This is a genomic window from Streptomyces sp. NPDC043685 (genome assembly GCF_056436585.1).
In genome coordinates, this window is record NZ_JBWKCH010000012.1 from 57,672 (window position 1) to 288,357 (window position 230,686).

Here is a 230,686-nt window from a genome sequence, read left to right on the forward strand (position 1 = left end):
GCGATCGCGCTGCTGGGGATCGCGCCGCTGGTCTGCGTGGTCGGCGTGGCCAAGCCGATCCTGCTGCCGCTGTTCGCCATCCCGCTCATCGCCCTGGACTCCACCCTGTGGATAGCCCGGGCCCGGGCGGAGGAGCAACTGCGCGACCCGCTGACCGGGCTCCCCAACCGCCAGTGGCTGCTGGAGCGCATCTGGACCGCGCTGGACGACGCGGAGCGGATCAACGCCCGCGCCGCGCTGATGCTGATCGACCTCGACCGCTTCCGGTCGGTCAACGACACGCTCGGTCATCTCGCCGGTGACCGGCTGCTGTTGCAGATCGCTGACCGGCTGCGGGTGGCGCTGCCGCGCGGGGCGGAGGCCGCCCGGCTCGGCGGGGACGAGTTCGCCGTCTTACTGCCCGTCGCGGACTCCACCACCTCCGCGACCCGTATCGCCCGCAACCTCGTCACCGCGCTCAGCTCCCCCCTCGACCTCGACGGCCTGACCCTCGTGCTGGAGGCCAGCGCCGGAGTCGCCGTCTTCCCCGACCACGCCCTGGACGCCGAAGGGCTGCTGCGGCGGGCGGACGTGGCGATGTACCAGGCGAAGCGGGACCGCACCGGCGTGGAGGTCTACGAGTCCAAGCGCGACTCCAACACCCCCGACCGCCTCGGTCTGCTGGGCGATCTGCGCCGCGCCCTCGACGCCCACGAGGTGCATCTGCACTACCAGCCCAAGGTCCGCTTCGACGGCCAGGTCGCGGGTCTGGAGGCCCTGGTCCGCTGGGTGCACCCCGAGCGGGGCAAGGTGCCGCCGGACGAGTTCATAGCGATCGCCGAGTCCTCGGGGCTGATGCCCCACCTCACTGAATACGTGCTGGAGACCGCGCTCGGCCAGGTCGCGCGCTGGCGGGAGCAGGGCCTGTTCGTGCCGGTCGCGGTGAACGTCTCACCGCGCGATGTGCACACCCCGGGCTTCGCCGGCTCGGTCGCCGCCCGGCTGGCCCGGCACGGCGTCCCGGCGGGAGCGCTCCAACTGGAGATCACCGAACACGTGCTCCTGGAGGACCCGCAGCGCGCCGCCGACACCCTCAACCAACTGACCGCGCACGGCGTGAAGATGTCCCTGGACGACTTCGGGACGGGCTACTCCTCGCTCGTGCACCTGCGCCGGCTCCCGGTCAGCGAGCTGAAGATCGACCGTTCGTTCGTGGCCCGGCTCGCCGTCGACACCGAGGACGCGGAGATCGTCCGCTGCACCGTCGACCTCGCCCACTCCCTCGGTCTGCTCGTCGTCGCCGAGGGCGTCGAGGACGACGAGACCTGGGAGAGACTGCGCGACCTCGGCTGTGACGCCGTACAGGGCTGGCTGGTGGCGGCGGCGATGCCGCCTGAGGAGACCACCGCGTGGCTGCGGGCGCGGGGCCCGCGGGGGTGGCAGCGACCGCGCGCCGCGCTGCCGGCGGCGACGGCCGACGAGTAGGCCCCCCGCTGCCGCGCCCGGCCGTGGCGCACCTCCCGGGGTGAGCGGTCAGTTCGTGCCCTGCGGCGCGAAGTGGCCGATGAACAGCGCCAGCCGACGCTCGTGCGCCTCCTCGGGCAGCCGGCCGCTGCGCATCAGGGTCACCAGACCGTGCAGCCCGGCCCAGTACGTCTCCGTCAGTGCTCCGGTGTCCTCGCCCTCGGCCGCGATCGGCCGGACGGCCTGCAACAGCTCGCCGAAGGCGTCCTGGAGGGCCGCCGGCGCCTCGGGGGTGGCGAAGGGCAGGTCCACGTCGAGGGTGAAGATCACGTCGTAGAGCGCGGGCCGCCGCCGGGCGAAGGCGGTGTACGCGCGGCCCACCGCCGCCAGCGCCTCACGGGCGCCGGCGGCCGCCGTGCGCGCCGCCCGCAGCTCGTCGGCCAGCTCCGCGCAGCCCTGGACCGCCACCGCCGCCATGATCGCGCCCTTGCCCTTGAAGTGGCTGTAGAGGACGGGCTGGCTGTACTCGATCTCGTCGGCGAGCCGCCGCGTGGTCACCGCGTCCCAGCCCTCCGCCTCGGCCAGTTCCCGCGCGGCCGTCACGATCATCCGCTCGCGTTCCGCTCGTTCGCGCTCCCGGCGCGTCTGGATCGTCATAACCGGAATCCTAGCACCGCTAGCGATCCTGTCGGCGCTCTGCTAGCTTCGCTCTTGCCCCTAGCGCTGCTAGCAAACGGAGAAGCACATGACCGTCACCGCGTACACCCTGGCCGTCGTGCTCAACCTGTTCTGCCTGTTCCTCGGCTACCGGTTCCTGTTCCGGCCCGCCGCCTCCGCCGCCGGGTACGGCGTTCCGGCCGACCCCGGTGGCGACGCCGGCGCCTACCTGACGATCAAGGGCCTCAGGGACGGCACCCTCGGAGTGGTCGGCCTGGCGCTGCTCGCCTTCGCGGGGGCCGGGGCCGAGGCCTGGTTCATGCTCGCCGTGGCACTCGTCCCCCTCGGCGACACCCTGATCGTGCTGCGCCACGGCGGTGCGAAGGCGGTGGCCTTCGGCATCCACTTCGCCACGGCGGTCGTCGTCCTGATCAGTGCCGGCCTGCTCTTCGCGGTCTGAGCGCGCCCCCGGGAGCCTCCGGGACGCCAAACCGTTTCACGGGCACGGCCCCTCGCCCCATAGGATTGGCCCAAACCCATTCACTCACCCCAGAGGATCGCTGCATGCCTGGCATCACGCGCGAGGAGGTCGCCCACCTCGCCCGGCTGGCGCGTCTGGAGCTGAAGCCCGAAGAGCTCGACCACTTCGCGGGACAGCTGGACGACATCATCGGCGCGGTCGCCCGCGTCAGTGAGGTCGCCGACCAAGACGTACCGCCGACCTCGCACCCGCTCCCGCTGACGAACGTCATGCGCGCGGACGAGGTCCGTCCGTCGCTCACCCCCGAGCAGGCGCTCTCCGGCGCCCCGGCCCAGGAGCAGCAGCGTTTCAAGGTGCCGCAGATCCTGGGGGAGGACTAACCGCCATGACGGACAACGTCAACATCATCAAGCTCACGGCCGCCGAGACCGCCGCGAAGATCGCCTCCGGCGAGCTCACCGCGGTCCAGGTCACCGAGGCCCACCTCGCCCGCATCGAGGCCGTCGACGAGAAGGTGCACGCCTTCCTGCACGTCGACCGGGAGGGCGCGCTCGCCCAGGCCCGTGCCGTCGACGAGAAGCGGGCCAGGGGCGAGAAGCTCGGCCCCCTGGCCGGCGTCCCGCTCGCGCTGAAGGACATCTTCACCACCGAGGGCGTGCCCACGACCGTCGGCTCGAAGATCCTCGAGGGCTGGATCCCGCCGTACGACGCGACCGTCACCCAGCGGCTCAAGGCCGCCGACGTCGTCATCCTCGGCAAGACCAACATGGACGAGTTCGCCATGGGGTCCTCCACCGAGAACAGCGCCTACGGCCCCACCGGCAACCCCTGGGACCTCACCAGGATCCCCGGCGGCTCCGGTGGCGGTTCCTCCGCCGCGCTCGCCTCCTTCCAGGCGCCGCTGGCCATCGGCACCGACACCGGCGGCTCCATCCGCCAGCCCGCGGCCGTCACCGGCACGGTCGGCGTGAAGCCGACCTACGGCGCGGTCTCCCGCTACGGCATGGTGGCGTTCTCCTCCTCCCTCGACCAGGGCGGCCCCTGTGCCCGCACGGTCCTGGACGCGGCCCTGCTGCACGAGGTCATCGCCGGGCACGACCCGCTCGACTCCACCTCCATCGACGAGCCCGTCCCGGCGGTCGTCGAGGCCGCCCGCAACGGCTCGGTCGAGGGCATGCGCGTCGGCGTCGTCAAGCAGTTCCGCGGCGAGGGCTACCAGGCCGGCGTCATCCAGCGGTTCGACGAGTCCGTCGCGCTGCTCAAGGAGCTGGGCGCCGAGATCGTCGAGCTGGACTGCCCGTCCTTCGACCTGGCGCTGTCGGCGTACTACCTGATCGCGCCGAGCGAGTGCTCCTCCAACCTCGCCCGCTTCGACGGCCTGCGCTACGGCCTGCGGACCGGCGACGACGGCACGCGCTCCGCCGAGGAGGTCACCTCGCTGACCCGTGAGGCCGGCTTCGGCCCCGAGGTGAAGCGCCGCGTCATGCTCGGTACCTACGCCCTGTCGAGTGGCTACTACGACGCCTACTACGGCAGCGCCCAGAAGGTCCGCACGCTCATCAAGCAGGACTTCGACAAGGCGTTCGAGCAGGTCGACGTGATCGTCTCCCCGACGACCCCGACCACCGCCTTCCCGATCGGTGAGCGCGCCGACGACCCGATGGCGATGTACCTCGCCGACCTGTGCACCATCCCGACCAACCTGGCGGGCAACGCGGCCATGTCGCTGCCGTGCGGCCTCGCCCCGGAGGACAACCTCCCGGTCGGTCTGCAGATCATCGCCCCCGTCATGAAGGACGACCGCCTGTACAAGGTGGGTGCCGCCGTCGAGGCCGCCTTCGTGGAAAAGTGGGGCCACCCGCTGATCGAGGAGGCTCCGTCGCTGTGAGCGCACTGTCCAAGGCCAAGGGCTTCAAGAAGTCCAAGTCCGGTCTGTACATCTCGATGGCCACGTCGGCGTTCGGCGCCGTCGGGGTCTACAAGCAGATCAAGAAGGCCCGCGGAGACAACGACACGCTGCGGCTGCTCGACGCCGTCGTGACCGGAGCCGCGGTCGTCACCAACCTGGCCATTCTCTATCGCGAGCTGAAGCAGCTGGGCGACGACGACGTTCTGCTGGGCTGAGAGGGAAGTACTCACCGTGACCACCACGACCGACCTGGTGTCGTACGAGGACGCACTCGCGTCGTACGACCCCGTCATGGGCCTCGAGGTCCATGTCGAACTCGGCACCAAGACCAAGATGTTCTGCGGCTGCTCGACCGCCCTCGGCCAGGACGCCAACACGCAGACCTGCCCGGTCTGCCTGGGCCTGCCCGGCGCGCTCCCGGTCGTCAACGCGACCGGCGTCGAGTCCGCCATCAAGATCGGCCTCGCGCTGAACTGCGAGATCGCCGAGTGGTGCCGCTTCGCCCGGAAGAACTACTTCTATCCGGACATGCCGAAGAACTTCCAGACCTCCCAGTACGACGAGCCGATCGCCTTCAACGGCTACCTCGACGTGCAGCTGGAGGACGGCGAGACCTTCCGCGTGGAGATCGAGCGCGCCCACATGGAGGAGGACACCGGCAAGTCGACCCACGTCGGCGGCGCCACCGGCCGTATCCACGGCGCGTCCCACTCCCTGCTGGACTACAACCGCGCCGGCATCCCGCTCATCGAGATCGTCACCAAGCCGATCGAGGGCGCCGGCGAGCGGGCCCCCGAGGTCGCGCGGGCGTACGTCCGTGAGCTGCGCGAGGTCATCCGCGCGCTCGGCGTCTCCGAGGCCCGCATGGAGATGGGCCAGATGCGCTGCGACGTGAACCTGTCGCTGCGCCCGCACGGCACCGAGAAGTTCGGCACCCGTTCGGAGACGAAGAACGTCAACTCGCTGCGGTCCGTGGAGCGCGCGGCCCGCTTCGAGATCCAGCGGCACGCGGCCGTGCTCTCCTCGGGCGGCACGATCATCCAGGAGACCCGGCACTTCCACGAGGACACGGGGTCCACGACCTCGGGCCGGGTGAAGGAGGAGGCCGAGGACTACCGGTACTTCCCGGAGCCCGACCTCGTCCCGGTGGCCCCATCGCGCGCGTGGGTCGAGGAGATCCGCTCCGGGCTGCCCGAGCTGCCGCTGGTCCGCCGCAACCGGCTCCGCGAGGAGTGGGGCATCTCCGGCACCGACATGCAGGCGATCCTCAACGCCGGTGCGCTGGAGCCGATCGTCGCCACCATCGAGGCCGGGGCCGACGCCGCCTCCGCCCGCAAGTGGTGGATGGGCGAGCTGGCCCGCAGCGCCAACGAGTCGGGCAAGGCGCTCGACGAGCTGGCGATCACGCCGCAGCAGGTGGCCCGGGTCACCGAGCTCGTCGCGAAGGGCGACCTGAACGACAAGCTGGCCCGTCAGGTCATCGAGGGCGTCCTCGCGGGCGAGGGCACCCCGGACGAGGTCGTCGACAAGCGCGGTCTGAAGGTCGTCTCCGACGAGGGCGCCCTCACCACCGCCGTCGAGGAGGCCATCGCCGGCAACCCGGCCATCGCGGACAAGATCCGCGGCGGCAAGGTGGCGGCGGCCGGCGCCCTGGTCGGCGCGGTCATGAAGGCGACCCGGGGTCAGGCCGACGCGGCGCGCGTCAAGGAGCTCATCCTGGAGAAGCTGGGCGTCAGCGAGGGCTGACCTCCCGTGGACCCGAGGAGGGGGGACGCACCGGACCCGGTGCGTCCCCCCTCGTCATTCATTCAGAGGCGGCGGCCGACGACCCGGACGAAGCCCAGCGTCTGGCCCCGGTCGAGGCGCAGCATCTCGGCGCACTGCCCGGCCATCCGCACGTGCCACGCGTCGGTGTGCTCCTCGGCCACGATCTCGCACCAGCGCAGCCAGTCGCGCCAGCCGTCCTGGAGCCAGTCGGCCGTCTCGACCTCCACGGCACCGCTGCGGGTCCAGTGGCGCCGCCACCAGGCCGCCGTGTGGAAACACCAGAAGTCGGGCTCCCAGTACGGCTCGAGGTGCTCCGGCGGCTCGACACCGTCGATCTCCTCGCGCAGCGCCGGTACGACGACGCCGATCCGCCCGCCGGGCTTCAGCAGCCGCGTCAGCCCGGACAGGTACAGGTCGTCCGTGCCGAAGTACTGGTAGGCGTCGATCGAGACGATCGTGTCGAAGCTGTTCTCGCCGAACGGCAGGTCGTGCGCCTCGGCGAGCACGGGCAGGACGCGGTCGGCGACGCCCGCCTCGGCGATGCGCCCGGCGTTCTCACCGGGCTTGATCCACAGGTCGGCGGCGGTGACCTGGGCGTCGTACTCCTTGGCGAGGAAGATCGACGTCATGGCCCGGCCGCAGCCCAGGTCGAGCACGCGGGATCCGGGACGCAGGGCGTCGGGTCCCAGGGCGGGGGCCAGCCACTCCAGCAGCCACAGCGCGTGCGGGCCCATCTGGTTGTCGACCGTCCAGCGGGCGTCGTAGCCGTTGCTGCGCGGGTAGCCGGGGTGGCTCACACGGTCAGCGAGGGGGTCGTTCGAGGTCCGGGAAGTGATGTCCGGCATCGGTGAACGGGCTCCTTGAGTCCTTGAGGAAGAAAGGGAAGGCGTCGGAGCTCGGTCGGACCGTCAAACAATGCACCTGCTTCGGCCGGGCGGCGGGGGACCGCCGCGGTTTCCTCGGACCGGCGGACGCTAACAGCCGGCCCCCGGGCCCCGCACCCGGTTTTCCCCACCCGGCGCGCTACCGTCTCGGCCATGAGTGGACGTCCTGATTCCGACACCGGTCCGCGGACAGCGGACCTGGAGGCGGCCGCCGGCCAGGACGAGGCGGACGACCCCGTGGACGACGCACGCCGGGCCCGCTGGACGGCGCTGGGCACCGGCGCCGCACTGACCCTGGCCGGCCTGGCGGCGGCCCTGCTCCGCCTCCTCCGGTCCGCCCCGGCGCTCGTCCCGGCCGCGTACGCCGGCGGGGCCGCCGTCTGCGCTGCCGCCGCCGTGCTGGGCGCCCGCGGCCGGACCCGGCGCGCGCTGTGGCTGTTGGTGGCAGGGGTGATGGTGATGGCGCTGGGGGACCAGTTCGACTGATTCCGGCCGCTGTGAACAAGCCCACGAAACCGACAAATGATCTCGTGAGCCTGTAAGAGTGGCAAGACATTGCTCATGCGTTCTTTGCTGGCCGTTCAGTTCATGTACGACTGTTCCCGGTCAAAGATCCACACAAGGCGACTCCGGGAGCACGTTTCGTGGCAGCCCTCGCACGCTGGTGTGTCCAGCGCCGTCTGCTCAGCGTCCTGCTGTGGCTCCTGGCGTTCGCGGGGGTCGCCGCGGGCGCCGCCGTCGCCGGCACCACGTACTCGAACGACTACCAGGTCCCCGGCACCGAGTCGGGCCGCGCCACCGAGCTGCTGCGTGAGGGCTTCCCGCAGCTCGGCGGGGACAGCGACACCGTCGTCTGGCACACCGCGTCCGGCAGCGTGCGCGCCGCCGACGTCGAGCAGACGATGTCCCGCACCCTGGACCGGATCGAGAACCTCCCGGGCGTGGCCTCGGTCGCCAGCCCCTACGACGGGCCGGGCACGGGCCGCGTCAGCGAGGACGGCCGCACGGCGTACGCCTCCGTCACCTTCGACGACCAGGCCGAGGACATCACCAAGGGCGAGGCGCAGGCCCTCGTCGACACCGCGAAGAGCGCCCGCTCCGACGGGCTCCAGGTGGAGCTGGGCGGCAGCGCGGTCGCGCTCACCGAGTCCTCCGGCGGGCACCTCGCCGAGATCGTCGGCGTGGTCGTCGCCGCGGTGGTGCTGTTCCTGGCCTTCGGCTCGCTCGCCGCGTCCCTGCTGCCCATCGCCACCGCCCTGGTCGGCGTCGGCACCGCCTACACCGGGATCGTGCTGCTCGGGCACGCCATGACCGTCGCCGACTTCGCACCCATGCTGGGCATGCTGATCGGGCTCGGCGTCGGCATCGACTACGCGCTGTTCATCGTCACCAGACACCGCCGCGGACTCAAACGCGGCCTGTCCGTCCCCGAGGCCGCCACCAACGCCGTCGCGACCACCGGACGTGCGGTCGTCTTCGCGGGTGCCACCGTTTGCATCGCCCTGCTCGGCATGCTGATCCTCCGGCTGAGCTTCCTCAACGGTGTCGCGATAGCGGCCAGCCTCACCGTGATCCTCACGGTCGCCGCCTCCGTGACCCTGCTGCCCGCCCTACTGTCCTTCATCGGCATGCGCGCGCTCAGCCGCCGCGAGCGCCGCCGCCTGGCCGAGCACGGCCCGGAACCCGAGATGCCCACCGGCTTCGCGGCCCGCTGGTCGGCCTTCGTGGAGCGCCACCCCAAGGTGCTCGGCGCGGTCGCCCTGGTCGTCATGGCCGTCCTCGCCCTGCCCACCTTCTCCCTGCACCTGGGCACCTCCGACCAGGGCAACGACCCGAAGACGGCCACCACACGGCAGGCGTACGACCTCCTGGCCGACGGCTTCGGCCCGGGTGTGAACGGCCCGCTCACCCTCGTCACCCGGGTCGACGGCGCCGACGACAGGCTCGCCCTGGACAACCTCGACGCCACCCTGCGCACCACCGACGGCGTCGCCGCCGTGACCCCCGTGACGTTCGACTCCGGCGGCCACACCGCGTACCTCACCGTCGTCCCCGAGTCCGCCCCGCAGTCGCAGCGGACCAGCGACCTCGTCGACCGGCTGCGCGGCGAGGTGCTGCCCCGCGCCGAGGCGGGCACCTCGCTCGACGTGCAGGTGGGCGGCATGACCGCCGGCTACGACGACTTCGCCGACGTCATCGTCTCCAAGCTGCCCGTCTTCGTCGGGGTCGTCATCGGCCTGGGCTGTCTGCTGCTCCTGCTCGCCTTCCGCTCCGTCGGCATCCCGCTGAAGGCCGCCGCGATGAACGTCGCCGCGGTGGCGTCGGCCTTCGGCGTGGTGGTGGCGATCTTCCAGTGGGGCTGGGGCAGCGAACTGCTCGGCCTCGGCAGCGCCGGGCCCATCGAGCCCTTCCTGCCCGTGATCATGGTGTCCGTGCTCTTCGGCCTCTCCATGGACTACCAGGTCTTCCTGGTCAGCCGGATGTACGAGGAGTGGCTGGAGACCGGCGACAACCGGCGGGCCGTGCGCGTCGGCCTCGCCGAGACCAGCCGGGTCATCAACTCGGCGGCGGTCATCATGATCTCCGTCTTCCTGGCGTTCGTACTCAGCGGCGACCGGGTGATCGCCATGTTCGGCATCGCCCTGGCCGCGGCCGTCGCCCTGGACGCCTTCGTCCTGCGCACCCTCCTGGTCCCGGCCCTGATGCACCTGCTCGGCGGCGCCAACTGGTGGCTGCCCCGCTGGCTGGACAAGCGCATGCCGCGCATCAGCATCGAGCCGCCCGAGAGCCGCGCCGCCCATGAGAGGCTGGCCGCCGCGACGGACGCCGAGGTGGCGGACGTCCTGGCGGAGGAGGAGCGACAGCGGGATGTACGCGATATCCCTGGGTGACGACGCCGAGCTGAGGCCCCTGGAGCCCTGGCACGCCGGAGAGTTCCTGGCCCACCTGGAGCGGGGGCGGGACTTCATCGGGCAGTACATCCCGTTCGGGACGACCGAGACGGACCTGCTCTCGGCCCGCGCGAAGCTCCAGCGCTACGCCGACATGCGCGCCGCAGACACGGGCTCCCTGCACGGCCTGTGGCTGAACGGCACGCTGGTGGGCGGCGTGCTGTTCCTGAACTTCGACGCGGCGACCGGCAACTGCGAGGTCGGCTGCTGGCTGGAGCCCGCCGGCACCGGCCGGGGCCTGGTCACCCGGGCGATGCGGGTCCTCATCGACTGGGCCGTCGAGGAGCGCGGCATCCACCGCGTCGAGTGGGTCGCCGCCTCCGGCAATCAGCCGAGCCTGAACGTGGCCCGGCGGCTCGGGATGACCCGTGACGGTGTGCGACGTGAGGCACACCCCTATGGTGGCGTACGGCACGACCTCGAAGTCTGGTCGGTGCTGGCGCCCGAGTGGCGCGCCGCACGCGCGCGTGCCGCTCACGACGATCATTAAGAGACTTCTCAGACAGCGACCCTACGGTGCGAGGCATGGCAACGAACGCAGTGGACGAGACCGAGGCCACCAAGGCCACGACCGACGAGAGGGCGGTGGACACCACCGAGTCCGACGAGACGCCCGAGACCGAGGTCCCGGCCACGGCCGAGGACACGCAGACCAGGGACGAGGGCCCCTCCGGCGTCGGCCAGGGCGCCGCCGCCGTGGTCTCGGCCGCACTGGGCGTCGTCTCGCTCACCGGCAGCTGGATCGGCACCGTGGCCTCCGCGCGCCAGAACCTCATCGGACAGCTGGAGACCGCGCAGAACGCGGGTGTGGCCCAGCAGATCCAGGCGGTCTACGGCGACGCCTGGCAGACCACCGCCCTGTGGGGCGGCCTGTTCGCGCTGTTCGCGCTGGTCGTCGGCGTCGTGACGCTCGCCCGCCCCGCGTTCGGCACGCCCGGCAGGGTCCAGGCCCCCTGGATCAAGTCCGTCGCCTGGGCCGGCGTCGCGCTCGGCGTCATCGGCCTGTTCCTGGCCGTGCTGAAGTACACCGGCATCCTGCTCGGACTGCCGTCCGCGAGCTGAACCGCCGCACGTCCTGAGGGGTCTCAGGGATTCCGTAAGCACCTTACGGAGCCCCCTGGGGCCCCTCAGCCGCGTCTAAGGCCCCTCGCACGGCCGAAGATGCGGAAGTCTCCCGATGTGGCCACCCCACCTGGGCGACGAGAGTTGAGGTCATCGCGGAGGAACCCTCCGTGACCGGCCCTCTCACGAAGGAAACACCATGTACGAGTACGAGCTCCAGCAGCTGCGCACCGCCGACCTCATCCGCCGCGCCGACCACCAGCGCATGGTCCGCGAGGCCGACCGGGCCCGCCGCGCGGCCCGCAGCTCAGCGGGCGAACACTCCGCCGAGCACGAGAGCCATAGCCGCCGTCTGGGGCGGCTCCGGTCCGCCCGGACGGCGTGAACAGCGGGGCGGGACCGGCCACCGCCGTGGCCGCCCGCACGACGGCGGCCGTCGTTCGCACCGCGACGACGGCCGCCGCCGCGGCGGTTCACCGGAAAACCGGTGCCACACCGTCGGACCCGCATGCGATGCTCGGGGCCGTGGAGACCAGGTCCGTCAGCCCCGTGTTCGTCGGTCGTGCCGAGGAACTGGGCACCCTGCACGACGCACTCGTCCGCGCCTGCGAGGGCGAGCCCCAGGCGCTGCTCATCGGCGGTGAGGCCGGGGTCGGCAAGACCCGCCTGGTCGAGGAGTTCGCCGCCGCCGCCCGCCGCGGCGGGGCGGTGGTCGCACTCGGCGGCTGCGTGGAGATCGGCGCCGACGGGCTGCCCTTCGCCCCTTTCTCCACCGCGCTGCGCGCACTGCGCCGCGCACTGCCCGGCGAAATGGCCGCCGCGGCCGCGGGCCAGGAGGAGGAACTGGCCCGGCTGCTGCCCGAACTGGGCGAGTCGGGCGCCGGGCGGCACGACGAGGACGGCATGGCCCGCCTCTTCGAGCTCACCGCACGCCTGCTGGAGCGCGTCGCCGCCGAACACACCGTCGTCCTCGCCCTGGAGGACCTGCACTGGGCCGACGCCTCCACCCGGTATCTGCTCTCCTACCTCTTCCGCACCCTGCGCACCGGCCGCCTCGTCGTCCTGGCCACCTACCGTTCCGACGACATCCACCGCCGCCACCCGATGCGGCCCCTGCTCGCCGAACTCGACCGGCTCCGCACGATCCGCCGCCTCGAACTCGCCCGCTTCAACCGCGACGAGGTGTGCCGCCAGGTCGCCGGGATCCTCGCCCAGGAGCCCGAGCCCGACCAGGTCGACGCGATCTTCGCACGCTCCGACGGCAACGCCTTCTTCGTCGAGGAACTCGCCGTCGCCGCCCACGAGGGCTGCCGCACCGGCCTGACCGACTCCCTGCGCGACCTGCTGCTCGTCCGCGTCGAGGGGATGCCGGAGCCCGCCCAGCAGGTCGCCCGGATCGTCGCCGAGGGCGGCTCCACCGTCGAGTACGGGCTGCTGGCCGCCGTCGCCCGGCTCACCGAGGACGACCTCATCGAGGCGCTGCGGGCCGCGGTGAACGCCGGCATACTCGCCCCCGCGCCCGGCGGCGACGGCTACCGCTTCCGGCACTCCCTGGTCCGCGAGGCCGTCAGCGACGATCTGCTCCCCGGCGAACGCTCCCGCCTCAACCGCCGCTATGCCGAAGCCCTGGAGAGCGACCCGGGCCTCGTCCCCGCCGACCAGCGGACCACCCGCCTGGCCAGCTACTGGTACCACGCCCACGACCCCGCCAAGGCCCTGCCCGCCGTCCTGGAAGCCTCCGTCTCGGCCCGCCGCCGGCACGCCTACGCCGAGCAACTGCGGCTGCTGGAGCGGGCGATGGAACTGTGGGACACCGCCCCCGAGGCCGTACGCCGCACCCTGCGCCCCGTCGACTGCGCCGAGGTCTATCCTCCCCTACTGCCTGAACGGCGTGGGGGGACCCCCAGCGGCTGCGACCCGGCCACCACCGCGCTGCGCCACCTGGACCTGCTGGCCGAGGCGGCCGTCGCGGGACGGCTCTGCGGGGAACGCGAACGCGCCCTGAAGATCACCAAGCGCGCCCTGCGGCTGCTCGACGAGGAGAACGACCCCCTGCGAGCGGCCTGGTTCTGGATCCAGCGCTCCCGGCTGGTGCAGGGGCTGGCCCGGGGTGACGGCTGGAAGGAGATCGCCACCGCCCAGGAGCTGGTCCGCGGCCTGCCGCCGTCCGAGGTGCACGCCGAGGTGCTGGCCACGGCCGCCCACTGGTCGATGCTCCACGAACCGGGGCCGGACGCCCTGACGGCGGCCGAACGGGCCGTCCAGTACGCGCGCATGGTCGGCGCCGACGACATCGAGTCCCACGCCCGGCTCACCCTCGGCGGACTCATGGTCGACGCCGGGCAGATCGACGCCGGGCTCCGCCACATGTACGACGTCAGGGACGAGGTGGTCACCCGGGGCCTCGCGGCGATCGTGGGCCGCAGCCATGTGAACCTGCCCTCCGTCCTCGAAGGCGTGGGCCGCTCCGAAGAGGCCGTCTCCATCCTGCGCGAGGGCCTGCGGCTCACCGGGGCGATGGGGCTGCGGGACGCCGAGGCCTGGATCTGGAGCAACCTCGCGGAGTCGCTCGTCTCCCTCGGCCGCTGGGACGAGGCCGCCGAGGCCGCCGGCAACGCCCAGCGCCGCGGCCAGACGGCCGGCCCGCACGGGTCCGGCGCCAACTGCCTTGCCTTCCTGGCGCTCGCCCGGGGGCAGGTGCCCGAGGCCGCCCGGTACCTCGCCCAGGGCCGCGCCGCCTACGGCCCGCACGACCCCATGCCGCAGCACGACCTGCCGATCTCCTGGCTCACCATCGCGCTCGCCGCCGCCGAGGGGCGCCTGGCCGACGCCCGCGCCGAACTGACCCGCACCCTCGCATCGGGCTTCCCGCTCGGCACCCAGCGCTACGCCTGGCCGCTGCTGCTCGAAGCGGCCACCGCCGAGGCCGACGCCCGGGCACTGCCCACCGCCCGCGAGGGCCGCGCGGAGGTTCTCCAGGGCGTCCTCGACGCCGCCAAGCGCCTCACCACCCATGCCCCCGTCTGGCTCGCCCACGAGCTGTGGGTCCGCGCCGAACTGAAGCGCGCCGAGGGCATGAGCGCCCCTGATGCCTGGTCGCGGGTGGTCACCGCCTTCGAACCCCTGGACCGGCCCTACGACCTCGCCCGCGTCCGGTACCGCCTGGCCGAGTCCCTGCTGACGGGCGGCGGCGAGGACGAGCGCGACCGCGCCACGGAACTGCTCCGCCTCGCCCGCACGGTCGCCCGTCACCTCGGGGCCCGGCCGCTCGCCGACGCCGCCACCGCGCTCGGCCGGCGCGCCCGCCTCCCGCTCACGCCCGCAGGCACACCGGGCCCGGCGCCGGCCGACCCCGTCCAGGCCCTCGGCCTCACCAGCCGGGAACAGGACGTACTGCGCCTGGTCGCCGCCGGGCACACCAACCGCCGGATAGCGCAGGAGCTGTTCATCTCGCCTAAGACCGCGAGCGTGCACGTCTCCAACATCCTCGGCAAGCTCGGTGTCTCCGGGCGGGGCGAGGCCGCCGCCGTGGCCCACCGGCTGGGACTGTTCCCGGCCGACCTGCTCACACCCGGTCCGGCGGGCTGAGGCATACGCTGGACGGACGGCGCGGACACCGCGCCCCGCGCGGCCCAGGGAGGCTCCCTTGTTCAACATGTTCGAGGAACTGTTCTCCCCCGGCCGCAAGCACACCCGGGACGAGCAGAACCGGCTGGAACTGACCCGCGAGGACGTCGGGGACGCCGACCCCGGCCGCGGGCCGATAGACCTCGCGTCCGGGAAGGTCGTCGTGCGCCCGCCCGAGGACGAGGCGCGGGACCCGGACGACTAGAGGTCAGCCCACCTTCAGTTCGAGGATCCGGTCGTCCCCGTCCTTCGGGTCGCCCCGGCCGTCCGTGTTGCTGGTCACCAGCCACAGCCGGTCGCCGCCCGCCGCCACCACCGTGCGCAGCCGGCCGTACTCGCCCTCCAGGAACGCCTGCGGCTCGGCCGAGGCCTCGGTGCCGTCCAGCGGGATGCGCCACAGCCGCTTGCCGCGCAGGCCCGCCATCCAGACCGACCCCTCGGCGTAGGCGATGCCGCTGGGGGAGGCCTCGGCCGTGCTCCACTGGTCGACGGGGTTGTGGAAGCGCCGGTCGTCGGACCGGCCCTCGGCCTTCGGCCAGCCGTAGTTGTCGCCCGGCTTGATCGCGTTGAGCTCGTCCCAGGTGTCCTGCCCGAACTCCGCGGCGAACAGCCGCTGCCTGCCATCCCAGGCCAGGCCCTGCACATTGCGGTGGCCGTACGAGTACACCGGCGAGTTTGGGAACGGGTTGCCCGGCGCCGGCTCGCCCTCCGGGGTCAGACGCAGGATCTTGCCGCCCAGCGAGTCCTTGTCCTGGGACAGACCGGTGTCGCCGCTCTCGCCCGTGCCCGCGTACAGCATCTTGTCGGGTCCGAACGCGATGCGGCCGCCGTTGTGGATGAAGCCCTTGGGGATGCCCTTGAAGACGACGTCGGGCGCGCCGAGCTGCTCACCCGCGGGTTTTCGCTCGTCGTGGATCATGCGCACGATGCGGTTGTCCGAGGCCGAGGTGAAGTACGCGTAGACCATGTGGTCCGAGGCGTAGTCGGGGGACAGGGCGAGCCCGAGGAGGCCGCCCTCGCCGGCCGCCGAGACCCCCGGCACCTCGCCCACGTCCGTCTTCTTGCCGGTCTTGTCGTCGACCCGGACGATCGTCCCGTCGTCCCGGGAGGCGACGAGCAGCCCGCCGCCCGGCAGCGGGGCCAGCCCCCACGGCGACCTCAGGCCCTCGGCGACGGTGCGCACCACACGCACCGAGCCCTTGGCGGGCGGTGTCGGCTCGGCGGCCTGCCGCGGCGGCGCGGACGACCACGGCGCCGCGGAGCCGGGGGAGGAGCCGCCGTCGGCACCGGACGACCCCCCGCCGTCGGAGGAGCAGCCGGCCGTCAGCAGGAGCGCCGCGGCGGCCAGCACGGTCGGGACGGCTCGACGTTGCACGATCATGGTCCCTTCGACGGGGCGGGTCCTCTCCCTGTCATACACCGCTCGCGGCCGTCAGGTTCCCGATCACGCAACCCCGAACCAGGAACACCGGGTTTGCCCGGAACGCACCCGGCGGCGGGAGCGCGCTCAGTCCCACGACCCCTGCGCCGGCGGCAGCCCGGCCACCTCCGCGAGATCGTCGCGCGTCAGGCGCAGGTCGGCCGCGGCCGTGTTCTCCACGACCCAGCGCTCGTGCTTCGTGCCCGGGACCGGCACCACGTGCGGGCCCTGGGCCAGCACCCACGCCAGGGCGACCTGGGCGGGCGTGACCGCGGCGCCGTGCCGGCGGGCCACACGGCGCAGCCCCGCGACGATCGGCTGGTTCGCGGCCATCATCTCGCCCGTGAAACGGGGGTGCCGGGCCCGCGGGTCGTCCGCCTCGAAACCCGCGCCGGGCCGCAACCGGCCGGTCAGGAAGCCGTTGCCCAGCGGCATCGCGGCGAGGAAACCCACGCCCCGCGTCACACACCACGGCAGCAGGGTCTCCAGAGCCTCCGGGGACCACACCGACAGCTCCGCCTCCACCGCGCTCACCGGGAAGACCTGCTGCACGCGCTCCAGCTGCCGGATCGTCCCGTCGTGCCGCCGGGCCCCGGACCGGCGGCCGGCCCGCGCGCCCACCGCGCACAGGCCCAACGCCCTCACCTTCCCGGCCTGGACGAGCTCCGCCATCGCGCCCCAGGTCTCCTCGACCGGCACCTCGGGGTCGGCCCGGTGCAACTGGTAGAGGTCTATGACGTCCGTCTGGAGCCGCCGCAGCGAGGCGTCGCACGCCCGCTTCACATACCCGGGGCGGCCGTTGGCCACGATGTGCTGGTCGCCCACGAGCAGCCCGACCTTCGTCGACACGAACGCGTCGGACCGCCGCTCCTTCAACGCCCGCCCCACCAGCAGCTCGTTGGTGAAGGGACCGTACATGTCGGCCGTGTCCAGCAGGGAAGCGCCCAGGTCGAGCGCCCGGTGCACCGCCCTGAGCGACTCGTCGCCGCGCCGCCGCGACGCGCTGTAGGCCCAGCTCATCGGCATGCACCCGAGTCCGACGGCCCCCACCGCGAGCGCCGCCGCGCCGATCGTCCTGCGCTCCACCTGGTCGTGACCCTCCCTGTTCGAGCCACCCCAACCTAACCTCTGCCGTCGCGCGCTCCTGACATAGCCTCCAGAGCATGACTGCTGACGTGTGGCTGCCCATCCCGCCGGACGAGATCGAGGGACTCCCGGACGGCCCGGACTACCGCTTCTGGAACGGCGCCGAGGACTTCCCCGCGGACCCGGCCGACTGCGCCTTCTACGTCGTCCCCTACATGAAGCCCAGCCCGCTGTGCGTACGTCCCCTGGGGCGGATGCGCAACGTCGAGGTCGTGCAGACGCTCTCCGCCGGCATCGACCACGTGGAGCCGGGACTCGGGCGGCTGCCGGGCGGGGTGCGGCTGTGCAACGCGCGGGGGGTGCACGAGGCCAGCACCGGCGAGCTCACCCTGGCGCTGATCCTCGCCTCGCTGCGCGGCATTCCCGACTTCGTCCGCGCGCAGGACCGGGGCGAGTGGCTGGGCGGGTTCCGGCCGGCGCTCGCCGACAAGAACGTCCTCATCGTCGGCTACGGCTCGATCGGCGAGGCGATCGAGGACCGGCTCGTTCCGTTCGAGGTGGCGCGGGTGGCGCGCGTCGCGCGCTCCGAGCGCACCACGGCGCGCGGTCCGGTGCATCCGCTCACCGCGCTGCCCGCCCTGCTGCCCGAGGCGGACGTGGTCATCCTGTCCACGCCGCTCAACGAAAGCACCCGTGGCCTGGCCGGAGCCGACTTCCTGTCCCGGATGAAGGACGGCGCGCTCCTCGTCAACGTCGCCCGCGGCCCCGTCGTCGACACCAAGGCCCTGCTCGCCGAGCTGGAGAGCGGCCGCATCACCGCCGCCCTCGACGTCACCGACCCGGAGCCGCCGGGGCCCGAACACCCTTTGTGGCGTGCGCCGGGGGTACTCATCAGCCCCCACGCGGGCGGACCCACCTCCGCGTTCCTTCCGCGCGCCAAGCGGCTCCTGGTGGACCAGTTGAACCGTTATGTGAACCGGGAGCCGCTCCGCAACGTGATCCTCACGACGGGTGCATCAACCGACTGAGAGAGCTTCGAGTACCGTCCGCAATCCTCCGGGTGCGGTGGGTACTCATATATCTGCTGATCGTCACGGAGCGTAGAGAACCTATGTCCCTGAGTGACGAGACTGGTGTATCGTCCCGACAGGGGCTGCGCCGGGGACCGTTCGGCGCCGGGGACGGACACTTCAGACTGTGAGGGGGGCGACAGGCGATGCACGGCCTTTGGACGAGCGATCCGACGGGGCGGGGCGGCCGGCGGCGACCCTGGCGGACGGCCGCGCGCCGGCGCGGTCACCACGCCGATCACGGCGGCCACCACACCCACCACAGCGAACGCCACAGCGGGCACCACACCGAACACGGCCGTCACCACCGCAGGCCGGGCAGCGGCGGAAGGCATGACCGGCCGGTCCACCGGGACCCACGGGGCCCCGCGGCGCGAGCCGGGAGGATCCGGTGAGCGCGCCCCCCACCCCCACGCTGGACGGAGCGCTGCGGGCACAGCCTCAGTCCACGGGTGCGCTGCTGCCTCGCACACCGGTCTCCGGCCGCAGGCCGGGCCCGGCCCTCCAACTCGTCCTCGCGCTGGCCTGCGCGGGGTACGCCGTCGGTTCCGCGCTCGGCTGGGGTTCGTACGAAGTGGCCCTCTTCATGGGCGACTTCGGGCTGAGCGCCGCAGCCGGCACCGCCGCCGTCTCGTGCTTCCTCTACGCCCGCAGCCGCCGCACCCGCTTTCGACCCGCCTGGCTGCTGTTCGGCCTCTCCTCGACGATGGCCGCCCTGGGCAATCTGGTCTGGGGATGGTACGAGGTGGTCCTGGGGCTGCCCGTGCCCAGTCCCAGCTACGCCGACCTGTTCTTCCTCTGCTTCGCGCCGCCCGCGATCGTCGGGCTCCTCGTGCTCGCCAAGCGGCCGGTGACCAAGGCGGGCTGGGTCTGCCTGGGGCTCGACGCCTGGCTGATCGGCGGCTCGCTGCTCACGCTGGCGTGGAGCCTCGCCCTGGCCCAGGCCGCGAAGTCGGAGGGCCCGGGCGTCGCGCACATCGCGCTGTCGCTGGCGTACCCGTTGCTCGACATCGCCCTGGTCAGCATGGTCCTCGCGCTGCACTTCCGGCGGTCCGCGGTGAACCGCTCGGCGGTCAACACCGCCATCGGCGCCCTGGCGCTGACCGTGATGTGCGACGCCCTGTTCACCTCGCCGCTCATGCACCACGACTACCGCTCCGGCCAGCTGCTCGACGCGGGCTGGTTCGCGGGCTCGCTGCTCCTGGCGTACGCCCCGTGGGCCGCGCCGCGGGCCGACGCCGACGCCGAGCGGCACGGACCGGACCGGCACGGCGCGACGGGACACACCCGCGTGGTGCACGAGCACGTGCCGGGCCAGCGCAGCACACCCCACCACCAGGCACCCCCGCCCGGCGCCGAGCACAGCCGGTACCCGGCCACCCGGCCCATCGCCGGCTCCCTCGCCGCCCTCACGCCGTACCTCGCCGCCGCCGTGTGCACCCTGGGCATCCTCTACAACGTCCTCAACGGGCGCAGCGTCGACCGCGTGGTCCTGCTGACCGGGGGCACCGTGGTGCTCGCGCTCGTCGTGCGCCAGGGCATCATGCTGCTCGACAACATCACGCTCACCCAGGAACTGGCGCAGAAGGAGAACCACTTCCGCTCCCTGGTCCAGGGCTCCAGCGACGTCATCATGATCGCCGCCCCCAGCGGCGTCCTGAGGTACGTCTCCCCGGCCGCCGCCGGTGTCTACGGCCGCTCGGCGGAAGAGCTGGTGGGTTCGGAACTGGCCGGCCTCATCCACCCCGAGGACCTGGGCTGCGTCGTGCACGAGGTGCGCCGGTTCCTCGCCGCCGACCCGGTCGAGGAACCCACCACACGCATCGAGTGCCGCTTCCGCTCGGGCGACGGAGGCTGGCTGAACGTCGAGTCCACCATCAACCGCCATCACGGCGGCCTCATCTTCAACAGCCGCGACGTGACCGAAAGGGTGCGGCTCCAGGCCCAGTTGCAGCACAACGCCGAGCACGACCCGCTCACCGACCTGCCCAACCGCGCCCTGTTCACCAAGCGCGTCCAGCACGCCCTCTCGGGCCGCCGCGCCTCCGACCGGGGCGTGGCCCTGCGGAACACGGCCGTGCTGTTCATCGACCTGGACGGCTTCAAGGCCGTCAACGACACGATCGGGCACCAGGCCGGCGACGAGCTGCTCGTCCAGGCCGCCCGCAGACTCCAGGAATCCGTCCGGCACGGTGACACCGCCTCCCGGCTCGGCGGGGACGAGTTCGCGGCCCTGATCGCCGGGGACAACACCCGCGACCGGGACGCCCGGGAGCGGCACATCCTGGAGCTCGCCGACCGCCTCAGGACCACCCTGTCCCAGCCCTACCTGATCGACGGCAACGATGTCCGGGTCAACGCCTCCATCGGCGTCGCCTTCGCGGAAGCCGGCCTCGGCGCGGGCGAACTGCTGCGCAACGCCGACCTGGCCATGTACCGCGCCAAGGCCGGCGGCAAGGGCCGTGTCGAGCTGTACAGGCCGCAGATGCAGCAGGATGTCGTCCGCAAGGCCGAGCTCGCCACCCGTCTGCGGGCCGCGCTGCACGACGGGGAGTTCGCCCTGCTGCACCAGCCTGTGGTGTCCCTGGAGGACGGCCGGATCTCATCGGTGTCCGCGCAGGCGCGCTGGCGCTCCTCGCAAGGGGTGCTCTTCACCCCGGCGGAGTTCCTGCGTGTGGCCGAGGACAGCGACAAGACCGCCGAGCTGGGCCGCTGGATGATCGAGGAGGCCGTCGAACAGGCCGCCGAGCGGCACACGGCGGGGCTGTCCGTCCCGGTCGTCGTGCGGATGAGTGCCCGGCGGCTGCTGGACCGTTCGCTGCCGCTCGGCTCGATCGAGGCGCTGCTCACGCGGCACGGGCTGCCGTCCGGATCGCTGATCATCGAGCTGGCGGACGCCGACCCGAGGGTCTCGATGGACGAGCTGGAGCGGCGTCTGGCCGCCCTGCGGCGGGTCGGCGTACGGATCGCGCTCGACGGGTTCGGCAGCGGCTACGCGGCGATCACGGCCCTCAGGCGGCTCCCCGTCGACGTCCTGAAGCTCGACCGCGGTCTGGTCGACGGCGTCGTGGAGTCCGCGCGGCTGCACAAGATCACCAGCGGGCTGCTGCGCATCGCCGGCGACCTCGGGCTGAAGTCCGTGGCGGAGGGGGTGGACCTGCCCGAGCAGGTCGTCGCCCTGCGCGCGATGGGCTGCACGCACGGGCAGGGCATGGCGTTCTCCGGGCCGCTGGACGAATACCGGCTGCGCCGGGCGCTGGCTTCCGGCCACTATCCGGTGCCGAGCGGGCCGGTCGAACCGGCGTTCGTGGGCGGCGCCCCGCGGGTCTACAGCTCCGGTGTGTCCGCCGTCATCGGAGGCGGCACGGCCCTCCGTTCACATAATGAGACTCCCGTCCCACCCACTTGACAGTGAGTGCGTGCCGGGGGGAGGGTCAGTGCCATGCGCACCCGAATTCTCGTACTTGGACAGCGCGTCGGCTGACGCTGAGCTTCGACCGCTCAGCGACCCCACCCGGCGCGCTCCCCTCGCTTGCCTTATGGCACGAGGGGTTTTTTGTTGCACAGGCACCCCTCGTGCAGCAGCCGAAGACCGCACAAACCTCGCAAAAACCCTCAGCATCTGAGAAGAGAATGCCGATGACCGAGCAGGCCACCGGGGCCCACCACCCGCAGCCCCGGCCCCGATCCGGAGGACACTCCGCCCCCGAGCAGGTGACGGGCGCGCAGTCCCTCATCCGCTCTCTCGAGGAGGTCGGCGCCGACACGGTATTCGGCATTCCCGGCGGTGCGATCCTCCCGGCCTACGACCCGCTGATGGACTCCACCCGGGTGCGCCACGTCCTGGTCCGGCACGAGCAGGGCGCCGGTCACGCCGCCACCGGCTACGCGCAGGCCACCGGCAGGGTCGGCGTCTGCATGGCCACCTCCGGCCCCGGCGCCACCAACCTGGTCACCCCGATCGCCGACGCGCACATGGACTCGGTTCCGCTGGTCGCGATCACCGGCCAGGTCGCGTCCAAGGCGATCGGCACGGACGCCTTCCAGGAGGCGGACATCGTCGGCATCACCATGCCGATCACCAAGCACAACTTCCTCGTCACCAAGGCCGAGGACATCCCGCGGATCATCGCCCAGGCGTTCCACATCGCCTCCACCGGCCGCCCCGGCCCCGTGCTGGTCGACATCGCCAAGGACGCCCTCCAGGCGAAGACCACCTTCTCCTGGCCGCCGGCCATGGACCTGCCCGGCTATCGCCCGGTGACCAAGCCGCACGCCAAGCAGATCCGCGAGGCCGCCAAGCTGATCACCCAGGCGCGCCGGCCCGTGCTGTACGTCGGCGGCGGCGTGCTCAAGGCCAAGGCGACGGCCGAGCTGAAGGTCCTCGCCGAGCTGACCGGTGCGCCCGTCACCACCACGCTGATGGCGCTCGGCGCGTTCCCCGACAAGCACCCGCAGCACCTGGGCATGCCCGGCATGCACGGCTCGGTGGCCGCCGTCACCGGCCTGCAGAAGGCCGACCTGATCGTCGCCCTCGGTGCCCGCTTCGACGACCGCGTCACCGGCAAGCTGGACAGCTTCGCCCCCTTCGCCAAGATCGTCCACGCGGACATCGACCCGGCCGAGATCGGCAAGAACCGTGCCGCCGACGTGCCGATCGTCGGTGACGCCCGCGAGGTCATCGCCGACCTGATCCAGGCCGTCCAGAAGGAGCACAGCGAGGGCCACCGGGGCGACTACAGCGCCTGGTGGAAGGACCTGAGCCGCTGGCGCGACACCTACCCGCTCGGCTACGACCAGCCCGGCGACGGCTCGCTCTCCCCGCAGCAGGTCATCGAGCGCATCGGGCAGCTCGCCCCCGAGGGCACGATCTTCGCGGCCGGCGTGGGCCAGCACCAGATGTGGGCCGCGCACTTCATCGAGTACGACAAGCCGGGCACCTGGCTGAACTCCGGCGGCGCCGGAACGATGGGCTACGCGGTCCCGGCCGCCATGGGCGCCAAGGCCGGAGCGCCGGAGCGCGCGGTCTGGGCGATCGACGGCGACGGCTGCTTCCAGATGACCAACCAGGAGCTCACCACCTGCGCCCTGAACAACATCCCGATCAAGGTCGCCGTCATCAACAACGGCGCCCTCGGGATGGTCCGCCAGTGGCAGACCCTCTTCTACAACCAGCGGTACTCCAACACCGTCCTGCACTCCGGGCCGGACGACGTCAACCCCGAGGCCCGCGGCACCCGCGTCCCCGACTTCGTGAAGCTGTCGGAGGCCATGGGCTGCTACGCCATCCGCTGCGAGTCCCCGGACGACCTCGACAAGGTCATCGAGGAGGCGAACTCGATCAACGACCGCCCGGTCGTGGTCGACTTCATCGTCCACGAGGACGCGATGGTGTGGCCGATGGTCGCCGCCGGCACCTCCAACGACGAGATCATGGCCGCCCGGGACGTCCGCCCCGACTTCGGCGACAACGAAGACGACTGAGAGCCACCCAGGACTTTCAAGCAGAGGAAGCAGATCATGTCCAAGCACACGCTCTCCGTCCTGGTGGAGAACACCCCCGGCATCCTGGCCCGGATCGCCGCCCTGTTCTCCCGCCGCGGCTTCAACATCGACTCGCTCGCGGTGGGCGTCACCGAGCACCCCGACATCTCCCGCATCACCATCGTCGTCGGCGTGGAGGACCTGCCGCTGGAGCAGGTCACCAAGCAGCTGAACAAGCTCGTCAACGTGCTGAAGATCGTCGAGCTGGAGCCCGCGCAGGCGGTGCAGCGCGAACTCGTCCTGGTGAAGGTGCGCGCCGACAACGAGACGCGCTCCCAGATCGTCGAGATCGTCCAGCTGTTCCGCGCCAAGACCGTCGACGTCTCCCCGGAGGCCGTCACCATCGAGGCCACCGGATCCGGCGAGAAGCTGACCGCGATGCTCAAGATGCTGGAGCCGTACGGCATCAAGGAGCTCGTCCAGTCCGGCACGATCGCGATCGGCCGCGGTGCCCGTTCCATCACGGACCGGTCGCTGCGCGCTCTGGACCGGTCGGCGTAAGACCCGGAACGGGCGGTCGGCGCGCCGTCGGCCGCCCGTATTCCGAGACCCTCAAGCTTCCCTTCCGCCCCCCGTCATACGGTGGGACGCAACACCTGCACTCCCGAGGAGAGAACCCAAAGTGGCCGAGCTGTTCTACGACGCCGACGCCGACCTGTCCATCATCCAGGGCCGCAAGGTCGCGGTCATCGGGTACGGCAGCCAGGGCCACGCCCACGCGCTGTCGCTCCGTGACTCGGGTGTCGACGTCCGCGTCGGTCTGCACGAGGGCTCCAAGTCCAAGGCCAAGGCCGAGGAGCAGGGCCTGCGCGTGGTGAGCCCGTCGGAGGCCGCCGCCGAGGCCGACGTCATCATGATCCTCGTCCCGGACCCGATCCAGGCCCAGGTCTACGAGGAGCACATCGCCCCCAACCTGAGCGACGGCGACGCGCTGTTCTTCGGCCACGGCCTGAACATCCGCTACGGCTTCATCAAGCCCCCGGCCGGCGTGGACGTCTGCATGGTCGCCCCGAAGGGCCCGGGCCACCTGGTCCGCCGCCAGTACGAGGAGGGCCGCGGCGTTCCGTGCATCGCCGCCGTCGAGCAGGACGCCTCGGGCAACGCGTTCGCGCTGGCGCTGTCGTACGCCAAGGGCATCGGCGGCACCCGCGCCGGCGTCATCAAGACCACCTTCACCGAGGAGACCGAGACCGACCTGTTCGGTGAGCAGGCCGTCCTCTGCGGTGGCACCGCGGCCCTGGTCAAGGCGGGCTTCGAGACCCTGACCGAGGCCGGCTACCAGCCGGAGATCGCCTACTTCGAGTGCCTGCACGAGCTGAAGCTGATCGTGGACCTCATGTACGAGGGCGGCCTGGAGAAGATGCGCTGGTCGATCTCCGAGACCGCCGAGTGGGGCGACTACGTCACCGGCCCGCGCATCATCACGGACGCCACCAAGGCCGAGATGAAGAAGGTCCTCGCCGAGATCCAGGACGGCACCTTCGCGCAGCAGTGGATGGACGAGTACCACGGCGGCCTGAAGAAGTACAACGAGTACAAGAAGCAGGACTCCGAGCACCTGCTGGAGACCACCGGCAAGGAGCTGCGCAAGCTCATGAGCTGGGTCGACGAAGAGGCGTGAGCCGCCCGCCCGAGGGGCCGGAGCATCCCCGCTCCGGCCCCTTCGGCGAACCCCGGGTAACGTCGGTGGTCCGGCGTTGTCCATCCCGTCCGGCCACGGACGGGTGATCCTTCCGCAGCGGCACAAGACGACGCCCCGTGCGCCACTAGACTGCTGCACACATACGCGTCAGGCCCACAGCGTCGTGCGTCTCCAACGCGGCCAGCGACACCGGAGTAGTGCAGGCACGCCCACGCCGCCCGGCACGCACTCCGGAGCCGCTCCACCCCTCCACCGCCTGCGGCCGTCGGGACGGCCGTCCGCAGCACTGGACTTGTGAGGACTCACGTGAGCTCGAAACCCGTCGTACTCATCGCTGAAGAGCTGTCGCCCGCCACCGTCGACGCCCTGGGCCCGGACTTCGAGATCCGGCACTGCAACGGCGCGGACCGAGCCGAGCTGCTCCCCGCCATCGCCGACGTGGACGCGATCCTGGTCCGTTCGGCCACCAAGGTCGACGCCGAGGCGATCGCCGCCGCGAACAAGCTGAAGGTCGTCGCACGAGCCGGCGTCGGCCTGGACAACGTGGACGTCTCGGCGGCCACCAAGGCCGGCGTGATGGTCGTCAACGCCCCCACCTCGAACATCGTGACCGCCGCCGAGCTGGCCTGCGGCCTCCTCATCGCCACCGCCCGCCACATCCCGCAGGCCAACGCCGCGCTGAAGAACGGCGAGTGGAAGCGCAGCAAGTACACGGGTGTGGAGCTGGCCGAGAAGACCCTCGGTGTCGTCGGCCTGGGGCGCATCGGCGCGCTCGTCGCCCAGCGCATGTCCGGGTTCGGCATGAAGGTCGTCGCCTACGACCCCTACATCCAGCCCGCCCGCGCCGCGCAGATGGGCGTCAAGGTCCTGTCGCTGGACGAGCTGCTGGAGGTCTCGGACTTCATCACGGTCCACCTGCCCAAGACGCCCGAGACCGTCGGTCTCATCGGCGACGAGGCGCTGCGCAAGGTCAAGCCGAGCGTGCGCATCGTCAACGCCGCGCGCGGCGGGATCGTCGACGAGGAGGCGCTCTACTCCGCCCTCAAGGAGGGCCGGGTCGCCGGTGCCGGTCTCGACGTGTACGCGAAGGAGCCCTGCACGGACTCCCCGCTGTTCGAGTTCGACCAGGTCGTCGCCACCCCGCACCTCGGCGCCTCCACCGACGAGGCGCAGGAGAAGGCCGGTATCGCCGTCGCCCGCTCGGTGCGTCTCGCCCTCGCCGGTGAGCTGGTGCCGGACGCGGTGAACGTGCAGGGCGGTGTCATCGCCGAGGACGTCAAGCCGGGCCTGCCGCTCGCCGAGCGTCTCGGCCGGATCTTCACCGCGCTCGCCGGTGAGGTCGCCGTCCGCCTCGACGTCGAGGTCTACGGCGAGATCACCCAGCACGACGTGAAGGTGCTGGAGCTGTCCGCCCTCAAGGGTGTCTTCGAGGACGTCGTCGACGAGACGGTCTCCTACGTCAACGCCCCGCTGTTCGCGCAGGAGCGCGGTGTGGAGGTGCGCCTCACCACCAGCTCCGAGGCGACCGAGCACCGCAACGTCGTCACGGTGCGCGGCACCCTGGCCGACGGCGAGGAGGTGTCGGTGTCCGGCACGCTGGCCGGTCCGAAGCACCTCCAGAAGCTCGTCGCCGTCGGGGAGTTCGATGTCGACCTCGCGCTCGCCGATCACATGATCGTGCTCAGGTACGAGGACCGGCCGGGTGTCGTCGGCACCGTGGGCCGCATCCTCGGTGAGGCGGGCCTCAACATCGCCGGGATGCAGGTGTCGCGGGCCGCGGCCGGTGGCGAGGCGCTGGCGGTGCTGACCGTGGACGACACGGTGACCGCCGGTGTGCTGGCCGAGGTGGCGGAGGAGATCGGGGCCACGTCCGCCCGTTCCGTGAACCTGGCCTGACCCTCCCGGGGGCCGCCGCCCCCGGGTCCCCGTTCGTCTCGAACGGACTTTTCCTCACACGCCGGACGGGCTGAGCCGATCAGCCTGTCCGGCGTTCGTGCGTACCCGGACCCGTCGCAGGGTCACCGCCGCCGCTGCCGCCGCCCCGGCCAGCAGCACCGCTCCCGTGACCGCCGCCGCGTGCATGCCGCTGGTGAAGGCCTCGCGGGCCGCCGTCGCCAGGGCGTCCCCCGCGCGCCCCGGGAGCCGGTCGGCCACGGCCAGGGCGCCACCCAGCGTCTCGCGGGCCGCGGCGGGGGCCGAGGCGGGGATGTCGTGGCGGTAGACGGCCGTGCCGATGGAGCCGAGGAACGCCATGCTCAGCGCGCCGCCGAACTCCGTGCCGGTCTCCAGCAGGGACGAGGCCGCGCCCGCCTTCTCCACCGGTGCCGCGCTCAGGGCCAGATCGGCCACCTGCGACATGACGACGACGATGCCGCAGGCCAGGACGGCGCACGCGGCCAGCAGCAGCCACAGGGCGTCGGTGCCGGTCAGGGCCAGCAGCACGTATCCGCACGACGAGACCGCGAAGCCCGCGCCGACGACGTACGCCCGGGGAACGCCGCGCTGGACCAGGTGGGCGCCGGCCGGGGCCGCGAGTGCGATGGGCACCGACGGCAGCAGGCTCCACAACGCCGCCTCCAGCGGGCTGTTGTCCAGCACCGACTGGATGTACTGGGTCGTGAAGTACGCCGAGCCCATCATGCCGAAGGCGGCGACGAGGTTGAGGACGACGGCGGGGCTGAAGCCGCGGCCCCGGAACAGCTCCGGCGCGATCAGCGGGGAGACGGCCGTGCGCTGGCGGTGGACGAACAGCGCGGCGAAGAGCAGGCCGACCGTCACCGCCATCACGTACCGCACGTGCCAGCCGACGGACGCGAGTTCCTTCAGGCCGTAGATCACCGGGAGCACGGCCGCCATCGACAGCGGGACGCTCAGCAGGTCGAAGCGGCCGGGGGCCGGGGTGCGCGACTCGGGCAGCAGGAACGGGCCGAGGACCAGGAGCAGCACCATCGCGGGCAGGTTGACCAGGAAGACCGAGCCCCACCAGAAGTGTTCGACGAGCACCCCGCTCATCACCGAGCCGAGCGCGATGCCGGCCGTCATCACGCCCGACCACACCCCGATCGCCCCGGTGCGCTGGGCGGGGTCGGTGAACATCGTGCGCACGAGCGCCATCGTGGACGGCATCAGGGTCGCTCCGCCGATGCCGAGGACCGCGCGGGCCGCGATCAGGGTCTCGGCGCTGGTGGCGTAGGCCGCGACCAGGGAGGCCGTGCCGAAGGCGGCGGCGCCGATCAGCAGGAGCCTGCGGCGGCCGATGCGGTCGCCGAGGGAGCCCATCGTCATCAGCAGGCCGGCCAGTACGAAGCCGTAGATGTCGAAGATCCACAGCTGCTGGGTGGCGGTCGGTTCCAGGTCGGCGCTGATCGCCGGGATCGCGAAGTAAAGGACGGAGACGTCCATCGAGACCAGCAGCAGCGGCAGCATCAGCACACCGAGGGCCGTCCATTCGCGGCGGCCGGCGCGGGCGGAAGGTGGCGGGTTCGTCGTCATGGGGCAGGACTGTACGAGTGTATTAAACGCTTGTCTAGTACGACTGTCTTACTCGCTTGTGCGAGACGATCGTCTGGGACGACCGTATGGACGCCGGGGTAGGGTGACGTGCCATGGGACACCGTGAGGATCTGCTCGAAGGCGCCAAGCGCTGCCTGCTGGCCAAAGGCTTCCTGCGCACCACGGCGCGCGACATCGTCAAGGAGTCGGGCACCAACCTGGCGTCGATCGGCTACCACTACGGCTCGAAGGACGCGCTGCTGGCGCAGGCGTACGTCGAGATGGTGGAGGGCATGTCCGGCGCCTTCGAGGGCGGCGGTGAACTGCGGGGCGAGCCGGGGTCGCTGGAGCGGTTCACCGAGGTGTGGGCGAACATCATCGGGACCATGCGCGACCCCGGGTCCATGTGGCGCCTCAGCATGGAGATCGTGGCCATGGGGGACCAGCTGCCGGAGGTGCGGGAGCATCTCGCGCGGGCCCAGCGGGAGGGGGCGCGCGGCATCGTCACGCTCTTCCACGGTGGCGACGAGGACGAGGTGACGGACGAGCAGGTGGACACCCTCGGGTACTTCTACCTGACCCTGATGATGGGGCTCATGGCGCAGTGGACCTTCGATCCGAGGAGCGCACCGGAGGCCGAGCAGCTCGCCGCCGGGCTCCGCCGGGTGATCGAGGCCGCCGAGGGGAAGTGACGCGTCCCCATCAGCCGGATGGGTCGCCGACGACCAGGGTGCAGCCGGCGGTGGCCGCCCGGGTGAGGGCGGTGCGCGCGGGCCCCGCCAGGACCACGCGGTCGGCAGCGCCCCGGCCGAGCAGGAGCAGGGGCACGACCGGGCCGGTCCTCACAGTCGGTGTGCCTTCAGAGCCATGTGCAGCAGCAGCCGGTCCTCTCCGTCGTCCAGGTCGAGTCCGGTGAGCTTCTCGATCCGGGACAGGCGGTAGTACAAGGTCTGGCGGTGGATGCCCAGCTCGGCGGCGGCCCGGGCGGCCTGCCCCGCGCAGTCGAGGTAGACCTCGGCGGTGCGGGCGAGCTCCTGGTGGACCGGGGCGAGCAGGGTCCGGGTCACGGGGTCGCGGGCGATCTCCGGGGGCAGCGCGGTGAGCAGCCGGAACGGGCCGATCGACGCCCACTGCGCCACCGGCCCCAGCCGAGGTTCGGCCAGCGCCGCCCGGGCGGCCGACGACGCCTCCCGCCAGGCGGTCGCCAGGTCGGCGAGGCCCGAGCGCGGGGTGGCGACACCGGCGGCGGGACCCGCGGCCGCGTGCGCCGCGCTCCCGGCACGACCGGGCGGGGCGTCCGTGCGGGCGGAGGCCGAGGAGCCCGGGGCGCCGGCGGCACCCGGACCCCCAGCGCTGCCTCCGGCGGCATCCGAGGCAACGGTCCCAGACCGGCCTGCCCCGGACCCGCTTGCGCCCGAGGTGCCGGTTCCTGAGCGGCCTGCCCCGGACCCGCCTGCGCCCGAGGCGCCGGTCCCTGAGCGGCATGCTCCGGACCCGCTTGCCCCCGCCCCGGGCGCCACCGCACCCGGCATGCCGTTCGCCCCGCGTGCCCGTTCCAGCAACCGTCCCGCCGCCGTGGTCGCCGGGGTCAGGACCTCCGGGGAGCGCAGGCGCAGGAGTACGGCCACGCACTGGTCCGTCGCCCCCCACGGCAGTGTGCACAGGGCCGTCGCCCCCGGGACCGCGCGGACCGACGGCGCGTCGTCCGGGTCCGCCGAGGGCCAGGGGGCGACGCACACCAGGGCGTGCAGGCCGTCGGCCCGGGCGCCGAGGGCCGTGCGGAGCTCGGCTACGGCCATGTCGCTCTGCCAGCCGCGCTCGGCGGTGAGCACGGCCCGGAGCTCACGGCTGAGGTCGGCGCCGTGCTGCGCCTCGTCCGCGAGCAGGGCGCCGATGCGGGCCGTGACCCGCATGGCGGCGGACAGCTGAGGCTCGCCGGGGCCGGGATCGTCGTCCAGGAGCCAGACGTAGCCGTGGACCACGCCCCGGTGACGCACGGGAAGGCAGATCCGGCCCCGGTAGACGCCGGCCTCGGGGGTCGGGGGGATGCGGACCGGGCCCGACGCCCGCGTGATGCCGAAGCCCTCGAACCAGGCGCGGACCGCGGCGGTCGAGCGCCGGGTGAGGATCGACCGGGTGCGCACGGGGTCCAGGGCAGACGGATCGAGGTCGCCCTCGCTGTCGTACGCGCCGAAGGCGATCAGCTCGAAGTCCCGGTTCTCCAGCGTCGCGGGCGCGCCGAGCAGCTCCGAGATCTCGTCGACCAGCTCCTGGTAGTCGCCCCTGTGTTCCGACGTCACCCGGGCATTGTCCCTCACCGCCGAAGACCCTTCATACATCTGTCTGAGATCTGCGGCACGGATGCGTGACAGCTGTCGATGGCAGACGATCGGAGGGATCCTTAGGTTTCACGGTGGTTCTCCGTGCCGTACCCGACGCGTCGCCCGCGAGGGGTCCGGCCTCGTTGCCTGTGCTCCTGGAGGTGCCCCGTGCTGGGTCCCGTGATTCTCGCCGCGTCACGCAGCGACCGGATGCGACGCCTGATCTCGGCGGCCCCGGTGACCAAGCAGGTCGTCGACCGCTTCATCCCCGGCGAGGACGTCGACGACATCGTCCCGGTCATCCAGCGCCTGACCGGGCAGGGTCTCGAACTGACGATGGACGTCGTGGGCGAGGACATCACCAGCCCGGAGCAGGCCGCCGCCGCCCGGGACGCCTACCTGGAGCTGATCGACCGCCTCAAGCCGCTGGAGCTCGGCACCCGCGCCGAGATGTCGGTGAAGCTGTCGATGTTCGGGCAGGCCCTTGGAGGCGGCCACGAACTGGCCTTGACCAACGTCCGCCCGGTCGTCGAGGCCGCCGCCGAGATCGGCACCACGGTCACCCTGGACGCCGAGGACCACACCACCCTCGACTCGATGTTCGCCATCCACGAGGAACTGCGGAAGGACTTCCCGCAGACCGGCTGCGTCATCCAGGCGTACCTCTTCCGCACCGAGGACGACGCCCGCCGCCTCGCCGCGAGCGGCAGCCGGGTCCGCCTGGTCAAGGGCGCCTACAAGGAACCGGCCTCGGTCGCGTACCAGGACAAGCACGAGATCGACCGGGCCTACGTGCGCGTTCTGCGCACGCTGATGCTGGGGGAGGGGTACCCGATGATCGGGTCCCACGACCCGCGCCTGATCGCGATCGGCCAGGAACTCGCCCACCAGGCCGGGCGCAAGCCGGACGAGTACGAGTTCCAGATGCTCTACGGCATCCGCGGCGAGGAGCACCTGCGGCTGGCCGCCGAGGGCCACCGGATGCGCGTCTACACCGCCTACGGCACCGACTGGTACGGCTACTTCATGCGCCGTCTCGCGGAGAAGCCGGCCAACCTGCGCTTCTTCGCCCGGTCGATGCTCACCAAGGGCTGACAGCTCTTCACGGGCTGAGACCGACACACCGCTCAGTAAGGAGTTACGGAAAACATGGACGCTGTGACCCAGGTCCCCACCCCCGTCAACGAGCCGGTGCACGGCTATGCCCCCGGTTCGCCCGAGCGGGCCCGGCTGGAGGCCCGGCTGAAGGAGCTGGCCGACAACCCGATCGACCTGCCCTGCACCATCGGCGGCGAGAAGCGGATGGGTGGCGGCGAAGCCTTCCAGGTCGTCCAGCCGCACAACCACAAGGCCGTGCTCGGCACCTACCGCAACGCCACGCAGGCCGACGCCCAGGACGCCATCGACGCTGCCCTGGCCGCCGCGCCCGCCTGGCGCGCCATGTCTTTCGACGACCGCGCGGCGATCATCCTGCGCGCCGCCGAGCTGCTGGCCGGCCCCTGGCGCGAGACGCTCGCCGCCTCCACCATGCTCGGCCAGTCCAAGACCGCCCAGCAGGCCGAGATCGACACGCCCTGCGAGCTGGTCGACTTCTGGCGCTTCAACGTCTCCTACGCCCGCACGCTGCTGGCCGAGCAGCCCCCGGCCAACGCGCCGGGCGTGTGGAACCGTCTGGACCACCGTCCGCTGGAGGGCTTCGTCTACGCGATCACGCCCTTCAACTTCACCGCCATCGCCGGCAACCTGCCGACCGCCCCGGCCCTGATGGGCAACGTCGTGGTCTGGAAGCCGTCCCCGACGCAGACCCACGCCGCCGTGCTGCTGATGCGGCTGCTGGAGGAGGCCGGTCTGCCCAAGGGCGTCATCAACCTCGTCACCGGCGACGGCATCGAGGTCTCCAAGGTCGCCCTGGAGCACCGCGAGCTGGCCGGCATCCACTTCACCGGCTCGACCAAGACCTTCCAGTACCTGTGGAAGACGGTCGGCAACAACATCGAGAAGTACCGCACCTACCCGCGTCTGGTCGGTGAGACCGGCGGCAAGGACTTCCTCGTCGCCCACCCCTCGGCCGACCCGGCGATCCTCAAGACCGCCCTGACCCGCGGTGCCTTCGAGTACCAGGGCCAGAAGTGCAGCGCCACCTCCCGGGCGTACATCCCCGCCTCCATCTGGAACTCCGGCTTCAAGGAGGAGTTCGCGGCCGAGGTCGACGGCATCAAGATGGGTGACGTCACCGACCTGTCGAACTTCATCGGCGCCGTCATCGACGAGCGTGCCTTCGCCAAGAACAAGGCCGCCATCGACCGCGCCAAGGAGGACGCCTCCTGCACGATCGTCGCGGGCGGCACCTGTGACGACTCCGAGGGGTACTTCGTCCGCCCGACCGTCATCGAGTGCACCGACCCCGGCAACGAGGTCTTCCGCACCGAGTACTTCGGCCCGATCCTCGCCGTGCACGTCTACGAGGACGACCGGTACGACGAGATGCTCACCCAGATGGAGTGCGTCTCCGACTACGCGCTGACCGGCTCGGTCATCGCGGGCGACCGCGCGGCCGCGGCCTACACGGCGAACAAGCTGCGCTACGCGGCCGGCAACTTCTACATCAACGACAAGTCCACCGGCGCCGTCGTCGGCCAGCAGCCCTTCGGCGGCGGCCGCGCCTCCGGCACCAACGACAAGGCCGGCGCCCCGCAGAACCTGATGCGCTGGACGCTGACCCGCGCCATCAAGGAGACGCTGGTCCCGCCGACCGACTACACCTACCCGCACATGGGCTGACACCCGGCCGCACCGGCGGGCCAGGTCGCGCGAAACGACCTGGCCCGCCGGCATTTCGCGGGCAAGACTGGCCCGATGACCACCCGAGTGCGCACCGCCCACACCGCCGACCTCACGCCCGCCGAACTCGACGCCGTACGCCGCTTCCTGGACGCCGCGTTCGACGGCGACTTCGGCGACGACGACTGGGACCACGGCCTGGGCGGCATGCACACCCTCGTGCACGACGACGCGGGCCTCGCCGCGCACGGGGCGGTCGTGATGCGGCGGGTGCGCCACCGCGGCCGGTGGCTGCGGACCGGGTACGTCGAGAACGTCGCCGTCCGCGCCGACGCCCGCCGCACCGGCCTCGGCGGCCGGGTCATGGCGGAACTGGAGCGCGTCGTCGACCGCGCCTATGACCTCGGCGCCCTCTCCGCCAGCGACGACGGGGCCCGGCTCTACGCCTCCCGCGGCTGGCGGTCGTGGACGGGGGAGGTGCACGCCCTGAGCCCCCGGCACGGAGTGGTCCGGATGCCGGAGGAGGAGGGGAGCACCTACGTACGGACCGCTCCCGGCCGCTCCCTCGACCCGGCGGACCCCCTGCTCTTCGACTGGCGGGACGGCGATGTCCTCTAGGGAGGAAGCGCAGGTCGCCGGAGTACGACTCGAGCCGCCGTCTCAGATAGTAGGAAGTCCGAGTAATTGTGGAGACAGACGCTCCGCACTCCCTTAGCTTTGTAGGAGCCGAACGTCTCGCTCGACCAAGCGAATGGCGGTCGTGAGCCGGGCCCCGTGCAGGCAACCCCTGCGGCACCGCTCCCCGCCCCTCTGGGGGTCCCACCCACGCCCATTAGGCAGTGGGGGAGTCTCGCAACCCTCCCTGTGCACTCCGTGCTGTCGAAGGAGTCGATGTCCCATGGCCGAGACGACCGCCCGCCGCCGAGTCCGTCACCTCTCCCGGACCACCGAGTCCGACCGCAAGAACGCCGCCGCCGCGCTCCAGCGCGCCCTCGACCGCAGGGACAACGGCGGAGCGAGCGGCCACTGAGCCGCAGCAGGACCGGGAGCCGCCCGACGGGGCGCGGTGCGGGGCCTCACGCCCCGCGCCGCACCTCGAAGTGGTCGATCCGCTCACCGCTCGACGCCAGCGCCGACACCTCAAGCCTCGGCCGGGCGCCGCTCACCGCCTCCACCGAGAGGAACGAGAAGCCGCGGTAGCGCACCCGCGACCACTGCGCCGATTCGGCCGCTTGGTCCCGGGACCTGGTCCAGCGGAACGTGGCGACCGCCTCGTGGTCCGCGGTGTTCCCCTCGTAGCTCTCCTTCACGCCGCCGGGGAAGCCGTACAGCTCCTTGCCGCCCCCGCCCGCGGTGACGTACACGATCCCGTCCCGGCGCGGATCCGTCGTCCCGCCCACCGGCACCGGCCTGCCCACCTCGCCGCCCCGGATGGCGTCGGTCCGCTCGTAGACGTGGTTGTGCCCGTTGATCACCAGGTCCACCTCGTGCCGGGCGAACAGCGGCAGCCACGCGGCGCGCACCCCGCCGTCGGAGGCGTGCGTGGACGTGGAGTACGCGCAGTGGTGGAAGAAGACGACGATGAAGTCGACGTCCTTCGAGGACCGCAGTTCACCGAGCTTCCTGTCCAGCCATCGGGTCTGCCTCCCCTCCGTGTAACCGAAGTTGGCGGGGATCTCGTAGGACACGTCGTTGGCGTCCAGCGCGACCACGCCCACGTTGCCGTACGTGAAGGCGTACACGCCCGGTGCCGTACGGGCGTCGAAGCCGCTGTCCGGCAGGGAGAAGCGGGCCAGTTGGCCGCCGTAGCCGTCCGGTGAGTACCAGGCCTCCATGTCGTGGTTGCCTGTGGTCACCATCCACGGCACCGACCTGGCCACCGGCTCGGTCTGCCTCAGGAACCGGTCCCACTGCGCGGCGTCGAAGACGTCCGTCTCCTTGCCCTTGCCGGTCGGGTCGGCGTAGCAGATGTCGCCGGCGTGCAGATGGAAGGCGGGCCTGCGGCGCAGCAGCGTACGGTCGTTGAGCGCCGCGTCCTCGCCGACACCCTGGTCGCCGAACGCGGTGAAGACGAAACGCTCCGGCGGGCGCGCCGGTGCCGTGCGGAAGGACGTGACGGTCGCGCGGTGCCGCGGGGAGGCCGGGTCGAAGCCCTCGTGGCCGACTCCGTAGTAGTACGTCGTGTCCGGGCGCAGCCCGTCCAGCGCGGCGTGCAGGTAGTACTGGTCGACCGCGGCCCGGACGCCCTGGAGTTCCGGGGTGTGCAGGTCGCGCAGGTCCGCCTCGACCCTGGGGCCGAGGTCGTCGGGGCGCAGGCCCACCCGGACGTAGGGCTTGCGCACCGCGAGCGGCACCTGCCAGGAGATCCGCATCTGGGTCCTGGGGTCGGCGCCGAAGGCGAGGTGGCGGCCGAAGGGCGTGACGAGGGAGCCGGGTGCCTGCGAGGTGGCGGGTGACGGGTTCCCGGAAGCCGTGGCGCCGCCCTGCCCAGTCCGGGAACCGGGAGCCGAACCGGAGCAGCCGGTCAGCAGCCCGCTCGCCACCGCGCCCGCGGTCACCAGCGTGCGCCGCCGCGACAGCCGCGTCCGCAGGTACTCGTGCTGCTCCGCCATGCTCATCCGGCCGGCGAGCTCGGGCGGGATGCCGAAGTGGGGGATCTCCATGTCCAGTGAACTTCCCAGCGGAGGCCGACGGCCGCACCACATCCGGGTGAACGGCACCCGACGGGAGCGTGCCGTCCCCCGGTCGGACGCCTCCCCGCTGTCCGCATCCCGGACATCGAGTGTCATCCCATGGGACGAGGAGTAGGGTGCCCGCATGTCTCGCAGCCTCAATCTCGCAGTGATCCCCGGTGACGGCATCGGCCAGGAAGTCGTGGCCGAAGGTCTGAAGGTCCTCTCCGCCGTCCTTCCGCAGGATGTGAAGCTGGAGACCGAGGAGTACGACTTCGGCGCCCGGCGCTACCACGCCACCGGTGAGACCCTCACCGACGCCGACCTCGACGCCCTGAAGCGGCACGACGCCATCCTGCTCGGCGCGATCGGCGACCCGTCCGTGCCGTCCGGCGTCCTGGAGCGGGGTTTCCTGCTCAAGCTCCGTTTCGCCTTCGACCACCACGTCAACCTGCGTCCGTCGAAGCTCCTTCCGGGTGTCGCCACCCCGCTCGCCGGTGAGCCGCAGATCGACTTCGTCGTGGTCCGCGAGGGCACCGAGGGCCCCTACACCGGCAACGGCGGCACCATCCGCAAGGGCACCGAGCACGAGGTCGCCACCGAGGTGTCCGTGAACACGGCCTTCGGTGTGGAGCGCGTGGTCCGCGACGCCTTCGCCCGCGCCCAGGCCCGCCCGCGCAAGAAGCTGGCGCTGATCCACAAGAACAACGTGCTGACCTTCGCGGGTCACCTGTGGACGAACGTCTTCAACAAGGTGGCCGAGGAGTTCCCCGAGGTCACCACCGAGTACATGCACGTCGACGCGGCGACCATCTACCTGGTCACCCAGCCCGAGCGCTTCGACGTCATCGTCACCGACAACCTGTTCGGCGACATCATCACGGACCTCGCCGCGGCCGTCTCCGGCGGCATCGGGGTCGCCGCGAGCGGCAACATCAACCCCTCCGGCGACTTCCCCTCCATGTTCGAGCCCGTGCACGGCTCGGCCCCGGACATCGCCGGCCAGGGCAAGGCCGACCCGACCGCCACCGTGCTGTCCGTCGCCCTGCTCCTGCGCCACCTCGGCTACGAGGCCGAGGCCGCCCGCATCGACGAGGCGGTCGCCGCCGACCTGGCCGAGCGCACCGGCAAGCCCGCCCGCTCCACCTCGGAGATCGGCGACGCGCTCGCCGTACGCGTAGCCGGCTGACCCGCCGCTGCACACCGCAAGCCGCCGGGTCGCATCAGCGCCCGGCGGCTTCCGCATGCTCCCGCCGGGTGTCACCATCGACCACCGGCCGCGTTCCCCCGTTCCTCGCGCCGCCGCCTCCGGGCGATAATCGAACGCGAGGCCGCGGAACGAGGGAATGCTCGGACGTCCTAGCACTGGTCCCCAGCAGAGCAGTACCGAGCGCGGCCCGTCACTACAACCGGTGAAGGACATCAACCCATGACGACGCCCACGATCGAGCTCAAGCCCTCCGCCCACCCGCTCTCCGCCGCCGAACGCGAGGCGATCCTGGCCAACCCCGGGTTCGGCCGCCACTTCACCGACCACATGGTGACGATCAAGTGGACGGAAGGCCGCGGCTGGCACGACGGGCAGCTCGTGCCGTACGCGCCGATCTCCCTGGACCCCGCCACCACGGTCCTGCACTACGCGCAGGAGATCTTCGAGGGTCTGAAGGCCTACCGCCAGCCCGACGGGTCCGTCGCCACCTTCCGCCCCGAGAAGAACGCCGAGCGGTTCCAGAGCTCCGCCCGCCGCCTCGCGATGCCCGAGCTGCCGGTCGAGACGTTCATCGAGGCGTGCGACGCCCTGGTGAAGCAGGACAAGGCGTGGGTGCCGGCGCACGGCGGTGAGGAGTCCCTCTACCTGCGCCCGTTCATGATCGCGACCGAGGTCGGGCTGGGTGTGAAGCCGGCCAACGAGTACCTGTTCCTGGTGATCGCCTCCCCGGCCGGGGCGTACTTCCCCGGTGGTGTGAAGCCGGTGTCGATCTGGGTCTCCGAGGACCGCGTGCGTGCCGTGCCCGGCGGCATGGGCGACGCCAAGACCGGCGGCAACTACGCCGCGTCCCTGCTCGCCCAGGCCGAGGCCGCGACGAAGGGCTGTGACCAGGTCTGCTACCTCGACGCCGTGGAGCACACGTGGGTCGAGGAACTGGGCGGCATGAACCTGTACTTCGTGTACGGCGACAAGATCGTCACTCCGTCGCTCACCGGCTCGATCCTGGAGGGCGTCACGCGCGACTCGCTGCTCGCCGTCGCCCGTGACCTCGGATACGAGGCCGAGGAGGGCCGGGTCTCGGTCGACCAGTGGCAGCGGGACTCGGAGAACGGGTCCCTCACCGAGGTCTTCGCCTGCGGTACGGCCGCGGTGATCACCCCGGTCGGCACGGTGAAGCGGGCCGGGGCGGAGTGGAAGCAGAGCGGGGGAGAGCCGGGCGAGGTCACGCTGCGGCTGCGCCAGGCGCTGCTCGACATCCAGCGGGGCACGGCCTCGGACGCCCACGGCTGGATGCACCGACTGGGCTGAGCCGCCCTGGCCCCGGGGCACCGCCCACCCACCACCACAAGCGGGTCGGGCCGGAAGTGCTGCTTGCGGCACCGGCCCCGGGCTCGACGGGAACCGCCCCGGGGGCAACAGTGCACAGCCGCCCGTCCCACCACCCGCGACAGCGGGAAACCGCAGTCCGCACCGGCAGGCAGTAGTGACCGCCCAAGGCCTGCCCAGGGCGGTCAGCAGCAGCACGCGGGATGTCCTCGTGTCGCGCGCGCGAGCGGTGATGCCCGGCGAAGACGGCGGCCGTGGCCGCGACGGCGACCGTGTACGCCGCCCGAGACGACGAGGTGGCCGGGACGGGCCCGCGCCGACCAGTGGGCCCGTGTGGCCGCCCCGTCCGCGTCCGCCGTGAACGCGAGACCGTACCGCGCTCCAGCAGGCCCGGCATCAGCCCCGGTCAGGTGGCGTGCCGCACCCGGCGGGAGACGTGGCGGGCCCCTGAGGTGCAGCGGGTGCAGTCGTCCAGCAGCGTGATGCAGGCGACTGCCCGGACAGCCCGGCGGCGACGGCCGCCGCGAGCAGTCAGTCGGCGGAACCCGCCCGGCAGACAGCCGCCCGCCTCCCGAAGCGCGTCGGTGGTGAAGCCGGGGTGCAGGCGATCACGCCGAGCGCGAGCAGGGCCGTCATGCGCGCACCCGGTAACCGCAGCCCCCCCCGCCACGGTGGCAGCGGCGAGCAGTCCGCGGACGACGCCGTACGACACCCCGCCCCGCGGCAGCCCGGCCACCGAGCCGACCAGCCGCCCGCACACCCCTGACACGGCCCCGCCGGTGCGCAGCGAGCCCAGCGCCGGCGGGGCCGTGCAACATCACGCCCACGACCGTACCCGCGAGCACCACACTGGTCTCCCTCATTTAGAGCGACACTCAAGATTATGTCGCGCTACCCCCTGCTGACCTTCCCCTTAATGGGATCGGTGTTTAGAGTGGTGCTCTAAACAGAGGGAGTGACATGCGGCTGACCCCGACCGAACGCGACCGGCTGCTGCTCTTCGGCGCCGCCGAACTCGCCCGCGCCCGCCGGGCCAGGGGGCTGAGGCTCAACGTCCCCGAGGCGACCGCGCTCATCGCCGACACGGTGTGTGAGGCCGCCCGGGACGGCAAGCGGCTCGCGGATGCCGTCGAGGCCGCCCGGTGCGTCCTCGGGCCGGGCGACGTGCTGCCCGGTGTCGCCGACGTCGTCACCGAGGTGCAGGTCGAGGCCGTCTTCGACGACGGCTCACGGCTCGCGGTCGTCTCCGACCCCCTCGGCGGTGGTTCCGGGCCGGACGCCCCGGGGGCGCTGCTGCCCGGTCCGGAGTACGCCGAGCCCGAACCGGCCGAGCGGCTCACGGTCACCAACACCGCGACCGTGCCCGTCTCCGTGACCTCCCACTTCCACTTCTTCGAGGCCAACCCGCGGCTCGCCTTCGACCGCGGCCGGGCCTACGGCATGCGGCTCGCCGTGCCCGCGGGCTCGTCCGTGCGGTTCGGGCCGGGACAGAGCGCCGAGGTCGGTCTCGTGCCGATCGGGGGCGAACGGATCGCCGTGGGGTTCGCCGGACTCGTCGACGGTCCGCTGGACGCGCCGGGCGCCAGGGAGGAGGCCCTGCGCAGGGCCGCCGCCTGCGGCTACCTCGGCGCACCGGACACACCCGAGCAGGAGGCCGAGCGATGAGCCGCCCCGGAGGGCACGCCGCCGAGGCGCGCCGCCTCACCCCCCACGAGTACGCCGCCACCCACGGCCCCCGCGCAGGGGACCGTATCCGCCTCGGTGACTCGGGGCTGGTCGTCCGTGTCGAGTCCGACTCCCAGCGCCCGGGCGACGAGTTCCTCGCCGGGTTCGGCAAGACCGCCCGCGACGGACTGCACCTCAAGGCCGCCGCCGTCCGGGACACCTGTGACGTCGTGATCAGCAACGTCGTCGTGATCGACGCCGTGCAGGGCATCCGGAAGGTCTCCATCGGCATCCGCGAGGGCCGGATCCACTCCATCGGGCGGGCCGGCAACCCCGACACCCTCGACGGGGTCGACGTCGTCGTCGGCACGGGCACCTCGATCGTCTCCGGCGAGGGGCTCATCGCCACCGCCGGAGCGGTCGACACCCACGTCCATCTGCTGTCGCCGCGCGTCATGGAGGCCTCCCTCGCCTCCGGCGTGACCACGATCATCGGGCAGGAGTTCGGCCCGGTGTGGGGCGTCGGCGTCAACTCGCCCTGGGCGCTGCGGCACGCGTTCGGCGCCTTCGACGCCTGGCCGGTCAACATCGGTTTCCTGGGCCGGGGTTCCTCGTCCCACGAGGCGCCCCTGGTCGAGGCCCTCGCCGAGGGCGGTGCCTCAGGGTTCAAGGTGCACGAGGACATGGGCGCCCACACCCGCGCCCTGGACACCGCCCTGCGGGTCGCCGAGGAGCACGACGTCCAGGTCGCCCTGCACAGCGACGGGCTGAACGAGTGCCTGTCGGTGGAGGACACCCTGCGGGTGCTGGAGGGCCGGACCATCCACGCCTTCCACATCGAGGGCTGCGGCGGCGGGCACGTCCCCAACGTCCTGAAGATGGCGGGCGTGCCGAACGTCATCGGCTCCTCCACCAATCCGACCCTGCCCTTCGGCCGGGACGCCGTCGCCGAGCACTACGGCATGATCGTCTCCGTCCACGGCCTCAAGACCGACCTGCCCGGTGACGCCGCCCTGGCCCGGGACCGCATCCGCGCCGGGACCATGGGCGCCGAGGACGTCCTGCACGACCTGGGCGTCATCGGCATCACCTCCTCGGACGCGCAGGGCATGGGACGCGCGGGCGAGACGGTCCGCCGTACGTTCGCCATGGCCGGGAAGATGAAGGCCGAGTCCGGCGCCCCCGGCGACGGGCACGACAACGAGCGCGTCCTGCGCTACATGGCCAAGCTGACCATCAACCCGGCCCTCGCGCACGGGCTTTCGCACGAGGTCGGGTCCATCGAGACCGGCAAGCTCGCCGACATCGTGCTGTGGCGGCCCGAGTACTTCGGCGCCAAACCGCAACTGGTCCTGAAGGCCGGCTTCCCCGCGTACGGCGTGACCGGCGACCCGAACGCGGCGACCGACACCTGCGAACCCCTCGTCCTCGGGCCGCAGTTCGGCGCGCACGGGGCGACTCCGGCCGAGCTCTCGGTGGCCTTCGTCGCGCAGGCCGCGCTGGACCAGGGGCACGACACGATGCCGACCCGGCGCCGCAGGGTCGCCGTGCGCGGCACCCGCGGCATCGGCCCGGCCGACCTGCGCCTCAACTCCCGTACCGGGGCCGTCGACGTCGACCAGCGCACGGGCCTGGTCACCCTCGACGGAGAGCCGCTGCGTTCCGAACCCGCCGAGTCCGTCTGTCTCAACCGTCTCTACTTCCTCTGAGGATCAACGATGTCCGCAGCCGCCGACGGCTTCCGCATGCCCGCCGAATGGGTTCCGCACGAGCGGACCTGGATGGCCTGGCCGGGCCCGAACCAGACCTTCGACGACCCCGGGGAGCTGGCCGCCGCCCGGGTGGCCTGGGCCGCCGTCGCCCGGGCCGTGCGCCGCTTCGAGCCGGTGACGGTGGTGTGCGGGCCGGGGCAGTCGGGCGAGGCGCGTGCGTTGCTGGGCGAGGGTGTCGACACGGTCGAGCGGGACCTCGACGACGCCTGGATGCGCGACATCGGCCCGACCTTCCTGACCGACGGCCACGGCGAACTGGCCGCCGTCGACTGGACGTTCAACGGCTGGGGCGCCCAGGAGTGGGCCCGCTGGGAGCACGACGCGAAGATCGCCGCACACGTCGCCGACCTCGCCGGGGCACGGACGTACACCTCGAAGCTCGTCAACGAGGGCGGGGCGATCCATGTCGACGGCGAGGGCACCGTCCTGCTGACCGAGACCGTCCAGCTCGGCCCGGAGCGCAACCCGGGCTGGTCGCGCGACCAGGTCGAGGCGGAGATCCACGCCCAGCTCGGCACCCGCAAGGCGATCTGGCTGCCGCGCGGCCTGACCGGCGACTACCCTCCCGCGGGCTCTCGGCCCCGCTCGGGCGGGGGGCGCCCCCACCCCGGCTTCGGCACCCTCGGCCATGTCGACATCGTCGCGGCCTTCGCCCGTCCGGGCGTCGTCGTGGCGCACTCCCAGCCGGATCCGGCCCACCCCGACCACGAGGTGACCAAGGACGTCATCGGCCTGCTGAGGTCGCAGACGGACGCCCGCGGCCGGCGCCTGGAGGTCGTGGAGGTGCCCGCCCCGACCGTCTTGGAGGCCGACGGCCACTGGGCCGACTACTCGTACATCAACCACTACCTCTGCAACGGCGGCGTGGTGCTGTGCGGCTTCGACGACCCGCGCGACGAGATCGCGGCCGGCATCTTCCGCCGCCTCTTCCCCGAGCGGACCGTGACGCTGGTGGACGCCCGTACGATCTTCGCGGGCGGTGGCGGCATCCACTGCATCACACAGCAGCAGCCGAGGATCTAGGAGCGCACATGGCCGGTGGGCGACGGCAGGCCCCGCCCCGCGAGGACGTCCTCGCCGCGGCCATGGAGATGATCGCCGAGCGCGGCCTGGAGAAGCTCACCATGGCGGCGCTCGGCCGCGAGGTCGGCATGAGCAGCGGCCACCTCCTCTACTACTTCGGCTCCAAGGACGAACTGCTGCTGCGCACCCTGGAGTGGAGCGAGGGCCGGCTCGGCGGCGAGCGGGCGCGCCTGCTGACCCGGGCCGCGCCCGCCCGCGAACGCCTCGAGGCCTACGTCGACCTGTACGTCCCCGACGGCCACCGCGACCCGCACTGGACGCTGTGGCTGGAGGTCTGGAACCGCTCGCAGAACGCCGACACCCACGCCCGCGACCGGCAGGCCGCCATCGAGGGCGCCTGGCACCGCGACCTGGTCGCGCTGCTCGCCGAGGGCATCTCGCGGGGCGAGTTCCGCGGCGTCGACCCGGACCGGTTCGCCACCCGCCTGCGGGCCCTGCTGGACGGCTTCTCCATCCATGTGGCGATCGGGCTGCGCGGCACCGACCGGGCGCAGATCCTGCGCCACGTGCGCGAGTTCCTCGCCGACAGCCTCCTCGCGGACGCCTGAACGCACACCCGGGTCGTAATCAATACGGTGGATTGATCCTCCGGCCGTTGATGTTGGCTCGGGGGAGCCCTCGGCGCGGGGCCGGGGGAGAAGCGTCCGCGGGACACGAACCACACGACCCGCGCGTACGTCCGCGAGCTGCGCACCGGCCGCACGGTCCTGGCCAGCGCGGACACCCGGGGCGGTCCGAACGATCAAGGGGTGTCCGCCCCCGTGATCGACCGCGACGGCCGCACCGTCGCCTTCAGCAGCTCGGCGGCCGACCTGGTACCCGGCGACACGTACGACACCTCGCATGTCTACGTCCGTCACCTGAAGTGACCGACCGCATCCTGAGACGGCGGTGAGCCGAGCGCGGGGGTTGTGCCAAACTGCCCCCGTGCTCTCGTTCGCCACGATTATTGGCAGCAGGCGCGCCGGTCCGCAGTGACCGTCACGTACGACCAGGTACGGGCGGACACCGTCGTCCTCGACCCGCGCGCAGACCTCTCGCACCCGCGAGAGGTTTTTCGCATTTCTGGCCCACCCACAGCCGGAGGCGAGAGCGCGAGGGAGTATGTGAGGGCGGTGGAGCCGGTCATTCCGGTACGACCGAGATCCCATCCTCAGGAGCCTTGAGACCATGACCGCTAGCAGCGAGCTCGACGATTCGTTCCACGTCTTCGACACCACCCTGCGCGACGGCGCCCAGCGGGAGGGCATCAACCTCACCGTCGCGGACAAGCTGGCCATCGCGCGGCACCTGGACGACTTCGGCGTGGGCTTCATCGAGGGCGGCTGGCCGGGTGCCAACCCCCGGGACACCGAGTTCTTCGCCCGGGCCCAGCAGGAGATCGACTTCCGGCACGCCCAGCTCGTCGCGTTCGGCTCCACCCGTCGCGCCGGCACCACCGCCGCCGAGGACCCGCAGGTCAGGGCGCTCCTGGAGTCCGGTGCTCCGGTGATCACGCTGGTCGCCAAGTCGCACGACCGCCATGTCGAACTCGCGCTGCGCACCACCCTGGACGAGAACCTGGCGATGGTCCGCGACACCGTGTCCTTCCTCAAGGAGCAGGGCCGCCGCGTCTTCGTCGACTGCGAGCACTTCTTCGACGGCTACCGCGCCAACCCCGAGTACGCCAAGGCGGTCGTCCGTACCGCCTCGCAGGCCGGCGCGGACGTGGTCATCCTGTGCGACACCAACGGCGGCATGCTCCCGGCCCAGATCCAGGCCGTCGTCGCCACCGTCCTCGCCGACACCGGAGCCCGGCTCGGCATCCACGCCCAGGACGACACGGGCTGCGCGGTCGCCAACACGCTGGCCGCCGTCGACGCGGGCGCGACGCACGTGCAGTGCACGGCCAACGGCTACGGCGAGCGCGTCGGCAACGCAAACCTCTTCCCGGTCGTGGCGGCCCTGGAGCTGAAGTACGGCAAGAAGGTCCTGCCCGACGGGCACCTGCGCGAGATGACCCGCATCTCCCACGCCATCGCCGAGGTCGTCAACCTCACGCCCTCCACCCACCAGCCCTACGTCGGCGTCTCCGCCTTCGCCCACAAGGCCGGACTGCACGCCTCCGCGATCAAGGTCGACCCGGACCTCTACCAGCACATCGACCCCGAACTGGTCGGCAACACCATGCGGATGCTGGTCTCCGACATGGCCGGACGGGCCTCCATCGAGCTCAAGGGCAAGGAGCTCGGCATCGACCTCGGCGGCGACCGGGAGCTGGTCGGCCGGGTGGTCGAGCGGGTGAAGGAGCGCGAACTCCAGGGCTACACCTACGAGGCGGCCGACGCGAGCTTCGAACTGCTGCTGCGTGCCGAGGTACAGGGCGGCAAGCCGCTGAGCTACTTCGAGGTCGAGTCCTGGCGGGCCATCGTCGAGGACCGGCCCGACGGCTCCCACGCCAACGAGGCCACGGTCAAACTGTGGGCCAAGGGCGAGCGCATCGTCGCCACCGCCGAGGGCAACGGCCCGGTCAACGCCCTGGACCGGTCCCTGCGCGTGGGCCTGGAGAAGATCTATCCCCAGCTCGCCAAGCTGGAACTGGTGGACTACAAGGTCCGCATCCTGGAGGGCAAGCACGGCACCAACTCCACGACCCGTGTGCTGATCTCCACGTCCGACGGCACGGGCGAGTGGTCGACGGTCGGCGTCGCCGAGAACGTCATCGCCGCGAGCTGGCAGGCCCTGGAGGACGCGTACACCTACGGGCTGCTGCGCGCGGGCGTCACTCCGGCGCGGTAACCGAGACCCGCCCCGGGCCGGGTGCCCGGGGCACGGGTCACATCGCCGAGTCCCGGGACCGCGGCACCGGGACCTCGCCGCCCCGGTCGCGGCCGGGAGTCCGGTCGAGGCGGAAGAGGCCCGCGGTGTGGGCGCGCTGGCCGGTGGTGCTGCCGGTGGAGCGGGTCAGCTCCTCGACGCCGTCGGCCAGATAGCCGACCCACGCCGTGCCCTCGTCCTCGATGATCCGCTGGGCGTCGGTCCGCAGCCGCTCGATCACGGCGAGCAGTGCGGCCTGCTCCTTGTCGCTGGGGGAGTCGGTGGTCCTCAGGTACGCCTGCGCCCAGTCGGCCTGCGCCTTCTTGAGGATCTGCTGCAACGCCAGTTCCGCGCGGATGTAGCGGGTCCAGGACGCCGAGAACCCGAAGATCCGGTCGAACAGGACGCAGCCCGCGCCACCGGCCAGGAACACGAAACCCCACTCGGGCCGCACGGCCGTGGGCGCGGCCGCGTGCACCAGGGGCGTGATCGTGCCGACGATGCCCAGCAGCGTGGCGAGCGCCCGCAGCGAACGCGACCACTGCGACGGTCCCCGGCGCCGGGCCAGATACCAGCCGATCGCCGACGTCACCTCCGCCTCGGCGTGCCGGAACAGCTCCCACAGCAGGTCGGCCCGCGTCCGCGACCGGTCCAGCTCCGTCAGTTCGGACACCGTCATGTCCGCAGCCCTGCGTCGTCCGAACATGTCCCCGCTCCCGCCCCTCTGGATGGCCAGAGGCATCCTAGGCGCAGCCGCCCGCGCAATTCCCTGTCTCGACGGATAACCCTTCTTGTGCCGTTTCGGGTAGCTTCGAACATATGAAGGCCGCGCTGGTGCGTACCGTCGTACGTCTGCTGATCGTTCCGTTCGCCGCCGTGCTGGCGGTGCTGCTGGCCGGTGCGCCGGGCGCGCACGCGGCCACCGACCTCTCCGACGTCGCCCGCCAGTTGCGCGAGAGCCCCGTCTACGTCGATCCGGCCGCCTCCGGGCAACTGGCGGCGTCGGACGCCGAGGCCCTCGCCGACAAGATCAAGGACGCGGACAAGCCGGTCTTCGTGGCGGTACTCCCGGCCGGATATCCCACGCAGAATCTCTTCCGCAACCTGCGCACCGAGACCGGCATCACCGGCCTGTACGGCGTCCACCTGGGCGACCGCTTCGACGCCCGGGCCGACAGCTCCGTGATGAGCCGCCAGGCGGTGTCCAACCTGGTCACGGCGGTGCAGGGCGCGGGCGACACCAAGGCCCAGCTGAACGACTTCGTCGACGACGCCCTGCGCAACGTGCGCGGCTCGGCGCCGAGCGGCTGGAGCGACGGCTCGGGCACCGAGGTGCCGGTCGGCGGCCTGATCACGGTGGGCGCCCTGGTCGCGGCCGGCGGCGCGGGCGCCTACGCCCTGGTCCGCCGTAACCGGCGCCGCCACGAGGAGGAACAGCGGGCCGCGCTGGAGAAGCTGCGCGTGGTCGTCGACGAGGACATCACCGCCTTCGGCGAGGAACTCGACCGGCTCGACTTCCACCCCGGCGAACCCGGCGCCGACGACGCGATGCGCACCGACTACGAGCGCGCCCTGGACTCCTACGAACAGGCCAAGTCCCTGATGGCGGCCGCGACGAGACCGGAGGACGTCCGGGCCGTCACCCAGGCCGTGGAGGACGGCCGGTTCGCCCTGGCCCGGCTCGCGGCCCGCCGCGCCGGCGACCCCCTCCCCGAGCGCCGCCCGCCCTGCTTCTTCGACCCCCGCCACGGACCCTCGGTCACCGACGCGACCTGGACGCCCCCGGCCGGCGCCGCCCGCGACGTCCCGGTCTGCGCGGCCGACGAGCGGCGGCTCGCCGAGGGCCGCGACCCGGTGATCCGCGAGGTCGACACCGACTACGGCCGCCGCCCCTACTGGGAGGCGGGACCGGCGTACGGCCCCTGGGCCGGCGGCTACTTCGGCGGCGGCCTCCTGCCGGGCCTGCTCGTCGGCACCATGCTCGGCAGCATGATGGCGGGCCCCGCCTACGCGGCCGACTACGGCTCCGGCTACGGCGACTTCGGCGGCTACGACGGCGGCGACGTCTCCGGCGCCGACTTCGACTCCGGCGACTTCGGCGGCGATTTCGGAGGGGGCTTCGGGGGAGGCGACTTCGGCGGCGGAGGCGGCGACTTCGGCGGCGGGGGCGGAGGCGGTGATTTCGGCGGCGGCTTCTGAGCGGGACGGCACGCCGCGGGCGCGCGTGGGGGGACGTCGCCCAGGCACGTGAACAACCGCCCGCACTGCTCGCACAGCGGACAGGATCCGTCCTACCGCCTGCCTACCGTGGTGCCATGACGACCTCCGGCGACACGGGTCCCTTCTCCTTCGAGACCACGGCCGACCTGGACTCCTGGCTGACCGCCCACCCGGCCCCGCATCCGGGACTGTGGGTCAGGATCGCGAAGAAGGGCTCGGGCATCCCGTCGGTGAGCGCCGCCGACGTCAATGACGTGGCGCTGTGCCACGGCTGGATCACCGGGCAGCGCAAGGGGCTCGACGCGTCGTCGTACCTCCAGCGGATCACCCCGCGGCGCCCCGGCAGTCTCTGGTCCATGGTCAACGTCCGGCGCATCGAGGAGCTGACGGCCGCCGGGCGCATGCGGCCCGGCGGGCTCGCCGAGGTGGCGGCCGCGCGGGCGGACGGCCGCTGGGAGGCGGCCTACGCGTCCCAGCGGGAGGCGGAGGTCCCGCAGGACCTGGCGGCGGCACTGGCCCGCAGTCCCCGGGCCGCGGCGGCGTTCGCGGCCCTCGGCCGCACGGACCGGTACCTGACGATGCTCGGCGTGCTCAGGGCCAGGACACCGCGGAGCCGGGCGGCGCAGGTGTCGGCGGCGGTGCGGGAACTGGAGTCACGGGACGGGCCCGGCACCCCGAGGCGCCGGGCCCGCGAGCCGTAGCTCCCGGAGGGGATCAGAGGGTCGATGCCGCCGAGGCGATGGCGGAGGCGAAGGTGGAGACCTCCGTGTAGACGCCGGGAGCCTCGGGCCGGGCGCAGCCCTCGCCCCAGCTGACGATGCCGACCTGGATCCAGTCGCTGGCGTTGTCCTTGCGGAACATCGGGCCGCCGGAGTCGCCCTGGCAGGTGTCGACGCCGCCCGCGTCGAAGCCGGCGCAGATCTCCTCGTTCGCGACGAGGTTGCCGTAGAGACCGCCGTAGGCCTTGCACGCGGCGTCGCCGACGAACGGGACGGTGGCCTTCAGGAGGTAGCGCTGCTGGGAGCCGCCCTCGCGGTTCGCGCCCCACCCCGCGACGGTGAAGTCACCGGTGTTGTACTGCGCCGTGGTGGCGATCTTCAGGGTCGGCAGGTTGATGGGCTGGGCCAGTTTGATGAGCGCCCAGTCCTTGCCGGTGCCGTTGTAGCCGGGGGCGCGCAGCACCTTGGTGGAACGGACCTGGACCCGGCCGCTGGTGGACTGGAGGTCCACGACCCCGGCCGTCGCCGTGATGCTCGTGTTGTTGCCGGACCGGCTCACGCAGTGCGCGGCCGTGAGCACGATCTGCTGGGTGTAGAGCGCGCCGCCGCAGCCCATGGAGAGCCGGACCATGAACGGGAACTCGCCCTGCGCGGCCCGGGTCCCGCCGACGACGGGCGACGGGGCGGCCTGCGCGGCGGAGACGGGCTGGAGGCTGGCGATCGCGAGCGCGGCCGCGCCGAGCACCGCGCATCTCTTGAGGGCCGTGAGGAGTCTCTTCAAGGTGATGCCTTCCGTGGGGGGTTGACCGGGGAGATGTGCAACCGAAGCATCAGATTGACGAGTGCATGACAGCAGCAAGGGCAAAAAGAACGTCCATGTGCTGGCATGGACTGGTCAAAATACTGCTGCTGGATTATGGGAACGCCGACAGACTCCGCACAAGGGGCCGGAACCGGCCAGACCGGCCCGGTGGGGTGTCACCGGGCCGGCCCCACGGAGCTCACGCGTTCCTGATGGCCGAGATGTCGAAGTTGAGCTTGATCTTGTCGGACACCAGCACACCGCCGGTCTCCAGCGCGGCGTTCCAGGTCAGACCCCACTCGGAGCGCAGGATCTCCGCCTTGCCCTCGAAGCCGACGCGCTCGTTGCCGAACGGGTCCTTGGCGGCGCCGTTGAACTCGAGGTCGATGGTGAGGGGGCGGGTGGTGCCGAGGATCGTCAGGTCACCGGTGATCCGGTAGTCGTCCCCGCCGAGGGCCTCCGCCGAGGTGGAGCGGAACGTCATGGCCGGGAACTCGTCCGTCTTGAAGAAGTCCGCGCTCTTCAGGTGACCGTCGCGGTCGGCGTTGCCCGTGCTGATGCTGTCCATCACGACGTCGAGGGAGGCCGTCGAGCGCGACGGGTCGGTGCCGTCGAGGTGGAGCGTGCCGGTGAAGTCCTGGAAACCGCCCTTGACGTTGGTGACCATGGCGTGCCGGGCGACGAAGCCGATGGTCGAGTGGGCGGGGTCGATCGTGTAGTCGCCGGTCAGCGCGGCGAGCTCGGGGCTCACGGCGGTGTCGGTGGCGGTGCGGGCGTCGGTGCGGCCGAAGATGCTCATGACGGGTGCCTCCTGGGTGGAAGTTGAATGTTTAACTACTCCAACGCGACCCACCGTAGACCTATTCCGTTCAATGTTCAACATCTTCATCGGGTGTGTCCGCGCCGTGCCCCGGCCCCGCCCATCCGTTCCCCCGGTCGGCGCAACCCCGCGCCCTGCGGTGGCGAGGTCGGGCGAGTCGGGGTTCCGTTTCTAGGGAGCGCATGGAGACAGACGAGACCACGGCGGACGCACAGCGCAGGGGAGAGCGACTCGTGACACTCACCGGCTCCGGCTCGGCCTACGACCCCCCGGCGGAACCCGCCCCGCGACGCCCCACCGCCCCCGTCCCGGCCCGGGTGAACCAGTACGGGCCGCCGCGGCGTCTCGACCGGCGCGTCGCCCTGGTCACCGGGGCCTCCTCCGGCATCGGCGCGGCCACCGCGCGGCGCTTCGCCATGGACGGCTGGCAGCTGATCCTCAACGGACGCGACCGGCGCCGCCTGGAGCAGACGGCCTCCGGCACGTCGGCCGTCGTGCTGCCCGCCGACCTCGCCTCCCCGGGCGGTCCCCGCCTGCTGGCCCAGTCCGCGCTGCACACCACCGGCCGGATCGACGTCCTGGTCGCCGGAGCAGGCCTCGGCTGGACGGGCCCCTTCACCGCCATGCCGCACACCGACATCGACCGGGTCCTGACCCTGGACCTCAACGCCACCCTTCACCTCGTGCGCGAGGTGCTGCCCTCCATGATCGCGGCCGGACGGGGCCGTGTGGTGCTGCTCGGCTCGGTGGCGGGCTGCGTGGGTCTGCGGGAGGAGGCGGTGTACTCCGCCGCCAAGGCCGGGCTGGCCGCCTTCGCGGAGGCGTTGCGCCAGGAGCTGCGCGGCACGGGCGTGGGCGTGACGTTCGTCGTGCCCGGCACCGTCGACACCGCTTTCCACCTCCGTCGCGGCAGGCCCTACGACGGCACCCGCACCGGCCTCCTCTCGCCCGGCTGCGTCGCCGGCGCGATCTGGGAGGCCGTACGCCAGAACCGCGACGAGGCCTACGTCCCCACCTGGCTGACCCTCCCGGGCCGGGTCCGAGGCCTCGCACCGGGCCTGTACCGCCGCCTGCTGAACCGCTTCGGCTGACCTGTTTCCGGCGGGGCGGCGTGGTCCCTGGTGCCCTGGCCTTCCCCGGATCCGGGCGACCCGGCCTTCCTGGTGGCCGCTCAGTGGCCGCTCTGGACGTCTCCGGCTCTGGGCCGCCCGCTCCACCCGGTCAGGTCGGCCGGCCGATTGGCCCAACCGGCTCGCCGGGGCCGTACCGCTTCGGCCGCTCCGGCGGGTGCCGGTGCCGTTCGTCCGGCCGGTTTCCTCGTCCCGGCGACCCCTGGTCAATCCGGTATCGCCGCCACCCCGCCCCGATCGCTGGTTCCCGTCACGGTGCGGGCACGCGGTCACCCGGGCCCGGCCGCGCGGGCCCCGGTCACCGTCCATGCAGATCGCGGCGCGGGCGGAGAGTTCCGAGGCGAGCACCGGTCCCGGTCCACACCGCCGGCCCCGAGCGGCACACCGCCCGGTACGTCGATGAGCCGCGCATCGCCGTCCGCCCCGACCAGCACCGGCGGCAGATGCCCCGCGCTGGACAGCTCGCAGGTGCCGCGCCGCAGATCGCTGCCGCCCGCCGAGCTGCTGCGGCACCTGCGCCCCGGCCCTCACCCGCCGCGATCCGCTCCTGCCCCCCTTCCCCCGTTCCGGTCACCCCGGCCCGATCCGTCGTTCAGGTCACCGGCTCCCCGTGGTAGGGCATGGGCATGACTTCCCAGCGCCGTGAGTTCCCCCGCCGTACGGCCGGGGCCGCCGCCCCGTTCCGGCCCGGCCGTCGCACCCTGCTGCTGGCAGCCGCGGCCCTCGCGGCCACCGGGGGCGCGGCGCCCGGCGGCCCGGGTGGCGGCGCCGTAGGGGAAGCAGGCGCTCCGGGCGATCCCGGCGACCCGTACGACACCCTCCGCCGGCGCTGGCTCGGGATTTCCCTCGGCACCGGCTACGACCCGGCCGCCGAGCCCTACGCCACCCGCCTCGCCGAGACCGGCGCACTCGCCCGGGACCTGCTCGCGAGCATGGCCCCGGCCGCCGACTCCCTCTGGCCCGGCCACCCCTTCGACCCGCCGGCCGGCATCACCCGTGCCTACGGCCGCCTGTGGACCATGACCCAGGCCTACGTGCAGCAGGGCACCGGCTCGACCGCCGACCCCCGTCTCCTGGCCGGTGTCCTGCGCGGTCTCGACCACCTCTCCGCCACCGTCTACCACCCCGGCACCACCCGTTACGGCAACTGGTGGGAATGGCAGATCGGCAGCCCCCGTCTGCTGATGGACATCACGGCAGCCCTGTACGAGCGGCTGGGGGAGGCCAGGATCCGCGCCGCCTGCGGCGCCGTCGACCACTTCGTCCCCGGCTCGGCCCTCGCCGACTACACCGGCACCTCCACCGGCGCCAACCGCGTCGACCTGTGCCGCTCCGTCGCCCTGCGCGGCATCCTCGGATCCGACCCCGACAGGATCGCCCTCGCCCGGGACGCGCTCTCCCCGGTCTTCCCCCACGTCACCCGGGGCGACGGCCTCTACGCCGACGGCTCGTTCGTCCAGCACACCTGGGTCGCCTACTCCGGCACCTACGGCCAGGTCGTGCTCGACGGCCTCGGACGGCTCTTCGCCCTGCTCGCCGGATCCGACTGGGAGGTCACCGACCCGAACCGGCAGATCGTCCTCGACAGCGTCGAACGGGCCTACGCGCCGCTCATCCACGACGGGCTGGTCATGGACAGCGTCAACGGCCGGGCCATCAGCCGCGGTCTGCTCACCACCGACGACCGCGGGATCATGCGCAGCGACCACTATCACGGTCGGCAGCTCATCGCCGCCATCGCCCTGCTCGCGGCCGGTGCGAGCCCCGCGGAACGCGAGCGCTGGCACGCCCGCGTCAAGGGCTGGATCGAACGGGACACCGTGGCGCCCATCCTGACGGCACCACAGTTCGGCGTCGCCGACCTGGCCCGGCTGCACGCCATCGCAGCCTCGCCCGTCCCGGCCGCACCCGAACCCCCCGGGCACCACCTCTTCGCCGCCATGGACCGGGCCGTCCACCGCGGCCCCGGCTTCACCGTGAACATCGCCATGGCCAGCGACCGCATCGCCCACTACGAGTGTGGCAACGGCGAGAACCCCCGCGGCTGGCACACCGGCGCGGGCATGGTCAGCTGGTGGTCCGGCGCGAGCGACCAGTACACGGACTGGTTCTGGCCGACCGTCGACTGGTACCGCCTGCCCGGCACCACCGTCTCCACCAAGCGGCTCGCCGACCGCGAAGGCGGCGAATGGGGCACCGCTCGCCCCGACGCGCGCTGGGTCGGCGGCACCACCGACGGCACCTACGCGGCCCTCGGCCAGCACCTCAAGGGCCTCGGCTCCACCCTCGAGGCCCGCAAGTCCTGGTTCTGCACGGCGGACGCGGTGATCTGCCTGGGCGCCGGGATCACCTGCTCCGACGGCGTCCCGGTCGAGACGGTCGTCGACAACCGCAACCTCGGCGCGTCCGGCACCCAGCGCTTCGTCGAAGGCCCCGGCTGGGCCCACCTGGAGGGCCACGGCGGCTGGGTCCTGCCCGGCCCCCGGCCGAAGACGCTGCGCGAGGACCGCACGGGCGCCTGGTCCGACATCAACACCGGCGGCGCACCCGAGCGGCGCACCCGCCGCTGGCAGACCCTCTGGCTCGACCACGGCACCGACCCCGAGGACGCCACGTACGCCTACGTCCTCATGCCCGGGGCGTCCCGCGGGGCGGTCGCCCGCCGCGCCGCCGACCGCCGCTGGATGTCGGTGCTCGCCAACGACGCCGCCCGCCAGGCGGTCACGGTGCCCTCCCTCGGCTGCACGGCCGTGAACTTCTGGCGGCCCGGCACGGCCGGTCCGCTCACCGCCTCCTCCGCGGCGAGCGTGCTGCTGGTCCGCCGCGGCCCGGCCGCTACCCTCTGCGTGAGCGAACCGCCCCGCACCGGGGAGCCCTTGGAGATCGTCTGGGACCACCCGGTCCGCCGGGTCGACCGCGCGGACGAGACGGTCGAGGTGCTCTCCGCCGGCCGCCGGCTGCGCGTGCGCGTCACTCCGGGGACGGCGTGCGCCACCCACGTCTGTGAGGTGACCCCGGCCTGACCCCTTTGTGCGACCCCTACAAGCGACACGCCCCCGGAGCAGTCAGAAAGGGTCAACCCCGTCATGGTTCTGTTCAGGGGTACCAGGAAAACACGCCGGAGACTGTGAGGAGTCGACGGCCCGGATTCCTCGGTTGTCTTCGTAGAGTCGCTACATGACCGTTTTGGATGAGGCGCCGGGTGAGCCGACCGACGCGCGTGGACGTGTGGCCGAACTGCACGAGATCCGCGCGCAGGCGATGGCGGGACCGAGCGAGAAGGCGACCGAGGCGCAGCACGCCAAGGGCAAGCTGACCGCGCGGGAGCGCATCGAACTCCTCCTCGACCCGGACTCCTTCCGGGAGGTCGAGCAGCTGCGCCGGCACCGGGCCACCGGCTTCGGCCTGGACGCCAAGAAGCCGTACACCGACGGTGTGATCACCGGCTGGGGCACGGTGGAGGGCCGCACGGTCTTCGTCTACGCGCACGACTTCCGCATCTTCGGTGGCGCCCTGGGCGAGGCTCACGCCACGAAGATCCACAAGATCATGGACATGGCCATCGCGGCCGGTGCCCCGCTGGTGTCGCTGAACGACGGCGCCGGCGCCCGTATCCAGGAGGGCGTCTCGGCGCTCGCCGGCTACGGCGGCATCTTCCAGCGCAACACCAAGGCCTCGGGCGTGATCCCGCAGATCTCGGTGATGCTCGGCCCGTGCGCCGGTGGCGCGGCCTACAGCCCCGCCCTCACCGACTTCGTCTTCATGGTCCGCGAGACCTCGCAGATGTTCATCACCGGCCCCGACGTCGTCAAGGCGGTCACCGGCGAGGAGATCACGCAGAACGGCCTGGGCGGTGCCGACGTCCACGCCGAGACCTCCGGCGTCTGCCACTTCGCCTACGACGACGAAGAGACCTGCATCGCCGAGGTCCGCTACCTGCTCTCCCTGCTCCCGCAGAACAACCGGGAGAACCCGCCCCGCACGGAGTCCTCGGACGCCACCGACCGCCGTTCGGACGTCCTGCTGGACCTGGTCCCGGCGGACGGCAACCGGCCTTACGACATGGCCAAGGTCATCGAGGAGATCGTCGACGACGGCGAGTACCTCGAGGTCCACGAGCGCTGGGCCCGCAACATCATCTGCGCGCTGGGCCGGATGGACGGCCAGGTCGTCGGCATCGTGGCGAACCAGCCCCAGTCGCTGGCGGGCGTACTGGACATCGAGGCCTCCGAGAAGGCGGCCCGTTTCGTTCAGATGTGCGATGCCTTCAACATTCCGATCATCACTCTTCTGGACGTCCCCGGCTTCCTCCCGGGCGTCGACCAGGAGCACGGTGGCATCATCCGCCACGGCGCGAAGCTCCTCTACGCCTACTGCAACGCGACCGTACCGAGGATCTCCCTGATCCTGCGGAAGGCCTACGGAGGTGCGTACATCGTCATGGACAGCCAGTCCATCGGTGCCGACCTCACCTACGCCTGGCCGACGAACGAGATCGCCGTCATGGGCGCGGAGGGTGCCGCCAACGTCATCTTCCGCCGCCAGATCGCCGACGCCGAGGACCCCGAGGCCATGCGGGCCCGCATGGTCAAGGAGTACAAGTCCGAGCTGATGCACCCCTACTACGCGGCCGAGCGCGGCCTGGTCGACGACGTCATCGACCCCGCCGAGACCCGCGAGGTGCTCATCAGGTCCCTCGCGATGCTCCAGACCAAGCACGCGGACCTGCCGTCCCGCAAGCACGGCAACCCGCCGCAGTAACCCGGCGGACATCTTCCTCACGGAGACTGACACCCATGGAATCAGCTGACATCCGCGTCGAGAAGGGCCACGCCGAGCCCGAGGAAGTCGCCGCCATCACGGCCATCCTCCTCGCCCGCGCCGCCGCCCGCCCGACGGATCCCACCCCGGCCCACCGCGGCCGCATCAAGGCCGGCTGGCGCCGCCTGGAGCGCGAGCCCGGCTTCAGGGCCCCGCACAGCTGGCGCTGAGCACAGAACCAGAAAGCAGGCCCCTCCTGGAGGGGCCTGCTTTGTTTTGGGGGCGCGGGGAACTGCGCGACAAGCCCCCAAGAACCCGCACCCGGCAACGCAACAGCCCCCGGCAACGCAACAGCCCCCGGCGGCCCAGAGGCCGCCAGGGGCTGTCCCACAGCGAGAGAACTAACGGAGCCGAGCCATCAGCGCGTGCTCCACCAGCGTGATCAGCGCCGACTTCGCGTCGGCCCGGTGCCGGGCGTCCGTCGTGATGATGGGAGTGTCCGGGCCGATCTGGAGCGCCTCGCGCACCTCGTCCGGCGTGTACGGCTGCTGTCCGTCGAAGCCGTTCAGCGCGATGACGAACGGCAGGCCGCTGTTCTCGAAGTAGTCGACGGCGGGGAAGCAGTCGGCGAGCCTCCTCGTGTCGACCAGCACGATCGCGCCGATGGCGCCGCGCACCAGGTCGTCCCACATGAACCAGAAGCGGTCCTGGCCCGGTGTACCGAACAGGTACAGGATCAGGTCCTGGTCCAGGGTGATACGGCCGAAGTCCATGGCCACCGTGGTGGTGGTCTTGTCCCCGGTGTGGGTCAGGTCGTCGATGCCCGCGCTGGCGGACGTCATGACGGCCTCGGTGCGCAGCGGGTTGATCTCCGAGACGGCACCCACGAACGTGGTCTTGCCCACGCCGAAGCCGCCAGCCACCACGATCTTCGCGGACGTGGTGGAGCGGGAAGGCCCTCCGCTAGAGCTTGCGAAGTCCACTGAGCACCCTTTCGAGCAGTGTCACGTCTGGCTGGCCGCCGGCGTTTTCGTCGCCGCCGGGCTGATGGATGGCGACCAGTCCCGCCTCCGCCAAGTCGGCGACGAGGATCCTGGCCACGCCGAGAGGAATCGTGAGGAGCGCCGAGATCTCGGCGACCGACTTGATGTCCCGGCAGAGGTTGCAGATCCGCTGATGCTCGGGCAACTGGCCCTGCATCTGGTGCGGCTGCGCAGTGGTGTGCACCAGCGCCTCGATGGCGAGCTGGTAGCGCGGGCGTGTCCGGCCGCCGGTCATGGCGTACGGGCGCACCAACGGATTGTGATTGTTCGACGCCCCGCCGGGCGTCGGCTCGGGGCTGCGGCGCTGCGGCTGCACGGGCTGGATGCGCGGCGCCGGCGGCTGGTCGTACGGCGAGGGGCCGGGGCCCTGCGGCGCGTACGGCTGCCGGTGGCTGGGCGCGGAGGGGAAGTTGTAACGGTTCGGGTTCTGACCACCGTCGCCCTGACCCTGGCCAGGGCCGTACGACCAGTTGCCCGAAGACGAACCGCCTGGGGGTGTTGCCACTTTCTCCTCCTCCGACTGTGCCTGGCACCCATCGCTGTGGAGCCGCGTCCCAAGACCTTACGGCCCCGGGACGCCAAAACGCACCGTCCGTCTGTTAGTTGAGCAGGCTCCCCTGGAGCTCCGCACGAAGGTCCGGTGTCAGGACCGTACCGGCTCGGTCGACCAGCAGTGCCATCTCATACCCGACGAGGCCGATGTCCGCCTCCGGATGTGCGAGAACCGCGAGCGACGATCCGTCTGAGATGGACATGATGAACAGGAATCCCCGCTCCATTTCCACAACCGTCTGATTCACGCTGCCACCCTCGAAGATCCGGGAGGCGCCTGCCGTCAGAGACGTCAGACCGGAGGCGACGGCCGCGAGCTGGTCGGCGCGGTCGCGGGGGAAGCCTTCGGACATCGCCAGAAGGAGTCCGTCGGCGGAGACCACCACCGTGTGGGACACCCCCGGGGTGTTGTCCACGAAGTTGGTGATCAACCAGTTCAGGTTCTGTGCCGCCTGGCTCATCGGGCTCACACTAACGCTCCTGGTTGTAGGTGCTGTCAGGACCGAAGCCCTGGCCGTTCGTTTCACTGCCTGCGCTGCGTCCGCGCTGGACGCCCCGACGCAGGTTGCTCAGCCTGCCCCGGACGTCCTCCGGGGCGCGGGAGACCTGTGGGCCTCCCTGGTGGGTGCTTTCGGCGGCGCCCTCGATCAGGTTGGCCTTGGGCACCCGCCTCGGCAGGCCGGAGGAGGTGACCCCGCCCGCCTTGGGCTTCCGGAGCTGCGAGGCCTGCTGCCACCGCTCGTCGTTCGCCGACCGCCAGTCGTCGCCGTTGTTCTCCGGAGCGGAGGCCGGCGGCTCCTGGCTCGCGTGCCGCGCGCCACCACCCGTGCCGTTCGTACCGCTCGCGGTGGATCCACGGCGGGGAAGCCCGGCGTCGGTCATGGTGCGACCGGCGGAGGGGCTCGATCCCGGACGGTCGAAGCCTACGCGGTCCTGCTCACTCGCGTCAGCGGCCTGCGCAGATTCCGTTTCCTGGGCCTGAGAAGGGTACTGGCTCGGGTAGCCGTTGCGGTAACCGTCCTGCTGGGGCCAGTCGTCCTGGTGACGACGCTGCTCGAAGGCGGCGAATCCACCCGGTCCGCCCGAGGCGGGCGCCGAGGGCTCCTCCTGGGCCGGCTCCGCATAGGAGGGTTCCGGGTAGCTGCCGTTGGGCGAGAAGCTGTCGTTCTGCGGGAGGCCGCCGCCCGGCGCGTAGTACTGCTCGTCGTACGCGGACCGCTGCGGCTCCTCGTACGCCGTGTGCTGCTGCTGGCCCTCGTACGAGGCCTGCTGCTCCTCGTAGGGCGCCTGGCGGTCGTACGCGGACGGCTGCTGCTCCGGGTAGCCGTTCTGGCCGGTGTCGTAGGCCTGCCCGGCGTCGTAGCCCTGCTGCCCGTTGGCGTACTCGTCCTGGTACCCGGTCGCCTCCGGGGCCTGCCCGCTGCTCTGCCCGGGCAGGGCGGGCTGCTCGTGCGACTGGGCCTCCAGGGCCGCCCGGCGCTCCTCGCGCATCAGGGAGCGGCCGACCGGGTCCAGCTCCCTTATGTCGTCGGGGACTTCGGAGTAGCGGCTGTCGTCGAAGCCGAGCTCCGCGGCCGTGCGCATGGGCTGGCCGAAGTTCTCGCCGCCGAAGTTCTGCTCCGGGATGATCTGCGAGACGGTGAACTCGTCGCGGTCCACGTGCTGCTCGCCGCCACCACCGTGGGTGATCGCGTCCGGCAGCATGACCAGCGAGGTCGTGCCGGCCTGCTCGCCCGAGGGGCGCAGCTGGACGCGGATGCCGTGCCGGTCCGACAGCCGGCCGACCACGAACAGGCCCATGCGCTGCGAGATCGCGGCGTCCACGGTCGGCGGGTTGGCCAGCTTGTGGTTGATGTCCGCGAAGTCCTCGGCGGTGAGGCCGATGCCCTTGTCGTGGATCTCGATCATCACGCGGCCGTCGGGGAGACGGGTCGCGGTGACACGGACCTTGGTCTGCGGGGAGGAGAACGTCGTGGCGTTCTCCAGCAGCTCGGCGAGCAGGTGCACGAGGTCGGTCACGGCGCGGCCGTGGATCTCGGCCTCCGGGACACCGGACAGCTCGATGCGCTCGTACTGCTCCACCTCGGAGGAGGCGGCGCGCAGCACGTCGACCAGCGGGACCGGCTGGTCCCAGCGGCGGCCGGGCTCCTCGCCCGCGAGGACCAGGAGGTTCTCGCCGTTGCGGCGCATACGGGTCGCGAGGTGGTCCAGGCGGAAGAGGTTCTCCAGCTGGTCCGGGTCGGCCTCGTTGTTCTCCAGGTCGGTGATCAGGGTCAGCTGGCCCTCGATCAGCGACTGGTTGCGGCGCGACAGGTTGGTGAAGATCGCGTTGATGTTGCCCCGCAGCAGGGCCTGCTCGGCGGCGAGCCGGACCGCCTCGCGGTGGACCTGGTCGAAGGCGCGGGCGACCTCGCCGATCTCGTCCGTGGTGGTGATCGGAATGGCCTGCACACGGGTGTCGACGCGGCCCGGGTCGGTGCGGGACAGCTGGTCGACCAGCATCGGCAGACGCTGCTCGGCGATGCCGAAGGCGGCGTTGCGCAGCTGACGCATCGAGCGGCTCATCTGGCGGGCGACCGCACCGGCCAGGATGAAGGCCAGCAGCAGCGCGACCACGACGGCGGCACCGGTGATGTAGGCGTCGCGCTGGGCGGCGTCGGCGATGTCCGAGGCCTCGCTCACGGCCTTGTCGGCCATGTCGGTCTCGATCTTCTCGTACGCGTTGAACTTGAGCGTGTTGACCGCCCACCAGTTCTCGGCGGTGATGCCCTTCTCGGCGAGGGCGGCGCGGGCGCTCGGGTCGGTGCTCTGGAGCGTCGCGACGGCGGAGATCATCGACGTGGGGTTGGACGGCGGCGGGACGTAGTCCGGGTTCTTGGCCTTGGCCTCCCGGGCCATCGCCGCGGCGTCGGCCTTGATCTTGGCCTCGGCCGTGTCGAGCTTGGCGGCGTCCTGCTCGGTGCCGCCGCCGATGTACTCCTGCACGGCGATGCGCTCGAGGTAGGCGTACGAGGACAGGGCGATGCGCTGGCTGGCCAGGTTGCCGGCGTCCGGGCCGGGCTTGACCAGGATGTGCATGCCGATGGAGCGCTGCAGCGACAGGGCCGCCTTGGTGAGCTCGATGGCGTACACGGTCCGGCCGTAGCTGGTGATGTTGCCGGTGCCCAGGCCGAGCTCGTTGGCGAACTCCGTCAGGGGGTGCGCGACCTCGACATAGCCTTCCTCGGTCTGCACGCCCTTGAGCTTGGAGGTGTACGCGACCTGGCGCAGGGTGGCGAGCTTGGGCTCCGCCTTGCGGAACAGGTCCAGCCGCCGCTCGAGGCCGGGCTTCGCCGGCATGTTCTGGGCGGCGGCGTCGAAGGCGTCGGCCGCCTCGTCGGTGGCCTTGCGGACCTCCGCGACGGTCGCCTTGTCCTGGGCGGTCTGGGCACTGCCCTTCAGCAGGGGCGCCGCCGAGGCGTCACGTTCGTTGTAGAGGGCGTTGGCGTAGAGGAGCGAGGCGCGGACCAGGCGCGCGGTGTTCTGCGCGTCCTCGGCCTCCTGCCAGGTGTCGATCGAGCTCTTCACCTGGAAGCCGCCCATGACGAGGCCGACCACCACGGGTATGAGCAGGATCGCGTTGAGCCGGGTCGCCACACGCCAGTTGCGCGGGGAGAGACGGCCGCCGCTCTCGGCGGGTGCGGCCGTCGGTTCCGAACCGGGCACGGGGGCGGGCGCCGCTGTGCGCGGCGGCGGGGTGAAGTTGCCCCGGGCCGACGGCTCGGGACTGCTCTTGCTTCGCCTCACTCGACCAACAACCTCTCGGCGGTCGGCACCAACGTTGTGCCGCAGTGTTCAGAGCCCAACACGACTCGATGGACGAGTACGTCATTGACTATTGGGCAGTTCAGGCATTCCAGCACGACGACCTGCGCTCTTCCAAACAGTCCGGGGAGGGGATTCGACGTGATGTAAGCCCCAGATAAAACGGTCATAAAGAACGAGCCCCGCCAAAAGGCGGGGCGATTGTGAGCGCAGCGAGACCGGATGTGCGCGACGCGTGGCCGTACCACCACATTCCTCTGCCGAAACGTTATGAACACCTTGGCCGACCGTGTCAAAGGACACAGTCGGCTCCGGTGTATCTACGACAACTGCCGTATGACGTATCTGAATTGGGTGCTACCTCAGCCGTGCCATCAGAGCGTGCTCGACCAGCGTGATCAGGGCACTCTTCGCGTCCGACCGGTGCCGGGCGTCGGTGGTGATGATCGGGGTGTCCGGACCGATCTGGAGCGCCTCGCGCACCTCTTCGGGCTGGTAGGGCTGCTGTCCGTCGAAGCCGTTGAGCGCCACGACGAACGGCAGACCGCTGTTCTCGAAGTAGTCGACGGCCGGGAAGCAGTCGGCCAGGCGCCGGGTGTCCACGAGCACCACCGCGCCGATGGCGCCGCGCACCAGGTCGTCCCACATGAACCAGAAGCGGTCCTGGCCCGGCGTTCCGAACAGGTACAGAATCAGGTCCTGGTCCAGGGTGATACGGCCGAAGTCCATGGCCACCGTGGTGGTGGTCTTGTCCCCGGTGTGGGTCAGGTCGTCGATGCCCGCGCTGGCGGACGTCATGACGGCCTCGGTGCGCAGCGGGTTGATCTCCGAGACGGCACCCACGAACGTGGTCTTGCCCACGCCGAAGCCGCCGGCCACCACGATCTTCGCGGAGGTGGTGGACCGCCCCGCGTCAGAGCTTGCGAAGTCCACTGAGCACCCTTTCGAGCAGTGTCACGTCCGGCGCGCCGGTGGCGTCGTCGCCGCCCGGCTGGTGGATCGCGACGAGACCGGCCTCGGCGAGGTCCGCGACGAGGATGCGGGCCACTCCGAGCGGCATGTTGAGCAGTGCCGAGACCTCGGCCACCGACTTCACCTCACGGCAGAGGTGGCAGATCCGCTGGTGCTCCGGGAGCAGCCCCATGAGCGCGGCGGGATCCGCGGTCGTGCTGATCAGTGCCTCGATGGCCAGCTGGTAGCGCGGCCGCGTCCGGCCACCGGTCATGGCGTACGGCCGTACCAGTGGCTGGTCGCCCTCGTCCTCGTACGGCTCCGCGTACGGATCATGAGAGGCGGTGGGCGGGGTCATGGGTCCTCCGGGCGGGACAGCAAGTCGGTCAGCAAGCCGTCTGACGGGGCCTGTGTGGGGTGTGTGGCGGCCGGACGGTGATGTGGTGAGACGGGTGGTGCCGGGGCCGATCAGTGGAGCAGACTGCCTTGGAGCTCAGCTCGCAGGTCGGGGGTGAGGACCGCGCCCGCGCGGTCGACCAGGAGCGCCATCTCGTAGCCGACGAGGCCGATGTCGCACTCGGGGTGGGCGAGAACGGCCAGCGAGGAGCCGTCCGAGACGGACATGAGGAACAGGAATCCCCGCTCCATCTCCACGACCGTCTGAGCCACCTCCCCACCCTCGAAGATCCGGGAGGCGCCCGCCGTCAGGGACGTCAGGCCCGAGGCGACGGCCGCGAGCTGATCCGCGCGGTCGCGCGGGAAGCCCTCCGACATCGCCAGGAGGAGACCGTCGGCGGACACGACGACGGTGTGGGACACCCCGGGGGTGTTGTCCACGAAGTTGGTGATCAACCAGTTGAGATTCTGTGCCGCCTGGCTCATCGGACTCAACTAACGCTCCTGCTGGTGAGTGGGCCGTGGGTGGCTGCCGGTCTGGGTGGACCCGGCCTGACGACCCTGTGCGATTCCCCGACGGAGATTGGTCAGCCGGCCGCGCACGTCATCCGGCGCGCGCGAGACCTGCGGACCACTCTGGTGGGTTTGCTGCTGCGCCGTGCCCGGGACGAGGTTCGCCCGGGGGACCCGGCGCGGCAGGCCGGAGGTGGTGATACCACCCGCGGCGGGCTGGCGGACGCGCTCGGCCTGTCGGACGAGGTCGTCGTTCGGCGAGGCGCGCCATCCGGCGGACGCGGACCGCTGCGGACCGGTGGGTCCCTGCGGTTGCTGCGGGGCGGCCGGTGCGGAGGCGTTGTTCTGCGGCTGTTGCTGCTGCTCCTGCTGGCCGTGGAACCAGTTGGTCTCCAGCGTGTCGTACAGCGGCGTACGACCGTCGCCCGGGCCGGTCGCCGGCGGCAGGGCCTCGGGCTCCTGCCGGACGGGCCGGACCTGCGGGGCGGGCGGACGCGGGGCGCCGAAGTCGGCACCGCCCCGGGCGCCGTTGCCCTGCGGCCGCTCGAACTGGCCCGTGCCCGACGGGTCCGCCGGCGTGGCCGGACCCGGGAGGGTGGGCCGGCCGGAGCCGTTGTCCTGGCGCGGCGCGGGGTACTGGCCGGTCGTGCCGTTGTCCTGGCGCGGCGCCGGGTACTGACCCGTGGAGCCGTTGTCGTAGGACTGCGGCGCCGGGTACTGCCCGGTGGAGCCGTTGTCCTGACGGGGCGCGGGGTACTGGCCGGTCGTGCCGTTGTCCTGGCGCGGCGCGGGGTACTGACCCGTGGAGCCGTTGTCGTAGGACTGCGGCGCCGGGTACTGGCCCGACGTCGAGGACGGGTCGGGGCGGCCGCCGTTGGTGCCGTAGACGTCCGGGCGCACGAACTGGTTCTGGCCCTGCGGTGCGTTCGCGCCGAGGCCGAACGGGTCCGCGTGCTGGGGGGCGCCGAAGTCGGACGGCGAGCCGAAGCCCTGCCGGTCGCCGTCACGCGGCACGGCCGGCATCTCCGTCGTCGAGCCCGGGCCCTGACGGTCGTCGACGCGCGGCATGGGCGCCGTACGGGAGGCGTCCGTTTCCTCGTGACCGCGCGGGGCGTCCAGCGAGGCACGCGGCACCGGCGGCTGGGCGTTCTCGTCGCTCCAGCTCGGCACGCGCTGCTGGTCGCCGCCGGGCAGCTCCGCGCGCGCTCCGCCGCGCGGCGGCAGCTGCGGCCGACGGCCCTTGCCCTGCTCGGACTTGTTGCCCTGCTTCTTGCGGCCCCGGCCACCACCGCCGCCGCCGCCGAATCCGTCCTGACCCTGCGGGCCGTTGGTGCCCGCGGCCTGCAGACCCTGCGGGGCGCCGGGCGCCGGCTGGCCGAACCCGGCGCCGGCCGGAGCCTGACGGCCCTGCGCGGGACCACCCTGGTCGAAGGCCGAGGGGCCGGGACCCTGCGGTCCACGCGCTCCGCCCGGTGCTCCGGGACGGCCACCGTCCGCGTCCCGCCCGGGCAGCGCGGCCCGCGGGCCCTGGCCCGGAGCGAGCCGGCCACCGCCGGGCGCACCGCCGCCGAAGGCGTTACCGGACGCACCGGCCCCGAGGGCACCGGCGCCCTGGCCGGCACCGGCCGCACGCCGGGCCGCGGCTGCACCGGCGGCGGCCTGCGCGGCGGCGGGACCGCCACCGACCTGCGGCTGACCGGGCTGCTTGGGCTGGGGCTTCCTGCCGCCCTGGGCGACGTCCACGGGCAGCATGACCAGCGCGGTCGTGCCACCGGAGTCGGACGGGCGCAGCTGGATGCGGATGCCGTGGCGCTGCGAGAGGCGGCCGACCACGAACAGACCCATGCGGCGGGAGACGGAGACGTCCACCGTCGGGGGAGAGGCGAGCCGCTCGTTGATCGCCGCCAGGTCCTCCGGCGACAGACCGATACCGGTGTCGTGGATCTCGATCAGCACCCGGCCGTCGGGCAGGGCGTGACCGGTGACCTTGACCTTGGTCTGCGGCGAGGAGAACGAGGTGGCGTTCTCCAGCAGCTCGGCGAGCAGGTGCACGAGGTCGTTGACCACGCGGCCGGCCACTTCGGTGGTCGGCACGGAGGCCAGCTCGATGCGCTCGTACTGCTCCACCTCGGAGGCGGCGGCACGGAGCACGTCGACCAGCGGGACCGGGCGGGTCCACCGGCGGCCGGGCTCCTCACCGGCGAGGACGAGGAGGTTCTCACCGTTACGGCGCATGCGGGTGGCGAGGTGGTCGAGCTTGAACAGCGAGGACAGCTGGTCCGGGTCGGCCTCGCGGGACTCCAGTTCGGAGATCAGCGACAGCTGGCGCTGGATCAGACCCTGGGAGCGGCGCGAGAGGTTGGTGAACATCGCGTTGACGTTGCCCCGCAGCAGGGCCTGCTCGGCGGCGAGGCGGACCGCCTCGCGGTGCACGTCGTCGAAGGCCGCGGCCACCCGGCCGATCTCGTCCCGGGAGTGCACGCCGACCGACTCCACGGACGTGTCGACGTCCTGCGGGTCGGACTCGGACAGCTGCTTGACCAGCTCGGGCAGACGGTCGGAGGCGACCTTGGTGGCCGTGTCCTCCAGGCGGCGCAGCGAGCGGATCATGGAGCGGGCCACGACGAAGGCGCCGACCAGCGACACACCGAGCACGATCAGGATCAGGGCACCGGAGATGATCGCGTCGCGCTCGGTGGCGCTGCGCAGCTCGCGGGCCTTCTGTTCCATCTCCTCGAGCAGGGTGTGCTCGATGTTCTTCATCTGCTGGATCTTGGTGGAGCTGTCGTCCAGCCAGTCGCGGTAGGACCGCTTGTCCTGCTGGGCCAGACCGCTCGCGGAGATCAGGGCGCGACTCGCGTAGGTGTCGGTCGCCTTGATCGTGGAGTTGCCGCCGTCCTCGATCGGCTTCAGCAGCTCGGCGGCGGCGTCCTCGCCATAGATGCTCTTGAAGCTGCGGATCTCGGAGTTCTGGCTCTCCAGGGCCGACTCGGCGTACAGCCGGTCGTTCGGCGAGAGCCTGCCGGTGGTGGTGTTGCTCGCGGGCAGTGCCGCCGCCAGGGCCGCGCGCTGGATCGAGGAGTACTCCTTGGCGGAGGAGAACGCCGCCAGCGCACGGGTGCGCTGGATCATGTCCGGGTTGCTGGTCGCCTCGGCCATGTCCTGGGAGAGGTCGATCAGGTTCTCGATCAGACGGTGGTAGGCCTCGATCGTCTGCGTGGAGTTGCCCTCGGAGGCGTAGGCGCCCTTGCGGATCTGCTCCAGGTCGCCCAGCTCGCCGGCCAGCTGGACGAGGTACTCGCGGACGCCCTTGAGGTTGCCGTCCTTGCTGGTGCTGTCGATCTCCTCGGAGCTGTCGAGGAAGTTCTTCCGGGCCCGGTCGGTCTTCTCGCGAAGTCCCTTGACCGTGAAGTCGGTCGCCTTGCCGCCGTGCGCGAGCGGGCCGGCCGACTGGTCACGCTCCTCCTGGAGCGCGGCCGACAGCTCGGTGGCCTGCTTGGTCAGGTCCGTCAGCAGCTTCATGTTGTCGAGCTGCTGGATGTTCTCCATGGAGTCGTTGATGCGCAGCGCGCCCAGCGACGTGGCGGCGACCACGGGGAGTGCGAGCAGCGAAACCAGGCGGGTGGAGATACGCCAGTTCCGCAGGGCTATTCGCGAGCCCGGGCCGACCGGGCCCGCCGGCGGCTTCAGGCCCTTGGCCGGGGCCGCGGACCCGGAGGAGGTCGGTCCCGAGCGCTCACCGCCGTCACCGGCAGGGCCCTGGTTCTGGGCGTGCTGGGGCGAGGGGCCGCCATTCATGGGGCCAGTCCCGCCGTGCGGCTCCGGCTCCGCCGCAGCGTTGCCATCCCTCTTGAAACGTCCCTGCACTAGCGTCGCAACCTCTGGACCAGGCGCCCCGTCGCCTGAACGGCGGGACACGGTGTCGGCGTTCTGGGGACGCCCTGAAAAACGCCCCCGTGGTGGTCTTGGGTGACCGGCGCTGGCTCCCCCTTCTCACCGCCGCTCGGCGCGTCTGTGCGCCCCCTGTGCGCCGGCTCGTTCCTGCGGCGGTTCCGTGAGATTCCAGCACAGCACAGGATCTCCAACAAGGCCCGTAGGCCGAGCCGTGACCTAGGTGACACCACGTGAGTGCCGTATCACCAGACGTAGAAAGGGAGTTCGTCCATTTCGGACGTATGCCCGCGAGTCGCCGGGTTCGGCCGGGTGTCCCAGTCGCCATGATCAGGAGCGGAATGATGGCTTCAGTGGGCCAATGTCCGTTTCGTTGGGGTGGGGCGTGGGTCCGGAATGACCGATTCGCCCTGTGATTCGTGAGAAAACTCACATGCCGATCATGGCCTCCGGGCGGCGGGGCCGGGGAATCGGATGTTTAGCCTGACGCTTTACAGCGATGGCACAACCGACAACCCGCGTCCGTACGGGGCTTCACGCCCCGCCCGGCGCCCGGCACAGGACAGGGTCAAGTAAACAGTGAAGACGACGACGATGTTCCACAAGATCGCCAACCCGCGACGCACGACGCTGGCGCACCTGGAAGGCGCCGACGAACTGCAGACGCCGGAGCAGCCGGAGCACCCCGTCGACCTGCCGGCCCAGACCGCAAACCCCAAGCGCACCATCCTCATGGAGATCCCCGTCGCGGCCGCCGCGGCCGCGGAGTGACACCAGGTAGTACGCGCGTCGGCCGCCTCGTGCTCAGGGCGGCGGGCCATGGATTTTCCAGGGGCGTCCCTCGCGAGGGGGCGCCCCTTCACCATGCGCGGGGCGCGGGGACCTCCCCGCGTTAGCCTGGACCGTCAGACTTCAGCCGCGTCAGTCAAGGGGCCAAGCAACCCGTGCGCATCGCCAGATTCTCCATCGACGGGAACGTCGCCTTCGGTGCCATCGAGGGCGACAGGCAGGACGAGCTCGTCCTCGACATCATCAAGGGCATCCCGTTCGCGGACTTCGAGCTCTCCGGCACGAAAGTGCCGGTGAGCAAGGTCAGGCTGCTGCCGCCGGTGCTGCCCAACAAGGTCGTGGCCTTCGGCCGCAACTACGCGGAGCACGCGCGCGAGCTGGGCCACGAGGTGCCCGAGGCGCCCTTCGCCTTCTTCAAGCCGTCCACCTCGGTGATCGGCCCCGGCGACGCGATCCAGTACCCCTCCTTCTCCTCCGAGGTGCACCACGAGGCCGAGCTGGCCGTGGTCATCGGCCGGATGTGCCGCGAGGTCCCGCGCGAGCGCGTCAAGGACGTGATCTTCGGCTACACCTGCGCCAACGACATCACCGCCCGCGACGTGCAGAGGCGCGAGAAGCAGTGGGCCCGGGCCAAGGGCTTCGACAGCTCCTGCCCGCTCGGCCCCTGGGTGGAGACGGACCTGGACGCGAGCGACCTCACCATCCAGCTCACGGTCAACGGCCAGCAGCGCCAGCTCGGCCGCACCAGCGAGATGATCCACTCCATCGAGGACCTGATCGTCAACATCTCCGAGGCCATGACGCTGCTCCCCGGCGACGTGATCCTCACGGGCACCCCGGCAGGGGTCGGCCCCCTGAACGTCGGCGACGAGGTCGCCGTCACCATCGAAGGCATCGGCACTCTCACCAACAAGGTTGTCAAGCGTGGCTAGCGCACCCGGCTCCCCAGTACGCGTCCGTTTCTGTCCCTCGCCCACCGGTAACCCCCACGTGGGTCTGGTGCGCACCGCCCTGTTCAACTGGGCGTTCGCCAAGCACCACCAGGGCACCCTGGTCTTCCGCATCGAGGACACCGACGCGGCCCGCGACTCCGAGGAGTCGTACACCCAGCTGCTCGACTCGATGCGCTGGCTGGGCTTCGACTGGGACGAGGGCCCCGAGGTCGGCGGCCCGCACGCGCCGTACCGCCAGTCGCAGCGCATGGACCTCTACAAGGACGTCGCGGCCAAGCTCCTCGACGCCGGCCACGCCTACCGCTGCTACTGCTCCCAGGAGGAGCTGGACACCCGCCGCGAGGCCGCCCGCGCCGCCGGCAAGCCCTCCGGCTACGACGGCCACTGCCGTGAGCTGACCGCCGCGCAGGTCGAGGAGTACCAGGCCCAGGGCCGCGAGCCGATCGTCCGCTTCCGCATGCCCGACGAGACGATCACCTTCACCGACCTGGTCCGCGGCGAGCTGACCTTCACCCCGGAGAACGTCCCGGACTACGGCATCGTCCGCGCCAACGGCGCCCCGCTGTACACCCTGGTCAACCCGGTCGACGACGCCCTGATGGAGATCACCCACGTCCTGCGCGGCGAGGACCTGCTCTCCTCCACCCCCCGCCAGATCGCCCTGTACAAGGCGCTGATCGAGCTGGGCGTCGCCAAGGAGATCCCGTCCTTCGGCCACCTGCCGTACGTGATGGGCGAGGGCAACAAGAAGCTCTCCAAGCGAGACCCGCAGTCCTCGCTCAACCTGTACCGGGAGCGCGGTTTCCTCCCCGAGGGCCTGCTCAACTACCTCTCCCTGCTCGGCTGGTCCCTCTCCGCCGACCAGGACATCTTCTCCACCGACGAGATGATCGCCGCGTTCGAGATCTCCGACGTGAACCCGAACCCCGCGCGCTTCGACCTCAAGAAGTGCGAGGCCATCAACGGCGACCACATCCGCATGCTGGATGTGAAGGACTTCACCGAGCGCTGCCGCCCGTGGCTCCGGGCGCCGTTCGCCCCGTGGGCCCCCGAGGCCTTCGACGAGGCGAAGTGGCAGGCCATCGCCCCGCACGCGCAGACCCGGCTTAAGGTCCTGTCGGAGATCACCGACAACGTCGACTTCCTGTTCCTGCCGGAGCCGGCCGAGGACGAGGCCTCCTGGAACAAGGCCATGAAGGAGGGCTCGGACGCCCTGCTGCGCACGGCCCGCGAGAAGCTTCAGGCCGCCGACTGGACCTCCGCCGAGTCGCTCAAGGAGGCCGTCCTGGCCGCGGGTGAGGCCCACGGCCTCAAGCTCGGCAAGGCCCAGGCCCCCGTCCGCGTCGCCGTCACCGGCCGCACGGTAGGCCTGCCGCTGTTCGAGTCCCTGGAGATCCTGGGCAAGGAGACCACCCTGGCCCGGATCGACGCGGCGCTGGCGAAGCTCACCGCGTAACGCACGGCACCACACCGCGAGGGCGGCGTCCGGTTCGGGCGCCGCCCTCGCCGTGTCCGCCCAGCCGTCACCCGGAGTTCATCCTTCCGGCCGACTCCCGTCTCGGACAGGGACGTTGGATGCCCTCTGTGCGCACGGTGCGCGTGTGCGCCCTGGTACAGGGGGAGAGAGCATGACCCGTTCACGAAGACTCGTCCACGCGGCCGTCGGCGGGGTGGTGGCCCTGTCCTGCACCGTGCTGACCGCACCCGCGCAGGCGGCGCCCCGGGCGGACGAGCCGGCCGGCACGGTACGGCTCGTCACCGAGAAGCGGGTGACCGTCGACTACCCGTGGGCCGGCGCGTCCGGCTTCCAGTACCGCCCGGGAACCTCCTCGGTCATCACGGTGGACTACCCCGGCGTCGTGCCGCCCGCCCACGCCGGCCCGGACGACCTGGCCAGCGGCACCGATGTCGTGAACACCCTCGACGGCCGGACCGTCCGCCAGAAGCATCGCTCCACGGGCGTCACCGCCACCGTCACGATCCCCACCGGCCACGCCTACCGGGCCGCCGCGGGCTGGAGCGTGCTGACCATGGACGGCACCGGCGCCCTGCACGTGCTGCGCACCGTCGACGGCACCCTCACAGTGGACACCCCGGTCACCGGCTTCCCCGCGGGCGCCCGGCCCGTCGCCTACCGCACCGGCGGCTCGGTCGCCCGCCTCGCGATCGTCTACACGCTGTCCGGCACGACATCCGTGGGCCTGGTCGACCTCTCCGACGGCGCCTTCCGCACGTACGTCACCGGCGACACCGCGACCCCGCAGCTCGCCTTCAACGACCGCTGGCTCGTCGCCGACTGGAAGGCGATCCGGGTGGACTCCGAACCCGGCACCGAGCCCACCGCCCTCACCGGCACCGCCGCCCAGCTCGAAGCCGTCGTCGGCGACCAGCTCCTGATCGGCAACCCGGAGTTCGTGCAGGGCGGCACCGAGGCAGCGCTGACCGCCCGCTCCCTCGTCACCGGCGCGTCGACCACCGTGCTCCCCTCGTCCTTCGGCGGCATCGGCCCGGCCCTGGACGGCTCGGCCCTGGCCACCGCGGGCCCCTCCAGCCTCGACTGGAACATCCACCGGATCACCTCCGACGGCAGCGGCGGCCTGACCACCGCCAAGGTGGCCGAGGTCCCCGCCGCCGCGACCGGCGTCCAGGGACTGGCCGTCGCCGGCGGCGAGTTGTTCCTCTTCGGCGCGACGCCGGGCGCCTCGCTGCGGTACAGCAGCTTCCAGCTGGACGCGGCCGGCCGGCCCGACGGCCCCCAGACCCGCCGCAGCCCCGCCCTGAGCCCGCCCACCTGCCTCACCGGCGACGCCGCCTGCCCCCAGCTGGAGGCCCTCGGCGACGGCCGGGTCACCCACCTGTGGACCGACGGGAACGGCGCCGAGTCCGTGATCGGCGTCGGCCTCGACACCACCACGCTCCTCACCGAGCCGACGGACGGCGACGCGGCCGGCCGCATCGGCACCGGCTCCGGCCGGTACGTGCTCTACAACGGAGGCTCCGGCAAGCAGCGGGTCGTCGACTTCCCGCGCACCGGCGCCGGCGACACCGCTCTCGTCCGCGACCGCACCGCCGCCGCGGTGTGGGGGCAGACCCTGTGGGCCCCGGGCAGCACCCAGGGCCAGGTCACCGGCCGCAACCTCAAGACCGGCACGACCACCACCGTCACCACCGGCGCCCCCTGCGTCCCCACCGACCTCCAGGCCGTCAACACCTGGCTGTACTGGTCGTGCGGCAGCTCGGCGGGCGTCTACGACCGCGCCACCGCCCGCAGGATCACGGTCCCGGCCGACCTCGGCCCGGCCCGCCTCGCCGACGGCTTCCTGATCCGTGAGAACCGCGCCACCCACGAGCTGCTGCTCACCGACTTCCACACCGGCACGGCCACCACCCGCACCCTGGCCGAGCTGCCCGCCACCGACCAGAACACCGGCGGCAGCAACGGCCGCTGGGCCGTCGACCGCTTCGGCGGCCCCATCGCCTACCTCAACGGCACGTACGGCGAGGTGTCGATCGTGCCCAGCGGCGTCCCCACCTCGCCCCTGGCCCAGACAGAGGCCCAGGTCTACTCGCCCTCCGTGATCGGCAAGGCGTTCCCCTGGACACCGGTGTGGCAGCTGAACAAGCCCTCCACCTGGACCCTGACCCTCACCAACGCCTCCGGCAAGGTCGTCCGCACCCTGACCGGCAGGTCCACGGGGGCCGCCGTGCGCCCCGCCTGGGACGGCACCACCGACAGCGGCGGCGCCACGAGCGGCGCCCACACCTGGAAACTCACCGCTCACCCCCGCGACGGCCAGGGCCCGGACCTCACGCTCACCGGCAGCATGACCCTGGGCTGAGAGCACACGGCGGTGGGTACGGTCGGAGCATGAGCATCCAAGCCGTGGTCTGGGACGTCGACGACACCCTCTTCGACTACACCACCGCCGACCGCCTCGGCATGCGCGCCCACCTCACGGCCGAAGGCCTGCTCGACCGCTTCGACGGCGTCGAGCAGGCCCTCGACCGCTGGCGGGAGGTCACCCACCTGCAGTGGGCCCGCTTCTCGGCCGGCGAGGCCACCTTCGAGGACCAGCGGCGCGACCGCGTGCGGGTCTTCCTGGACCGGGACCTCACCGACGCCGAGGCCGACGCGTGGTTCCAGCGGTACGTCACCCACTACGAGGCGGTCTGGGCCCTCTTCCCGGACGTCCTGCCGGTCCTCGACGCGCTCTCCGCCAGCCACCGGCACGCCGTGCTCTCCAACTCCAGCCTCCATGTCCAGGACCGCAAGCTGCGCACCCTCGGCGTCCACGACCGCTTCGAGACCATCCTGTGCGCGGCCGAGCTCGGCGTCTCCAAGCCCGAGGCCGGGGCGTTCCTCGCGGCCTGCTCCTTCCTCGGCCTGCCGCCGCACGAGGTCGCCTACGTCGGCGACCACCCGGAGATCGACGGGCGGGGCGCCGCCGAGGCCGGGCTGCTGTCGGTGTGGATCGACCGCGGCGGCCTGTACGCCACGATCGACCCGCCCGTCGGGCCGCACCGCATCGCCTCGCTGGCCGAACTGCCGTCCCTCCTCGCCTCGGATACTCGTTTTGGAGCCCCGTCCACCTTCGGGTAATGTTCTTCCTGCGCCGCGGGAAGCGGGCCGGAAGGCCACAAACCGAGGCGCACAGCTAGAACACAAACCCCCCGGGGCTTGCGTTCCAGTGGCCTATGGTGTAATTGGCAGCACGACTGATTCTGGTTCAGTTAGTCTTGGTTCGAGTCCAGGTAGGCCAGCTCGCAGAGCTCATCTGCATCGCCCCCGTTGTGTAGCGGCCTAGCACGCTGCCCTCTCAAGGCAGTAGCGCCGGTTCGAATCCGGTCGGGGGTACTGGTTCCGAGTGATCGACGATCATGCTCGGGACTGCTAGGGCCCCCGTTGTGTAGCGGCCTAGCACGCCGCCCTCTCAAGGCGGTAGCGCCGGTTCGAATCCGGTCGGGGGTACTGAACTGGTCTAAACCACATTGGTCTATGGTGTAATTGGCAGCACGACTGATTCTGGTTCAGTTAGTCTTGGTTCGAGTCCAGGTAGACCAGCTCGGACCTGCGGAAACGCAGTGTCCAGGCCCCCGTTGTGTAGCGGCCTAGCACGCCGCCCTCTCAAGGCGGTAGCGCCGGTTCGAATCCGGTCGGGGGTACACATCACAAGAGGCCCCTCACTTCGGTGAGGGGCCTCTTGCGTGCTTGCCTTCTTCGGGTCGGGAAAGGCCTGCCGCGGCGTTGAGGCCGGCCTTCCCCGAAACGCGCCGTCGGCTCAGCCGGTGCGCCGCAACGCCTCCGAGAGGCGCCCGGCCGCGTCGATCACAGCCTGCGCGTGCATACGGCCAGGGTGCCGGGTGAGCCGCTCGATCGGCCCGGACACCGACACCGCCGCCACGACCCGGTTCGACGGCCCCCGCACCGGCGCGGACACGGACGCGACGCCCGGCTCCCGCTCGCCGATCGACTGGGCCCAGCCCCGCCGCCGCACACCCGACAGCGCCGTCGCCGTGAAGCGCGCCCCCTGCAAGCCGCGGTGCAGCCGCTCCGGCTCCTCCCAGGCCAGCAGGATCTGCGCCGAGGAGCCGGCCTTCATCGTGAGCGTCGAACCGACCGGGACCGTGTCCCGCAGTCCGGACAGCCGCTCCGCCGCCGCGACACAGATGCGCATGTCCCCCTGGCGGCGATAGAGCTGGGCGCTCTCGCCCGTGATGTCACGAAGATGCGTGAGCACCGGGCCGGCGGTGGCGAGGAGACGGTCCTCACCCGCGGCCGCGGCGAGCTCGGCCAGGCGAGGGCCGAGAATGAAACGACCCTGCATGTCGCGCGCCACCATGCGGTGGTGTTCCAGGGCCACGGCCAGGCGGTGGGCCGTGGGTCGTGCCAGTCCGGTGGCACCGACCAGACCCGCGAGGGTGGCCGGACCGGACTCCAGAGCGCTCAGGACGAGGGCCGCCTTGTCCAGAACGCCGACGCCGCTACTGTTGTCCATGAAACGATACTCCCGTCTCACTCTGTGAAACGCAAGTTCAATTTTCCGTGGAACGCGCCACCCTGGAATCACGAAGTCACAACGGCCCGTGACGTAAGGGCCTGGTGGTGCGTGCCCGGGATCAGGGGAACGGGCGCCGCCTCCTCAAGATCTCTAGTTGGGTCGGCGGAGCGTCGTCGGCCGGAGGGAACAGCGATGGGTAGGACACTCGCGGAGAAAGTCTGGGACGACCATGTCGTCCGGCGCGCGGAGGGCGAGCCCGACCTTCTCTTCATCGATCTGCACCTGCTGCACGAGGTGACCAGCCCGCAGGCCTTCGACGGCCTCCGCAAGAGCGGCCGCACGGTGCGCCGCCTCGACCTCACCATCGCCACCGAGGACCACAACACCCCCACCCTCGACATCGACAAGCCGATCGCCGACCCGGTCTCCCGGGTCCAGCTGGAGACGCTGCGCAAGAACGCCGCCGAGTTCGGCGTGCGTCTGCACCCGCTGGGCGACGTCGAGCAGGGTGTCGTCCACGTCGTGGGCCCGCAGCTCGGCCTGACCCAGCCCGGCACCACCGTGGTCTGCGGCGACTCGCACACCTCCACGCACGGCGCCTTCGGCGCGCTGGCGTTCGGCATCGGCACCTCCCAGGTGGAGCACGTGCTGGCCACCCAGACGCTGCCGATGTCCCGCCCCAAGACCATGGCGATCACCGTCGACGGCGAACTGCCCGACGGAGTCACCGCCAAGGACCTGATCCTGGCGATCATCGCGAAGATCGGCACCGGCGGCGGCCAGGGCTACGTCCTGGAGTACCGCGGCGAGGCCATCGAGAAGCTCTCGATGGAAGCCCGCATGACCATCTGCAACATGTCGATCGAGGCCGGTGCCCGGGCGGGCATGATCGCCCCGGACGAGACCACGTTCGCGTACCTCAAGGGCCGCCCGCACGCCCCCGAGGGCGAGGACTGGGACGCGGCCGTCGCGTACTGGAAGACGCTGAAGACGGACGAGGACGCCGAGTTCGACGCCGAGGTCGTCATCGACGCCTCCGAACTGTCGCCGTTCGTCACCTGGGGCACCAACCCGGGCCAGGGCGCACCGCTTTCGGCGTCCGTCCCCGATCCCGCTTCGTACGAAGACGCATCGGAGCGCTACGCCGCCGAAAAGGCCCTGGAGTACATGGGGTTGGAGGCCGGCCAGCCGCTGCGCTCCATCAAGGTGGACACCGTCTTCGTAGGCTCGTGCACCAACGGCCGCATCGAGGACCTGCGCGCCGCCGCCGAGCTGCTGAAGGGCCGCAAAGTCGCCGACGGCGTACGGATGCTGGTCGTCCCGGGCTCCGCGCGGGTCGGTCTGCAGGCCGTCTCCGAGGGCCTGGACGTCGTCTTCAAGGAGGCCGGCGCCGAGTGGCGGCACGCGGGCTGCTCGATGTGCCTGGGCATGAACCCCGACCAGCTGGCCCCGGGTGAGCGCTCCGCGTCCACCTCCAACCGCAACTTCGAGGGACGGCAGGGCAAGGGCGGCCGCACCCACCTGGTGTCGCCGCAGGTCGCGGCCGCCACGGCCGTCCTGGGTCACCTGGCCTCCCCGGCCGACCTGTCCGCCGACGCCCCCACGCCCGCTGGAGTCTGATCAGTCATGGAAGCCTTCACCACCCACACCGGCCGGGCCGTCCCGCTGCGCCGCAGCAACGTCGACACCGACCAGATCATCCCCGCCCACTGGCTCAAGAAGGTCACGCGCGACGGGTTCGAGGACGGGCTGTTCGAGGCCTGGCGCAAGGACACGTCGTTCGTGCTCAACCAGCCCGAGCGGCAGGGCGCGACCGTGCTGGTCGCCGGCCCCGACTTCGGCACCGGCTCCTCCCGTGAGCACGCCGTCTGGGCGCTGCAGAACTACGGCTTCAAGGCCGTGATCTCCTCCCGCTTCGCCGACATCTTCCGTGGCAACTCGCTCAAGAACGGCCTGCTCACGGTGGTTCTGGAGCAGAAGATCGTGGACTCGCTGTGGGAGCTCACCGAGAAGGACCCGCAGGCCGAGATCACCGTCGACCTGGAGCGCCGTGAGGTGCGCGCAGAAGGCATCACCGCCGCCTTCGAGCTGGACGAGAACGCCCGCTGGCGGCTGCTGAACGGTCTCGACGACATCTCGATCACCCTCCAGAACGAGGCGGACATCTCCGCGTACGAGGCGAAGCGCCCGTCGTTCAAGCCGAGGACGCTCCCGGTCTGACCCCAGGGCACGATCCGACGCCCGCGGGCAAGGCGACTTTCGGCCACCGCAATACCGCCCCTGTACCCCCGATCAGCCCGATCGGGGGTACAGCCGTGTCTGCACCCGAACGGCCCTGCCCACCCCCTGTTCACCTGCCAACTTGCCGCGTTATGCCGGTGGTTGTCGGGGTAGGCGAGTGCTACAGCCGTGACTTCCACGTGTGCCGGGAAGGCCGTCCGAGGCGGCAGTTGTCCCCTGCGCAGGCGACAACTCGCCCCAGATGGCACAATCTGTGCATGGAACACGACGGCCAACTCGAGCTCTATGCGGCGGTCGCGGGCCAACTCAAGGAAGCGCACACAAGAGTGCGCGCACTGCAAGTCCCGGAGGGCGTACGGATGGCGCTGACCCGGAAGCTGCTGGTCATTACGGCCGCGGCCAAGCACGATCTCGCCGACGCGGCAAGGCGGCTGGAGCGGTTCACCGCGGACCTCGACGAGGGACGTCTCCCCGACGAGGAACGCTGAACCTCTCGACACCGTCGAGTTCGTTGCGGCACAAGGGTGATAAGCCCGTTTCGTGTTTGATTTGCGGTATATATCTGCCTAACGTGCGAAAAAGCTTGAACACTTTCGTTCTGGCGATGTCTCCGAAGGGGAAGACGTGAACAAGGCGCAGCTCGTAGAAGCGATTGCCGACAAGATGGGCGGCCGCCAGCAGGCAGCCGACGCTGTCGACCATGTCCTGGACGCCATCGTCCGAGCGGTCGTCTCGGGTGAGCGGGTCTCGGTCACCGGCTTCGGTTCGTTCGAGAAGGTCGACCGTCCGGCGCGGTACGCCCGTAACCCCCAGACGGGCGAGCGGGTTCGGGTCAAGAAGACTTCCGTTCCGCGCTTCCGCGCCGGTCAGGGCTTCAAGGACCTGGTCAGCGGCTCGAAGAAGCTGCCGCGCGGTGGAGAGGTCGCCGTCAAGAAGGCCCCGAAGGGCAGCCTGAGCGGCGGCGCCGGCGCGACCGTCAAGAAGGCCGCCGCGAAGAAGGCGACCACCAAGTCGGCCGCCGCGAAGAAGACCACCGCCAAGAAGACGACGGCGAAGGCCACCACCACCAAGTCGGCGGCCGCGAAGAAGACCACCGCGAAGAAGGCGCCCGCCAAGAAGACCACGGCGACGTCCAAGACCACCGCCGCGAAGAAGACCACCGCGAAGAAGGCCCCGGCGAAGAAGGCGACGGCCACGAAGGCGCCCGCCAAGAAGTCGACGGCGCGCAAGACCACCGCCAAGAAGACCACCGCCCGCAAGAAGTAAGGGCACTGGGGTACTCACGCGCCGGGCCGGACTCCGCACGGAGTCCGGCCCGCGGCGTGTTCAGCGAGTGATCAGAGGGTCTGAAGGGTCACCAGTGTGATCCGCGGGGCGTCTTTCGCGCCCTCCACCTCGATACGCACCCGCTGGCCCGGGCGCAGCAGCCTGAGGCCACCCGCGTCGAACGCGGCCGCGTCGAAGGGCACCGGGGTGCCGTCGTCCAGGAGCACCTGCCCGCTGCGGCTTTCGGGGTCGTACGTGTACGCGGTCGCCTGCATGGCCGCAGCCTACTGCCCGGGAATCAGCAACCGCGCGGCGGCCGCGGCCGTATGAGGGCCGACTCCCAGGGCCAGCGCACTGCGCAGGTCGTCGCCGGTGTCCACGTCCCGGCGTACGGAATCCACCTCGGTGAGCAGCAGTTCCACGGCCCCCGAGGCACGGTGCCGGGCCCGGGAATCCGCGCCGAAGGCGGGGCGCAATGCCTGTCCCGGGGCGGCGGCCAGCAAGGTCGTGCCGATTGCGGCGGCGTCCGCGAGAAATGCCCGCGGGAATTCGGCGGCCGCTTCCAGGACTCGCGACAATTCCGCGGGGCGCAGGGCCGGCAGATCGGCGTTCAGCGCGGCCACCGCACTCACGGGGCGGGCGGACCGTACGACCCGCGTCGCGTGTGCGAGGGCGGCGTTGAGGCCGCCGCCCGGCTCGTCGGGAACGATCGCGGCGCCCTGTGCCGCCAGTGCGCGGCCCGCCCGGGCGTCGTCCGTGACGACTGCCACATCCCGTACCGCAGGGCAGGCCAGCGCGGCCGCCACCGTGTCCTGGGCGAAGGCGAGCGCCAGGTCCGGCCGCAACCCGTCGTCCGCGGTGTCCGCAAGCCTGCTCTTGGCCTGGGCCAGGGGTTTCAGGGGTACGACCAGGGTCCACTGCACGGGTGTTCCGTCCTCCTCTTGTCGCGGTCATTGTCACCCGGGGCATCGGGCGGGCGGCATCCCGGGGCGTACGGTGTTCTCGACAGACCGGCGGCCTGGGGCGACACTTGTGCGGCCCCCGTGGCCCCGGCTTTCAGGCCCTAGAGGAAGGTGTCCGCGTGCCCCGCCGCAGAATCGGCTTCTGGTACCGCTTCGCCGCGGTGATCTGCAAACCGCCGCTGGTGGTTCTGCTCAAGCGGGACTGGCGTGGAATGGAGAACATTCCGGCCGAGGGTGGATTTATCACCGCGGTGAACCACAATTCGCACATCGATCCCTTCGCTTACGCGCACTTTCAGTACAACACCGGGCGCGTCCCGCGATTCCTCGCGAAGAGCGGGCTTTTCAAGAAGGGATTCGTCGGAGCCGCGATGCGCGGTACCGGACAGATCCCCGTGTACCGCGAGAGCACGGACGCGCTCAGTGCCTTCCGGGCCGCCATCGACGCCGTGGACCGCGGGGAATGCGTCGCCTTCTATCCCGAGGGCACCCTCACCCGCGACCCGGACGGCTGGCCCATGACCGCCAAGACCGGCGCCGCGCGCGTGGCCCTGCAGACCAAGTGCCCGGTCATCCCGGTGGCGCAGTGGGGATGCAACGAGCTGCTGCCGCCGTACGCGAAGAAACCGCACCTGCTGCCGCGCAAGACGCACCGCGTGCTGGCCGGGCCGCCCGTGGACCTCGCGCGTTTCTACGACCGCGAGATGACCGCGGAGCTGCTCAAGGAGGCCACGGAGGTCATCATGGCCGCCGTCACCGCCCAGCTGGAGCTGATCCGCGGGGAGAAGGCGCCCGAGACGCCGTACGACCCGCGCCGGGAGCGGATCGAGCAGCGACGCCGCACCCAGGCGCAGACGCAGACCCACCGGAAGGCGGGGCAGACCGTGCAGGAAGAGGGGCTGGGCAAGTGAGCAAGCCGGTCAAGGCGGCGGTGCTGAGCGCCGGTTCGTGGGGCACGGCCTTCGGCATGGTGCTCGCCGACGCGGGGTGCGAGGTCACCCTGTGGGCGCGCCGCCCGGAGGTCGTGGAGGCGATCAACTCCACGCGGACCAATCCCGACTACTTCCCGGGCGTCGAGCTCCCGGAGAACGTGCGGGCCACCACCGACCCCGCCGAAGCCGCCGCGGACGCCGACTTCACGGTCCTGTCGGTCCCCTCGCAGACCCTGCGCGCCAACCTCGCCGAGTGGAGCCCGCTGCTGGCCCCCGACACGGTCCTCGTCTCGCTGATGAAGGGCGTCGAACTCGGCTCCGCGATGCGGATGAGCGAGGTCATCGACGACGTCGCCAAGGTCGGCCCGGACCGGATCGCCGTGGTCAGCGGGCCCAACCTGGCCCGGGAGATCGCCGCGCGGATGCCGGCCGCGGCCGTGGTGGCCTGCACCGACGAGGCCGTCGCCCAGCGGCTCCAGGCCGCCTGCCACACGCCGTACTTCCGCCCTTACACCAATACGGACGTGGTGGGTTGCGAACTGGGCGGAGCCGTGAAGAACGTCATCGGCCTCGCCGTCGGCATCGCGGACGGCATGGGCCTGGGTGACAACGCCAAGGGCTCCCTCATCACCCGCGGCCTGGCCGAGACCACCCGGCTCGGCATGGCGCTGGGCGCCGACCCGCTGACCTTCTCCGGACTCGCGGGCCTGGGCGACCTGGTGGCCACCTGCTCCTCGCCGCTGTCGCGCAACCACACCTTCGGCACCAACCTCGGCAAGGGCATGACCCTCCAGGAGACCATCGCGGTCACCAAGCAGACCGCCGAGGGCGTCAAGTCCTGCGAGTCGGTGCTGGATCTGGCCCGCAGGCACGGCGTCGACATGCCGATCACGGAGACGGTCGTCGGCATCGTGCACGAGGGCAAGCCTCCGGTGGTGGCCCTCAAGGAGCTGATGTCGCGCAGCGCGAAGCCCGAACGACGCTGAGCGACGCGGGGCGGCGGGCGCTGTCTCCGGGCCCTACCACCGGGTACTCTCAACGCGATATGAGCACCGAGAACCTCCCCCAGAGCCCCGAGCAGCCGCCGCGCAAACCGCGTGTGGCCGTCGTGTTCGGCGGGCGCAGCTCCGAACACGGGATCTCCGTGGTCACCGCCGGCGCCGTCCTCAAGGCCATCGACCGGACCAAGTACGACGTCCTGCCGATCGGCATCACCCAGGACGGGCGTTGGGCGCTCACGGCGGACGAACCGGAGCGGATGGCGATCGTCGACCGGCGCCCGCCGAGCGTCGACCTGCTCGCCGAGTCCACCGAGGGCGCGGTGATCCTCCCCGTCGACCCGGCCAGCCGCGAAGTCGTCTACAGCGAGCCGGGTTCGGTCCCCAAGGCCCTCGGCGAGGTCGACGTGGTCTTCCCGGTGCTGCACGGCCCCTACGGCGAGGACGGCACCCTCCAGGGCCTCCTGGAGCTGTCCGGAGTCCCGTACGTGGGTTCGGGTGTGCTCGCCTCGGCCGTGGGCCAGGACAAGGAGTACATGAAGCGGGTGTTCACCTCCTTCGGGCTGAAGGTCGGCCCGTACGTGGTGATCCGGCCGCGCGAGTGGGAGCAGTCCGCCCCGAACGGGGACAAGGGCGCCGCCGCCCGCAAGAAGATCGTCGACTTCGCCGCCGAGCACGGCTGGCCGCTGTTCGTGAAGCCCTCCCGCGCCGGTTCCTCGATCGGCATCACCAAGGTCGACGACCTCTCCGGCCTCGACGAGGCGATCGCCGAGGCCCAGCGGCACGACCCGAAGATCATCGTCGAGGCGGCCCTGCGCGGCCGTGAGATCGAGTGCGGCGTCCTGGAGTTCGAGGACGGTCCCCGGGCCTCGGTGCCCGCGGAGATCCCCCCGCCCCAGGCGCAGGCGTACTACGACTTCGAGGCCAAGTACATCGACTCCACCCCGGGTCTCGTCCCGGCGCCCCTGACTCCTCAGGAGACGGCCGAGGTGCAGCGCCTGGCGGTCGACGCCTTCGAGGCGGCGTCCTGCGAGGGCCTGGTCCGCGCGGACTTCTTCCTCACCGAGGACGGCGAGTTCGTGATCAACGAGATCAACACGATGCCCGGCTTCACGCCCATCTCGATGTATCCGCAGATGTGGCAGGCGAGCGGCGTGAGCTACCCGGAGCTGATCGACCGGCTGGTGCAGGCGGCACTGCGGCGCTCGACGGGCCTGCGCTGAATCGACCCGCACAAGGCGCGGGGAACCGCGCGATCAGCCGTGCACGGCCCGCGGTCTCAGGACACGAGCACCGGCACGGCGCTCAGGAGGCGATCCCCCGGGGGATCGCCTTCTTCACTGCCGAGGCCAGATCGATCAGCACCCCCGAGCTGTCCACGCCCTGCGGCGCCCGGACCTCGACATACGCCTCGCGGTTGGCGGTGGTGAACACATACCCGCCGCCGTCCTGCTTCTCCATCAGCCAGTCCACGCCGTTCACACCACCGGCGACCGCGTCCGGGTCCCGCCCGTCCGCCACCTTCGGATCGACCATCTTCGGCGGCTGCGGCACACCGCAGCGAAGTATGATCGCCGGGCTGCCCCAGCCCGCCGTCAGCGCCGACGCGGGTTCGGGATCCGCACGGCGCTCCCCGTCCACCTTCGCGGGCAGTACCTTGTCCAGGTTCCGGCACAGTTCCGCGACCTTCCCGTCCGGACTGGGAACCGCCGCCGCCGCGCTGTCGTCTGCCGAGGAGCAGCCCGCGACAGTGATCAACAGCGCGACAGCGGGCAGGCGGGACACGCGGAGGACACAACGGCGCCGGTGACGGAAAGAGTTCACCGGCTCAGGGTAGACGGGGGCTACAGATGGACGACCGGGCAGGTCAGGGTGCGGGTGATGCCGTCCACCTGCTGGACCTTGGCGACCACCATGCGGCCGAGATCGTCGACGGTGTCGGCCTGCGCCCGCACGATCACGTCGTACGGTCCCGTCACGTCCTCGGCCTGGATGACCCCAGGGATCTTGCTGATCGTCTCGGCGACGGTCGACGCCTTGCCGACCTCCGTCTGGATCAGGATGTACGCCTGTACCACGGAACCTCCAGGGCGGCCACGAGGATCATGTGGGGAAAAGGAACGCCACGGTATCGCGTCGCCCCTCGCCGCGGGGAGACCTGCGGGGACCGGGTCTTGCGCGCCGGGGTGCAGGTCCGGCAGAACATGACGGTCACTTCGACCGTAGCGAGGACCGAGATGCCTCGCGACCGGGCACGGACAGGGACAGAAGGGGAGCAAGGGCAATGAAGGGCACTGTTGGTGAGCTCGGTGAGTTCGGGCTCATCAGGGAGCTCACCTCCCGTCTGACCACCACCCCGGCGGTCCGGGTCGGCCCCGGCGACGACGCCGCCGTGGTGGCCGCGCCGGACCGCAGGGTCGTGGCGAGCACGGACATCCTGGTCGAGGGCCGGCACTTCCGCCGCGACTGGTCGACGGCCTACGACGTGGGCCGCAAGGCCGCCGCGCAGAACCTCGCCGACATCGCCGCCATGGGTGCCGTGCCGACCGCGTTGCTGCTCGGTCTGGTCGTGCCGGCCGAGCTGCCGGTGACCTGGCCGAGCGAGCTGATGGACGGTCTGCGCGACGAGTGCCAGGTGGCCGGCGCCGCCGTGGTCGGCGGGGACGTCGTGCGCGGCGACTCGATCATGGTGTCGATCACCGCGCTCGGCGACCTGCGCAACCAGGAGCCGGTGACGCGGGCGGGCGCCCAGCCCGGCGACCTCGTCGCGGTGACCGGCTGGCTGGGCTGGTCCGCCGCCGGGTACGCGGTGCTGTCGCGCGGGTTCCGCTCGCCGCGGGCGTTCGTGGAGGCCCACCGGCGGCCCGAGCCGCCGTACCACGCCGGTCCGGCCGCCGCCGGGCTCGGGGCGACGGCGATGTGCGACGTGAGCGACGGGCTGATCGCCGACCTCGGGCACATCGCCGAGGCCAGCAAGGTGCGCATCGACATCCGCTCCGGGGCGATCGACATCCCCTCGCAGATGAACGACATCGGGCAGGCCGTGGGGGTCGATCCCATGCAGTGGGTGCTGACCGGGGGAGAGGACCACGCGATGGTGGCGACCTTCCCGCCGGACGTGAAGCTGCCCGCCCGCTGGAAGGTCATCGGCGAGGTCCTCAACCCCTCGGCGCTGCCCCACGTGACGGTGGACGGGGCGCCGTGGACCAGCAAGGGCGGCTGGGACCACTTCGGGGACATAGAGTCATGATCCCCCGCGTCCTCACGGTGGCCGGCTCCGACTCCGGCGGCGGCGCGGGCATCCAGGCCGACCTCAAGACGATGCTCGCGCACGGTGTGCACGGCATGAGCGTCGTGACGGCGGTGACCGCGCAGAACTCCCTCGGGGTGCAGGGCGCTTGGGAACTGCCCGTGGAGGCTGTGCGGGCCCAGTACCGCAGCGTCGTCGACGACATCGGCGTCCAGGCGATCAAGACCGGGATGCTGGCCTCCGCGGAACTCGTGGAGGCGGTCGCCGAGTTGATCGCGGAGACCGATGCCCCGGCCGTCGTGGACCCGGTGGGCGTCTCCAAGCACGGTGACGCCCTGCTCGCCGCCTCGGCGCTGGACTCCGTCCGTACGAAGCTGCTGCCGGTGGCGACGGTCGCCACACCCAACCTCGACGAGGTGGCCCAGATCACGGGCGTACGGGTCGGGTCGGAGGCGGACCTGAGGGAGGCCGCCGAGGCGGTCCTCGCACACGGGCCGCGCTGGGTCCTGATCAAGGGCGGGCACCTGCCCGGCGATGCCGTCGACCTGCTCAGTGACGGCTCCGAGGAGCACTGGCTGCGGGCGCCCAGGCATGACAACCGCCACACCCACGGCACCGGCTGCACGCTCGCCTCGGCGATCGCCTCCGGGCTCGCGAAGGGGCAGTCCGTGCCGGACGCGGTGGCGGCGGCGAAGCGGTACGTCACGGGGGCCGTCGCGGCCGGATTCGCGCTCGGCGGCGGGATCGGGCCGGTCGATCACGGCTGGCGCTTCAGGGAACAGCCCGAGGGCTGATGTGCAGGGAACAGTCCGAGGGCTGACGTTCAGGCAAGACGAAGAGCCGGCCCACCAGAGGTGGACCGGCTCTGCAGCAACCAGCAGTGGCCGCGCGCTAGCTGAGCGTCAGCGCGAGACCTTGCCGGCCTTGATGCACGAGGTGCAAGCGTTCACGCGCTTCGGCGTCCCGCCCACCACGGTACGCACACGCTGGATGTTCGGGTTCCAGCGGCGGGACGTACGGCGGTGCGAGTGCGAGATGTTGTTGCCGAAGCCCGGCCCCTTGCCGCAGACGTCGCAGTTGGCAGCCACGGGTCACTCCAAAGACTTCAGATGCACTTACGGTTGATCCCGGCAGGCCGGGATCAAGATTCTCGGGCTTTGCGGAGCCGGTCGAAATCTGAAGTGGCGTTGCCAGGGGGAAGGCCCGATCAGATCGGGCAACCGGAGCAGCATACAACGGCTGCACCCGTGGAACGAAACTACCACGGCAGCTCCGGGGCCCGGCTCCCTCCCTCTTCCGGTGGACACCGTCCCGGGGTCTACGCTGCGTGCCACGTCCAGCAGCTCAGGGAGGCGCGGTGGCGCAGGTGCCGCAGACATTCTTCGATGCTCTCGCGGTGCGCACCTGGTGCGGTCTCGCGCTCGAGGCCCTGGGGCGGGCGCGTGAGGAGATCGACGCGATCAATGTCTACCCGGTCGCGGACGGGGACACCGGCACCAACCTCTATCTGACCGTGGAGTCGGCCGTCGCGGCCGTCGAAGCGGTCTTCGCCGGGCACGCGGCGGGGTCCGGCCCGGACGGGCCCACGCTCGCCGACGCCGCCCGGGCGATGGCCCACGGGGCGCTCATCGGCGCCCGCGGCAATTCCGGGACGATCCTCGCCCAGCTGCTGCGCGGCATGGCCCAGGTGCTGGCCGCCGACGACCGCGCCCGGGCCGACGGCCGGAGTCTGCGGGTCGCCCTGCGGGAGGCGGCCGACTCCGCCCGCCGGGCCGTCGCCCATCCCGTCGAGGGCACCGTCCTCACCGTCGCCTCGGCCGCCGCCGACGCGGCAGAGGGCGTCGAGGGCGACTGCGGGACGGTGGCCCGGGCGGCCTGCGCCGGCGCCCGCGCGGCCCTCGCCGAGACCCCGGGCCGGCTGCCCGTCCTGGGACGTGCCGGGGTGGTCGACGCCGGCGGGCAGGGGCTGGTGACGGTGCTCGGGGCGCTGGTGGAGACGCTCACGGGGGAGAGGGCGGTGGCGGCGAGCGCGTCCACCGGCTCCTCCGCCGCGCTCCATGCGCGCGTGGACCCCGCGGCAAGTCCCTCGCCCACCGGGGGCGGCCTCGACGAGTGCGCCGACGGCGGCGTCGCGGCATCCGGCCCGGAGGGTCCGGCCTTCGAGGTGATCTACCTCCTGGACGCCGAGGACCGGGCCGTGGAGCGGCTGCGGGAGCGGCTCGACGCCCTCGGGGACTCCCTCGTCGTGGTCGGCGGCGACGGGCTGTGGAACGTCCACGTCCATGTGGACGACGCGGGCGCCGCCGTCGAGGCCGGCATCGAGGCCGGGCGGCCCCACCGCATCCGCATCACCCACTTCGGCGTCGGAGACGTGCACACCACCGGCGCCGAGAGGCCGCCCAGGGAGCGGGCCCAGCGGGCCGTCGTGGCCGTCGTGCCCGGCGAGGGCCTGGCCGGTCTGTACACCGAGGCCGGTGCGACCGCCGTGCTCGCACGCCCGGGGGAGCCGCCCGCCAGCGGCGAGCTCGTCCAGGCCGTACGGCGGGCCCACGCGCGCGAGGTCGTGCTGCTGCCCAACGACGCCGACCTGCGCCATACGGCCGCGGCGGCGGCCGAGCAGGCCCGCACGGAGGGCATCCGGGTTGCGCTGATCCCGACCCGCTCGGCCGTCCAGGGCATCGCCGCGCTGGCCGTGCACGAGCCGGACCGCCGCTTCGACGAGGACGTGGTCTCGATGACCTCGGCCGCGGGCGCAACCCGCTACGCCGAGGTCACCGTCGCCGAACACCAGTCCTGGACGATGGCCGGCATCTGCCAGGCCGGAGACGTCCTGGGGCTCATCGACGGGGACGTGGCGGTGATCGGCTCGGACGTCGCCCTGACCGCCGAGACCGTCCTGGACCGGATGCTCTCGGCCGGCGGCGAGATGGTCACCCTGGTCCTCGGCGACGAGGCCCCCGACTCCGTCGCCGAGCACCTGGAGGGCCGGGTCCGGGCGAGGTACCTCGCCGTCGACACCGTCCTGTACCGGGGCGGACGCCAGGGCTCCCTGCTCCTCATCGGCGTGGAGTAGGGCCGGGCCCCCGTCACCGGCCCGCGGCGGCCGGGCCTTCTCGGTCCGGCTGGGGCGCCAGCAGCCGGAGCAGGTGCTCGGCCTCCGCCCGGCGGGCCCGCACCGCGTCGCCCTCACCGTCGTGGTGCCCGCCGTCCGCCGCCACGCCGACGTACCCCTCGTACGCGGCCAGCACCGCACGCGCGCGTGCCGCCGCGGCGGCGGGACGGCCCAGGTCGGCCTCCAGCCGGCCCGCGGCGAGTTCCGCTCTGGTGCGGCCGTGCAGGGCGCCGTCCCCGAGCGAGGCGAACACCTCGGCCGACCGCACCACTTCGGCCAGCGCCTCCTCGAACACCGCCGTGTCCGCGGCCCCTGCGGCGCCCTCGGAGGCGGAGCGGGCCAGCAGGTCGCCGAACTGCCCGTGGGTGTCGCCGAGTTCGGCGACGAGCTGCTCGCGGGACTCCGCGTCACAAGCCGCGTCCCGAGCCGCCTCGCACTCCCGGACCGCCTCGGCCATCAGGCCCCGTGCGGCCTCCAGCCCGTCCTCCGCGTGCAGCGCCAGCCAGGCGCGGGCCCGCAGGGAGCGGACCAGGCCGGGGGTGTCGCCGAGCGCGCGCCACAGCTCGCCCGCGCGCGCGTAGGCCCGGTCCGCCTCGGCGGGCAGCCCGGCCTGACCGAGCGACTCCCCGGCCAGGTGGGCGAGGGTCGCGTGGTCGTGCTGTTCGGGCCAGTGGCGGGCGATCCCGGCGGCCTCCAGACGCCGTTCGGCCGCCGCGCGGTGCTCGCCCAGCTCGCCCAGGCAGTCGCCCAGCCACCACAGCGTCTGCACCACCGCCCCGTCGCCGTGCGTCTCGGCGCTCAGGTCGGGCAGCGCCGACTCCAGCACCTCGGCGGCCTCGGCCCACCGGCCCTGCCGCAGCAGGAACCCGCCGAGCTGCTGTCGCGCCCAGGCACCCAGCGTCGCCGACTCGCCCGCCTCGTCGGCCCAATGGGCCGCCTCCAGGGCGTGCTCGGCGGCCTCCACGGCGTCGCCCCGGCCGCCCACGACCTCCCCGAGCTGAAGGTGCAGCTGGGCCCGGCCGGGCGCCTCCAGCTGCGCTCCGCCGTGCTCCAGGGCCGCCCGCAGCGCCCGCTCCGCCTCCGTCATGTCGCCCAGGTGGTGGGCCAGGGAGGCGAGCCGCGCCTCGTACTCCACCGCGAACCAGGGCAGCCCCGCCGCGACGAACGCCGACGCGCCCCGCGCGAACAGCTCCGCGGCCGTCTCCAGATCCCCGGCCAGCCCGGCCAGCTCCCCGAGCATCGCCTGTGCCTCGGCGACCCGCGCGGTCAGCCGCACGTCCTGGCCGGTCCGGCCGTCGACGAGTGCGAGAACCTCCCGTACGGCGGCCTCGGCCTCGGCGAGGACCGCCCCGTCGCCCTCACCGCCGTGCGCACGGCGCGTCAAAATCCGCGCCCGGCTCATCACGACGGACGCCGTCTGCCGTATCCCCGTGCCGTCGGCGGCGTACAACGCGAGGACCTCGTCGTAGAGGCCGGTCACCGCCACGGCGGCGCCGTCCACGTCACCCGCGAGCGCGCGGACGTACGCCCCACGCGCGCGTGCCGCCAGGGCCTCGCCCGGGTCGCCCGCCTCCGCGTAGAGGGCGGCGGCCCGTTCGAAGAGGCCGGCCCCCTCGGGGCCGAGGGACATCGCCTCGTGGTCGGCCATCTCCGCACGGTCGCGCGCGTCCAGTCCGGCGTCCCCCGCCGCCTCCGCGACCGCCGCCCACGCCTCCACGGCCCCCGGCCGCAAGGTGTCCGACAGCCGCCGCGCCTCGGCCAGGAGGGCGGGCAGATCCTGCTGCCCCGGCGCGGGAACCGCGGCGGCGGGGGGAGCGGGCGGGGGAGCGGGGCGGGCCGAGCGCACCCCCAGCGGCAGCCGGTCCACCAGCGGTCGCCGCGTCATCCGCGCGCGGGCCCGCTCGCTCACGTGCGTCGTGCCGTTGCGCTCGTCGAAACGCGCCGCCAGGGCGAGGGCCTCCTCGCGCGCGTGCGCGGCGAGTTCACGGGCGTTCCACTCCCGGCCGGGCGGGCCCGGTACCCGCCCCTCGCCCCGCCCGAGCTCCGTCAGGCGGTCCATGAGCAGGGCGACCACACTCAGGAAGTCCAGCTTGCTCCTCGGATGCCCGTCACCCGTGAAGTACGCCGGCCGCTCCGCGAGCAGCTCAAGACCCCGTGCCTCGTTGCCGGTCAGCGCGCAGAACTCCACATGGTCCGCGTACGCGCCGCGCATGCTCTCCATCGCCCGGACGAGCCGGAAGCCCCGCAGATGGCAGGCCCGGGCCTCGTCCGGACGCCCCAGCCGCAGCAGCGGCAGTAGTGAGGAGGCGAGGACCGAGTGCGGCTCGTGGGCGCAGGCGTACTCGCCCTCCAGCACCGGCCGCCACAACTCCAGGGCCTCGGCGTCCCGCCCCCGCTCGGCCTGCCACCAGCCCTGTCCGTGCAGCTCACAGGCGTGGCAGTCGGCCATGCCGTCCCGGTCGGCGGCCAGCCACGCGGCGTAGGCCCGCTCGGCCCGCGCCACGTCCCCGACATGCGCGGCCACACTGTGCTCGGCGCTGCGCACCGCCCGTTCGGAGTGCCCGGCGAGCCGGTAGCGGTGCTCCATCTCGCCGAGCCACTTCTCGATCGAGGCGAGCGGGACGTGCGGCTGGTCCAGCATGCCAACCGAGACCCACTTGAAGACCCAGTGCAGCGAGTGGGTCTCGTACGCGTCGAAGTCCTCGGGCCGCTCGTCCCACAGACGCAGCAGCCGCGCGAAGGGGACGAACATCTTCCCCTTCTCCGAGCTGTAGTTGTAGACCTTCAGCTGGTGACCGAGCGCCTCGATCACGGCGAGCGGGACGTTCAGCTTCTCGGCCGCCGCCAGCAGTTCCTCCGCGCGCGCGTTGCGGGCCGGCCCCTCCGGCTGCTCGGCGTTCTCCGCCATCGCCTCGCGCAGGGCGTCGATGTCCGTGATCGCGCTCATGCCTCACCCTCCTCGCTGTGCGTGGCCCACTCCAGGAGGCCGATGAACGCCCGGTTGAGCAGCGCCGAGTCGGCCGGCCTGAGCGGCCGCTGCGCCATCAGCAGCGCCTGCCCGTACAGCGACTCCGTGGCGGTGCCGATCAGCTCCGGGTCGGGCAGCGCGCCGATCCGCCGCACGAGCGGGTTGAGGTGGTTCAGGACCAGACGCGCGCGGGGTGCGCTCCCGCGCAGCGAGCCGAGGATGCCCGCCCACAGGTCGTCGGCCCGCTCCTCGGCGTCCGCCCGGGCCTGCTCGTGCCGGGCCTCCCGGTCGTCGAGGTGCAGGGCGGGCACGGACAGCGGGTGGAAGGCCCGCAGCACCACGTCACAGCCGAGCGGGTCGAGCCGGGCCCGGGCCGCCGCCAGGAACCCGGACAGCGCCAGCTCCTCGGCCGGGTCGACGGCGTCCAGATGCGCGGTGACCGTCTCGGCGTCCAGCTCGGCGACCACGGTGCCCGGCCGCACCGAGGGCAGGGCCTGAACGAGCTCGCTGTCGTAGGTGTAGCCGCCGTTGACCACGCCGATGCCCTGCGCGGACGCGATCGGCGCGACCTGCCGGTACTCCTCCACGGTCCGGGTGAAGTGCACCACCGGGTGCCGCTGCGCGAACTCCTCCAGGGACAGCCGCCCGTCGGTCGTCTCGAACGGCAGCCAGGGCAGCATCGTGCGCAGCATCTCCCGGTCGTGCCGGGCCAGGGACTTCACGCCCAGGTGGTGCACCGCGAGGAACGCCGCCAGCCGCTCCGGATCACCGGCCGCCAGCCCCGTCAGCCAGGCCCGGATCCGCTCGCCCAGCGCCTCCCGCACACCGGCCAGCGTCTCGTCCTCGTACAGCGCCTCGCGCGACGCCGTGGGCCGCAGGCTGTCCGTGTCGAGCACGCAGCGCACGAAGAACGCCCAGTCGGGCAGCAGCTGTTCGGCCCGCTCGGTCAGCAGCATGCCCTTGAGGTGCACGCGGTGACCCGCGCGCCGGGCCGGGCTCACCGCCGAGGGCAGCACGTACGCCACCCCGCGGACACCGGCCAGCGGTACGGACAGGTCGATCGTGTCCAGCGGGGTGAAGCCGAACAGGTCGTGGCAGTGCCGGGCGAGGGCGACCCGGCGCGCGGCCGGGCCCGGGTATGGCCGGTCCCAGGGCGCCGGAAGGTCGGTGACCGCCTCGTCGCCGACCCGGATGTCGTACGGCAGCAGCGACCCGAAGTCCCGGGCCAGCGCCTCGACCCGCTCGGGTGCGAGCCACTGCGCCGCGCCCGCCCGGGCCACCAGCTGCACGGTGGTGCCCGGTTCGGGCCGCTCGGCGTCCGGCAGCGTCCGCACGGTGTACGAACCGTCGTCGGACGCCGTCCACTCCACCGGCGGCGCCCCGGGCGTACGGGCGCTGCGGCTGACGACCCGGATCCGCTCGGCCACGACGAAACAGGCCAGCAGCCCGATGCCGAACTGCCCCAGGAAGTCCGACCGGACCTCCTGGAGCCCCTCGGCCCGCTTGGAACTGCGCCCGATCGTGGCCAGCAGGCTGTGCACGTCCGCCTCGGTGAGCCCCACGCCGGTGTCCTCGACACGCAGCGCGCCGCCCTCCGCGTACAGCCGGACCCGGGCCGGGGCACCGGGTTCGTCCGCCCGCCGGGCCGTGACGGCGTCCACGGCGTTCTGCAGCAGTTCGCGCAGATACACCTTGGGGCTGGAGTAGAGGTGATGGGAGAGCAGGTCCACCAGACCACGCAGGTCGACCTGGAACGAATGAGGTGACGGGGGCGGATGGGGTGACGGCTGGAACGGCTGTGAGATCTGGGAGTCCATCATCACGGCGCCGGTGGGGGACTCGCGACGGCGCGGGGTCGGGCGGCCCCGGTGAGGCGGTGACCGCGAAGAAGGGCCGGAGGCGCGTCATCCTAAGCCCGAAAGGGCCGCCTGACCAGGGGTTTCCGGGACCTTTACGACGAGTCGGCCGTGGCCTGGAAGCCGGTGTCAGTGGCATGGTGTGCAATGGATCTCGTGCCCGCACTGGAAGAACCCCTGCGCCAGCCGCTGAAGTCGGTGCTCGGCCCCGCCACCGCGAAGGTGATGGCCGAGCACCTCGGCCTGCTCACCGTCGGCGACCTCCTGCACCACTACCCGCGCAGATACGAGGAGCGCGGCCAGCTCACCCACCTCGCCGACCTCCCCATGGACGAGCACGTCACGGTGGTCGCGCAGGTCGCCGACGCCCGCCTGCACACCTTCGCCTCCGCCAAGGCCCCGCGCGGCAAGGGCCAGCGCCTGGAGGTCACGATCACGGACGGCAGCGGCCGGCTCCAACTGGTCTTCTTCGGCGCGGGTGTCCACAAGCCGCACAAGGAACTCCTGCCGGGCACCCGCGCGATGTTCGCGGGCAAGGTCTCCGTCTTCAACCGCCGCCTCCAACTCGCCCACCCGGCATATGAGTTGTTGCGCGGCGATCCGGAGGAGTCCGTCGAGACCTGGGCGGGCGCCCTGATCCCGATCTACCCCGCCACCGCCAAGCTGGAGTCCTGGAAGATCGGCAAGGCGATCCAGACGGTCCTGCCCACCGCCCAGGAGGCCGTCGAGCCGCTCCCGGACACCCTGCGCGAGGGGCGTGGGCTGGTGCCCCTCCCCGAGGCCCTCCTCAAGATCCACCGCCCGCACACCAAGGCCGACATCGAGGACGCCCGCTCCCGCCTCAAGTGGGACGAGGCCTTCGTCCTCCAGGTCGCGCTGGCCCGCCGCCGCCACACGGACGCCCAACTCCCCGCCGTCCCCCGCAAACCCGCCCCCGACGGTCTCCTCGCAGCCTTCGACGCCCGCCTCCCCTTCACCCTCACCGACGGCCAGCAGAGCGTCTCCCGGGAGATCTTCGACGACCTGGCCACCGACCATCCGATGCACCGGCTGTTGCAGGGGGAGGTCGGCTCGGGCAAGGCCCAGCCCCTCGACTCCCTGGTGCTCACCCCCACGGGCTTCCGTCGCATGGGCGACCTGCGGACCGGGGAGGAGGTCGTGGTTCCCGACGGGGAGATCGCGCTGATCGACGGCGTCTTCCCGCAGGGTGAGCGCGAGGTGTGGCGCATCGCTCTGACCGACGGAAGTTCCGTCGAGTGCGATGACGAGCACCTGTGGATCGTCGGCGCCGGTGACGGACGGCCTGGCGATCAGGCGCCGAAGGCCATGACGACTCGGGACATCCGTGCCGACATGTCCGAGGCCGACGGCTCCCCGAAGTGGTACATCCCGGCGGCCAAGCCGGTCGACCTCGGTGGCGACGCGGGGCTGCCCCTGGACCCGTACGTGCTAGGTGTGCTGCTGGGAGGCGGTTCGCTCCGGCACGATCTCCGGCTCTCCACCGACGACGCCGAGACGCTCGCCGCGGTGGAGGCGGCGGTAGCGCCCGCATGCCGGCTGGTACCGGTGAGCGGAGCCCCCCGCGACCACACGATCCAGCTCGTGGAGCCCGGCGGAGACACGCGGAACCCCGTGATCCGGGCGTTGCGTGACCTGGGCCTCTGGGAAGCGACGTCCCACGGCACATACGTCCCCGAGCCGTTCAAGAACGCGCCGGTCAAGGACCGTCTCGCCCTGCTGCAAGGACTCATGGACACGCTCGGCACCGTCGACCCCGACGGCGTGGGCATCTCCCTCCGCCCGGCGTCACGCCGGCTCGCGGAGGACGTCGCCTGGCTCGCGCGTTCTCTCGGCGGCCGGGCACGGGTGCTGCCGGAGACAGGCGCCCACCAGGTGTCGGTGGCCCTGCCCGGCGAGTACGCCCCGTTCCGCCTCACCCGCAAGGCGGCTCGCGTGCGTCCCGGGCCGTCGTACGACACGTTTCGACGGGGCATCCGGGCCGTCGAGTACGTGGGCCGGAAGCCGGTCCAGTGCATCAGCGTCGCCCACCCGAGCCACGCCTACGTCACGGACAACTTCACCGTCACCCACAACACCATGGTCGCCCTGCGCGCCATGCTCGCCGTGGTCGACGCGGGCGGGCAGGCCGCCATGCTCGCGCCCACCGAAGTGCTCGCGCAGCAGCACCACCGGTCCATCGTGGAGATGATGGGCGAGCTGGCCGAGGGCGGCATGCTGGGCGGGGCCGAGCAGGCCACCAAGGTGGTCCTGCTCACCGGTTCCATGGGAGCCGCCGCCCGGCGGCACGCCCTGCTCGACCTCACCACCGGCGAGGCCGGCATCGTCATCGGCACCCACGCGCTGATCGAGGACAAGGTGCAGTTCCACGACCTCGGCCTGGTCGTGGTCGACGAACAGCACCGCTTCGGCGTCGAGCAGCGCGACGCCCTGCGCGGCAAGGGCAAACAGCCCCCGCACCTTCTGGTCATGACGGCCACGCCCATTCCGCGCACGGTCGCGATGACCGTCTTCGGCGACCTGGAGACCTCCGTCCTGGACCAGCTCCCGGCCGGCCGTTCCCCGATCGCCAGCCATGTGGTCCCGGCCGCCGACAAGCCCCACTTCCTGACCCGCGCGTGGGAAAGGGTCCGTGAGGAGGTGGAGAACGGCCACCAGGCGTACGTGGTCTGCCCCCGCATCGGCGACGAGGAGGACGACCCGAAGAAGACCGGCAAGAAGAAGGCCGCGCAGTCCCCGCAGGACGACGCCGAGAAACGCCCGCCGCTCGCGGTCCTCGACGTGGCCGCGCACCTGGCCGAGGGCCCTCTCCAGGGTCTCAAGGTCGAGGTGCTGCACGGCAGGATGCACCCCGACGACAAGGACGCCGTCATGCGCCGCTTCGCCGCCGGCGAGACCCACGTCCTGGTCGCCACGACCGTCATCGAGGTCGGCGTCAACGTCCCCAACGCCACCGCCATGGTGATCATGGACGCGGACCGCTTCGGCGTCTCCCAGCTCCACCAGCTGCGCGGCCGCGTGGGCCGTGGCTCGGCCCCCGGCCTCTGCCTCCTGGTCACCGAGATGCCCGAGGCGAGCCCGGCCCGTCAGCGCCTGGGCGCGGTCGCCGCCACGCTCGACGGTTTTGAACTCTCCCGCATCGACCTGGAGCAACGCCGGGAGGGTGACGTCCTCGGCCAGGCCCAGTCGGGCGCGCGCACCAGCCTGAGGATGCTCGCGGTCATCGAGGACGAGGAGATCATCGCGGAGGCCCGGCAGGAAGCGACGGCGGTGGTGGCCGACGATCCCGAGCTGAGCCGCCTCCCGGCCCTCCGGACGGCTCTGGACGCCCTCTTGGACGAGGAGCGGGAGCAGTACCTGGAAAAGGGGTGACGGTTGTCGCCCCAAGGGGCGCGGGGAACCGCGCGACCAGCCACAATGAACCTGTACCCGCCCACGACCAAGGACCGAAGATGACCCGCGTGATCGCCGGCACAGCCGGCGGACGTCGACTCGCCGTACCCCCCGGCACCGGCACCCGCCCCACCTCCGACCGCGCACGCGAAGGCCTCTTTTCCACCTGGCAGTCCCTCCTCGGCGGCCCCCTGGACGGCGAACGCGTCCTCGACCTCTACGCCGGCTCCGGTGCCGTGGGCCTGGAGGCCCTCTCCCGGGGCGCGGGCCACACCCTCCTCGTCGAGGCCGACGCCAAGGCCGTCCGCACCGTCCGCGAGAACGTGAAGAGCCTCGCCCTGCCCGGCGCCGAGGTCAGGGCGGGCAAAGCGGAACAGATCATCCGCAGCGCACCCCCCGGCGACCCCTACGACCTCGTCTTCCTCGACCCCCCGTACGCCGTCACGGACGACGATCTTCGGGAGATCCTGCTCACACTCCGCACGGAAGGCTGGCTCACCGAAGAAGCCCTCGTCACCGTGGAGCGCAGCACCAGAGGCGGTGAATTCCGGTGGCCCGAGGGTTTCGAGCCCCTCCGGGCCCGTCGTTACGGCGAGGGAACGTTTTGGTACGGTCGCGCCGCCTCTACGTGCGAAGACGCACGATGACCGGACCGGAGAGCGAGGGATCACAAGTGCGCCGCGCCGTCTGTCCCGGGTCGTTCGACCCGATCACCAACGGACATCTCGACATCATTTCCCGCGCCTCCAGGCTGTACGACGAGGTCTACGTCGCGGTGATGATCAACCAGTCCAAGAAGGGCCTGTTCGAGATCGAGGAGCGGATCGACCTGATCCGCCGGGTCACCGCCGAGTACGGCAACGTCCGCGTGGAGGCTTTCCACGGCCTGCTCGTCGACTTCTGCAAGCAGCGCGACATCCCCGCCATCGTCAAGGGCCTGCGCGCGGTCAGCGACTTCGACTACGAGCTCCAGATGGCGCAGATGAACAACGGCCTCTCGGGCGTGGAAACCCTGTTCATCCCCACCAACCCCACCTACAGCTTCCTGTCGTCCTCCCTGGTCAAGGAGGTCGCGACCTGGGGCGGCGACGTCTCGCACCTGGTCCCGGCGGAGGTCCTCCAGCAGCTCACCGAGCGGCTGCGGAAGGACTGAAGCCGCCCGGGGCGCCGCACCGGGGCCTGACTGCCCGTCACCCGGTGTTCCCCGGCGACCCCATGGCCGTACAGTCGTCCCGTCCGTCTCCAACGCATCTGTAGAGAGTGGCGAGCACACGGTGGACGTGCAGAAGAAGCTCGACGAGATCGTCTCCGCGGTCTCCGGCGCCCGGTCCATGCCCATGTCGGCCTCGTGCGTGGTCAACCGCGCCGAACTGCTCGCGATGCTGGAGGAGGTGCGCGCGGCGCTGCCCGACTCCCTCGCCCAGGCCCAGGAGCTGATCGGCGGCCGTGAGGAGATGGTCGAGCAGGCCCGCCAGGAGGCCCAGCGCATCATCGAGAGCGCGCACGCCGAGCGGGGCTCGCTGATCTCCGGCACCGAGATCGCCCGCCGCTCCCAGGCCGAGGCCGACCGCATCCTCGCCGAGGCCCGCCAGGAGGCCGAGGAGATCCGCGCCGAGGCCGACGAGTACGTCGACTCCAAGCTCGCCAACTTCGAGGTCGTCCTCACCAAGACCCTGGGCTCCGTCGGCCGCGGCCGCGAGAAGCTCCTGGGCACCGGCCCCGGCACCGACGAGCAGGGCTACGAGGACGAGGACGCCCCCGAGCGCAGCCACGACCCGCAGACCCAGCGCCGCAGCGCCGACGAATACGTCGACGTCAAGCTCGGCGCCTTCGAGGCGGTCCTCGCCAAGACCCTGGAGGCCGTCGGCCGGGGCCGGCAGAAGCTGCACGGCCGGATCGCCACCGACGACCTCGGCGCCCTCGCCGACGACGCGAGCACCATCCAGCACTCCAGCGACGCCGACTACCTCGCCGACCTGGCCGCCCTCACCGAGCAGCCGACCGCGCCCGCCGAGCGCCCCGCTCAGCGGCAGGACTACGCACAGCCCCAGCCGGCTTACGGCTACGGGGAGCAGGCCGACCCTTACGGCGGCTATCCGCAGCAGCAGGCCTACGCGGATCAGACCGACCCGTACGGCTACCAGCACGCCGATCCCTACGCCTACCAGGGCTACGACCCCCAGCAGGCCGCCTACGACCCGAACCAGTCGCACCAGGCGCAGCAGGAGGACCAGGGCCACCAGGCGCACCAGCAGTACGCCCTCGACGAGACCAGCCTCTTCGACACCGGCATGATCAGCGCCGAGCAGCTGCGGGCCTACGAGCAGGGTCGCGGTCAGGGCTGAGCACCGGATTGGGCCGACAGCGAAAGGTCCAGTATCCTGGCTCTTCGGTCGCGCGTACGTCCGCGATCAACGCTGCCCGGAACACCGAAGGGCGGCGGTTCCACGAGCTCGACAGATCGAAAGCAGGAATGGCTCTGAACGCCCGCCTCGACCACCGCAACCCCCTCGTGTTCGACACGCACGAGCTGGGCCGGCGGCCTGGTGCGCTCCAGCGCCTGACCCGCACGGTCGACGCTCCCCGGGACCTCGGTCTCAAGGAGGTCATCGGAGTGCCGGAAGGCGCCCCGGTGGAGCTCGAACTCCGTCTGGAGTCGGTCATGGAAGGGGTGCTCGTCACAGGCACCGCCCGTGCCACGGCCGAGGGGGAGTGCGTAAGGTGTCTGGAGCCGCTCGAGCAGGAACTCGAAGCGGATTTCCAGGAGATGTTCTCGTACCCTGACGCCGACGACCGGGGCCGCGTGACCGCGGAACCGGGCGACGACGCCGAGGACGACGAGGACAGGCTCTTCCTCGAGGACGGCTTGTTCGACCTCGAGCCCGTGCTGCGTGATGCGGTGGTGCTCGCACTGCCGATGCAGCCGGTGTGCCGGGAAGACTGCCCCGGTCTGTGCGCCGAGTGTGGCGTGCGGCTGGCGGACGACCCGGACCACCACCATGACGCCGTCGACATCCGTTGGGCGGCACTGCAGGGACTCGCCGGCACCATGAAGGACGGCGAGAAGGACGAGATCAGCGGCGCTGACGCGGAAGCGGGCGTCGACGAGAAGCAGGAGAAGTAGCCGTGGCTGTTCCGAAGCGGAAGATGTCGCGCAGCAACACGCGCCACCGCCGGTCGCAGTGGAAGGCTGCGGTCCCCACCCTGGTTGCGTGCGAGCGCTGCCACGAGCCCAAGCAGCAGCACATCGCGTGCCCGTCGTGCGGCACCTACAACAAGCGCCAGGTCCTCGAGGTCTGAGCGGCTGGTGAGAGGCACTGTGTCCACGCCTAAGAACAAGTCTTCCCGTGTGAGCGGGAGTGCTCCGGCGGACAACAACCAGGCCTCGTCCCACACGCTTCTGGAAGGGCGGCTCGGCTACAAGCTCGAGTCCGCCCTTCTGGTGCGCGCACTGACCCACCGGTCGTACGCATACGAGAACGGCGGTCTGCCGACCAACGAGCGCCTGGAGTTCCTCGGGGACTCCGTCCTCGGCCTCGTGGTCACGGACACGCTGTACCGCACCCACCCCGACCTGCCTGAAGGCCAGCTGGCCAAACTGCGGGCCGCGGTGGTCAACTCGCGTGCACTCGCCGAAGTGGGCCGCGGGCTCGACCTGGGCTCCTTCATCCGGCTCGGCCGGGGTGAAGAGGGCACGGGCGGCCGGGACAAGGCGTCCATCCTCGCCGACACCCTTGAAGCGGTGATCGGCGCGGTCTACCTGGACCAGGGTCTGGAATCGGCGGCGGAGCTCGTGCACCGCCTGTTCGACCCCCTGATCGAGAAGTCCTCGAACCTCGGAGCCGGCCTGGACTGGAAGACCAGTCTCCAGGAGCTCACCGCGACCGAGGGGCTCGGCGTGCCCGAGTACCTGGTCACGGAGACCGGCCCCGACCACGAGAAGACCTTCACTGCTGCCGCCCGCGTCGGAGGCGTCTCGTACGGCACCGGCACCGGCCGCAGCAAGAAGGAGGCGGAGCAGCAGGCCGCCGAGTCCGCATGGCGGTCCATCCGGGCCGCGGCGGACGAGCGCGCCAAGGCGGCGAAGGCCGCCGAGGCGACGCAGACGGCAGCCGTGCAGGCCGCCCACACGGCCGTCGACGCCAGCGCCGACGGCTGACCGGCCGCCGCCCGCACCCGGGCGGCGCGCACAGCGCACCCGAGCGCCCGCCCCTGCCCGGGGCGGGCGCTCGCGTCATCCACAGGTTCGTGACGGGGGACCCCATGCCCGAGTTGCCCGAGGTCGAGGTCGTACGGCGCGGAATCGAGCGGTGGGTCGCCCACCGGACGGTCGCCGAGGCCGAGGTGCTGCACCCGCGCGCGGTGCGCCGCCACCTCGCGGGCGCCGATGACTTCGCGCACCGCCTGAAGGGCCACCGCATCGGCGTCCCCGGCCGCCGCGGCAAGTACCTGTGGCTGCCCCTGGAGGACACGGACCAGTCGATCCTGGCCCACCTCGGCATGAGCGGCCAGCTCCTGGTCCAGCCGCACACCGCCCCGGACGAGAAGCACCTGCGCATCCGCGTGCGCTTCACCGACGCGCAGGAGACCGAGCTCCGCTTCGTCGACCAGCGCACGTTCGGCGGCCTCTCGCTGCACGAGAACACCCCGGACGGCCTGCCCGACGTCATCGCGCACATCGCCCGCGACCCGCTGGACCCGCTCTTCGACGACGAGGCCTTCCACCGGGCGCTGCGCCGCAAGCGGTCCACGATCAAGCGGGCGCTGCTCGACCAGTCGCTGATCAGCGGTGTCGGCAACATCTACGCGGACGAGGCGCTGTGGCGCTCGCGCATCCACTACGAGCGCCCGACCGCGACCTTCACGCGCCCGCGCACGCTGCTGCTCCTGGGGCATGTGCGGGACGTGATGAACGCGGCCCTCGCGGTGGGCGGCACCAGCTTCGACAGCCTGTACGTCAACGTCAACGGCGAGTCCGGCTACTTCGACCGGTCCCTGGACGCGTACGGCCGGGAGGGACTGCCCTGCCGGCGCTGTGGCACGCCCATGCGGCGGCGGCCCTGGATGAACCGGTCGAGCTACTTCTGCCCGACGTGCCAGCGGCCGCCGCGGATCACGCCCTAGCGGAGTCGTACCGCTCGCGCGCGGCCAGGACCTCGTCCATGCTGCCCTCCACGAAATGGATCAGGGCGAGCAGCCGCTCGGCCACGGCGCGTCCCAGCGGCGTCAGCTCGTAGTCCACCCGGGGCGGGTTGGTCGGCTGCGCCTCGCGGTGGACCAGGCCGTCGCGCTCCAGGGCGTGCAGCGTCTGGGACAGCATCTTCTCGCTCACCCCGTCGACACGGCGGCGCAGCTCGTTGAAGCGCAGCGAGCCCTCGTACAGGGCGCCGAGCGTGAGACCGCCCCAGCGGCCCGTGATGTGCTCCAGCGTGCCGCGCGAGGGACAGGCCTTGGCGAACACGTTGTACGGGAGGTCGTCGAGGCCCTCCGTGCGCTCCTGGGTGGTGGTCATATGCCCAGCCTACGTCAGCGCAGCGCTAACCGACAGGTTGCACTAACCGAAAGTTAGTGCTTTCCTGTGGTCACCGTTATCGACCTGCCTATCTCAGGAGCGCTCACGTGACCACCCCTGTCGTCTCTCTCGCTTACCACTCCGGCTACGGCCACACCGCCGTCATCGCCGAGGCCGTCCGGGCCGGTGCCGTCGAGGCCGGTGCCGAAGTGCACCTGATCAAGGTCGACGAGATCACCGAGGAGCAGTGGGCGATCCTCGACCGCTCGGACGCCATCGTGTTCGGCTCGCCGACCTACATGGGCACCGCGTCGGGCGCCTTCCACGTCTTCGCGGAGGCCACGTCGAAGCGCTGGGCGACCCAGGCCTGGAAGGACAAGCTGGCCGCGGGCTTCACCAACTCCGCGTCCAAGAGCGGCGACAAGCTGCACACCCTGCAGTACTTCCAGATCCTCGCCGGGCAGCTCGGCATGCACTGGGTCAGCCTCGGTCTGCTCCCGGGATGGAACAGCAGCACCGCCTCCGAGCACGACCTGAACCGTCTCGGGGTCTTCGTGGGCGCGGCCGCCCAGACCAACGCCGACGAGGGTCCGGACGCCGTCCACAAGGCCGACATCGCCACCGCCGAGCACCTGGGCCGCCGGGTGGCGGAGACGGCCAGGGTGTTCCTCAAGGGCCTGGCCGCCGCCTGAGTGTCGTGAGGGGCGTCAGTAGCCGAAGTTCTGCGTCCACCAGGGGCCGCCGGAGCCGAACTCGACACCGACGCCGAGCGTCTTGAAGTCGCAGTTCAGTATGTTCGCGCGGTGGCCGGGGCTGTTCATCCAGGCGTCCATCACGGCCGCGGCGTCGGCCTGGCCGCGCGCGATGTTCTCACCGCCGAGGTTGGATATCCCGGCCTTCTCGGCCCGGTCCCACGGCGTGCGGCCGTCCGGGTCGGTGTGGTCGAAGAAGCCGCGTGCGGCCATGTCCTCGCTGTAGCTCTGGGCCAGGCCGGTCAGGGCGCTGTTGGCGGCGACCGGGCTGCAGCCCACCTTGGCCCGCTCCTCGTTCACGAGGCTGAGGACCTGGGCCGCGGCGGCGGACTCGCCGGACAGGGCGGCGGAGGCGCCGGACTTCCCCGGCGCCTTCGTGGCCGTGCGCGAGGGGGTGTCGGCCGGCTTCTCGCTCGGGGTGGCCGCCGGTGCCTTCTTCTCCGGAGCCTTCTCCCGAGCCTTGTCCGTCTTCTCCGGCTTCTCCGGCGTCTTCGTCGGCGCGGCCGACGACTTCGAGGCGGACGGCGACGGCGAGACCGAACGCTCGGCGTCCCGGCTGGTGGGCGCGTCGTCCCGGCTGTCGGCGCTGCCCGAGGTGCCGCCCTGCTCGATCGGGGAGTTCGTCGGCGTGTCCCCGGCCTGGACCTTGTCGGCCCCGCCGCCCCCGCCGAGCTTGTAGTTGTCGAGGCCGGGCACGGCGCCCGTGGCGACCGCGACCGTGCCGAGGGCGACGGCGGCGGAGACGCCGAGCAGTCCGGAGCGCACCGGCCGGGCGGTCTTCTTGCGGCGGCGGTGCGAGCCCGCGCGCCGGGTGCCGCCGTCGGGGGTGAAACCGTCGCCGGCGAAGCCGTCGGGCGTGAAGCCGTCGCTCGCGAAGCCGTCACCGGCGAAGACGGCCGTGTCGTCGAAGCGGTCGGCCGCGGCGGACGCCTCCGACCCGAACAGGTAGGCCTCGCTCCTGGCGTGGGTGTCGGCGTACGCCTCCGGGTTCAGATAGGGCGCGATGCCCATCGTCGGGGCGTCGTCGGCGCCGGAGCGCAGCGGATCGCGGACCTCCGCGAAGCCGTCGGTGTGGGTGCTCCCCGTGGCGCGGCCCGTGGCGGCGCGGCCGGCGTCCGAGCGTCGGTGGCGTCCCATGTCCTGGCCTTCCTCGTCCTGTCGGTCGACTCGTCCTCGAGATCAACACCAAACTCACTCGATCGTGTGAGTTTCATATGAGATTCGTTGAGGGGGGACGGTACCTCATGGCGCAAGTGGAGGAAGTGCCCGGAGGGAGATTGGGCGGTTAGGTTGCAGTCATGAGCGAGGATGTGCGAATGGTCGCCTGGGTGCGTGGACGCGTCCAAGGTGTGGGTTTCCGCTGGTTCACGCGGGCGAAGGCATTGGAGATCGGCGGCCTGAGTGGCTTTGCTCTCAATTTGGGCGACGGGCGGGTCCAGGTGGTCGCCGAGGGGGGTCGCGAGGGCTGCGAGGGGCTGCTGGAGTGGCTCCGCAGCGACGACACGCCCGGGCGCGTGGACGGCGTCACCGAGATCTGGGACACACCGCGCGGCGGCTACAACGGCTTCGCCGTCCGCTGATCACTCCCGCCGGGCGGCTGCCGAGGCCGCCCGGGAACGGGGTCCTGGCCGCCACCCCGAACGGAAACTTGCTGGTGATTGCCAGAACCGCTTGCCTTGACAGGCTCCGCACGCAAGGATGATCGCCACGCCCCGAGGGCCCCGCAGAAGCCGCAGTACGGCCGTTCCAGGCCGCGCGCGCCCGGGTCGCCCCCCAATACGGGGCGTGATCGTGTTGACCGTCAAACTTTTTGGTGAGACGCTGAAAGCCCCGCGCACCTTAGCTGTTTGGCATGGCTGAACGGCAGCACAACTCCAGGCCCTGCCAAGACTGCGGGTGCGAATCCCTCACGACCCACACCGCAGCGGTCGGTCACGCATTGTGGAGGACCATCCATCATGGCAAAGGCGCTTCTCGGTTACGTCGGCGGCTCCGACCCTCGACTCCTCGCCGAGATGCGACGGCTCCAGCAGCGCGTCCAGGACCTGGAATCCGAGCTCGGACGAATCCAGGCGGAGAACGAAGCGCTGACGGCTGCCGCTTCTCACGACAGGATCATGGAGAGCGTTGACGCACACCAGGCGGAGCCTGCGCTCACCTGATCACTGCACCGCTCCACGAAAGCACAGCAGTGGTTGGGCCGCCCGTCACAACCGCCTAGTTGTCAGAAGTGCAAGGGACGCCCTGTCGGCGTCCCTTCTTTCTTGCCCCCGCATCCTTTCACCGTCTTTAACGTCTGATGTGCCCTGCGCGTTCAGCGGCGAAACCGCGGGTTCATGGAGTGAGACCGACCCGGGCGGTAGAGTCCGGCGGCGTGCACCTCAAGGCCCTGACCCTCCGCGGGTTCAAGTCGTTCGCCTCTGCGACCACCCTCCGGTTCGAGCCGGGGATCACGTGCGTCGTCGGACCGAACGGCTCGGGCAAGTCCAACGTCGTCGACGCGCTCAGCTGGGTCATGGGCGAGCAGGGCGCCAAGTCGCTGCGCGGCGGCAAGATGGAGGACGTCATCTTCGCCGGGACCACCGGCCGCCCCCCACTGGGCCGCGCCGAGGTGTCCCTGACCATCGACAACTCCGACGGGGCCCTGCCCATCGAGTACGCCGAGGTCACCATCACGCGGATCATGTTCCGCAACGGCGGCAGCGAGTACCAGATCAACGGGGACACCTGCCGTCTCCTCGACATCCAGGAACTCCTCTCCGACTCCGGCATCGGCCGCGAGATGCACGTGATCGTCGGGCAGGGCCAGCTCGACTCCGTGCTGCACGCCGATCCCATGGGCCGCCGCGCCTTCATCGAGGAGGCGGCCGGCGTCCTGAAGCATCGCAAGCGCAAGGAGAAGGCGCTGCGGAAACTGGACGCGATGCAGGCCAACCTCGCCCGCGTGCAGGACCTCACCGACGAACTGCGGCGCCAGCTCAAGCCCCTCGGCCGCCAGGCCGCCGTCGCCCGCAGGGCCGCCGTCATCCAGGCCGACCTGCGCGACGCCCGCCTGCGCCTCCTCGCCGACGACCTCGTCCGGCTCCGGGAGGCCCTGGACGCCGAGGTCGCCGACGAGGCCGCGCTGAAGCAGCGCAAGGAGGACGCCGAGCAGCAGTTGCGCAGAGCGCTCCAGCGCGAGGCCCTCCTGGAGGACGAGGTACGGCAGCTCACCCCACGGCTCCAGCGCGCCCAGCAGACCTGGTACGAGCTCTCCCAGCTCGCCGAGCGGGTGCGCGGCACGATCTCGCTCGCCGACGCCCGCGTGAAGAGCGCCACCTCCGCGCCGCCCGAGGAGCGGCGTGGCCGCGACCCCGAGGACATGGAGCGCGAGGCCGCCCGCATCCGTGAGCAGGAGGCCGAGCTGGAGGCCGCCCTGGAAGCGGCTGAACGCGCTCTGGAGGACACGGTCGCCCACCGCGCCGAGCTGGAGCGCGCGCTCACCCAGGAGGAGCGGCGTCTGAAGGACGTCGCCCGCGCCATCGCCGACCGGCGCGAGGGCCTGGCCCGGCTCAGCGGCCAGGTCAACGCCGCCCGTTCCCGTGCGGCCTCCGCCCAGGCCGAGATCGAACGCCTGGCCGCCGCCCGCGACGAGGCGCAGGAACGTGCCGTCACCGCCCAGGAGGAGTACGAGGCCCTCAAGGCCGAGGTCGACGGTCTCGACGCCGGTGACGCGGAACTCGCGGAACGGCACGAGGACGCGAAACAACGGCTCACCGAGGCCGAGGCCGCCCTCACGGCGGCCCGCGAGGAGGCCACGGCGGCGGAGCGGAAACGCGCCGCCACCCAGGCCCGCCACGAGGCCCTCGCCCTCGGCCTGCGCCGCAAGGACGGCACCGGGATACTGCTCGCGGCCAAGGACCGCCTCTCCGGCCTGCTCGGCCCGGCGGCGGAGCTCTTGACGGTGGCCCCGGGCCACGAGATCGCTCTGGCCGCGGCGCTCGGGGCGGCGGCGGACGCGGTCGCGGTGACCAGCCCGTCGTCGGCCGCGGACGCGATCAGGCTCCTGCGCAAACAGGACGGAGGCCGGGCGACTCTGCTCCTGGCGGGTGATGCTCACCCCAGGGGCGCGGGGAACAGCGCGACCGGCCACGACGAACCGGCAGACGTACGGCACACCTACGCCGCGGACCTGGTCCGCGGCCCCTCCGACCTGATGCCGGCCGTCCGCAGGCTCCTGCACGGCATCGTCGTCGTCAGCACCCTCGAGGACGCCGAAGCCCTCGTCTACGCCCACCCCGGCCTCACCGCGGTCACCGCCGAAGGCGACCTCCTGGGCGCCCACTTCGCCCACGGCGGCTCCGCCGGCGCACCCAGCCTCCTCGAAGTGCAGGCTTCCGTCGACGAGGCGGCAGCGGAGCTGGAAGAGCTCGCCGTCCGCTGCGAGGAGCTCACCGAGGCGCAGACCTCCGCCGCGGCGCGCCGCAAGGAATCCGCCGCGCTGGTCGAGGAGCTGGGGGAGCGGCGCCGGGCCGCCGACCGGGAGAAGTCCGCCGTCGCCCAGCAGCTCGGGCGGCTCGCGGGTCAGGCGCGCGGGGCCACCGGCGAGGCGGAGCGCGCCACCGCCGCCGCGGCCCGGGCGCAGGAGGCCCTGGACAAGGCGCTGGAGGAGGTCGAGGAACTCGCCGAGCGGCTCGCCGTGGCCGAGGAGATGCCGATCGAGGAGGAGCCCGACACCTCCGCGCGCGACCGGCTCGCCGCCGACGGTGCCAACGCCCGCCAGACCGAGATGGAGGCCCGCCTCCAGGTCCGTACCCACGAGGAGCGCGTCAAGGGCCTGGCCGGGCGGGCCGACTCGCTGGACCGGGCCGCCCGCGCGGAGCGCGAGGCACGCGCGCGTGCCGAGCAGCGGCGGGCCCGGCTGCGGCACGAGGCGGCCGTCGCCGAGGCCGTCGGCTCGGGTGCCCGGCAACTGCTCGCCCACGTCGAGGTCTCCCTGGCCCGGGCCGACGAGGAGCGCACCGCGGCCGAGGCCGCCAAGGCCCGCCGGGAGCAGGAACTCGTCCGCGCCCGCACCGAAGGGCGCGACCTCAAGGCCGAGCTCGACAAGTTGACGGATTCGGTCCACCGTGGCGAGGTACTCGGCGCCGAGAAGCGGCTGCGCATCGAGCAGCTGGAGACCAAGGCGCTGGAGGAGCTGGGTGTCGAACCGGCCGGGCTGGTGGCGGAGTACGGTCCGCGTCAACTCGTGCCGCCCTCGCCCCCCGCCGAGGGCGAGGAGCTGCCGGAGGACCCGGAGCACCCGCGCAACCGGCCCCGGCCGTATCTCCGGGCCGAGCAGGAGAAGCGCCTGAAGGCGGCCGAGCGTGCCTACCAGCAGCTCGGCAAGGTGAACCCGCTCGCCCTGGAGGAGTTCGCGGCGCTGGAGGAGCGCCACCAGTTCCTCAGCGAGCAGCTGGAGGATCTGAAGAAGACGCGGGCGGACCTTCTGCAGGTGGTGAAGGAGGTCGACGAGCGCGTCGAGCAGGTCTTCACGGAGGCATACCGCGACACGGCCCGGGAGTTCGAGGGCGTCTTCAGCCGGCTGTTCCCCGGTGGTGAGGGGCGGCTGGTGCTGACGGACCCCGGCAACATGCTCACCACGGGCGTGGACGTCGAGGCGCGTCCGCCGGGCAAGAAGGTCAAGCGGCTGTCGCTGCTCTCGGGCGGGGAGCGGTCGCTGACGGCGGTGGCGATGCTCGTGTCGATCTTCAAGGCACGGCCCAGCCCGTTCTACGTCATGGACGAGGTCGAGGCCGCCCTCGACGACACCAACCTCCAGCGGCTCATCCGGATCATGCAGGAGCTCCAGGAAGCCTCCCAGCTGATCGTGATCACCCACCAGAAGCGCACGATGGAGGTCGCCGACGCGCTCTACGGCGTCTCCATGCAGGGCGACGGTGTGTCGAAGGTCATCAGCCAGCGCCTCCGCTAGATGCGTGGCCTGTACACCCGCCTCACCTGCGGCTCCTCCGTGGCTTCAATTCTTGAACACATGGCTCACACATCCCTGCATCGGAATCACAGCAGCCGCCTATTGACTTCGAAACTTGAAGGCATAGTCTCGGCAACGTTCCTTTTACCTTCAGGTACCTTCAGGTGGACCTCGAAGGGCTGACCCCCTCCGGCAGCGTTGCCGGTGGCCCGAGGAGTACACGTGACCAGCACAGCGCAGGCACCCAAGTCCGGAGCCAGAACGGCTCACCCCGATCATCTCGGGCACGTCATCTTCATCGCGGCGGCGGCCGCCATGGGCGGTTTCCTCTTCGGTTACGACAGCTCCGTGATCAACGGTGCCGTCGAGGCCATTCGCGACCGCTACGACGTGGGCTCCGCGGCCCTCGCCCAGGTCATCGCCATCGCCCTCATCGGCTGCGCCATCGGTGCCGCCACCGCCGGCCGCATAGCCGACCGCATCGGCCGCATCCGGTGCATGCAGATCGCCGCTGTGCTCTTCACCATCAGCGCCGTCGGCTCCGCCCTGCCCTTCGCGCTGTGGGACCTCGCCTTCTGGCGGGTCGTCGGCGGCTTCGCCATCGGCATGGCCTCCGTGATCGGCCCGGCCTACATCGCCGAGGTCGCCCCGCCCGCCTACCGCGGCCGGCTCGGCTCCTTCCAGCAGGCCGCGATCGTCATCGGCATCGCCGTCTCGCAGCTGGTCAACTGGGGTCTGCTGAACGCCGCCGACGGTGACCAGCGCGGCAAGCTGATGGGCCTGGAGGCCTGGCAGGTCATGCTCGGCGTCATGGTCGTCCCGGCCGTCCTCTACGGGCTGCTGTCCTTCGCCATCCCCGAGTCCCCGCGCTTCCTCATCTCCGTCGGCAAGCACGAGCGCGCCCGCGAGATCCTCACCGAGGTCGAGGGCAAGGACGTGGACCTCGACGCCCGGGTCGCCGAGATCGAGGGCGCCATGAAGAGCGAGCACCGGTCGAGCTTCAAGGACCTGCTCGGCGGCGGCTTCTTCTTCAAGCCGATCGTCTGGATCGGCATCGGCCTGTCGGTCTTCCAGCAGTTCGTCGGCATCAACGTCGCGTTCTACTACTCCTCGACGCTGTGGCAGTCGGTCGGTGTCGACCCGACGGACTCGTTCTTCTACTCCTTCACCACGTCGATCATCAACATCCTCGGCACCGTGATCGCGATGATCTTCGTCGACCGCGTCGGACGCCGGCCGCTCGCGATCATCGGCTCGGTCGGCATGGTCGTCGGCCTCGCGCTGGAGGCCTGGGCGTTCTCGCACCACCTGGTCGACGGCAAGCTGCCGGCCACGCAGGGCTGGATCGCCCTGATCGCCGCACACATCTTCGTCCTCTTCTTCGCCCTGTCCTGGGGCGTGGTCGTCTGGGTCATGCTCGGCGAGATGTTCCCCAACCGGCTCCGCGCCGCCGCCCTGGGCGTGGCCGCCGCCGCGCAGTGGATCGCCAACTGGGCCATCACCGCGAGCTTCCCGTCGCTGGCCGACTGGAACCTCTCCGCGACGTACGTGATCTACACCGCGTTCGCCGCGCTCTCGATCCCGTTCGTGCTGAAGTTCGTCAAGGAGACGAAGGGCAAGTCCCTGGAGGAGATGGGCTAGGCCCGTCCCGTGTACTCGGGGAGAAGGCCAAAGTCCCCGCTGCCCTCTCCCCGTAACCCGCCACCGCCCCGGTTCGGCCACTGCCCGAGCCGGGGCGGTGGTCCGTCTCGGCAGACGACGAGGCCGGCCCGCTCAGCCCCCCAGGCCCGGCAGCACCCGCTCGCAGAACAGCTGCAGACTCCGCCACCCCTCCTCCACCGGCATGCCGCCCGCCAGCGGATGCACGACATAGGAGTCCAGGCCCAGGGACACACACTGCTCCGGCGCGAGGATCCGGTACACGCCCTCCGCGCGCAGCTCCTCGACCGTCGTCGCGGCCGACCTCACCGCCGAGCGCACCCCGCCCGACTGCCAGGCGGCGTACGTCCGCGCCTCGTGCAGGAAGTGCTGCCCGTACCGCGCCCAGGCCCGGTCCGGGTCCTCGGCCACGTGCAGCAGGGGCGTCTCGGCGGCCGGCATCATCACCCAGCCCTCGGTGCCGTACTCGACGAGCAGCTCCTTGTAGTACGCCTCCAGCTCCGGCAGATGGGCGCTGGGGAAGAAGGGCAGGCCGAGCCGGGCGGCGCGGCGGGCGGCGGCCCGGGACGAGCCGCCGACCAGCAGCAGCGGGTGCGGTTCGGTGCAGGGCCGCGGCGTGACGCGGACCGTGCGGCCCCGGTAGGAGAAGGGCTCGCCCGTCCATGCCTTCGGCAGCGTCTCCAGCAGCTCGTCCTGGAGCCCGCCGCGCCGGGCGAAGTCCACACCGAACAGGTCGTACTCCTCCGGCCGGTACCCGATCCCGGCGACCGTCACCAGCCGTCCGCCGCTCAGCAGGTCCAGCACGGCGATCTCCTCGGCCAGCCGCAGCGGGTCGTGCAGCGGGCCGATGATCGCGGAGACGGTGACCACGATCCGCCGGGTGGCGCCGAAGACGGCTCCCGCGAAGGCGAACGGCGACGGCAGCCAGTTGTTTCCGGCCCCGTGGTGCTCCTCCGTCTGCACGGTGCTCACGCCCCGGTCGTCGGCGTACGCGGCCATTCCAGGGCCGCCCGGTACCGGGCTCCGAGCTCGGCGGGGCCGGCCCCGGGAGCGACGAGGTTGAACCGTACGACCGTGACGGGCATGGGCGTCTCCCTCCGCCGGGCGGGGTGTCGAAAGGACGGTAGCTGACGCGGCGTCAGACAACCAGGGGTGGGGAGTTCGGGCGGCCCTGGGCCTTCCAGGGCGGTGCGAGCAGGGTGACCCGGGGTCCCATGACTGATACTGGACGCGTTATGGACATCGTCATCCTTGCTGTAGTCATCGCCGTGGTCGTGATCGGCGCGCTCGGCGGGCTCGTCGTCGGCAGCCGGCGCAAGAAGCAGCTGCCCCCGCCCCCGCCCGCAGCGCCCGACATCACCGCCCCACCGGCCGAGCCGCACGTCGGCGAAGAGGCCGAGACGCCGCGGGAGGAACCGCGGCGCACGATAGAGGAGGTGGATCTCCCGGACGGCTCGGCTCCGGTCGTAGTCGAGGAGCCGCCCGCCGAAGCGCCCGCGATCGAGATCCCGGAACCCACCGCCGGCCGGCTGGTCCGGCTGCGGAGCCGGCTCTCCCGCTCGCAGAACGCCCTCGGCAAGGGCCTGCTCACCCTGCTCTCGCGTGAGCACCTCGACGAGGACACCTGGGAGGAGATCGAGGACACGCTGCTCACCGCCGACGTCGGTGTGCAGCCCACCCAGGAACTGGTCGACCGGCTGCGCGAGCGCGTGAAGGTGCTCGGCACCCGCACCCCCGAGGAACTGCGCACCTTGCTCCGCGAGGAACTGGTCACGCTGGTGGGCCGCGACATGGACCGGGCGGTGAAGACCGAGCCCGAGGACCGCAAGCCCGGCATCGTGATGGTCGTCGGCGTCAACGGCACCGGCAAGACCACCACCACCGGCAAGCTCGCCCGCGTCCTGGTCGCCGACGGCCAGAGCGTGGTCCTGGGCGCCGCGGACACCTTCCGGGCCGCCGCCGCCGACCAGCTCCAGACCTGGGGCGAGCGCGTGGGCGCCCACACCGTGCGCGGGCCGGAGGGCGGCGACCCCGCCTCCGTGGCCTTCGACGCGGTCAAGGAGGGCAAGGAGATGGGCGCGAACGTCGTGCTCATCGACACCGCCGGCCGCCTGCACACCAAGACCGGCCTCATGGACGAGCTCGGCAAGGTCAAGCGGGTCGTCGAGAAGCAGGCCCCGGTCGACGAGGTGCTGCTCGTCCTGGACGCCACCACCGGCCAGAACGGCCTCGTCCAGGCCCGGGTCTTCGCCGAGGTCGTCAACATCACGGGCATCGTGCTCACCAAGCTCGACGGCACGGCCAAGGGCGGCATCGTGGTCGCCGTCCAGCGTGAGCTGGGCGTCCCGGTCAAGCTCATCGGGCTCGGCGAGGGCGCGGACGATCTCGCGCCGTTCGAGCCGGAGGCGTTCGTTGACGCCCTTATCGGAGAGTGAGCTCGGCACCCGCCGAGGTTTCACCCGCGAAAGCCGCACGTGCACCGCGAAGCGCCCGCCCCGGGGTCCGTCCGGGGTCGGGCGCTTCGCTGTGTGTTCCCTGCCGCGGCTAGGCCCGTGAGCGGTGGGCCACGTACGCCAGCGTGCCCAGCACCAGGCGGGCCTCCGGCGGGCGGGACGCCGAGTCCAGGGCGGGGGAGCGCAGCCAGCGCACCGGGCCCAGGCCGCCCCGGTCGGACGGCGGCGCGGTGATGTGCGTGCCCGGGCCGAGGCCGCGCAGGTCGAGGGAGTCCGGGTCGTCCCAGCCCATGCGGTAGAGCAGACCGGGCAGGTCGGCGGCGGCGCCGGGGGCGACGAAGAAGTGCGCGCGGCCGTCGGGGGTCGCCGCGACCGGGCCGACGGGCAGGCCCATGCGCTCCAGCCGGGCCAGCGCCCGGCAGCCGGCGGGCTCCGCGACCTCGATGACGTCGAACGCCCGGCCCACCGGCAGCATCACCGAGGCGCCGGGGAACTCGCCCCATGTCCCGGTCACGTCGTCCAGGGTGGCCCCGGCGGCGATCACCGGAGCGAAGTCCAGCGGGTGCGCGCCCGGTGCCGGGCAGTCGCCGCGACCGCAGGAGCAGGCACCGGCCGAGGCGCGGGCGCCCGGCACCACGTCCCACCCCCACAGCCCGGTGTACTCGGCCACGGCCGTGCCGTCCGACGCGCGGCCGCGGCGGCGTGAACCGGACCGGATGTCGCGCATGCCCCGGCTGATGCCGATCGTGAAGCCCATGCCCCCTCCAACGGGTCCGTCACGCCGGTGGTTACGCTGCGGACGCGATGCGTGACTCTCTGTTTCCGCCTTCCCGGTGACGGACGGTTCAGTCGGCGCCCGGGTGCGCCCGGGGTGGTGTGCCCGGCGACGCGCGCCCCCGAGTGCATCGCTGCATCCGCTCTTGTTCGTGCTGTGTCAAGTGAATCGCGCCTCGCCGTACAGGAGTTCATTCGATGGGGTGGCGAATGGTGGCGTTTCCGTGTGAGCCGTGGCTGGACGGGTGATCGTAGGATTACTCTGTGTGCACGAGTCCTGGGGGCACATGCACTCGTGGGTATGCCGGAGGCAAGTCGTCATTCCGTTCGATGGGTGACAAGGGCCGGACGGACGGCCGCACTTACCGGCATGCTGATAGGGCTTGGCGCACTTCGGCGACAAGTGGTCTCAGGGATGGGGGCGTTCCAGTGAGCGGCAACGGCGGAAGCGGAACGAACGCTGTGGGCGCGACGCACGCCGACAAGCGCCCGAACGAGCTGCTCACCTCCTGGTTCGTACGCAGCGGCTGGTCCAAGGGCGAGCTCGCCCGCCAGGTCAACCGCAGGGCACGCCAGCTGGGCGCCAACCACATCTCCACGGACACCTCCCGTGTGCGCCGCTGGCTCGACGGCGAGAACCCCCGCGAGCCGATCCCCAGGATCCTGTCCGAGCTGTTCTCCGAGCGCTTCGGCGTCGTCGTCTCCGTCGAGGACCTGGGCCTGCGCACCGCGCGCCAGTCGCCCTCCGCGACCGGCGTCGACCTGCCGTGGACGGGCCCGCAGACCGTGGCCCTGCTCAGCGAGTTCTCGCGCAGCGACCTCATGCTGGCGCGGCGCGGCTTCCTCGGGAGCTCGCTGGTCCTGTCTGCGGGCCCGGCCCTCATCGAGCCCATGCAGCGCTGGCTCGTGCCCTCGCCCCCGGCCCCGCGCTCCGAGCCCGAGCCCGCGGGCGGTTCCGGACGCGCCCGCGGCCGGCTCTCCAAGCCCGAGCTGGACCTCCTGGAGTCCACGACGGTGATGTTCCGCCAGTGGGACGCCCAGTGCGGCGGCGGCCTGCGCCGCAAGGCGGTCGTCGGCCAGCTGCATGAGGTGACGGACCTCCTCCAGGAGCCCCAGCCCGAGTCCACCACGCGGCGGCTGTTCAAGGTCGCCGCCGAACTCGCCGAGCTGGCCGGCTGGATGTCCTACGACATCGGGCTCCAGCCGACCGCGCAGAAGTACTTCGTCCTCGCGCTGCACGCCGCCAAGGAGGCCGGCGACCGGCCGCTGGGCTCGTACGTGCTGTCCAGCATGAGCCGCCAGATGATCCACCTCGGCCGGCCCGACGACGCGCTGGAGCTGATCCACCTCGCGCAGTACGGCAGCCGCGACTGCGCCAGCCCGCGCACCCAGTCGATGCTGTATGCGATGGAGGCCCGCGCCTACGCCAACATGGGGCAGCCCGGCAAGTGCAAGCGGGCGGTGCGGATGGCCGAGGACACCTTCTCCGAGGCCGACGAGTGGGACGAGCCGGACCCCGACTGGATCCGCTTCTTTTCCGAGGCCGAGCTGTACGGCGAGAACTCCCACTCCTACCGCGACCTGGCCTACGTCGCCGGCCGCAGCCCCACGTACGCCTCGCTGGCCGAACCGCTGATGCGGCGGGCCGTGCAGCTCTTCGCCGAGGACGGCGAGCACCAGCGGTCGTACGCACTGAACCTCATCGGCATGGCCACGGTGCACCTGCTCCAGCGCGAGCCCGAGCAGAGCGCGGTCTTCGCCACCGAGGCCATGCAGGTCGCCAAGAAGGTCCGCTCCGAGCGCGTCAACACCCGCATCCGCAAGACCGTGGACACCGCCGCCCGTGACTTCGGCGACCTGGGCGAGGTCGTCGACCTCACCGAGCGGCTCGCCGCCGAACTGCCCGAGACCGCCGAGGCGGTCTGAGCAGCCGCACCACCCCCGGAACCCCGGCCGCGGCCGGCCCTCCCGAACTGCCCGACTCGGCTCCCCCAGCCAGGTCATCGGAAGGCCGACCGCGGCCGGTCTGTGTGCCCCGGGCTGCCTGAGACCGAAGGTTGCGCCACGATAACGATCGGCGCGCCCGTAATCCGGCAGTTCATCGAGGCGTAACACGACACGCGCCTTCGTCACGGCCACGAAACAACGAGGGGCTTCGACCGAAACCGCGCTGCGCCAATCTCGTGGCGCATAACCGGCCCACCCCTCATTCCGCTCGAGGCTTCGCCCGCACGGGGCCGTACCAATGACGAGGAGACGCCGATGGCACCAGCCATCACCCTTGCCGCAGAGGCGCCCAAGCTCTCTGCCGCGAACACAGGGTTCATGCTCATCTGTTCCGCCCTGGTGATGCTCATGACGCCGGGTCTGGCCTTCTTCTACGGAGGCATGGTCCGCGTCAAGAGCACCCTGAACATGCTGATGATGAGCTTCATCAGCCTCGGGATCGTCACCATCCTGTGGGTGCTGTACGGCTTCTCCCTGGCGTTCGGCACCGACTCCGGCAGCCTCATCGGCTGGAACTCCGACTGGGTCGGCCTCGGCAACATCGGCCTGACGGAGCTGTGGCCCGGCTACACGATCCCGGTCTTCGTGTTCCTGGTCTTCCAGCTGATGTTCGCGATCATCACGCCCGCCCTGATCAGCGGCGCCCTCGCGGACCGCGTGAAGTTCAGCGCCTGGGCGCTGTTCATCACCCTGTGGGCCACGGTCGTCTACTTCCCGGTCGCGCACTGGGTCTGGGGCGCCGGCGGCTGGGCCTTCGAGCTGGGCGTCATCGACTTCGCCGGTGGTACGGCCGTGCACATCAACGCGGGCGCCGCGGCGCTCGGCGTGATCCTCGTCATCGGCAAGCGCGTCGGCTTCAAGAAGGACCCGATGCGCCCGCACAGCCTCCCGCTGGTCATGCTCGGCGCCGGTCTGCTGTGGTTCGGCTGGTTCGGATTCAATGCCGGCTCCTGGCTCGGCAACGACGACGGCGTGGGCGCGCTGATGTTCGTCAACACCCAGGTCGCCACCGCCGCCGCCATGCTGGCCTGGCTGATCTACGAGAAGATCCGCCACGGCGCGTTCACCACCCTCGGTGCCGCCTCCGGCGCGGTCGCGGGCCTGGTCGCCATCACCCCGGCCGGCGGCGCGGTCACCCCGCTCGGCTCGATCGCCGTCGGCGCCATCGCCGGTGTGCTGTGCGCCATGGCCGTCGGCCTGAAGTACAAGTTCGGCTACGACGACTCCCTCGACGTCGTCGGCGTCCACCTGGTCGGCGGTGTCCTCGGCTCCCTGCTGATCGGCCTCTTCGCCAGCGGCAAGGGCCAGTCGACGGTCGAGGGCCTCTTCTACGGCGGCGGCCTGACCCAGTTCTGGAAGCAGTGCGCCGGTGTCTTCGCGGTGCTCGCCTACTCCCTGATCGTCTCCGCGATCCTCGCCTTCGTCCTCGACAAGACCATCGGCATGCGGGTCCCCGAGGACGACGAGGTCGCCGGCATCGACCAGGCCGAGCACGCCGAGACCGCATACGACTTCAGCGGCGCCGGTGGCGGTGCCGCCAAGACGGCCGTCACGGCCCCCGTCGCCGCAGCCGCGAGCAAGAAGGTGGACGCATGAAGCTCATCACCGCCGTCGTGAAGCCGCACAGGCTCGACGAGATCAAGGAGGCCCTCCAGGCCTTCGGAGTACACGGCCTGACGGTCACCGAGGCCAGCGGCTACGGTCGTCAGCGGGGCCACACCGAGGTCTACCGCGGCGCCGAGTACACCGTCGACCTGGTCCCCAAGATCCGCATCGAGGTCCTGGTCGAGGACGACGACGCCGAGCAGCTGATCGACGTGGTGGTCAAGGCGGCCCGCACCGGCAAGATCGGTGACGGCAAGGTCTGGTCCATCCCGGTCGAGACGGCCGTACGGGTCAGGACCGGCGAGCGCGGTCCCGACGCGCTCTGAAGGCCTTGGGACAGGACAACGGAACAGGAGTCGCCGGGTGACGGGTACGGACGTGCAGAAGGAAGCAGAGGACTCGGGACCCAGCGGCTACGCGGCGGCCCGGCTGCGTCTCCTCACCGAGGAGGCGCGGTCCGGGCCGCCGCGCCGTGCGGCCCTGGCCGACCTCACCGACGAATGGCTGACCGGCCTGTTCGCGGCGGGTTCGGAGGGGCTGCGCGGTGCCTCCCTGGTCGCCGTCGGCGGCTACGGACGCGGTGAGCTGTCCCCGCGCAGCGACCTGGACCTGCTCTTGCTGCACGACGGGAGCGACACCAAGGCGGTCGCCGCCCTCGCCGACCGGCTCTGGTACCCCGTCTGGGACCTGGGCCTGGACCTCGACCACTCCGTGCGCACACCCGCCGAGGCCCGCAAGACCGCCGGCGAGGACCTCAAGGTGCAGCTCGGCCTGCTGGACGCCCGGCACATCGCCGGCGACCTCGGCCTCACCTCCTCGCTGCGCACGGCCGTCCTGGCCGACTGGCGCAACCAGGCGCCCAAACGCCTCCCGGAACTCCAGGAACTGTGCGCCGAGCGCGCCGAACGCCAGGGCGAGTTGCAGTACCTGCTGGAGCCCGACCTCAAGGAGGCCCGCGGCGGGCTGCGGGACGCCACCGCCCTGCGCGCCGTCGCCGCCTCCTGGCTCGCCGACGCCCCCCGCGAGGGTCTCGCCGACGCCCGGCGCCGCCTCCTCGACGTCCGGGACGCCCTGCACCTGGCCACCGGGCGCGCGACCGACCGGCTCGCCCTCCAGGAGCAGGACCAGGTGGCCGCCGAGCTCGGCCTGCTCGACGCGGACGCCCTGCTGCGCCAGGTGTACGAGGCGGCCCGGCTCGTCTCGTACGCCAGCGACGTCACCTGGCGCGAGGTGGGGCGCGTGCTGCGCTCACGCGCCGTGCGGCCCCGGCTGCGCGCCATGCTGGGCGGCGGGAAGCCGACCGCCGAGCGGTCCCCGCTGGCCGAGGGCGTGGTAGAGCAGGACGGCGAGGTGGTGCTCGCCCGCGCCGCGCGCCCCGAACGCGACCCGGTGCTGCCGCTGCGCGCCGCGGCCGCCGCCGCCCAGGCCGGACTCCCGCTCTCCCTGCACGCCGTACGGCGCCTGGCGGCCACCGTGCGCCCGCTGCCCGCACCCTGGCCCGCCGAGGCCCGCGAACAGCTCGTCACCCTGCTCGGCTCCGGCCGCCCCACCATCGAGGTGTGGGAGGCGCTGGAGGCCGAGGGGCTGATCACCCGGCTGCTGCCCGACTGGGAGCGGGTGCGCTGCCGTCCGCAGCGCAACGCCGTGCACCTGTGGACCGTCGACCGGCACCTGATCGAGACGGCGGTGCGCGCCTCCGAGTTCACCCGCCGGGTCAGCCGCCCCGACCTGCTGCTGGTCGCCGCGCTGCTGCACGACATCGGCAAGGGCTGGCCGGGGGACCACTCGGTCGCCGGCGAGATCATCGCCAAGGACGTGGCCGCCCGCATCGGCTTCGACCGCCACGACGTGAGCGTCATCGCCGCCCTCGTACGGCACCACCTGCTGCTCATCGACACCGCCACCCGGCGTGACCTGGAGGATCCGGCCACCGTGCGCTCCGTCGCCGAGGCCGTCGGCTCCCAGGGCACCCTGGAGCTGCTGCACGCGCTCACCGAGGCCGACGCGCTCGCGACCGGCCCGGCGGCCTGGTCGTCCTGGCGCGGCTCGCTCGTCGCCGACCTGGTCAAACGGGTCTCGGCGGTGCTCGCCGGGGACGCCCCGGACGACCCCGAGGAGGCCGCGCCCACCGCCGAGCAGGAGCGGCTCGCCCTGGAGGCGGCGGCGACGGGCAGCCCGGTCCTCTCGCTGCGGGCCCAGACCGAGCCGCCCGCCGGGCAGGAGCCGTCCGGCGACCCCGAGCCCCTCGGTGTGGAGCTGCTCATCGCCGTACCCGACCAGCCCGGGGTGCTGCCCGCGGTGGCCGGAGTCCTCGCCATGCACCGGCTGACCGTGCGCACCGCCGAGCTGCGTTCCGTGCACCTGCCGGACGGCCTCGACGGCTCCGTGCTGCTGCTGGACTGGCGGGTCGCCGCCGAGTACGGCTCGCTGCCGCAGGCCGCCCGGCTGCGCGCGGACCTGGTCCGGGCCCTGGACGGCTCCCTGGACATCGCCGGCCGCCTCGCCGAACGGGACGCGGCCTATCCGCGCCGCCGGGGCGTGATCGCGCCGGCGGCCCGGGTCTCCGTCCACCCGGCCGCCTCCCGGCTGGCCACCGTCATCGAGGTCCGCTCCCAGGACGCGCCCGGGCTGCTGTTCCGCATCGGCCGCGCCCTGGAGGACGCGACCGTACGGGTGCGCAGCGCGCACGTCTCCACGCTCGGCGCCAACGCCGTCGACGCCTTCTACGTGACCGGGCCGGAGGGCGCGCCCCTGCCGGGGGACGAGGCGGCCTCGGTGGCGCGGAAGCTGGAGGAGACACTGCGGGGGTGAGGCCGACCCGGCGACTTGTCGCGCCGGGATACCCTGGAGGGCGATTCCCAGTAGCCACCGACCCCGAGGACCGCGAGCGCCGTGTTCGATACTCTCTCCGATCGCCTCTCAGCGACCTTCAAGAACCTGCGCGGCAAGGGACGGCTCTCCGAGGCGGACATCGACGCCACGGCGCGCGAGATCCGGATCGCGCTCCTCGAGGCGGACGTGGCGCTCCCGGTCGTGCGGACGTTCATCAAGAACGTCAAGGAGCGTGCCCTCGGCGCCGAGGTCTCCAAGGCGCTGAACCCGGCCCAGCAGGTTCTGAAGATCGTCAACGACGAGCTCGTCACGATCCTGGGCGGCGAGACCCGGCGCCTGCGCTTCGCCAAGCAGCCGCCCACCGTGATCATGCTGGCGGGTCTTCAGGGTGCCGGTAAGACCACCCTCGCGGGCAAGCTCGGCCACTGGCTGAAGGAGCAGGGCCACTCGCCGCTGCTCGTCGCCTGTGACCTCCAGCGCCCCAACGCCGTCAACCAGCTCAGCGTGGTCGCCGAGCGTGCCGGTGTCGCGGTCTACGCCCCCGAGCCGGGCAACGGCGTCGGTGACCCGGTCAAGGTCGCCAAGGACTCCATCGAGCACGCGAAGACCAAGGTCCACGACATCGTGATCGTGGACACCGCCGGCCGCCTCGGCATCGACCAGGAGATGATGCAGCAGGCCGCGGACATCCGCGACGCCGTCTCCCCGGACGAGATCCTGTTCGTCGTCGACGCGATGATCGGCCAGGACGCGGTCAACACCGCCGAGGCCTTCCGCGACGGCGTCGGCTTCGACGGCGTGGTGCTCTCCAAGCTCGACGGCGACGCCCGCGGTGGTGCCGCCCTGTCGATCCGGCAGATCACCGGCAAGCCGATCATGTTCGCCTCCAACGGCGAGAAGCTCGACGACTTCGACGCGTTCCACCCTGACCGGATGGCCTCCCGCATTCTCGACATGGGTGACCTGCTCACCCTGATCGAGCAGGCGGAGAAGACGTTCAGCCAGGAAGAGGCCGAGAAGATGGCCTCCAAGCTGGCGTCCAAGAAGGGCCAGGACTTCACCCTGGACGACTTCCTGGCCCAGATGGAGCAGGTCCGCAAGATGGGCTCCATCTCCAAGCTGCTCGGCATGCTGCCGGGCATGGGCCAGATGAAGGAGCAGATCCAGAACCTCGACGAGCGCGACGTCGACCGCACGGCCGCCATCATCAAGTCGATGACCCCGGCCGAGCGCCAGGAGCCGACGATCATCAACGGCTCGCGCCGCGCCCGGATCGCCAAGGGCTCCGGCGTCGAGGTCAGCGCCGTGAAGAACCTGGTCGAGCGGTTCTTCGAGGCCCGCAAGATGATGTCCCGCATGGCCCAGGGCGGCGGCATGCCCGGGATGCCGGGGATGCCCGGCATGGGCGGCGGTCCCGGCCGGACCAAGAAGAAGCAGAAGCAGGCCAAGGGCAAGCAGCGCTCCGGCAACCCGATGAAGCGCAAGCAGCAGGAGCAGGAGGAGGCCGCCCGCCGGGCCGCCGCTGCCGAGGGCGGCGGCGCCTTCGGGCTGCCCCAGCAGGGCGCCAAGGACTTCGAACTCCCCGACGAGTTCAAGAAGTTCATGGGCTGACGGTTCGTCCTGGAAAGCCGCTGAGGGCGCCCCTTCGAGGAGGGCGCCCTCAGCGGCTTTTCCGGCGGTTCACGTCAGCCGTTCACGGACTTCCCGATGTACGGCTCACCGTCCTCCCAAGGACGCTGCCGCGCTGCCGGTGTGAGCGTCAGGGCGTCCGGGCGATCAGGTACCGGAACACGTTCGGCATCCACACCGTGCCGTCCTGGCGCTGGTGCGGGTGCAGGGCCTCGGTGAGCTCCTTGTCCACCTGCACCTGGTCGGTCGCCGTCATCGCCGCGTCGAACAGGCCGGTCGACTTCAGCCCGCGCACCGCGCTGTCCACGTCGGCGTAGCCGAAGGGGCAGGCCACCCGGCCCGAGCCGTCCGGTTTCAGCCCGGCCCGCCGCGCGACGTCCTCCAGATCGTCGCGCAGGGCCGGACGCCAGCTGCCCGAGGTGCGTTCCGGCTCCGCCAGCTTCGTGGCCACCCGCATCACCGACGCCGTGGCGCAGCGTTCCGGCGGGCCCCAGCCGGCCAGCACCACGGCCGCGCCCCGCTCGGCGAGCGGTGTCGCCTCCGTGAGCTGCCCGCTGAGCCCCTCCGAGTCGCCCGCCAGGCACCCGATCGGCTCGAACGCCGTCAGCAGGGTGTAGCCCGCGGCGCCGGGCCTGCCGGCGTCCCGGGGCGATCCGTCGACCAGCCGCGTGCCCGTACGCGCACGCGTGCCCGACGCCTCGGGGAGCAGCCGCTCCCGCGCCAGGGCCATTCTTTCGGGGGATGCGTCGACACCGGTGACCGCCGCTCCCCGGGCGGCGGCCATCAGCAGGGCGAGTCCGGAACCGCAGCCGAGGCCGAGCAGCCGCGTGGTGGGACCCACCTCCAGTCGCTCGTAGACGGCCTCATAGAGCGGCACGAGCATCCGCTCCTGGATCTCGGACCAGTCACGCGCGCGTGCACGCACATCCACGCGGGGTGCGGCCCCCGCATGAGGCAGGTGCTGCCGCACGAGCGTTGGTGTCATAAGTAAGCGCCCCAATCCGCCGAGAGTTGCCTCTTGCCCGATTCCATGGCCCCCGTGACAGTGCGCTCGCACTCCCCCCGTATGCCAGGAAACTCCCCCCTCGACCCGCCGTCCAGTGGAATGCGGCAGGGCTTGTGAGATGTCATGTGCCTATGGCGAGATTTCACATTCCGGTAACCGTGGTCGGCCGATCACGCGGTGACCGTACGGTGTCCGGTCGCCGAGGACGGGCCGGTGCCGGACGACGGGGAGCCGCCCGGTAACGTCGCGGTCGTGGCACGCGCTTACCAAGACACGGCACCCGCACGCGCGGCGGGGCACAAGGTGACCGGAACGCCTCTTGCGTCCCGGCGGACTCCCGCCGCCCCGGCGCGCGCGGTCGGCCTACGCGCCGGCGCGTAGCGAGAAGTACGCACCACCTTGTGGTGAGCTGTGAGGCTTCTCCACAGATCAGCGCACCCGCCCTCGTCGGGACGCATCAGAGGCAACTGACGGGTACGTGCAAATTATTTGGGATGGCCCGGAATCGGAACACTGGGGCACCCCGGCTCGTTGTCATTACGTGAGCACGACACAGACACCACCTGTTCTCGCCGCAGAGCTGGCACAGGCGTGGGCCGACATTCAGCGGTACCACCCCGAGCTGCCCGACCTTGCCGCGCCAGAGTCCCTGATCGGGGAGTCGTCGTCCGCGTGCGGTCACGAACTCTCCTTCGAGCGACTGCTCCATGAGGCAGTCCATGGCATCGCCGCCGCGCGCGGCGTCCGCGACACCTCCCGTGCCGGCCGCTACCACAACCGCAGATTCCTCGCGATCGCCGAGGAGCTGGGCCTGGACCACCCCGAGGAACCGCATCCCAGCAGCGGTTTCTCCCTGGTCACGCTCACCCCCGAGGCGAAGCGCCGCTACCGCCCGACCATGGAGCGCCTCCAGCGCGCCCTGAAGGCCCACACCGCCGCGACCTCCTCCGACACCTCGCGCACCTTCCGGGGCCCGGCCGCCCGTCACGGCTCCTCCGGCGGCGGCGTCCGCGTCAAGGCGGTGTGCGACTGCGGCCGCAACGTCCGGGTCGTCCCCTCGGTCCTGGCCCAGGCGCCCATCGTCTGCGGCGGCTGCGGCAAGCCGTTCCGGATCCCGGACGTCGTGGGAGCGGTCGCGAGCTGACGCCCCCCACCGGCATCTCGTGGCTGCCGGTCTGCGGCGCAGGGCTCGGACCGTGACGCGCACCCGTCGTGCCTCACCGCCGCGCCGGGTGCGCCGTCGGCGTGCCCGGACGACGGTTCCCGCCCCCGGCCCGGAGGGGCCCTCGGGGTGTGGCACAATGGCTAGCTGTACTCGACAGCCGCACAGGAACCCTCTCGCCTCCGGCTGACGCGTCCATCGGGCACTCGGGTACCGCAACCCCACGCGGCATTCTCGCCGTGCCCAACCACGTCAAATCCAGGAGAACCCACTCCCGTGGCAGTCAAGATCAAGCTGAAGCGTCTGGGCAAGATCCGTTCGCCTCACTACCGCATCGTCGTCGCCGACTCCCGCACCCGTCGTGACGGCCGTGCGATCGAGGAGATCGGCAAGTACCACCCGACGTACAACCCGTCGGTCATCGAGGTCGACGCGGACCGTGTCGCGTACTGGCTGGGTGTCGGCGCGCAGCCGACCGAGCCCGTGCTCGCCATCCTCAAGAAGACCGGCGACTGGCAGAAGTTCAAGGGCGAGCCGGCTCCGGCCCCGCTCCTGACGCAGCCCGAGAAGGCCGCGCGTCCGTCGTTCGAGGCCATCGGCGGCGACGACGAGGGCAAGGGTGAGGCGATCACCCAGAAGAAGAAGGCTGAGAAGAAGGACGACGCTGCCGCTGAGTCCGCTTCGACCGAGGCCTGAGCATGCTCGAGGAGGCTCTCGAGCACCTCGTGAAGGGCATCGTCGACAACCCTGACGATGTGCAGGTCGCCTCGCGCAACCTGCGTCGCGGCCGCGTGCTCGAGGTCCGGGTTCACCCGGACGACCTCGGCAAGGTGATCGGCCGCAACGGCCGCACCGCACGCGCCCTGCGTACCGTCGTGGGCGCCATCGGCGGTCGCGGAGTCCGCGTCGACCTGGTCGACGTGGATCACGTCCGCTGACGCTTGACGCAACCGGCTCGGGCCGGGGAAGGCCTGAGGGCCGTCCCCGGCCCGTCGCTGTATGACAGGAGAGTTGGACACGTGCAGCTGGTAGTCGCACGGATCGGCCGTGCCCATGGCATCAAGGGTGAGGTCACCGTCGAGGTACGGACCGACGAGCCCGAGCTGAGGCTCGCCCCCGGTGCCGTGCTCGCCACCGACCCCGCCTCCGCGGGGCCCCTCACCATCGAGACGGGCCGCGTCCACAGCGGCCGCCTCCTGCTGCGCTTCGAGGGCGTCAGCGACCGCACCGGCGCCGAAGCCCTGCGCAACATCCTCCTCATCGCGGAGATCGACCCGGAGGAACTGCCCGAGGGCGAGGACGAGTACTACGACCACCAGCTCATGGACCTCGACGTGGTCACCGCCGACGGCACCGAGGTCGGCCGCATCACGGAGATCTCCCACCTGCCCACCCAGGACCTGTTCATCGTGGAGCGCCCCGACGGCAGCGAGGTGATGATCCCCTTCGTCGAGGAGATCGTCGCCGAGATCGACCTGGAGGAGCAGAAGGCCGTCATCACCCCGCCCCCGGGGCTGATCGACGACCGCGCCGAGATCGCCTCCAGCCGGGACGACTCCTGATGCGCCTCGACGTCGTCACGATCTTCCCGGAGTACCTCGAACCGCTGAACGTCTCCCTCGTCGGCAAGGCACGCGCGCGTGGACAGCTCGACGTGCACGTCCACGACCTGCGGTCCTGGACCTACGACCGGCACAACACCGTCGACGACACCCCCTACGGCGGCGGCCCCGGCATGGTCATGAAGACCGAGCCGTGGGGGGACGCGCTGGACTCCGTCCTGGCCGACGGCTACGAGAAGGGCTCCCGGGAGCCCACCCTGATCGTGCCCACGCCCAGCGGCCGCCCCTTCACCCAGGACCTCGCCGTCCACCTCTCCGAGCGCCCCTGGCTGATCTTCACGCCGGCCCGCTACGAGGGCATCGACCGGCGCGTCGTCGACGAGTACGCGACCCGGATGCCCGTCCACGAGGTGTCCATCGGCGACTACGTCCTGGCCGGCGGCGAAGCGGCCGTCCTGGTCGTCACCGAGGCCGTGGCGCGGCTGCTGCCTGGCGTCCTCGGCAACGCCGAGTCCCACCGCGACGACTCCTTCGCGCCCGGCGCCATGGCGAACCTCCTGGAGGGGCCCGTCTACACCAAGCCGCCCGGGTGGCGCGGCCGGGACATCCCCGACGTGCTGCTCAGCGGCCACCACGGCAAGATCGCCCGCTGGCGCCGCGACGAGGCCCTCAAGCGCACCACCACCCACCGGCCCGACCTCATCGAGCGCTGCGACCCCAAGGCCTTCGACAAGAAGGACCGCGAGATGCTCTCCATCCTGGGCTGGGCCCCGGATCCGGCGGGGGAGCCGTACGGCCGATTTTGGCGCAGGACCGACGGCGTGGAAGAATAACCAGCTGTTGTGCGTCCGTCCGGCGTGCGCCCCTGCCACAGGGGGAGACGACGTCCGTCCGACCCGCACACACCTGATCCCGAAAAACCTAGTTTCCGTTGATGACCTGTGGCATCAGCGAGGAAAGCAGACGAAATGTCTCACCTGCTCGACACCGTCGACTCCGCGTCGCTGCGCGACGACGTCCCCGCCTTCCGTCCGGGCGACACCGTCAACGTGCACGTCCGCGTCATCGAGGGCAACCGCTCCCGTGTGCAGCAGTTCAAGGGCGTCGTGATCCGCCGCCAGGGCTCCGGCGTGCGCGAGACCTTCACGGTCCGCAAGGTCTCCTTCTCCGTCGGCGTCGAGCGCACCTTCCCGGTGCACACCCCGATCGTCGAGAAGATCGAGCTCGTCACCAAGGGTGACGTCCGCCGCGCCAAGCTGTACTACCTCCGTGAGCTGCGCGGCAAGGCCGCGAAGATCAAGGAGAAGCGCGAGAACTGAGCGCTTTCCGGGGTTCGCGCCGGGGCCGGATAGCATCTGGCTCCGATGGACACCGAAGCACAGCCGACGGAGCGCGACCGCTCCTCCCGCCCTTCCGGTTCCGAGGCGACGACCTCGGAGGCCGCGGGGCCGGAGGACCGGTCGCGTTTCGCGTTGGTGGCGCGGGCCGGCTCATGGGTGCCGGGCGGCCGCATCACCCTCACTCTGCTGGTCTGCCTGGTCTTCCTGCTGCTGCTCAGCACCTTCGTGCTGCGCCCGTTCCAGATCCCCAGCGGATCCATGGAGCCCGCATTGAGGATCGGCGACCGGGTTCTCGTAAATAGGTTGGCGTACCGTTTCGGGGCCGCGCCGCAGCGGGGAGACATCGTCGTGTTCGACGGGACCGGGTACTTCGGGCACGCGGACTACATCAAACGCGTTGTCGGTGTGGGGGGAGACCACGTGGTCTGCTGCGACAGCGAGGGGAGGATCCAGGTGAACGGGCGGCCGGTCGACGAGTCGGGCTTCCTGCACCACGGCGACAGCCCGTCCGCGGTGTCCTTCGACGTCGTCGTGCCCGACGGCACCCTGTTCGTCCTCGGCGACCACCGCAGCGACTCCAGCGACTCCCGCGACCACCTGGGCTCGCCCGGCGGCGGCATGATCCCCGTGGGCGAGGTGATCGGCCGCGCCGACGGGATCGTCTGGCCCTTCGGCCACGCCATCCGGCTGCACCGGCCCACCGCCTACGCGCGCGTGCCCGCCGCGGCCGGGGAGGGCGCCCATGGGTAACCGCGGCAAACCGCGCGGCGTCCCTGCGGGCCCCGCGGAGAACCTGCTGCCCACCGGCGCCCGGCGCGCCGCCGGACCGTCGGGAAGCGGCCGTACCCGTGCCGAGCGCCGCAAACTCCAGCGCAAGGTCAAGCGGCGCCGCAGGCGCGGTGCCGTCAAGGAGATACCGCTCCTCGTCGGCGTCGCCGTCCTGATAGCGCTGGTGCTGAAGACCTTCCTCGTCCAGGCCTTCGTCATCCCGTCCGGCTCCATGGAGCAGACGATCCAGATCGGCGACCGCGTCCTGGTCGACAAGCTCACCCCGTGGTTCGGCTCCAGGCCGCAGCGCGGGGACGTCGTCGTCTTCAAGGACCCCGGCGGCTGGCTCCGGGACGAGCAGCCCACCACGCAGAAGTCCGACCCCGTCGTCGTCAAGCAGGTCAAGGAAGGGCTCACCTTCATCGGCCTGCTGCCGTCCGAGAACGAGAAGGACCTCATCAAGCGGGTCGTCGGCGTCGGCGGCGACCGGGTCAAGTGCTGTGACACGCAAGGGCGTGTCACCGTCAACGGCGTCCCGCTGAACGAGGACTACCTCTACCCCGGGGCCGCCCCGTCGGACACGCCGTTCGACATCACCGTCCCGCAGGGGCGGTTGTGGGTGATGGGCGACCACCGGAACAACTCCGCGGACTCGCGCGCCCACCAGGACACCGACTACGGGGGCACGGTCTCCGAGGACGAGGTGGTGGGCCGCGCCATGGTCATCGCCTGGCCCTTCGGCCACTGGAACATGCTGGAGGAGCCGAATACGTACGCCTCCGTGTCCGACTCGGCCACCGGGTCGACCGCTGCTCCCGAACTGTCGCATAGGGTTGCCCCCTACGATGCGAACGGAACGATCCAGCTCCCGACCCCTGCGGAACTCCCGCTCGTTATGGGAGTGGTGGGCCTGCGCCGCATCGGTGGCAGGCGGCGGCAGAGAGTGAGGAGTTGGCGTGGGGGATGTGGCGGTTGGCGCACGGTCCGGACACGATGGCGAGGAGCATCGCGGACGTCCCGCGGAATCCGCCGTCCCGGCCGCGGACAGCGCCGTGACCCCCGGGAATGACTCCGGGGCGGCCGAGGGCGACAGGGTGACGGGCGAGGACACGACAGCCGAGGGCCAGGGACCGGGCGGTACGGCCCGGACACCCAAGAAGCCGCGCTCCTTCTGGAAGGAGCTGCCGATCCTGATCGGTATCGCGCTGGTACTGGCGCTGCTGATCAAGACGTTCCTGGTGCAGGCCTTCTCCATCCCGTCCGACTCGATGCAGAACACCCTCCAGCAGGGTGACCGCGTCCTGGTCGACAAGCTCACCCCCTGGTTCGGCTCCGAGCCCGAGCGCGGCGAAGTCGTGGTCTTCCACGACCCGGACAACTGGCTGGCGGGCGAGCCGACCACGGACCCGAACGCCCTGCAGGCCTTCCTCAGCTGGATCGGCCTCATGCCGTCCGCCGAGGAGAAGGACCTCATCAAGCGCGTCATCGGCGTCGGCGGCGACACCATCCAGTGCAAGGGCACCGGCCCGCTCACGGTCAACGGCAAGGCGCTGAACGAGCAGGACTACGTCTACGCCGGGAACACCCCGTGCAGCCAGGACGACCAGGGCGGCGTGTTCAAGGTGAAGGTCCCCGAGGGCTACATCTGGGTCATGGGCGATCACCGGCAGAACTCGCGGGACTCGCGCTACAACCAGGCCGACAAGCACCACGGCATGGTCCCGGTGAAGGACGTCGTCGGACGCGCCGTCGTCGTCGCCTGGCCGATCAACCGGTGGGCGACCCTGCCGGTGCCGGACACCTTCGACCAGTCCGGGCTGAACGCCCAGCCGGCCGCCGGCGGGCTGCCCGTCGCGCCGCAGGGCCTGGCCCTGGCCGGTGTGGTGCCGGTGGTGTGGTGGCGTCGCCGCAAGCAGTGATCCCGGCCATGGGCTGACCCCGGCCGGTACCCCCGGGTAGGGTGCGGACCCATGGGTGGCGAGAGCATGACGCACACGGCCCCGCGCAGCGGTGGCCCGAGCACGGGCCCGGTGGGCAGCCGGACCGGACAGCGCTTGTCCGGGCTGGCCGTCGCACTGGGCCTCGTGCTGTTCCTGGGCGGTTTCGCCTGGGGAGCGGTGGTCTACCGGCCGTACACGGTCCCCACCAGCTCCATGACCCCGACGATCGACGCGGGCGACCGGATTCTGGCGCAGCGCGTCGACGGCGCCGAGGTGCGCCGCGGTGACGTCGTCGTCTTCAAGGACGCGACCTGGGCCAACGCGCCCATGGTCAAGCGCGTGGTCGCGGTCGGCGGTGACACGGTCTCCTGCTGCCAGGACGGCAGGCTGAAGGTCAACGGCAGGGAGATCGACGAAACGTACCTGCCCAAGGGCACACCGGCCGAGATGAGCAACTTCCCGACCGTGACCGTCCCCGAGGGCCGTCTGTTCCTGCTCGGCGACGAGCGGGGCAACTCCGTCGACTCCACCGCCCATCTGACCGACGCCGCCAGCGGCACGGTGGCGCGCTCCGCCGTGGACGCCCGCGTCGACTCCGTCGTGTGGCCGATGAAGGGCATGCTGGAGCGCCCCACCGGCTTCGAGGCCCTCGGCACCCTCTCCTCGCCCGGACCGCTGCGGACGATCGTCCTCCTCGTGGTCGCCGGTGCCGTGCTCGTGCTCGGCGGAGGCGCCTACGGGCCCATCGCCAAGCGCACCGGGGCCGCCCGGGCCCGACGGGAGAGCACGGAGCCCGCGGGTGTCCGCTGAGGCCGTGGCGGCCGGCCAGGACCCCCACGAGGGCGGGCTGCGCAAGGTCGCCCGGGTCGTGCTGCTCGACCCGCAGGACCGCATCCTGCTGCTGCACGGGCACGAGCCGGACGATCCGGCCGACGACTGGTGGTTCACGCCCGGCGGGGGAGTGGAGGGCGCCGAGACACGTCGACAGGCCGCTCTGCGGGAACTCGCCGAGGAGACGGGCATCACCGAGGCCGAGGTCGAGCTCGGTCCGGTGCTCTGGCGGCGCAGGTGCTCTTTCCCGTTCGCCGGCCGCCGCTGGGACCAGGACGAGTGGTACTACCTGGCCCGTACGGACCGCACGGCGGTCGCCGCCACGGGGCTGACCGAGCTGGAACGGCGCAGTGTCGCCGGAGCGCGCTGGTGGACGTGTCCGGAACTGAGCCGGGCACATGAGACGGTGTATCCGACCAGACTCGCCGGGCTGCTGCGCACGCTGCTCGACGAAGGTCCCCCGGCCAGGCCCGTCATCCTTGACCCGGAAATCGTCTAGGGGCTCACGGGACTGGCGCACAATGGGGGGATCGCACGGCTGAAGGGGAACATGCCATGAGCGCCGAGGACCTCGAGAAGTACGAGACCGAGATGGAGCTGAAGCTCTACCGGGAGTACCGCGATGTCGTCGGTCTGTTCAAATACGTGATCGAGACCGAGCGGCGCTTCTACCTGACCAACGACTACGAGATGCAGGTGCACTCGGTCCAGGGTGAGGTGTTCTTCGAGGTCTCCATGGCGGATGCCTGGGTGTGGGACATGTACCGGCCGGCACGGTTCGTGAAGCAGGTCCGGGTGCTCACGTTCAAGGACGTGAACATCGAGGAGCTGAACAAGAGCGATCTGGAGCTGCCGAGTGGGTGACGGAGTTATCCACAATCGCTGAGTCGCCCACCAAGATCCACTTCTTGGGGGCGGCTGCGTGATCGTTGGCGCCGGAGGTGGTGCCGACATGAACGCACATCTGGCCCGCAGCGCCATGGGCAGGTACGGGGAGAGCCTGGCCGCACGACGGCTGGCCGAGGCCGGTCTGACGGTCATCGAGCGCAACTGGCGCTCCGGCCGCGCCGGCGAGATCGACATCGTGGCCAGGGACGGGGACGTCCTGGTCGTCTGCGAGGTGAAGACCCGCAGGGAGAGTCCCTTCGAGCACCCGATGGCCGCCGTGACCCCGCAGAAGGCGGAGCGGCTGCGTGACCTCGCCGAGCGGTGGATCCAGGCACACGGGGGCGCGCCGCCCGGCGGCGTCCGCATCGACGTGGTCGGGGTGCTGCTGCCGGCCCGCGGCGCCGCCGTGGTCGAGCATGTGCGGGGGGTGGCCTGAATGGCATTCGCCCGTACGTGTTCGGTGGCACTGGTCGGTGTCGAAGGCGTGGTCGTCGAGGTCCAGGCCGACCTCGAACCCGGCGTCGCGGCCTTCACGCTGGTGGGACTGCCCGACAAGAGCCTCACCGAGAGCAAGGACCGGGTGCGTGCCGCGGTCGTCAACTCGGGTGCCGCCTGGCCCCAGAAGAAACTCACGGTCGGGCTGAGCCCGGCCTCGGTGCCCAAGTCGGGCAGCGGCTTCGACTTGGCCGTCGCGGCAGCCGTCCTCGGCGCGGGGGAGCGCATCGACCCGCGGGTCCTGGCCGACATCGTGATGATCGGCGAACTGGGGCTGGACGGGCGGGTGCGGCCGGTGCGGGGCGTGCTGCCCGCGGTGCTGGCGGCGGCCGACGCGGGCTACGAGCAGGTGGTGGTGCCCGAGTGCGCCGCCGCCGAGGCGTCCCTCGTGCCGGGGGTGTCGGTGCTGGGCGTCCGCAGTCTGCGGCAGCTGATCGCCGTCCTGGCCGACGAGCCCGTGCCGGACGAGGAGCGCGACGAGGAGGGCCGCCCGGACCCGCTCCTGGCCGGGCTGCGCGTGCCGGGCACCGGCGCCGCCACGGGTATGCACAGCGTCGGCGCGGCCCAGCACGACCACGGTCACGACCTGGCGGACGTCGTCGGCCAGACGTCGGCCCGTACGGCCGTGGAGGTGGCAGCGGCGGGCGGGCACCACCTCTTCCTCGAGGGGCCGCCCGGTGCCGGCAAGACGATGCTCGCGGAGCGGCTGCCGGCCATCCTGCCCCGGCTCGGCCGGCAGGAGTCGCTGGAGGTCACCGCCGTCCACTCGGTGGCCGGCCTGCTGCCCCCGGGCAAGCCGCTGATCGACGTCGCCCCCTACTGCGCCCCGCATCACTCCGCCACGATGCAGGCGCTCGTCGGCGGCGGCCCGGGCATCGCGCGGCCCGGGGCGGTGTCGCTGTCCCATCGCGGTGTGCTGTTCCTGGACGAGACACCGGAATTCAACAGCCGGGCCCTGGACGCCCTGCGGCAGCCGCTGGAGGCGGGGCACGTGGTGATCGCGCGCAGCGCGGGAGTCGTGCGCTTCCCGGCGAAGTTCCTGATGGTCCTCGCGGCGAACCCCTGCCCGTGCGGCCGGTTCTCCCAGCGGGACGACCTGTGCGAGTGCCCGCCCTCGGCGGTCCGCCGCTACCAGGCCCGGCTGTCCGGGCCGCTGCTCGACCGGGTCGACCTGCGCGTCGAGGTGGACCGTGTCACCCGTGCACAGCTCACCGCCGGCGCCCGGGGAGAGGCGACCGCGGCGGTCGCCGACCGGGTGCGGGCGGCCCGGGAGCGGGCCGCGGAGCGCCTCGCCGGCACGCCCTGGTGCACGAACAGCGAGGTGCCGGGCCGGGAGCTGCGCAGTCGCTGGTACGCGATGCCCGGAGCGATGGACGAGGCCGAGCGGAACCTGGAACGGGGCGTCCTGACCGCCCGGGGACTCGACCGCGTCCTGCGTGTGGCCTGGACCGTCGCCGACCTCGTCGGCCACGACCGGCCCGACGCGACGGACGTCGCCCTCGCGCTCCAGCTGCGCACCGGAGTGCCGCGAGGCGTCCCCATGGCCCTCGGGGCACTGACATGACCCTCGCCGACGCACCGGACGCCGAGCTGCTCGACCGTGTCCTGCTCACCCGGGTCATCGAGCCCGGAGACGAGACCGGAGGGAGGTGGGTACGGGAGTTCGGGGTCAGGGAGGTGGTGCGGCGGCTGAGGGAGGACCGGGCCGCGCTGCCGGGGGCGAGCGCGAAGCGGTGGGCCGGGCTGGTGGCCAGGGCCGAGGCCGCCCGGCCACGCCGGGATCTGGAGACCGCCCGGGACGCCGGAGTGCGGTTCGTGTGCCCCGCGGGGGCGGAGTGGCCGGGGCAGCTGGACGATCTCGGGGACGCCCGCCCCCTTGGGCTGTGGGTGCGCGGGCGGCCCAGCCTGCGCATGTGGGCACTGAGGTCGGTCGCCGTGGTCGGCGCCCGGGCCTGCACCGAGTACGGGGCCCACATGGCCGCGACCCTCGCCGCCGGGCTCGCCGAGCAGGGCTGGGTGGTGGTGTCCGGCGGCGCCTACGGAGTCGACGGCGCCGCCCACCGCGGGGCGCTCGGTGCCGGCGGGGCCACCGTCGCCGTCCTCGCCTGCGGTGTCGACCGGCCCTACCCCCGCGGCCACACCAGGTTGATCGGGAGGATCGCGGAACAGGGCCTGGTGATCGGCGAGCTGCCGCCCGGCGAGCACCCGACCCCGAGCCGGTTCATCCTGCGGAACCGCGTGATCGCGGCGCTCACCCGCGGCACCGTGGTCGTCGAAGCCGCCCACCGCAGCGGTTCCCTGGTCACCGCGCGGGCGGCGCAGCGCCTCCGCCGGCACACGATGGGCGTGCCGGGCCCGGCCACCAGCGGGCTCTCCGCCGGAGTGCACGATCTGCTGCGCGGAGAGGCATCCCTGGTCACCGACGTCGCGGACGTCGTCGAACTGGTCGGTGACATCGGTGAGCTGGCGCCCGACCGGCGCGGCCCGGTCCTGCCCCGGGACCTGCTGGAACCGGCCGCCCGGCAGGTGCTCGCCGCGCTGCCGGGGCGTGGGGCGGCCCGGCCGGACGAGATCGCCCGCTCCGCCCAGACGGCGCAGGACGACGCGATCGCGAGACTGTACGAACTCCGAGCACTCGGTTACGTCGAACGACACGGCGACGGCTGGAAGTTGACACGCCAGGCGGTGATGTCGGTCCGCGACGGCCGCGGGCCGTGTTGACCGTCTGTGTTCGGCCGTCCGGGGGAACCCCGACATCCCTTGGAAATGCGCCCAGTTGGGCCTCTCGGGTGATCACGCGGAGCGACCGGACCGCCCCGGAGAGACGTCCTGAGGAACGTATCTGTGCCCGCCTCGACCGCCGCCCTTCGCGCACCGCGACTCCGCAGTCACGCTACGCTCACGAGGATCCCGACACGGACAGGCAACTCGACATCAGACAGACAGCTCACCCCAGCAGCACCCCTGCGCAGCAGAACGGCACAAGGCGACGAATGCCCCAGCACACCTCCGGGTCCGACCGGGCGGCGATCCCCCCAACCGCCCGTGACGGTGGCAGCGTGCGACCGCCCGCTCCCTCGACGCTCGACGAGCTGTGGCGGTCGTACAAGGCGACGGGGGACGAGCGGCTGCGGGAGCAACTGATCCTGCACTACTCGCCCCTCGTGAAGTACGTCGCGGGACGGGTCAGTGTGGGCCTGCCGTCCAACGTCGAGCAGGCGGACTTCGTCTCGTCCGGGGTGTTCGGGCTGATCGACGCGATCGAGAAGTTCGACATCGACCGGGAGATCAAGTTCGAGACGTACGCGATCACCCGGATCCGCGGCGCCATGATCGACGAACTCCGGGCGCTGGACTGGATCCCCCGCTCGGTGCGTCAGAAGGCGCGCAACGTGGAGCGGGCGTACGCCACGCTGGAGGCGCGGCTGCGGCGGACGCCGTCCGAGGGTGAGGTGGCCTGCGAGATGGGCATCGCCGTCGAGGAACTCCACGCGGTGTTCAGCCAGTTGTCGCTGGCCAACGTGGTCGCCCTGGAGGAGCTGCTGCACGGGAGCGGTGAGGCCGGCGACGGGCTCAGTGTGATGGACACGCTGGAGGACACCGCCGCCGACAACCCCGTCGAGGTCGCCGAGGACCGGGAGCTGCGGACGTTCCTGGCGCGGGCGATCAACACCCTGCCCGACCGGGAGAAGACCGTGGTCACGCTGTACTACTACGAGGGCCTCACCCTGGCCGAGATCGGGAACGTGCTGGGCGTGACCGAGAGCCGGGTCAGCCAGATCCACACCAAATCGGTCCTCCAGCTGAGAGCGAAACTGGCGAGCTTCGGTCGCTGACCTGGCAGGACGCCCTCGGTTCGGCAGCAACCACTCCCGTCGCGCGGGGCTCGTCCGTAGAGTGTTGACGTGCCAAGGATTCGAGCGGCCTCCGTGGCCGAGCACCGGTCGATGCAGCGAGCCGCCCTGCTGGACGCGGCTCGTTCCCTGTTGTCCGAGGGCGGTACGGAGGCGCTGAGCTTCCCGGCCCTCGCCGAGCGGACGGGCCTCGCGCGATCGTCCGTCTACGAGTACTTCCGCTCCCGCGCGGCCGTGGTCGAGGAGCTGTGCGCGGTCGACTTCCCGGTCTGGGCGGCGGAGGTGTCGGCGGCGATGGAGCGGGCGGGGACGGCGGAGGCCAAGGTCGAGGCGTATGTGCGGCAGCAGCTGGAGCTGGTCGGTGACCGGCGGCACCGGGCCGTCGTCGCGATCTCCGCGAGTGAACTCGACGCGGGGGCGCGGGAGAAGATCCGCGCGGCGCACGGCGGGCTGATCGCGATGATCGTCGAGGCGCTGGGCGAGCTGGGGCACGCGCAGCCCAGGCTGGCGGCGATGCTGCTCCAGGGCGTCGTGGACGCGGCGGTGCGGAGGATCGAACTGGGGGCGGCGGAGGAACCGGCCGCCATCACCGACGCGGCCGTGTCCATGGCTCTGCGGGGTGTGCGGGGCTGAGGGCGGTGTTCGTCGGCCGTTTCAGCCGGGCTCGTGGGCCTGTGCGTTCGATCCCGTCCTGTTGTGCGTCGTGGGCGGCCGCCAAGGCCTGAGCGGACGAGATCCGGCGGACGAGAGCCGGCTTCGCGGGCCCTTGTCCGCCGACACGGGCGCACGGCAGTCGGTGTCGTGGGCCCTCCCCACCGGCCCGTTCGGCCCCGAGCCGGTATCGCGCGGCCCTGGCCCCCAGCCCCGTGCGGCCGAACGGCGTGCCCGCCTGCGGCTACGCGAGCGGGAGGAGTCTCGACGGGCCCCTGTGCAGGAGCCATGGGGGTAGAAGGGACAGCGGGTTCAGGTACGTCTCGCCGCGCCGCAGGCCCCAGTGCACGCAGGTGGCCGTGCAGTGCGAGCCGCTCGCGTCCACCGTGCCGATCACCTCGCCCGGTTCCACCTCCCGGCCCTCCTCGACCGAGGCCGTCACCGGTTCGTAGGTCGTGCGCAGCGGCGGATCGCCTGTGCCCTTGAGGTCCACCGAGACGACTCCCTTGCCTGCCACACGGCCCGCGAAGGAGACCCGGCCCGCTGTCACCGCCCGCACGGGTGTTCCCGCGGGTGCCGCGAGATCCACACCCCGGTGGCCGGGGCCGTAGACGGTCGCCGGGGGCTCCCAGCCCCGCAGGACCGGGGGGTGGAGGCCGACGGGCCAGGCCCGGCCGATCGCCGGCACGGTGGGGTCGGCCGCAGGCGCGTCCGCCGCGAACAGCGGTGGTGGCGGGGCCAGCAGGGCCGTCGCCGTGACGATCAGCAGCAGGATCAGCCGGGTACAGACCCGCACACATCGGTTCGCTCGCATGCGGACAGCGTCCCGGAGTCCCCGCATCGCCGCTCAGGGCTGTGGGCCGTCGCCCGCTTGTGGACAACGGCGTCACCCGGCACTCCACGGGTCCCGTACACTTCTGGTGGCGATCCGAGTCATCGGGTCGACTTCGCACGCCCCGATACGAACCCCGGCAACGGGCCCGTATCAGCGTCCCTCGGTCCCTCGTGGAACGGCGCGCAGTGGGCGTCAGGCGCGGAAGCCGTCCGGCATCCGCGGCACAACCGAGAAAATCAAGGAGATACGGCCATGGCCGTCGTCACGATGCGGGAGCTGCTGGAGAGCGGCGTCCACTTCGGTCACCAGACCCGTCGTTGGAACCCGAAGATGAAGCGCTTCATCTTCACGGAGCGCAACGGCATCTACATCATCGACCTGCTCCAGTCGCTGTCGTACATCGACCGCGCCTACGAGTTCGTCAAGGAGACCGTCGCCCACGGCGGCACGGTCATGTTCGTCGGCACGAAGAAGCAGGCGCAGGAGGCCATCGCCGAGCAGGCCACCCGCGTCGGCATGCCCTACGTCAACCAGCGCTGGCTGGGCGGCATGCTCACCAACTTCTCGACCGTCTACAAGCGTCTGCAGCGCCTCAAGGAGCTCGAGCAGATCGACTTCGAGGACGTCGCCGCGTCCGGTCTGACCAAGAAGGAGCTTCTCGTGCTCTCGCGCGAGAAGGCCAAGCTGGAGAAGACCCTCGGCGGTATCCGCGAGATGCAGAAGGTGCCCAGCGCCGTCTGGATCGTGGACACCAAGAAGGAGCACATCGCCGTTGGTGAGGCCCGGAAGCTGAACATCCCGGTCGTCGCGATCCTCGACACCAACTGCGACCCCGACGAGGTCGACTACAAGATCCCGGGCAACGACGACGCGATCCGCTCCGTCACCCTGCTCACCCGCGTCATCGCCGACGCCGTCGCCGAGGGCCTCATCTCCCGCAGCGGTGTCGCCACCGAGGGCAAGGGTGAGAAGGCCGCGGGCGAGCCGCTGGCCGAGTGGGAGCGCGACCTGCTCGAGGGCGAGAAGAAGGCCGACGAGGCCGCCCCCGCCGCTGAGGCCGAGGCCGCTCCGGCCGCTGAGGCCGAGGCCGCCCCCGCCGCTGAGGCCGAGGCTGCTCCGGCCGCCGAGGCCGAGGCGCCGGCCGAGGGCGAGAAGCCGGCCGAGGCCGAGCAGGCCTGACCCGTCAGTCCCGTGGTGACGGCGGGAGCGGTACTGCATCCACCAGCGCCCTCGGCGCGGTGAAGTCCGCTCCCGCCGTTCACCCGTAGGTCAGCGGAAGGACAGCGCCCTCAGGCTCCATGAGGGCGCGGCCGCAGGATCCGCAGATCGTCGATCTTCCAGACTTCGAGAGAGATTCACAGACTCATGGCGAACTACACCGCCGCCGACGTCAAGAAGCTCCGTGAGCTCACGGGCGCCGGCATGATGGACTGCAAGAAGGCGCTGGACGAGGCCGAGGGCAACGTCGAGAAGGCCGTCGAGGCGCTCCGCATCAAGGGCCAGAAGGGCGTCGCCAAGCGCGAGGGCCGCTCCGCCGAGAACGGTGCCGTCGTCTCGATCATCGCCGACGACAACTCCTCCGGTGTCCTGGTCGAGCTGAAGTGCGAGACGGACTTCGTCGCCAAGGGTGACAAGTTCCAGGCCGTGGCCAAGACCATCGCCGAGCACGTCGCGAAGACCTCCCCGGCCGACCTCGAGGCCCTGCTCGCCTCCGAGATCGAGGCCGGCAAGACCGTCCAGGCGTTCGTGGACGAGGCCAACGCCAACCTGGGCGAGAAGATCGTCCTGGACCGCTTCGCGCAGTACGCCGACGGCTTCGTCACCGCGTACATGCACCGCACGATGCCCGACCTGCCCCCGCAGATCGGTGTCCTCGTCGAGCTGGACAAGCCGAACGCGGAGATCGCCAAGGGCGTCGCCCAGCACATCGCCGCCTTCGCGCCGAAGTACCTCTCCAAGGAGGACGTGCCGGCCGAGGTCGTCGAGTCCGAGCGCCGCGTCGCCGAGGAGACCACCCGCGCCGAGGGCAAGCCCGAGGCCGCCCTGCCGAAGATCGTCGAGGGTCGCCTCAACGGCTTCTTCAAGGACGCCACGCTGCTCGGCCAGCCGTACGCGCTCGACAACAAGAAGTCCGTCCAGAAGGTCCTGGACGAGGCCGGTGTCACCCTGAAGCGCTTCACGCGCATCAAGGTCGGCATCTGAGTCCGTACCGCGCTCGACGCCCGACCCCTATAGGGTCGACAGCAGTCGTCCGCGTACGCCGTCACATGGGTGGCGGACGACAGCAGATCTGACGAGGAGGCCATTGCCGTATGGGATGCGAACCACGCCCCACCGGCAATGGCCTCTTCGGTATGTGCAACACGTGAAAGAGGCGGGATCCCCCATGACCACCAAGGCCCAGAAGAGCGACGACGGCAAAGTACGCGGCCGGTTTCTGCTGAAGCTGTCCGGAGAGGCCTTCTCCGGTGGCGGCGGCCTTGGCGTCGACCCCGACGTGGTGCACAAGATCGCCCGCGAGATCGCGGCCGTCGTGCGCGACGGCGCCCAGATCGCGGTCGTCATCGGCGGCGGCAACTTCTTCCGCGGTGCCGAACTCCAGCAGCGCGGCATGGACCGGGCCCGCTCCGACTACATGGGCATGCTCGGCACGGTCATGAACTGCCTCGCCCTCCAGGACTTCCTGGAGAAGGTGGGCGTGGAATGCCGTGTGCAGTCCGCCATCACCATGGGGCAGGTCGCCGAGCCGTACATCCCGCTGCGCGCCGTACGGCACCTGGAGAAGGGCCGTGTGGTCATCTTCGGCGCCGGTATGGGCATGCCGTACTTCTCCACCGACACCACCGCCGCCCAGCGCGCCCTGGAGATCGACGCCGAGGCGCTGCTGATGGGCAAGAACGGCGTGGACGGGGTCTACGACTCCGACCCGAAGACCAACCCGGACGCGGTGAAGTTCGATCACCTCGGCTACGGCGAGGTCATCACGCGCGATCTGAAGGTCGCCGACGCCACGGCCGTGACGCTGTGCCGCGACAACAAGCTCCCGATCGTGGTCTTCGAGCTGCTGGCGGAGGGCAACATCGCACGCGCCGTCAAGGGTGAGAAGATCGGCACGCTGGTGGGGGACCCCGGCAGCCGGGACTGAGTTTCCCGAGAACAACCCCGTCCGGGGGATGGACGGGACGGAGCCGGGCCGGGGGATGGACAATGTCCCGCCGGTCGGGAACCGTGCAGGAAGAAGACGCGACGCAGCCGGCCGCCGCCCCACATGGAACCGCAGCCGGGCCTACTCAAGACACGCAGGAGCAAGTGGTGATCGAAGAGACCCTCCTCGAGGCCGAGGAGAAGATGGAGAAGGCCGTCGTGGTCGCCAAGGAGGACTTCGCCGCGATCCGCACCGGCCGTGCGCACCCGGCGATGTTCAACAAGATCGTGGCCGACTACTACGGCGCGCCGACCCCGATCAACCAGCTGGCCTCGTTCTCGGTGCCCGAGCCGCGCATGGCCGTGGTGACCCCGTTCGACAAGAGCGCGCTGCGCAACATCGAGCAGGCCATCCGCGACTCCGACCTGGGCGTCAACCCGAGCAACGACGGCAACATCATCCGGGTGGTGTTCCCCGAGCTGACCGAGGAGCGCCGCCGGGAGTACATCAAGGTGGCCAAGAGCAAGGGTGAGGACGCCAAGGTCTCCATCCGCTCCGTGCGCCGCAAGGCCAAGGACGCCATCGACAAGATGATCAAGGATGGCGAGGTCGGCGAGGACGAGGGCCGCCGTGCGGAGAAGGAGCTCGACGACACCACCGCGAAGTACGTCGCGCAGGTGGACGAGCTCCTGAAGCACAAGGAAGCGGAGCTGCTCGAGGTCTGATGAACGACTCTTCCTGGGGGGCGCCGCCACAGGCCGGCTACTGGGGGCCTCCTGACCACGGGCATGGTCAGGGGCACGTCCAGGGCGCGGGCCACGGGCACGTCCAGGGGGCCGCTCCGGCGGGTCCCGCATACGATGCGTATGAAGCGCCTCAGACTCGCCCCATGCCCATCGTGCCCGACGTGACCGACTTCGGCGGAAACCAGGATGACGACCGGGGGGCCGCTCGGCTGAGCGGCCCCCCGGTCCGAAACGACACGAATCCGGAGCCCATGCCCGACGCCTCGCAGCCGGCGCCCAAGCCGCCGAAGAAGAGCGCGGGGCGCGACCTGAGTGCCGCGATAGGGGTCGGTGTCGGGCTCGGCGCGGTGATCGTCGCGTCGCTGTTCGTCGTCAAGGCCGTGTTCGTCGGCGTCGTCGCTGTGGCCGTGGTGGTGGGCCTGTGGGAGCTGACCAAGCGGCTGGAGGAGCGCAAGGGCATTCGGGCTCCTCTGGTGCCGCTCGCGCTCGGCGGTGCCGCGATGGTCGTCGCCGGGTACGTCCGTGGCGCCGAGGGCGCCTGGGTGGCGATGGCGCTCACGGCACTGGCCGTCCTGGTCTGGCGCATGACGGAACCGCCCGAGGGCTACCTGCGGGACGTCACCGCGGGCGTCTTCGCGGCGTTCTACGTGCCGTTCCTGGCGACCTTCGTCGCGATGATGCTGACCGCGGACGACGGGCCGCAGCGGGTGCTCACCTTCCTGCTGCTCACGGTCGTCAGCGACACCGGGGCGTACGCCGTCGGCTGGCGGTTCGGCCGGCACAAGCTCGCCCCGCGCATCAGCCCCGGCAAGACCCGGGAGGGCCTGATGGGCGCGGTGTCCTTCGCCATGGTCGCGGGGGCTCTGTGCATGCAGTTCCTCATCGACGACGGGGTCTGGTGGCAGGGCCTGGTGCTGGGCCTCGCGGTCGCGGTCACCGCCACGCTCGGCGACCTCGGCGAGTCCATGATCAAGCGGGACCTCGGCATCAAGGACATGGGCACGCTGCTGCCGGGCCACGGCGGCATCATGGACCGGCTCGACTCGCTGCTGCCCACGGCTCCGGTGGTGTGGCTGCTGCTCGTGCTGTTCGTGGGATCCGGCTGAGCCGTCTGCCTGCTCGACGAGCCCCTGCCCCGCCGGGCAGGGGCTCGCTGCCGTCCGGGGAGACGCCCGGGGGACCAAGTGGGACGATGCAGATGTACCTCCCAAAGGAGGCCATCATGGCCATCATCCGAGAGAGCATCGACGTCGACCGCCGCCCCGAGGAGGTCTACCAGTACGTCATGGACGCCCCGCGCATGCCGGAGTGGCAGCTGAGCGCCGTGTCGGCGGAGCGCCTCGACGAAGGGCCGGTCGGGGTGGGCACCAAGGTCCGAGTGACCCGGCACGTCGGCAGCCGTGTGATGCCGATGACCATGGAGGTCACCGAGTACGACCCGCCCCGCAGCTGGGGCATGCGCGGCGTCGACGGACCCGTCCGGGCCCAGGTGCACGGCGAGGTCGAGCCCTACGACGAGGGCCGCCGCTCGCACGTCACGATCGACATCGACCTGGAGGGCCACGGCATGGGCAAGGTCCTGGTCCCCCTCGTCGTACGCTCGCAGGTCCGCAAGGAGCTCCCGCGCAACGAGCAGCTCCTCAAGGACCGACTGGAGCACCCGGGCGGATAGCACGGCGCCGTGTCTCCCGGCGGCGGCACGGCTCAGCGCCGCCGGGGGAACTTCCAGCCGTTCTGCCGCAGCTTGAACAGCACGAACATCCCGCAGAGGGCCCACACCCCCAGGAAGGCCCACTTGAACCACGGGGGGCCTTGCCAACGCTCCGCCAGGTGTACCGATGCCACGCTGAAGGCTGTCATTGCCGGCGCGTGCCCGGGGTGGTGGGCCGGAACACCCGGTTCCGTCGGGAGGGTCGTGTGTGCGTCGCTGCACGGTGATCGGGGGAGGGGGAGACGGTACCGCTCAGTGCCCCTGGTTGCGGCTAGCAGGGTCGGTTGTGTGCTGCCGGTGTGCTGGTCAGCCGAATCGGAGCCCGGTGCTCTCGGCTGCATGGCAGTGGACGCACAGGAAGCGAAGATGGCGCATCCCCGCTTGGCAGCGGGTGCGCTTTTTTAGGCCGCAGGGCGGGCCCTGATGGTGGAACCCACATACAACGAGTATCGGGAGATCCCCGGTGGGTACGAGTCTCCGCTGCACCCGGCCGTCCGAGAGGTTCAGCAAGAGCATCGGGCGTCTGCTCGCGGTCGAGGGGTCCGAACGAGGCCGAGGGCGACAAGGTGCTGTACCTCGCCGAGCCACCTGGGGCCGTCCCTGGGCCGTCCGAGGTCGACCAACGCTCCCAGCCGGCACCCACGGGTGACCACCCCCACCCCACTCCGGCCTGGGCTCCCCGAGTTGATCTGCGACACTGGGAGGGTTATGCCGAAGCCCGGAGAACTCACTTTCGTAGCCCCCCGCGGAGCCAAGAAGCCGCCGCGGCATCTCGCCGATCTCACTCCCGCCGAGCGCAAGGAGGCCGTCGTCGCGGTCGGGGAGAAGCCGTTTCGTGCCAAGCAGCTCTCGCAGCACTACTTCGCGCGGTACGCGCATGATCCGGAGCAGTGGACCGACATCCCCGCCGGGTCCCGGGAGCGGCTGCGGGAGGCGCTGCTGCCCGAGCTGATGACCGTCGTGCGGCATCTGTCGACCGACGAGGGCACCACCCGCAAGACGCTGTGGCGGCTGTTCGACGGGACGCTCGTCGAGTCCGTGCTGATGCGCTACCCGGACCGGGTGACCATGTGCATCAGCTCGCAGGCCGGGTGCGGGATGAACTGCCCGTTCTGTGCCACCGGGCAGGCTGGGCTGGACCGGAATCTGTCCACCGCCGAGATCGTGCACCAGATCGTGGACGGCATGCGCGCCCTCAGGGACGGAGAGGTGCCCGGGGGTCCTGCGCGGCTCAGCAACATCGTCTTCATGGGCATGGGCGAGCCGCTCGCCAACTACAACCGGGTCGCCGGTGCCATCCGGCGGCTCACCGACCCCGAGCCCGACGGGGTGGGTCTCTCCCAGCGCGGCATCACCGTCTCGACGGTCGGGCTCGTCCCGGCCATCCACCGGTTCTCCGACGAGGGCTTCAAGTGCCGCCTCGCCATCTCGCTGCACGCCCCCGACGACGAGCTGCGCGACACCCTCGTCCCGGTCAACACCCGCTGGAAGGTCCGCGAGGTGCTGGACGCCGGCTTCGAGTACAGCGCCAAGTCGGGCCGCCGGCTGTCGATCGAGTACGCGCTGATCAGGGACATCAACGACCAGGCCTGGCGCGGTGACCGTCTCGGCAGGATGCTCAAGGGCAGGCCGGTGCACGTCAACCTGATCCCGCTGAACCCGACCCCCGGGTCCAAGTGGACCGCCTCCCGGCCCGAGGACGAGAAGGCCTTCGTGGAGGCCATCGCCGCCCATGGTGTGCCGGTGACGATCCGGGACACCCGTGGTCAGGAGATCGACGGGGCGTGTGGTCAGCTCGCGGCCACCGAACGGTAGTCTGACCGTCGTAAGCACACCTGCATATTCGACATCTGCACATTCCGACAGGGGAGCGCCACAGCGCTGAGAGTGCGGCACACGGCCGCAGACCCTCCGAACCTGGCCCAGGTCATTCTGGGTAGGGAGATCGGTCACCACTCGAGCTGTTGCGCCCTGCCCGGGACCCCGTAAGTCCCGGGCAGGGCCGCGTCTTCTCCTGGTCACTCCAGGAGGAATCCAGTGAGCATCAACGCAAAGCGGCTGACGGCGGCGGTCGTCGGGCTGGGCATGGCCGGCACGCTCGCCGCGTGCGGGTCGTCCGACGGCGGTCAGGGGTCCGGCGACTCCAAGACCGTCACGCTCGTCAGCCACGACTCGTGGGCCGCGTCCAAGGACGTCATCGCCGCCTTCGAGAAGCAGTCCGGCTACAAGGTCCGGGTGCTGAAGGACGGCGACGCCGGGCAGGCCGTCAACAAGGCCATCCTGACCAAGGACAACCCGCAGGGCGACGTCTTCTTCGGCGTCGACAACACCCTGCTCTCGCGAGCTCTCGACAACGGGCTGTTCCAGTCGTACGAGGCGAAGGGGTCGGAGCAGGTCAAGGCCGCGTACCGGGTCGACCAGGGCAAGCACCGGGTCACGCCCGTCGACACCGGCGACATCTGCGTCAACTACGACAAGAAGTACTTCGCCGATCACAAGCTGCAGCCGCCGCGGAGCTTCGACGATCTCGTCAAGCCGCAGTACAGGAACCTGCTGGTGACCGAGAACGCCTCCGCCTCCTCACCCGGCCTCGGCTTCCTGCTCGGCACCGCCGCGAAGTACGGCGACCAGGGCTGGGAGGGGTACTGGAAGAAGCTCAAGGCCAACGGCGTGAAGGTCGTCGACGGCTGGGAGCAGGCCTACAACGAGGAGTTCTCCGGCTCGGCCGGCGGCAAGAAGGCCAAGGGCGACCGGCCGCTCGTCGTGTCGTACGCCTCCTCGCCGCCCGCCGAGGTCGTCTTCGCCGACCCGAAGCCGAGCACCGCCCCGACCGGCGTCGCCGAGGGCACCTGCTTCCGGCAGGTCGAGTACGCCGGGTTGCTCGCCAACGCGAAGAACGCCAAGGGCGGCAAGGCGTTCCTGGACTTCCTGCTCAGCAAGCGGTTCCAGGAGGACATGCCCATGAACATGTTCGTGTACCCGGTGCGCGAGGGCGCCCAGGTGCCGCCGGAGTTCGTGACGTACGGGCCGCAGGCGAAGGACCCCGAGACCATGGATCCGGCGAAGATCGCCGACCACCGTGACCAGTGGGTCAAGTCGTGGACGTCACTCGTACTGAAGTAGTCCGCACCAGGCGCGGGAGCGCGGCGCGGCTCGGTCTCCTGGCCGTGCCCGTCGCGTTCTTCGCCGTCTTCTTCGCCTATCCCGTCGCCGCGATCGTCGCCCGCGGTCTGAAGGCCGGCGGGACCTGGCACCTCGGGCGGATCGGGGAGGTGCTGGCACAGTCCGACGTGCGGCACGTGCTGTGGTTCACCACCTGGCAGGCACTCGTCTCCACCGCGCTCACGCTGATCGTGGCGCTGCCCGGCGCCTATGTCTTCGCACGCCTCGACTTTCCCGGCAAGCAGGTCCTGCGGGCGGTTGTGACCGTTCCGTTCGTGCTGCCGACGGTCGTCGTCGGCACGGCGTTCCTGGCGCTGGTCGGGCGAGGCGGGCTGCTCGACGAGCTGTGGGGCCTGCGCCTGGACACCACCGTGTGGGCGATCCTGCTCGCGCACGTCTTCTTCAACTACGCGGTGGTCGTCCGTACCGTCGGCGGACTCTGGGCGCAGCTCGACCCGCGGCAGGAGGAGGCCGCCCGGATGCTGGGGGCGTCCCCGCTGAAGGCCTGGCGGCAGGTCACCCTGCCCGCCCTCGCCCCGGCCGTGGCCGCCGCCGCGCTCATGGTCTTCCTGTTCACGTTCACCTCGTTCGGTGTCGTGCAGATCCTCGGCGGGCCCACGTTCTCCACCCTGGAGGTGGAGATCTACCGGCAGACGTCCGAGATCTTCGACCTGTCCACCGCGGCCGTACTCACCATGATCCAGTTCGTGGCGGTGGGGGCGATCCTCGCGGTGCACGCCTGGACCGTGCGCCGGCGGGAGACCGCGCTGCGGCTGGTGGACGCGTCCGTGACCGCGCGCGGGCCACGCGGCGCGGGGCAGTGGGCACTGCTGGGCGGGGTGCTCGCCACCGTCGCCGTGCTGCTCGTGCTGCCGCTCGCCGTGCTGGTGCAGCGGTCCCTGGGCGCGCCGGACCTCGGCTACTACCGGGCGCTGACCCGTGAGGACGGGGGAGTGTTCCTGGTGCCGCCCATCGAGGCGATCGGCAACTCCCTGTCGTACGCGGTCGCCGCCACGCTCATCGCGGTGGTGATCGGCGGGCTCGCCGCGGTGGCGCTCACCCGCCGGGACGCCGGGCGGTTCGTGCGCGGCTTCGACGCGCTGCTGATGCTGCCGCTCGGGGTGTCCGCGGTGACCGTCGGCTTCGGGTTCCTGATCTCCCTCGACGAGCCGCCGCTGGATCTGCGGTCCTCGTGGATCCTCGTGCCGCTCGCCCAGGCGCTGGTGGGGGTGCCGTTCGTCGTCCGCACCATGCTGCCCGTGCTGCGCGCCGTGGACACGCGGCTGAGGGAGGCCGCCTCGGTGCTGGGGGCCTCGCCCTGGCGGGTGTGGCGGGAGGTGGACCTGCCGATGGTGCGGCGGGCGCTGCTGATCGCGGCCGGGTTCGCCTTCGCCGTGTCCCTCGGGGAGTTCGGCGCGACGGTGTTCATCGCACGGCCCGACCGGCCGACGCTGCCGGTGGCCGTGGCGCGGCTGCTGGGGCGGCCCGGGGACCTCAACTACGGCCAGGCGATGGCCCTTTCGACGATTCTGATGGTGGTGTGCGCCGTGGCCCTGCTGGTGCTGGAGCGGCTGCGCACGGACCGGACGGGGGAGTTCTGATGCTGCTGGCCCTGGAGGGCGCGACGGTCCGTTTCGGCGGGCGTGCCGTGCTGGACGCCGTCGACCTGGAGGTCGCGGAGCACGAGGTCGTGTGCGTGCTCGGGCCCAGCGGCAGCGGCAAGTCGACCCTGCTGCGGGCGGTGGCCGGGCTCCAGCCCCTCGACGCGGGGCGGGTGGTGCTCGACGGGCGTGACCAGGCGGGCGTGCCGGCGCACCGGCGCGGTGTCGGGCTGATGTTCCAGGACCACCAGCTGTTCCCGCAGCGGGACGTGGGCGCGAACGTGGCCTTCGGGCTGCGGATGCGCGGTGAGGCGAAGCGGCGGCAGGCCGAGCGGGTGCGGGAGTTGCTGGACCTGGTGGGGCTGCCGGGCGCGGGCCGCCGGGCCGTCGCCTCGCTGTCCGGCGGGGAGCAGCAGCGGGTGGCGCTGGCCCGGGCGCTGGCGCCGAGCCCCCGGCTGCTGATGCTGGACGAGCCGCTGGGGCAGCTGGACCGGTCGCTGCGGGAGCGGCTGGTCGTCGAACTGAAGGAGCTGTTCGGCCGGTTGGGCACGACGGTGCTCGCCGTGACGCACGACCAGGGGGAGGCCTTCGCGCTGGCCGACCGGGTCGTGGTGATGCGGGACGGGCGGATCGCCCAGTCCGGTACGCCACTTGAGGTGTGGCAACGGCCCGCTGACGCGTTCGTCGCCCGCTTCCTGGGCTTCGAGAACGTGGTCGAGGCGACGGTCGGGGCGGAGGCCGCGGACACGCCGTGGGGCAAGGTGCCGGTGCCCGAAGGGGCCCCGCAGGGCACGCGCACGCTGCTCGTGCGCCCCGCCGGAGTGCGCCTGGTGCCCGCCGGCTCGGGACTGCGCTGCACGGTGACCGCGCGCACCTTCAAGGGCACCCACGTGGCCGTCCACCTCCAGCCCCAGGACGCCCCCCGTCTGGAGGCGGCGTGCGCGCTGCGGGACGCCCCGGAGCCGGGGGACGAGGTCGGGATGGAGTTCGACGCGGCCGAAATCGTGGTGCTCGGCTGATCGGCCGCGGCCTAGGGTGCGGGGCATGACGCTGCTGCTCTCTCACGACCGCTACTGCGACGAAATCGCCCACCAGGTCCGCCAGTTGAGGTCGGTGGTGACCTCGGGTGCCGACCTGTCCGCCACGGTGCCGACCTGCCCTGACTGGTCGCTGGAGGACCTCGTACGGCACCTGGGCGGCGCCCTGCGCTGGGTGGAACTCCTGGTGCGCACCCGGGCCCAGGAGGAGGTGCCGGTGGAGCTTGTGCCGGCTGTGGACGGGCCCGGGACGCGGGGGGACGCCGCGGCGCTGGACGCCTGGCTGGCGGAGGCGGGCGAGCAGGTCGTCGCCACCCTGCGGGAGGCGGGCCCGGACACCACGGTGTGGGGCTGGGCCGGGGTGCTCACCGCCGGGTTCTGGGCCCGCCGGATGACCCACGAGATCACCGTGCACCGCGCGGACGCCACGCTGGCGGCCGGACTGCCGTACGAGGTCGCACCCGAGATCGCCGTCGACGCGATAGACGAGTGGCTCCAGATCGTGCAGTACGTGCAGCGGACGCAGCCGCACGACACGGCCGCTGAACTGCGCGGCCCGGGCCGCAGCATCCACCTGCACGCCACCGACACCCGCCCGGGGCTGGACGCCGAGTGGCTGATCGAACTCACCGAGGACGGTGTCACCTGGCGCCGGGGCCACGAGAAGGCCACGGTCGCCCTGCGCGGACCGCTCACCTCCGTCCTGCTGGCGTTCTACCGCCGGCTGCCGCTGGACGCACCGGAGTTGGAGGTGCTGGGCGAGCGGGAGCTGCTGGAGTTCTGGCTGCGGCGGGCGACGTTCGGATGAGACGCGACGTGGCCCGCCCCCGGTCGGGGGACGGGCCACGTCAGGGTGTGCGGGGGCGTCAGCTGTCGCTGTTGGCCCCGCGACGGCGCATGCCGAAGAACACCGCACCGCCACCGACGACGACCAGGGCCGCCGCGATGCCGGCGATGAGGCCGGTGTTGGAGTCGGCACCGGTCTCGGCGAGGTTGGAGTCACCGGCCGGGGCGGGCGCGTTACCCGCCGGCGAGGAGCTCTGGCTCTCCGACGGCTCCGGAGCCGGGGTCTCGGTCTCCTCGGCCGGCTTGGACGGGGAGGCCGACGGGGTCGGCGTCGCCGGGGGAGTCGAGGCGGGGGGAGTCGAAGCCGGGGGCTCCTCCTCCTTCTTGCAGGCCGTGGCCGGGGTGACGAGGTTGGGCTTGATGTCCTCGTCGACGTAACGCGAGGCCTTGACGTGGATGCGGTACTCGGCGTTCGGCTTCCAGGCCTCGGTGAAGGTGATGGTGGTGCCTTCGCGCGAGCCCTTCACCTCCTGCTCGCCGATCTTCTTCACGTCGGCGCCGTTGTTCTCGAGGTACACGGTGACCGTCGCCGGGATGCCGGCGGGGTCCACGTCGGTGACGGTGATGACGCCCTTGTCGCCGTCGCACTTCGCCTCGGCGGAGAACTCGCTGATGTTGCAGGCGAGCGCGTTGCCTGCGGTGCCGAGCGCGAGCGCGGCCGAGGCGGAGACGACGCCGAGGACGCGCACGGCACGTGCGCGGCGGGATACGGACAGAACTGCCACGTTTGTCCTTTACGGGATTGCTCAAGCGGGGGGTGGAGGCGGTGTTGACGGAACATCAGCACCACCGGGAGGCTCACAGGTCTATAAGCGCTGCGTAAGTAGTGTCAACGCATATGCTGCGTGCAAGCACTTGCTTTGCCTTCTTATTAACCGCCGAGACGTTTCAACGCCTCCGGCGCCTCCTCGATCCGCTCCACGAGCGCGATGCGCGCCTCCATCGAACGCCCCTGGGCCAGGGACCGCAGCAGCGGCCACGCGGGCAGCTTCTCCGTCCAGTGCGTGCGGTTCACGAGCACCATCGGCGTCGGTTCGCCGCGCGACGCGTAGTAGTTGGGCGTCGCGTTGTCGAAGATCTCCTGTACGGTCCCGGCGGCGCCGGGCAGGAACACCACGCCCGCGTTGGACCGGGCCAGCAGGCCGTCCTCGCGGGTGGCGTTGGCGAAGTACTTGGCGATGTGCGAGGCGAAGGCGTTCGGCGGCTCGTGGCCGTAGAACCAGGTCGGGATGCCCACCGAGCGGCCACCGCGCGGCCAGCGGGCGCGTATCTCGAAGGCGGCCGACGCCCACTGGGTGATCGACGGAGTGAAACGCGGTGCTTTGCCGAGGAGTTCGAGCGACTCGGTGAGCATCTCGTCGCCGAACGGGGCCGCGTACGCGCCGAGGTTCGCCGCCTCCATCGCGCCCGGGCCGCCGCCGGTGGCGATGGTGAAGCCGGCGCGGGCCAGTTCCCGGCCGAGCCGTGCGGCGCCCGCGTACTCCTCGGTGCCGCGGGCCATCGCGTGCCCGCCCATCACACCCACCACCCGGGCGCCGGACAGGAGTTCGTCGAGGGCGTCCGAGACGGAGTCGTCGTGGACCGCGCGCAGCATGGACGCGTAGATGTCGCGGTCCGCCTTCGTGCGCTGGAACCAGGCGTAGGCGAGGGCGTCGGGCGTGGCCTCGTAGCCGTCGGCCAGGGACGCGAAGAGTTCGTCCGGGGAGTAGACCGCGCCCCGGTACGGATCGAAGGGCAGACCGGGTACCGGCGGGAAGACCAGGGCGCCGTCGGCGCGGATCTTCGCCGCCGCCTCCTCGCGCATCGCGCAGCCGAGGAAGACGGCGCCCGCCGTGTCGGTGCCGAGCAGTTCGCGCGTACGGTCCGTCAGGTCGACGGCCTGGACCCGGTATCCGGCGAGTGTGCCGCGGGCCGAGACGGTCGCGTCGAACTCCTCGAGGGTCTCTATCTCACGGTCGTCGTGGTGGGCCGCATGGGCGGGCATCGTCTGCACGCGCCCATGCTGGCACAGCGCGCCTCAGCCCTGGACGGCCGCGGGGTCCATCCACACGACCTCGAAGGTGTGGCCGTCCACGTCGTCGAAGGCACGGCCGTACATGAAGCCGTGGTCCTGGGTCTCGCCCGAGACGGAACCACCCGCCGCGACCGCCTTCTCGACCAGTTCGTCGACCTTCTCGCGGCTCTCGGCGCTCAGCGCGATCAGCACCTCACTGGTCGTTGTCGAGTCCGCGACCTGCTTCTTCGTGAACTGGAGGTACTTGTCCTCGGTGTGCACCATCACCACGATGGTGTCGCTGATCACGACCGAGGCGGTCGTGTCGTCGCTGAACTGCTCGTTGATCGTGAAGCCCAGCTGCGTGAAGAACTTCTTCGAGGCGTCCACGTCGCGGGTGCACAGGTTCACGAAGATCATCTGCTGGTACATGCGAGTCTCTCCCATCACGTCCGTGTCGTTACGGGGGGATAGACGGGGCCAGGGCCCGGAACTCATCGGCGTACGACGAACTTTTTTCGTACGAGTTTCCGGAGCCTCGCCGCGGGCCTCAGCGCGCCAGGGGCAGGGCCGCCAGTTCCGCGACCGTCAGCGTGAGCGGGCCGAACAGGGCGAGCAGCGCGCCCGCGCGGAGGGCGGCGGCGCTGCGCAGCATCGTGGCCGGGGCGCCGAGGCGCAGCAGCGCGGCGGTGGTGCCGGCGCGGGCCTGCCGGGCCTCCACGGCGGCCGTGAGCAGCGTCGCCACGGTGCAGCCGGCCACGAGCAGCACGCCGAGGGTGGTCAGCGGGCCGAGCGAGAGTCCGTCCGGGGCGTGCAGCAGCGCCATGGCCCACGCGGCGGAGGCGACCGCGCAGACGACGCCCAGGGGACGTCCGATGCGCAGGGCCTCGGCCATGAGGATGCGGCCGGCCAGCAGCCGCAGGGCGCCGGGACGGGCCGACTGGAGCAGCCGTCCGCACAGGTGGGTCAGGCCCGGACCGGCCAGGGCCAGGCCGACCGCGGCCAGCGCCCAGCCCGCCATCACGCCGGGGGAGGCGCCGGAGAAGGTGAGGTCGGGCGGTGTGGGGGCGGTGCGGCTGGTGTAGCTCTCCACGGCCAGGCCGGCGGCCAGCACGGTGATGCCCCAGGGGAGACCGGAGGGGGCGGCGGTGCTGTCCGGCAGGGTCGTGCCGGGGGCCGCGGGGTCGTCGGCGGTGTCGGGTGCCTCGGCGTCCGGGCCGGGATGCCTGTCCAGGGCTCCGGCGGGGCTGATGGCGCCGGCCGTGTCGGGCGCCGCCGCACGCGGGCTGAGCCGCTGGGCGGGATCGTCCGGCAGGCCCCCCACGCCCGCCGCCTGCGGGGCACCGGGCGGAGTGACGTCCACGGCCGCGTCCCCGGTGCCCGGGTGCGCTGCGGGGGGCCGAGCGTGATCCACGACCGCGCTCACCGTCCCGCCCGCCCCCGTGGTCGCCGCCGGGGCCGACCCGCTCGTGCGGGCCGCCGGCGGAGCGCTCTTGGCGGCTGCGGCGGGAGCGCCGAGCGCCGGGCGGGCGAACTGCCGGCCGAACCGGCCGTACGCCCCGAAGGTCTCGCGGGTGCTGGTGCGCCGGTACGCGCCGAAGCGGCCGTACGTCCGGGCCGCCCCGGACCCGGCCGGCACCGCCTCGCGGGGCCGCAGGGTCAGCGCCACCGCCACGGACGCCCCCACGGGCAGCAGCGCCAGCAGGGTCAGGGCCCCCGGCAGCGGCAGGGGCCGGTCCGCCGCGAGCCACTCGGCGGCGGCGCCGTCGAAGGGCATGCCCGTCAGGTCGCCCCGCAGGTGCAGGAAGACGAGCAGGGCCAGCATCGAACCGAGGGTGCAGGACAGGGCCGTCGTCGTCGCCGAGACCGCCATCATGCGCACCGGCCCGAGGCCGATCGCCGAGAGCCCCGGGCGGGGCTTGGTGCCGGGGTCGGTACGGGCCACCGCGATCGCGAAGTACACCGTGGCGGCCAGGGGTGCGGCGCACCAGGCCAGCCGCAGCAGGGCGGATCCGGGGGAGCCGGGGTGGCCCAGCGCGTAGCCGAGGGCGCACAGCAGGAGGAAACCCGTGCCCGCCGAGGCGGCGGTGACCAGGAGGCGGCGCAGCTGGACGGCCGGGTGGGCGCCGCGGCTCAGACGGAGAGCGAGCACGCTGCCCGGCCTTCCGGCTCGGCGTTCTCGCTGACCGGGGGCAGGTGCACCGTCTGCACGCGCCGCCCGTCGAGGAGGGACACCGTGCGGTCGGCGAGGGCCGCGGTCTCCGCGTCGTGGGTGGCCAGCACGACGGTGATGCGGTGGGAGCGGGCCGCCGTGGTGAGGGTGCGCAGCACATGGGCCCGGTCGGCCCGGTGCAGGGGCGCCGTGGGCTCGTCGGCGAACAGGACCGAGGGCGCGGGGGCCAGGGCACGGGCGATGCAGACCCGCTGGCGCTCGGCCTGCACCAGCTGGTGCGGGCGTTTGCGGGCGCTGTCGCCGATGTCGAGGCGCTCCAGCCATTCCAGGGCGGCGGTCTTGGCGCGGCGCCGGCTGGTGCCGCGCAGCATCAGCGGCAGGGCGGTGTTCTCCCAGGCGTTGAGCTCCGGGACCAGCGAGGGAGCCGGGTCGATCCAGCCGAAGCGGTCGCGGCGCAGCCGTTCGCGGGTGAGGGGGCCCATGGTGTGGACGGGCATGCTGTTGAACCAGACCTCGCCGCGCCGCACGGGCACCAGGCCGGACAGGCACCGCAGCAGGGTCGTCTTGCCGCTGCCGCGCGGGCCGCCGATGGCGAGGATCTCGCCCTCCCGCACGCCGAGCGAGACACCGCAGAGCGCGGGCGAGCCGTCGTCGTGCTGGAAGTGCAGGGCGCGTGCCCAGAGCACGTCGTTGTCCGGCGGGGCCTCCATGCGCGTACACCTCGGTTCAGATCCGTAGTTCCCGTGCCATCCCCCGTGCGGGGGAACGAAGGCAGGGCCGATCGGTCACTGGGCACGCTAGGCAGAAGGCGGCTCGGCGTCGGACAGCACGCGGCCCCGGGCCGCCGTTTCTCACTCGAACGGGCGGTACCGGGGCCGGTGTTGATCATCCATGCAGACGATCGGAGCGCCGGGCGTCAGAGCTTCGTCCACGCCTCCGTGAGGGTGGCGCGCAGGATCTGCTCGATCTCGTCGAACGTCGACTGGTCGGAGATCAGCGGCGGGGCGAGCTGGACGACCGGGTCGCCGCGGTCGTCGGCGCGGCAGTACAGGCCGTTGTCGTACAGCGCCTTGGAGAGGAAGCCGTACAGGACGCGCTCGGTCTCCTCGTCGTCGAAGGACTCCTTGGTGTGCTTGTCCTTCACCAGCTCGATGCCGTAGAAGAAGCCGTTGCCGCGGACGTCGCCGACGATCGGCAGGTCGTGGAGCTTCTCCAGGGTGGCGCGGAAGTTGCCCTCGTTGTCCAGGACGTGCTGGTTGAGGTTCTCGCGCTCGAACAGGTCGAGGTTGGCCAGGCCCACGGCCGCGGAGACCGGGTGGCCGCCGAAGGTGTAGCCGTGCAGGAAGGTGTTGTCGCCCTTGTAGAACGGCTCGGCCAGACGGTCGGAGATGATGCAGGCGCCGATCGGGGAGTAGCCCGAGGTCATGCCCTTGGCGCAGGTGATCATGTCCGGCACGTAGTCGAACTTGTCGCAGGCGAAGTAGGTGCCCAGGCGGCCGAAGGCGCAGATGACCTCGTCCGAGACGAGCAGCACGTCGTACCGGTCGCAGATCTCGCGGACCCGCTGGAAGTAGCCGGGCGGGGGCGGGAAGCAGCCGCCCGCGTTCTGCACCGGCTCCAGGAAGACCGCGGCGACGGTGTCCGGGCCCTCGAAGAGGATCTGCTGCTCGATCTGGTCGGCGGCCCAGCGGCCGTAGGCCTCGGGGTCGTCGCCGTGGATCGGGGCGCGGTAGATGTTGGTGTTCGGGACCTTGTGCGCGCCCGGGACCAGCGGTTCGAAGGGGGCCTTCAGGGCCGGCAGGCCGGTGATGGACAGGGCGCCCTGCGGGGTGCCGTGGTAGGCGACGGCGCGGGATATGACCTTGTGCTTGGTGGGCTTGCCGACCAGCTTGAAGTACTGCTTGGCGAGCTTCCAGGCGGTCTCCACCGCCTCACCGCCGCCGGTGGTGAAGAAGACCTTGTTCAGGTCGCCCGGCGCGTGGTGGGCCAGGCGCTCGGCCAGCTCGACGGCCTTGGGGTGGGCGTAGGACCACACGGGGAAGAACGCGAGCTCCTGCGCCTGCTTGAAGGCGGTCTCGGCGAGCTCCACGCGGCCGTGCCCGGCCTGCACCACGAACAGCCCGGCGAGGCCGTCCAGGTAGCGCTTGCCCTGGTCGTCGTAGATGTACGTGCCCTCGCCCCGGACGATGGTGGGGACGGGGGTCTTCTCGTACGACGACATGCGCGTGAAGTGCATCCACAGGTGGTCGTACGCGGTCTGGGAGAGGTCCTTGCTCACGGCTATCGGGTCCTCACGGTCATCGGGTTCCCCACATGTAGGTCTGCTTCTTGAGCTTGAGGTAGACGAAGCTCTCGGTGGAGCGCACTCCGGGCACGGCCCGGATGCGCTTGTTGATGACCTCCAGCAGGTGGTCGTCGTCCTCGCAGACGATCTCCACCATCAGGTCGAAGGACCCCGCGGTCATCACCACGTACTCGCACTCGGGCATGGCCGACAGCGCGTCCGCGACCGCCTCCACGTCGCCCTCGACGTTGACGCCGACCATCGCCTGTCTGCGGAAGCCCACGGTGAGCGGGTCCGTGACGGCGACGATCTGCATCACGCCCTGGTCGAGCAGCTTCTGGACGCGCTGGCGCACGGCCGCCTCCGACAGGCCCACGGCCTTGCCGATGGCGGCGTACGGCCGGCGGCCGTCCTCCTGGAGCTGCTCGATGATGGCGAGGGAGACGGCGTCCAGCTGGGGCGAGCTGCCGTTCCTGGACTCGCGGGAGGGCTCGCGGTGCTCCCGCGACCCCTTCTGGTCTGCGCTTCGACTGGCCACGGGGTCACTGTGCACGAGGTATCGACACTTCCGCAAGCCTGGATCGATGAAATCCGTTGTTTCAGTCCCTCAGTACTGCGGATTCCGCATGAGTGAAGGGAGCAGGGGTGTTGAAAACGTGGATCCGCCGACTAGGGTGGTGTCTCAAGTAATGGACATCCGAACTGGAGGGCCGGCAGTGAGCACCGAGCTGCGTCGTCTGCGCAACTACATCGGCGGTGAGTTCCGGGACGCCGCCGACGGACGGACCACCGAGGTGGTCAATCCCGCGACGGGCGAGGCGTACGCGACCGCTCCGCTGTCCGGGCAGGCGGACGTGGACGCCGCCATGGCGGCGGCCGCCGAGGCCTTTCCCGGCTGGCGCGACACCACGCCCGCCGAGCGCCAGAAGGCCCTGCTGAAGATCGCGGACGCCTTCGAGGAGCGCGCCGAGGAGCTGATCGCGGCCGAGGTGGAGAACACGGGCAAGCCGGTCGGGCTGACCCGCTCCGAGGAGATCCCGCCGATGGTGGACCAGATCCGCTTCTTCGCGGGTGCGGCGCGGATGCTCGAGGGCCGCTCGGCCGGTGAGTACATGGAGGGCCTGACCTCCATCGTGCGCCGCGAGCCGGTCGGCGTCTGCGCGCAGGTCGCGCCGTGGAACTACCCGATGATGATGGCCGTGTGGAAGTTCGCCCCGGCGATCGCCGCGGGCAACACGGTCGTGCTCAAGCCGTCCGACACCACCCCGGCCTCCACGGTCCTGATCGCGGAGATCCTCGGCGGGATCCTGCCGAAGGGCGTCTTCAACGTCATCTGCGGCGACCGCGAGACCGGCCGCATGATGGTCGAGCACGAGATCCCGGCGATGGCCTCCATCACCGGCTCGGTGCGTGCCGGTATGCAGGTCGCCGAGTCCGCCGCCAAGGACGTCAAGCGCGTCCACCTGGAGCTGGGCGGCAAGGCGCCGGTCGTGGTCTTCGAGGACACCGACATCGCCAAGGCCGTCGAGGACATCTCGGTCGCGGGGTACTTCAACGCGGGCCAGGACTGCACCGCCGCCACGCGCGTGCTCGTCCACGAGTCCATCCACGACGAGTTCGTCTCCGCGCTGGCCAAGACCGCGTCCGAGACGAAGACCGGGCAGCCGGACGACGAGGACGTGCTGTTCGGCCCGCTCAACAACCCCAACCAGCTCAAGCAGGTCGAGGGCTTCATCGACCGGCTGCCCGCGCACGCGCGCGTGGAGGCCGGCGGCAAGCGCGTCGGCGACAAGGGCTACTTCTACGCCCCGACCGTCGTCTCGGGCCTGAAGCAGGACGACGAGATCATCCAGAACGAGGTCTTCGGTCCCGTCATCACCGTGCAGTCCTTCTCCGACGAGGAGCAGGCGGTCGAGTGGGCCAACGGCGTGGAGTACGCGCTCGCCTCCTCGGTGTGGACCAGGGACCACGGCCGGGCGATGCGCATGTCGAAGAAGCTGGACTTCGGCTGCGTGTGGATCAACACCCACATCCCGCTGGTCGCCGAGATGCCGCACGGCGGCTTCAAGAAGTCCGGCTACGGCAAGGACCTCTCGGGCTACGGCTTCGACGACTACACGCGGATCAAGCACGTGATGACGTCGCTGGACGCGTAGGCACACGGTTCGGTCGTGACGGCCCCGGGCGCACGGCGCCCGGGGCCGTTCCGCTGCCCGAGGACCCCATTTTTGAACATGTTCAAGACAGGCGTAGAGTGCGTCCATGAACGACAGAGCCGCCCTGGTGAAGGGCATCCGCGCCTGGTTGCTGTTCTTCGTCGTGTGCCTGGTGCTGAGCGGCGCCACCGCCTTTCCCCTGGTGCACGAACTGCGCTGGACCGAGGACCTGTTGCGCGCGCTCTCCGTCGGCGAGTACCTGCCCGGCCTGACGGAGTGGATCGAGCGCGTCCGGGCGGGCCTGGACCAGGCCGACGCCGAATACCCCTTCCTGCTCTACGGCACGGACTGGCTCGCCTTCGCGCACCTGGTGATCGCGGTCGCCTTCTACGGGCCCTACCGCGACCCGGTCCGCAACATCTGGGTCGTCGAGTTCGGGATGATCGCCTGCGCGGGCATCGTCCCACTCGCCCTGATCTGCGGGCCGCTGCGCGGGATCCCCGTGTGGTGGTCGGTGATCGACATGGCCTTCGGCGTGTTCGGGGTGATCCCGCTGTACGTCGTACACCGGCGCATCAAGCGGCTGGAGGCGCTGACCGCGCCGGTGGCCGTCCCGGTGCCCGCCGGTTGAGAAAAACTGTTATCCCGCGAACCTTCACGCCGTCTCCCCGTATGTGATCCCGCGCATAGCCAAGACCCCCGTGCCGCCTGAGAGGGTGCGAGCCGAGAAGTACCGATCCCAGCCGGCGAGGGGCCCCATGGACAGTCAGCACTGGCCCGCCGTCGTCACGGCGGCGCAGGCCGGTGACCGGCGGGCGCTGGACGAGCTGGTCGAGGGCTGGCTGCCGCTGGTCTACAACATCGTGGGCCGGGCCCTGAACGGGCACGCCGACGTCGACGACGTCGTCCAGGAGACCATGCTGCGCGCGGTCGGCAACCTCGGCTCGCTGCGCGACCCGGACAGCTTCCGGTCCTGGCTGGTGGCGATCGCCATGCGGCAGATCCGCGACCGGGCCCGGCGGAAGACCCCGGACCGGCTGGAGGAGGCGGCGGCCGCCGACTTCGCCGAAGTGACCGTGCTGCGGCTCCAGCTGGAGGGACAGCGCCGCGAGGTCGCCGAGGCGGTGCGCTGGCTCGACGACGAGGACCGGCAGCTGCTGTCGCTGTGGTGGCTGGAGGTCGCGGGCGAACTGACCCGGCGTGAACTGGCCGCCGCCGTGGGCATCACGCGCCGGCACGCCGCCGTGCGCGTCCAGCGGATGAAGGAGCGCCTGGAGACCTCGCGCGGCATCGTCCGCGCCCTGGACGGCGCCTGCCCCGGGCTGCGGGACCTCACCGGTCGCTGGGACGGCCGGCCCGACTCGGTGTGGCGCAAACGGCTGGCCCGGCACATCCGCGGCTGCGGCTACTGCGGCGGCGCCCGCGAAGCCGTCGTCCCGGCCGAACGCCTCCTGGCCGGCATCGCCCTCGTCCCGCTGCCCGTCGGCTTCACCCTGTCGCTCGCCCTCGGCGGCAAGACCGCGACGGCCGCCGCCTCGGCCGGCTGGTCCGCCAAGCTGCTCGGCGCGCTCACCAAGCCGGCCGTCGCGGTGACGGCGGGCGCGACGATCGCGGCGGGCGGCGCCTACGTCGTCAGCCGGCCGCCGGACGCCCCGCCGCCCCGGGCCGCGATCACCGCCACGCCCACGGTCACGGCCACCTCCGCATCGCCGGGATCCTCCGCGCGGCCCTCCCCGGCCCCCACGTCGTCGGCGGCGGCGAAGAGCACCGACCTGTACGGCGTCGTCGTCGACGCCGTCGACCGCGCCCCGGACCCGGACGCCCGGCCCGCCGCCCTGCCGCACCGACCCGAGTCCGGCATCACCAGCACCGGCGGCCCGAAGGCCGTCATGCAGCACCGCGGCGACCGCGTGACCCTCACGGGCCGCGGCTATGTCCTGGTCCGCTGGCAGATCTCGCCCAGGTCCCGGCCCGGCGCACTGGTCATGCCGTCCTGGACCGGCCTGAAAGGCAAGCTGTTCCACGTGGCGTCGGGTGGCTGGCGGCGGATGGACGACCCGTTGCCCGGCGCGCCGGACGGCTACGCCACCGGCATGGGAGGCCCCGCCATCGGCTACGCCGTCCTCCCGCCCGGCACCCAGCAGATGTGGCAGAACGAGTACTTCTACGTCGACGGCACCGTCACCCTCACCCAGAACGAACGGGGCTGCGACTACGGCCTGACCGTCTTCCCGTCGAACTGGGAGGCCGTGGACAAGGACGTCAACGAGGGGCCCGGCCAGGGCGCCCTGCGCTACGGCCTCGTCCGCGACACCGGCACGGACAGCGCGCCGGTGCCGCAGTACGTCACACGGGCGACCCCGGCCGATCCGGCGACGGTGCCGCAGCGCTCGCGCGTGTAGCGCACAGCAGGTCGACGCGGTTCGTCGTGATCGAGTCCACGCCCGCCCGCAGCAGCCGTCGCATGGAGCGGCGGGTGTCGGGGGTCCAGACGGAGAGCAGGTAACCGTCGCGGTGCACGCGCTCGGCGAGCGGGCGGTCCACCAGCGGGAAGCGGTAGTTGAGCCAGCGCGGGCGGATCGCCTCCAGCAAGGCGGGCCGCGGCGGGGCCAGCGTCGTCCAGGTCAGGGCGATCTCGGCGGCCGGGTCCGCCGCGCGCACGGCGAGCATGGAGTCGGCGCCCGCGCAGTAGTAGACGCGGTCCGCGGCCCCGGCCTCCGTCACGACGCCCATGACCCGGCGCACGGCCCGCACGTCGGGCGAGCCGGGCAGGTCGATCATCAGCCGGTGCCCGCCGGTCGCGGCCAGCGCCTCGGCCAGGGTGGGCACCCCGCCGCCGGTCAGGCCGCGCACCTCCTCACAGGACAGCGCGGCCACCGGCCGCCGGTGCTCCCAGAGCCGTTCGAGGGTGGCGTCGTGCAGCAGCACCGGGACGCCGTCCCGGGTGAGCCGTACGTCGATCTCCACCGCGTCGGCACCGCGGCGCAGCGCGGAACGCAGCGAGGCGACGGTGTTCTCGCGGACGCGATAGGGGTCGCCCCGGTGGGCCACGGCGACCGGGGCGGGCGTCACCGGGAGAGCCACTGCGCGGTGTACGAGTCGATCTCGTCGGCGATCCGGGCCTTGCCGGCCGCGTCCAGGAAGGACGCCTCGACGGCGTTCCTGGCCAGTTCGGCCATGCCCCGCTCGTCGAGGTCCAGCAGCCGGGCGGCGACCGCGTACTCGTTGTCGAGGTCGGTGCCGAACATCGGCGGGTCGTCGGAGTTGACGGTGACCAGGACCCCGGCCCGCACGAACTCCTTGATCGGGTGCTCGTCGAGGGTGCGGACGGCGCGGGTGGCGATGTTCGAGGTGGGGCACACCTCCAGCGGGATCCGGTGCTCGGCGAGGTGCGCGAGCAGCTTCGGGTCCTGCGCGGAGCTGGTGCCGTGGCCGATGCGCTCGGCCCGCAGGTGGGTCAGAGCGTCCCACACCGTCCGGGGGCCGGTGGTCTCACCGGCGTGCGGCACGGAGTGCAGTCCGGCCGCGATCGCCCGGTCGAAGTACGGCTTGAACTGCGGCCGTTCCACGCCGACCTCGGGCCCGCCGAGACCGAAGGAGACCAGGCCCTCCGGGCGCAGCCGGTCGTCGGTGGCGAGCCGGGTCGTCTCCTCGGCCGCTTCCAGGCCCGCCTCGCCGGGGATGTCGAAGCACCAGCGCAGCACGGTCCCGAAGTCGGCCTCGGCCGCCTTGCGGGCGTCCTCGATCGCGTCCATGAAGGCGCGCTCGTCGATGCCGCGGCGGGTGGAGGAGAAGGGGGTGACGGTCAGCTCGGCGTACCGCACGTGCTGCCGGGCCATGTCCCGGGCCACCTCGTACGTCAGCAGCCGGACGTCCTCCGGGGTGCGGATCAGGTCGACGACCGACAGGTAGACGTCGATGAAGTGCGCGAAGTCGGTGAACGTGAAGTAGTCGGCCAGCGCCTCGGGGTCGGTCGGCACCTTCGAGTCGGGGTGCCGCGCGGCCAGTTCGGAGACGATCCGGGGGGAGGCGGAGCCCACGTGGTGCACATGCAGTTCGGCCTTGGGCAGTCCGGCGATGAACGCCGTGAGGTCGCGCGGGGCGTGGGGGTCGACGAGATGCTGGGTCAAGGTTCCTCCCCGGAACGGCGCCCCGGCCGGCACAGGGCGGGCGGGCGCGGGTGATCGGCTGATCGATGACTCGGAAGCATCGTATGCGGTGGGCCGCCGCCTCCCGCGGGCGCGGGGCTGGGGCGGTCCCGGGCGGGCGGGGGAGGAGTCGTGCTCCCGCGGCGCCCTGCGCCACGGGCGGGTCACTCAGGGGGGCGACCGGTGCCCGGGACCCCCGCCGCCGAGTACGCGAGCGCCCTCACACCCGCACTGTGGCCAGGACCGGGCGGCCCCGTAGCATGGCGGGACGATCGACCCAGGGGGGATGCACGATGACGGACGCGACGCAGCCAGACGGCGGCAGTCATGACCCGTGGGCGCCGCCGGAGAGCACGCCCTCGCTCGACAAGAACCCGGCGCCGCGGCCACCGTCCGTGCACGACCAGGCCACGGTCACGTCCATGCCGGGGTTCACGCCGCCCACCGGTACGCCGCAGTACGACCCCGCCGGCACCGGAGCCGTCCCGCCCCCGCCCATGGCGCCCACCGGGCCGGGAGCGCCCGGCGGCTACGGCTACCCCGCCTACCCCCAGTCCGGCTACGGCTGGCCCGGCATGCCCATGGCTCCCCAGAACGGCCTGGGCATCGCCGCGATGGTGCTCGGCATCGTCTCCTGCGCCCTGTTCTGCCTCTACGGCGTGGTCTCCCTGGTCACCGGCATCCTCGCCGTCATCTTCGGCATCAAGGGCCGCAAGCGCGCGGAGGCCGGAGTGGCCACCAACCACGGTCAGGCCCAGGCCGGTCTGATCATGGGCATCATCGGGATCATCCTCGGCATCACCGTGATCGTCCTGATCGCCGTCGGCATCACGGCGGCGATCAACAGCGACAGCCGCGACGACGACCCGTACTACGGCACCCTCGGCCCGGTGGCCACCGCCGCGTCCCCCCGCTGAACCAGGGCCTAGCACGGCCGACTTGGCCACTACGATGCCCTGGTCTGACAACGGAGGGGAGAGCGTCCATGTCCAACACCAACCCGCCCCCGGGTGGTTTCGGCCCGCCGGCCCAGCCGCCGCAGCAGCCGGCCCCCGGATACGGCTATCCGCAGCAGCCCGGCCCGGGCTACGGCTACCCCCAGGGCGGCCCCGGCTACCCCGCCGCGCCGCCCGTGGGCTACCCGCAGGCGCCCGGCTACGGGATGCCCGCGCAGCCGAGCAACGGCATGGGCACCACGGGACTGGTGCTGGGCATCATCGGCGTGGTGTGCAGCGTGACGTTCATCATGTGGTTCTTCGGCGTGATCCTCGGCATTCTCGCGATCATCTTCGGTGCCATCGGCCGCGGCAGGGCCACCCGCGGTGAGGCCACCAACAAGGGCGCGGCGACCGCGGGCCTGGTCTGCGGCATCATCGCCACGGTGATCCTTCCGCTGCTGGGCTTCCTGCTGTTCGCCAGCATCATGGGCGGGCTCGGCGCGGCTTCCTGAGCGGAGCTCCCGGAGCCGCTCGGCGCGGCTGTCCGAAGGAGCTCCCGGAGCGCAGGAGGGGCCGGTCCACGGGACCGGCCCCTCGCTCATGCTCCGGTCGCCCGCAGCCGCTCCCGCGCCTCCATCAGCGCGAACCCCAGCAGGTTCGGCCCACGCCACCGCTGCGGATCGGACGCCGCCTCGTCGTCCGCGGTCAGTCCGATGCCCCACACCCGGTCCACGGGGCTGGCCTCGACCAGCACCCGGTCGCCCGTGCCCAGGAGATACCCCAGCAGCTCGGGATGCGCGCCGAACTTGTGGACGCTGCCCTCCACCACGATCCGGAACCGCTCCCGCTGCCAGAGCGTCTCGTCGAACCCGCGCACCAGCCGCCCGGCCTTCTTGGCCTCGGCGGGATGCCCGGCGGACAGCACGGCCCGCTCGGCCGCGGCGTCCTCGAAGAGCCGGGCCTTGCCGGCCATCATCCAGTGCTCGGCCGTCGCGTAGGCCACGCCGTCGACCGTGAACGGGGCCGGCCACCACTGGCTCAGACAGCTCGCCCCGATCCGCCCGTCCGGCCGCGGCCGGTGCCCCCAGAAATGCAGATACCTGATCCGCGCTCCCGCGCGGACCGCCCTGATCAGGGCCTCGCGCGAGCCCACCGCCCCCGTGATCTCATCCATGCACGCGAGTCTGGCACCCACCACGGACACAGCGTCCTGCCTTTTCGCGGCGCACTCGACACCTGGTCGACAGATTCCGTCGCGTAACCAAAAATCAACAACGGAATCACTTGTTGGAGTGGCATACCTCTGTCAGGATCGGCACTCAAATCGAGCCTGAGCCACGCCGGCCCCATCAGGGGACACGGAGGAGAGCGACATGCACAACCCGGGCATTGCCACCCCGGACCGATTTCCGGCCGAGGAGCGCTTCGCGGAGGGCGCGCAGTACATCGCGGGGCGCCTGAGCAGGGGCACCTCCGGCCGCACGCACGCGGTCGTCGACCCGGCGTCGGGCGAGGAGGTCCTCACCTATGAGCTGGCGGGCACGGCCGACGTCGACCGGGCGGTCGCCGCGGCCCGGGCCGCCTTCCCGGGCTGGGCGGGAGCCACCCCCGGCGAGCGGTCCGACGCCCTGCACCGGTTCGCCGCCGTCCTGGCCGACCGGGCCGAGGACTTCGCCCGCGCCGAGTCGCTCCAGTGCGGCAAGCCGCTGAAACTCACCCGCGAGTTCGACGTCCCCGGCACGATCGACAACACGGCCTTCTTCGCCGGGGCCGCACGGCACCTCCAGGGGCAGTCCGCCGGCGAGTACTCCGGGGACCACACCTCCTACGTCCGGCGTGAGCCCATCGGCGTCGTCGGGTCGATCGCCCCCTGGAACTACCCCCTCCAGATGGCCGCCTGGAAGATCCTCCCGGCGATCGCCGCGGGCAACACCGTCGTCCTGAAGCCGGCCGAGCTCACCCCGCTCACCTCGCTGCTCTTCGCCCAGGCGGCCACGGACGCCGGGATCCCCGACGGAGTGATCAACATCGTCACCGGCACCGGACGCGAGGCCGGAGAGCACCTCGTCGGCCACCCGGACGTGGCCATGACCTCCTTCACGGGCTCCACCGCCGTCGGCAAGCGCGTCGCCGAGGTCGCCACCGCCACCGTCAAGCGCCTGCACCTGGAGCTCGGCGGCAAGGCGCCCTTCGTCGTCTTCGACGACGCCGACCTGGAGGCCGCCGCCCACGGCGCGGTCGCGGGCTCCCTCATCAACACCGGGCAGGACTGCACGGCCGCCACGCGCGCGTATGTGCAGCGACCGCTGTACGAGGCCTTCGTGGAGCGGACGGCGGCGCTGATGGAGACCGTCCGGCTCGGCGACCCGTTCGCCGCCGGGACCGACCTGGGACCGCTGATCTCGCACGTCCAGCGCGACCGGGTCGCCGGCTTCGTCGACCGGGCGCGCGGCTACGCGCGCGTGGTGACCGGCGGCGAGGCACCCGGGGGCGAGCTCGCCGAGGGCGCCTACTACCGGCCCACCCTGATCGCCGACGCCGCCCAGGACAGCGAGGTCGTCCAGTCGGAGATCTTCGGGCCCGTCCTGGTCGTGCTGCCGTTCGACACCGACGACGAGGGCCTCGCGCTCGCCAACGACACCCCGTACGGTCTGGCCGCCTCCGCCTGGAGCCGGGACGTGTACCGGGCCAACCGGGCGACGCGTGAGATCAAGGCCGGCTGCGTCTGGATCAACGACCACATCCCGATCATCAGCGAGATGCCGCACGGCGGCTACAAGTCCTCCGGCTACGGAAAGGACATGTCCGCGTACTCGTTCGAGGAGTACACCCAGATCAAGCACGTCATGTTCGACAACACGGCGGTGGCGGCCAAGGACTGGCACCGCACCGTGTTCGGGGACCGATAGCCGTATGCAGGCCGCCTGACCAACGGCCGTCCACCCTCCGAAAGGGCACCACGCGCATGGAGCAGTACGAGCCCGACCGCCTGTCCGCGGCCCAAGTGGCCGCGATGCGGCGCAGTCTCAGGAACGGCAGGGCCGCCCTCACCCGGCGGTCCCTGCTGCGCGCCTCCGCGGGCGGGGCGCTCGCGGCCGGCGGACTCGGGACGCTGAGCGCCTGCGGCATCCCGGCGGCCGGCCAGTCGCGGGGCGGCGTCTCGGCCGAGGACCACTCGGCCGAGGAGAAGACGGTGAACTTCTCCAACTGGACCGAGTACATGGACGTCGACGACAGCGGCAAACGCCACCCGACCCTGGACCGGTTCGCCGAGCGCACCGGCATCAAGGTCAAGTACACCGAGGACATCAACGACAACAACGAGTTCTTCGGCAAGATCAAGCCGCAGCTCGCCGCGGGCCAGGACACCGGCCGCGACCTGATCGTCCTCACCGACTGGCTGGCCGCCCGCCTCATCCGCCTCGGCTGGGTGCAAAAGCTCGACCCGGCCAACCTGCCGCACGCCTACGCCAACCTGTCGACCCAGTTCCGCAGCCCCGACTGGGACCCGGGCCGCGCCTACTCCTACGTCTGGCAGGGCATCTCCACCGTCATCGCGTACAACAAGAAGGCCCTCGACGGCGTCGAGGTGACGTCGATCTCCGACCTGCTCGACAACCCCAAGCTCAAGGGGCGCGTCGGCTTCCTGTCGGAGATGCGCGACAGCATCGGCATGACCCTGCTCGACATGGGCAAGGACCCCGCGGACTTCACCGCCGACGACTACGACGCGGCCATCGCCCGTCTCCAGAAGGCCGTCGACAAGGGCCAGATCCGCCGCTTCACCGGCAACGACTACACCTCGGACCTGACCAGCGGAGACTTCGCGGCCTGTGTCGCCTGGGCCGGGGACGTGGTCCAGCTCAAGGCGGACAGCCCCGACATCGACTTCCTCATCCCGGACAGCGGCTATGTGACGTCCACGGACAACCTGCTGATCCCCAACAAGGCCCGCCACAAGACCAACGCCGAGCGGCTCATCGACTTCTACTACGAGCCGAAGGCGGCTGCCGAACTCGCCGCGTACATCAACTACGTGTGTCCCGTCGACGGTGTGAAGGCCGAACTCGCGAAGATCGACGAGGACGCGGCGAACAACCCGCTGATCATTCCCGACAAGGCCATGGCCGCCAAGTCCCATGCCTTCCGCTCGCTGAGCTCGAAGGAAGAGACCGAGTTCGAAGCGAAGTTCGCGAAGCTGACGGGGGCGTGACCACCATGACGAACAAGACCGACCCCACCGGCGACGTCCGCCTCACCGGCATCGCCAAGACCTACGGCTCCTTCACCGCCGTGCACCCGCTCGACCTGACCGTCCCGCAGGGCTCCTTCTTCGCCCTGCTCGGCGCGTCCGGCTGCGGCAAGACCACCACCCTGCGCATGATCGCCGGCCTGGAGGAACCCTCCGCCGGAACCGTCTTCCTGGGCGACCAGGACGTCACGGCCCTCCCGCCGTACAAGCGGCCGGTGAACACGGTCTTCCAGTCGTACGCCCTCTTCCCGCACCTCGACATCTTCGAGAACGTCGCCTTCGGCCTGCGTCGGCGCGGCCTGAAGTCGGTGAAGAAGCAGGTCGAGGACATGCTCGACCTCGTACAGCTCGGCGAGCAGGCCCGCAAGAAGCCGCACCAGCTCTCCGGCGGCCAGCAGCAGCGCGTCGCGGTCGCCCGCGCGCTGATCAACCACCCGCAGGTGCTGCTCCTCGACGAACCGCTCGGCGCCCTCGACCTCAAGCTGCGCCGCCAGATGCAGCTGGAGCTCAAGCGCATCCAGACCGAGGTCGGCATCACCTTCATCCACGTCACGCACGACCAGGAGGAGGCCATGACCATGGCCGACACGGTCGCCGTGATGAACGGCGGCCGCGTCGAGCAACTCGGCTCCCCGGCCGACCTGTACGAGAACCCGCGCACCACGTTCGTCGCCAACTTCCTCGGCACCTCCAACTTCATCGAGGCCGAGGTCGACGCGAAGAACGGCGAGGAGATCGTGCTGAAGGCGGGCGGCGGCAAGCTCGTCCTGCCCGGGGCGCGCTGCTCCGCGCCCACGGCCACCGGCGGCAAGGTGCTGGTCGGCGTCCGCCCGGAGAAGATCTCCCTCACCCACGCCGACGACGCCGGTGAGATCCCCGAGGGCCGCAACCGCATCACGGGCCGCATCGCCGACTCCAGCTTCATCGGGGTCTCCACGCAGTACGTCGTCGACAGCCCCGTCTGCTCCGACTTCGAGGTCTACGCCCAGAACATCGACCGCGACCCCCGCCTGCTGCCCGGCGCCGAGGTCGTCCTGCACTGGAACCCGGCCCACACCTTCGGCCTGGACGCCGCCCAGGACGCCGACGCCGGAGTGGAAGAGGCGGTCTGATGAGCACACTCACCGAGGCGCCACCGCCCCTGGCCCCCCGACCGCCCGAGCCGAAGCCTCCGAAGCGCAGGGGCCGCCTCACGCCGTACTGGCTGCTGCTGCCCGGCATCCTCTGGCTGGTCGTCTTCTTCGCGCTGCCGATGATCTACCAGGCCTCCACGTCCGTGCAGACGGGCTCCCTGGAGCAGGGCTACAAGGTCACCTGGCACTTCGCCACGTACTGGGACGCCCTGTCCGCGTACTGGCCGCAGTTCGTCCGCTCGGTGCTCTACGCGGGCACGGCGACGATCCTGTGCCTGCTGCTCGGCTACCCGCTGGCCTATCTGATCGCCTTCCGGGCCGGCCGCTGGCGGAACCTGATCATGGTCCTGGTGATCGCGCCGTTCTTCACCAGCTTCCTGATCCGCACCCTCGCCTGGAAGACGATCCTCGCCGACGGCGGCCCGGTCGTCGGCGCGCTGAACACGCTGCACGTCCTGGACGTCACCACCTGGCTGGGCATGACCGCAGGCGACCGTGTCCTGGCCACTCCGCTGGCGGTGGTGTGCGGTCTGACGTACAACTTCCTGCCGTTCATGATCCTGCCGCTCTACACCTCCCTGGAGCGCATCGACGGACGGCTCCACGAGGCGGCGGGGGACCTGTACGCCCGTCCCTCGACGACCTTCCGCAAGGTCACCTTCCCGCTGTCCATGCCGGGAGTCGTCTCGGGCACGCTGCTGACCTTCATTCCGGCGGCCGGTGACTACGTGAACGCCGATCTGCTCGGCTCCACCGACACCCGCATGGTCGGAAACGTCATCCAGACGCAGTTCCTGAGAGTGCTCGACTATCCGACGGCCGCGGCGCTCTCCTTCATCCTCATGGCGGCCATCCTGCTCATGGTCACCCTCTACATCCGCAGGTCCGGGACGGAGGATCTGGTCTAAATGCCCTTCGTCAACTGGCTCAAGAGAAATCTCGTCGTACTGGCGGGACTGCTGACCCTCGGCTATCTGCTTCTGCCGAACGTCGTCGTGACGGTGTTCTCCTTCAACAAACCGAAGGGGCGCTTCAACTACGCATGGCAGGAGTTCTCCCTCGACGCCTGGAAGGACCCCTGCGGAGTCTCCGGGCTGTGCGGGTCCCTGTCCCTCAGCCTCCAGATCGCGGTGTGGGCGACACTCGGCGCCACCCTCCTCGGCACCCTGATCGCCTTCGCCCTGGTCCGCTACCGGTTCCGGGCCCGGGGCGCCGTGAACTCGCTGATCTTCCTGCCGATGGCGATGCCCGAGGTCGTCATGGCCGCCTCGCTGCTCACCCTGTTCCTCAACATGGGCGCGCAGCTGGGCTTCTGGACGATCCTCATCGCGCACATCATGTTCTGCCTGAGTTTCGTGGTCACGGCCGTGAAAGCCCGGGTGATGTCGATGGACCCGAAACTGGAGGAGGCGGCGCGGGACCTGTACGCGGGCCCGTTCCAGACCTTCGTCCGGGTCACCCTGCCGATCGCGGCACCGGGTATCGCGGCGGGCGCGCTGCTCGCCTTCGCGCTGTCCTTCGACGATTTCATCATCACCAATTTCAACGCCGGTTCGACCGTCACCTTCCCCATGTTCGTGTGGGGCTCGGCCCAGCGCGGAACGCCCGTACAGATCAATGTGATCGGCACGACGATGTTCATCGTCGCCGTACTGTTCGTCCTCATTTCCATGGTCGTCGGAAAGCGGCGCAACAGGCACACCGCATAACCGTAGGGAGTTGAAATCATGGCCCCTGGTGCCATGAATCAGTGGACTCGTTCGCTCTCCGACGCCCAGCCGGTCCCGTACTGGCTGGACGACCCCGGCCGGCCCCGCCCCGAACCCGCCCTCACCACCTCCGAGACCTGCGACCTGCTGGTCGTCGGCGGCGGCTACAGCGGGCTGTGGACGGCGCTGATCGCCAAGGAGCGCGACCCGCAACGGGACGTGGTGCTGGTGGAGGGCCGCGAGGTGGGCTGGGCCGCCTCCGGCCGCAACGGCGGATTCTGCGCCGCCTCCCTCACCCACGGCCTGCCCAACGGCCTCGCCCGCTGGCCCCACGAGATCCACACCCTCCAGGAGATGGGCGACCGCAACCTCGACGAGATCGAGGCGGCGGTCGCCCGCTACGGCCTCGACTGCGACTTCGAACGCACCGGCGAGATCGACGTCGCCACCGAGCCGTACCAGGCGCGGGAACTGCGCGCGTGGCACGAGGAGACCGTCCGCCGGGGCCTGGCCGGCGATGTCGAGTACCTGGACGCCGACGCCGTACGGGAGCAGGTGAACTCACCCACCTTCCGGGCGGGCCTGTGGGACCGCAGGGGCGTCGCCATGCTGAACCCGGCCAGGCTCGCCTGGGGCCTGAAGCGGGCGTGCGTGGAACTGGGCGTCCGCGTCTACGAGCACACCCCCGCCCTGACCCTGAAGCCGTACGGCCCCGGCATGGCCGTCCGCACCCCCTACGGCCGGGTCCGCGCCCGCCGGGTCGCCCTCGGCACCAACGTCTTCCCGAACCTCGTCAGACGCGTCCGCTCCTACACCGTCCCGGTGTACGACTACGCCCTGATGACCGAGCCGCTCACCGCCGGGCAGCTCGACTCGATCGGCTGGAAGAACCGCCAGGGTCTCGGCGACAGCGCCAACCAGTTCCACTACTTCCGGCTGTCCGCCGACAACCGGATCCTGTGGGGCGGCTACGACGCGGTCTACCCCTACGGCGGCCGCGTCCGCGCCGAGTACGACGACCGCCCGGAGACCTACGCCAAGCTCGCCGGGCACTTCTTCACCTGCTTCCCGCAGCTGGAGGGCGTCCGCTTCTCCCACGCCTGGGGCGGCGCGATCGACACCTGCTCCCGCTTCTCGGCGTTCTTCGGCACCGCCCACCAGGGCAAGGTGGCCTACGCGGCCGGGTACACCGGTCTCGGTGTCGGAGCCACCCGGTTCGGGGCGGACGTGATGCTGGACCTGCTGGCGGGGGAGCGCACGGAACGCACGGAACTGGACATGGTCCGCAAGAAACCCCTGCCCTTCCCGCCCGAGCCGTTCGCCTGGACCGGCATCGCCCTGACCAAGTGGTCACTGGCCCGCGCGGACACCCACGGCGGCCGGCGCAACCTGTGGCTGCGCACGATGGACCGGTTGGGGCTGGGATTCGACAGCTGACCGACCGGGTGTGATCCGGTTCACTCCAACGAGGTGCCGGAACCCGCGTAATGACCGGGGGGACACCTCCTTCTCCCTCGTGATGGCCTCCGGACGCCCCGCGCGTCCGTGAGGTTCGCGAGAGAGAAGGGGGTCTTTCCGATGACCGGTGCGAAGACGGCGGTCGAGTGGCTCGCATCCGTCGCGCCCGATCCCGAGGCCTGCCGCTGGGAGTGGGAGCGCAACCCGCTGGGTGTGGCGCTGCTGCCCGCCGGCAGCGCCTGGGACGTGCTCATCCTGCCCGGCGAGCTCGGCTACGCCACGCTCGACGTGCTCACCCGCGTGCTCGACCGGCCGGGCCCGGTGCTCGTCGACTTCGGCGACGCCCGGATGGGGTTCTTCGTGCCGCCGGGCACCGCGGCCCGCTGGCTCGGCACCGGCATCCGCACGGCGGGCGCCGGCACCTGGATCGTCGTGCCGTACCCGGGCCGTTCCTCACCCGGCGGGGTCCGCTGGCTGGTCCCGCCGGACGGCTCGGGCATGCTCACGGACCCGGCCCTGCTGGAACTGGCCATGCACGAGGCGGCGGCGGGCCTGGCCACGCGCGACGACGGTCAGGGCCCTGGTGCCTGAGACCGGCCGGACGCCCCGGCCGTCCGGAGGAACAGCCACAGCGACGACAGCAGCACCGCGCACAGACACCAACTGCCCACCACGTCCAGCGGCCAGTGGTAGCCGCGGCGGACCAGGCCGTAGCTGGTGCCGAGGACCAGGGCGACGCAGAGGAGGATCAGCGCGCGGCGGGCCGGGCGCGAGCGCAGCCGGGGAAGCAGGAGCAGGGTCGCGCAGCCGTAGGCGACGGCGGCCGTGGCGGTGTGCCCCGAGGGGTAGTAACCGGTGCCGGGCGGTTCGGCCGGGGTGCCCGGACGTGCCATGAGCAGCTTCAGCGGAACGACCAGCGCCGGGACCAGGGCCATGAGCAGGACGGCGGCGGCGACGGGCAGCCACCAGCGGTCCGTGCCGTCCCGCCGGCCTCGGACGGCGAGGTACCCGAGCGCGACGGCGAGGACCGGGACCGCGACCTGGACGTTGCCCAGGTCGGCGAGGAGCTCGGAGCCGCGGTCCGGATTCACCAGCAGGCGGCTGAGGCGTTCGTCGAGCCCGACGAGCGGCCCGCCGACGGCGACCTGCCAGGTGATCGCGGCGAACAGCAGGGCCGCGAGGGCGAGCAGGACGGTGACCGTGCCCGGGAGTGCGGTGCGTTCCCGGTTCGCGGAGATCGGCATGCGGCACAGCTTGGCACGAGCACGCACGCCCGCTCGCCGCCGGAGAACCGAGGGGAAAGGGAGGTCGGCCGCCCCGGAACAGGGGGGTGGTTCCGGGGCGGCCGTCCGGACCGAACGTCGCGCGCCCCGGGGGGTTTGGGGCGGGCGACTGTCCGATCGGTGAGGAGATCCAGAGCTCAGGCTCCGGTTGTGTGCGCGAGGGCACGACCAGGTCGAAGCTGGGGAGGCCCCGGCCTGATGTCACCCACAGTCCCCTGTGGGCGGGGTGTATCTCTCATCTGGGTAGAACCTACGACAGGGGCAGGGCGCAGGACAGGCCGTAGAGCGCCCTGTCATCCACCTCGCACACCTTCTTCACACGCTCTGCCGCTCACCGCCCTGGTGACGGAACCGGGGCGGCTCACCTGCCCGGACGGTGGCTCAGATGCGCGTGCCGCGGGGTCAGATGCGGGTGAACGCCTGCTCGATGATGTCGAGGCCCTCGTTGAGCAGGTCCTCGCCGATCACCAGCGGGGGCAGGAAGCGGAGCACGTTGCCGTAGGTTCCACAGGTCAGGACCAGCAGGCCCTCGGCGTGGCAGGCCTTGGCGAGCGCGGCGGTCGCCTCCGGGTTCGGCTCCTTGGTGGCACGGTCCTTGACCAGCTCGATGGCGATCATCGCGCCCCGGCCACGCACGTCGCCGATGATGTCGAACTTCTCGGCCATGGCGCCGAGGCGGGCCTTCATGACCGCCTCGATGTTCTTCGCCTTGGCGTTGAGGTCGAGTTCCTTCATCGTCTCGATGGAGCCGAGCGCGCCGGCGCAGGCGACCGGGTTGCCGCCGTAGGTGCCGCCCAGGCCCCCGGCGTGCGCGGCGTCCATGATCTCGGCGCGCCCGGTGACGGCCGCGAGCGGCAGACCGCCGGCGATGCCCTTCGCGGTCGTGATGAGGTCCGGGACGATGCCCTCGTCCTCGCACGCGAACCACTGGCCGGTGCGGCAGAAGCCCGACTGGATCTCGTCGGCGACGAAGACGATGCCGTTGTCCTCGGTGAACTTGCGGATCGCCGGCAGGAAGCCCTTCGCCGGCTCGATGAAGCCGCCCTCGCCGAGCACCGGCTCGATGATGACCGCGGCCACGTTCTCCGCGCCGACCTGCTTGCTGATCTGGTCGATGGCCTGCGCGGCGGCCTCGGGGCCCGCGTTCTCGGGCCCGGTCGGCCAGCGGTAGCCGTACGCCACCGGCACCCGGTACACCTCGGGCGCGAACGGGCCGAAGCCGTGCTTGTACGGCATGTTCTTCGCGGTCAGCGCCATGGTGAGGTTGGTGCGGCCGTGGTAGCCGTGGTCGAACACCACGACGGCCTGGCGCTTGGTGTGGGCGCGAGCGATCTTGACGGCGTTCTCGACGGCCTCGGCGCCCGAGTTGAACAGGGCGCTCTTCTTGGCGTGGTCACCCGGGGTCAGCTCGGCGAGCGCCTCGGCGACCTCGACGTAACCCTCGTAGGGCGTGACCATGAAACAGGTGTGGGTGAAGTCGGCGAGCTGCGCCGACGCCCGCCGTACGACGGCCTCGGCGGAGGCGCCCACGGACGTCACGGCGATGCCCGACCCGAAGTCGATCAGCCGGTTGCCGTCGACGTCCTCGATGATCCCGCCGCCCGCCCGCGCCGTGAACACGGGCAGCACGGACCCCACGCCCTGCGCGACCGCGGCGGTACGGCGGGCCTGCAGCTCCTGCGACTTCGGACCGGGGATGGCGGTGACGACGCGGCGCTCCTGCGGAAGTGCGGTCATGCGGGGCTCCTGGGGTGGTGCGGATGGTCTCTTACGGACGCTCGGCTTCTTTTCTCGCAGGCTAGGGCGGGGCACGGGGGGTGGGCATGCTCCATGTGGGCGTTGTCGGGGGGACGGCTTGTCCGGGGTGGACATGGCGGTCTCGTGGACCGGTGCCCACGACCCGGCCGTGTAAGCGGTGAACTCCCCAGGCAAGGGCGTTAGATTGGCTCGCTGATGGTGGACGGAGCGGCTGGTCAGGGGGCAGGGGCGATGGACAGCGACGGGACACAGGACGCGCGGGGTACGCATGCGAGTCCCGTGCCGCGCCCGGCGGGACCGCCGGAGGTGCCCGCGATGCCTCCCCGGCCGCCCCGGGCGCCGATGACACCACCGCCGGACGGGTCGGCCTTCCTCGCCTGGCTGCGCGCCCCGCGGCCCGAGGCCGCGCCGGGCGTGTGGCGGTTCGGGCACCGGCCGCGGCCCGCCGAGGAACCCGAGGAGATCCCCACCCGGCAACTGCTCAGCGGGGCACTGATCGCCTTCCTCGTGGGATGGCTGATCTGGTCACTGCTCCAGAACGGCTACATCGGCACCTGGTGGTGGGTGCCGTTCGACCTGATCGTCCCCGACGCCTGGCGGGGCGGCGACAGCGACCTCGGGGAGACCGGGACGTTCATCGTCTACCAGGGGTACGAGCTGCTCGTCGCCTTGGCGATCATGGTCGGGGCGGCCCGGCTCGGCCGCTGGGGCGAGGTGTGGCGCCGCTTCGTCACCCCCCGCTTCCGCCGGCCGCAGGCCCAGGAGACCCGCACGACGCCCGAGGACGACCCCGCCCAGTGGAACGAGCTGCGCGCGGCCGGGGCCGTCGACGCCGCCGAGCGGCTCGCCGCCGAGGCCCGCTCGGGGATGATGCGGGACGTCGACCACGCGCGGATCCTGCGTGCCTGGCAGGGCGTGCGCACCGGACGGCACAGCCTCGCCACCTTCAGCGGCGCCGTGCTCAAGGACGGCGCCGCCGCCTGCCTGCACCCCTCAGGCGAACGCGACCTGCCCGCCCGGCTCGCCCGGCACGACCTCGTCACCGGGCAGGTGCGGCTCGGGACCACCGTGGACGACGCCCGCAACCCCTACACCTACCGCGGCACCGGCCTCGCCCTCGGGCCCGACCTGCTCGGCACCTCGCTCGTTGCCGTCGGCCCCGCCGGATCCGGCAAGACCGGGACCGTCGTCCGTCCGCTCGCCGAGTCGCTGTGCCTGCACGCCCTCGCCGGACGGGCCGCCGTGGTCGTCGTCGGGGCGGCCGGGGCGGGGCTCGGGCCTGCCGAGGCCTACGACGTGGTCGTGCGGATCGGGAACCAGGACTCCGAGTACGACCTCGATCTGTACGGCGGCACCACCGACCCGGACGAGGCAGCGGCCGTGCTCGCCGAGGCGCTCGTCGGGGACCTCGCCGACCCGCATCCCGGCAGCGACAGCCGCCGCTCGACCACCGTCCTCGCCCAGCTGCTCGGGCCGTTCCGGGCCGTGCACGGGCGTTTCCCGTCCGTACCCGAGCTGCGGCAGCTGCTCGACGGGGCGCCGGGGCCGTTCGCCGCGCTGCGGCAGGGCCTCCAGCAGGCCGGGCAGGAGTCGCTGCTGCGCGAGCTCGACGCCCGGGAGCGGCAGATGGGGCAGCCCGGGGACGTCGGCGGGGTGCTGGGCGATCGCGTGGCGCTGCTCGACCGGCCCGCCTTCGCCGGGTTTTTCGACACCTCCGGGCAGTCCCGGCCCTTCACCCTCAAGGCCCTCGACCACCCGGTGCGCGTACGCATCGACCTGCCCCAGCGCGGCCACGCCGACGCCTCCAGGATGCTGGCCCGGCTGGTGCTCGCGCAGTTCACGGCGAGCATCGCCGTACGCGAGGACCGGTCGCTGTTCGCCTGCCTGCTGCTGGACGACGCCACCGGCGTGGTGACGCCCGAGGCCGTGCGCGGCATCCAGCGGCTGCGGTCCGGCAACGCCGGGGTCGTGCTCACCCTGCGGACCCTGGACGACGTGGCCCGGCCGCTGCGCGGACCCCTGCTCGGCGCCACCGGCTGCCGGATGGCCCTGTCGGGACTCACCCCCTGGGACGGACAGGACTTCGCCGAGGTGTGGGGCAAGGAGTGGACCGAGGCCCGGGACGTCACCGACCGGCAGATCATCGCCGAGACCCCGGCGGGCAAGGCCGTGCACATGCTGCGCCGGGTGATCACCGGCAAGGCGCCGACCGCCCGGGCGGTGACCGTGCGCCAGGTCGAGCGGGAGCGCTGGTCCGCCTCCGAGCTGGCGCACGCCGTGCCGGCGGGGCACGCCGTGCTGTCGCTGACCGACGTCAAGGGCGAGCACGCGCCTCCGCTGCTGGTCGATCTGCGGGGCTGACCCCGCGGAGCCGGTGCGGGTACGCGGGGACCGTACAGTGAGGCAGAATCGTCACAGGTCGTTCATACGAGGCGGCCAAAACACCACACCGGTCACACCGCCCTGACGCAGAAGGCCTCATGCCCCCGACGCTCGCCTCGCTCGTCCACCACTCCGCGCTGAAGCTGACCGTGCGGGCGGGCCAGGACCGCCTCGACGTGCCGGTCCGCTGGGCGCACCCCAGCGAGCTCGCCGACCCCGTCCCGTACATGGAGGGCGGGGAACTGCTGCTGATCACCGCCCTCAAGCTGGACGCCGAGGACCCGGAGGCCATGCGCCGTTACGTGCGGCGGCTGGCCGGGGCCGGGGTGGTGGGGCTGGGCTTCGCCGTCGGCGTCCACTACGAGGAGATCCCCGGGGCGCTCGTCGCCGCGGCCGAGGAGGAGGGCCTGCCCCTGCTGGAGGTGCCGCGCCGCACACCGTTCCTCGCCATCAGCAAGGCCGTGTCCGCCGCGATCGCCGCCGACCAGTACCGGGCCGTCACCGCCGGGTTCGCCGCCCAGCGCGAGCTGACCCGGCAGGCCCAGACCGGCGGGCCGGAGGGGCTGCTGGCCGCGCTGGCCTCACAGGTCGACGGATGGGCCGCGCTGTACGACGCCTCGGGCGCGGTCGTCGCCACGGCACCGGAGTGGGCGGGGCGGCGTGCCGCGCGGCTCACCGGCGACGTGCAGAAGCTGCGGGACCGCCCCGCGCCCGCCTCGTCGGTGGTCGGCGGGCCGGAGAACGAGGACCGGGTCGAGCTGCACACCATCGGCACCGGCCGGCGCCCCCGGGCCGCCCTCGCCGTCGGTACGGCCGGCGCCCCGGGCACCGCCGAGCGCTACGCCGTCCACTCGGCGATCGCGCTGCTGACCCTGACCACCGAACGCTCGCGGTCGCTCCAGGCGGCCGAGCAGCGCGTCGGCGCGGCGGTGCTGCGCATGCTGCTGGCCGGGGAGCCCGACCACGCCCGCGCGGTCGCCGGAGATCTGTACGGCGAACTGCTGGACGCGCCGTTCCGGATGATGGTCGCCGAGCGGGTGCCGGTGTCGGCGTCGGCCGCGCTGGCCCGTGCCGAGGCCCGGACGGGCGCCCCGGCCGCGGACCGGCCCTCGGCGGCCGCGCTCGCCGCCGCCGACACCGGCGGGGACCCCCTCGCGGCGCTCGCGGACGTGGTGGAGTCCGCCGCGGCCCGGGCCGGTGAGGCCGTGCTGGTGGTGCCGGAGGGGGAGCGGCTGGTGGTGCTGGCAGCGGACCGCGGCGCGGCGGCGGCGGCCTGCGGGGAGTACGCGGCCGCCCTGGAGACCGCCCGGGCCGGGCTGCGCGAGAAGGTGCCGGGCGGCGAGGAGGACGAACTGGTCGTGGGGCTTTCGGCACCGGCCGGTCCCATCGCCGCGTCCGCCGCGTACAAGCAGGCCGAACAGGCGCTGTCGGTGGCGCGGCGGCGCGGGCGCGTCCTGGTGGAGCACGAGCGGATGGCCGCCGGATCGGTGCTGCCGCTGCTGGCCGACGACGCCGTGCGGGCCTTCGCCGACGGCATGCTGCGACCGCTGTACGAGCACGACGCCACCGGACGCGGCGACCTCGTGGCCTCCCTGCGCGCCTGGCTGTCCAAGCACGGCCAGTGGGACGCGGCGGCGGCCGATCTCGGCGTCCACCGGCACACCCTGCGCTACCGCATGCGCCGCGTCGAGGAGATCCTCGGCCGGTCCCTGGACGACCCGGACGTCCGGATGGAGCTGTGGCTGGCCCTGAAGGCGGCCACCACCGAGTAGCCAAACCGTAGCAACCGCGTCCCCCAGTGCTACGGCTCGGACAAACGCCCTTCGGCCACCTCGCGCCTACCGTTGATCCCGCAGCACAGGATCACCCCCAACGCCGAAGGGCCGGAACCCGCTATGACCTCCACCCACGCCTTCTGGCTCGCCGGCCGCCAGGCCACCGGCGAGGACACCTTCGACGTCACGTCCCCGTGGGACGGGCGGCTCGTCGGCACGGTGAGCGTGCCGACGGACGCGCAGGTCGAGGAGGCCGTGGCCGCCGCGCACGCCGTCCTGGACGAGTTCGCCGCCACCCCCGCGCACGTGCGGGCCGCCGCCCTCGACCACGTCAGCAAGCGCCTGGCCGAGCGCACCGAGGAGATCGCGCGGCTGATCTCCGCCGAGAACGGCAAGCCCATGAAGTGGGCGCGCGGCGAGGTCGGCCGTGCCGTGTCGGTGTTCCGGTTCGCGGCCGAGGAGGCCCGGCGGTTCAACGGCGGCGAGGCCCAGCGCCTCGACACCGACCTCGGCGGCCAGGGCCGGCTCGCCCTCACGCGCCGCTTCCCCAAGGGCGTCGTCCTGGGCATCGCGCCCTTCAACTTCCCGCTGAACCTCTGCGCCCACAAGGTCGCCCCGGCCATCGCCGCCGGCGCCCCGATCATCCTCAAGCCGGCCCCGGCGACCCCGCTGTCCGGCCTGATCATCGGTGACCTGCTGGCCGAGACCGAGCTGCCCGCGGGCTCCTGGAGCATCCTGCCGGTCGCCAACGACAAGATGCCCGCCCTCGTGCAGGACGAGCGCCTGCCCGTCATCTCCTTCACGGGCTCCGAGAAGGTCGGCTACGCGATCATGGACTCGGTGCCGCGCAAGCACTGCACTCTGGAGCTGGGCGGCAACGGCGCGGCCGTCGTCCTCGCCGACTGGGCGAGCGACGAGGACCTGGACCGGGCGGCGAACCGCATCGCCACCTTCTCCAACTACCAGGGCGGCCAGTCCTGCATCTCGGTCCAGCGCGTCATCGCCGACGCCTCGGTGTACGACCGGCTGCTGCCGCGCATCGTCGCCGCCGTCGAGGCCCAGGTCACCGGCGACCCGAGCGACGACGCCACCGATGTCGGCCCGCTGGTCAGCGAGGACGCCGCCAAGCGCGTCGAGACGTGGGTCCGGGAGGCCGTGGACGCCGGGGCGAAGCTGCTCACCGGCGGCAAGCGCGACGGCGCCTCCTACGCGCCGACCGTCCTGGCCGAGGTCCCGGCCGACGTCACGATCTCCTGCGAGGAGGTCTTCGGGCCGGTCCTCACAGTGCAGAAGGCGGACGGCGAGGCCGAGGCCTTCGCCGCGGTCAACGACTCCAAGTACGGCCTCCAGGCGGGCGTGTTCACCCACGACCTCCAGACCGCCTTCCGCGCCCACCGGGCCCTGGAGGTCGGCGGCGTGGTCATCGGGGACGTGCCGTCCTACCGCGCCGACCAGATGCCGTACGGCGGGGTCAAGCAGTCCGGCGTGGGCCGCGAGGGCGTGCGCTTCGCCATGGAGGACTACACCTACGAGCGGGTGCTGGTGCTGACCGGCATCGAGCTCTGAACCGTCTCCGCCCCACCCTCTGGCTTATGGAAACCATTTTCATATAAGCTCGGCGAAGGGGCCCGGCACCGATGCCTTCCGGTGCCGGGCCCCTTCTTGTGCCGGCCTGCTCCGGACCCTCAACCGGAGAAGCCGACATGCGCGAGCCGCAGCGGGCCGCGCAGTTCGAGGCGCACGTCGTGGACGCCCGAGGCGACGACGGACGTGCCGAGGCGGACGTAGTCGTAGGGGCCCGAGGTCGGCGCGGCGGGCGACAGTGTCGCGAGGACCGGACCGCCGTCGAGGGACAGCACGACCGTGCCCTCACCGGCCACCTCGACCGTCACCTCGCAGACGCCCTCCCCGAAGTCACAGGCCCGGTACAGCAGCTCACCGGAACCGGCGCCCACCGGCGTCACGGCGTCGCCCGAGACCTTCGTCCGGTCCACGATCTCGATACCGCTGTGCTCGTCGAACGAGGCCGCCGGAAGACCGTCCGCGACGACCGCGCGCGGCACGGCGGGTTCGCCGTCGAGTGTGACGGTCGTCCGCAGCCGGACGTCCTCGCTGGACGCCCCGGCCAGCAGCTCGTACGCGCCCGGCTCCACCCGCCACCGGCCCTGCGTCACGTCCCAGAACCCGAAGTCGGTCAGCGGGACCTCGAAGCTCAGCTCGGCCGTCGCCCCCGGGGCGAGCGTCACGCGGCGATGGTCCAGCAGCTCGCGGCGCGGACGCGGCACGGACGCGTCGACGGCCCGGGTGTAGAGCTGGGCCACCTCGTCGGCCGTGACGGCACCGGTGTTCGTGACGCTGAAGGAGACCCGCACGGCCGCGCCCTCGACCCGGGCCGCCAGGTCGCCGTACGCGAACGACGTGTACGACAGGCCGTGCCCGAACGGGAACAGGGGCGTGCCCTCGAAGTAGAGGTACGTCTGGCGGGCGCCGATCACGTCGTAGTCGAGGAGCCCCGGCAGGTCGGTGTCGTCGGCGTACCAGGTCTGCGGCAGGCGCCCGGCGGGGGAGACGTCACCGGCCAGGACGCGCGCCAGCGCGGTGCCGCCCGCCTGGCCGCCGTGCGCGGTCCACAGCACCGCGGGCAGCTCGGCCGGGTCGACGGCGTACGGATAGGCGGAGACCAGCGCCAGCACGGTGGCCGGGTTCGCCGCGCGGGCCGCCCGCAGGAGCCGCTCCTGCTGGCCGGGCAGGCGCAGGGTCGTGCGGTCCTCGGTCTCGCGGCCGTTGATGTGCGGGTCGTTGCCCGCGACCACCACGACCACGTCGGCCGCCGCGGCGGCCCGTGCCACCGCCTCCTCGCCGCGCTCGGCGACGACCAGCTCGAAGACCTCGGGATCCTCGTCGGCAACCTTTACGCCGTCGGCGGAGACAGACACGTGCCGGCCCGTCCCCAGGTGCTTCAGGAGGTGCCCGTTCCCGTGCGGTTCCAGGCGGAACGTCTCCTGAACGAACCAGCCGCCCGGCTGGTCTGCGGAGGCGCGCAGGAAGCCGTCGTCGGCGACCGAGAGGTAGCGGCCGTCGGGGGCGCGCAGGGTCAGGACGTCCTCGCCCCAGTCCACGAGCGCCAGTTCGGTGCCGTCGGCGTCGGTCGTGAGCGGCGGCAGGTCGGTGCGGCCCCTGAGCAGTGCCGGGTCGAGCGCGCCCTCGGCCCCGCGTACCTCGTCGGTGGCCCCCTCGGCCGCCGGCACGTGCAGGAAGGCACCCGTGGAGGTCTTGAACCGGACCCGGTCCACGCCCTCCGCGAACTCCACCCGATCGGCGCCGAACCGCTCGTAGAGGCCCTCCAACGGGGTCGAGCGGTGGATGAGCGTGCCGCTGTACCAGTCGAGCTTGCACTCGTCGGCGAGCAGCCCGACCACCGCGACGCGGGTGTCCGGGGCGAGGGGCAGCACCCCGTCGTTCTTGAGCAGGACGACCGCCTGCTCGGCGGCCTCCTGGGCGAGGGCGCGGTGCGCCGGGGTGTCGAACGCGCCGGTCGCGTCGTGCGGGTCGTCACCCGGGTCGAACTCGCCGAGCCGGAAACGGACGGAGAGGTGACGGCGGACGGCCGTGTCGACATCGGCCTCGCTCAGCAGACCGCGCTCCATGGCCCCGCGCAGCCGGCCGATGATCTGCGAGGAGTCCGTGCCGTGGTCGGTGAAGCTGTCGACACCCGCCACGAGGGCCGCGGCGGTGGCCTCCTCGTGGGTGTCGAAGTAGTGCTCGGAGTCGACCAGGTTGCTCGGCGCGCCCGCGTCCGAGCAGACCAGCAGGTCCTCGTCGGTCCAGGTCCGCAGGTGCTCGGACAGGTACGGGGAGACGTGGTTGGGGCGGCCGTTGACCAGGTTGTACGCCGGCATCACCCCGGCCACCGCGCCCGCCCGCACGGTGTCGCGGAAGGCCCGCAGGTCGTACTCGTGCAGCACGCGCGGGCGCACGGAACTCGACGTCGTGTCGCGGTCCGTCTCGTTGTTGTGGGCCAGCCAGTGCTTCAGCACGGGCGCGGTGCGCCAGCAGACGGGGTGGTCGCCGCGCAGGCCGTGCGTGTAGGCCGTGGCGATCGCCGAGGTGAGCTTCGGGTCCTCGGAGTAGCCCTCCTCGTTGCGGCCCCACAGGGGGTGGCGCAGCAGATTGACCGTCGGGGCCCAGACGTTGAGGCCGATCCGGTCGTCCTTGGCGCGCATCGCCCGGATCTCCTTGGACACCGCGTCGCCGACGCGCCGCACCAGCTCCGGGTTCCAGGTGGCGCCGAGGCCGACCGCCTGGGGGAACACCGTCGCCGGGCCCATCCACGCCACGCCGTGCAGGGCCTCCTGGCCGGTGCGGAACGCGGCCACGCCGAGCCGCTCCACGGCAGGCGTGAACTGGTGCAGGAACGACAGCTTCTCGTCGAGAGTGAGCCGTCCCAGCAGATCGTCGACGCGCTTCGCGAGCGGCAGCTGCGGGTCGCGGAACGGTTCGGTGGACGGTGTGTGTGCGATCACGTGGGGATCCCCTTGCGATGGATCGTGGAGACGCTTTCGAAGCGCTTCGATGCTGGGTCGCCGACGGGTCGGGTGTCAAGGGATCAGTGCCGTCACTTCAAGCGGGGCACAAGGAAAGGTCCCTGTCTCGGAGGGCGCAGGAAGTTTGGGAACGACCCTTGTGCGCCCTGGGGTGTTCACTTAACCTCACAGCAACATCGAAGCGCTTCGACTGCGAAAACGCCTAGTCGGTCGAAAGGTCGCTTCAGCTCAGCCAGTTCCACTCGAGACACCGCAGCCGACGGCCTCCGCCGGGTGTCCTGGTGCGCCATGAAGGGTTGACGCAATGACGCCGAATGCCGCCTCTTCCGGACCGAGCCGGAGAAGTTTCCTCGCCTCCACGGCGGTCGCCACCGCAGCGGTGGCGGGTGGGATGCCGCTGCTTGCCGCGTGCGGGGGGTCGGACGGCGGGTCCAAGGACGGCACCACGTCGGGCAAGGACGCCAAGAAGATCCTGCCGGCGTACGTGGCCAGCAACGTGGTGACGCCGGACATCCCGTCCAAGAACGGTTCAGCGCTCGGCTTCACCGGCAAGCTCGACCTCGCCGGCCTCAAGACCTCGGTGTCGAAGAAGCTCGGCAAGGGCGGCAAGGTCACCATCATGGCGCCCTTCTGGGGCTCGCCGCCGAAGCAGAACAACGCCTACTACAAGGCGATGAACGACCTGATCGGCGTCGACGTCGCCTGGCAGAACCAGGACGGCAACACCTACGACCAGAAGCTCGGCGCGGTTCTCGCCTCCAGTGACGTCCCGGACGTCGTGGTGGTCCCCGGCTGGAACATGGGCGGGAAGATACCCAGCGCCATCATCAGCAAGTTCGCCGACCTCGGCCCCTACCTGTCCGGCGACAAGGTCAAGGAGTACCCGAACCTCGCGGCGATCCCGACGGACGCCTGGCGGCGCTCCATCTTCGGCGGCAAGCTGCGCGGCCTGCCGATGCCGGCGCCGTCCGCTCCCTCCATGGTGCCCCTGTACCGGCAGGACATCTTCGAGAAGGAGGGCTACGAAGTCCCCAGGTCCTGCGACGAATTCATGGCCCTGGCCAAGGAGATCACCAACGCCCGGGCCAAGCGGTGGGCCTGCCTGGACATGAAGTGGACCGCGTTCCAGGCCTTCGGCGTGCTCTCCGGCGCGGAGAAGCCGCTCGGCTGGAACCTCGTCGACGGCAAGCTCGTCAACCGCATCGAGACCGACGAGTTCCTCGAAGCGCTGGAATGGTCCCGCAAGCTCTTCGCCGCCGGAGTGGTCCACCCCGACTCGAAGCTGGGCAAGAACGCCCCCGACCCGGGCCCCAAGTTCGCGGCGGGCGAGTTCCTGATCTACCCCAACAACATCTCCCAGTGGTGGGGCCGCACCGCCGAACAGGCCACCCAGAACCCGGACTTCAAGATCTGGGGCATGGACGTCTGGGGACACGACGGCGGCGATCCCACCTTGTGGGCCGAACAGCCCGCCGGCATCTTCGCCTTCGTCAACAAGAAGGCCTCCGAGTCGGTCATCCGCGACGTGCTGGCCGTCGCCAACGTCACCGCGGCGCCGTACGGCACCAAGGAGTACATGATGACCAACTACGGCGTCGAAGGCACCCACTACACCGTCAAGGACGGCGTCCCCCTCAAAACCGACAAGGGCAACATCGAGGTGATGAACGCCTACGTCATGGTCGCGAGCCCGGCCGCGACCCTCGCGCACCCCGACTTCCCCGAGGTCGCCAAGGGCCAGGTCGAGTGGCAGCAGCGCATGGGCGCCTTCGCCAAGAAGTCCTCCTTCTGGGGCATGCAGATCACCGAGCCCGCCCGGTACACCAACCTCGGCAACGACTTCGAGCAGCTCGAGGACGACATCGTCCGCGGCCGCAAGAAGATCAGCGACATGCAGCAGGCTGTCGCCGACTGGAAGAGCAAGGGCGGCGACAAGCTGCGCGACTGGTACCAGAAGATTCTCGATGAGAACGGCAGAGCGGCCAACTGATCCGGGTTCGAGGCGAGGAGAAGGCCGTGTCCCACAGCACGGTGCCTCGGAGCAGGGCCGAGGCCAAGAGGAAGACCACGCGGGACGAGACCGCGCCGGCGCAGGACGGTCCCGGCGGATCCCCGGGGACGCGTCCATCGGGGAAGCTGAGCCTGAAGGTCCGTCTCAGACGCGACCGGCTGCTGCTCCTGATGACCCTGCCGGCCGTACTGCTGGTGCTGGTGTTCAACTACATACCGATCCTCGGCAACGTCGTCGCGTTCCAGGAGTACGACCCGTACATCAGTGACAACGGCGTCATCTCCATGCTGAACAGCCCCTTCGTGGGCCTGGAGAACTTCCAGCGGATCTTCGAGGACTCGGCCTTCTGGAACGCCGTCGAGAACACCCTGGTGCTGTTCTTCCTCCAGATCGTGCTGTTCTTCCCGATCCCGATCCTGCTCGCGCTGCTCATCAACAGCGTGATCAGGCCCCGGGTGCGGGCGGTCGCGCAGGCCGTGCTCTACCTGCCGCACTTCTTCTCCTGGGTGCTGGTGATCGCCGTCTTCCAGCAGCTCTTCGGCGGCGCCGGAATCCTCTCCCAGCTGCTGCGGCGCAACGGGTACGACGGTCTCGACATCATGACCAACCCGGGCACCTTCCCGCTGCTGATCACCGCGGAGAGCATCTGGAAGGACGTCGGCTGGGGGATCATCGTCTTCCTCGCCGCGCTCGCCTCGGTCAGTCCCGATCTCTACGAGGCCGCCGCCATGGACGGCGCGAGCCGCTGGCGCCGGATGTGGCACGTGACCCTCCCCGCGCTGCGCCCGGTGATCGCCCTGCTGCTGGTGCTGCGCGTCGGTGACGCCCTCACCGTCGGCTTCGAACAGATCCTGCTCCAGCGCGACGCCGTCGGGCCCGGGGCAGGGGAGGTGCTCGACACCTTCGTGTGGTGGAACGGCGTGCGCAACCAGGACTTCAGCTACGCGGCCGCGGCCGGTCTGATCAAGGGCGTCGTGAGCCTCGGACTGGTCCTCGTCGCGAACAAGGTGGCCCATCTCATGGGCGAGCAGGGGGTGTACAAGAAGTGAGCGCCGTCGTCGACAAACCCGTGAGCAAGCCACGCCGGTGGCAGGCGCCGCCCCGGCCTGCCTGGGAGGAGAAGCCGTCCAGGGCCGGCCTCGCGGGCAAGGGCCTCGCACTGTCCCTGGCCTGCCTCGCGATCCTCTTCCCGCTGTGGATCGTCGTCGTGACGAGCCTGTCGTCGCGGAAGACCATCGACGAGGCCGGCGGGCTGGTGATGGTGCCCAAGGGGATCACCTTCATCGCGTACAAGGAACTGCTGAGCGGCGGCCAGGTCACCCGGGCCACGATCATCAGCCTTCTCGTCACCCTGATCGGCACGCTGTTCTCGATGACCGTGTCCGTCCTGTGCGCGTACGGGCTGTCCCGGACGGGGTCCCTGGGGCACCGCTGGATCCTGATGACGCTGCTGGCGACGATGTTCTTCAGCGCCGGCCTCATCCCGACGTACCTGCTGGTGCAGACCCTCGGGCTGACGGACACCTATCTGGCACTCATCCTGCCCAGTGCGGTGAGCGTGTTCAACATCCTCGTGCTGCGCGGGTTCTTCATGGGGATATCCCAGGAACTCGTCGACAGCGCACGCATCGACGGCGCCGGTGACTTCAGGATCCTGTGGCAGATCGTCGTGCCGCTGTCCCGGGCCGTGATCGCGGTCATCACGCTCTTCTACGCCGTCGGCTACTGGAGCGCCTGGTTCAACGCCTCGCTGTACCTGAACGACCAGGACATGATGCCGCTGCAGAACGTCATGATCCAGCTGGTGCAGAAGCAGGAGGCGCCGGTGGGGCTGGGGCAGGCCATCAAGACGGGGCAGCTGTCGGGGCTGGCGGTGCAGATGGCCGTGATGGTGATGGCGCTGCTGCCCGTCGCCGTGCTGTCCCCCTTCGTCCAGAAGCACTTCAAGAAGGGCATGCTCACCGGGGCCGTCAAGGGCTGATCGACACCCACCCGGTGGGGTGTTCCGGTTGTTCGGCGACCGCGGGCGGCTTGTGGCTGCTCGCGCGGCTCCCCGCGCCCCGTTCGGGCGCGCTTCCCCCCTCCTTCCAGAACGACGAGGTGTGTGTCATGCATGCGTCCAGCCTCAGCAGACGTGCCGTTCTCGCCGGGACCGCTGCCGCCGCCGCGGCCGTCTCCCTGCCGCTCACCCAGGGCCGGGCCCACGCCGCCGCCGGGAAGGGCGGATACCGCTGGCGCAACGTGGTCCAGGGCGGCACCGGGTTCATCACCGGCGTGCTGTTCCACCCCTCCGTGCGCGGGCTCGCCTACCTGCGGACCGACATCGGCGGCGCCTACCGTTGGGACGACCGGGCCGAGCGCTGGATCCCGCTCACCGACCACCTCGGCTGGGACGACTGGAACCTGCTCGGCGTGGAGGCGATGGCCGTCGACCCGGCGCATCCGAACCGCGTGTACCTCGCCCTCGGCACGTACACCCAGACCTGGGCCGGCAACGGGGCCGTGCTGCGCTCCGAGGACCGCGGCGCCATCTGGAAGCGCACCGACCTCACCGTGAAGCTCGGGGCCAACGAGGACGGGCGGGGTGCGGGGGAGCGGCTGCTCGTCGATCCGCGGGACAGCGACACCCTGTGGCTCGGCACCCGGCACGACGGGCTGCTCAAGTCCACCGACCGGGGCGCCACCTGGAAGGCCGTGAGTTTCCCGGCCACGCCCAGTGCCACCGGCCAGGGCGTCACCTTCCTGGTCGCCGCGGGCCGTACGGTCTATGCCGGCTGGGGCGACTCCGACGGCACCTCCGCGAACCTTTACAGAACCACCGACGGCACCACCTGGAAGGCCGTCCCGGGGCAGCCCACCGGCACCGCCGCCAAGGTGCCGATCCGTGCCGCGTACGACCGCCACACGCGCGAGCTGTACGTGACGTACGCCAACGCCCCCGGCCCCAACGGCCAGTCCGACGGCAGCGTGCACAAGCTGCGCACCAGCAGCGGGAAGTGGAGTGAGGTCACCCCGGTGAAGCCGGGCGGCACGACGGCCGACGGCTCCGCAGACTCCTTCGGCTACGGCGGCGTCGCCGTCGACGCCCGCCGCCCCGGCACGGTCGTCGTCTCCACCAACAACCGCTGGTCGCTGATCGACACCCTGTACCGCTCCACCGACGGCGGCCGCACCTGGACGTCCCTGAAGGACAAGGCCGTCCTCGACGTCTCCGAGACGCCGTACCTCAAGTGGGGCGGCGACGCCCCCAAGTTCGGCTGGTGGATCCAGGCCGTCGGACTGGACCCGTTCGACTCCCGGCACATCGTCTACGGCACCGGCGCCACCCTCTACGGCACCCGCGACCTCAAGCGCTGGGCCCCGCAGATCCGCGGTGTGGAGGAGGCGTCCATACGCCAGCTGGTCTCGCCCCCGGCCGGGCAGGCGCACCTGCTCAGCGGATCCGGCGACATCGGCGTGATGTACCACGAGCGGCTCACGGCGTCGCCCTCGCGCGGCATGGCGTCGAACCCGGTGTTCGGCACCTCCACGGGCCTGTCGCTGGCCGCGGCCAAGCCGTCGTACGTGGTCCGGGCGGGCTGGGGGGACCACGGCAACGGCGCCTACTCGAACGACGGCGGCAAGACCTGGACGCCCTTCAAGACCCAGCCGGACGTCGCCAAGTCCGCGCCGGGCCCGATCGCCACCAACGCCGACGGCCGTGTGCTGCTGTGGTCCTTCGGCACGGCCAACCCGGGCTACCGCTCGGCGGACAACGGCGCCACGTGGTCCGAGGTCGCCTCCTTCCCGAAGGGCGCCGCCCCGGTCGCGGACCCCGTCGACCCGGACCGCTTCTACGCCTTCGACACCACGACCGGCACCCTGCACGCCAGCACCGACGGCGGCCGGACCTTCACCGCCCGGGCCACCGGCCTGAGCACGGGCGACACCGAGTTCCAGCTGGTGGCGGCGCCCGGCCGCTCCGGCGACCTGTGGCTGAGCCTGAAGGGGAACGGGCTGTACCGCTCGACCGACGGCGGTGCGACCTTCGCCGAGGTCGCCGGCTGCCGGGCCTCGTACACCCTCGGCTTCGGCAAGGCCGCCCGTGGCGCCTCCTACCCGGCGCTCTACATGGTCGGCTCCACGCATACCATCACCGCCGTGTACCGCTCCGACGACGAGGCCAAGACCTGGACCCGGATCAACGACGACCGTCACCAGTGGGGCTGGACCGGCGCCACCATCACCGGTGACCCGCGCGTGTACGGCCGCGTCTACATCGCCACCAACGGGCGCGGCGTGCAGTACGGGGAGCCCGTCTGATGCCCGGGGGGACGCCGCCCGTCCTGAGCGACGCAACCCGGGGCCGGCTTCTCTTCGGCGGCGACTACAACCCGGAGCAGTGGCCGGAGGAGACCTGGTACGAGGACGTCCGGCTGATGAAGGCCGCCGGCGTCAACTCGGTCACCCTCGGCGTCTTCTCCTGGTCGACCCTCGAACCGGAACCCGGGGCGCGGGAATTCGGCTGGCTGGACACGCTGATGGACCTGATGCACGACAACGGCATCGGCGTCGTCCTCGCCACCCCGACCTCCTCGCCCCCGCCCTGGATGGGCCGGCTGCACCCCGACACCCTGCCCGTGACCGAGGACGGCCGCACCGAGTGGTGGGGCGGACGGCAGCACTTCTCGCACTCCAGCGCCACCTACCGGCGCTACGCGGCCGCCATCACCGAGGACCTGGCCGCCCGCTACGGCGGCCACCCGGCGCTCACCATGTGGCACATCAACAACGAGTACTGCACCTTCGACCACGGCGACGAGGCGGCCGCCGCCTTCCGGCGCTGGCTGCGGGAGAAGTACGGCACGCTCGACGCCCTCAACGAGGCGTGGGGCACCGCCTTCTGGAGCCAGGGCTACGACTGCTGGGACGGCGTCCTGCCGCCCCGCCTGCCGCACTACATGCGCAACCCCACCCAGGTCCTGGACTTCCGGCGCTTCACCTCCGACATGCTCCTGGAGTGCTACACCGCCGAGCGGGACATCGTCCGGCGGCACACCCCGCACATCCCGGTCACCACCAACTTCATGCCGCTGTGGTTCGGGCAGGACGCGTGGCGCTGGGCGCAGGAGGAGGACGTCGTCTCCGTCGACCTCTACCCCGACCCGCGCGACCCGCTCGGCGCCCAGAACGGCGCCCTGGTCCAGGACATGACCCGCTCCCAGGCACGCGGTCCCTGGATGCTGATGGAGCAGGCCGCCGGGCCGGTCAACTGGCGCGGTGTGAACCACCCCAAGCCGCGCGGCCTCAACCGGCTCTGGTCCCTCCAGGCCGTGGCCCGGGGCGCCGACGCCGTCTGCTACTTCCAGTGGCGGCAGTCCCGGCAGGGCGCGGAGAAGTTCCACTCCGGCATGGTCAGCCACGCCGGGGAGGAGGGCCGCACGTACCAGGAGGTCACGCGGCTCGGCGCCGACCTGGAGCGGATCGCCCCCGAGGTGAGCGGCCGGCACCTCACCGCCGGTGTCGCCGTCCTGCACGACTGGCACTCCTGGTGGGCCGGCGCCCACGACGGCCGTCTGTCCAGCCGGGTGGAGTACCCGGACGTGCTGCGCGCCTGGCACCGTGCCCTGTGGCAGGCGCACCTCACCACCGACTTCGCCCACCCCGAGCACGACCTGACGCCGTACGCGATGGTCGTGGTGCCCCAGCTGTACGCGCTCACCGACGCGGCCGTCGACAACCTCCTGGCGTACGCCCGCGGCGGCGGCACCCTGGTCTGCGGCTTCCTGACCGGTGTGGCGGACGAGGACGACCGGGTCCGTCCCGGCGGCATGGACGCCCGGCTGCGCGAGCTGTTCGGCATCCGCACCCTGCACGAGTGGTGGCCGCTGGACGAGGGGGAGACCGTCGCGTGCGAGGGCTTCGAGGGAACCCTGTGGTCCGAGGAGATCGAGCCCGCCGACCCCGACCACACGGCCTGCTACAAGGGCGGGGAACTGGACGGCATGCCCGCGGTGCTGCGCAAGGGCCGCGCCTGGTACGTCTCCACCCTCCCCGAGCCCGGGGCGCTGCGCGACCTGCTGGCGTCGGTCGCCGGGGGCGCGGGGGTCCGGCCGGTGCTCGACGGTCTGCCGGACCAGGTGGAGGCGGTACGCCGGGGGGAGCTGCTGTTCGTGCTCAACCACGGCCGTGAGCCGGTGACCGTCGAGGTGCCCGGCACCCACCACGACCTGCTGACCGGGACGGACGTCACCGACCGGGTCACGCTCGGCCGCTACGAGGCGGCGGTGCTCCGGCCATGACCGCCCCCACCCCCGTCCACGGCACCTGGGAACCGCACCCGGCCGACCGCTGGGAGGACGGCTTCCTCAGCGGCAACGGCCGGCACGGCGCCCTGGTCTACGGCGATCCGCACGCCGAGCGGGTCGTCGTCACGCACCACACCCTGCTGCGGCCCAACGGCAGGGACCCCCGCCCCCCGCAGCTCGCCGACGGGCTGCCGGCCCTCCAGGACCGCCTCCTGGCGGGCGACACGACCGCCGCCGAGGACTTCACGGACGGCCGCCCCCTGCAGTGGGTGCAGCCCTTCCACCCGGCCTTCCAGGTGCGACTGGGCGGGCCGCCGGGCGACCGGCGCGACTACCGCAGGGACGTCGACTACCCCACCGGCGTCGTGCGGGCCGGCTGCGCCGGCCGGACCAGCCGCGTGTTCGTCTCCCGCGCCGACGACGTGATCGTCCAGCAGGTCACCGGGCCCGGACTCACCCTCGACATCGACCTCGACCCCCGGCTGCCCGGCGCCCCCACCTCACTGGGCATCGGCCACGGAGCCGTCCTCACCCCCGAGGGCGCCCTGTTGAGCCTGCGCGTCCGCTACCCGGACAGCGACAAGGCCTGCACCGGCGTCAGCCACATCACCGTCACCGGCGGCACGACCACCCTGGTGCCGCCGGGCGTGCGCATCGAGGGCGCCCGGTCCGTGCTCATCCTGACGCGGGTGCACCGGCACACCGGCGAACTCGACGTGGTCGCCGAAGGCCGTGCCCTGCGCGACCTGCCCGGTGCCTACGACGAGCTCCTCGACCGTCACACCGCCTTGCACCGCACCGCCTACGAGCGCGTCACCCTCGACCTCGCCGCCGACCCCGCCGAACGGGCCCTGCCCGGCTCGGAGCTGCTGAAGCGGCCCCGCAGCGCGGCCCTGCTGGAGCGTCTCTTCGCCGCCGGGCGCTACCACCTGCTCTCCGCGAGCGGCCTCCTCCCGCCCCGCCTGACCGGCCTGTGGACCGGCGACTGGAACACCGCCTGGTCGGGCGCCTTCACCAACGACGCCAACCTCAACCTCCAGACCGCCTCGGCCGCTGCCGCCGCCCTCCCCGAGGTCACCGAGGCCCACGCGAACCTCGTCCACCGCCAGCTCCCCGACTGGCGCGACAACGCCCGCGCGGTCTTCGGCGCCCGGGGGGTCGTCGCCCCCGCGCACACCGACGGCGAGTCCGGGCACTCCTACCACTACAGCCGCGAGTACCCGCTGCACCTGTGGACCGCCGGTGCCGACTGGCTGCTCAAGCCGCTGGTCGACCACGACGAGACCCACGGCACCCGGGACCCGCGCACGGCCGCGGCCCTCGCCGACGTCGCGCTCTTCTACGAGGACTTCCTCACCAGGACGGACGACAACGGGCACCTCGTCGTCGTCCCCTCCTACTCACCCGAGAACCGGCCCGCCAATGCCGGATGGGGCACGATCAACGCCGCCATGGACCTCTCCGCGGCCCGCCACGCCCTGCGCACGGCCGCCGCCTACCACCCGGGCCCCGACGCCGACCGCTGGAACGCCCTGGCCGACCGGCTCCCGCCGCACCGGACCAACGAGGACGGGGCCCTGGCCGAATGGGCCTGGCCCGGCCTGAGGGACTCCTACGACCACCGTCACCTCAGCCACCTCTACGGCGTCTGGCCGCTCGACGAGATCACCCCCTACGACACTCCGGAACTCGCCGCCGCGGCCCACCGCGCCCTCGAACTGCGCGGCGCCGAGAACGACTCCGCGCACGGCCATCTGCACCACGCCCTCGTCGCGGCCCGGCTCCGGGACGCGGAGCGCGTCGCCCACGCCCTCGGCCAGGTCCTGGAGGGCGACTTCTTCCACGACTCCCTGATGAGCGCGCACTACCCGCACCGCGACGTCTACAACGCCGACGCCGCGCACACCCTGCCCGCCGTGCTGATCGAGATGCTCGTCCAGTCGACCCCCGACCGGCTGGTCCTGCTGCCCGCGCTGCCGGCCGCCTGCCCCGAGGGCGCCCTGCGCGGGGTGCGCACCCGCTTCGGGGCCGAACTGGACCTCACCTGGACGCGGGACGGCGCCACCGCCGTCATCCGGCCTGGCCGCACCCACCGCGTCGAACTGCGGACTTCCTCCGGCACGCGATCCCTCCCCCTGGTCGCCGGAGAAGACCACGTCGTCACCTTGAGGACGTGGTAGTTCCCCCCACCCCCCCACCCATGGAAGGGACACCATGGCATCACGCACCCTGAGCAGGGCCACCAAGGCCCTGCTGGCTCCCGCCCTGGCGCTCGGCGCCACCGTCGGCCTCGCCTCCGCCCCCGCCTCCGCCGCCGTCTGGAACTCCTGCGACCAGTGGGCCCGGACCAGCCTGAACGGCTACACGCTCTACAACAACATCTGGGGCGGCGGCGCCGGCAGCCAGTGCATCTGGGCCAACTCCGGTACCAACTGGGGCGTCTGGGCCAACCACCCCAACACCGGCGGCATCAAGTCCTACCCGAACCAGACGAAGGCGATCAACAAGTCGATCACCTCGCTGGGCTCGCTCTCCAGCAGCTACAACGTCAGCGTCCCGTCGTCCGGCGCGTACAACACCTCGTACGACATCTGGGACACCGACCACGACTACGAGATCATGCTCTGGGTCAACAAGACCGGACCCGTCGGCCCCATAGGCGCCTCGCAGGGCAGTGTCAGCCTCGGCGGCCACTCCTGGAACGTCTTCAAGGGCACCAACGGCGCCAACGAGGTGTTCTCGTTCATCCGCACCTCCAACTCCAGCTCCGGCACCGTGAACATCCTGCCGATCCTGAAGTGGATCAAGGACACCAAGCGGTGGATGGGCAACGAGACGATCGGTGACGTGCAGTTCGGCTACGAGGTCACCTCCTCGTCCGGCGGGCTGAACTTCACCACCAACAACCTGACGGTCAGCAGCAGCTGACCCGTCGCCGGGCCGGGGCCGGCCGTGCCGTCAGGCGCGGTCGACCCCGGCCCGCAGCGCGTCGTAGTCCGCGAAGGCCGACTGGACCTCGTCGCGGGTCAGACCGTAGCGGGACAGGTCGTAGGTGTGCTTGCGGGTGCCCTTGGGCCGGGCGACGGCCGCCGGGAGACGGGCCGCGTCGGCCTCGGTCCACCGGGCCCCGACGGCGGCGTAGAGCTTCGGGGCGCCGCTCGCGGGCTCGGAGCCGAGCCAGGAGTACGGAGCGTCCACCAACTGCCCCGTGGGGATCGCCGCCCGGGCCGCGAGCCCGCGTGCCATGGCACGGCTCAGCAGGCCCAGCCAGGTGGTGCCGATGCCGTGCGGGTCGACGGGCCGGGTGCTGACGGCCATGCCGTGCTCGATCAGGGAGCAGAAGGACGCCACCACGGTGACCGGATCGCGGTGGCACCACACGATCGTGGCGTCGGGGAAGACCCTCAGCAGCGCGTCCAGGTTCTCCAGGTGCATAGGGGACTTCAGCATCCAGCGCCGCCGCGGACGGCCGTACTGGAGCACCTGGTAGACCTGCTTGAGGTACCGGTAGTCGGCGGTGAAGTCCCGCGCGCGGTGCCACCGCTCGTACTCGGGGATGCGGGCCTGGGAGAACGGCATCAGCGCGTGCGGCAGCGCGAACGTGCACTCCTCGGGGCCCTCGGCGGCCATCGCGTGGATGTCGCGGAAGCGCGGTGCGAACAGGTCCGTGCCGCGCACCATCCGGCGCCCGGCCGCGATCGCCCTGCGCCGGTGCCGGGGCGGCAACTCCAGGTCGGGCGCGAGCAGTTCCCACAACAGGGGGGAGCGGTGCTCGTCGGAGACCGACAGCACGGAGTGAGTGACGGTGGTCGCGGTGCGGGGCAGCCCCACCACGAACACCGGCCTCTCGATCGGCTCCTCCTCGATCTCCGGGTGCTCGGCGATCAAGCGCAGCACGCGCGCCCGGTTGGCGAGGTGGCGCCGGACGTGCCCCTGAGCGGCCTGCCAGCCGACCGGGGTGAGGTGCTCGGCCTTCGCCCACCAGCCCAGCAACGCCCGGAAGTCGTCGACGAACTCCCGGTCGCCCGGCGCCTCCCCGGCTTCCACCACGATGCGGTCGAAGATCCGGCCGGGGTCCCGGCGGGAGCCGAAGGAGGGCCGCAGCGCCAGGCCGGCGAGGGTGAGGGCGAGCGGAGTCGAGGGCACGCGGAAAACCTACCTTCTGCAACTTCGAAGCGCTGGAGGGAAGTTCGCCGCACGGGCACGAGGGGATGGCCGGAAGACCTCCATCGATCCGGCCACCCCCTTCGACGCGGCTACTCCGCTACAGGCAGCCGCGCCCCGTCCCGCAGGAACAGCGGGATCCGGTCCAGCGGGGCGTCGACCGTCACGGCCCGGCCGCCCTCGTAGGTCTCACCCGTCCACGCGTCCGTCCACTCGGCCCCGGCCGGCAGGTACGCCGTCCGTGCCGTGGCACCGGCCGTCAGCACCGGGGCCACCAGCAGATCCGGGCCGAACAGGTAGGAGTCGTCGACCGACCAGGCCGCCGGGTCGTCCGGGAACTCCAGGAAGAGCGGCCGCATCACCGGCAGGCCCTCCTCGTGGGCCGCCCGCATGACGTCCAGCACATACGGCTTGAGCCGCTCCCGCAGCCGCAGGTACCGCTCCAGGATCGCCCCGGCCTCCTCGCCGTACGACCACACCTCGTTCGGGCCGCCGGTCATCTCCGGGCCGAGCGGCATGCCCGGGTCGCGGAAGCCGTGCAGGCGCATCAGCGGGGACAGCGCGCCGAACTGGAACCAGCGGACCATCACCTCCCGGTACGCCGGGTCGTCCGGGTCGCCGCCGTGGAAGCCGCCGATGTCGGTGTTCCACCACGGGATGCCCGACAGGGCCGTGTTGAGCCCGGCCGCGATCTGCCGGCGCAGGGTCGGGAAGTCCGTGCCGATGTCACCCGACCACAGGGCGGCGCCGTAGCGCTGGCTGCCCGCCCACGCCGAGCGGTTGAGGCTGACGATCTCATGCTCGCCGGTGGCGGCCAGGCCCTCGTAGAACGTACGGGCGTTCTCCGCCGGGTAAATGTTGCCGACCTCCAGGCCCGGGCCCGCCCAGTAGCGCAGGTTCTCCTGGAAGCCCGGCTTCAGCTCCGGTTCGCAGGCGTCCAGCCAGAACGCCGTGATGCCGTACGGGTCGAGGTAGTTCTCCTTCACCTTCGACCACACGAACTCCCGGGCCTCCGGGTTGGTCGCGTCGTAGAAGGCCACCTGGACGGTGGAGGCGACCTCCTTGTCGGGCCAGTCGGCGTGCGCCATCGGCCCGTACTGGGTGCCGATGAACCAGCCGCGCTGCTCCAGCACCGCGTGGTTCTCGCTCAGCGGCGACACCGACGGCCACACGCTCACCACCAGCTTGATGCCGAGTTCCTCCAGCTCACGCACCATCGCCGCCGGGTCCGGCCACTCGGCGGGGTCGAACTTCCAGTCGCCGAGGTGCGTCCAGTGGAAGAAGTCGCAGACGATCGCCGAGATGGGCAGACCGCGCCGCTTGTACTCCCGGGCCACCGCCAGCAGCTCGTCCTGGGTGCGGTAGCGCAGCTTGCACTGCCAGAAGCCCGCCGCCCACTCCGGCAGCATCGGGCTGCGGCCGGTCACCGCGCTGTAGCGGCGCTGGGCACCGGCCGGGTCGCCGGCCGTGATCCAGTAGTCGATCTGCCGTGCCGAGTCGGCGACCCACCGGGTGCCATTGTGCGCCAGCTCCACGCGGCCGATCGCCGGGTTGTTCCACAGCAGGGTGTAACCGCGGCTGGAGGTCAGCACCGGGATGCCGACCTCGGCGTTGCGCTGGACCAGGTCCAGCACCAGTCCCTTCTGGTCCAGGCGCCCGTGCTGGTGCTGGCCGAGGCCGTAGAGCTTCTCGTCGTCGTAGGCGGCGAAGCGCTGCTCCAGGCGGTGGTGGCCGTTGCCGACGGCCGTGTAGAGGCGGGAGCCGGGCCACCAGAAGTGCGCGCGGTCCTCGGCGAGGATCTCGGCGCCGTCCTCGGTGCGCAGGAAGCGGATCAGGCCCTCGGCGTTCACCTCGACGGTGAGCGCCCCGACGGTCAGCAGGCCCCGGCCGTCCTCGGTCTTCACCGTGGCCGCTGTCGCGGGGGCCTCGTCGAGCAGGGCCCCCGGCAGGCCGTCGAGGACCGGGCCGCCGAGCCGGGCACGCACCCGGACCGCGTCCGGACCCCACGGCTCGATCAGGACGGTCTCCTGGCGGCCGCTCCACTCCAGGGCGCCGTCCCGCTCGCGGAAGGTGCCGACGGTGGGGGAGGACTGCGCCAGGCTCACCTGGGGCTGGTTTTCGGCAGGCTGATTCACGTGGCGTGCTCCTGTGCTCCTGGAGGAGTGCAGACGGAGGTGTGCAGGCATGGCGGGGCCCCGGGAGGGGGCGGTGTTCGCGACGGCGGGGGGAAAGGGCGGGGCTACGACCGGCTCGGCGCCGGTCCCGTGCTCCCCCGGACCGTCAGCTCGGGCGCGATCAGCACGACCTCGTCGCTGCCGCGCCCCTCGAGTTTGGCGACCAGGTGGTCCACGGCGTGCCGGCCCATCTCCTGCGCGGGGATGGCGACCGACGTGAGCCGCACCGAGGCCTGCATCGCGACCTGGTCGGGGCAGATCGCGACCACGGACACGTCCTCGGGCACGGCCCGGCCCTGCTGCCGCAGCAGGGCGAGCAGCGGCTCGACCGCCGACTCGTTCTGCACGATGAGGCCCGAGGTGTCCGGGCGCTCGTCGAGGATCCGGGCGAGCGTCACGGCCATCGCGTCGTAGCCGCCCTCGCACGGCCGGTGCAGCAGCCGCACCCCCAGCTCCCGTGACCGGGACCTGAGCCCGTCGAGCGTGCGTTCGGCGAAGCCGGTGTGCCGCTCGTAGACGGCCGGAGCCTCCCCGATGACAGCGATGTCCTGGTGCCCCTGTTTGGCCAGGTGCTCCACGCACAGTGCACCGGTCGCCCGGAAGTCCAGGTCGACGCAGGTCAGGCCGGAGGTGTCGGCGGGCAGTCCGATCAGCACCGACGGCTGGTCGGTGGCGCGCAGCAACGGCAGCCGCTCGTCGTCCAGTTCGACGTCCATCAGGATCATTCCGTCGGCGAGCCCGCTGCCCGCCACGCGGCGCACCGCGTCGGGGCCCTCCTCACCGGTGAGCAGCAGCACGTCGTACCCGTGGGCGCGGGCGGAGGTCGCCACCGCGATGGCGATCTCCATCATCACGGGCACGTACATGTCCGTGCGCAGCGGGACCATCAGCGCGATGATGTTCGACTTGCTGCTCGCCAGGGCGCGGGCCCCGGCGTTCGGGTGGTACCCGAGCTCGCGGATGCTCTGCTCGACCCGCTCCCGGGTGTTCGCGGAGATGGACCGCTTGCCGCTGAGGACATAGCTCACCGTGCTCGCCGAGACTCCGGCGTGCTGGGCGACCTCGGCGAGGGTGACCATCCAGCTCTCCAAGCTTGTGTGAAGCGCTTCGACAGTGCGCGTTGCTGATACAGGTGGGGGAGGGTGGTTCGACACTAGCTCCAGCAGGAGTAGGTGTCCATAGGCTGTCGAAGCGCTTCGATGGCGATTTCGCGGAGCGCTCTCAAGGCCCGGGTCGCCGCCGGGACGGCATCTTGATGCAACACCGTCGTCGGGCGCGCGACAAGTGCCGGGGACACTCCGCCTCCTTCGGCTGAACGGACGCGCGAGGACTGGTGGGAGCGTCCGGATTCGGGTACCAACGATCCAGTAGCACTGGTCGGTAACGAAACGGTCCTCAAACTCCCTAGTTGCGGCGAGGTGCCCCTCATGTCCGCTTCCACCACTCCCTCTTCCCGTCCCGCCGTCACCGAGCGGGAGGCCCGCGAGGTGGCGGAGGCCGCCCGGGAACAGCACTGGCGCAAGCCCAGCTTCGCCAAGGAGCTGTTCCTCGGCCGCTTCCGGCTCGACCTCATCCACCCCCACCCCCTCCCGGACGACGAGGTGGCCCAGCGCGGTGAGGAGTTCCTCGCCAAGCTCCGCGACTTCGTCGAGACGAAGGTCGACGGGGCCCTGATCGAGCGCGAGGCCAGGATCCCCGACGAGGTGATCGACGGGCTGAAGGAGCTCGGCGCCTTCGGCATGAAGATCGACACCAAGTACGGCGGACTCGGCCTCGGCCAGGTGTACTACAACAAGGCGCTCGCCCTGGTCGGCTCCGCCAGTCCCGCGATCGGCGTGCTGCTCTCCGCGCACCAGTCGATCGGCGTGCCCCAGCCCCTGAAGCTGTTCGGCACCCAGGAGCAGCGCGAGCGCTTCCTGCCGCGCTGCGCCCGCACGGACATCAGCGCCTTCCTGCTCACCGAGCCCGACGTCGGCTCCGACCCGGCCCGCCTGGCCACGACGGCCGTGCCCGACGGCGATGAGTACGTCCTCGACGGCGTGAAGCTGTGGACCACCAACGGCGTGGTCGCCGACCTGCTGGTGGTCATGGCCCGGGTCCCGAAGTCCGAGGGCCACCGGGGCGGCATCACCGCCTTCGTGGTGGAGACGAACGCGCCGGGCGTCACCGTCGAGAACCGCAACGCCTTCATGGGCCTGCGCGGCATCGAGAACGGCGTCACCCGCTTCCACCAGGTCCGCGTCCCCGCCGCCAACCGCGTCGGCGAGGAGGGCCAGGGCCTGAAGATCGCCCTGACCACCCTCAACACCGGGCGGCTCTCCCTGCCCGCCTCCTGTGTCGCGGCCGGCAAGTGGTGCCTGAAGATCGCCCGGGAGTGGTCGGCGGCCCGCGAGCAGTGGGGCAAGCCCGTCGCGCACCACGAGGCGGTCGGCTCCAAGATCTCCTTCATCGCGGCCACCACCTTCGCCCTGGAGGCCGTGACGGACCTGGCCTCGCAGATGGCCGACGAGGACCGCAACGACATCCGCATCGAAGGCGCCCTCGCCAAGCTGTACGCCTCCGAGATGGCCTGGACGATGGCCGACGAGCTCGTCCAGATCCGTGGTGGTCGTGGCTTCGAGACGGCCGACTCCCTCCGGGCCCGCGGCGAACGCGCCGTCCCGGCCGAGCAGCTGCTGCGCGACCTGCGCATCAACCGCATCTTCGAGGGCTCCACCGAGATCATGCACCTGCTGATCGCACGCGAGGCCGTCGACGCCCACCTCTCCGTCGCCGGCGACTTGATCGACCCGGAGAAGTCCCTCGGCGACAAGGCCAGGGCGGGCGCGAACGCGGGCGTGTTCTACGCCAAGTGGCTCCCGAAGCTGGTCGCCGGACCCGGCCAGCTCCCCGCCTCCTACGGCGAGTTCAAACACGAGGTGGACCTCTCCGTCCATCTGCGCTACGTCGAGCGCACCGCCCGCAAACTCGCCCGCTCCACCTTCTACGCCATGTCCCGCTGGCAGGGCCGTATGGAGTCCAAGCAGGGCTTCCTCGGCCGGATCGTCGACATCGGCGCCGAGCTGTTCGCCATGAGCGCCTCCTGCGTCCGCGCCGAGCTGCTGCGCGGCCGGGGCGAGAACGGCCGCGAGGCCTACCAGCTCGCCGACGTCTTCTGCCGTCAGGCCCGCATCCGGATCGAGGAGCTCTTCACCCGCCTGTGGACCAACACCGACGACCTCGACCGCAAGGTCGTCAAGGGCGTCCTGTCCGGCACGTACGAGTGGCTGGAGCAGGGCATCGTCGACCCGTCGGGCGACGGCCCCTGGATCGCGGACGCGACACCGGGACCGAGCCGGAAGGAGAACGTCCACCGGCCGATCCGTTAGGCCCGGCCTTCCTGGGGGGCGTGCGCAAGGTGTGGCGCGCGCCCCTGGGAAGGGGATGCGCTGTCCTCACACACCCGCCTTACGGCAACAATGGAGCAATGAGCGACAGTCCAGCCCCCCTCGCCGACCCGCACCTCGTCCACGACCCCGTAGCGGGAGACGGTCCCAAGGACGTGGTGATCCTCGGCTCCACCGGGTCCATCGGCACCCAGGCCATCGACCTCGTGCTGCGCAACCCCGGCCGGTTCCGCGTCACCGGCCTCTCGGCCAACGGCGGCCGGGTCGCCCTCCTCGCCGAGCAGGCGCACCGGCTGCGGGTGCGGACGGTCGCCGTGGCCCGCGAGGACGTCGTACCGGCCCTGCGCGAGGCGCTCACCGCGCAGTACGGCCCCGGCGAGCCGCTCCCCGAGCTCCTCGCCGGCCCCGACGCGGCCACCCGGCTGGCGGCCTCCGACTGCCACACCGTCCTGAACGGCATCACCGGCTCCATCGGACTCGCCCCGACCCTGGCCGCCCTGGAGGCGGGCCGCACCCTCGCGCTCGCCAACAAGGAGTCGCTCATCGTGGGCGGCCCGCTGGTCAAGGCCCTCGCCAAGCCCGGGCAGATCATCCCGGTCGACTCCGAGCACGCCGCCCTCTTCCAGGCCCTGGCCGCCGGCACCCGGGCCGACGTCCGCAAACTCGTCGTCACCGCCTCTGGCGGCCCCTTCCGCGGCCGCACCAAGGCCGAGCTGGCGCACGTCACCGTCGAGGACGCCCTCGCCCACCCCACCTGGGCGATGGGCCCGGTCATCACGATCAACTCCGCGACCCTCGTCAACAAGGGCCTGGAGGTCATCGAGGCGCACCTCCTCTACGACATTCCCTTCGACCGCATTGAGGTGGTCGTGCATCCCCAGTCGTATGTCCACTCGATGGTTGAGTTCACGGATGGATCGACACTGGCCCAGGCGACCCCGCCCGACATGCGCGGGCCCATCGCCATCGGCCTCGGCTGGCCCGAGCGCGTCCCCGACGCGGCCCCCGCCTTCGACTGGAGCAAGGCTTCGACCTGGGAGTTCTTCCCGCTCGACAACGAGGCCTTCCCCTCGGTGAACCTCGCCCGGCACGTCGGCGAGCTCGCGGGCACCGCCCCGGCGGTGTTCAATGCGGCCAACGAGGAGTGCGTGGAGGCGTTCCGCCGCGGCGCACTGCCCTTCAACGGGATCATGGAGACCGTCACCCGGGTCGTCGAGGAGCACGGCACGCCGGGCACGGGAACCTCGCTCACCGTGTCGGACGTCCTCGAAGCGGAGACCTGGGCGCGGGCCCGGGCCCGGGAACTGGCGGCACAGACGGCGGAGGCCCGTGCATGACGACCCTGATGTTCATCCTCGGCATAGTCCTCTTCGCGGTCGGCCTGCTGTTCTCGATCGCGTGGCACGAGCTGGGACACCTGTCCACCGCCAAGCTCTTCGGCATCCGCGTGCCGCAGTACATGGTCGGCTTCGGCCCCACGCTCTTCTCGCGCAACAAGGGCGAGACGGAGTACGGCATCAAGGCCATCCCGTTCGGCGGCTACATCCGCATGATCGGCATGTTCCCGCCCGGCCCCGACGGCCGCATGGAGGCCCGCTCCACCTCCCCGTGGCGCGGCATGATCGAGGACGCCCGCACCGCCGCCTACGAGGAGCTCAAGCCGGGCGACGAGAACCGCATGTTCTACACGCGCGCCCCCTGGAAGCGCGTGATCGTGATGTTCGCGGGCCCCTTCATGAACCTGGTCCTGGCGGTGGCGCTGTTCCTCACCGTCCTGATGGGCTTCGGCATCACCCAGCAGACCACCACGGTCAGCTCGGTCTCCCAGTGCGTCATCGCGCAGAACGAGAACCGCGACAAGTGCCAGAAGGGCGACCCGGCCGCCCCGGCCGCCGCCGCCGGACTCAAGGCCGGCGACAAGATCGTCTCCTTCGACGGTGTGAAGACCGACGACTGGAACGAGCTCTCCGACCTCATCCGCGCCACCCCCGGCAAGGAGGTGCCGATCGTCGTCGACCGCAAGGGCCAGGACGTCACCCTGCACGCGAAGATCGCCACCAACCAGGTCGCCAAGAAGGACTCCAGCGGCCAGATCGTCGAGGGTCAGTACGTCTCCGCCGGCTTCCTCGGCTTCAGCGCCGCCACGGGCGTGGTCAAGCAGGACTTCGGCGAGTCCGTGACCTGGATGGGAGACCGGATCGGCGAGGCCGTCGACTCCCTCGCCGCGCTCCCCGGCAAGATCCCGGCCCTGTGGAACGCGGCCTTCGACGGCGCCCCGCGCGAGGCCGACTCCCCGATGGGCGTGGTGGGCGCCGCCCGGGTCGGCGGTGAGATCTTCACCCTCGACATTCCGCCCACCCAGCAGCTGGCCATGGCCCTGATGCTGGTCGCCGGCTTCAACCTCTCCCTGTTCCTGTTCAACATGCTCCCGCTGCTGCCGCTCGACGGCGGCCACATCGCGGGCGCGCTGTGGGAGTCGCTGCGCCGCAACACGGCGAAGGTGCTGCGCCGGCCGGACCCGGGCCCCTTCGACGTGGCGAAGCTCATGCCGGTCGCCTACGTCGTCGCCGGGATCTTCATCTGCTTCACGATCCTGGTTCTGATCGCGGACGTGGTCAACCCGGTGAAAATCTCCTAGCCATACGGTGTTCAGGGCGGCCCGGCACGCTTTTCCCCGGGCCGCCTCCCATCGGGTGGCACGGTGGGTGGGATGTGCCCGCGCCGAGGCATGTGCCGTAATCTCGAAGCTCGGAGCCCGCTGCTCACGGGACCGGACCTTGATCCACGACTTGGGGTTGCACAGCAGATGACTGCGATTTCTCTCGGCATGCCGTCCGTTCCGACCAAGCTCGCCGAGCGCCGCAAGAGCCGGCAGATCCAGGTCGGGTCCGTGGCCGTCGGCGGAGACGCCCCCGTCTCGGTGCAGTCGATGACCACGACGCGCACCTCGGACATCGGCGCCACGCTCCAGCAGATCGCCGAACTGACCGCCTCCGGCTGCCAGATCGTGCGCGTGGCCTGCCCGACCCAGGACGACGCGGACGCGTTGGCGACCATCGCCCGCAAGTCGCAGATCCCGGTGATCGCCGACATCCACTTCCAGCCGAAGTACGTCTTCGCGGCCATCGAGGCGGGCTGCGCGGCGGTCCGCGTCAACCCGGGCAACATCAAGCAGTTCGACGACAAGGTCAAGGAGATCGCCAAGGCGGCCCGCGACCACGGCACCCCGATCCGCATCGGCGTCAACGCCGGCTCCCTCGACCGGCGCCTGCTCCAGAAGTACGGCAAGGCGACCCCCGAGGCCCTGGTCGAGTCGGCCCTGTGGGAGGCGTCCCTCTTCGAGGAGCACGACTTCCGCGACATCAAGATCTCCGTCAAGCACAACGACCCGGTCATCATGATCGAGGCCTACAAGCAGCTCGCCGCCCAGTGCGACTACCCGCTGCACCTCGGCGTCACCGAGGCGGGACCGGCCTTCCAGGGCACCATCAAGTCCGCCGTGGCCTTCGGCGCCCTCCTCTCCCAGGGCATCGGCGACACGATCCGGGTGTCGCTGAGCGCGCCGCCCGCCGAGGAGGTCAAGGTCGGCCTCCAGATCCTGGAGTCCCTCAACCTCAAGGAGCGCGGTCTGGAGATCGTCTCCTGCCCCTCCTGCGGCCGCGCCCAGGTCGACGTCTACAAGCTGGCCGAAGAGGTCACCGCCGGCCTCACCGGCATGGACGTCCCGCTCCGGGTCGCCGTCATGGGCTGCGTGGTGAACGGACCCGGCGAGGCCCGCGAGGCCGACCTCGGCGTCGCCTCCGGCAATGGCAAGGGCCAGATCTTCGTCAAGGGCGAGGTCATCAAGACCGTCCCCGAGTCCAAGATCGTGGAGACCCTCATCGAGGAGGCCATGAAGCTGGCCGAGCAGATGGAGAAGGACGGCGTGGCCTCGGGCGAACCGTCGGTGGCGGTCGCGGGCTGAGCCCTTGGCATCGGCGGTTTCCCGGCGCCCCGTCTCTCAGGGGCGCGGGGAACCGCGCGCCCGGCCGCATCGGACCCGCACCCGCCGCCGAACCGTCCCCCACGGGCGGCCAGGCGTTGCCCCAAGCGGCGCAGCTATAGTGCGGAGACCAGCAACCCCAGTTCGTGAGGCCCGCACGTGTTGACCCAGACCACCTCACGGGTCCTCGAACCGAGCGACCTGGACGCCGCCCTCGCGGTCCTCGACCGCGAGCCGGTCGTGAACGCCTTCGTCACGTCCCGCGTGCAGATCGCCGGACTCGACCCGTGGCGGCTCGGCGGCGAGATGTGGGGCTGGTACGAGGACGGCACGCTGACCTCCCTCTGCTATGCCGGCGCCAACCTGGTCCCGATCTGCGCCGGTCCGCGCGCCGTTCGCGCCTTCGCCGACCGCGCCCGCCGGGCCGGGCGCCGCTGCTCCTCCATCGTCGGCCCCTCCGGCGCCACCTCCGACCTGTGGCGGCTGCTGGAACCCCACTGGGGACCGGCCCGCGAGGTCCGCCGCCACCAGCCGCTCATGGTCACCGACCGGCTCCCGGCCGACCTCACCCCGGACCCCTACGTCCGTCGCGTCCGCAAGGACGAGATGGAAACGATCATGCCGGCCTGCGTCGCCATGTTCACCGAGGAGGTCGGCGTCTCCCCGCTGGCCGGCGACGGCGGCCTGCTCTACCAGGCCCGCGTCGCCGAACTCGTCGGCTCGGGCCGCGCCTTCGCCCGCTTCGACTCCGACGGCAAGGTCGTCTTCAAGGCCGAGATCGGCGCCGCGACCGACCGCGCCTGCCAGATCCAGGGCGTGTGGGTGGCCCCCGAGTACCGGGGCACCGGCCTGGCCGCCCCCGGCATGGCGGCCGTACTGCGCTACGCCCTGGCCGACGTCGCCCCCGTCGTCAGCCTCTACGTCAACGACTTCAACACCGCGGCCCGGCGCGCCTATACGAGGGTCGGCTTCCGGGAGGTCGGCGCCTTCATGAGCGTCCTGTTCTGAATCACCCCCCTGTAGGCTCCCCGCCATGGACCTGGTGATCGGCCCCCTCGACCTCTCCGCCCACGTCGACGAGGCGCTGGCAGTCCAAGCCGTGGCCTTCGGTCTCGGCCCCGACGAAGTCGCCGTCCGCCGCCAGATCGTCCTCCGCCACATGACCTACCCCGGCGCCCGCGCCCTCGGCGCCACGGCCGGCGGCGACCTGGTCGGATTCGTCTACGGCATGCCCAACGACCGCACCCACTGGTGGTCCACCGTCGTCGAGCCCTACCTGCGCGACCGGCACAACGACCACTGGCTCGACGACTCCTTCGTGATCACCGAACTGCACGTCCACCCCGCGTACCAGAACCGCGGAGTCGGACGCTCCCTGATCACCACCATCACCGACGGCGCCGCCGAACCCCGCTCGATCCTCTCCGCGATCGACACCGACAGCCCCGCCCGCGCCCTCTACCGCTCCCTCGGCTACCAGGACCTGGCCCGCCAGGTCCTCTTCCCCAGCGCGCCGAAGCCGTACGCCGTGATGGGCGCCCCCCTGCCGCTGCGCCGCCGTTAACCGATTTCCACCGCCGCGCACCCCCCGGCTAACCTCCTGCCATCACCTTCCCCCGCTCCCGGGCCCGCCCGGGCGGGGGGATCCCCAGCAGCAGGAGCAGAGGAACCATGGCGAACGTACCGGTCCAGCGCATGTCCCAGTTGTTGGCGAAGACGTTGCGCGACGACCCGGCCGACGCCGAGGTCCTCAGCCACAAGCTCCTCGTCCGCGCCGGCTACGTGCGCCGCACCGCCGCCGGCATCTGGAGCTGGCTGCCCCTCGGCAAGAAGGTGCTGGCCAACGTCGAGCGGATCGTCCGCGAGGAGATGGACGCCGTCGGCGCCCAGGAGGTCCTGCTCCCCGCGATCCTGCCGCGCGAGCCCTATGAGGCCACCGGCCGCTGGGAGGAGTACGGCCCCGAGCTGTTCCGCCTCCAGGACCGCAAGGGCGGCGACTACCTCCTCGGCCCCACCCACGAGGAGATCTTCACCCTCCTGGTGAAGGACCAGGCGTCCTCCTACAAGGACCTGCCGGTCATCCTCTACCAGATCCAGAACAAGTACCGCGACGAGGCCCGCCCCCGGGCCGGCATCCTGCGCGGCCGCGAGTTCCTGATGAAGGACTCCTACTCCTTCGACACCGAGGACGAGGGCCTCGCCAAGTCCTACGCCCTGCACCGCGAGGCCTACCAGAAGATCTTCGCGCGTCTCGGCCTCGACTACCGCATCTGCGCCGCCACCGCCGGCGCCATGGGCGGCTCCAAGTCCGAGGAGTTCCTCGCCCCCGCCGAGGCCGGCGAGGACACCTTCGCCGACTGCCCGAACTGCGACTTCGCCGCCAACACCGAGGCGATCACGTACGAGCTGAAGCCCGTCGACGCCGCGGACGTGCCCGCCGCCGAGGACATCCCCACCCCCGACACCCCGACCATCGAGACCCTCGCCGCCTCCCTCAACGTCCCGGCCTCGGACACCCTGAAGAACCTCCTGGTGAAGGTCGACGGCGAGATCGTCGCCGTCGGCGTCCCCGGGGACCGCGAAGTCGACATGGACAAGGTCGAGGCGCACTTCGCCCCGGCCACCGTCGAGCTGGTCACCGAGACGGACTTCGCGGCCCGCCCCGATCTGGTCCGCGGCTACGTCGGACCGCAGGGCCTGGACAAGGTCACCTACATCGCCGACCCGCGCGTCGCCCCGGGCACGTCCTGGATCACCGGCGCCAACAAGGCCGGCACCCACGCCAAGAACGTCGTCGCGGGCCGTGACTTCGAGGTCGACGCCTACGTCGACGTCGTCGTCGTGCAGGAGGGCGACCCCTGCCCCAAGTGCGGCACGGGCCTCGTCCTGGACCGCGCCATCGAGATCGGCCACATCTTCCAGCTGGGCCGCAAGTACGCCGACGCCCTCAAGCTCGACGTCCTCGGCCAGAACGGCAAGCCGGTCCGCGTCACCATGGGCTCCTACGGCATCGGCGTCTCCCGCGCGGTGGCCGCCCTGGCCGAGCAGACCGCCGACGACAAGGGCCTGTGCTGGCCCGCCGAGGTCGCCCCGGCCGACGTCCACGTGGTCGCCGCCGGCAAGGCCCTGCAGACCGAGCTGGCCCTCGACATCTCCGGGAAGCTGGCCGCGGCCGGTGTCCGCGTCCTGGTCGACGACCGCCCCGGTGTCTCCCCGGGCGTCAAGTTCACGGACTCCGAGCTGATCGGCGTACCGCAGATCCTCGTGGCGGGCCGCCGCGCCGCCGAAGGCGTGGTCGAGCTGAAGGACCGCCGTACCGGCGAGCGTGAGGAGCTGACGGTCGAGGAGGCCGTCGCCCGCCTCACGGCGTAGCACCGAGAGCGCCGGGCGGCCGAACCCCTTCGGTCCGCCCGGCGCCCTACAGCCACCCGGCGAACTCCAGGAGCAGTTCCGCGTCCCGGGGGCGTCCGACCCGGCCGGCCCGCACCCCCGACTCCACGGCCCGGAACAGGGTCCAGCCCCGCAGCCGGTCCTGGTCGACGTCCAGGGACTCGGCCAGCCGCTTCACCCGCCGCCGGGTCGTGGCCGCGCCGGACGGCTGGGCGATCAGGTCCTCGACCCGGTCCCGGACCAGCCGGGCCAGATCGAACGCGCACTCCCCGACCACCGGGTCGGGCCCCACGGCCAGCCACGGCGTCCGCGTCCCGGCGAGGACCTTGCTCTGCCGGAACGTGCCGTGCAGCAACCGGTGTTCGGGCGGCGAGGCCAGCAGCTCCTCGCGCGCCGCGAGGGCCAGGTCGACCAGCGGGGCCACCTCGGGCTCGGCCCGCGCCCGCGCCCGCATCGCCTCGGCCTGCCTGCCGGTCCGCTCGGCCACGGTCTCGAAGGGGAACTCCGCGGGCGGTTCGACCCACAGCCGCCGCAGCGTCCCCGCCGCCTCCAGCAGGGCCTTCGCCTCCGGCAGCGACCGCACCGAGACATCCGGATGCAGCCGCTCCAGCAACAGGACGCCCTCCGTCGAGAAGGGTTCGAGCAGCTGCACGGCACCCCGCCCGGCCCACTGCGCGAGCGCGGCCCGCTCCGCCTCCGGACGGGCCCGGCCCGGCGCCAGCTTGAGCACGGCCGGTGTCCCGTCCGCCGCACGCACCAGCACGACCAGGCTGCTGCGCCCGCCGGGCACCTGCACCCGCTCCACGGTCAACTCGCGTAGCGCGACGGCACTCCGCACCGCCTCGGGCAGTTTCTCCAGCCAGTCGTCACCGTCGGGCGCGGTCTCCCTGAGCGCCCTGACCAGGCGCTCAGGCGGTTCGACAACCATGCGCGAGTCGTTCCCTTCGTGCTGTGCGCGGTGCGTGCCCCGCGCGGGTCACGCCGTCGGCGCCGCCGAGGGCGGGGCCGTGCCGGCCCGCTCGGCGAGCCCAGGGAAGGCTACGCTCCCGCCGCGCCAGCGCACGGCTCGCACCGCCGCCTCCCGCAGCGCCTCGGCGGCCAGGGCCCGTCGCCCGCCGGCCGCCGCGCGCACCAGGTCGGCGTAGACCCCGGCCACCCGGTCCTCCAGCTCGGCGGCGAACCGTACGGCCGCCGCCGCGTCCGGGACGGCGAACGGCAGCGCGTACCCGGCGGACGCGGCCACCGGCCGGCCCCCCAGGTCCTTCACCTCACGCACCAGGGCGTCCCGGCGCGCCCGGTGTGCGTCATAGGCAGCGACGGCCTCGGCGCGCTGGCCGTCGCCGATCTTCCCGCCGACGACGCCGTAGCCGTACACCGCCGCGTGCTCGGCCGCCAGAGCCGCCTGGAGGGCCCTGAGCTCCCGTTCCTTCGCCTCGCTCACGTGTCGCCCTCCGTCAGCAGGAACACGTGCGCCGCCCCGGCCGCGGCCACCGACGCCAGCAGCCGCGCCAGCTCACCCGGCACCGCGCCCAGCGCCTTGGTCCGCCGGTCCGCGAGCTCCCGCTCCGCGGCGGCGAGCCCGGCGAGGGCCTCCTTGTCGTTGCCCGGCACGGCAGCGGACGGGGACGGCGAGGCCGAAGCGGACGCCGAGGGCGACGCGGCAGCGGACGCCGGGGGCGACGCCTCGCGGCCACCTCCGAACGCCCGGGCATGCCGTACGACCTCCTCGCGCAGCGGCCGCAGCCGCCCCGCGAGCCCCGGCCGGGCGGCCATCACCGCGTCATACCGCTCCACCAGGCCCTCGCTGTCGCGGGCCGCACGCGCGCGGGCCCGGTCGGCGGCCGACGCGGCGGCCGGGCCACCGGATTCCCCGCCGGTGCAGCCCGACAGGGCGAGGGCCGCCGGGGCGACCGCGAGCAGGCTCCTTCTGCGCGGCCCCGAGCGGGCACGCGGCGATGGGGGGAACGGCACGTCAGACGTCCTCGGGGCTCGTGTCGAGAAACATTCGAGAAACATTCGAGAAAGAAGGGACTGTGAGGGCTGCACGCCCGTGATCACGGTACCCGGGCCCTTGCCCGGCATCACTCAGCGGCACCGTTCGTGACCGGGTGGACGGCAACACTCCCTGCGACCGGATACCCTTTGACCAGACACGCGACCCATCCCACAACAGCACACGCGGCCGAGGAGTCACCCGGATGAGCACCACCCAGAGCGAGAGGCTGCGAGAGCTACTGGAGCCGCTCGTCACCTCCCAGGGCCTGGATCTCGAAGAGATCGAGGTGGACTCCGTCGGACGCAAGCGTGTGCTGCGCGTGGTGGTCGACTCTGACACGGGCGCCGACCTGGACCAGATCGCCGATGTGAGCCGCGCGCTCTCGGCGAAGCTCGACGAGACGGACGCGATGGGCGAGGGCGAGTACACCCTCGAGGTCGGCACCCCGGGCGCCGAGCGCCCCCTCACCGAGCACCGCCACTACGTGCGCGCCACGGGCCGGCTGGCGAAGTTCCAGCTGGCCGAGGGCGGCGAGCTGGTCGCCAGGATCCTGAAGGTCGACGACGAGGGTGTCGACACCGAGGTGCCCGGCGTGAAGGGCCGCAAGCCCACCGCGCGCAGACTCGCCTTCGACGACATCGTCCGGGCGCGTGTCCAGGTCGAGTTCAGCCGCAAGGACAACAAGAAGGAAGAGGAGGCGTAGCCGTGGACATCGACATGAGCGCCCTGCGGGGCTTGGTTCGGGAGAAGGAGATCTCCTTCCCCTTGCTGGTCGAGGCGATCGAGTCGGCCCTCCTCATCGCCTACCACCGCACCGAGGGAAGCCGCCGTCACGCGCGCGTGGAGCTCAACCGGGAGACCGGCCATGTGACCGTGTGGGCGAAGGAGGACCCCGACGACCTCGAGGAGGGCCAGGAGGCCCGCGAGTTCGACGACACCCCGTCCGGTTTCGGCCGTATCGCCGCCACCACGGCCAAGCAGGTCATCCTGCAGCGCCTGCGCGACGCCGAGGACGACGCGACGCTCGGCGAGTACGCCGGCCGTGAGGGCGACATCGTCACCGGTGTGGTCCAGCAGGGCCGCGACCCGAAGAACGTGCTCGTCGACATCGGCAAGCTCGAGGCCATCCTGCCGGTGCAGGAGCAGGTGCCGGGGGAGAGCTACCAGCACGGCATGCGGCTGCGCAGCTACGTGGTCCGGGTGGCCAAGGGCGTCCGCGGCCCGTCCGTGACGCTGTCGCGCACGCACCCCAACCTGGTGAAGAAGCTCTTCGCCCTGGAGGTGCCCGAGATCGCCGACGGGTCGGTGGAGATCGCCGCGATCGCCCGTGAGGCCGGTCACCGCACGAAGATCGCCGTGCGGTCCACCCGCTCCGGCCTGAACGCCAAGGGCGCCTGCATCGGCCCCATGGGCGGCCGCGTGCGCAACGTCATGGCCGAGCTCAACGGTGAGAAGATCGACATCGTGGACTGGTCGGACGACCCGGCCGACATGGTGGCGAACGCGCTGTCCCCGGCCCGGGTCTCCAAGGTGGAGATCGTGGACATGGCGACCCGGTCCGCCCGGGTGACCGTGCCCGACTACCAGCTGTCCCTGGCCATCGGCAAGGAGGGGCAGAACGCCCGCCTCGCCGCCCGGCTGACCGGCTGGCGGATCGACATCCGCCCGGACACCGAACCGGCCGGGAACGGATCCGAGGAATAGATCCAAGCCGCGGGCCGTTCAGATCACGACAGGTTCATGCGCGCCAACTGTTCGAATCCTGCCCCAAAGGGGTGAGGCGCGCACGGGGAGGTAGACTTAACTGTGTCTGGCCGGACGCGCGACCGAGCATGCCCTGAACGCACGTGTGTGGGGTGCCGGGAGCGAGCGGCCAAGGCCGGGCTGCTGCGGATCGTGGCGATCGAGGACGCATGTGTCCCTGATCCACGCGGTACGCTGCCCGGCCGGGGTGCGTACGTTCACCCCGCACCGGTCTGTCTCGACCAGGCGGTACGCCGCCGGGCGTTCCCGCGGGCACTGCGCGTCCCGGGACCGCTCGACACAAAGGCGTTGCGCCGATACGTCGAGCAGACGACAGTTGCCGAGCAGGCAACACGGTAAGACGTGCCGTACGGAACCCCGTGCGGCTAGGTACCTCGCGAGTCGAAAGCAGGTCGAGATTGCGATGAGCACTCGATGAGTACGCGATGAGTACGCCCATGAACTAGCGACGGTCCGGACGCAACCCGGACCTCAAAGGAGCGAAGTGGCTAAGGTCCGGGTCTACGAACTCGCCAAGGAGTTCGGTGTCGAGAGCAAGGTCGTCATGGCCAAGCTCCAGGAACTCGGTGAATTCGTCCGTTCGGCGTCTTCGACGATCGAAGCGCCTGTTGTACGCAAGCTGACGGACGCCCTCCAGCAGGGCAGTGGCGGCGGCAAGTCCGCCCCCGCCCGCAAGGCTGCCCCGGCGAAGCCGGGCGCCCCCTCTCCCGCGCAGGCCGCCCGTCCGGCCGCCCCGCGCCCGCCGGCCCCCAAGCCGGCCGCCGCCGAGAAGCCCGCGGCTCCCGCCGCGCCGGCTGCTCCCGGCCCCCGTCCCACCCCGGGCCCGAAGCCCGCGCCGCGGCCCGCCCCGGCGTCCCCGGCTCCGACGACGCCCGAGTTCACCGCGCCCCCGTCGGCTCCCGCCGCACCGGCCTCGCAGGGCCAGGGCCAGGGCCAGGGCTCCGGCACGCGTCCGGGCGCCCCGCGTCCGGCCGGCCAGGCGCCGCGTCCGGGTGCCCCGCGTCCGGGTGGTTCCGGCCAGGGCGGCCAGGGCCGTGGTGACCGCGGCGACCGTCCCGGCGCTCCGCGTCCGGGTGGCGGCGCCCCGCGTCCCGGCGCCCGTCCGGCGGGTCCCCGTCCGGGCAACAACCCCTTCACCTCCGGCGGCTCCACCGGCATGGCGCGCCCGCAGGCGCCCCGTCCCGGCGGTGCCCCGCGTCCCGGCGGTCCCGGTGCGCCCGGTGGCGCCCCGCGTCCGCAGGGCCAGGGCCAGGGCGGTCCCCGTCCGCAGGGTGCCGGCGGCGGTCCTCGTCCGCAGGCTCCGGGCGGCGCGCGTCCGACCCCGGGCGGCATGCCCCGCCCGCAGGGTGGCGGCCCCCGTCCCGGCGGCGGTCCCGGCGGTCCCCGTCCGAACCCCGGCATGATGCCGCAGCGTCCGGCTGCCGGCCCGCGTCCCGGCGGCGGTGGCCCCGGTGGCCGCGGTCCCGGTGGCGGCGGTCGTCCCGGTGGCGGCGGCGGTCGCCCGGGTGGCGGCGGCTTCGCCGGCCGTCCCGGTGGCGGCGGTGGCGGTTTCGCCGGTCGTCCGGGTGGTCCCGGTGGCGGTGGCGGCGGTTTCGCCGGTCGTCCCGGTGGTCCCGGTGGCGGTGGCCGTCCCGGCTTCGGTGGCCGTCCCGGTGGTCCCGGTGGCCGTGGTGGCACGCAGGGTGCCTTCGGCCGTCCCGGTGGTCCCGCGCGTCGTGGCCGCAAGTCGAAGCGGCAGAGGCGCCAGGAGTACGAGGCCATGCAGGCCCCGTCGGTCGGCGGTGTGATGCTGCCTCGCGGCAACGGCGAGACCGTTCGCCTGTCGCGCGGTGCCTCGCTCACCGACTTCGCCGAGAAGATCAACGCCAACCCGGCGTCGCTCGTCGCGGTCATGATGAACCTCGGCGAGATGGTCACGGCCACGCAGTCCGTCTCCGACGAGACGCTGCAGCTCCTCGCCGACGAGATGAACTACACGGTTCAGATCGTCAGCCCCGAGGAGGAGGACCGCGAGCTCCTCGAGTCGTTCGACATCGAGTTCGGCGAGGACGAGGGCGACGAGGAGGACCTGATGGTCCGCCCGCCGGTCGTCACCGTCATGGGTCACGTCGACCACGGTAAGACCCGGCTCCTCGACGCCATCCGCAAGACGAACGTCATCGCGGGCGAGGCCGGCGGCATCACCCAGCACATCGGTGCCTACCAGGTCGCGACCGAGGTCAACGACGAAGAGCGCAAGATCACCTTCATCGACACCCCGGGTCACGAGGCGTTCACCGCCATGCGTGCCCGTGGTGCGCGGTCGACGGACATCGCGATCCTGGTCGTCGCGGCCAACGACGGCGTCATGCCGCAGACGGTCGAGGCGCTCAACCACGCCAAGGCCGCCGAGGTCCCGATCGTCGTCGCGGTCAACAAGATCGACGTCGAGGGCGCCGACCCGACCAAGGTGCGCGGTCAGCTGACCGAGTACGGCCTGGTGGCCGAGGAGTACGGCGGCGACACCATGTTCGTCGACATCTCCGCCAAGCAGGGTCTGCACATCGACTCCCTGCTGGAGGCCGTGATCCTGACGGCCGACGCCTCGCTCGACCTGCGGGCCAACCCGAACCAGGACGCGCAGGGCATCTCGATCGAGTCCCGCCTCGACCGCGGCCGCGGTGCCGTCTCGACGGTCCTCGTCCAGCGCGGCACCCTGCGGGTCGGCGACACCATGGTGGTCGGCGACGCGTACGGCCGCGTCCGGGCGATGCACGACGACAACGGCAACAGCGTCGCCGAGGCCGGTCCCTCGACGCCGGTGCAGGTCCTGGGCCTCACCAACGTCCCGGGTGCGGGCGACAACTTCCTGGTGGTCGACGAGGACCGTACGGCCCGTCAGATCGCCGAGAAGCGCGCCGCCCGTGAGCGCAACGCCGCGTTCGCCAAGCGCACGCGCCGTGTCTCCCTCGAGGACCTGGACAAGGTGCTCAAGGCCGGCGAGATCCAGCAGCTCAACCTCATCATCAAGGGTGACGCTTCCGGATCCGTCGAGGCGCTCGAGTCCTCGCTGCTCCAGCTGGACGTCGGCGAAGAGGTCGACATCCGCGTCCTGCACCGTGGTGTCGGTGCGGTCACGGAGTCCGACATCGACCTGGCCATGGGCTCCGACGCCATCGTCATCGGCTTCAACGTGCGCGCCGCCGGGCGTGCGCAGCAGATGGCCGAGCGCGAGGGTGTCGACGTCCGGTACTACTCGGTCATCTACCAGGCGATCGAGGAGATCGAGGCGGCCCTCAAGGGCATGCTCAAGCCGGAGTACGAAGAGGTCGAGCTCGGTACGGCGGAGATCCGCGAGGTCTTCAAGTCGTCCAAGCTGGGCAACATCGCGGGTGTTCTCATCCGCTCCGGCGAGGTCAAGCGCAACACCAAGGCGCGCCTCATCCGCGACGGCAAGGTGGTCGCGGAGAACCTCAACATCGAGGGTCTGCGTCGCTTCAAGGACGACGTCACCGAGATCCGCGAAGGGTTCGAGGGCGGTATCAACCTCGGCAACTTCAACGACATCAAGGTCGACGACGTCATCGCGACGTACGAGATGCGCGAGAAGCCGCGCGTCTGACCTGAGTCACGATCGGGGCCGGTCGGCGGGACTTATTCCGTCGATCGGCCCCGGCCGTTGCGTGTACGGTTCCCGTATCGGCGTCCAAGCGCGGCGCCCGTACCCCGAACCGGCGGGACATCCGGATCACACATGTATGTGGGGACTCTGTCCTTCGATCTGCTCCTCGGCGACGTCCACTCGCTGAAGGAGAAACGCTCTCTCGTCCGTCCGATCGTGGCCGAACTCCAGCGCAAGTACGGCGTGAGCGCGGCGGAGACGGGCAACCAGGACCTCCACCGCAGGGCCGAGATCGGGCTCGCCGTGGTCAGCGGGGAGGCGGGACACCTCACCGACGTACTGGACCGCTGCGAGCGGCTGGTCGCGGCACGGCCCGAAGTCGAACTGCTCTCGGTTCGACGCAGGCTCCACAGCGACGAAGACTGAAGCAACAAGAAAGCACTTAAGGAGACGGACCAGTGGCCGACAACGCGCGCGCCAAGAGGCTGGCGGACCTCATCCGAGAGGTGGTGGCCCAGAAGCTGCAGCGCGGGATCAAGGACCCGCGGCTCGGCTCGCACGTCACCATCACGGACACCCGTGTCACGGGTGACCTGCGGGAGGCGACCGTCTTCTACACGGTGTACGGGGACGACGAGGAGCGCGCGGCGGCCGCCGCCGGCCTGGAGAGCGCCAAGGGCATCCTGCGCTCCGAGGTGGGCCGCGCCGCGGGGGTGAAGTTCACGCCGACCCTGGCCTTCGTCATGGACGCCCTCCCGGACAACGCGCGCGCCATCGAGGACCTCCTCGACAAGGCGCGGCAGTCCGACGAGAAGGTGCGCGAGGCCTCCGCGGGCGCGAAGTACGCCGGCGACGCCGACCCGTACCGCAAGCCCGAGGACGACGAGACGGACGACACCGCCGAATGACCCAGAAGCACACCACGCCCGACGGCCTTGTCATCGTCGACAAGCCGTCGGGCTTCACTTCGCACGACGTCGTCGCCAAGATGCGCGGCATCGCCCGGACGCGACGCGTCGGGCACGCCGGCACGCTCGACCCGATGGCGACGGGCGTCCTCGTCCTCGGCGTCGAGAGGGCCACCAAGCTCCTCGGCCACCTCGCGCTGACCGAGAAGGAGTACCTGGGCACCATCCGGCTCGGCCAGAACACCCTCACGGACGACGCCGAGGGGGACATCACCTCCACCACGGACGCCTCCCAGGTCACCCGGGACGCGATCGACGCCGGGGTCGCCAAGCTGACCGGCGACATCATGCAGGTGCCGTCCAAGGTCAGCGCCATCAAGATCAACGGCGTGCGGTCCTACAAGCGGGCCCGGGACGGCGAGGAGTTCGACATCCCGGCCCGGCCCGTGACCGTCTCCTCGTTCGGCGTGTACGACGTCCGGGAGGCCGTCGCCGAGGACGGCACGGCCGTGCTCGACCTGGTCGTGTCGGTCGTCTGCTCCTCCGGCACCTACATCCGGGCCCTGGCCCGCGACCTGGGAGCCGACCTCGGGGTCGGCGGTCACCTCACCGCCCTGCGCCGCACCCGCGTCGGCCCCTACAAGCTGGACGCGGCCCGCACGCTCGACCAGCTCCAGCAGGAACTGACCGTGATGCCGATCGCCGAGGCCGCCGCGGCCGCGTTCCGCCGCTGGGACGTCGACGCCCGACGGGCCAAGCTGCTCACCAACGGCGTGCGGCTCGAGATGCCCGAGACCTACGCGGGCGCCGGTCCCGTCGCCGTCTTCGACCCGGAGGGGCGCTTCCTCGCCCTCGTCGAGGAGCAGCGGGGCAAGGCCAAGAGCCTGGCCGTCTTCGTCTGACGCGGACACGGGGGGCCGGCGGTCCGTCCGTGGAGCGGCGGCCACGGAGTACCTCCACTTCCGCCGCTCCACGGTCCCCCCTCGGTTCCCCCACCCCTAGGGTGTATCCCGCCGCCCCCGTTCCTTCACCCGTCCGTGCGGGCGCTCGGAGTGAACCGGGGGAGCGGAAGGGGGCGCTTTCGCCGAGCGATCTGTCCCGCTGATCATCACGCCCCTACTGTCGAACACAAGGGCACGGGTGTACGGCGGGGAGGCTCGACGATGGCGTCGCGGAACCGGTCCCGGGCGGCGGACGACAGCCCACGAGGCTCCCAGGACCGCCCCGGACCAGCGGGACACGAGGACGGGGCGATCCCCGGGGACGCCCTCGTCCGCATCCACGATCCGGCCGGCCGCCCCCGCGGCACCGGCTTCCTGGCCGACCACCACGGCACGCTGATCACCAGCCACGAGGCCGTCGAGGGCCTGCCCCGGCTCGTCCTGTACGGCGCGGGGGACCGTCGCCGGGAGGTGTCCGCCGACGCGGTCACCCCGCTGCCCGCACTGAACCTCGCCCTGGTGCGCACCGAGGGCCTCGGCGTGCCGCCGCTGCCCGTCACCGTGCGGGACGGCGCGCGGACGGGCGCCTATGTGCGGATCCCCGCCGGAGGCTGGCGCGAGGCCCGGGTGCTGGGCCCGGCCGCCGTGACGTACGCGGCCACGGACCGCTCCCACCGCCTCGAGGCGCTGGAGCTGGCGGTCGGCACGGCGGGACGGGACGCGCTGCGGCCGGGCGGCGGAGCGGCCGGGGGGCCCGTGCTCGACGCGCGGACCGGTGCCGTCGTCGCGGTCCTCGGCACCGCCCTCAGCTCCGACCACCGCGACGTCGGGTTCGCCGTACCGCTGCGCGCCCGGATCCCCGGCGCGGGAGGCCCGCTCGCCGAACTGCTCGCGGAGAACGCGGCGACGGTCCCCGCTCACGGGGCCGATCTGAACCTGGCCGGGGTGCTGGAGCTGGCCGGCACCTCGGTGGGTCTGGACGGCCCGCCCGGCGGGACCGGTGTCCCGGAGCCGGTCGAACGAGCGGAAGCGGCCGCCCGGTTGGACGCCTTCCCGGCCGGCCCGGCGGCCGTCCTCGGCCTCGTCGGGGCACCGGGCAGCGGCCGTACGACGGAACTCGCGGCGCTCGCCGAGCGCCGCGGCCGCGGCGGGCAGCCCACGCTGTGGCTGCGCGGCTGCGAGCTGCGCGACGACGACACCTCGGTGGCGGACGCGGTCCGCCGGGCGCTGACCCGGGCCGCCCCCGTCGTGGCCGCCGCCCGGGCCCCGCACCCGCCCTCCCCGCCGGTCCCGGCCGACCCGGCGGACACCACGCCCGAGCGCCTGGCCCGCCTCACCGGTTCGCTCGGCCGGCCCCTGCTGCTCCTCCTGGACGGCCCCGAGGAGATGCCCCCCGCAGTGGCCCGGCGGCTGTCCGTCTGGGCGGAGGAGACCGTGCGGTGGCTGCGGGAGACGGGAGCGCGGCTGGTCGTGGCCTGCCGTCCGGAGTACTGGGAGGAGCTGTCGGACCCGCTGCGCCGCCCCGCGTGCGTACGACTGGGCGATCTCACCGAGGACGAGGCCCGCGAGGCCCGGCTGCGGTACGGCATCGCCGAGGGCGCCCTCACCGGCCCCGGCGCCCGGCACCCCCTGACCCTCCGGCTGCTCGCCGAGATCCGGGACGGGCTGGACGGCCCCGCCGAGCGCCCCGTCCTGGTCACGGCCCCGCTCGACCGGGACGACGTCTTCGCCGCCTACCTGGACCTGATGTGCCTGCGCATCGCCCAGCGGCTGGCCGACGGGGCCGGGCTGCGCGGCACCGCCGTACGCAGGCTGGCCGCGAAGGTCGCCGGGCAGGTCCACGAGGCCGCCCGGCGCAGCCTCGGCCCGGGGACGGGAGACCTGGACCGGCAGGCGTTTGAGGAGGTGTTCCCGTGGGGGCCCGCCCCGGCGCGCCTCGGCGGCCATCCGGGCTGGGCGTCGGCCGTGCTCGCCGAGGGCCTGCTGGTGCCCGCCGGGCCCGGGTACCGCTTCACGCACGAGGGGCTCGCCGACTGGCTCCAGGGCACGCACCTCGACCTGGACGAGGCCCTGCACGTCCTCGTCCACCGCGGCGAGGACGCCGGGTCCGACCCCGTGCCGCGGCACCGCCTCGGACCGGTCGTCCAGGCCCTGCTGTACCTCGCCCGCCAGCACGGCGCCGGTCGGCCGGCCTCCCGGCTGGCCGACCTGGTGCACGCGCTGGACGCCGATCCGCGCTCCTGGTGGGCCGTCCGGCTGCTCACCGGGACGCTCACGGCCCTGCCCGACGCGACCCCGTACACGGAGGTGCTGCGGCTGCTCGCCGACCGGATCGTGGCATGGCGGCGACAGGAGCGGCCCGTGCCGCAGGAGCTCGGGCCGGGCTTCTGGACCGGCCTGCGGCTGCCCGAGGAGGCGCGCTGCGCGCTGCTGCGGCGGCTGGTGCACGCCGACGGGCCACCGTGCGAGGCCGGGCCCCGCTTCCTGGACGCCGTGGCCGGGCTCCTCGCCGGCGACCCCACCGCCGTGCAACCGCACCTCGCCGACTGGTTCGACGACGAGCAGCCGCTGCCCGCCACCCCGCACGCGACCGTCGCCACCGCCGCACAGGCACTGCTGCACACCCACCGCCACGGTGCCCTGGACGAGCTGACGGACGTGCTCGTCGACCGCGCGCACCCGCGAGCCGACGAACTCCTCGCCGTGCTGGCCGAGGAGGAGCCGTCGGCGCTGTGCCGGGCCGTCGACCGGTGGGCGCGTGACGAGCGCCCGGCGCGGCGGAGCGCCGCGCTCGCGCACGGACTGCGCACCGCCCCGCACGTGCGCACGGGCGGCGACCGCGCCCTCCTGCGCTACGCCGCCCTCACCCTGCTCGCCCGCCCGGCCGACCGTGCCCTGCACGGTGGCGCGCTCGCCCTCCTGGTCCGGGACCCCCATACCAGGGCCCGCTACCTCCCCCGGGCCCTGGAGCACTTCGCCGCGGGCGACCCGCGGTTCTCACCGGACGCCCTGGCCGAGGCCCTGCTGACCGACCCCGAGCCGGTCCTCACGGCCTTCGGGGCCCGGCTGGAGCGGCCGGACGCCGAAGAGGCGCTGCGGGCGCTCGTCGACGCCACCCCGTCCGGTCTGGCCCGGCGGGTCGCCCTGCTGCTGTGCCGGGCGGCGCGGCAGCGGCCGGAACTGGCCGGGCAGGTGGCCGCGTACGCGGACCAGCGGCTGGACCGCGGCCCGGCCGCCCGGCCCGTGCTCCTGCCGCTGGTCACCGGCCTGCTGGAAGGCGGCGACGTACGGCTGCGCTGCGCCCTCGCCGCCGTCCTCACCCCGCCCGGCATCCCCGCCTCGCGTCCGCTGCGCCGCGAACTGCGCGACGCGCTCCTGGCCCGTGAGCACGACACCGACGTCCTCGACGCGCTGCTGCACGCCGCCGCCCGCAACGGCGGGGACGACCTGCGCGACCTCGTCCACCGCGTCGGACTGCTCCTCGTGCGCACCCCGCAGGGCGCCGCCCGCTTCGACCGGGCCCTGGTCGACCTGGGGCGGCACGTGCCCGGCTTCGCCGCCCGCGCCGCCGGCTGGCTGGCCGCCGCGCCCGACGCGTGGGCGGCCCTCGTCGGGCCCAGTTCCCACCGGATGATCGAGAACCTGGCGGGCTCCGGCGTCCCCGTGTGACCGGCCTCCCCTACGCCGGGGCGCGGCACGCAGCCGTGCGCCCTGTCACAGCCCCCATGCCGATGCGGGCAGCGGACACCCGGCATGGCACCCTTAGACCTGCGCACGAGGCAACCACGGACAACGACCGGACACGGGTTCGACGAGCTTTCGACAAGGAGCAGGCACAGTGCAGCGCTGGCGTGGCTTGGAGGACATCCCCCAGGACTGGGGGCGCAGCGTCGTCACCATCGGCTCCTACGACGGAGTGCACCGCGGGCACCAGCTGATCATCCGGCATGCCGTGGACCGGGCGCGCGAGCTGGGCGTGCCCGCCGTCGTTGTCACCTTCGACCCGCACCCCAGTGAGGTCGTCCGCCCCGGCAGCCACCCGCCGCTGCTCGCCCCGCACCACCGCCGCGCCGAACTCATGGCGGACCTGGGCGTGGACGCGGTGCTCATCCTGCCCTTCACGACCGAGTTCTCGAAGCTGTCCCCGGCCGACTTCGTCGTCAAGGTGCTGGTGGACAAACTGCACGCCAAGGCGGTCGTCGAGGGCCCCAACTTCCGCTTCGGCCACAAGGCCGCCGGGAACGTGGAGTTCCTGTCCACGCAGGGCAAGACCTACGACTTCGAGGTGGAGGTCGTCGACCTGTACGTGACCGGCGAGGCGGGCGGCGGAGAGCCGTTCTCCTCCACGCTGACGCGGCGACTGGTCGCCGAGGGCGACGTCCGGGGCGCGGCGGAGATCCTGGGGCGTCCGCACCGGGTCGAGGGCGTCGTCGTCCGGGGCGCCCAGCGCGGGCGCGAACTGGGCTTCCCCACGGCCAACGTGGAGACGCTGCCGCACACGGCCATCCCGGCCGACGGCGTGTACGCCGGGTGGCTGCACGCCCAGGGCGAGGTGATGCCGGCCGCGATCTCGGTGGGCACGAACCCGCAGTTCGAGGGGACCGAGCGCACGGTGGAGGCGTACGCCATCGACCGCGTCGGGCTCGACCTGTACGGGCTGCACGTCGCGGTCGACTTCCTGGCGTTCGTGCGGGGGCAGGCGAAGTTCGACACGCTGGACGCGCTGCTGGTTCAGATGGGGCAGGACGTCGAGAAGTGCAGGGAGTTGGTGGCGGCCGCGGGGGCTGCCTAGTTCGCTTGTGGGCCGTCTGCGGGAGTGTGGGGGCTTGTCGCGCAGTTCCCCGCGCCCCTTGGGGGCGCGTCCGCACCTGCCCAGTGACATGCCACCTGTGATCCCCCGCCCCCGCTCAGCACCGCCAGGTCCTGGCTCCTGCACGCGTCCGCCACGCCCGCTGCCTCCGCCTCACCGCCGGCCAGGATCTGGCAGCGGGCGTGGAAGCGGCAGCCCGGCGGGACGTGGGTCGGGTCCGGGGGCTCGCCCGTGAGGATCACCGGGGCGCCGGGAGCCTCCGGGAGCACCGACAGGAGTGCCTGCGTGTAGGGGTGCCGGGGTGCCGTCAGGACCTGTTCGACGGCGCCCGTCTCCACGATCCGGCCCAGGTACATCACCGCGACCCGGTCGGCGATGTTCCAGGCCAGGCCCAGGTCGTGTGTCACGACCAGGGCGGACAGGCCGAGTTCGGTGCGCAGCCGCAGCAGCAGGGCGAGGATCTCGCCGCGTACCGAGGCGTCCAGGGACGCCACCGGCTCGTCGGCGACGAGGAGTTCGGGTTCCAGGACCAGCGCGCCCGCGATGACGACGCGCTGGCGCTGCCCGCCGGACAGTTCGTGCGGGTAGCGCAGGAAGAAGCGTTCCGGGGGGCGCAGACCGGCCCGGGACAGGGCCTCGGCGACCGCGGTGCGTTCGTCGCCGCCGTGCCCGTGGATGCGCAAGCCCTCGGCGACCGCGTCGTACACCGTGTGGCGCGGGTTGAGGGAGCCGCTCGGGTCCTGGAGGACCAGCTGGACACGTTTGCGGTAGGCCTTGAGGGACCGGCCGGAGTAGTCCAGCGGACGGCCGTCGAAGACGACCCGCCCCGCCGTCGGTTCGACCAGCCCCAGCAGGCTGCGCGCCAGGGTCGTCTTGCCGCAGCCGGACTCGCCGACCAGCGCGACGATCTCGCCGGGGCGGATGTCGAGGTCGACGCCGTCCACCGCGCGGGCCCGGGGGCCGCCGTGTCGGCCGGGGAAGGTGACGTACAGGCCCTGGGCGCTCAGCAGCGGGGCCGTGGTGACCTGGGAGGCCGTGGGGGAGAGGGTCATGACGTGCTGGGCCTCGCTTCCTCCAGGGCCTCCGGGCCCTCGGCCGAACCGGTCCGCGGAGTCTGCGGGCCGGTCGTCGCACGCTCCTCGACGGTCTCCGCTCCCGGTGGGGCGACCAGCACACACGCCGCCCGGCGCTCCGGTCCCGCCGCCCGCAGCGCCGGGTCCTGCTCGGCACACGACTCCAGCGCCACCGGGCACCGGGGATGGAACGTGCAGCCGGACGGCAGCGCGGCCGGGTCCGGCGGATCGCCCGCCAGACCCTGCGGCGCGAACCGGGACGCCGGGTCGCCGATGCGAGGGAACGCGGCCGACAGGGCGCGGGCGTACGGATGCCGGGCGTCCTCGTACACCCGCACCGCCGGGCCCTCCTCGACCACCCGGCCCGCGTACATCACCGCGAGCCGGTCACAGGTGTCGGCGAGGACCGCCAGGTCATGACTGATCATGATCAGGCCGAGGTCCTGGTCCGCGACCAGCTGCTCGATGAGCCGGAGGATCTGGGCCTGGATCATCACGTCGAGCGCGGTGGTCGGCTCGTCCGCGATGATCAGCCGGGGGTCGCAGGCCAGGGCCATGGCGATCATGACCCGCTGGCGCTGGCCGCCGGACAGCTCGTGCGGGTAGGCGTCCGCGCGGGCCGCCGGCAGCCCGACCTGCTCCAGCAGCTCGCCGGTCTTCCTCTTCGCTCCCGCCGCGGTGGCCTTCTTGTGCAGCAGGATCGGCTCGGCGATCTGATCCCCGATGCGGTGCACCGCGTTCAGGGAGTGCATCGCGCCCTGGAAGACGATGGAGGCACCGGCCCAGCGCACCGCCCGCACGCGGCCCCACTTCATGGCCAGCACGTCCTCGCCGTCGAGGAGCACCTCCCCGGTGATCCGGGCGCCCCCCGGCAGCAGCCGCAGCAGGGCCAGCGCCAGCGTGGACTTGCCGCAGCCGGACTCCCCGGCCAGGCCGAGCTTCCGGCCCGCCTCCAGGCGCAGGTCCACCCCGCGCACCGCGGCCGCCCCGCCCGCGTACGTCACGGTCAGGTTCCTGACGTCGAGCAGACTCAACGCGACACCCCCAGCCTGGGGTTGAGGACGGACTCCACGGCCCGTCCGCACAGCGTGAACGCCAGCGCGACCGCGGCGATGGCGATGCCCGGCGGCACCAGGTACCACCAGTCCCCGGCGCTGACCGCGCCCGCCTCCCGGGCGTCCTGGAGCAGCCCGCCCCACGACACGACCGTCGGATCGCCCAGACCGAGGAAGGCGAGCGTGGCCTCGGCGAGGATGGCCGAGGAGATGATGAGGGTCGTCTGGGCCAGCACCAGCGGCATCACGTTGGGCAGCACGTGCCGGGACATGATGTGCCAGTGGCCTCCGCCGAGCGCCCTCGCCCGCTCGATGTACGGCCGGGTCTCCACGGCGAGGGTCTGGGCGCGCACCAGGCGGGCCGTGGTCGGCCAGGTGGTCACGCCGATCGCGACGACGGTCGTGGTCAGCGAGCGGGACATCACGGTCGCCAGGGCGATCGCGAGCACCAGCGTCGGCATGACCAGGAACCAGTCGGTGATCCGCATCATCACCGTCGCGTACCAGCCCTTGAAGTGCCCCGCCGTCACCCCGATCAGCGTGCCGATCGCCACCGACAGCACGGCCGCGAGCAGCCCGACCAGCAGCGACACCCGCGAGCCCCAGATCACCAGGCCCAGCAGGTCGCGCCCGAACTGGTCGGTGCCGAGCGGGAACCCGGCGCTCGGGCTCTGCATCGGACGCCCGGGCGCGGCGGTCACGCTGCTCACGTCCGACCCGACGAACAGCGGTGCGAACAGCGCCAGCAGCGCGCACAGCGAGAGCGCGGCCAGGCCGTACAGCCCTGCCCGTTCGGAGCGGTACTGCCGCCAGAAGCGGGCGACGGACGCCCGGCGCCGCTGCCGGGCGAGGGCCCGTCGGCTCGGGGCGGTCGCGGTCGAGGTCGTCATCGGGCCACCCGGGGGTCCAGCAGCGGATAGACCAGGTCGGCGAGCGTGTTCATCAGGATCACCGCGGCGGCGAACACGAAGAACAGCCCTTGCACCAGCGGCAGGTCGGGCACGCTCAGCGCCTGGTAGAACAGCCCGCCCAGCCCCGGCCAGGAGAACACCGTCTCCACCAGGATCACGCCCGCCACCGTCCGGCCGAGGTTGATGAAGATCAGCGTCACGGTAGGCAGCAGCGCGTTCGGCACGGCGTGCCGGCGGCGCACCAGGTCGTCGCGCAGGCCCTTGGCCCGTGCGGTCGTCAGATAGTCGCTGCCCATCTCGTCCAGCAGCGCCGACCGCGTGACCAGCAGCGTCTGCCCGTACTCCACGGCCACCAGCGTCACCACCGGCAGCACCAGATGGTGCGCCACGTCCAGGACGCGGGCGAAGCCCTCCTCGCCGCCGGACTCCATGCCGCCGGTCGGGAACATGCCGGGCAGCGGCCCGATGCCCACCGACAGCACGATGATCAGCAGCAGCCCGAGCCAGAAGGACGGGATGGAATACAAGGTCAGCGCCAGGCCGGTGTTGACCCGGTCGCCGAGCCCGCCGCGCCGCCACGCCGAGCGCGTGCCCAGGAAGATGCCGAGCGCGGTGTAGAGGACGAACGCCGTCCCGGTGAGCAGCAGGGTGTTCGGCAGCGCCTCGGTGATCTTGTCGACGACAGGCGCGCGGAACTGGTACGACGTGCCGAAGTCGCCGGTCAGCGCCTTGCCGCAGTAGTCCGTGAACTGCCGCCACAGCGGCAGGTCGAGCCCGAACTCCTCGCGGTAGGCGGCCAGCTGCTGCGCCGAGACCTGACGGCCGCCCGTCATGGTCTTCACCGGGTCGCCGGGGATCAGCCGGAAGAGGAAGAAGCTGGTCACGAGCACGGCCAGCAGGGACACGGCGGCACCGGCCACCTTGCCCGCCAGGTACCGCGGGTACGCGGAGCCCTTGCGCGCCCGCGGCCCGGGCGTCCTCTGTTCGTCCTCGACCAGCGCGGGGGTCGCCTCAGCGGTCATGAGTACCCGCTCGCCGCTTCACTCGCGTTCCTCGGCGGTGGCCCGCCGCCGCAACGCCGCGAAGACGCCGAGCCCGGCCAGGACCACGACACCCGCGACGATCCCGACCACGACCCCCGTCGACATCGCGTTGTCGGAGGAGTCGCCGGAGTCCGCGGGCACCGCCGACCACCAGCTCCAGTAGCCGTCCTGGCCGTAGATGTTGCCCGCCTTCGCCGGCATCGTCGTGATCGACTTGATCTGGTCCGTCCGGAAGGCCTCGACCGCGTTCGGATACGCCATGACGTTCATGTACCCGAGCTCGTACAGCCGCGACTCCATCTGCTTGACGATGTCCGCCCGTTTGGCGGGGTCGTACTCGGCGAGCTGGCGGGCGTAGAGCTCGTCGTACTTCTTGTCACAGATGAAGTTGTCCGTCGCGCCGGTCTCCTCGGGCGTCGCCGGCAGCGCCCCGCAGGTGTGGATGGACAGCACGAAGTCCGGGTCGGGGTTGACCGACCAGCCGTCGAACGCGAGGTCGTACTTGCCGGCGAGCCAGGGGTCGGTCACGTTGTCCAGGCAGTCGAGCCGGACGCCGATGCCGAGCTCGCCCCACCACTCCTGGAGGTACTTGCCGACCGCCTTGTCGTTCGGGTCGGTGGCGTGGCACAGCACGCGGTAGGTGATCGGCTTGCCGTCCTTGCCGACGCGCTTGCCGTCGCCGTTCCTCTTGTACCCGGCCCGGTCGAGCAGCCGGGCCGCCTCGGCCGGGTCGTACGCCAGTTTCTGGCGGGCGGAGGGCTTCCAGAAGTACTCCTGGAAGCGCGGCGGGATGTATCCCTCGCCCTCGACGGCGTGGCCCCGGAACACCTTGTCGATGACGGCCTCGCGGTCGACGGCCCGGAACAGCGCGTTGCGCACCCGCTGGTCCAGCAGGGAGGGGTGGCCGTCGCCGAACTTCTCGCCGTTCTTCGCCTTCGCGCCCGGGTTGGTGGCCAGGGCGTAGAAGCGGCGGCCGGGGGCGTCGTTGACCTGGATGTGGTCCGCGCCCTTCAGCGACTCCGCCTGCGCGGGCGTCAGGGACGGCGACCCGGCGACGAACGAGACCTCGCCCTTGCGCAGCGCCGACACGGCCGCGTCCTGGTCCTTGTAGTAGCGGAAGACCAGCTCGTCGAACTTCGGCGATCCGCGCCAGAAGTCCTTGTTGGCCTTGAGCCGGACATAGCTGTCGGCCTTGTAGCCGCTCAGCACGAACGGCCCGTTCCCGACGACGGGGAAGTCCTTGTCGTTGTTGAACTCGGAGAAGTCGGAGACCTTCTCCCACACGTGCTTCGGCACGATCGGCACGTCCAGCGCGGTCATCGTGGCCTGGGGCTTCTTCAGCTCGATGACCAGCTTGGTGGGGCTCGGGGCCGTCACCTTGCGGAAGTTCCCGACGTAACTGCCGTTCGCCGTCGCCGCGCCGGTGTCGGTCATCATCTTGTTGAACGTCCAGGCCGCGTCCTCGGCGGTGGCCTGTCGGCCGTCCGACCACGTGGAGTTGTCGCGGATCGTGTAAGTCCAGGTCAGCTTGTCCGCCGACGGCTCCCACTTGGTGGCCAGACCCGGGATGGCGTGGTTGTCCTTGGGGTCGTAGTTGGTCAGGTACTCATACATGAGCCGGTGGATGCTCGTGCTGAGCAGCCGGACCGCGAGGAACGGGCTGAGCGAGTCCACGCTCTGCGCCACCGCGACGGTCAGCACCTTCCTGCCGTCGTCGGCCGCCCGGGCCTGCCGGGGCGCCGGGTCGAGCGGGGTGGCGAGGCCGGCGGTGAGGGTGAGCGCGGCGGCCCCGGCCAGGGCGACGAGCCGGAGGCCGTGCGGGAGGCTGCGTTTCTGATCGTTCGTGCCCATGGTCGGACCTCGCGTCATCGCTCGGACGGGAAGGACGGGTTGATCAGCTGTCAGATGCGTGTTGTGTGTGTACCAGCGGCCGTCTCCACCCGTCAACGGCGTGTCCACCCCTTGTGGCCTGCGGAAATAACGAATTGGCGAGCTTTTCGCGCCCATTGGTCGAGACCACTGACGCGCCGCTGGCCAGGGCCTGGCAACGAATTTCGCCCCGGAACGCGCCGAGGCCCGCGCCGAGTCGGAACGGCGCGGGCCCGAAGAGGACCGGCCCCTCGAAAGGGGCCGATCGGGTGAGGCGGTTACTGCGTCGGGGGCGGGGGCGGCGGGGTCTGCCCGTCGGACTGGGGGTAGCCGTAGCCGGGCTGCGGAGGAGCGGCCGGGGGCTGTCCGTCGGGCTGGGGGTAGCCGTAGCCGGGTTGCGGGGGAGCGGCCGGGGGCTGCCCGGGCATGGGGTACGGCTGACCCGGGTGCGCCGACGGCTGCCCGGGCTGCGGAGCCGGCTGCGGACCGGGCTGTCCCGGCTGCGGGTGGGGCTGCGGGACGCCGGCCTGCGGGTAGGGCTGCCCGGGCTGGGCCGGGGGCTGTCCCGGCTGGGCGTAGGGCTGGCCGGGCTGCGGATACGGCTGCCCGGGCTGGGCGTACGGCTGGCCGGGCTGCGGCTGCGGCTGCTGTGGGTACGGGCCCGGCTGGCCGGGAGCCGGCTGCTGCTGGCCGGGGTACGGGGGCTGCCCCGGCTGGGCGTACGGCTGACCGGGCACGGGCTGACCGGGCACGTGCTGCCCCGGCATGGCCTGACCGGGCACGGCCTGGCCCGGCAGCGGCGGGGCCGCGACCGGCGGCGGGTTTCCGTCCGAGGTCCACAGGCCGTGCGACTGCTGATGGCGGACGAAGTCCTCGGCGACCATGGCCGCGAGATTGAAGTACGCCTCGCGCACCTTCGGCCGCATCATGTCGAGGTCGACCTCGGCACCGGCGGCGAGGTGCTCGTCGAACGGCACGACGATGACGCCCCGGCAGCGCGTCTCGAAGTGCGTCACGATGTCCTCGACCTTGATCATCTTGCCCGTCTCGCGGACCCCGGAGATGACCGTGATGGACCGCGAGACGAGGTCGGCGTACCCGTGAGCGGACAGCCAGTCCAGGGTCGTGCTCGCACTGCTCGCCCCGTCCACGGACGGCGTCGAGATGATGATGAGCTGGTCGGCGAGGTCCAGCACACCGCGCATGGCGCTGTAGAGCAGACCGGTACCGGAGTCGGTGAGGATCACCGGGTACTGCTTGCCCAGCACGTCGATAGCGCGCCGGTAGTCCTCGTCGTTGAAGGTCGTGGACACGGCCGGGTCCACGTCGTTGGCGATGATCTCCAGACCGGAGGGCGCCTGCGAGGTGAACCGGCGGATGTCCATGTACGAGTTGAGGTACGGGATCGCCTGGACGAGGTCCCGGATGGTGGCGCCGGTCTCCCGCCGCACCCGGCGCCCGAGGGTGCCCGCGTCCGGGTTGGCGTCGATCGCGAGGATCTTGTCCTGCCGCTCGGTGGCGAGCGTGGAGCCCAGCGCGGTGGTCGTGGTCGTCTTGCCGACACCGCCCTTGAGGCTGA

Annotated in this window: 196 protein-coding genes, 5 tRNA genes, 1 pseudogene and 1 riboswitch (2 of these 203 only partly in view); of the genes and pseudogenes, 142 read left to right on the forward strand and 60 right to left on the reverse strand. The window is 71.7% G+C overall.

Annotated features, from left to right (window positions below):
* A protein-coding gene (locus tag AC0665_RS32915) for a putative bifunctional diguanylate cyclase/phosphodiesterase (RefSeq protein WP_478706439.1) crosses the window boundary here: on the forward strand, nt 1-1,464 show its 3' portion. The gene continues 813 nt to the left of window position 1, outside the view; only the last 1,464 of its 2,277 coding nucleotides appear in the window; its start codon lies off the left edge, out of view; its stop codon occupies nt 1,462-1,464.
* 48 nt (nt 1,465-1,512) lie between these two features.
* On the opposite strand, the gene AC0665_RS32920 is transcribed toward AC0665_RS32915, so the two are convergent.
* On the reverse strand, nt 1,513-2,100 hold the full coding sequence (locus tag AC0665_RS32920; protein WP_478706440.1) for a TetR/AcrR family transcriptional regulator: 588 nt from the start codon (nt 2,098-2,100) through the stop codon (nt 1,513-1,515).
* Between the two features lie 88 nt (nt 2,101-2,188).
* Here AC0665_RS32920 and AC0665_RS32925 point away from each other — a divergent pair, with 88 nt between their 5' ends.
* From AC0665_RS32925 to gatB, 5 genes are all read left to right on the forward strand, one after another.
* A complete protein-coding gene (locus AC0665_RS32925; protein ID WP_468413113.1) occupies nt 2,189-2,560 on the forward strand; it encodes a DUF4267 domain-containing protein in 372 nt (123 codons plus the stop codon).
* A gap of 104 nt (nt 2,561-2,664) precedes the next feature.
* Nucleotides 2,665-2,961, forward strand: a complete 297-nt coding sequence (gene gatC / locus AC0665_RS32930) for an Asp-tRNA(Asn)/Glu-tRNA(Gln) amidotransferase subunit GatC (RefSeq protein WP_018531282.1) — start codon at nt 2,665-2,667, stop codon at nt 2,959-2,961.
* Nucleotides 2,962-2,966: 5 nt separating this feature from the next.
* Nucleotides 2,967-4,469: an Asp-tRNA(Asn)/Glu-tRNA(Gln) amidotransferase subunit GatA gene (gatA, locus tag AC0665_RS32935; RefSeq protein WP_468413111.1), complete on the forward strand. Its 1,503-nt coding sequence runs from the start codon at nt 2,967-2,969 to the stop codon at nt 4,467-4,469.
* Nucleotides 4,466-4,705: a hypothetical protein gene (locus AC0665_RS32940; protein ID WP_030851407.1), complete on the forward strand. Its 240-nt coding sequence runs from the start codon at nt 4,466-4,468 to the stop codon at nt 4,703-4,705. Before gatA ends, AC0665_RS32940 begins: the two co-directional genes overlap by 4 nt.
* Before the next feature lie 16 nt (nt 4,706-4,721).
* Entirely contained in the window at nt 4,722-6,236 is a 1,515-nt protein-coding gene (gene gatB / locus AC0665_RS32945) for an Asp-tRNA(Asn)/Glu-tRNA(Gln) amidotransferase subunit GatB (protein WP_478608956.1), read from the forward strand.
* A 62-nt stretch (nt 6,237-6,298) separates the two neighbouring features.
* Here the strand turns inward: gatB and AC0665_RS32950 are convergent, their stop codons facing one another.
* Entirely contained in the window at nt 6,299-7,102 is an 804-nt protein-coding gene (locus tag AC0665_RS32950; RefSeq protein ID WP_478608959.1) for an SAM-dependent methyltransferase, read from the reverse strand.
* Between the two features lie 192 nt (nt 7,103-7,294).
* Between AC0665_RS32950 and AC0665_RS32955 the strand changes: the two genes are divergently transcribed.
* From AC0665_RS32955 to AC0665_RS32985, 7 genes are all read left to right on the forward strand, one after another.
* Nucleotides 7,295-7,627, forward strand: a complete 333-nt coding sequence (locus AC0665_RS32955; RefSeq protein WP_468634147.1) for a hypothetical protein — start codon at nt 7,295-7,297, stop codon at nt 7,625-7,627.
* A gap of 158 nt (nt 7,628-7,785) precedes the next feature.
* Nucleotides 7,786-10,032 carry an MMPL family transporter gene (locus AC0665_RS32960; RefSeq protein WP_478608962.1) on the forward strand — a complete coding sequence of 749 codons (2,247 nt, stop codon included), beginning with the start codon at nt 7,786-7,788 and terminating at the stop codon, nt 10,030-10,032.
* A complete protein-coding gene (locus tag AC0665_RS32965; RefSeq protein ID WP_478608965.1) occupies nt 10,010-10,582 on the forward strand; it encodes a GNAT family N-acetyltransferase in 573 nt (190 codons plus the stop codon). Before AC0665_RS32960 ends, AC0665_RS32965 begins: the two co-directional genes overlap by 23 nt.
* A 35-nt stretch (nt 10,583-10,617) precedes the next feature.
* Nucleotides 10,618-11,154, forward strand: coding sequence for a hypothetical protein (locus tag AC0665_RS32970; protein WP_478706441.1), 537 nt, complete (start codon nt 10,618-10,620; stop codon nt 11,152-11,154).
* A gap of 199 nt (nt 11,155-11,353) precedes the next feature.
* The gene (locus AC0665_RS32975) at nt 11,354-11,539 is read left to right on the forward strand and encodes a hypothetical protein (RefSeq protein ID WP_468413099.1); all 186 of its coding nucleotides are present in this window, start codon (nt 11,354-11,356) and stop codon (nt 11,537-11,539) included.
* Nucleotides 11,540-11,667: 128 nt separating this feature from the next.
* Complete coding sequence (locus tag AC0665_RS32980; RefSeq protein WP_478706442.1) at nt 11,668-14,742, forward strand: helix-turn-helix transcriptional regulator; 3,075 nt, start codon at nt 11,668-11,670, stop codon at nt 14,740-14,742.
* Nucleotides 14,743-14,800: 58 nt separating this feature from the next.
* Nucleotides 14,801-14,986 (forward strand): DUF6191 domain-containing protein, encoded by a 186-nt coding sequence (locus AC0665_RS32985; RefSeq protein ID WP_468413096.1) that lies wholly within the window; start codon nt 14,801-14,803, stop codon nt 14,984-14,986.
* Between the two features lie 3 nt (nt 14,987-14,989).
* On the opposite strand, the gene AC0665_RS32990 is transcribed toward AC0665_RS32985, so the two are convergent.
* Both AC0665_RS32990 and AC0665_RS32995 read right to left on the reverse strand, forming a co-directional pair.
* The gene (locus tag AC0665_RS32990; RefSeq protein ID WP_478608974.1) at nt 14,990-16,162 is read right to left on the reverse strand and encodes a PQQ-dependent sugar dehydrogenase; all 1,173 of its coding nucleotides are present in this window, start codon (nt 16,160-16,162) and stop codon (nt 14,990-14,992) included.
* Nucleotides 16,163-16,288: 126 nt separating this feature from the next.
* Nucleotides 16,289-17,287, reverse strand: a complete 999-nt coding sequence (locus AC0665_RS32995) for an aldo/keto reductase (RefSeq protein ID WP_478706443.1) — start codon at nt 17,285-17,287, stop codon at nt 16,289-16,291.
* Nucleotides 17,288-17,364: 77 nt separating this feature from the next.
* Between AC0665_RS32995 and AC0665_RS33000 the strand changes: the two genes are divergently transcribed.
* The 6 genes from AC0665_RS33000 (at nt 17,365) to serA (ending at nt 27,439) form a co-directional block, all read left to right on the forward strand.
* Nucleotides 17,365-18,315, forward strand: a complete 951-nt coding sequence (locus AC0665_RS33000) for a 2-hydroxyacid dehydrogenase (protein WP_468634136.1) — start codon at nt 17,365-17,367, stop codon at nt 18,313-18,315.
* Nucleotides 18,316-18,748: 433 nt separating this feature from the next.
* The gene (locus tag AC0665_RS33005; protein ID WP_478706444.1) at nt 18,749-21,766 is read left to right on the forward strand and encodes a putative bifunctional diguanylate cyclase/phosphodiesterase; all 3,018 of its coding nucleotides are present in this window, start codon (nt 18,749-18,751) and stop codon (nt 21,764-21,766) included.
* Between the two features lie 230 nt (nt 21,767-21,996).
* Complete coding sequence (locus AC0665_RS33010; RefSeq protein WP_468413088.1) at nt 21,997-23,841, forward strand: acetolactate synthase large subunit; 1,845 nt, start codon at nt 21,997-21,999, stop codon at nt 23,839-23,841.
* Between the two features lie 36 nt (nt 23,842-23,877).
* Nucleotides 23,878-24,402 carry an acetolactate synthase small subunit gene (gene ilvN / locus AC0665_RS33015; protein ID WP_030851453.1) on the forward strand — a complete coding sequence of 175 codons (525 nt, stop codon included), beginning with the start codon at nt 23,878-23,880 and terminating at the stop codon, nt 24,400-24,402.
* A 121-nt stretch (nt 24,403-24,523) separates the two neighbouring features.
* Nucleotides 24,524-25,522 (forward strand): ketol-acid reductoisomerase, encoded by a 999-nt coding sequence (gene ilvC / locus AC0665_RS33020; protein WP_003993149.1) that lies wholly within the window; start codon nt 24,524-24,526, stop codon nt 25,520-25,522.
* Between the two features lie 327 nt (nt 25,523-25,849).
* Nucleotides 25,850-27,439 carry a phosphoglycerate dehydrogenase gene (serA, locus tag AC0665_RS33025; protein ID WP_468413085.1) on the forward strand — a complete coding sequence of 530 codons (1,590 nt, stop codon included), beginning with the start codon at nt 25,850-25,852 and terminating at the stop codon, nt 27,437-27,439.
* A gap of 54 nt (nt 27,440-27,493) precedes the next feature.
* On the opposite strand, the gene AC0665_RS33030 is transcribed toward serA, so the two are convergent.
* Entirely contained in the window at nt 27,494-29,035 is a 1,542-nt protein-coding gene (locus AC0665_RS33030; RefSeq protein WP_478706445.1) for an MFS transporter, read from the reverse strand.
* A 113-nt stretch (nt 29,036-29,148) separates the two neighbouring features.
* Here AC0665_RS33030 and AC0665_RS33035 point away from each other — a divergent pair, with 113 nt between their 5' ends.
* Nucleotides 29,149-29,727 (forward strand): TetR/AcrR family transcriptional regulator, encoded by a 579-nt coding sequence (locus tag AC0665_RS33035; RefSeq protein ID WP_468634127.1) that lies wholly within the window; start codon nt 29,149-29,151, stop codon nt 29,725-29,727.
* A gap of 10 nt (nt 29,728-29,737) precedes the next feature.
* Here AC0665_RS33035 and AC0665_RS33040 read toward each other — a convergent pair whose 3' ends face one another.
* Complete coding sequence (locus AC0665_RS33040) at nt 29,738-29,863, reverse strand: hypothetical protein (RefSeq protein WP_478706446.1); 126 nt, start codon at nt 29,861-29,863, stop codon at nt 29,738-29,740.
* A gap of 14 nt (nt 29,864-29,877) precedes the next feature.
* Nucleotides 29,878-31,335 (reverse strand): PucR family transcriptional regulator, encoded by a 1,458-nt coding sequence (locus AC0665_RS33045; protein ID WP_478706447.1) that lies wholly within the window; start codon nt 31,333-31,335, stop codon nt 29,878-29,880.
* Nucleotides 31,336-31,524: 189 nt separating this feature from the next.
* On the opposite strand from AC0665_RS33045, the gene AC0665_RS33050 reads away from it, so the two are divergent.
* The 4 genes from AC0665_RS33050 to AC0665_RS33065 all read left to right on the forward strand — a co-directional run bounded on the left by AC0665_RS33050 (nt 31,525) and on the right by AC0665_RS33065 (nt 35,167).
* Complete coding sequence (locus tag AC0665_RS33050; protein WP_468634121.1) at nt 31,525-32,451, forward strand: proline dehydrogenase family protein; 927 nt, start codon at nt 31,525-31,527, stop codon at nt 32,449-32,451.
* 54 nt (nt 32,452-32,505) lie between these two features.
* Nucleotides 32,506-34,137, forward strand: coding sequence for an L-glutamate gamma-semialdehyde dehydrogenase (gene pruA, locus AC0665_RS33055; RefSeq protein WP_468413077.1), 1,632 nt, complete (start codon nt 32,506-32,508; stop codon nt 34,135-34,137).
* A gap of 75 nt (nt 34,138-34,212) precedes the next feature.
* Nucleotides 34,213-34,755 (forward strand): GNAT family N-acetyltransferase, encoded by a 543-nt coding sequence (locus AC0665_RS33060; protein WP_478507093.1) that lies wholly within the window; start codon nt 34,213-34,215, stop codon nt 34,753-34,755.
* A 280-nt stretch (nt 34,756-35,035) separates the two neighbouring features.
* Nucleotides 35,036-35,167 (forward strand): hypothetical protein, encoded by a 132-nt coding sequence (locus AC0665_RS33065; RefSeq protein WP_468413073.1) that lies wholly within the window; start codon nt 35,036-35,038, stop codon nt 35,165-35,167.
* 46 nt (nt 35,168-35,213) lie between these two features.
* Here the strand turns inward: AC0665_RS33065 and AC0665_RS33070 are convergent, their stop codons facing one another.
* The gene (locus tag AC0665_RS33070; RefSeq protein WP_478706448.1) at nt 35,214-36,800 is read right to left on the reverse strand and encodes a purple acid phosphatase family protein; all 1,587 of its coding nucleotides are present in this window, start codon (nt 36,798-36,800) and stop codon (nt 35,214-35,216) included.
* A gap of 154 nt (nt 36,801-36,954) precedes the next feature.
* Between AC0665_RS33070 and AC0665_RS33075 the strand changes: the two genes are divergently transcribed.
* The 7 genes from AC0665_RS33075 to cimA all read left to right on the forward strand — a co-directional run bounded on the left by AC0665_RS33075 (nt 36,955) and on the right by cimA (nt 46,643).
* Nucleotides 36,955-37,998: a 3-isopropylmalate dehydrogenase gene (locus tag AC0665_RS33075; protein WP_363118207.1), complete on the forward strand. Its 1,044-nt coding sequence runs from the start codon at nt 36,955-36,957 to the stop codon at nt 37,996-37,998.
* Nucleotides 37,999-38,238: 240 nt separating this feature from the next.
* Nucleotides 38,239-39,327, forward strand: coding sequence for a branched-chain amino acid aminotransferase (locus AC0665_RS33080; RefSeq protein ID WP_468413069.1), 1,089 nt, complete (start codon nt 38,239-38,241; stop codon nt 39,325-39,327).
* A 978-nt stretch (nt 39,328-40,305) separates the two neighbouring features.
* Entirely contained in the window at nt 40,306-41,010 is a 705-nt protein-coding gene (gene ureA, locus AC0665_RS33085; RefSeq protein WP_478608997.1) for an urease subunit gamma, read from the forward strand.
* Nucleotides 41,007-42,719: an urease subunit alpha gene (locus AC0665_RS33090; RefSeq protein WP_468634108.1), complete on the forward strand. Its 1,713-nt coding sequence runs from the start codon at nt 41,007-41,009 to the stop codon at nt 42,717-42,719. The genes ureA and AC0665_RS33090 overlap by 4 nt, the downstream gene beginning before the upstream one ends.
* 9 nt (nt 42,720-42,728) lie before the next feature.
* Nucleotides 42,729-43,805 (forward strand): agmatine deiminase family protein, encoded by a 1,077-nt coding sequence (locus AC0665_RS33095; RefSeq protein ID WP_478706449.1) that lies wholly within the window; start codon nt 42,729-42,731, stop codon nt 43,803-43,805.
* Between the two features lie 8 nt (nt 43,806-43,813).
* Nucleotides 43,814-44,413, forward strand: coding sequence for a TetR/AcrR family transcriptional regulator (locus tag AC0665_RS33100; RefSeq protein ID WP_468413062.1), 600 nt, complete (start codon nt 43,814-43,816; stop codon nt 44,411-44,413).
* Between the two features lie 622 nt (nt 44,414-45,035).
* The gene (gene cimA, locus AC0665_RS33105) at nt 45,036-46,643 is read left to right on the forward strand and encodes a citramalate synthase (protein WP_468634102.1); all 1,608 of its coding nucleotides are present in this window, start codon (nt 45,036-45,038) and stop codon (nt 46,641-46,643) included.
* 37 nt (nt 46,644-46,680) lie between these two features.
* Here the strand turns inward: cimA and AC0665_RS33110 are convergent, their stop codons facing one another.
* Nucleotides 46,681-47,367 (reverse strand): SLATT domain-containing protein, encoded by a 687-nt coding sequence (locus AC0665_RS33110; protein ID WP_478609004.1) that lies wholly within the window; start codon nt 47,365-47,367, stop codon nt 46,681-46,683.
* 113 nt (nt 47,368-47,480) lie between these two features.
* On the opposite strand from AC0665_RS33110, the gene AC0665_RS33115 reads away from it, so the two are divergent.
* Together AC0665_RS33115 and AC0665_RS33120 are read left to right on the forward strand one after the other, a co-directional pair.
* Nucleotides 47,481-48,860 carry a hypothetical protein gene (locus AC0665_RS33115; RefSeq protein WP_478706450.1) on the forward strand — a complete coding sequence of 460 codons (1,380 nt, stop codon included), beginning with the start codon at nt 47,481-47,483 and terminating at the stop codon, nt 48,858-48,860.
* 116 nt (nt 48,861-48,976) lie between these two features.
* A complete protein-coding gene (locus tag AC0665_RS33120; protein WP_478609009.1) occupies nt 48,977-49,582 on the forward strand; it encodes a YdeI/OmpD-associated family protein in 606 nt (201 codons plus the stop codon).
* A 13-nt stretch (nt 49,583-49,595) separates the two neighbouring features.
* Here the strand turns inward: AC0665_RS33120 and AC0665_RS33125 are convergent, their stop codons facing one another.
* The gene (locus AC0665_RS33125) at nt 49,596-50,381 is read right to left on the reverse strand and encodes a S1 family peptidase (protein WP_478706451.1); all 786 of its coding nucleotides are present in this window, start codon (nt 50,379-50,381) and stop codon (nt 49,596-49,598) included.
* A gap of 220 nt (nt 50,382-50,601) precedes the next feature.
* Nucleotides 50,602-51,201, reverse strand: a complete 600-nt coding sequence (locus AC0665_RS33130; protein WP_468413050.1) for a YceI family protein — start codon at nt 51,199-51,201, stop codon at nt 50,602-50,604.
* A gap of 254 nt (nt 51,202-51,455) precedes the next feature.
* Between AC0665_RS33130 and AC0665_RS33135 the strand changes: the two genes are divergently transcribed.
* Nucleotides 51,456-52,313 carry an SDR family NAD(P)-dependent oxidoreductase gene (locus AC0665_RS33135; RefSeq protein ID WP_478609182.1) on the forward strand — a complete coding sequence of 286 codons (858 nt, stop codon included), beginning with the start codon at nt 51,456-51,458 and terminating at the stop codon, nt 52,311-52,313.
* A 308-nt stretch (nt 52,314-52,621) separates the two neighbouring features.
* Here AC0665_RS33135 and AC0665_RS33140 read toward each other — a convergent pair whose 3' ends face one another.
* Nucleotides 52,622-52,834: a SpoIIE family protein phosphatase gene (locus AC0665_RS33140; RefSeq protein WP_478706486.1), complete on the reverse strand. Its 213-nt coding sequence runs from the start codon at nt 52,832-52,834 to the stop codon at nt 52,622-52,624.
* Nucleotides 52,835-52,978: 144 nt separating this feature from the next.
* Between AC0665_RS33140 and AC0665_RS33145 the strand changes: the two genes are divergently transcribed.
* The 3 genes from AC0665_RS33145 to AC0665_RS33155 all read left to right on the forward strand — a co-directional run bounded on the left by AC0665_RS33145 (nt 52,979) and on the right by AC0665_RS33155 (nt 57,343).
* The gene (locus AC0665_RS33145) at nt 52,979-55,375 is read left to right on the forward strand and encodes a polysaccharide lyase 8 family protein (RefSeq protein WP_478706452.1); all 2,397 of its coding nucleotides are present in this window, start codon (nt 52,979-52,981) and stop codon (nt 55,373-55,375) included.
* 154 nt (nt 55,376-55,529) lie between these two features.
* Nucleotides 55,530-57,113, forward strand: coding sequence for an acyl-CoA carboxylase subunit beta (locus tag AC0665_RS33150; protein WP_468413046.1), 1,584 nt, complete (start codon nt 55,530-55,532; stop codon nt 57,111-57,113).
* A 35-nt stretch (nt 57,114-57,148) separates the two neighbouring features.
* The gene (locus AC0665_RS33155; protein ID WP_142159151.1) at nt 57,149-57,343 is read left to right on the forward strand and encodes an acyl-CoA carboxylase subunit epsilon; all 195 of its coding nucleotides are present in this window, start codon (nt 57,149-57,151) and stop codon (nt 57,341-57,343) included.
* Between the two features lie 171 nt (nt 57,344-57,514).
* Here the strand turns inward: AC0665_RS33155 and AC0665_RS33160 are convergent, their stop codons facing one another.
* From AC0665_RS33160 to AC0665_RS33195, 8 genes are all read right to left on the reverse strand, one after another.
* Nucleotides 57,515-58,096, reverse strand: coding sequence for a GTP-binding protein (locus AC0665_RS33160; protein ID WP_014675207.1), 582 nt, complete (start codon nt 58,094-58,096; stop codon nt 57,515-57,517).
* Nucleotides 58,077-58,661 (reverse strand): DUF742 domain-containing protein, encoded by a 585-nt coding sequence (locus AC0665_RS33165; RefSeq protein ID WP_363118192.1) that lies wholly within the window; start codon nt 58,659-58,661, stop codon nt 58,077-58,079. Before AC0665_RS33165 ends, AC0665_RS33160 begins: the two co-directional genes overlap by 20 nt.
* A 94-nt stretch (nt 58,662-58,755) precedes the next feature.
* Entirely contained in the window at nt 58,756-59,169 is a 414-nt protein-coding gene (locus AC0665_RS33170; RefSeq protein WP_033321188.1) for a roadblock/LC7 domain-containing protein, read from the reverse strand.
* A gap of 10 nt (nt 59,170-59,179) precedes the next feature.
* Entirely contained in the window at nt 59,180-62,494 is a 3,315-nt protein-coding gene (locus AC0665_RS33175; protein WP_478706453.1) for a nitrate- and nitrite sensing domain-containing protein, read from the reverse strand.
* 375 nt (nt 62,495-62,869) lie between these two features.
* Nucleotides 62,870-63,445 carry a GTP-binding protein gene (locus AC0665_RS33180; RefSeq protein ID WP_097220936.1) on the reverse strand — a complete coding sequence of 192 codons (576 nt, stop codon included), beginning with the start codon at nt 63,443-63,445 and terminating at the stop codon, nt 62,870-62,872.
* Complete coding sequence (locus AC0665_RS33185; protein ID WP_030851927.1) at nt 63,426-63,821, reverse strand: DUF742 domain-containing protein; 396 nt, start codon at nt 63,819-63,821, stop codon at nt 63,426-63,428. The genes AC0665_RS33180 and AC0665_RS33185 overlap by 20 nt, the downstream gene beginning before the upstream one ends.
* Nucleotides 63,822-63,931: 110 nt before the next feature.
* Nucleotides 63,932-64,345, reverse strand: coding sequence for a roadblock/LC7 domain-containing protein (locus AC0665_RS33190; RefSeq protein WP_030851929.1), 414 nt, complete (start codon nt 64,343-64,345; stop codon nt 63,932-63,934).
* Between the two features lie 9 nt (nt 64,346-64,354).
* A complete protein-coding gene (locus AC0665_RS33195; RefSeq protein WP_478609019.1) occupies nt 64,355-68,239 on the reverse strand; it encodes a sensor histidine kinase in 3,885 nt (1,294 codons plus the stop codon).
* A gap of 603 nt (nt 68,240-68,842) precedes the next feature.
* On the opposite strand from AC0665_RS33195, the gene AC0665_RS33200 reads away from it, so the two are divergent.
* From AC0665_RS33200 to AC0665_RS33245, 10 genes are all read left to right on the forward strand, one after another.
* A complete protein-coding gene (locus AC0665_RS33200; protein WP_466951388.1) occupies nt 68,843-69,034 on the forward strand; it encodes a hypothetical protein in 192 nt (63 codons plus the stop codon).
* A 173-nt stretch (nt 69,035-69,207) separates the two neighbouring features.
* Nucleotides 69,208-69,984 (forward strand): fumarylacetoacetate hydrolase family protein, encoded by a 777-nt coding sequence (locus AC0665_RS33205; RefSeq protein ID WP_363118188.1) that lies wholly within the window; start codon nt 69,208-69,210, stop codon nt 69,982-69,984.
* Complete coding sequence (gene gltX / locus AC0665_RS33210) at nt 69,977-71,461, forward strand: glutamate--tRNA ligase (RefSeq protein WP_478609022.1); 1,485 nt, start codon at nt 69,977-69,979, stop codon at nt 71,459-71,461. The genes AC0665_RS33205 and gltX overlap by 8 nt, the downstream gene beginning before the upstream one ends.
* Before the next feature lie 172 nt (nt 71,462-71,633).
* On the forward strand, nt 71,634-73,844 hold the full coding sequence (locus AC0665_RS33215; protein WP_478706454.1) for a FlgD immunoglobulin-like domain containing protein: 2,211 nt from the start codon (nt 71,634-71,636) through the stop codon (nt 73,842-73,844).
* Nucleotides 73,845-73,873: 29 nt separating this feature from the next.
* Nucleotides 73,874-74,605: an HAD family hydrolase gene (locus tag AC0665_RS33220; RefSeq protein WP_468634084.1), complete on the forward strand. Its 732-nt coding sequence runs from the start codon at nt 73,874-73,876 to the stop codon at nt 74,603-74,605.
* Between the two features lie 89 nt (nt 74,606-74,694).
* Nucleotides 74,695-74,766 (forward strand) — tRNA-Gln (locus AC0665_RS33225).
* Between the two features lie 21 nt (nt 74,767-74,787).
* A tRNA-Glu gene (locus AC0665_RS33230) sits at nt 74,788-74,860 on the forward strand.
* 41 nt (nt 74,861-74,901) lie between these two features.
* Nucleotides 74,902-74,974, forward strand: a tRNA-Glu gene (locus AC0665_RS33235).
* A gap of 21 nt (nt 74,975-74,995) precedes the next feature.
* Nucleotides 74,996-75,067, forward strand: a tRNA-Gln gene (locus AC0665_RS33240).
* Nucleotides 75,068-75,095: 28 nt separating this feature from the next.
* Nucleotides 75,096-75,168 (forward strand) — tRNA-Glu (locus AC0665_RS33245).
* Nucleotides 75,169-75,284: 116 nt separating this feature from the next.
* Here the strand turns inward: AC0665_RS33245 and ndgR are convergent.
* Nucleotides 75,285-76,001 (reverse strand): IclR family transcriptional regulator NdgR, encoded by a 717-nt coding sequence (gene ndgR, locus AC0665_RS33250; protein WP_184988622.1) that lies wholly within the window; start codon nt 75,999-76,001, stop codon nt 75,285-75,287.
* Nucleotides 76,002-76,196: 195 nt separating this feature from the next.
* On the opposite strand from ndgR, the gene leuC reads away from it, so the two are divergent.
* The 4 genes from leuC (at nt 76,197) to AC0665_RS33270 (ending at nt 79,511) form a co-directional block, all read left to right on the forward strand.
* Nucleotides 76,197-77,624, forward strand: coding sequence for a 3-isopropylmalate dehydratase large subunit (leuC, locus tag AC0665_RS33255; RefSeq protein ID WP_478507081.1), 1,428 nt, complete (start codon nt 76,197-76,199; stop codon nt 77,622-77,624).
* Between the two features lie 6 nt (nt 77,625-77,630).
* Complete coding sequence (gene leuD, locus AC0665_RS33260) at nt 77,631-78,224, forward strand: 3-isopropylmalate dehydratase small subunit (protein ID WP_468413032.1); 594 nt, start codon at nt 77,631-77,633, stop codon at nt 78,222-78,224.
* A 278-nt stretch (nt 78,225-78,502) separates the two neighbouring features.
* Nucleotides 78,503-78,733, forward strand: a complete 231-nt coding sequence (locus tag AC0665_RS33265) for an SCO5555 family protein (RefSeq protein WP_248507222.1) — start codon at nt 78,503-78,505, stop codon at nt 78,731-78,733.
* Between the two features lie 136 nt (nt 78,734-78,869).
* Complete coding sequence (locus tag AC0665_RS33270; RefSeq protein WP_468413030.1) at nt 78,870-79,511, forward strand: HU family DNA-binding protein; 642 nt, start codon at nt 78,870-78,872, stop codon at nt 79,509-79,511.
* A gap of 71 nt (nt 79,512-79,582) precedes the next feature.
* Here the strand turns inward: AC0665_RS33270 and AC0665_RS33275 are convergent, their stop codons facing one another.
* Together AC0665_RS33275 and cofC are read right to left on the reverse strand one after the other, a co-directional pair.
* Complete coding sequence (locus tag AC0665_RS33275; RefSeq protein ID WP_033313194.1) at nt 79,583-79,786, reverse strand: hypothetical protein; 204 nt, start codon at nt 79,784-79,786, stop codon at nt 79,583-79,585.
* Nucleotides 79,787-79,795: 9 nt separating this feature from the next.
* Nucleotides 79,796-80,434 carry a 2-phospho-L-lactate guanylyltransferase gene (cofC, locus tag AC0665_RS33280; RefSeq protein ID WP_478706455.1) on the reverse strand — a complete coding sequence of 213 codons (639 nt, stop codon included), beginning with the start codon at nt 80,432-80,434 and terminating at the stop codon, nt 79,796-79,798.
* 158 nt (nt 80,435-80,592) lie between these two features.
* Here cofC and AC0665_RS33285 point away from each other — a divergent pair, with 158 nt between their 5' ends.
* Genes AC0665_RS33285 through AC0665_RS33295 form a run of 3 tightly spaced genes read left to right on the forward strand, consistent with a single transcriptional unit; the run spans nt 80,593 to nt 83,626 of the window.
* On the forward strand, nt 80,593-81,384 hold the full coding sequence (locus tag AC0665_RS33285; RefSeq protein WP_468413026.1) for a lysophospholipid acyltransferase family protein: 792 nt from the start codon (nt 80,593-80,595) through the stop codon (nt 81,382-81,384).
* Complete coding sequence (locus AC0665_RS33290; protein ID WP_468413024.1) at nt 81,381-82,391, forward strand: NAD(P)H-dependent glycerol-3-phosphate dehydrogenase; 1,011 nt, start codon at nt 81,381-81,383, stop codon at nt 82,389-82,391. The genes AC0665_RS33285 and AC0665_RS33290 overlap by 4 nt, the downstream gene beginning before the upstream one ends.
* A gap of 59 nt (nt 82,392-82,450) precedes the next feature.
* Nucleotides 82,451-83,626 carry a D-alanine--D-alanine ligase family protein gene (locus AC0665_RS33295; RefSeq protein WP_468413022.1) on the forward strand — a complete coding sequence of 392 codons (1,176 nt, stop codon included), beginning with the start codon at nt 82,451-82,453 and terminating at the stop codon, nt 83,624-83,626.
* An 82-nt stretch (nt 83,627-83,708) separates the two neighbouring features.
* Here the strand turns inward: AC0665_RS33295 and AC0665_RS33300 are convergent, their stop codons facing one another.
* Both AC0665_RS33300 and AC0665_RS33305 read right to left on the reverse strand, forming a co-directional pair.
* The gene (locus tag AC0665_RS33300; RefSeq protein ID WP_468413020.1) at nt 83,709-84,227 is read right to left on the reverse strand and encodes a DUF3515 domain-containing protein; all 519 of its coding nucleotides are present in this window, start codon (nt 84,225-84,227) and stop codon (nt 83,709-83,711) included.
* A 20-nt stretch (nt 84,228-84,247) separates the two neighbouring features.
* Nucleotides 84,248-84,481 carry an Lrp/AsnC family transcriptional regulator gene (locus tag AC0665_RS33305; protein ID WP_003997603.1) on the reverse strand — a complete coding sequence of 78 codons (234 nt, stop codon included), beginning with the start codon at nt 84,479-84,481 and terminating at the stop codon, nt 84,248-84,250.
* Nucleotides 84,482-84,687: 206 nt separating this feature from the next.
* Between AC0665_RS33305 and AC0665_RS33310 the strand changes: the two genes are divergently transcribed.
* The gene (locus tag AC0665_RS33310; protein WP_363118176.1) at nt 84,688-85,653 is read left to right on the forward strand and encodes a thiamine-phosphate kinase; all 966 of its coding nucleotides are present in this window, start codon (nt 84,688-84,690) and stop codon (nt 85,651-85,653) included.
* On the forward strand, nt 85,650-86,447 hold the full coding sequence (gene thiD / locus AC0665_RS33315; protein ID WP_478609032.1) for a bifunctional hydroxymethylpyrimidine kinase/phosphomethylpyrimidine kinase: 798 nt from the start codon (nt 85,650-85,652) through the stop codon (nt 86,445-86,447). Before AC0665_RS33310 ends, thiD begins: the two co-directional genes overlap by 4 nt.
* 108 nt (nt 86,448-86,555) lie before the next feature.
* On the opposite strand, the gene rpmB is transcribed toward thiD, so the two are convergent.
* The gene (gene rpmB, locus AC0665_RS33320) at nt 86,556-86,741 is read right to left on the reverse strand and encodes a 50S ribosomal protein L28 (RefSeq protein ID WP_003993230.1); all 186 of its coding nucleotides are present in this window, start codon (nt 86,739-86,741) and stop codon (nt 86,556-86,558) included.
* A gap of 269 nt (nt 86,742-87,010) precedes the next feature.
* On the opposite strand from rpmB, the gene AC0665_RS33325 reads away from it, so the two are divergent.
* Nucleotides 87,011-88,726, forward strand: coding sequence for a DAK2 domain-containing protein (locus tag AC0665_RS33325; protein WP_478609034.1), 1,716 nt, complete (start codon nt 87,011-87,013; stop codon nt 88,724-88,726).
* Between the two features lie 13 nt (nt 88,727-88,739).
* Here the strand turns inward: AC0665_RS33325 and AC0665_RS33330 are convergent, their stop codons facing one another.
* Nucleotides 88,740-91,712, reverse strand: a complete 2,973-nt coding sequence (locus tag AC0665_RS33330; RefSeq protein WP_478706456.1) for a tetratricopeptide repeat protein — start codon at nt 91,710-91,712, stop codon at nt 88,740-88,742.
* Complete coding sequence (locus AC0665_RS33335; RefSeq protein ID WP_478706487.1) at nt 91,709-93,550, reverse strand: HSP90 family protein; 1,842 nt, start codon at nt 93,548-93,550, stop codon at nt 91,709-91,711. Before AC0665_RS33335 ends, AC0665_RS33330 begins: the two co-directional genes overlap by 4 nt.
* 186 nt (nt 93,551-93,736) lie before the next feature.
* Here AC0665_RS33335 and AC0665_RS33340 point away from each other — a divergent pair, with 186 nt between their 5' ends.
* The 8 genes from AC0665_RS33340 (at nt 93,737) to mutM (ending at nt 102,124) form a co-directional block, all read left to right on the forward strand.
* Nucleotides 93,737-96,979: a helicase-related protein gene (locus AC0665_RS33340; RefSeq protein ID WP_478706457.1), complete on the forward strand. Its 3,243-nt coding sequence runs from the start codon at nt 93,737-93,739 to the stop codon at nt 96,977-96,979.
* 80 nt (nt 96,980-97,059) lie between these two features.
* Complete coding sequence (gene rsmD, locus AC0665_RS33345) at nt 97,060-97,647, forward strand: 16S rRNA (guanine(966)-N(2))-methyltransferase RsmD (protein WP_478609040.1); 588 nt, start codon at nt 97,060-97,062, stop codon at nt 97,645-97,647.
* 26 nt (nt 97,648-97,673) lie between these two features.
* Nucleotides 97,674-98,153: a pantetheine-phosphate adenylyltransferase gene (coaD, locus tag AC0665_RS33350; RefSeq protein WP_363118170.1), complete on the forward strand. Its 480-nt coding sequence runs from the start codon at nt 97,674-97,676 to the stop codon at nt 98,151-98,153.
* Between the two features lie 121 nt (nt 98,154-98,274).
* Nucleotides 98,275-99,345, forward strand: coding sequence for an ATP synthase F0 subunit B (locus tag AC0665_RS33355; RefSeq protein WP_478609042.1), 1,071 nt, complete (start codon nt 98,275-98,277; stop codon nt 99,343-99,345).
* A 128-nt stretch (nt 99,346-99,473) separates the two neighbouring features.
* Entirely contained in the window at nt 99,474-100,124 is a 651-nt protein-coding gene (locus AC0665_RS33360) for a YceD family protein (RefSeq protein ID WP_468413007.1), read from the forward strand.
* Nucleotides 100,125-100,126: 2 nt separating this feature from the next.
* The gene (gene rpmF / locus AC0665_RS33365) at nt 100,127-100,300 is read left to right on the forward strand and encodes a 50S ribosomal protein L32 (RefSeq protein ID WP_003951102.1); all 174 of its coding nucleotides are present in this window, start codon (nt 100,127-100,129) and stop codon (nt 100,298-100,300) included.
* 7 nt (nt 100,301-100,307) lie between these two features.
* On the forward strand, nt 100,308-101,159 hold the full coding sequence (gene rnc / locus AC0665_RS33370) for a ribonuclease III (protein WP_468413005.1): 852 nt from the start codon (nt 100,308-100,310) through the stop codon (nt 101,157-101,159).
* 104 nt (nt 101,160-101,263) lie between these two features.
* Nucleotides 101,264-102,124: a bifunctional DNA-formamidopyrimidine glycosylase/DNA-(apurinic or apyrimidinic site) lyase gene (mutM, locus tag AC0665_RS33375; RefSeq protein ID WP_468634059.1), complete on the forward strand. Its 861-nt coding sequence runs from the start codon at nt 101,264-101,266 to the stop codon at nt 102,122-102,124.
* Here the strand turns inward: mutM and AC0665_RS33380 are convergent.
* Complete coding sequence (locus AC0665_RS33380) at nt 102,114-102,512, reverse strand: winged helix-turn-helix transcriptional regulator (protein ID WP_468413001.1); 399 nt, start codon at nt 102,510-102,512, stop codon at nt 102,114-102,116. The genes mutM and AC0665_RS33380 overlap by 11 nt on opposite strands.
* A 107-nt stretch (nt 102,513-102,619) precedes the next feature.
* Here AC0665_RS33380 and AC0665_RS33385 point away from each other — a divergent pair, with 107 nt between their 5' ends.
* Nucleotides 102,620-103,204, forward strand: a complete 585-nt coding sequence (locus AC0665_RS33385; protein WP_468412999.1) for a flavodoxin family protein — start codon at nt 102,620-102,622, stop codon at nt 103,202-103,204.
* 15 nt (nt 103,205-103,219) lie between these two features.
* Here AC0665_RS33385 and AC0665_RS33390 read toward each other — a convergent pair whose 3' ends face one another.
* Nucleotides 103,220-104,401, reverse strand: a complete 1,182-nt coding sequence (locus tag AC0665_RS33390) for a CAP domain-containing protein (RefSeq protein WP_468412997.1) — start codon at nt 104,399-104,401, stop codon at nt 103,220-103,222.
* Between the two features lie 161 nt (nt 104,402-104,562).
* On the opposite strand from AC0665_RS33390, the gene AC0665_RS33395 reads away from it, so the two are divergent.
* The 4 genes from AC0665_RS33395 to AC0665_RS33410 all read left to right on the forward strand — a co-directional run bounded on the left by AC0665_RS33395 (nt 104,563) and on the right by AC0665_RS33410 (nt 110,858).
* Nucleotides 104,563-104,844: an acylphosphatase gene (locus AC0665_RS33395; protein WP_478609047.1), complete on the forward strand. Its 282-nt coding sequence runs from the start codon at nt 104,563-104,565 to the stop codon at nt 104,842-104,844.
* Between the two features lie 378 nt (nt 104,845-105,222).
* Nucleotides 105,223-105,426, forward strand: coding sequence for a hypothetical protein (locus AC0665_RS33400; protein WP_030852030.1), 204 nt, complete (start codon nt 105,223-105,225; stop codon nt 105,424-105,426).
* A 212-nt stretch (nt 105,427-105,638) separates the two neighbouring features.
* Entirely contained in the window at nt 105,639-109,217 is a 3,579-nt protein-coding gene (gene smc / locus AC0665_RS33405; protein WP_478706458.1) for a chromosome segregation protein SMC, read from the forward strand.
* 222 nt (nt 109,218-109,439) lie between these two features.
* Nucleotides 109,440-110,858 (forward strand): sugar porter family MFS transporter, encoded by a 1,419-nt coding sequence (locus tag AC0665_RS33410; RefSeq protein WP_468634051.1) that lies wholly within the window; start codon nt 109,440-109,442, stop codon nt 110,856-110,858.
* Between the two features lie 132 nt (nt 110,859-110,990).
* Here the strand turns inward: AC0665_RS33410 and AC0665_RS33415 are convergent.
* Nucleotides 110,991-111,961: pseudogene (locus AC0665_RS33415) on the reverse strand (LLM class flavin-dependent oxidoreductase).
* 150 nt (nt 111,962-112,111) lie between these two features.
* Between AC0665_RS33415 and ftsY the strand changes: the two are divergent.
* Nucleotides 112,112-113,311, forward strand: a complete 1,200-nt coding sequence (gene ftsY, locus AC0665_RS33420; RefSeq protein WP_478609053.1) for a signal recognition particle-docking protein FtsY — start codon at nt 112,112-112,114, stop codon at nt 113,309-113,311.
* A 109-nt stretch (nt 113,312-113,420) separates the two neighbouring features.
* On the opposite strand, the gene AC0665_RS33425 is transcribed toward ftsY, so the two are convergent.
* Entirely contained in the window at nt 113,421-114,086 is a 666-nt protein-coding gene (locus tag AC0665_RS33425) for a bifunctional DNA primase/polymerase (protein ID WP_468412987.1), read from the reverse strand.
* 446 nt (nt 114,087-114,532) lie between these two features.
* Between AC0665_RS33425 and nsdA the strand changes: the two genes are divergently transcribed.
* From nsdA to ffh, 5 genes are all read left to right on the forward strand, one after another.
* Entirely contained in the window at nt 114,533-116,029 is a 1,497-nt protein-coding gene (nsdA, locus tag AC0665_RS33430; RefSeq protein WP_478706459.1) for a transcriptional repressor NsdA, read from the forward strand.
* A gap of 336 nt (nt 116,030-116,365) precedes the next feature.
* Nucleotides 116,366-117,706, forward strand: coding sequence for an ammonium transporter (locus AC0665_RS33435; protein WP_363118156.1), 1,341 nt, complete (start codon nt 116,366-116,368; stop codon nt 117,704-117,706).
* The gene (locus AC0665_RS33440) at nt 117,703-118,041 is read left to right on the forward strand and encodes a P-II family nitrogen regulator (protein ID WP_030231663.1); all 339 of its coding nucleotides are present in this window, start codon (nt 117,703-117,705) and stop codon (nt 118,039-118,041) included. The genes AC0665_RS33435 and AC0665_RS33440 overlap by 4 nt, the downstream gene beginning before the upstream one ends.
* Nucleotides 118,042-118,078: 37 nt before the next feature.
* Entirely contained in the window at nt 118,079-120,526 is a 2,448-nt protein-coding gene (locus AC0665_RS33445) for a [protein-PII] uridylyltransferase (RefSeq protein ID WP_468634045.1), read from the forward strand.
* Between the two features lie 81 nt (nt 120,527-120,607).
* Nucleotides 120,608-122,158, forward strand: a complete 1,551-nt coding sequence (gene ffh, locus AC0665_RS33450) for a signal recognition particle protein (RefSeq protein ID WP_363118154.1) — start codon at nt 120,608-120,610, stop codon at nt 122,156-122,158.
* A gap of 148 nt (nt 122,159-122,306) precedes the next feature.
* Here the strand turns inward: ffh and AC0665_RS33455 are convergent, their stop codons facing one another.
* Nucleotides 122,307-123,161: a methyltransferase domain-containing protein gene (locus tag AC0665_RS33455; protein ID WP_468634042.1), complete on the reverse strand. Its 855-nt coding sequence runs from the start codon at nt 123,159-123,161 to the stop codon at nt 122,307-122,309.
* Between the two features lie 562 nt (nt 123,162-123,723).
* Between AC0665_RS33455 and AC0665_RS33460 the strand changes: the two genes are divergently transcribed.
* The 17 genes from AC0665_RS33460 (at nt 123,724) to AC0665_RS33540 (ending at nt 136,655) form a co-directional block, all read left to right on the forward strand.
* Entirely contained in the window at nt 123,724-124,326 is a 603-nt protein-coding gene (locus AC0665_RS33460; RefSeq protein WP_283970237.1) for a hypothetical protein, read from the forward strand.
* Between the two features lie 294 nt (nt 124,327-124,620).
* On the forward strand, nt 124,621-125,040 hold the full coding sequence (gene rpsP, locus AC0665_RS33465; protein WP_363118152.1) for a 30S ribosomal protein S16: 420 nt from the start codon (nt 124,621-124,623) through the stop codon (nt 125,038-125,040).
* Nucleotides 125,041-125,042: 2 nt separating this feature from the next.
* Entirely contained in the window at nt 125,043-125,282 is a 240-nt protein-coding gene (locus AC0665_RS33470; RefSeq protein ID WP_003973401.1) for an RNA-binding protein, read from the forward strand.
* A gap of 81 nt (nt 125,283-125,363) precedes the next feature.
* Nucleotides 125,364-125,906: a ribosome maturation factor RimM gene (gene rimM / locus AC0665_RS33475; RefSeq protein WP_468412981.1), complete on the forward strand. Its 543-nt coding sequence runs from the start codon at nt 125,364-125,366 to the stop codon at nt 125,904-125,906.
* The gene (gene trmD, locus AC0665_RS33480; protein WP_478609056.1) at nt 125,906-126,739 is read left to right on the forward strand and encodes a tRNA (guanosine(37)-N1)-methyltransferase TrmD; all 834 of its coding nucleotides are present in this window, start codon (nt 125,906-125,908) and stop codon (nt 126,737-126,739) included. Before rimM ends, trmD begins: the two co-directional genes overlap by 1 nt.
* A gap of 135 nt (nt 126,740-126,874) precedes the next feature.
* Nucleotides 126,875-127,225 carry a 50S ribosomal protein L19 gene (gene rplS / locus AC0665_RS33485; protein WP_104781421.1) on the forward strand — a complete coding sequence of 117 codons (351 nt, stop codon included), beginning with the start codon at nt 126,875-126,877 and terminating at the stop codon, nt 127,223-127,225.
* Nucleotides 127,226-127,270: 45 nt separating this feature from the next.
* The gene (gene lepB / locus AC0665_RS33490; RefSeq protein ID WP_468412977.1) at nt 127,271-127,996 is read left to right on the forward strand and encodes a signal peptidase I; all 726 of its coding nucleotides are present in this window, start codon (nt 127,271-127,273) and stop codon (nt 127,994-127,996) included.
* Nucleotides 127,989-129,083 carry a signal peptidase I gene (gene lepB / locus AC0665_RS33495; protein ID WP_363118147.1) on the forward strand — a complete coding sequence of 365 codons (1,095 nt, stop codon included), beginning with the start codon at nt 127,989-127,991 and terminating at the stop codon, nt 129,081-129,083. The genes lepB (AC0665_RS33490) and lepB (AC0665_RS33495) overlap by 8 nt, the downstream gene beginning before the upstream one ends.
* Nucleotides 128,971-129,933, forward strand: coding sequence for a signal peptidase I (lepB, locus tag AC0665_RS33500; protein WP_468412975.1), 963 nt, complete (start codon nt 128,971-128,973; stop codon nt 129,931-129,933). The genes lepB (AC0665_RS33495) and lepB (AC0665_RS33500) overlap by 113 nt, the downstream gene beginning before the upstream one ends.
* 51 nt (nt 129,934-129,984) lie before the next feature.
* On the forward strand, nt 129,985-130,764 hold the full coding sequence (lepB, locus tag AC0665_RS33505; protein WP_478609059.1) for a signal peptidase I: 780 nt from the start codon (nt 129,985-129,987) through the stop codon (nt 130,762-130,764).
* Nucleotides 130,754-131,284 carry an NUDIX hydrolase gene (locus AC0665_RS33510; protein ID WP_363118144.1) on the forward strand — a complete coding sequence of 177 codons (531 nt, stop codon included), beginning with the start codon at nt 130,754-130,756 and terminating at the stop codon, nt 131,282-131,284. The genes lepB (AC0665_RS33505) and AC0665_RS33510 overlap by 11 nt, the downstream gene beginning before the upstream one ends.
* A 56-nt stretch (nt 131,285-131,340) precedes the next feature.
* Nucleotides 131,341-131,649 carry a DUF2469 domain-containing protein gene (locus tag AC0665_RS33515; RefSeq protein WP_003993268.1) on the forward strand — a complete coding sequence of 103 codons (309 nt, stop codon included), beginning with the start codon at nt 131,341-131,343 and terminating at the stop codon, nt 131,647-131,649.
* A 58-nt stretch (nt 131,650-131,707) separates the two neighbouring features.
* Nucleotides 131,708-132,109: a YraN family protein gene (locus AC0665_RS33520; protein WP_363118143.1), complete on the forward strand. Its 402-nt coding sequence runs from the start codon at nt 131,708-131,710 to the stop codon at nt 132,107-132,109.
* Complete coding sequence (locus AC0665_RS33525; RefSeq protein WP_478706460.1) at nt 132,110-133,732, forward strand: YifB family Mg chelatase-like AAA ATPase; 1,623 nt, start codon at nt 132,110-132,112, stop codon at nt 133,730-133,732. It abuts the gene before it with no gap.
* Entirely contained in the window at nt 133,729-134,889 is a 1,161-nt protein-coding gene (gene dprA / locus AC0665_RS33530; protein ID WP_478706461.1) for a DNA-processing protein DprA, read from the forward strand. The genes AC0665_RS33525 and dprA overlap by 4 nt, the downstream gene beginning before the upstream one ends.
* A 272-nt stretch (nt 134,890-135,161) precedes the next feature.
* On the forward strand, nt 135,162-136,004 hold the full coding sequence (gene whiG, locus AC0665_RS33535; RefSeq protein ID WP_478706462.1) for an RNA polymerase sigma factor WhiG: 843 nt from the start codon (nt 135,162-135,164) through the stop codon (nt 136,002-136,004).
* A 93-nt stretch (nt 136,005-136,097) separates the two neighbouring features.
* Nucleotides 136,098-136,655 (forward strand): TetR/AcrR family transcriptional regulator, encoded by a 558-nt coding sequence (locus AC0665_RS33540; RefSeq protein WP_478706488.1) that lies wholly within the window; start codon nt 136,098-136,100, stop codon nt 136,653-136,655.
* A gap of 262 nt (nt 136,656-136,917) precedes the next feature.
* On the opposite strand, the gene AC0665_RS33545 is transcribed toward AC0665_RS33540, so the two are convergent.
* Nucleotides 136,918-137,487 (reverse strand): murein hydrolase activator EnvC family protein, encoded by a 570-nt coding sequence (locus AC0665_RS33545; RefSeq protein ID WP_478706463.1) that lies wholly within the window; start codon nt 137,485-137,487, stop codon nt 136,918-136,920.
* 273 nt (nt 137,488-137,760) lie between these two features.
* On the opposite strand from AC0665_RS33545, the gene rpsB reads away from it, so the two are divergent.
* The 6 genes from rpsB to AC0665_RS33575 all read left to right on the forward strand — a co-directional run bounded on the left by rpsB (nt 137,761) and on the right by AC0665_RS33575 (nt 143,071).
* Nucleotides 137,761-138,687, forward strand: a complete 927-nt coding sequence (gene rpsB / locus AC0665_RS33550) for a 30S ribosomal protein S2 (protein WP_468412959.1) — start codon at nt 137,761-137,763, stop codon at nt 138,685-138,687.
* 186 nt (nt 138,688-138,873) lie between these two features.
* A complete protein-coding gene (tsf, locus tag AC0665_RS33555) occupies nt 138,874-139,710 on the forward strand; it encodes a translation elongation factor Ts (RefSeq protein ID WP_031103424.1) in 837 nt (278 codons plus the stop codon).
* Between the two features lie 184 nt (nt 139,711-139,894).
* Nucleotides 139,895-140,653 (forward strand): UMP kinase, encoded by a 759-nt coding sequence (gene pyrH, locus AC0665_RS33560; protein WP_363118137.1) that lies wholly within the window; start codon nt 139,895-139,897, stop codon nt 140,651-140,653.
* Nucleotides 140,654-140,820: 167 nt separating this feature from the next.
* Nucleotides 140,821-141,378, forward strand: coding sequence for a ribosome recycling factor (frr, locus tag AC0665_RS33565; RefSeq protein ID WP_030852124.1), 558 nt, complete (start codon nt 140,821-140,823; stop codon nt 141,376-141,378).
* A complete protein-coding gene (locus tag AC0665_RS33570) occupies nt 141,378-142,505 on the forward strand; it encodes a phosphatidate cytidylyltransferase (RefSeq protein ID WP_478609073.1) in 1,128 nt (375 codons plus the stop codon). Before frr ends, AC0665_RS33570 begins: the two co-directional genes overlap by 1 nt.
* Before the next feature lie 116 nt (nt 142,506-142,621).
* A complete protein-coding gene (locus AC0665_RS33575) occupies nt 142,622-143,071 on the forward strand; it encodes an SRPBCC family protein (RefSeq protein ID WP_478609076.1) in 450 nt (149 codons plus the stop codon).
* A 32-nt stretch (nt 143,072-143,103) separates the two neighbouring features.
* Here AC0665_RS33575 and AC0665_RS33580 read toward each other — a convergent pair whose 3' ends face one another.
* Entirely contained in the window at nt 143,104-143,244 is a 141-nt protein-coding gene (locus tag AC0665_RS33580; protein ID WP_468412951.1) for a hypothetical protein, read from the reverse strand.
* A gap of 574 nt (nt 143,245-143,818) precedes the next feature.
* Between AC0665_RS33580 and rlmN the strand changes: the two genes are divergently transcribed.
* The 5 genes from rlmN (at nt 143,819) to AC0665_RS33605 (ending at nt 149,718) form a co-directional block, all read left to right on the forward strand.
* On the forward strand, nt 143,819-144,925 hold the full coding sequence (rlmN, locus tag AC0665_RS33585) for a dual-specificity RNA methyltransferase RlmN (protein WP_468412947.1): 1,107 nt from the start codon (nt 143,819-143,821) through the stop codon (nt 144,923-144,925).
* Nucleotides 144,926-144,964: 39 nt separating this feature from the next.
* Nucleotides 144,965-145,071, forward strand: a riboswitch (TPP riboswitch).
* A gap of 124 nt (nt 145,072-145,195) precedes the next feature.
* Nucleotides 145,196-146,233, forward strand: a complete 1,038-nt coding sequence (locus AC0665_RS33590) for a thiamine ABC transporter substrate-binding protein (protein WP_478706489.1) — start codon at nt 145,196-145,198, stop codon at nt 146,231-146,233.
* On the forward strand, nt 146,209-147,873 hold the full coding sequence (locus tag AC0665_RS33595; RefSeq protein WP_478706464.1) for an ABC transporter permease: 1,665 nt from the start codon (nt 146,209-146,211) through the stop codon (nt 147,871-147,873). Before AC0665_RS33590 ends, AC0665_RS33595 begins: the two co-directional genes overlap by 25 nt.
* Nucleotides 147,873-148,892, forward strand: a complete 1,020-nt coding sequence (locus AC0665_RS33600; RefSeq protein ID WP_478706465.1) for an ABC transporter ATP-binding protein — start codon at nt 147,873-147,875, stop codon at nt 148,890-148,892. The genes AC0665_RS33595 and AC0665_RS33600 overlap by 1 nt, the downstream gene beginning before the upstream one ends.
* A gap of 25 nt (nt 148,893-148,917) precedes the next feature.
* On the forward strand, nt 148,918-149,718 hold the full coding sequence (locus tag AC0665_RS33605) for a maleylpyruvate isomerase family mycothiol-dependent enzyme (protein WP_478609082.1): 801 nt from the start codon (nt 148,918-148,920) through the stop codon (nt 149,716-149,718).
* A 58-nt stretch (nt 149,719-149,776) separates the two neighbouring features.
* Here the strand turns inward: AC0665_RS33605 and AC0665_RS33610 are convergent, their stop codons facing one another.
* From AC0665_RS33610 to AC0665_RS33640, 7 genes are all read right to left on the reverse strand, one after another.
* Nucleotides 149,777-150,472 carry an LAETG motif-containing sortase-dependent surface protein gene (locus tag AC0665_RS33610; protein WP_478706490.1) on the reverse strand — a complete coding sequence of 232 codons (696 nt, stop codon included), beginning with the start codon at nt 150,470-150,472 and terminating at the stop codon, nt 149,777-149,779.
* A gap of 155 nt (nt 150,473-150,627) precedes the next feature.
* Nucleotides 150,628-151,749 (reverse strand): LOG family protein, encoded by a 1,122-nt coding sequence (locus tag AC0665_RS33615; protein WP_478706466.1) that lies wholly within the window; start codon nt 151,747-151,749, stop codon nt 150,628-150,630.
* A gap of 24 nt (nt 151,750-151,773) precedes the next feature.
* Nucleotides 151,774-152,181 (reverse strand): VOC family protein, encoded by a 408-nt coding sequence (locus AC0665_RS33620; protein ID WP_468412937.1) that lies wholly within the window; start codon nt 152,179-152,181, stop codon nt 151,774-151,776.
* A 118-nt stretch (nt 152,182-152,299) separates the two neighbouring features.
* Complete coding sequence (locus tag AC0665_RS33625) at nt 152,300-153,901, reverse strand: hypothetical protein (RefSeq protein WP_478706467.1); 1,602 nt, start codon at nt 153,899-153,901, stop codon at nt 152,300-152,302.
* Entirely contained in the window at nt 153,883-154,632 is a 750-nt protein-coding gene (locus AC0665_RS33630) for an ABC transporter ATP-binding protein (protein WP_468412933.1), read from the reverse strand. Before AC0665_RS33630 ends, AC0665_RS33625 begins: the two co-directional genes overlap by 19 nt.
* A gap of 206 nt (nt 154,633-154,838) precedes the next feature.
* Complete coding sequence (locus AC0665_RS33635) at nt 154,839-156,206, reverse strand: aspartate aminotransferase family protein (protein ID WP_478507551.1); 1,368 nt, start codon at nt 156,204-156,206, stop codon at nt 154,839-154,841.
* A 13-nt stretch (nt 156,207-156,219) separates the two neighbouring features.
* Nucleotides 156,220-156,759, reverse strand: coding sequence for an Lrp/AsnC family transcriptional regulator (locus tag AC0665_RS33640; RefSeq protein ID WP_468412931.1), 540 nt, complete (start codon nt 156,757-156,759; stop codon nt 156,220-156,222).
* A gap of 163 nt (nt 156,760-156,922) precedes the next feature.
* On the opposite strand from AC0665_RS33640, the gene AC0665_RS33645 reads away from it, so the two are divergent.
* The 3 genes from AC0665_RS33645 to AC0665_RS33655 all read left to right on the forward strand — a co-directional run bounded on the left by AC0665_RS33645 (nt 156,923) and on the right by AC0665_RS33655 (nt 160,764).
* On the forward strand, nt 156,923-158,362 hold the full coding sequence (locus tag AC0665_RS33645) for a gamma-aminobutyraldehyde dehydrogenase (protein WP_478609089.1): 1,440 nt from the start codon (nt 156,923-156,925) through the stop codon (nt 158,360-158,362).
* A gap of 106 nt (nt 158,363-158,468) precedes the next feature.
* On the forward strand, nt 158,469-158,993 hold the full coding sequence (locus AC0665_RS33650) for a hypothetical protein (RefSeq protein WP_478706468.1): 525 nt from the start codon (nt 158,469-158,471) through the stop codon (nt 158,991-158,993).
* Nucleotides 158,994-159,120: 127 nt separating this feature from the next.
* On the forward strand, nt 159,121-160,764 hold the full coding sequence (locus AC0665_RS33655) for an RNA polymerase sigma factor (protein ID WP_478706469.1): 1,644 nt from the start codon (nt 159,121-159,123) through the stop codon (nt 160,762-160,764).
* Here the strand turns inward: AC0665_RS33655 and AC0665_RS33660 are convergent.
* Complete coding sequence (locus tag AC0665_RS33660) at nt 160,709-161,434, reverse strand: glycerophosphodiester phosphodiesterase (RefSeq protein WP_478706470.1); 726 nt, start codon at nt 161,432-161,434, stop codon at nt 160,709-160,711. The genes AC0665_RS33655 and AC0665_RS33660 overlap by 56 nt on opposite strands.
* Complete coding sequence (locus tag AC0665_RS33665; protein ID WP_478609098.1) at nt 161,431-162,492, reverse strand: adenosine deaminase; 1,062 nt, start codon at nt 162,490-162,492, stop codon at nt 161,431-161,433. The genes AC0665_RS33660 and AC0665_RS33665 overlap by 4 nt, the downstream gene beginning before the upstream one ends.
* Nucleotides 162,493-162,803: 311 nt before the next feature.
* Here AC0665_RS33665 and AC0665_RS33670 point away from each other — a divergent pair, with 311 nt between their 5' ends.
* Nucleotides 162,804-163,427 carry a DUF4190 domain-containing protein gene (locus AC0665_RS33670; protein WP_468412919.1) on the forward strand — a complete coding sequence of 208 codons (624 nt, stop codon included), beginning with the start codon at nt 162,804-162,806 and terminating at the stop codon, nt 163,425-163,427.
* A gap of 68 nt (nt 163,428-163,495) precedes the next feature.
* The gene (locus tag AC0665_RS33675) at nt 163,496-163,960 is read left to right on the forward strand and encodes a DUF4190 domain-containing protein (RefSeq protein ID WP_031105737.1); all 465 of its coding nucleotides are present in this window, start codon (nt 163,496-163,498) and stop codon (nt 163,958-163,960) included.
* Nucleotides 163,961-164,046: 86 nt separating this feature from the next.
* On the opposite strand, the gene AC0665_RS33680 is transcribed toward AC0665_RS33675, so the two are convergent.
* A complete protein-coding gene (locus AC0665_RS33680; RefSeq protein ID WP_478609101.1) occupies nt 164,047-164,622 on the reverse strand; it encodes an NADAR family protein in 576 nt (191 codons plus the stop codon).
* Nucleotides 164,623-164,821: 199 nt separating this feature from the next.
* Here AC0665_RS33680 and AC0665_RS33685 point away from each other — a divergent pair, with 199 nt between their 5' ends.
* The 7 genes from AC0665_RS33685 (at nt 164,822) to AC0665_RS33715 (ending at nt 172,591) form a co-directional block, all read left to right on the forward strand.
* The gene (locus AC0665_RS33685; RefSeq protein ID WP_478609103.1) at nt 164,822-166,357 is read left to right on the forward strand and encodes a gamma-aminobutyraldehyde dehydrogenase; all 1,536 of its coding nucleotides are present in this window, start codon (nt 164,822-164,824) and stop codon (nt 166,355-166,357) included.
* Between the two features lie 56 nt (nt 166,358-166,413).
* On the forward strand, nt 166,414-167,661 hold the full coding sequence (locus tag AC0665_RS33690) for a polyamine ABC transporter substrate-binding protein (RefSeq protein ID WP_468412913.1): 1,248 nt from the start codon (nt 166,414-166,416) through the stop codon (nt 167,659-167,661).
* Nucleotides 167,662-167,666: 5 nt separating this feature from the next.
* Entirely contained in the window at nt 167,667-168,812 is a 1,146-nt protein-coding gene (locus AC0665_RS33695) for an ABC transporter ATP-binding protein (RefSeq protein WP_468634245.1), read from the forward strand.
* On the forward strand, nt 168,812-169,741 hold the full coding sequence (locus tag AC0665_RS33700; protein ID WP_363118113.1) for an ABC transporter permease: 930 nt from the start codon (nt 168,812-168,814) through the stop codon (nt 169,739-169,741). The genes AC0665_RS33695 and AC0665_RS33700 overlap by 1 nt, the downstream gene beginning before the upstream one ends.
* Complete coding sequence (locus AC0665_RS33705; protein WP_478609106.1) at nt 169,742-170,542, forward strand: ABC transporter permease; 801 nt, start codon at nt 169,742-169,744, stop codon at nt 170,540-170,542.
* Nucleotides 170,543-170,560: 18 nt separating this feature from the next.
* Nucleotides 170,561-171,979, forward strand: a complete 1,419-nt coding sequence (locus AC0665_RS33710; protein WP_478609109.1) for an NAD(P)/FAD-dependent oxidoreductase — start codon at nt 170,561-170,563, stop codon at nt 171,977-171,979.
* 141 nt (nt 171,980-172,120) lie between these two features.
* Entirely contained in the window at nt 172,121-172,591 is a 471-nt protein-coding gene (locus AC0665_RS33715; RefSeq protein ID WP_366052649.1) for a hypothetical protein, read from the forward strand.
* On the opposite strand, the gene AC0665_RS33720 is transcribed toward AC0665_RS33715, so the two are convergent.
* Together AC0665_RS33720 and gabT are read right to left on the reverse strand one after the other, a co-directional pair.
* Nucleotides 172,573-173,244 (reverse strand): phosphatase PAP2 family protein, encoded by a 672-nt coding sequence (locus AC0665_RS33720; protein WP_468412907.1) that lies wholly within the window; start codon nt 173,242-173,244, stop codon nt 172,573-172,575. The two genes, AC0665_RS33715 and AC0665_RS33720, sit on opposite strands and share 19 nt — an antisense overlap.
* 441 nt (nt 173,245-173,685) lie before the next feature.
* A complete protein-coding gene (gabT, locus tag AC0665_RS33725) occupies nt 173,686-175,020 on the reverse strand; it encodes a 4-aminobutyrate--2-oxoglutarate transaminase (RefSeq protein ID WP_478507028.1) in 1,335 nt (444 codons plus the stop codon).
* Between the two features lie 252 nt (nt 175,021-175,272).
* Between gabT and AC0665_RS33730 the strand changes: the two genes are divergently transcribed.
* The 3 genes from AC0665_RS33730 to AC0665_RS33740 all read left to right on the forward strand — a co-directional run bounded on the left by AC0665_RS33730 (nt 175,273) and on the right by AC0665_RS33740 (nt 180,764).
* Entirely contained in the window at nt 175,273-177,402 is a 2,130-nt protein-coding gene (locus AC0665_RS33730) for an ATP-binding protein (protein WP_478609114.1), read from the forward strand.
* 119 nt (nt 177,403-177,521) lie between these two features.
* Entirely contained in the window at nt 177,522-179,195 is a 1,674-nt protein-coding gene (locus AC0665_RS33735; protein ID WP_468412901.1) for a PucR family transcriptional regulator, read from the forward strand.
* A gap of 123 nt (nt 179,196-179,318) precedes the next feature.
* Nucleotides 179,319-180,764: an aldehyde dehydrogenase family protein gene (locus AC0665_RS33740; protein ID WP_478609117.1), complete on the forward strand. Its 1,446-nt coding sequence runs from the start codon at nt 179,319-179,321 to the stop codon at nt 180,762-180,764.
* 119 nt (nt 180,765-180,883) lie between these two features.
* Here AC0665_RS33740 and AC0665_RS33745 read toward each other — a convergent pair whose 3' ends face one another.
* Nucleotides 180,884-183,721: a glycoside hydrolase family 3 C-terminal domain-containing protein gene (locus tag AC0665_RS33745; RefSeq protein ID WP_478609119.1), complete on the reverse strand. Its 2,838-nt coding sequence runs from the start codon at nt 183,719-183,721 to the stop codon at nt 180,884-180,886.
* Nucleotides 183,722-184,046: 325 nt separating this feature from the next.
* Between AC0665_RS33745 and AC0665_RS33750 the strand changes: the two genes are divergently transcribed.
* The 7 genes from AC0665_RS33750 (at nt 184,047) to AC0665_RS33780 (ending at nt 194,968) form a co-directional block, all read left to right on the forward strand.
* On the forward strand, nt 184,047-185,732 hold the full coding sequence (locus AC0665_RS33750; RefSeq protein WP_478706471.1) for an extracellular solute-binding protein: 1,686 nt from the start codon (nt 184,047-184,049) through the stop codon (nt 185,730-185,732).
* Nucleotides 185,733-185,758: 26 nt separating this feature from the next.
* Nucleotides 185,759-186,802, forward strand: coding sequence for an ABC transporter permease (locus tag AC0665_RS33755; RefSeq protein ID WP_468633982.1), 1,044 nt, complete (start codon nt 185,759-185,761; stop codon nt 186,800-186,802).
* The gene (locus AC0665_RS33760; protein ID WP_468633980.1) at nt 186,799-187,734 is read left to right on the forward strand and encodes a carbohydrate ABC transporter permease; all 936 of its coding nucleotides are present in this window, start codon (nt 186,799-186,801) and stop codon (nt 187,732-187,734) included. Before AC0665_RS33755 ends, AC0665_RS33760 begins: the two co-directional genes overlap by 4 nt.
* 128 nt (nt 187,735-187,862) lie before the next feature.
* Nucleotides 187,863-190,055 (forward strand): 1,4-beta-glucanase, encoded by a 2,193-nt coding sequence (locus AC0665_RS33765; RefSeq protein WP_478706472.1) that lies wholly within the window; start codon nt 187,863-187,865, stop codon nt 190,053-190,055.
* Nucleotides 190,055-192,034 carry a beta-galactosidase gene (locus tag AC0665_RS33770; RefSeq protein WP_478706473.1) on the forward strand — a complete coding sequence of 660 codons (1,980 nt, stop codon included), beginning with the start codon at nt 190,055-190,057 and terminating at the stop codon, nt 192,032-192,034. Before AC0665_RS33765 ends, AC0665_RS33770 begins: the two co-directional genes overlap by 1 nt.
* Nucleotides 192,031-194,220 carry a glycosyl hydrolase family 95 catalytic domain-containing protein gene (locus AC0665_RS33775; protein WP_478706474.1) on the forward strand — a complete coding sequence of 730 codons (2,190 nt, stop codon included), beginning with the start codon at nt 192,031-192,033 and terminating at the stop codon, nt 194,218-194,220. Before AC0665_RS33770 ends, AC0665_RS33775 begins: the two co-directional genes overlap by 4 nt.
* A 34-nt stretch (nt 194,221-194,254) precedes the next feature.
* Nucleotides 194,255-194,968, forward strand: coding sequence for a glycoside hydrolase family 12 protein (locus AC0665_RS33780; RefSeq protein WP_478609134.1), 714 nt, complete (start codon nt 194,255-194,257; stop codon nt 194,966-194,968).
* A gap of 30 nt (nt 194,969-194,998) precedes the next feature.
* On the opposite strand, the gene AC0665_RS33785 is transcribed toward AC0665_RS33780, so the two are convergent.
* The 3 genes from AC0665_RS33785 to AC0665_RS33795 form a co-directional block, all read right to left on the reverse strand.
* A complete protein-coding gene (locus tag AC0665_RS33785; RefSeq protein ID WP_478706475.1) occupies nt 194,999-196,186 on the reverse strand; it encodes a sulfotransferase family protein in 1,188 nt (395 codons plus the stop codon).
* 110 nt (nt 196,187-196,296) lie between these two features.
* Nucleotides 196,297-198,339 (reverse strand): glycoside hydrolase family 31 protein, encoded by a 2,043-nt coding sequence (locus tag AC0665_RS33790; RefSeq protein WP_478706476.1) that lies wholly within the window; start codon nt 198,337-198,339, stop codon nt 196,297-196,299.
* Between the two features lie 104 nt (nt 198,340-198,443).
* Nucleotides 198,444-199,457, reverse strand: a complete 1,014-nt coding sequence (locus AC0665_RS33795) for a LacI family DNA-binding transcriptional regulator (protein ID WP_478507009.1) — start codon at nt 199,455-199,457, stop codon at nt 198,444-198,446.
* A 348-nt stretch (nt 199,458-199,805) separates the two neighbouring features.
* Here AC0665_RS33795 and AC0665_RS33800 point away from each other — a divergent pair, with 348 nt between their 5' ends.
* The 7 genes from AC0665_RS33800 (at nt 199,806) to AC0665_RS33830 (ending at nt 209,118) form a co-directional block, all read left to right on the forward strand.
* Complete coding sequence (locus tag AC0665_RS33800) at nt 199,806-201,746, forward strand: acyl-CoA dehydrogenase family protein (protein ID WP_478706477.1); 1,941 nt, start codon at nt 199,806-199,808, stop codon at nt 201,744-201,746.
* A gap of 98 nt (nt 201,747-201,844) precedes the next feature.
* Nucleotides 201,845-203,101: a 1-deoxy-D-xylulose-5-phosphate reductoisomerase gene (gene dxr / locus AC0665_RS33805; protein WP_478507005.1), complete on the forward strand. Its 1,257-nt coding sequence runs from the start codon at nt 201,845-201,847 to the stop codon at nt 203,099-203,101.
* Nucleotides 203,102-203,109: 8 nt separating this feature from the next.
* The gene (locus AC0665_RS33810; protein WP_468413213.1) at nt 203,110-204,402 is read left to right on the forward strand and encodes a M50 family metallopeptidase; all 1,293 of its coding nucleotides are present in this window, start codon (nt 203,110-203,112) and stop codon (nt 204,400-204,402) included.
* 168 nt (nt 204,403-204,570) lie between these two features.
* Nucleotides 204,571-205,728: a flavodoxin-dependent (E)-4-hydroxy-3-methylbut-2-enyl-diphosphate synthase gene (ispG, locus tag AC0665_RS33815; RefSeq protein ID WP_363118090.1), complete on the forward strand. Its 1,158-nt coding sequence runs from the start codon at nt 204,571-204,573 to the stop codon at nt 205,726-205,728.
* A 177-nt stretch (nt 205,729-205,905) separates the two neighbouring features.
* Entirely contained in the window at nt 205,906-206,754 is an 849-nt protein-coding gene (locus tag AC0665_RS33820; RefSeq protein ID WP_468412873.1) for a GNAT family N-acetyltransferase, read from the forward strand.
* A 25-nt stretch (nt 206,755-206,779) separates the two neighbouring features.
* A complete protein-coding gene (locus AC0665_RS33825; RefSeq protein ID WP_363118088.1) occupies nt 206,780-207,310 on the forward strand; it encodes a GNAT family N-acetyltransferase in 531 nt (176 codons plus the stop codon).
* A 107-nt stretch (nt 207,311-207,417) separates the two neighbouring features.
* Nucleotides 207,418-209,118 (forward strand): proline--tRNA ligase, encoded by a 1,701-nt coding sequence (locus AC0665_RS33830; protein WP_478609145.1) that lies wholly within the window; start codon nt 207,418-207,420, stop codon nt 209,116-209,118.
* 46 nt (nt 209,119-209,164) lie between these two features.
* Here AC0665_RS33830 and AC0665_RS33835 read toward each other — a convergent pair whose 3' ends face one another.
* The 3 genes from AC0665_RS33835 to AC0665_RS33845 are packed head-to-tail and all read right to left on the reverse strand — an operon-like array spanning nt 209,165 to nt 211,107.
* Nucleotides 209,165-210,064 carry an aminoglycoside phosphotransferase family protein gene (locus tag AC0665_RS33835; protein ID WP_478706478.1) on the reverse strand — a complete coding sequence of 300 codons (900 nt, stop codon included), beginning with the start codon at nt 210,062-210,064 and terminating at the stop codon, nt 209,165-209,167.
* Nucleotides 210,065-210,112: 48 nt separating this feature from the next.
* Nucleotides 210,113-210,577: a ferritin-like domain-containing protein gene (locus AC0665_RS33840; RefSeq protein WP_478706479.1), complete on the reverse strand. Its 465-nt coding sequence runs from the start codon at nt 210,575-210,577 to the stop codon at nt 210,113-210,115.
* Nucleotides 210,574-211,107 carry a hypothetical protein gene (locus AC0665_RS33845; protein ID WP_478706480.1) on the reverse strand — a complete coding sequence of 178 codons (534 nt, stop codon included), beginning with the start codon at nt 211,105-211,107 and terminating at the stop codon, nt 210,574-210,576. Before AC0665_RS33845 ends, AC0665_RS33840 begins: the two co-directional genes overlap by 4 nt.
* A gap of 227 nt (nt 211,108-211,334) precedes the next feature.
* Between AC0665_RS33845 and rimP the strand changes: the two genes are divergently transcribed.
* From rimP to AC0665_RS33890, 9 genes are all read left to right on the forward strand, one after another.
* The gene (rimP, locus tag AC0665_RS33850; protein ID WP_468412863.1) at nt 211,335-211,835 is read left to right on the forward strand and encodes a ribosome maturation factor RimP; all 501 of its coding nucleotides are present in this window, start codon (nt 211,335-211,337) and stop codon (nt 211,833-211,835) included.
* Between the two features lie 2 nt (nt 211,836-211,837).
* On the forward strand, nt 211,838-212,836 hold the full coding sequence (gene nusA / locus AC0665_RS33855) for a transcription termination factor NusA (RefSeq protein WP_468412861.1): 999 nt from the start codon (nt 211,838-211,840) through the stop codon (nt 212,834-212,836).
* 102 nt (nt 212,837-212,938) lie between these two features.
* Nucleotides 212,939-213,235 (forward strand): YlxR family protein, encoded by a 297-nt coding sequence (locus AC0665_RS33860; protein WP_366052631.1) that lies wholly within the window; start codon nt 212,939-212,941, stop codon nt 213,233-213,235.
* Nucleotides 213,236-213,380: 145 nt separating this feature from the next.
* Nucleotides 213,381-216,497 (forward strand): translation initiation factor IF-2, encoded by a 3,117-nt coding sequence (infB, locus tag AC0665_RS33865; RefSeq protein WP_478706481.1) that lies wholly within the window; start codon nt 213,381-213,383, stop codon nt 216,495-216,497.
* 132 nt (nt 216,498-216,629) lie between these two features.
* Complete coding sequence (locus tag AC0665_RS33870) at nt 216,630-216,923, forward strand: DUF503 domain-containing protein (protein WP_363118079.1); 294 nt, start codon at nt 216,630-216,632, stop codon at nt 216,921-216,923.
* A gap of 32 nt (nt 216,924-216,955) precedes the next feature.
* Complete coding sequence (gene rbfA, locus AC0665_RS33875) at nt 216,956-217,405, forward strand: 30S ribosome-binding factor RbfA (protein ID WP_363118078.1); 450 nt, start codon at nt 216,956-216,958, stop codon at nt 217,403-217,405.
* Nucleotides 217,402-218,307, forward strand: a complete 906-nt coding sequence (gene truB / locus AC0665_RS33880; protein WP_468412857.1) for a tRNA pseudouridine(55) synthase TruB — start codon at nt 217,402-217,404, stop codon at nt 218,305-218,307. The genes rbfA and truB overlap by 4 nt, the downstream gene beginning before the upstream one ends.
* Before the next feature lie 261 nt (nt 218,308-218,568).
* The gene (locus AC0665_RS33885; protein ID WP_478706482.1) at nt 218,569-222,015 is read left to right on the forward strand and encodes a trypsin-like peptidase domain-containing protein; all 3,447 of its coding nucleotides are present in this window, start codon (nt 218,569-218,571) and stop codon (nt 222,013-222,015) included.
* Nucleotides 222,016-222,184: 169 nt separating this feature from the next.
* Nucleotides 222,185-223,138, forward strand: coding sequence for a bifunctional riboflavin kinase/FAD synthetase (locus AC0665_RS33890; RefSeq protein WP_478609155.1), 954 nt, complete (start codon nt 222,185-222,187; stop codon nt 223,136-223,138).
* Here AC0665_RS33890 and AC0665_RS33895 read toward each other — a convergent pair.
* From AC0665_RS33895 to AC0665_RS33920, 6 genes are all read right to left on the reverse strand, one after another.
* A complete protein-coding gene (locus AC0665_RS33895; RefSeq protein ID WP_478609158.1) occupies nt 223,135-224,208 on the reverse strand; it encodes an oligopeptide/dipeptide ABC transporter ATP-binding protein in 1,074 nt (357 codons plus the stop codon). The two genes, AC0665_RS33890 and AC0665_RS33895, sit on opposite strands and share 4 nt — an antisense overlap.
* On the reverse strand, nt 224,205-225,263 hold the full coding sequence (locus tag AC0665_RS33900) for an ABC transporter ATP-binding protein (protein WP_478706483.1): 1,059 nt from the start codon (nt 225,261-225,263) through the stop codon (nt 224,205-224,207). Before AC0665_RS33900 ends, AC0665_RS33895 begins: the two co-directional genes overlap by 4 nt.
* Complete coding sequence (locus AC0665_RS33905; RefSeq protein ID WP_468412847.1) at nt 225,260-226,174, reverse strand: ABC transporter permease; 915 nt, start codon at nt 226,172-226,174, stop codon at nt 225,260-225,262. Before AC0665_RS33905 ends, AC0665_RS33900 begins: the two co-directional genes overlap by 4 nt.
* Nucleotides 226,171-227,217, reverse strand: a complete 1,047-nt coding sequence (locus tag AC0665_RS33910; protein WP_478706484.1) for an ABC transporter permease — start codon at nt 227,215-227,217, stop codon at nt 226,171-226,173. The genes AC0665_RS33905 and AC0665_RS33910 overlap by 4 nt, the downstream gene beginning before the upstream one ends.
* A gap of 18 nt (nt 227,218-227,235) precedes the next feature.
* The gene (locus AC0665_RS33915) at nt 227,236-229,089 is read right to left on the reverse strand and encodes an ABC transporter substrate-binding protein (RefSeq protein WP_478706485.1); all 1,854 of its coding nucleotides are present in this window, start codon (nt 229,087-229,089) and stop codon (nt 227,236-227,238) included.
* 296 nt (nt 229,090-229,385) lie between these two features.
* Nucleotides 229,386-230,686, reverse strand: partial view of a MinD/ParA family ATP-binding protein gene (locus AC0665_RS33920; protein WP_478706491.1) — the 3' portion only. It continues 1,528 nt past the right edge of the window; the window shows 1,301 of its 2,829 coding nt (coding positions 1,529-2,829); its start codon lies beyond the right edge, outside the window — the gene reads right to left on this strand; the stop codon is at nt 229,386-229,388.

Excerpts from the sequence above, each read along its gene's own strand:
- AC0665_RS32920 (WP_478706440.1), bottom strand. The coding sequence starts at position 2,100 with ATGACGATCCAGACGCGCCGGGAGCGCGAACGAGCGGAACGCGAGCGG.
- AC0665_RS32925 (WP_468413113.1), top strand. The coding sequence starts at position 2,189 with ATGACCGTCACCGCGTACACCCTGGCCGTCGTGCTCAACCTGTTCTGC.
- gatC (WP_018531282.1), top strand. The coding sequence starts at position 2,665 with ATGCCTGGCATCACGCGCGAGGAGGTCGCCCACCTCGCCCGGCTGGCG.
- gatA (WP_468413111.1), top strand. The coding sequence starts at position 2,967 with ATGACGGACAACGTCAACATCATCAAGCTCACGGCCGCCGAGACCGCC.
- AC0665_RS32950 (WP_478608959.1), bottom strand. The coding sequence starts at position 7,102 with ATGCCGGACATCACTTCCCGGACCTCGAACGACCCCCTCGCTGACCGT.
- AC0665_RS32955 (WP_468634147.1), top strand. The coding sequence starts at position 7,295 with ATGAGTGGACGTCCTGATTCCGACACCGGTCCGCGGACAGCGGACCTG.
- AC0665_RS32965 (WP_478608965.1), top strand. The coding sequence starts at position 10,010 with ATGTACGCGATATCCCTGGGTGACGACGCCGAGCTGAGGCCCCTGGAG.
- AC0665_RS32970 (WP_478706441.1), top strand. The coding sequence starts at position 10,618 with ATGGCAACGAACGCAGTGGACGAGACCGAGGCCACCAAGGCCACGACC.
- AC0665_RS32975 (WP_468413099.1), top strand. The coding sequence starts at position 11,354 with ATGTACGAGTACGAGCTCCAGCAGCTGCGCACCGCCGACCTCATCCGC.
- AC0665_RS32980 (WP_478706442.1), top strand. The coding sequence starts at position 11,668 with ATGCTCGGGGCCGTGGAGACCAGGTCCGTCAGCCCCGTGTTCGTCGGT.
- AC0665_RS32990 (WP_478608974.1), bottom strand. The coding sequence starts at position 16,162 with ATGATCGTGCAACGTCGAGCCGTCCCGACCGTGCTGGCCGCCGCGGCG.
- AC0665_RS33000 (WP_468634136.1), top strand. The coding sequence starts at position 17,365 with ATGACTGCTGACGTGTGGCTGCCCATCCCGCCGGACGAGATCGAGGGA.
- AC0665_RS33010 (WP_468413088.1), top strand. The coding sequence starts at position 21,997 with ATGACCGAGCAGGCCACCGGGGCCCACCACCCGCAGCCCCGGCCCCGA.
- ilvN (WP_030851453.1), top strand. The coding sequence starts at position 23,878 with ATGTCCAAGCACACGCTCTCCGTCCTGGTGGAGAACACCCCCGGCATC.
- AC0665_RS33030 (WP_478706445.1), bottom strand. The coding sequence starts at position 29,035 with ATGACGACGAACCCGCCACCTTCCGCCCGCGCCGGCCGCCGCGAATGG.
- AC0665_RS33035 (WP_468634127.1), top strand. The coding sequence starts at position 29,149 with ATGGGACACCGTGAGGATCTGCTCGAAGGCGCCAAGCGCTGCCTGCTG.
- pruA (WP_468413077.1), top strand. The coding sequence starts at position 32,506 with ATGGACGCTGTGACCCAGGTCCCCACCCCCGTCAACGAGCCGGTGCAC.
- AC0665_RS33060 (WP_478507093.1), top strand. The coding sequence starts at position 34,213 with ATGACCACCCGAGTGCGCACCGCCCACACCGCCGACCTCACGCCCGCC.
- AC0665_RS33065 (WP_468413073.1), top strand. The coding sequence starts at position 35,036 with ATGGCCGAGACGACCGCCCGCCGCCGAGTCCGTCACCTCTCCCGGACC.
- AC0665_RS33070 (WP_478706448.1), bottom strand. The coding sequence starts at position 36,800 with ATGGAGATCCCCCACTTCGGCATCCCGCCCGAGCTCGCCGGCCGGATG.
- AC0665_RS33075 (WP_363118207.1), top strand. The coding sequence starts at position 36,955 with ATGTCTCGCAGCCTCAATCTCGCAGTGATCCCCGGTGACGGCATCGGC.
- AC0665_RS33080 (WP_468413069.1), top strand. The coding sequence starts at position 38,239 with ATGACGACGCCCACGATCGAGCTCAAGCCCTCCGCCCACCCGCTCTCC.
- ureA (WP_478608997.1), top strand. The coding sequence starts at position 40,306 with ATGCGGCTGACCCCGACCGAACGCGACCGGCTGCTGCTCTTCGGCGCC.
- AC0665_RS33090 (WP_468634108.1), top strand. The coding sequence starts at position 41,007 with ATGAGCCGCCCCGGAGGGCACGCCGCCGAGGCGCGCCGCCTCACCCCC.
- AC0665_RS33095 (WP_478706449.1), top strand. The coding sequence starts at position 42,729 with ATGTCCGCAGCCGCCGACGGCTTCCGCATGCCCGCCGAATGGGTTCCG.
- AC0665_RS33100 (WP_468413062.1), top strand. The coding sequence starts at position 43,814 with ATGGCCGGTGGGCGACGGCAGGCCCCGCCCCGCGAGGACGTCCTCGCC.
- cimA (WP_468634102.1), top strand. The coding sequence starts at position 45,036 with ATGACCGCTAGCAGCGAGCTCGACGATTCGTTCCACGTCTTCGACACC.
- AC0665_RS33110 (WP_478609004.1), bottom strand. The coding sequence starts at position 47,367 with ATGTTCGGACGACGCAGGGCTGCGGACATGACGGTGTCCGAACTGACG.
- AC0665_RS33115 (WP_478706450.1), top strand. The coding sequence starts at position 47,481 with ATGAAGGCCGCGCTGGTGCGTACCGTCGTACGTCTGCTGATCGTTCCG.
- AC0665_RS33120 (WP_478609009.1), top strand. The coding sequence starts at position 48,977 with ATGACGACCTCCGGCGACACGGGTCCCTTCTCCTTCGAGACCACGGCC.
- AC0665_RS33130 (WP_468413050.1), bottom strand. The coding sequence starts at position 51,201 with ATGAGCATCTTCGGCCGCACCGACGCCCGCACCGCCACCGACACCGCC.
- AC0665_RS33145 (WP_478706452.1), top strand. The coding sequence starts at position 52,979 with ATGACTTCCCAGCGCCGTGAGTTCCCCCGCCGTACGGCCGGGGCCGCC.
- AC0665_RS33150 (WP_468413046.1), top strand. The coding sequence starts at position 55,530 with ATGACCGTTTTGGATGAGGCGCCGGGTGAGCCGACCGACGCGCGTGGA.
- AC0665_RS33155 (WP_142159151.1), top strand. The coding sequence starts at position 57,149 with ATGGAATCAGCTGACATCCGCGTCGAGAAGGGCCACGCCGAGCCCGAG.
- AC0665_RS33170 (WP_033321188.1), bottom strand. The coding sequence starts at position 59,169 with ATGAGCCAGGCGGCACAGAACCTGAACTGGTTGATCACCAACTTCGTG.
- AC0665_RS33185 (WP_030851927.1), bottom strand. The coding sequence starts at position 63,821 with ATGACCCCGCCCACCGCCTCTCATGATCCGTACGCGGAGCCGTACGAG.
- AC0665_RS33190 (WP_030851929.1), bottom strand. The coding sequence starts at position 64,345 with ATGAGCCAGGCGGCACAGAATCTCAACTGGTTGATCACCAACTTCGTG.
- AC0665_RS33215 (WP_478706454.1), top strand. The coding sequence starts at position 71,634 with ATGACCCGTTCACGAAGACTCGTCCACGCGGCCGTCGGCGGGGTGGTG.
- AC0665_RS33220 (WP_468634084.1), top strand. The coding sequence starts at position 73,874 with ATGAGCATCCAAGCCGTGGTCTGGGACGTCGACGACACCCTCTTCGAC.
- ndgR (WP_184988622.1), bottom strand. The coding sequence starts at position 76,001 with ATGGACAACAGTAGCGGCGTCGGCGTTCTGGACAAGGCGGCCCTCGTC.
- leuC (WP_478507081.1), top strand. The coding sequence starts at position 76,197 with ATGGGTAGGACACTCGCGGAGAAAGTCTGGGACGACCATGTCGTCCGG.
- leuD (WP_468413032.1), top strand. The coding sequence starts at position 77,631 with ATGGAAGCCTTCACCACCCACACCGGCCGGGCCGTCCCGCTGCGCCGC.
- AC0665_RS33265 (WP_248507222.1), top strand. The coding sequence starts at position 78,503 with ATGGAACACGACGGCCAACTCGAGCTCTATGCGGCGGTCGCGGGCCAA.
- AC0665_RS33275 (WP_033313194.1), bottom strand. The coding sequence starts at position 79,786 with ATGCAGGCGACCGCGTACACGTACGACCCCGAAAGCCGCAGCGGGCAG.
- AC0665_RS33295 (WP_468413022.1), top strand. The coding sequence starts at position 82,451 with ATGAGCACCGAGAACCTCCCCCAGAGCCCCGAGCAGCCGCCGCGCAAA.
- AC0665_RS33310 (WP_363118176.1), top strand. The coding sequence starts at position 84,688 with ATGAAGGGCACTGTTGGTGAGCTCGGTGAGTTCGGGCTCATCAGGGAG.
- thiD (WP_478609032.1), top strand. The coding sequence starts at position 85,650 with ATGATCCCCCGCGTCCTCACGGTGGCCGGCTCCGACTCCGGCGGCGGC.
- AC0665_RS33330 (WP_478706456.1), bottom strand. The coding sequence starts at position 91,712 with ATGAGCGCGATCACGGACATCGACGCCCTGCGCGAGGCGATGGCGGAG.
- AC0665_RS33335 (WP_478706487.1), bottom strand. The coding sequence starts at position 93,550 with ATGGACTCCCAGATCTCACAGCCGTTCCAGCCGTCACCCCATCCGCCC.
- AC0665_RS33340 (WP_478706457.1), top strand. The coding sequence starts at position 93,737 with ATGGATCTCGTGCCCGCACTGGAAGAACCCCTGCGCCAGCCGCTGAAG.
- rsmD (WP_478609040.1), top strand. The coding sequence starts at position 97,060 with ATGACCCGCGTGATCGCCGGCACAGCCGGCGGACGTCGACTCGCCGTA.
- AC0665_RS33360 (WP_468413007.1), top strand. The coding sequence starts at position 99,474 with ATGGCTCTGAACGCCCGCCTCGACCACCGCAACCCCCTCGTGTTCGAC.
- mutM (WP_468634059.1), top strand. The coding sequence starts at position 101,264 with ATGCCCGAGTTGCCCGAGGTCGAGGTCGTACGGCGCGGAATCGAGCGG.
- AC0665_RS33380 (WP_468413001.1), bottom strand. The coding sequence starts at position 102,512 with ATGACCACCACCCAGGAGCGCACGGAGGGCCTCGACGACCTCCCGTAC.
- AC0665_RS33390 (WP_468412997.1), bottom strand. The coding sequence starts at position 104,401 with ATGGGACGCCACCGACGCTCGGACGCCGGCCGCGCCGCCACGGGCCGC.
- AC0665_RS33395 (WP_478609047.1), top strand. The coding sequence starts at position 104,563 with ATGAGCGAGGATGTGCGAATGGTCGCCTGGGTGCGTGGACGCGTCCAA.
- AC0665_RS33400 (WP_030852030.1), top strand. The coding sequence starts at position 105,223 with ATGGCAAAGGCGCTTCTCGGTTACGTCGGCGGCTCCGACCCTCGACTC.
- ftsY (WP_478609053.1), top strand. The coding sequence starts at position 112,112 with ATGGACATCGTCATCCTTGCTGTAGTCATCGCCGTGGTCGTGATCGGC.
- AC0665_RS33425 (WP_468412987.1), bottom strand. The coding sequence starts at position 114,086 with ATGGGCTTCACGATCGGCATCAGCCGGGGCATGCGCGACATCCGGTCC.
- AC0665_RS33435 (WP_363118156.1), top strand. The coding sequence starts at position 116,366 with ATGGCACCAGCCATCACCCTTGCCGCAGAGGCGCCCAAGCTCTCTGCC.
- AC0665_RS33440 (WP_030231663.1), top strand. The coding sequence starts at position 117,703 with ATGAAGCTCATCACCGCCGTCGTGAAGCCGCACAGGCTCGACGAGATC.
- AC0665_RS33455 (WP_468634042.1), bottom strand. The coding sequence starts at position 123,161 with ATGACACCAACGCTCGTGCGGCAGCACCTGCCTCATGCGGGGGCCGCA.
- AC0665_RS33470 (WP_003973401.1), top strand. The coding sequence starts at position 125,043 with ATGCTCGAGGAGGCTCTCGAGCACCTCGTGAAGGGCATCGTCGACAAC.
- trmD (WP_478609056.1), top strand. The coding sequence starts at position 125,906 with ATGCGCCTCGACGTCGTCACGATCTTCCCGGAGTACCTCGAACCGCTG.
- rplS (WP_104781421.1), top strand. The coding sequence starts at position 126,875 with ATGTCTCACCTGCTCGACACCGTCGACTCCGCGTCGCTGCGCGACGAC.
- lepB (WP_468412977.1), top strand. The coding sequence starts at position 127,271 with ATGGACACCGAAGCACAGCCGACGGAGCGCGACCGCTCCTCCCGCCCT.
- lepB (WP_363118147.1), top strand. The coding sequence starts at position 127,989 with ATGGGTAACCGCGGCAAACCGCGCGGCGTCCCTGCGGGCCCCGCGGAG.
- lepB (WP_478609059.1), top strand. The coding sequence starts at position 129,985 with ATGGGTGGCGAGAGCATGACGCACACGGCCCCGCGCAGCGGTGGCCCG.
- AC0665_RS33515 (WP_003993268.1), top strand. The coding sequence starts at position 131,341 with ATGAGCGCCGAGGACCTCGAGAAGTACGAGACCGAGATGGAGCTGAAG.
- AC0665_RS33525 (WP_478706460.1), top strand. The coding sequence starts at position 132,110 with ATGGCATTCGCCCGTACGTGTTCGGTGGCACTGGTCGGTGTCGAAGGC.
- dprA (WP_478706461.1), top strand. The coding sequence starts at position 133,729 with ATGACCCTCGCCGACGCACCGGACGCCGAGCTGCTCGACCGTGTCCTG.
- whiG (WP_478706462.1), top strand. The coding sequence starts at position 135,162 with ATGCCCCAGCACACCTCCGGGTCCGACCGGGCGGCGATCCCCCCAACC.
- AC0665_RS33545 (WP_478706463.1), bottom strand. The coding sequence starts at position 137,487 with ATGCGAGCGAACCGATGTGTGCGGGTCTGTACCCGGCTGATCCTGCTG.
- rpsB (WP_468412959.1), top strand. The coding sequence starts at position 137,761 with ATGGCCGTCGTCACGATGCGGGAGCTGCTGGAGAGCGGCGTCCACTTC.
- tsf (WP_031103424.1), top strand. The coding sequence starts at position 138,874 with ATGGCGAACTACACCGCCGCCGACGTCAAGAAGCTCCGTGAGCTCACG.
- pyrH (WP_363118137.1), top strand. The coding sequence starts at position 139,895 with ATGACCACCAAGGCCCAGAAGAGCGACGACGGCAAAGTACGCGGCCGG.
- AC0665_RS33570 (WP_478609073.1), top strand. The coding sequence starts at position 141,378 with ATGAACGACTCTTCCTGGGGGGCGCCGCCACAGGCCGGCTACTGGGGG.
- AC0665_RS33575 (WP_478609076.1), top strand. The coding sequence starts at position 142,622 with ATGGCCATCATCCGAGAGAGCATCGACGTCGACCGCCGCCCCGAGGAG.
- rlmN (WP_468412947.1), top strand. The coding sequence starts at position 143,819 with ATGCCGAAGCCCGGAGAACTCACTTTCGTAGCCCCCCGCGGAGCCAAG.
- AC0665_RS33590 (WP_478706489.1), top strand. The coding sequence starts at position 145,196 with ATGGCCGGCACGCTCGCCGCGTGCGGGTCGTCCGACGGCGGTCAGGGG.
- AC0665_RS33600 (WP_478706465.1), top strand. The coding sequence starts at position 147,873 with ATGCTGCTGGCCCTGGAGGGCGCGACGGTCCGTTTCGGCGGGCGTGCC.
- AC0665_RS33605 (WP_478609082.1), top strand. The coding sequence starts at position 148,918 with ATGACGCTGCTGCTCTCTCACGACCGCTACTGCGACGAAATCGCCCAC.
- AC0665_RS33620 (WP_468412937.1), bottom strand. The coding sequence starts at position 152,181 with ATGTACCAGCAGATGATCTTCGTGAACCTGTGCACCCGCGACGTGGAC.
- AC0665_RS33630 (WP_468412933.1), bottom strand. The coding sequence starts at position 154,632 with ATGGAGGCCCCGCCGGACAACGACGTGCTCTGGGCACGCGCCCTGCAC.
- AC0665_RS33650 (WP_478706468.1), top strand. The coding sequence starts at position 158,469 with ATGAACGACAGAGCCGCCCTGGTGAAGGGCATCCGCGCCTGGTTGCTG.
- AC0665_RS33655 (WP_478706469.1), top strand. The coding sequence starts at position 159,121 with ATGGACAGTCAGCACTGGCCCGCCGTCGTCACGGCGGCGCAGGCCGGT.
- AC0665_RS33670 (WP_468412919.1), top strand. The coding sequence starts at position 162,804 with ATGACGGACGCGACGCAGCCAGACGGCGGCAGTCATGACCCGTGGGCG.
- AC0665_RS33675 (WP_031105737.1), top strand. The coding sequence starts at position 163,496 with ATGTCCAACACCAACCCGCCCCCGGGTGGTTTCGGCCCGCCGGCCCAG.
- AC0665_RS33680 (WP_478609101.1), bottom strand. The coding sequence starts at position 164,622 with ATGGATGAGATCACGGGGGCGGTGGGCTCGCGCGAGGCCCTGATCAGG.
- AC0665_RS33685 (WP_478609103.1), top strand. The coding sequence starts at position 164,822 with ATGCACAACCCGGGCATTGCCACCCCGGACCGATTTCCGGCCGAGGAG.
- AC0665_RS33690 (WP_468412913.1), top strand. The coding sequence starts at position 166,414 with ATGGAGCAGTACGAGCCCGACCGCCTGTCCGCGGCCCAAGTGGCCGCG.
- AC0665_RS33695 (WP_468634245.1), top strand. The coding sequence starts at position 167,667 with ATGACGAACAAGACCGACCCCACCGGCGACGTCCGCCTCACCGGCATC.
- AC0665_RS33700 (WP_363118113.1), top strand. The coding sequence starts at position 168,812 with ATGAGCACACTCACCGAGGCGCCACCGCCCCTGGCCCCCCGACCGCCC.
- AC0665_RS33705 (WP_478609106.1), top strand. The coding sequence starts at position 169,742 with ATGCCCTTCGTCAACTGGCTCAAGAGAAATCTCGTCGTACTGGCGGGA.
- AC0665_RS33710 (WP_478609109.1), top strand. The coding sequence starts at position 170,561 with ATGGCCCCTGGTGCCATGAATCAGTGGACTCGTTCGCTCTCCGACGCC.
- AC0665_RS33715 (WP_366052649.1), top strand. The coding sequence starts at position 172,121 with ATGACCGGTGCGAAGACGGCGGTCGAGTGGCTCGCATCCGTCGCGCCC.
- AC0665_RS33720 (WP_468412907.1), bottom strand. The coding sequence starts at position 173,244 with ATGCCGATCTCCGCGAACCGGGAACGCACCGCACTCCCGGGCACGGTC.
- gabT (WP_478507028.1), bottom strand. The coding sequence starts at position 175,020 with ATGACCGCACTTCCGCAGGAGCGCCGCGTCGTCACCGCCATCCCCGGT.
- AC0665_RS33730 (WP_478609114.1), top strand. The coding sequence starts at position 175,273 with ATGGACAGCGACGGGACACAGGACGCGCGGGGTACGCATGCGAGTCCC.
- AC0665_RS33735 (WP_468412901.1), top strand. The coding sequence starts at position 177,522 with ATGCCCCCGACGCTCGCCTCGCTCGTCCACCACTCCGCGCTGAAGCTG.
- AC0665_RS33740 (WP_478609117.1), top strand. The coding sequence starts at position 179,319 with ATGACCTCCACCCACGCCTTCTGGCTCGCCGGCCGCCAGGCCACCGGC.
- AC0665_RS33750 (WP_478706471.1), top strand. The coding sequence starts at position 184,047 with ATGACGCCGAATGCCGCCTCTTCCGGACCGAGCCGGAGAAGTTTCCTC.
- AC0665_RS33765 (WP_478706472.1), top strand. The coding sequence starts at position 187,863 with ATGCATGCGTCCAGCCTCAGCAGACGTGCCGTTCTCGCCGGGACCGCT.
- AC0665_RS33770 (WP_478706473.1), top strand. The coding sequence starts at position 190,055 with ATGCCCGGGGGGACGCCGCCCGTCCTGAGCGACGCAACCCGGGGCCGG.
- AC0665_RS33775 (WP_478706474.1), top strand. The coding sequence starts at position 192,031 with ATGACCGCCCCCACCCCCGTCCACGGCACCTGGGAACCGCACCCGGCC.
- AC0665_RS33780 (WP_478609134.1), top strand. The coding sequence starts at position 194,255 with ATGGCATCACGCACCCTGAGCAGGGCCACCAAGGCCCTGCTGGCTCCC.
- AC0665_RS33795 (WP_478507009.1), bottom strand. The coding sequence starts at position 199,457 with ATGGTCACCCTCGCCGAGGTCGCCCAGCACGCCGGAGTCTCGGCGAGC.
- AC0665_RS33800 (WP_478706477.1), top strand. The coding sequence starts at position 199,806 with ATGTCCGCTTCCACCACTCCCTCTTCCCGTCCCGCCGTCACCGAGCGG.
- dxr (WP_478507005.1), top strand. The coding sequence starts at position 201,845 with ATGAGCGACAGTCCAGCCCCCCTCGCCGACCCGCACCTCGTCCACGAC.
- AC0665_RS33810 (WP_468413213.1), top strand. The coding sequence starts at position 203,110 with ATGTTCATCCTCGGCATAGTCCTCTTCGCGGTCGGCCTGCTGTTCTCG.
- ispG (WP_363118090.1), top strand. The coding sequence starts at position 204,571 with ATGACTGCGATTTCTCTCGGCATGCCGTCCGTTCCGACCAAGCTCGCC.
- AC0665_RS33825 (WP_363118088.1), top strand. The coding sequence starts at position 206,780 with ATGGACCTGGTGATCGGCCCCCTCGACCTCTCCGCCCACGTCGACGAG.
- AC0665_RS33830 (WP_478609145.1), top strand. The coding sequence starts at position 207,418 with ATGGCGAACGTACCGGTCCAGCGCATGTCCCAGTTGTTGGCGAAGACG.
- AC0665_RS33835 (WP_478706478.1), bottom strand. The coding sequence starts at position 210,064 with ATGGTTGTCGAACCGCCTGAGCGCCTGGTCAGGGCGCTCAGGGAGACC.
- rimP (WP_468412863.1), top strand. The coding sequence starts at position 211,335 with ATGAGCACCACCCAGAGCGAGAGGCTGCGAGAGCTACTGGAGCCGCTC.
- AC0665_RS33870 (WP_363118079.1), top strand. The coding sequence starts at position 216,630 with ATGTATGTGGGGACTCTGTCCTTCGATCTGCTCCTCGGCGACGTCCAC.
- truB (WP_468412857.1), top strand. The coding sequence starts at position 217,402 with ATGACCCAGAAGCACACCACGCCCGACGGCCTTGTCATCGTCGACAAG.
- AC0665_RS33885 (WP_478706482.1), top strand. The coding sequence starts at position 218,569 with ATGGCGTCGCGGAACCGGTCCCGGGCGGCGGACGACAGCCCACGAGGC.
- AC0665_RS33895 (WP_478609158.1), bottom strand. The coding sequence starts at position 224,208 with ATGACCCTCTCCCCCACGGCCTCCCAGGTCACCACGGCCCCGCTGCTG.
- AC0665_RS33905 (WP_468412847.1), bottom strand. The coding sequence starts at position 226,174 with ATGACGACCTCGACCGCGACCGCCCCGAGCCGACGGGCCCTCGCCCGG.
- AC0665_RS33910 (WP_478706484.1), bottom strand. The coding sequence starts at position 227,217 with ATGACCGCTGAGGCGACCCCCGCGCTGGTCGAGGACGAACAGAGGACG.
- AC0665_RS33915 (WP_478706485.1), bottom strand. The coding sequence starts at position 229,089 with ATGGGCACGAACGATCAGAAACGCAGCCTCCCGCACGGCCTCCGGCTC.